At 43.1% G+C, this 212,700-nt stretch carries 212 protein-coding genes, 1 other RNA gene and 1 pseudogene; 186 read left to right on the forward strand and 28 right to left on the reverse strand.

Features of this window, described 5'->3' with window-relative positions; translation table 11 throughout:
* From D6856_RS15560 to D6856_RS12205, 3 genes are all read right to left on the reverse strand, one after another.
* Positions 1–92, reverse strand: a 92-nt coding sequence (locus D6856_RS15560; protein ID WP_158588932.1) for an IS3 family transposase, incomplete at its 3' end; no start/stop codon positions are given.
* Entirely contained in the window at positions 65–445 is a 381-nt protein-coding gene (locus tag D6856_RS12200) for an IS3 family transposase (protein ID WP_158588933.1), read from the reverse strand. The genes D6856_RS15560 and D6856_RS12200, both read right to left, overlap by 28 nt.
* An 83-nt stretch (positions 446–528) precedes the next feature.
* Positions 529–1,104: a helix-turn-helix domain-containing protein gene (locus D6856_RS12205; RefSeq protein WP_120687118.1), complete on the reverse strand. Its 576-nt coding sequence runs from the start codon at positions 1,102–1,104 to the stop codon at positions 529–531.
* A gap of 196 nt (positions 1,105–1,300) precedes the next feature.
* On the opposite strand from D6856_RS12205, the gene D6856_RS12210 reads away from it, so the two are divergent.
* The 10 genes from D6856_RS12210 (at position 1,301) to D6856_RS12260 (ending at position 12,188) form a co-directional block, all read left to right on the forward strand.
* Complete coding sequence (locus D6856_RS12210) at positions 1,301–1,732, forward strand: hypothetical protein (protein ID WP_120687119.1); 432 nt, start codon at positions 1,301–1,303, stop codon at positions 1,730–1,732.
* A gap of 81 nt (positions 1,733–1,813) precedes the next feature.
* On the forward strand, positions 1,814–2,446 hold the full coding sequence (locus tag D6856_RS12215; RefSeq protein ID WP_120687120.1) for a DUF6465 family protein: 633 nt from the start codon (positions 1,814–1,816) through the stop codon (positions 2,444–2,446).
* Positions 2,447–2,451: 5 nt separating this feature from the next.
* Entirely contained in the window at positions 2,452–2,763 is a 312-nt protein-coding gene (locus D6856_RS12220; protein WP_120687121.1) for a hypothetical protein, read from the forward strand.
* A gap of 107 nt (positions 2,764–2,870) precedes the next feature.
* A complete protein-coding gene (locus D6856_RS12225; protein ID WP_120687122.1) occupies positions 2,871–3,878 on the forward strand; it encodes a deoxyguanosinetriphosphate triphosphohydrolase in 1,008 nt (335 codons plus the stop codon).
* Between the two features lie 28 nt (positions 3,879–3,906).
* Entirely contained in the window at positions 3,907–5,685 is a 1,779-nt protein-coding gene (dnaG, locus tag D6856_RS12230; protein ID WP_120687123.1) for a DNA primase, read from the forward strand.
* A gap of 750 nt (positions 5,686–6,435) precedes the next feature.
* Positions 6,436–7,611, forward strand: coding sequence for an RNA polymerase sigma factor RpoD (gene rpoD / locus D6856_RS15515; RefSeq protein ID WP_120687288.1), 1,176 nt, complete (start codon positions 6,436–6,438; stop codon positions 7,609–7,611).
* Positions 7,611–8,507 (forward strand): class I SAM-dependent methyltransferase, encoded by an 897-nt coding sequence (locus D6856_RS12245; RefSeq protein ID WP_120687124.1) that lies wholly within the window; start codon positions 7,611–7,613, stop codon positions 8,505–8,507. The genes rpoD and D6856_RS12245 overlap by 1 nt, the downstream gene beginning before the upstream one ends.
* A gap of 33 nt (positions 8,508–8,540) precedes the next feature.
* A complete protein-coding gene (locus D6856_RS12250) occupies positions 8,541–10,196 on the forward strand; it encodes a nucleoside kinase (protein ID WP_120687125.1) in 1,656 nt (551 codons plus the stop codon).
* Positions 10,197–10,218: 22 nt separating this feature from the next.
* Entirely contained in the window at positions 10,219–11,331 is a 1,113-nt protein-coding gene (locus D6856_RS12255; RefSeq protein ID WP_120687126.1) for an NAD-dependent epimerase/dehydratase family protein, read from the forward strand.
* Between the two features lie 47 nt (positions 11,332–11,378).
* Positions 11,379–12,188, forward strand: coding sequence for a lipase family alpha/beta hydrolase (locus D6856_RS12260; RefSeq protein WP_120687127.1), 810 nt, complete (start codon positions 11,379–11,381; stop codon positions 12,186–12,188).
* A 56-nt stretch (positions 12,189–12,244) separates the two neighbouring features.
* Here D6856_RS12260 and D6856_RS12265 read toward each other — a convergent pair whose 3' ends face one another.
* On the reverse strand, positions 12,245–13,021 hold the full coding sequence (locus tag D6856_RS12265) for a S1 family peptidase (protein WP_120687128.1): 777 nt from the start codon (positions 13,019–13,021) through the stop codon (positions 12,245–12,247).
* A gap of 113 nt (positions 13,022–13,134) precedes the next feature.
* Here D6856_RS12265 and rnpB point away from each other — a divergent pair.
* An RNA gene (gene rnpB, locus D6856_RS12270) (RNase P RNA component class A) lies at positions 13,135–13,483 on the forward strand.
* Between the two features lie 109 nt (positions 13,484–13,592).
* On the opposite strand, the gene D6856_RS12275 is transcribed toward rnpB, so the two are convergent.
* From D6856_RS12275 to D6856_RS12285, 3 genes are read right to left on the reverse strand one after another with little or no spacing between them, the layout of a single operon-like run.
* Positions 13,593–14,351 carry a hypothetical protein gene (locus D6856_RS12275; protein ID WP_147367841.1) on the reverse strand — a complete coding sequence of 253 codons (759 nt, stop codon included), beginning with the start codon at positions 14,349–14,351 and terminating at the stop codon, positions 13,593–13,595.
* Entirely contained in the window at positions 14,344–14,826 is a 483-nt protein-coding gene (locus D6856_RS12280; RefSeq protein ID WP_120687130.1) for an RNA polymerase sigma factor, read from the reverse strand. The genes D6856_RS12275 and D6856_RS12280 overlap by 8 nt, the downstream gene beginning before the upstream one ends.
* A gap of 52 nt (positions 14,827–14,878) precedes the next feature.
* A complete protein-coding gene (locus D6856_RS12285) occupies positions 14,879–16,573 on the reverse strand; it encodes a vWA domain-containing protein (protein WP_120687131.1) in 1,695 nt (564 codons plus the stop codon).
* A gap of 264 nt (positions 16,574–16,837) precedes the next feature.
* On the opposite strand from D6856_RS12285, the gene kduI reads away from it, so the two are divergent.
* The 20 genes from kduI to D6856_RS12385 all read left to right on the forward strand — a co-directional run bounded on the left by kduI (position 16,838) and on the right by D6856_RS12385 (position 40,683).
* A complete protein-coding gene (gene kduI, locus D6856_RS12290) occupies positions 16,838–17,701 on the forward strand; it encodes a 5-dehydro-4-deoxy-D-glucuronate isomerase (RefSeq protein WP_092244683.1) in 864 nt (287 codons plus the stop codon).
* Between the two features lie 52 nt (positions 17,702–17,753).
* On the forward strand, positions 17,754–18,587 hold the full coding sequence (locus D6856_RS12295; protein WP_199704162.1) for a gluconate 5-dehydrogenase: 834 nt from the start codon (positions 17,754–17,756) through the stop codon (positions 18,585–18,587).
* Between the two features lie 29 nt (positions 18,588–18,616).
* Complete coding sequence (locus D6856_RS12300) at positions 18,617–19,579, forward strand: bifunctional 4-hydroxy-2-oxoglutarate aldolase/2-dehydro-3-deoxy-phosphogluconate aldolase (protein ID WP_120687133.1); 963 nt, start codon at positions 18,617–18,619, stop codon at positions 19,577–19,579.
* An 18-nt stretch (positions 19,580–19,597) separates the two neighbouring features.
* Entirely contained in the window at positions 19,598–20,623 is a 1,026-nt protein-coding gene (locus D6856_RS12305; RefSeq protein ID WP_120687134.1) for a sugar kinase, read from the forward strand.
* A gap of 100 nt (positions 20,624–20,723) precedes the next feature.
* Positions 20,724–21,989 carry an HD domain-containing phosphohydrolase gene (locus D6856_RS12310; RefSeq protein WP_120687135.1) on the forward strand — a complete coding sequence of 422 codons (1,266 nt, stop codon included), beginning with the start codon at positions 20,724–20,726 and terminating at the stop codon, positions 21,987–21,989.
* A 38-nt stretch (positions 21,990–22,027) separates the two neighbouring features.
* Positions 22,028–23,080: an acyltransferase gene (locus tag D6856_RS12315; RefSeq protein WP_120687136.1), complete on the forward strand. Its 1,053-nt coding sequence runs from the start codon at positions 22,028–22,030 to the stop codon at positions 23,078–23,080.
* Positions 23,081–23,211: 131 nt separating this feature from the next.
* Entirely contained in the window at positions 23,212–23,547 is a 336-nt protein-coding gene (locus tag D6856_RS12320) for a PadR family transcriptional regulator (protein WP_092244700.1), read from the forward strand.
* Position 23,548: 1 nt separating this feature from the next.
* Positions 23,549–24,526, forward strand: a complete 978-nt coding sequence (locus D6856_RS12325) for a permease prefix domain 1-containing protein (protein ID WP_120687137.1) — start codon at positions 23,549–23,551, stop codon at positions 24,524–24,526.
* A gap of 6 nt (positions 24,527–24,532) precedes the next feature.
* The gene (locus D6856_RS12330) at positions 24,533–25,291 is read left to right on the forward strand and encodes a DUF4097 family beta strand repeat-containing protein (RefSeq protein WP_120687138.1); all 759 of its coding nucleotides are present in this window, start codon (positions 24,533–24,535) and stop codon (positions 25,289–25,291) included.
* Positions 25,292–25,356: 65 nt separating this feature from the next.
* Positions 25,357–26,388 carry a LacI family DNA-binding transcriptional regulator gene (locus D6856_RS12335; RefSeq protein WP_120687139.1) on the forward strand — a complete coding sequence of 344 codons (1,032 nt, stop codon included), beginning with the start codon at positions 25,357–25,359 and terminating at the stop codon, positions 26,386–26,388.
* A 161-nt stretch (positions 26,389–26,549) separates the two neighbouring features.
* On the forward strand, positions 26,550–28,178 hold the full coding sequence (locus D6856_RS12340) for an ABC transporter substrate-binding protein (protein WP_120687140.1): 1,629 nt from the start codon (positions 26,550–26,552) through the stop codon (positions 28,176–28,178).
* 159 nt (positions 28,179–28,337) lie between these two features.
* Positions 28,338–29,399, forward strand: coding sequence for a LacI family DNA-binding transcriptional regulator (locus tag D6856_RS12345; RefSeq protein ID WP_120687289.1), 1,062 nt, complete (start codon positions 28,338–28,340; stop codon positions 29,397–29,399).
* A 247-nt stretch (positions 29,400–29,646) separates the two neighbouring features.
* Positions 29,647–30,603 carry an ABC transporter permease gene (locus tag D6856_RS12350; RefSeq protein WP_120687141.1) on the forward strand — a complete coding sequence of 319 codons (957 nt, stop codon included), beginning with the start codon at positions 29,647–29,649 and terminating at the stop codon, positions 30,601–30,603.
* Between the two features lie 51 nt (positions 30,604–30,654).
* Complete coding sequence (locus D6856_RS12355; protein WP_120687142.1) at positions 30,655–31,581, forward strand: carbohydrate ABC transporter permease; 927 nt, start codon at positions 30,655–30,657, stop codon at positions 31,579–31,581.
* 81 nt (positions 31,582–31,662) lie between these two features.
* Entirely contained in the window at positions 31,663–33,306 is a 1,644-nt protein-coding gene (locus tag D6856_RS12360; RefSeq protein WP_120687143.1) for an ABC transporter substrate-binding protein, read from the forward strand.
* Between the two features lie 98 nt (positions 33,307–33,404).
* Positions 33,405–35,270: a glycoside hydrolase family 35 protein gene (locus D6856_RS12365; protein WP_120687144.1), complete on the forward strand. Its 1,866-nt coding sequence runs from the start codon at positions 33,405–33,407 to the stop codon at positions 35,268–35,270.
* Between the two features lie 9 nt (positions 35,271–35,279).
* The gene (locus D6856_RS12370; protein ID WP_158588937.1) at positions 35,280–37,466 is read left to right on the forward strand and encodes a glycoside hydrolase family 2 TIM barrel-domain containing protein; all 2,187 of its coding nucleotides are present in this window, start codon (positions 35,280–35,282) and stop codon (positions 37,464–37,466) included.
* Between the two features lie 151 nt (positions 37,467–37,617).
* Complete coding sequence (locus D6856_RS12375) at positions 37,618–38,016, forward strand: hypothetical protein (protein ID WP_092244730.1); 399 nt, start codon at positions 37,618–37,620, stop codon at positions 38,014–38,016.
* An 85-nt stretch (positions 38,017–38,101) separates the two neighbouring features.
* The gene (gene rlmD, locus D6856_RS12380) at positions 38,102–39,358 is read left to right on the forward strand and encodes a 23S rRNA (uracil(1939)-C(5))-methyltransferase RlmD (protein WP_120687145.1); all 1,257 of its coding nucleotides are present in this window, start codon (positions 38,102–38,104) and stop codon (positions 39,356–39,358) included.
* Between the two features lie 32 nt (positions 39,359–39,390).
* On the forward strand, positions 39,391–40,683 hold the full coding sequence (locus D6856_RS12385) for a hypothetical protein (RefSeq protein WP_120687146.1): 1,293 nt from the start codon (positions 39,391–39,393) through the stop codon (positions 40,681–40,683).
* Positions 40,684–40,741: 58 nt separating this feature from the next.
* On the opposite strand, the gene D6856_RS12390 is transcribed toward D6856_RS12385, so the two are convergent.
* On the reverse strand, positions 40,742–41,266 hold the full coding sequence (locus tag D6856_RS12390) for a DinB family protein (RefSeq protein ID WP_120687147.1): 525 nt from the start codon (positions 41,264–41,266) through the stop codon (positions 40,742–40,744).
* Between the two features lie 119 nt (positions 41,267–41,385).
* On the opposite strand from D6856_RS12390, the gene D6856_RS12395 reads away from it, so the two are divergent.
* The 8 genes from D6856_RS12395 to D6856_RS12430 all read left to right on the forward strand — a co-directional run bounded on the left by D6856_RS12395 (position 41,386) and on the right by D6856_RS12430 (position 50,951).
* A complete protein-coding gene (locus D6856_RS12395; RefSeq protein ID WP_120687148.1) occupies positions 41,386–42,270 on the forward strand; it encodes a LysR family transcriptional regulator in 885 nt (294 codons plus the stop codon).
* 43 nt (positions 42,271–42,313) lie between these two features.
* Positions 42,314–42,865, forward strand: a complete 552-nt coding sequence (locus tag D6856_RS12400) for a hypothetical protein (RefSeq protein ID WP_120687149.1) — start codon at positions 42,314–42,316, stop codon at positions 42,863–42,865.
* A gap of 280 nt (positions 42,866–43,145) precedes the next feature.
* Positions 43,146–43,934: a CPBP family intramembrane glutamic endopeptidase gene (locus tag D6856_RS12405; protein WP_120687150.1), complete on the forward strand. Its 789-nt coding sequence runs from the start codon at positions 43,146–43,148 to the stop codon at positions 43,932–43,934.
* An 8-nt stretch (positions 43,935–43,942) separates the two neighbouring features.
* Positions 43,943–44,764 (forward strand): CPBP family intramembrane glutamic endopeptidase, encoded by an 822-nt coding sequence (locus D6856_RS12410; RefSeq protein ID WP_120687151.1) that lies wholly within the window; start codon positions 43,943–43,945, stop codon positions 44,762–44,764.
* A gap of 26 nt (positions 44,765–44,790) precedes the next feature.
* Entirely contained in the window at positions 44,791–45,861 is a 1,071-nt protein-coding gene (locus D6856_RS12415; protein WP_120687152.1) for an alpha/beta fold hydrolase, read from the forward strand.
* Between the two features lie 52 nt (positions 45,862–45,913).
* A complete protein-coding gene (locus D6856_RS12420; RefSeq protein ID WP_120687153.1) occupies positions 45,914–48,097 on the forward strand; it encodes a M13 family metallopeptidase in 2,184 nt (727 codons plus the stop codon).
* An 18-nt stretch (positions 48,098–48,115) separates the two neighbouring features.
* The gene (locus tag D6856_RS12425; RefSeq protein WP_120687154.1) at positions 48,116–48,919 is read left to right on the forward strand and encodes a CPBP family intramembrane glutamic endopeptidase; all 804 of its coding nucleotides are present in this window, start codon (positions 48,116–48,118) and stop codon (positions 48,917–48,919) included.
* Positions 48,906–50,951, forward strand: coding sequence for a hypothetical protein (locus tag D6856_RS12430; RefSeq protein ID WP_147367842.1), 2,046 nt, complete (start codon positions 48,906–48,908; stop codon positions 50,949–50,951). Before D6856_RS12425 ends, D6856_RS12430 begins: the two co-directional genes overlap by 14 nt.
* A gap of 46 nt (positions 50,952–50,997) precedes the next feature.
* Here D6856_RS12430 and D6856_RS12435 read toward each other — a convergent pair whose 3' ends face one another.
* Genes D6856_RS12435 through D6856_RS12455 form a run of 5 tightly spaced genes read right to left on the reverse strand, consistent with a single transcriptional unit; the run spans position 50,998 to position 55,986 of the window.
* Positions 50,998–51,603 (reverse strand): ABC transporter ATP-binding protein, encoded by a 606-nt coding sequence (locus tag D6856_RS12435; RefSeq protein WP_120687156.1) that lies wholly within the window; start codon positions 51,601–51,603, stop codon positions 50,998–51,000.
* Positions 51,593–52,513: an ABC transporter ATP-binding protein gene (locus D6856_RS12440; RefSeq protein WP_330544392.1), complete on the reverse strand. Its 921-nt coding sequence runs from the start codon at positions 52,511–52,513 to the stop codon at positions 51,593–51,595. The genes D6856_RS12435 and D6856_RS12440 overlap by 11 nt, the downstream gene beginning before the upstream one ends.
* Positions 52,514–52,522: 9 nt before the next feature.
* Positions 52,523–53,353 (reverse strand): ABC transporter permease, encoded by an 831-nt coding sequence (locus tag D6856_RS12445; RefSeq protein WP_120687157.1) that lies wholly within the window; start codon positions 53,351–53,353, stop codon positions 52,523–52,525.
* A complete protein-coding gene (locus tag D6856_RS12450; RefSeq protein ID WP_120687158.1) occupies positions 53,350–54,330 on the reverse strand; it encodes an ABC transporter permease in 981 nt (326 codons plus the stop codon). The genes D6856_RS12445 and D6856_RS12450 overlap by 4 nt, the downstream gene beginning before the upstream one ends.
* A gap of 12 nt (positions 54,331–54,342) precedes the next feature.
* Entirely contained in the window at positions 54,343–55,986 is a 1,644-nt protein-coding gene (locus D6856_RS12455; protein ID WP_120687159.1) for an ABC transporter substrate-binding protein, read from the reverse strand.
* A 140-nt stretch (positions 55,987–56,126) separates the two neighbouring features.
* Here D6856_RS12455 and D6856_RS12460 point away from each other — a divergent pair, with 140 nt between their 5' ends.
* From D6856_RS12460 to D6856_RS12475, 4 genes are all read left to right on the forward strand, one after another.
* Positions 56,127–56,816, forward strand: a complete 690-nt coding sequence (locus tag D6856_RS12460; protein ID WP_120687160.1) for a response regulator transcription factor — start codon at positions 56,127–56,129, stop codon at positions 56,814–56,816.
* Entirely contained in the window at positions 56,791–57,711 is a 921-nt protein-coding gene (locus tag D6856_RS12465; RefSeq protein WP_243114087.1) for a sensor histidine kinase, read from the forward strand. The genes D6856_RS12460 and D6856_RS12465 overlap by 26 nt, the downstream gene beginning before the upstream one ends.
* Before the next feature lie 128 nt (positions 57,712–57,839).
* Complete coding sequence (locus tag D6856_RS12470) at positions 57,840–58,610, forward strand: ABC transporter ATP-binding protein (protein WP_120687162.1); 771 nt, start codon at positions 57,840–57,842, stop codon at positions 58,608–58,610.
* Entirely contained in the window at positions 58,600–60,633 is a 2,034-nt protein-coding gene (locus tag D6856_RS12475; RefSeq protein ID WP_120687163.1) for an ABC transporter permease, read from the forward strand. The genes D6856_RS12470 and D6856_RS12475 overlap by 11 nt, the downstream gene beginning before the upstream one ends.
* Before the next feature lie 63 nt (positions 60,634–60,696).
* On the opposite strand, the gene D6856_RS12480 is transcribed toward D6856_RS12475, so the two are convergent.
* Complete coding sequence (locus tag D6856_RS12480; RefSeq protein WP_120657128.1) at positions 60,697–61,200, reverse strand: CinA family protein; 504 nt, start codon at positions 61,198–61,200, stop codon at positions 60,697–60,699.
* Positions 61,201–61,464: 264 nt separating this feature from the next.
* On the opposite strand from D6856_RS12480, the gene D6856_RS12485 reads away from it, so the two are divergent.
* The 19 genes from D6856_RS12485 to D6856_RS12575 all read left to right on the forward strand — a co-directional run bounded on the left by D6856_RS12485 (position 61,465) and on the right by D6856_RS12575 (position 83,461).
* Complete coding sequence (locus D6856_RS12485) at positions 61,465–61,869, forward strand: type II secretion system protein (protein ID WP_120687164.1); 405 nt, start codon at positions 61,465–61,467, stop codon at positions 61,867–61,869.
* A 70-nt stretch (positions 61,870–61,939) separates the two neighbouring features.
* Positions 61,940–62,371: a type IV pilin protein gene (locus tag D6856_RS15405; protein ID WP_243114088.1), complete on the forward strand. Its 432-nt coding sequence runs from the start codon at positions 61,940–61,942 to the stop codon at positions 62,369–62,371.
* 31 nt (positions 62,372–62,402) lie between these two features.
* A complete protein-coding gene (locus D6856_RS12495) occupies positions 62,403–62,918 on the forward strand; it encodes a type IV pilin protein (protein ID WP_243114089.1) in 516 nt (171 codons plus the stop codon).
* Between the two features lie 32 nt (positions 62,919–62,950).
* Positions 62,951–63,379, forward strand: coding sequence for a prepilin-type N-terminal cleavage/methylation domain-containing protein (locus tag D6856_RS12500; RefSeq protein ID WP_120657125.1), 429 nt, complete (start codon positions 62,951–62,953; stop codon positions 63,377–63,379).
* A gap of 59 nt (positions 63,380–63,438) precedes the next feature.
* Positions 63,439–63,903: a pilus assembly FimT family protein gene (locus D6856_RS12505; RefSeq protein WP_120687166.1), complete on the forward strand. Its 465-nt coding sequence runs from the start codon at positions 63,439–63,441 to the stop codon at positions 63,901–63,903.
* A 26-nt stretch (positions 63,904–63,929) separates the two neighbouring features.
* Positions 63,930–64,427: a type IV pilin protein gene (locus tag D6856_RS12510; RefSeq protein ID WP_120687167.1), complete on the forward strand. Its 498-nt coding sequence runs from the start codon at positions 63,930–63,932 to the stop codon at positions 64,425–64,427.
* 20 nt (positions 64,428–64,447) lie between these two features.
* Positions 64,448–66,169, forward strand: coding sequence for a GspE/PulE family protein (locus D6856_RS12515; RefSeq protein ID WP_120687168.1), 1,722 nt, complete (start codon positions 64,448–64,450; stop codon positions 66,167–66,169).
* Positions 66,170–66,180: 11 nt separating this feature from the next.
* Complete coding sequence (locus D6856_RS12520; RefSeq protein WP_243114090.1) at positions 66,181–67,233, forward strand: type IV pilus twitching motility protein PilT; 1,053 nt, start codon at positions 66,181–66,183, stop codon at positions 67,231–67,233.
* 30 nt (positions 67,234–67,263) lie between these two features.
* Positions 67,264–68,490 (forward strand): type II secretion system F family protein, encoded by a 1,227-nt coding sequence (locus tag D6856_RS12525; protein WP_120687169.1) that lies wholly within the window; start codon positions 67,264–67,266, stop codon positions 68,488–68,490.
* 21 nt (positions 68,491–68,511) lie between these two features.
* Positions 68,512–69,303, forward strand: coding sequence for a prepilin peptidase (locus D6856_RS12530; RefSeq protein WP_120687170.1), 792 nt, complete (start codon positions 68,512–68,514; stop codon positions 69,301–69,303).
* 11 nt (positions 69,304–69,314) lie between these two features.
* Complete coding sequence (gene pilM / locus D6856_RS12535; RefSeq protein WP_120687171.1) at positions 69,315–70,880, forward strand: pilus assembly protein PilM; 1,566 nt, start codon at positions 69,315–69,317, stop codon at positions 70,878–70,880.
* A gap of 11 nt (positions 70,881–70,891) precedes the next feature.
* On the forward strand, positions 70,892–71,521 hold the full coding sequence (locus D6856_RS12540; RefSeq protein ID WP_158588938.1) for a type II secretion system protein M: 630 nt from the start codon (positions 70,892–70,894) through the stop codon (positions 71,519–71,521).
* A complete protein-coding gene (locus D6856_RS12545; RefSeq protein WP_120687173.1) occupies positions 71,518–72,135 on the forward strand; it encodes a hypothetical protein in 618 nt (205 codons plus the stop codon). The genes D6856_RS12540 and D6856_RS12545 overlap by 4 nt, the downstream gene beginning before the upstream one ends.
* Positions 72,136–72,186: 51 nt before the next feature.
* Positions 72,187–72,555, forward strand: a complete 369-nt coding sequence (locus D6856_RS12550) for a type IV pilus modification PilV family protein (protein WP_120687174.1) — start codon at positions 72,187–72,189, stop codon at positions 72,553–72,555.
* Between the two features lie 5 nt (positions 72,556–72,560).
* Entirely contained in the window at positions 72,561–73,175 is a 615-nt protein-coding gene (locus D6856_RS12555) for a type II secretion system protein (RefSeq protein WP_120687175.1), read from the forward strand.
* A 9-nt stretch (positions 73,176–73,184) separates the two neighbouring features.
* Positions 73,185–75,206: a prepilin-type N-terminal cleavage/methylation domain-containing protein gene (locus D6856_RS12560; RefSeq protein ID WP_120687176.1), complete on the forward strand. Its 2,022-nt coding sequence runs from the start codon at positions 73,185–73,187 to the stop codon at positions 75,204–75,206.
* 76 nt (positions 75,207–75,282) lie between these two features.
* Positions 75,283–79,026 carry an InlB B-repeat-containing protein gene (locus tag D6856_RS12565; RefSeq protein ID WP_120687177.1) on the forward strand — a complete coding sequence of 1,248 codons (3,744 nt, stop codon included), beginning with the start codon at positions 75,283–75,285 and terminating at the stop codon, positions 79,024–79,026.
* Between the two features lie 40 nt (positions 79,027–79,066).
* On the forward strand, positions 79,067–80,950 hold the full coding sequence (locus D6856_RS12570; protein ID WP_120687178.1) for a hypothetical protein: 1,884 nt from the start codon (positions 79,067–79,069) through the stop codon (positions 80,948–80,950).
* Between the two features lie 99 nt (positions 80,951–81,049).
* Complete coding sequence (locus D6856_RS12575) at positions 81,050–83,461, forward strand: glycoside hydrolase family 3 C-terminal domain-containing protein (protein ID WP_120687179.1); 2,412 nt, start codon at positions 81,050–81,052, stop codon at positions 83,459–83,461.
* Here D6856_RS12575 and D6856_RS12580 read toward each other — a convergent pair.
* Complete coding sequence (locus D6856_RS12580) at positions 83,448–84,236, reverse strand: CPBP family intramembrane glutamic endopeptidase (protein WP_120687180.1); 789 nt, start codon at positions 84,234–84,236, stop codon at positions 83,448–83,450. The genes D6856_RS12575 and D6856_RS12580 overlap by 14 nt on opposite strands.
* A gap of 243 nt (positions 84,237–84,479) precedes the next feature.
* On the opposite strand from D6856_RS12580, the gene D6856_RS12585 reads away from it, so the two are divergent.
* The 11 genes from D6856_RS12585 to D6856_RS12635 all read left to right on the forward strand — a co-directional run bounded on the left by D6856_RS12585 (position 84,480) and on the right by D6856_RS12635 (position 91,868).
* Positions 84,480–84,782 (forward strand): hypothetical protein, encoded by a 303-nt coding sequence (locus D6856_RS12585; RefSeq protein ID WP_120687181.1) that lies wholly within the window; start codon positions 84,480–84,482, stop codon positions 84,780–84,782.
* A 12-nt stretch (positions 84,783–84,794) separates the two neighbouring features.
* Positions 84,795–85,184: a DUF5082 family protein gene (locus D6856_RS12590; RefSeq protein ID WP_120687182.1), complete on the forward strand. Its 390-nt coding sequence runs from the start codon at positions 84,795–84,797 to the stop codon at positions 85,182–85,184.
* Between the two features lie 15 nt (positions 85,185–85,199).
* Positions 85,200–87,215, forward strand: a complete 2,016-nt coding sequence (locus tag D6856_RS12595) for a Tox-REase-5 domain-containing protein (RefSeq protein WP_120687183.1) — start codon at positions 85,200–85,202, stop codon at positions 87,213–87,215.
* Between the two features lie 8 nt (positions 87,216–87,223).
* Positions 87,224–87,937 carry an Imm52 family immunity protein gene (locus D6856_RS12600; RefSeq protein WP_120687184.1) on the forward strand — a complete coding sequence of 238 codons (714 nt, stop codon included), beginning with the start codon at positions 87,224–87,226 and terminating at the stop codon, positions 87,935–87,937.
* A 160-nt stretch (positions 87,938–88,097) separates the two neighbouring features.
* Positions 88,098–88,532, forward strand: coding sequence for a DUF4304 domain-containing protein (locus tag D6856_RS12605; RefSeq protein ID WP_158588939.1), 435 nt, complete (start codon positions 88,098–88,100; stop codon positions 88,530–88,532).
* A complete protein-coding gene (locus tag D6856_RS12610; RefSeq protein WP_120687186.1) occupies positions 88,529–88,789 on the forward strand; it encodes a hypothetical protein in 261 nt (86 codons plus the stop codon). Before D6856_RS12605 ends, D6856_RS12610 begins: the two co-directional genes overlap by 4 nt.
* A 37-nt stretch (positions 88,790–88,826) precedes the next feature.
* The gene (locus D6856_RS12615) at positions 88,827–89,240 is read left to right on the forward strand and encodes a hypothetical protein (protein ID WP_120687187.1); all 414 of its coding nucleotides are present in this window, start codon (positions 88,827–88,829) and stop codon (positions 89,238–89,240) included.
* Between the two features lie 121 nt (positions 89,241–89,361).
* Positions 89,362–89,763 carry a DUF4279 domain-containing protein gene (locus D6856_RS12620; RefSeq protein ID WP_120687188.1) on the forward strand — a complete coding sequence of 134 codons (402 nt, stop codon included), beginning with the start codon at positions 89,362–89,364 and terminating at the stop codon, positions 89,761–89,763.
* Positions 89,764–89,916: 153 nt separating this feature from the next.
* Positions 89,917–90,501 (forward strand): suppressor of fused domain protein, encoded by a 585-nt coding sequence (locus D6856_RS12625; RefSeq protein WP_243114091.1) that lies wholly within the window; start codon positions 89,917–89,919, stop codon positions 90,499–90,501.
* 113 nt (positions 90,502–90,614) lie between these two features.
* The gene (locus D6856_RS12630) at positions 90,615–90,980 is read left to right on the forward strand and encodes a DUF7674 family protein (protein WP_120687189.1); all 366 of its coding nucleotides are present in this window, start codon (positions 90,615–90,617) and stop codon (positions 90,978–90,980) included.
* Positions 90,981–91,085: 105 nt separating this feature from the next.
* Positions 91,086–91,868: a ZIP family metal transporter gene (locus D6856_RS12635; RefSeq protein ID WP_120687190.1), complete on the forward strand. Its 783-nt coding sequence runs from the start codon at positions 91,086–91,088 to the stop codon at positions 91,866–91,868.
* A gap of 317 nt (positions 91,869–92,185) precedes the next feature.
* Here the strand turns inward: D6856_RS12635 and D6856_RS12640 are convergent, their stop codons facing one another.
* From D6856_RS12640 to istB, 3 genes are all read right to left on the reverse strand, one after another.
* Positions 92,186–92,665 carry an NUDIX domain-containing protein gene (locus D6856_RS12640; protein ID WP_158588940.1) on the reverse strand — a complete coding sequence of 160 codons (480 nt, stop codon included), beginning with the start codon at positions 92,663–92,665 and terminating at the stop codon, positions 92,186–92,188.
* Positions 92,666–92,728: 63 nt separating this feature from the next.
* Positions 92,729–93,064 (reverse strand): hypothetical protein, encoded by a 336-nt coding sequence (locus tag D6856_RS12645; protein WP_120687192.1) that lies wholly within the window; start codon positions 93,062–93,064, stop codon positions 92,729–92,731.
* Positions 93,054–93,824, reverse strand: a complete 771-nt coding sequence (istB, locus tag D6856_RS12650; protein ID WP_120687193.1) for an IS21-like element helper ATPase IstB — start codon at positions 93,822–93,824, stop codon at positions 93,054–93,056. Before istB ends, D6856_RS12645 begins: the two co-directional genes overlap by 11 nt.
* Positions 93,825–93,906: 82 nt before the next feature.
* On the opposite strand from istB, the gene D6856_RS12655 reads away from it, so the two are divergent.
* On the forward strand, positions 93,907–94,296 hold the full coding sequence (locus D6856_RS12655; protein WP_120687194.1) for a hypothetical protein: 390 nt from the start codon (positions 93,907–93,909) through the stop codon (positions 94,294–94,296).
* A 38-nt stretch (positions 94,297–94,334) separates the two neighbouring features.
* Here D6856_RS12655 and D6856_RS12660 read toward each other — a convergent pair whose 3' ends face one another.
* Positions 94,335–94,658 (reverse strand): hypothetical protein, encoded by a 324-nt coding sequence (locus tag D6856_RS12660; protein ID WP_120687195.1) that lies wholly within the window; start codon positions 94,656–94,658, stop codon positions 94,335–94,337.
* A 170-nt stretch (positions 94,659–94,828) separates the two neighbouring features.
* Complete coding sequence (locus tag D6856_RS12665) at positions 94,829–95,368, reverse strand: QueT transporter family protein (protein WP_120687196.1); 540 nt, start codon at positions 95,366–95,368, stop codon at positions 94,829–94,831.
* Between the two features lie 171 nt (positions 95,369–95,539).
* Here D6856_RS12665 and truA point away from each other — a divergent pair, with 171 nt between their 5' ends.
* From truA to D6856_RS12695, 6 genes are all read left to right on the forward strand, one after another.
* Positions 95,540–96,292 carry a tRNA pseudouridine(38-40) synthase TruA gene (truA, locus tag D6856_RS12670; RefSeq protein ID WP_120687197.1) on the forward strand — a complete coding sequence of 251 codons (753 nt, stop codon included), beginning with the start codon at positions 95,540–95,542 and terminating at the stop codon, positions 96,290–96,292.
* Positions 96,293–96,446: 154 nt separating this feature from the next.
* The gene (locus tag D6856_RS12675; RefSeq protein WP_120687198.1) at positions 96,447–98,057 is read left to right on the forward strand and encodes a DUF5722 domain-containing protein; all 1,611 of its coding nucleotides are present in this window, start codon (positions 96,447–96,449) and stop codon (positions 98,055–98,057) included.
* A 61-nt stretch (positions 98,058–98,118) separates the two neighbouring features.
* A complete protein-coding gene (locus D6856_RS12680; protein ID WP_120687199.1) occupies positions 98,119–99,972 on the forward strand; it encodes an ArnT family glycosyltransferase in 1,854 nt (617 codons plus the stop codon).
* A gap of 32 nt (positions 99,973–100,004) precedes the next feature.
* Positions 100,005–100,562, forward strand: a complete 558-nt coding sequence (locus D6856_RS12685) for a GNAT family N-acetyltransferase (RefSeq protein ID WP_158588941.1) — start codon at positions 100,005–100,007, stop codon at positions 100,560–100,562.
* A gap of 338 nt (positions 100,563–100,900) precedes the next feature.
* Positions 100,901–101,290 (forward strand): hypothetical protein, encoded by a 390-nt coding sequence (locus tag D6856_RS12690; RefSeq protein WP_147367843.1) that lies wholly within the window; start codon positions 100,901–100,903, stop codon positions 101,288–101,290.
* A complete protein-coding gene (locus D6856_RS12695) occupies positions 101,268–101,693 on the forward strand; it encodes a hypothetical protein (protein ID WP_120687202.1) in 426 nt (141 codons plus the stop codon). The genes D6856_RS12690 and D6856_RS12695 overlap by 23 nt, the downstream gene beginning before the upstream one ends.
* 63 nt (positions 101,694–101,756) lie before the next feature.
* On the opposite strand, the gene D6856_RS12700 is transcribed toward D6856_RS12695, so the two are convergent.
* Positions 101,757–102,359 (reverse strand): hypothetical protein, encoded by a 603-nt coding sequence (locus D6856_RS12700; protein ID WP_120687203.1) that lies wholly within the window; start codon positions 102,357–102,359, stop codon positions 101,757–101,759.
* Positions 102,360–102,505: 146 nt separating this feature from the next.
* Complete coding sequence (locus D6856_RS12705) at positions 102,506–104,524, reverse strand: ABC-F family ATP-binding cassette domain-containing protein (RefSeq protein WP_120687204.1); 2,019 nt, start codon at positions 104,522–104,524, stop codon at positions 102,506–102,508.
* A gap of 107 nt (positions 104,525–104,631) precedes the next feature.
* Here D6856_RS12705 and D6856_RS12710 point away from each other — a divergent pair, with 107 nt between their 5' ends.
* From D6856_RS12710 to rho, 9 genes are all read left to right on the forward strand, one after another.
* Positions 104,632–105,486, forward strand: coding sequence for an NUDIX hydrolase (locus D6856_RS12710; RefSeq protein WP_120687205.1), 855 nt, complete (start codon positions 104,632–104,634; stop codon positions 105,484–105,486).
* 186 nt (positions 105,487–105,672) lie between these two features.
* Complete coding sequence (locus D6856_RS12715; protein WP_158588942.1) at positions 105,673–106,860, forward strand: SPFH domain-containing protein; 1,188 nt, start codon at positions 105,673–105,675, stop codon at positions 106,858–106,860.
* 100 nt (positions 106,861–106,960) lie between these two features.
* Positions 106,961–107,890, forward strand: a complete 930-nt coding sequence (locus D6856_RS12720; protein WP_120687207.1) for a sugar kinase — start codon at positions 106,961–106,963, stop codon at positions 107,888–107,890.
* Positions 107,891–107,898: 8 nt separating this feature from the next.
* Positions 107,899–109,893 (forward strand): methyltransferase domain-containing protein, encoded by a 1,995-nt coding sequence (locus tag D6856_RS12725; protein ID WP_120687208.1) that lies wholly within the window; start codon positions 107,899–107,901, stop codon positions 109,891–109,893.
* A gap of 88 nt (positions 109,894–109,981) precedes the next feature.
* A complete protein-coding gene (locus D6856_RS12730) occupies positions 109,982–110,614 on the forward strand; it encodes a CPBP family glutamic-type intramembrane protease (RefSeq protein ID WP_147367844.1) in 633 nt (210 codons plus the stop codon).
* 52 nt (positions 110,615–110,666) lie between these two features.
* A complete protein-coding gene (locus D6856_RS12735) occupies positions 110,667–112,025 on the forward strand; it encodes an NCS2 family permease (protein WP_330392951.1) in 1,359 nt (452 codons plus the stop codon).
* A gap of 84 nt (positions 112,026–112,109) precedes the next feature.
* Positions 112,110–113,027, forward strand: a complete 918-nt coding sequence (gene hflK / locus D6856_RS12740; RefSeq protein ID WP_120687210.1) for an FtsH protease activity modulator HflK — start codon at positions 112,110–112,112, stop codon at positions 113,025–113,027.
* A gap of 10 nt (positions 113,028–113,037) precedes the next feature.
* Positions 113,038–113,922 carry a protease modulator HflC gene (gene hflC / locus D6856_RS12745; protein ID WP_120687211.1) on the forward strand — a complete coding sequence of 295 codons (885 nt, stop codon included), beginning with the start codon at positions 113,038–113,040 and terminating at the stop codon, positions 113,920–113,922.
* A gap of 1,244 nt (positions 113,923–115,166) precedes the next feature.
* On the forward strand, positions 115,167–116,702 hold the full coding sequence (rho, locus tag D6856_RS12750; protein ID WP_120687212.1) for a transcription termination factor Rho: 1,536 nt from the start codon (positions 115,167–115,169) through the stop codon (positions 116,700–116,702).
* Between the two features lie 119 nt (positions 116,703–116,821).
* On the opposite strand, the gene D6856_RS12755 is transcribed toward rho, so the two are convergent.
* Complete coding sequence (locus tag D6856_RS12755; RefSeq protein ID WP_120687213.1) at positions 116,822–117,247, reverse strand: MerR family transcriptional regulator; 426 nt, start codon at positions 117,245–117,247, stop codon at positions 116,822–116,824.
* Positions 117,248–117,405: 158 nt separating this feature from the next.
* Here D6856_RS12755 and D6856_RS12760 point away from each other — a divergent pair, with 158 nt between their 5' ends.
* Positions 117,406–119,361 carry an oxidoreductase gene (locus D6856_RS12760; protein ID WP_120687214.1) on the forward strand — a complete coding sequence of 652 codons (1,956 nt, stop codon included), beginning with the start codon at positions 117,406–117,408 and terminating at the stop codon, positions 119,359–119,361.
* 39 nt (positions 119,362–119,400) lie between these two features.
* Here the strand turns inward: D6856_RS12760 and D6856_RS12765 are convergent, their stop codons facing one another.
* Positions 119,401–120,099, reverse strand: a complete 699-nt coding sequence (locus D6856_RS12765) for a YggS family pyridoxal phosphate-dependent enzyme (RefSeq protein WP_120687215.1) — start codon at positions 120,097–120,099, stop codon at positions 119,401–119,403.
* Positions 120,100–120,206: 107 nt separating this feature from the next.
* Between D6856_RS12765 and D6856_RS12770 the strand changes: the two genes are divergently transcribed.
* The 7 genes from D6856_RS12770 (at position 120,207) to D6856_RS12800 (ending at position 128,794) form a co-directional block, all read left to right on the forward strand.
* A complete protein-coding gene (locus tag D6856_RS12770; RefSeq protein ID WP_120687216.1) occupies positions 120,207–121,022 on the forward strand; it encodes a PilZ domain-containing protein in 816 nt (271 codons plus the stop codon).
* 168 nt (positions 121,023–121,190) lie between these two features.
* Positions 121,191–121,463 carry a hypothetical protein gene (locus D6856_RS12775; RefSeq protein ID WP_092244854.1) on the forward strand — a complete coding sequence of 91 codons (273 nt, stop codon included), beginning with the start codon at positions 121,191–121,193 and terminating at the stop codon, positions 121,461–121,463.
* Between the two features lie 113 nt (positions 121,464–121,576).
* On the forward strand, positions 121,577–122,719 hold the full coding sequence (locus tag D6856_RS12780; RefSeq protein WP_120687217.1) for a GGDEF domain-containing protein: 1,143 nt from the start codon (positions 121,577–121,579) through the stop codon (positions 122,717–122,719).
* Positions 122,720–122,960: 241 nt separating this feature from the next.
* The gene (locus D6856_RS12785; protein ID WP_120687218.1) at positions 122,961–125,573 is read left to right on the forward strand and encodes a right-handed parallel beta-helix repeat-containing protein; all 2,613 of its coding nucleotides are present in this window, start codon (positions 122,961–122,963) and stop codon (positions 125,571–125,573) included.
* Positions 125,574–125,600: 27 nt separating this feature from the next.
* Positions 125,601–126,866 (forward strand): hypothetical protein, encoded by a 1,266-nt coding sequence (locus D6856_RS12790; RefSeq protein WP_120687219.1) that lies wholly within the window; start codon positions 125,601–125,603, stop codon positions 126,864–126,866.
* 33 nt (positions 126,867–126,899) lie between these two features.
* A complete protein-coding gene (locus D6856_RS12795) occupies positions 126,900–127,565 on the forward strand; it encodes a DUF6320 domain-containing protein (RefSeq protein WP_120687220.1) in 666 nt (221 codons plus the stop codon).
* A gap of 41 nt (positions 127,566–127,606) precedes the next feature.
* Positions 127,607–128,794, forward strand: coding sequence for a pectin acetylesterase-family hydrolase (locus D6856_RS12800; protein WP_120687221.1), 1,188 nt, complete (start codon positions 127,607–127,609; stop codon positions 128,792–128,794).
* 24 nt (positions 128,795–128,818) lie between these two features.
* On the opposite strand, the gene D6856_RS15215 is transcribed toward D6856_RS12800, so the two are convergent.
* Entirely contained in the window at positions 128,819–128,989 is a 171-nt protein-coding gene (locus tag D6856_RS15215) for a hypothetical protein (RefSeq protein ID WP_158588943.1), read from the reverse strand.
* Between the two features lie 123 nt (positions 128,990–129,112).
* Between D6856_RS15215 and D6856_RS12805 the strand changes: the two genes are divergently transcribed.
* From D6856_RS12805 to D6856_RS12820, 4 genes are all read left to right on the forward strand, one after another.
* Positions 129,113–130,342 (forward strand): hypothetical protein, encoded by a 1,230-nt coding sequence (locus D6856_RS12805; protein WP_120687222.1) that lies wholly within the window; start codon positions 129,113–129,115, stop codon positions 130,340–130,342.
* Positions 130,343–130,427: 85 nt separating this feature from the next.
* Positions 130,428–130,904, forward strand: coding sequence for a DUF2975 domain-containing protein (locus D6856_RS12810; protein WP_120687223.1), 477 nt, complete (start codon positions 130,428–130,430; stop codon positions 130,902–130,904).
* 15 nt (positions 130,905–130,919) lie between these two features.
* Positions 130,920–131,144 (forward strand): helix-turn-helix domain-containing protein, encoded by a 225-nt coding sequence (locus D6856_RS12815; RefSeq protein ID WP_092244883.1) that lies wholly within the window; start codon positions 130,920–130,922, stop codon positions 131,142–131,144.
* Entirely contained in the window at positions 131,134–132,741 is a 1,608-nt protein-coding gene (locus D6856_RS12820) for a DUF4153 domain-containing protein (RefSeq protein WP_158588944.1), read from the forward strand. The genes D6856_RS12815 and D6856_RS12820 overlap by 11 nt, the downstream gene beginning before the upstream one ends.
* A 109-nt stretch (positions 132,742–132,850) precedes the next feature.
* On the opposite strand, the gene D6856_RS12825 is transcribed toward D6856_RS12820, so the two are convergent.
* Positions 132,851–133,144: a hypothetical protein gene (locus tag D6856_RS12825; RefSeq protein ID WP_092244889.1), complete on the reverse strand. Its 294-nt coding sequence runs from the start codon at positions 133,142–133,144 to the stop codon at positions 132,851–132,853.
* Between the two features lie 138 nt (positions 133,145–133,282).
* Here D6856_RS12825 and D6856_RS12830 point away from each other — a divergent pair, with 138 nt between their 5' ends.
* The 70 genes and pseudogenes from D6856_RS12830 (at position 133,283) to D6856_RS13170 (ending at position 186,707) form a co-directional block, all read left to right on the forward strand.
* The gene (locus D6856_RS12830; RefSeq protein ID WP_120687225.1) at positions 133,283–133,969 is read left to right on the forward strand and encodes an HAD family hydrolase; all 687 of its coding nucleotides are present in this window, start codon (positions 133,283–133,285) and stop codon (positions 133,967–133,969) included.
* Positions 133,966–134,319 carry a hypothetical protein gene (locus D6856_RS12835; protein ID WP_120687226.1) on the forward strand — a complete coding sequence of 118 codons (354 nt, stop codon included), beginning with the start codon at positions 133,966–133,968 and terminating at the stop codon, positions 134,317–134,319. The genes D6856_RS12830 and D6856_RS12835 overlap by 4 nt, the downstream gene beginning before the upstream one ends.
* 28 nt (positions 134,320–134,347) lie before the next feature.
* A complete protein-coding gene (locus tag D6856_RS12840) occupies positions 134,348–135,727 on the forward strand; it encodes an alpha/beta fold hydrolase (protein ID WP_120687227.1) in 1,380 nt (459 codons plus the stop codon).
* Positions 135,705–136,565: a class I SAM-dependent methyltransferase gene (locus tag D6856_RS12845; RefSeq protein ID WP_158588945.1), complete on the forward strand. Its 861-nt coding sequence runs from the start codon at positions 135,705–135,707 to the stop codon at positions 136,563–136,565. Before D6856_RS12840 ends, D6856_RS12845 begins: the two co-directional genes overlap by 23 nt.
* A gap of 4 nt (positions 136,566–136,569) precedes the next feature.
* Complete coding sequence (locus tag D6856_RS12850) at positions 136,570–137,010, forward strand: GNAT family N-acetyltransferase (RefSeq protein ID WP_120687293.1); 441 nt, start codon at positions 136,570–136,572, stop codon at positions 137,008–137,010.
* A 28-nt stretch (positions 137,011–137,038) separates the two neighbouring features.
* Positions 137,039–137,536: a GNAT family N-acetyltransferase gene (locus tag D6856_RS12855; RefSeq protein ID WP_120687229.1), complete on the forward strand. Its 498-nt coding sequence runs from the start codon at positions 137,039–137,041 to the stop codon at positions 137,534–137,536.
* Positions 137,537–137,584: 48 nt separating this feature from the next.
* Positions 137,585–138,253, forward strand: a complete 669-nt coding sequence (locus D6856_RS12860) for a phage head-tail adapter protein (protein WP_120687230.1) — start codon at positions 137,585–137,587, stop codon at positions 138,251–138,253.
* A 207-nt stretch (positions 138,254–138,460) separates the two neighbouring features.
* Positions 138,461–138,919, forward strand: a complete 459-nt coding sequence (locus D6856_RS12865; RefSeq protein WP_243114092.1) for a hypothetical protein — start codon at positions 138,461–138,463, stop codon at positions 138,917–138,919.
* The gene (locus D6856_RS12870; RefSeq protein WP_243114093.1) at positions 138,883–139,137 is read left to right on the forward strand and encodes a hypothetical protein; all 255 of its coding nucleotides are present in this window, start codon (positions 138,883–138,885) and stop codon (positions 139,135–139,137) included. Before D6856_RS12865 ends, D6856_RS12870 begins: the two co-directional genes overlap by 37 nt.
* 323 nt (positions 139,138–139,460) lie before the next feature.
* Positions 139,461–139,772 carry a PadR family transcriptional regulator gene (locus D6856_RS12875; RefSeq protein WP_120687232.1) on the forward strand — a complete coding sequence of 104 codons (312 nt, stop codon included), beginning with the start codon at positions 139,461–139,463 and terminating at the stop codon, positions 139,770–139,772.
* A gap of 14 nt (positions 139,773–139,786) precedes the next feature.
* Complete coding sequence (locus D6856_RS12880; RefSeq protein WP_158588946.1) at positions 139,787–140,428, forward strand: DUF2812 domain-containing protein; 642 nt, start codon at positions 139,787–139,789, stop codon at positions 140,426–140,428.
* Between the two features lie 467 nt (positions 140,429–140,895).
* Positions 140,896–141,321, forward strand: coding sequence for a GNAT family N-acetyltransferase (locus D6856_RS12885; RefSeq protein WP_330542036.1), 426 nt, complete (start codon positions 140,896–140,898; stop codon positions 141,319–141,321).
* 200 nt (positions 141,322–141,521) lie between these two features.
* The gene (locus tag D6856_RS12890) at positions 141,522–141,779 is read left to right on the forward strand and encodes a hypothetical protein (protein ID WP_091871822.1); all 258 of its coding nucleotides are present in this window, start codon (positions 141,522–141,524) and stop codon (positions 141,777–141,779) included.
* 44 nt (positions 141,780–141,823) lie between these two features.
* Positions 141,824–142,252: a GNAT family N-acetyltransferase gene (locus D6856_RS12895; RefSeq protein ID WP_120657053.1), complete on the forward strand. Its 429-nt coding sequence runs from the start codon at positions 141,824–141,826 to the stop codon at positions 142,250–142,252.
* 15 nt (positions 142,253–142,267) lie between these two features.
* On the forward strand, positions 142,268–142,666 hold the full coding sequence (locus D6856_RS12900) for a cytidine deaminase (RefSeq protein WP_120687234.1): 399 nt from the start codon (positions 142,268–142,270) through the stop codon (positions 142,664–142,666).
* A 127-nt stretch (positions 142,667–142,793) separates the two neighbouring features.
* Positions 142,794–143,453, forward strand: coding sequence for a flavin reductase family protein (locus tag D6856_RS12905; protein WP_120687235.1), 660 nt, complete (start codon positions 142,794–142,796; stop codon positions 143,451–143,453).
* A gap of 67 nt (positions 143,454–143,520) precedes the next feature.
* On the forward strand, positions 143,521–143,907 hold the full coding sequence (locus D6856_RS12910) for a DUF3795 domain-containing protein (RefSeq protein WP_120657743.1): 387 nt from the start codon (positions 143,521–143,523) through the stop codon (positions 143,905–143,907).
* The gene (locus D6856_RS12915) at positions 143,897–144,508 is read left to right on the forward strand and encodes a class I SAM-dependent methyltransferase (protein ID WP_120687236.1); all 612 of its coding nucleotides are present in this window, start codon (positions 143,897–143,899) and stop codon (positions 144,506–144,508) included. The genes D6856_RS12910 and D6856_RS12915 overlap by 11 nt, the downstream gene beginning before the upstream one ends.
* A gap of 26 nt (positions 144,509–144,534) precedes the next feature.
* Positions 144,535–144,789 (forward strand): TIGR04076 family protein, encoded by a 255-nt coding sequence (locus tag D6856_RS12920; protein WP_158588947.1) that lies wholly within the window; start codon positions 144,535–144,537, stop codon positions 144,787–144,789.
* Positions 144,790–144,818: 29 nt separating this feature from the next.
* Positions 144,819–145,271 (forward strand): tRNA (N6-threonylcarbamoyladenosine(37)-N6)-methyltransferase TrmO, encoded by a 453-nt coding sequence (tsaA, locus tag D6856_RS12925; protein ID WP_120687238.1) that lies wholly within the window; start codon positions 144,819–144,821, stop codon positions 145,269–145,271.
* A 37-nt stretch (positions 145,272–145,308) separates the two neighbouring features.
* On the forward strand, positions 145,309–145,752 hold the full coding sequence (locus tag D6856_RS12930; RefSeq protein WP_120687239.1) for a GNAT family N-acetyltransferase: 444 nt from the start codon (positions 145,309–145,311) through the stop codon (positions 145,750–145,752).
* A gap of 86 nt (positions 145,753–145,838) precedes the next feature.
* Complete coding sequence (locus D6856_RS12935) at positions 145,839–146,528, forward strand: Type 1 glutamine amidotransferase-like domain-containing protein (protein ID WP_120657734.1); 690 nt, start codon at positions 145,839–145,841, stop codon at positions 146,526–146,528.
* Between the two features lie 57 nt (positions 146,529–146,585).
* Positions 146,586–147,458, forward strand: a complete 873-nt coding sequence (locus D6856_RS12940; RefSeq protein WP_120687240.1) for a GNAT family N-acetyltransferase — start codon at positions 146,586–146,588, stop codon at positions 147,456–147,458.
* 72 nt (positions 147,459–147,530) lie between these two features.
* Positions 147,531–148,208, forward strand: coding sequence for a zinc dependent phospholipase C family protein (locus D6856_RS12945; protein WP_120687241.1), 678 nt, complete (start codon positions 147,531–147,533; stop codon positions 148,206–148,208).
* A 515-nt stretch (positions 148,209–148,723) separates the two neighbouring features.
* Positions 148,724–149,716: a serine hydrolase domain-containing protein gene (locus D6856_RS12950; protein WP_120687242.1), complete on the forward strand. Its 993-nt coding sequence runs from the start codon at positions 148,724–148,726 to the stop codon at positions 149,714–149,716.
* 74 nt (positions 149,717–149,790) lie between these two features.
* Positions 149,791–150,729, forward strand: coding sequence for a hypothetical protein (locus D6856_RS12955; RefSeq protein WP_120687243.1), 939 nt, complete (start codon positions 149,791–149,793; stop codon positions 150,727–150,729).
* Positions 150,730–150,732: 3 nt separating this feature from the next.
* The gene (locus D6856_RS12960) at positions 150,733–151,635 is read left to right on the forward strand and encodes a radical SAM protein (protein WP_120687244.1); all 903 of its coding nucleotides are present in this window, start codon (positions 150,733–150,735) and stop codon (positions 151,633–151,635) included.
* A gap of 9 nt (positions 151,636–151,644) precedes the next feature.
* On the forward strand, positions 151,645–152,898 hold the full coding sequence (locus D6856_RS12965) for a coproporphyrinogen-III oxidase family protein (RefSeq protein WP_120687245.1): 1,254 nt from the start codon (positions 151,645–151,647) through the stop codon (positions 152,896–152,898).
* Positions 152,899–153,045: 147 nt separating this feature from the next.
* Entirely contained in the window at positions 153,046–153,819 is a 774-nt protein-coding gene (locus tag D6856_RS12970) for a hypothetical protein (protein WP_120687246.1), read from the forward strand.
* A gap of 102 nt (positions 153,820–153,921) precedes the next feature.
* Entirely contained in the window at positions 153,922–154,302 is a 381-nt protein-coding gene (locus D6856_RS12975) for a nuclear transport factor 2 family protein (RefSeq protein ID WP_120687247.1), read from the forward strand.
* A gap of 129 nt (positions 154,303–154,431) precedes the next feature.
* On the forward strand, positions 154,432–154,905 hold the full coding sequence (locus D6856_RS12980) for a hypothetical protein (protein WP_120687248.1): 474 nt from the start codon (positions 154,432–154,434) through the stop codon (positions 154,903–154,905).
* A 50-nt stretch (positions 154,906–154,955) separates the two neighbouring features.
* On the forward strand, positions 154,956–155,831 hold the full coding sequence (locus D6856_RS12985) for a metallophosphoesterase family protein (RefSeq protein ID WP_120687249.1): 876 nt from the start codon (positions 154,956–154,958) through the stop codon (positions 155,829–155,831).
* Between the two features lie 16 nt (positions 155,832–155,847).
* Complete coding sequence (locus D6856_RS15430; protein ID WP_256372427.1) at positions 155,848–155,976, forward strand: hypothetical protein; 129 nt, start codon at positions 155,848–155,850, stop codon at positions 155,974–155,976.
* A gap of 9 nt (positions 155,977–155,985) precedes the next feature.
* A complete protein-coding gene (locus D6856_RS12990; protein ID WP_120687250.1) occupies positions 155,986–156,252 on the forward strand; it encodes a hypothetical protein in 267 nt (88 codons plus the stop codon).
* A gap of 22 nt (positions 156,253–156,274) precedes the next feature.
* Positions 156,275–156,639: pseudogene (locus D6856_RS15520) on the forward strand (ACT domain-containing protein).
* Between the two features lie 190 nt (positions 156,640–156,829).
* Positions 156,830–157,189 carry a hypothetical protein gene (locus D6856_RS13000; protein WP_120687251.1) on the forward strand — a complete coding sequence of 120 codons (360 nt, stop codon included), beginning with the start codon at positions 156,830–156,832 and terminating at the stop codon, positions 157,187–157,189.
* A 71-nt stretch (positions 157,190–157,260) separates the two neighbouring features.
* Complete coding sequence (locus D6856_RS13005) at positions 157,261–157,761, forward strand: GNAT family N-acetyltransferase (RefSeq protein WP_120687252.1); 501 nt, start codon at positions 157,261–157,263, stop codon at positions 157,759–157,761.
* A gap of 17 nt (positions 157,762–157,778) precedes the next feature.
* A complete protein-coding gene (locus D6856_RS13010) occupies positions 157,779–158,354 on the forward strand; it encodes a chromate transporter (protein WP_120687253.1) in 576 nt (191 codons plus the stop codon).
* Complete coding sequence (locus tag D6856_RS13015) at positions 158,351–158,911, forward strand: chromate transporter (RefSeq protein WP_120687254.1); 561 nt, start codon at positions 158,351–158,353, stop codon at positions 158,909–158,911. Before D6856_RS13010 ends, D6856_RS13015 begins: the two co-directional genes overlap by 4 nt.
* A 15-nt stretch (positions 158,912–158,926) precedes the next feature.
* On the forward strand, positions 158,927–159,196 hold the full coding sequence (locus D6856_RS13020; RefSeq protein WP_120657030.1) for a helix-turn-helix domain-containing protein: 270 nt from the start codon (positions 158,927–158,929) through the stop codon (positions 159,194–159,196).
* Positions 159,197–159,232: 36 nt separating this feature from the next.
* Positions 159,233–159,454 carry a hypothetical protein gene (locus D6856_RS13025; protein WP_199704164.1) on the forward strand — a complete coding sequence of 74 codons (222 nt, stop codon included), beginning with the start codon at positions 159,233–159,235 and terminating at the stop codon, positions 159,452–159,454.
* A gap of 15 nt (positions 159,455–159,469) precedes the next feature.
* A complete protein-coding gene (locus tag D6856_RS13030) occupies positions 159,470–159,667 on the forward strand; it encodes a hypothetical protein (protein ID WP_120657028.1) in 198 nt (65 codons plus the stop codon).
* Between the two features lie 129 nt (positions 159,668–159,796).
* On the forward strand, positions 159,797–160,315 hold the full coding sequence (locus D6856_RS13035; RefSeq protein WP_158588670.1) for a GNAT family N-acetyltransferase: 519 nt from the start codon (positions 159,797–159,799) through the stop codon (positions 160,313–160,315).
* Positions 160,316–160,351: 36 nt separating this feature from the next.
* The gene (locus D6856_RS13040; protein ID WP_120687255.1) at positions 160,352–161,245 is read left to right on the forward strand and encodes a DUF4261 domain-containing protein; all 894 of its coding nucleotides are present in this window, start codon (positions 160,352–160,354) and stop codon (positions 161,243–161,245) included.
* A gap of 57 nt (positions 161,246–161,302) precedes the next feature.
* A complete protein-coding gene (locus D6856_RS13045) occupies positions 161,303–161,782 on the forward strand; it encodes an HIT family protein (protein WP_120657024.1) in 480 nt (159 codons plus the stop codon).
* Positions 161,783–162,235, forward strand: a complete 453-nt coding sequence (locus tag D6856_RS13050; protein WP_120687256.1) for a GNAT family N-acetyltransferase — start codon at positions 161,783–161,785, stop codon at positions 162,233–162,235.
* 38 nt (positions 162,236–162,273) lie between these two features.
* A complete protein-coding gene (locus D6856_RS13055; protein ID WP_158588949.1) occupies positions 162,274–163,146 on the forward strand; it encodes an SMP-30/gluconolactonase/LRE family protein in 873 nt (290 codons plus the stop codon).
* Positions 163,147–163,318: 172 nt separating this feature from the next.
* Positions 163,319–165,748 (forward strand): hypothetical protein, encoded by a 2,430-nt coding sequence (locus D6856_RS13060; RefSeq protein WP_120687258.1) that lies wholly within the window; start codon positions 163,319–163,321, stop codon positions 165,746–165,748.
* Positions 165,749–165,923: 175 nt separating this feature from the next.
* Positions 165,924–166,307, forward strand: coding sequence for a VOC family protein (locus D6856_RS13065; RefSeq protein WP_092250126.1), 384 nt, complete (start codon positions 165,924–165,926; stop codon positions 166,305–166,307).
* Positions 166,308–166,327: 20 nt separating this feature from the next.
* Entirely contained in the window at positions 166,328–166,831 is a 504-nt protein-coding gene (locus D6856_RS13070; RefSeq protein ID WP_120687294.1) for a GNAT family N-acetyltransferase, read from the forward strand.
* Between the two features lie 10 nt (positions 166,832–166,841).
* Positions 166,842–167,489 (forward strand): HAD family hydrolase, encoded by a 648-nt coding sequence (locus D6856_RS13075; RefSeq protein WP_120687259.1) that lies wholly within the window; start codon positions 166,842–166,844, stop codon positions 167,487–167,489.
* A gap of 62 nt (positions 167,490–167,551) precedes the next feature.
* Positions 167,552–168,250 carry a histidine phosphatase family protein gene (locus D6856_RS13080; RefSeq protein WP_120687260.1) on the forward strand — a complete coding sequence of 233 codons (699 nt, stop codon included), beginning with the start codon at positions 167,552–167,554 and terminating at the stop codon, positions 168,248–168,250.
* Between the two features lie 14 nt (positions 168,251–168,264).
* The gene (locus D6856_RS13085; RefSeq protein ID WP_120657019.1) at positions 168,265–168,567 is read left to right on the forward strand and encodes a Dabb family protein; all 303 of its coding nucleotides are present in this window, start codon (positions 168,265–168,267) and stop codon (positions 168,565–168,567) included.
* A gap of 2 nt (positions 168,568–168,569) precedes the next feature.
* The gene (locus D6856_RS13090) at positions 168,570–169,343 is read left to right on the forward strand and encodes a lysophospholipid acyltransferase family protein (protein ID WP_120687261.1); all 774 of its coding nucleotides are present in this window, start codon (positions 168,570–168,572) and stop codon (positions 169,341–169,343) included.
* Positions 169,344–169,431: 88 nt separating this feature from the next.
* Positions 169,432–170,109, forward strand: coding sequence for a hypothetical protein (locus D6856_RS13095; RefSeq protein WP_120687262.1), 678 nt, complete (start codon positions 169,432–169,434; stop codon positions 170,107–170,109).
* Positions 170,087–170,944, forward strand: coding sequence for a 2-oxo acid dehydrogenase subunit E2 (locus D6856_RS13100; protein WP_158588950.1), 858 nt, complete (start codon positions 170,087–170,089; stop codon positions 170,942–170,944). Before D6856_RS13095 ends, D6856_RS13100 begins: the two co-directional genes overlap by 23 nt.
* Before the next feature lie 159 nt (positions 170,945–171,103).
* Positions 171,104–171,685 (forward strand): glycerol-3-phosphate responsive antiterminator, encoded by a 582-nt coding sequence (locus tag D6856_RS13105; RefSeq protein WP_120687295.1) that lies wholly within the window; start codon positions 171,104–171,106, stop codon positions 171,683–171,685.
* Positions 171,686–171,772: 87 nt separating this feature from the next.
* Positions 171,773–173,275: a glycerol kinase GlpK gene (gene glpK / locus D6856_RS13110; RefSeq protein WP_120687264.1), complete on the forward strand. Its 1,503-nt coding sequence runs from the start codon at positions 171,773–171,775 to the stop codon at positions 173,273–173,275.
* Between the two features lie 2 nt (positions 173,276–173,277).
* Positions 173,278–173,985 carry an MIP/aquaporin family protein gene (locus D6856_RS13115; RefSeq protein ID WP_092250149.1) on the forward strand — a complete coding sequence of 236 codons (708 nt, stop codon included), beginning with the start codon at positions 173,278–173,280 and terminating at the stop codon, positions 173,983–173,985.
* 14 nt (positions 173,986–173,999) lie between these two features.
* A complete protein-coding gene (locus tag D6856_RS13120) occupies positions 174,000–175,490 on the forward strand; it encodes an NAD(P)/FAD-dependent oxidoreductase (protein WP_120687265.1) in 1,491 nt (496 codons plus the stop codon).
* Positions 175,487–176,815: an NAD(P)/FAD-dependent oxidoreductase gene (locus D6856_RS13125; RefSeq protein ID WP_120687266.1), complete on the forward strand. Its 1,329-nt coding sequence runs from the start codon at positions 175,487–175,489 to the stop codon at positions 176,813–176,815. The genes D6856_RS13120 and D6856_RS13125 overlap by 4 nt, the downstream gene beginning before the upstream one ends.
* A gap of 13 nt (positions 176,816–176,828) precedes the next feature.
* A complete protein-coding gene (locus D6856_RS13130) occupies positions 176,829–177,188 on the forward strand; it encodes a DUF1667 domain-containing protein (protein WP_092250158.1) in 360 nt (119 codons plus the stop codon).
* A 63-nt stretch (positions 177,189–177,251) separates the two neighbouring features.
* Positions 177,252–177,794: a cysteine hydrolase family protein gene (locus D6856_RS13135; RefSeq protein ID WP_092250161.1), complete on the forward strand. Its 543-nt coding sequence runs from the start codon at positions 177,252–177,254 to the stop codon at positions 177,792–177,794.
* A gap of 216 nt (positions 177,795–178,010) precedes the next feature.
* Positions 178,011–179,399, forward strand: a complete 1,389-nt coding sequence (gene argH / locus D6856_RS13140) for an argininosuccinate lyase (RefSeq protein WP_120687267.1) — start codon at positions 178,011–178,013, stop codon at positions 179,397–179,399.
* A 65-nt stretch (positions 179,400–179,464) separates the two neighbouring features.
* On the forward strand, positions 179,465–180,550 hold the full coding sequence (gene asd, locus D6856_RS13145) for an aspartate-semialdehyde dehydrogenase (RefSeq protein ID WP_092250167.1): 1,086 nt from the start codon (positions 179,465–179,467) through the stop codon (positions 180,548–180,550).
* 10 nt (positions 180,551–180,560) lie between these two features.
* The gene (locus D6856_RS13150; RefSeq protein WP_120687268.1) at positions 180,561–181,940 is read left to right on the forward strand and encodes an ATP-binding protein; all 1,380 of its coding nucleotides are present in this window, start codon (positions 180,561–180,563) and stop codon (positions 181,938–181,940) included.
* Positions 181,933–184,050 carry a DNA topoisomerase gene (locus D6856_RS13155; RefSeq protein ID WP_120687269.1) on the forward strand — a complete coding sequence of 706 codons (2,118 nt, stop codon included), beginning with the start codon at positions 181,933–181,935 and terminating at the stop codon, positions 184,048–184,050. The genes D6856_RS13150 and D6856_RS13155 overlap by 8 nt, the downstream gene beginning before the upstream one ends.
* A gap of 1 nt (position 184,051) precedes the next feature.
* On the forward strand, positions 184,052–184,726 hold the full coding sequence (locus tag D6856_RS13160; protein WP_120687270.1) for a UDP-N-acetylglucosamine pyrophosphorylase: 675 nt from the start codon (positions 184,052–184,054) through the stop codon (positions 184,724–184,726).
* A 245-nt stretch (positions 184,727–184,971) separates the two neighbouring features.
* Positions 184,972–185,664: an iron-sulfur cluster assembly scaffold protein gene (locus D6856_RS13165; protein WP_092250179.1), complete on the forward strand. Its 693-nt coding sequence runs from the start codon at positions 184,972–184,974 to the stop codon at positions 185,662–185,664.
* A 23-nt stretch (positions 185,665–185,687) separates the two neighbouring features.
* Complete coding sequence (locus D6856_RS13170; RefSeq protein ID WP_120687271.1) at positions 185,688–186,707, forward strand: GGGtGRT protein; 1,020 nt, start codon at positions 185,688–185,690, stop codon at positions 186,705–186,707.
* Positions 186,708–186,909: 202 nt separating this feature from the next.
* Here D6856_RS13170 and D6856_RS13175 read toward each other — a convergent pair whose 3' ends face one another.
* Positions 186,910–188,385, reverse strand: a complete 1,476-nt coding sequence (locus D6856_RS13175) for a sensor domain-containing diguanylate cyclase (RefSeq protein WP_120687272.1) — start codon at positions 188,383–188,385, stop codon at positions 186,910–186,912.
* Positions 188,386–188,402: 17 nt separating this feature from the next.
* A complete protein-coding gene (locus D6856_RS13180) occupies positions 188,403–189,794 on the reverse strand; it encodes a GGDEF domain-containing protein (protein WP_120687273.1) in 1,392 nt (463 codons plus the stop codon).
* 402 nt (positions 189,795–190,196) lie between these two features.
* Between D6856_RS13180 and D6856_RS13185 the strand changes: the two genes are divergently transcribed.
* The 15 genes from D6856_RS13185 to D6856_RS13255 form a co-directional block, all read left to right on the forward strand.
* On the forward strand, positions 190,197–191,903 hold the full coding sequence (locus D6856_RS13185) for an FHA domain-containing protein (protein WP_120687274.1): 1,707 nt from the start codon (positions 190,197–190,199) through the stop codon (positions 191,901–191,903).
* Between the two features lies 1 nt (position 191,904).
* Positions 191,905–196,467, forward strand: a complete 4,563-nt coding sequence (gene essC, locus D6856_RS13190; protein ID WP_207667280.1) for a type VII secretion protein EssC — start codon at positions 191,905–191,907, stop codon at positions 196,465–196,467.
* A gap of 21 nt (positions 196,468–196,488) precedes the next feature.
* Complete coding sequence (locus tag D6856_RS13195; protein WP_120687276.1) at positions 196,489–196,800, forward strand: WXG100 family type VII secretion target; 312 nt, start codon at positions 196,489–196,491, stop codon at positions 196,798–196,800.
* A gap of 15 nt (positions 196,801–196,815) precedes the next feature.
* A complete protein-coding gene (locus tag D6856_RS13200) occupies positions 196,816–197,121 on the forward strand; it encodes a hypothetical protein (RefSeq protein ID WP_120687277.1) in 306 nt (101 codons plus the stop codon).
* Between the two features lie 98 nt (positions 197,122–197,219).
* Positions 197,220–197,486: a hypothetical protein gene (locus D6856_RS13205; RefSeq protein WP_120687278.1), complete on the forward strand. Its 267-nt coding sequence runs from the start codon at positions 197,220–197,222 to the stop codon at positions 197,484–197,486.
* Positions 197,487–197,522: 36 nt separating this feature from the next.
* Entirely contained in the window at positions 197,523–197,771 is a 249-nt protein-coding gene (locus D6856_RS13210; protein WP_120687279.1) for a hypothetical protein, read from the forward strand.
* A gap of 12 nt (positions 197,772–197,783) precedes the next feature.
* Positions 197,784–198,812 (forward strand): hypothetical protein, encoded by a 1,029-nt coding sequence (locus tag D6856_RS13215; RefSeq protein ID WP_120687280.1) that lies wholly within the window; start codon positions 197,784–197,786, stop codon positions 198,810–198,812.
* A 20-nt stretch (positions 198,813–198,832) separates the two neighbouring features.
* Positions 198,833–199,687: an FHA domain-containing protein gene (locus tag D6856_RS13220; protein ID WP_120687281.1), complete on the forward strand. Its 855-nt coding sequence runs from the start codon at positions 198,833–198,835 to the stop codon at positions 199,685–199,687.
* Between the two features lie 16 nt (positions 199,688–199,703).
* Complete coding sequence (locus tag D6856_RS13225; protein ID WP_120687282.1) at positions 199,704–199,967, forward strand: DUF5082 domain-containing protein; 264 nt, start codon at positions 199,704–199,706, stop codon at positions 199,965–199,967.
* Entirely contained in the window at positions 199,964–202,927 is a 2,964-nt protein-coding gene (locus D6856_RS13230; protein ID WP_120687283.1) for a hypothetical protein, read from the forward strand. The genes D6856_RS13225 and D6856_RS13230 overlap by 4 nt, the downstream gene beginning before the upstream one ends.
* Before the next feature lie 103 nt (positions 202,928–203,030).
* The gene (locus D6856_RS13235; protein ID WP_120687284.1) at positions 203,031–205,229 is read left to right on the forward strand and encodes a hypothetical protein; all 2,199 of its coding nucleotides are present in this window, start codon (positions 203,031–203,033) and stop codon (positions 205,227–205,229) included.
* A 79-nt stretch (positions 205,230–205,308) separates the two neighbouring features.
* The gene (locus tag D6856_RS13240) at positions 205,309–207,447 is read left to right on the forward strand and encodes a hypothetical protein (protein ID WP_120687285.1); all 2,139 of its coding nucleotides are present in this window, start codon (positions 205,309–205,311) and stop codon (positions 207,445–207,447) included.
* A 60-nt stretch (positions 207,448–207,507) separates the two neighbouring features.
* Complete coding sequence (locus D6856_RS13245; RefSeq protein ID WP_120687286.1) at positions 207,508–209,073, forward strand: hypothetical protein; 1,566 nt, start codon at positions 207,508–207,510, stop codon at positions 209,071–209,073.
* A 55-nt stretch (positions 209,074–209,128) separates the two neighbouring features.
* Positions 209,129–212,023 (forward strand): hypothetical protein, encoded by a 2,895-nt coding sequence (locus D6856_RS13250; protein ID WP_120687287.1) that lies wholly within the window; start codon positions 209,129–209,131, stop codon positions 212,021–212,023.
* Between the two features lie 57 nt (positions 212,024–212,080).
* Positions 212,081–212,700: hypothetical protein (locus D6856_RS13255; RefSeq protein ID WP_147367845.1), on the forward strand; the 620-nt coding region annotated here is incomplete at its 3' end.

The following is a 212,700-nucleotide window of genomic DNA, read 5'->3' on the forward strand; positions in this document are numbered from 1 at the left end:
CATCCTAGTTTCTCTTTGATTCTTTGTTCGTTATAATACTTTATATATCGTTCTATTTCAGATTTCAATTCTTCGTAACTGTAATAAACCACTCCATATCCATAAATGGATCCAGATAGAGCTTGTGCATGGTCATGTGACCTTTTGTATCTACTTCATAGTACTTTAGCTCTGTTGTATCGGTGGTTATTTTCTGGTGCGGTATATGGGTATTAAACCTTCTCTTAATCCTGTTAGGAGCAACGGTTCCTACTTTCCCTTTGTAGGAACTGTATTTTCTGCTCTTACGAGTAAAGGATGTCACCTGGAGTCCTAGCTTCTGCATAATTCGTTGAACCTTCTTTTTGTTGACCTTGTATCCCTGGTTATTTAATTCGCCTACCACTCTACGATAACCATAGTCCTTGTTACTCGTGCGTATAGCAAGAATCTTTTCTTCTAGCACTTTATCTGGATTCTCCCGGTCAAATCTCTTTTGCCAGTACATAAATGTTGCCTTTGGCATACCTGTATATGAGAGAAGGTCTTTTAATTTGAACTGTCTTCGGAGGCTGTTGATGATTCGCGCCGTTCTCTCATTTTTGCTTCGTCCTCTAAACGCAGCCTCCTCAGTTCTTTTAAAAATGCATTTTCTATTCTTAGCTTCAGCAGCTCATCCTCTAACTCTTTAACATGCTCTGCACTTGTATCAACTGGACTCTCAATGGGCAGAGTAGAAGATTTCTTTTCTGGCTTTTCCAATGTTTTCCTACGACCTTTCTTGTGAGGTCTCAATGCATCAGGACCTGCTACACGAAAGCGTTTTACCCAGTTAACAATCATGCCTGGATTAGTGATTCCTTCTTGTAGAGCTAAATCCTGATATGAGATTTCACTTGATAAATATAACTCTACAACAGAAAGCTTCTTTTCAAAAGAATATGTTTGGTTCTTACGGGAGCGAATTAGTCCCTCATCTCCGAATTTCTGGTAATTATGAACCCATTTTTCAATATCTCTTTGGGCGGGGACCCCATAAGTTTTAGAAAGATATCCATAACCACCTTCACCGTTTAAATAGGCTTTGACAACTTTCTTTTTGAATTCAAAAGAATACTTAGACATAAAAATACCGACCTCCAAATGTTAGATTTCCGGTCTAACTTTTGGGGGTCGGTACAGGCCTGTCGGTTTTTTTATACAAAAACCGCGCCGCCGTGGATGTTTGGTGGTGAGAAAAGTGCGTAACTGTGCTATCATAGTATTGTAGTTTTTTCAGAAAAAAGAGCCCTTGTATGGGCCGGTGAGGGAGGATAATGGCATGGAAGAGAATCAGAATCAAGAGCAGAACGTTACTTCAAACGACGCGATCCTTACGGAAATAAGGGATCTTTCCAAGAAAAGACTTTTTTATCAAAAGATATCAACGTGTTGCATAGCAGGTATGCTGGCAATCCTTCTTATATGCGTGCTGGTGATCGTGCCCAAGGTGAACGCTACTATCGTTAAGGTTAACGGCGTGGCGACCAAGGCGGAGACTACACTTGATGATGTCAGCGGCATGACAGAGAGCATTGTAAAGGCCAGCGAGAACATGAACAAGCTTGTTGATGACAACGGATCTAATCTCGCAGCAGCCGTTAAATCACTTTCAGAGATCGACTTCGAGGGACTTAACAAGGCGATCACCGATCTTCAGGATGCGGTAGGACCGATGGCGTCGCTCATGAAGAAGCTCGGCGGAGGAAGATGATAAGCCAAGGGATGATACGCATTAGCAATATCTTTTGACTTGAATAAAAAGGCGTAACGCTTGAATCAGGAGGAAATTGTTATGGGAAAGAAATCAGCAGAAGAGACTTTTAAAGAGATCGCCAAGGAAGTTACCAAGGCCGCAGAGCCTGTGATCAAGGCCGCTGAGCCCGTGATAAAGGATGTAAAAGAGGCAGCAAAGCCCTATATGGACAAGGCTGAGCCTTATATAAATGACTTCAAAGCAAAGGCAGAGCCGGTTTACAAGGACATCAAGTCCAAAGCAGAGCCCGTCTACAACGACATCAAAGCTAAGGCGGAGCCCATGTACAAGGACATCAAGGCAAAGGCAGAACCCGTCTACAACGACATCAAGACCAAGGCTGAGCCCTATATCAATAAGGCAAAAGAGAAGGCGGCTCCCGCTGCGGATGCTGTTAAAAAAGGTTCTAAGAAGGCCGCTGACGTTGCAAAGAGCGTTGGAAACGACATAAGCAAGACAGCAGCTAAGCGCAAATGCAAGGAAGAGGTTTTTGTTCAGTACAATCACCACGAGGTGAGGGCAACGGACATCGTTGAGAGAGCAAAGGCTGACTACATCGCAAAGGGCCACAAGATGACCGACATCAAGGAGATCCAGGTCTACATCAAGCCTTCAGACAACGCGGCTTACTATGTTGTCAATCACGCAGATACGGGAAAAGTTGAGTTTTAATAGTTATGGCAATTGAGTTAAACAGTTTTTTTAATCTGTCACATTACGAATACGGAGAAGCTTTTTTTGGAAGCTACAAAGGAATGAGATACAGGCTTGCGAGAGAGCCGCTTGAGAACGTCAAATTCGTTCCGGTGGATCAGAGAAGCCCCGCGACGCTCATGGCGACCGTTTGGCCTGAGCCCTATGCATACGCGCACACGGACGACAGCCTCAAGACCAGCGAGAACTTCGAGGTTTCGCAGGAAGGGCTTGAAAAGGCCGTTGAGTGGTTCAATGAGCAGTATCAGAGCCGTATTTCCGAATGGACCAAATAATTTCAAAAAATACGAAAATAAAAAAAGGAATTTGCAAACCCACGTCGAATATTATTGATGTGGGTTTTTTCTTTCCAAAAGTCACCCCACGGAAAAGAGACTTTACTTTGAAAATTCGAAAGCAGCTCGAAGAAAGAGAAAAAAAGTTCTTAAGCAAGCATGCTACTCTTAGCATGAATTCCAAAGGAAGAGAAAAAGAAGAAAAGCCATGCGACATCAGGCCGTGCTTCCAGAGAGATAGGGACAGGATCTTGTATTCCAAGTCCTTTAGACGTCTTAAGGATAAGACGCAGGTTTTTTTGTCTCCGGACGGCGACCATTACAGAACCCGCATGACGCATACATTGGAGGTTTCGCAGAACGCGAGGACGATTGCGAAAGCTCTTTTGCTTAACGAGGACCTGACTGAGGCGATCGCGCTCGGACATGACCTTGGACACACTCCCTTTGGGCATGCAGGAGAGAGAGCGCTGAATGAAGTCAATCCCGGAGGCTTTAGGCACAATGAGCAGAGTCTTAGGATAGTTGAGACCCTGGAGAACTACGGAAAGGGCATGAACCTTACGTGGGAAGTCAGAGACGGCATACTTAATCATGAGCTCAACTTAACGCCTGCGACGCTTGAAGGCAAGGTTGTAAGGCTTTCCGATAAGATCGCATACATGCATCACGACATGGACGATGCTATAAGAGGCGGTATCATGAAGGAGAAAGATATCCCCGAGAGACTCGCCAAGACGATCGGCCATACCAACGGAGAGTGGCTTGATACCTTTATCCACGACATCATCGCGACCAGCATGGACAAGGACGATATAACGATGTCTGCGGAGATCTACGAAGCATTTTTGGAGCTTCGTGAATTTATGTTTGCAAACGTCTACACGAACCCGATAGCCAAGGGGCAGGAGGGCAAGGTAGAGGAGATGATCAAGATCCTTTACAGCTATTATCTTGATCATATAGATAAGCTCCCCGATTACCTCAAAGCAATGATGGATGAGGGCGAGACCAAAGAGAGGATAGTCTGCGACTATGTGAGCTCGATGACGGACAGATACGCCGTTTCCGTCTTTGAAGAGGTTTACATTCCAAAGTCCTGGACAGTTCTTTAAATATAACCAAGTGTAGGAGACCAACTATTTGCGCTACTCAGACGACTTTATAGAAGAGGTGCGCTCCCGCAACGACATTGTGGACATAGTAGGACAGTACGTCCATCTGCAAAAGAAAGGCGCCAATTATTTTGGCCTGTGTCCGTTCCACAATGAGAAATCCGGTTCTTTTTCGGTATCGCAGCAAAAGCAGATGTTCTACTGCTTCGGATGCGGAGCCGGCGGGAATGTCATCACTTTTTTGATGAAATATGACAACTTAACATTTCAGGAAGCGGTAAAAGAGCTGGCGGAGAAAGCCGGCATGAAGCTTCCGGACGAAGACGATTCTCCGGCCGTAAAGGCCATGCGCGATAAAAAACAGATTCTTCTTGATATCAACAAGGAGGCCGCCAAGTATTACTACTATCAGCTTAGGGGTAAGACGGGGCAGAAAGGAATGGAGTACTTCCGGGAAAGAAAGCTCACCGATGAGACGATGCAGCATTTCGGACTTGGATACGCCAACATCTCGAGCCACGACCTTGTTGATCATCTAAAGGGGATGGGATACACCGATGCACAGATAATCGATGCGGGACTTGCTTCGCATGACGAGAAGATGGGAACGCATGACAAGTTCTGGAACAGAGTCATGTTCCCGATACAGGATGCTTCGCAGAAGGTTATCGGTTTCGGCGGACGAGTCATGGGGGACGGAAAGCCCAAGTATCTCAATTCACCGGAAACACTCATTTTTGATAAGAGTAGAAATCTATTCGGACTTAACTATGCCAAGAACGCCAGGGCAGGTTATATGATAATCTGCGAGGGCTACATGGACGTTATAGCCATGCATCAGGCGGGCTTTAACATGGCGGTCGCATCGCTCGGAACGGCGTTTACGACAGGCCAGGCCATGATACTCAAACGGTACACGGACGAAGTCATCCTGTCATACGACAGCGACGAAGCCGGAACCAAAGCGGCTCTTCGAGGGATCAAGATCCTGAAGGAAGCGGGGCTTCGCGGCAAGGTGCTGAACCTGAAGCCGTACAAGGATCCCGACGAGTTCATCAAGAACCTGGGAAAAGAAGCTTTTGAAGAGCGGATAAAGAACGCAGAGAACACATTCTTCTTTGAAGTAAGGATCATGGAAGAGGCGCACGACATGTCGGATCCCGAATCCAAGACGGACTTCTACAAAGAAGTTGCCAAAAAACTCTGTGAGTTCGAGGAAGCTTTAGAGAGAGAAAATTACATAGAGGCGGTCGCAGCAAGATATAACATCGCGATCGACGATCTTAGAAAGCTGGTCACATCGTACGCAGCGCAGGGCGGCATGATAAAGACTTACGATAAGCCAAGATCCGGCATACAGAAAAAGAACACGCCGGAGGACGGAGCCAAGAAAAACCAGCGGCTCCTGCTCACATGGCTTACCGATGAACCCGGGATCTTCCCTAAGGTTTCAAAGTGGATAACGCCCGAGGATTTCTCCGACGACCTTTACAGGAGCGTTGCGAAGGAATTGTTTGAAGGAATGTCGCAGGGAACATTTTCACCTGCTTCGATACTCGATAGATTCACCGATGAGGAAGAACACGGCAAGGTCGCCGAGATGTTCAACACGAACCTGATCGAGATAGAGACCAAGGAGCAGAGGAGGAAGGCATTCCACGACATAATATGCGGTGTTAAGCTTGCAGGATACGAGAGGCAAAAGAGAGAGCTTAAACCCGATGATCCGAACTTTTTACAAAAGACGATCCAGGGAAAGAAAGATCTTGAGAAGCTCACGCACGCAGACATATCGCCCGATGATTGATGGCGGCGATCATAAATAACGCATTATGAACAGACTTTTTTATCAGACATAAGTACTTAAGAGTTAGAAAAAACTATTCGAAAAGGAAAAAATACGATGGCTAAAAAAGTTGTAGAGAAAAAGGAAAAAGAGATCAAGAAGACTGCAGCTAAAAAGACTGCGGCTAAAAAGACTGCAGAGAAGAAGACTGTGGCCAAAAAGGTTGAGCCCAAGAAGGCGGCAGCCAAAAAAGATATTAAAAAAGATACAAAGAAAGAGACGGTTACAAAGAAAGTGGCAGCAAAGAAAGAAGAAGTAAAGAAGACAACAACCAAGAAAGAGACAGCAAAGAAGGAAGACACCAAGAAGACAGCGGCTAAGGCTCCCGCCAAGAAGGAGACGGCGAAAGCAACAGCCAAGAAGGAAGAGACCAAGAAAACAGCAGCTAAGAAGGAGACGGCAAAGGAAGCTCCCGCTAAGAAGGAAACAGCCAAGAAGGCGACAGCAAAGGCTGATACTAAGGAAGCACCTGCTAAGAAGACAGCTGCAAAAGAAGAAACAAAGAAGACAACTAAGAAAGAAGAGGCTAAGGAGGCTGCTCCCAAGAAGGAGAAGGCAGCTAAGGCAGATACTTCCAAGGCTAAGGAAGAAAAGCCCGCAAAGGCAGGAAAGAAAGCTGCTTCCAAGAAAGACGAAAAGGGCAAAGAGCAGGACGTCAAGGGTAATGACGGCGAGCTTGATGAAGCTACAAAGGAGCTTTTTGCACAGAAGATAAAAGAGATCCTTGCACTTGCAAAGAAAAAGAAAAACGTCCTTGAGTATACAGAGATAAGCGATTTCTTCACAGACTTAAATCTCAACGAGGAACAGCTTGATAACGTACTTGAGGTTCTTGAGAACTCCGGAATCGACGTACTTAGAGTATCCGAGGCAGACGAGGATGATATCCCCGATGATGACGATATGATCCTTTCAGATGAGGACGAGGTGGATATGGAGAATATCGATCTCTCCGTTCCCGACGGAATCAGCATCGAGGATCCCGTAAGAATGTACCTCAAGGAGATCGGTAAGGTTCCGCTTCTTACCGCAGATCAGGAGATCGAGCTTGCCAAGTCTATGGAGGCAGGTATCGAGGCATCCAAGGAGATTGCGGAGGACAAGGAAAAAGGTAAGATCACAGCAGCCAAGAAAAAAGAGCTTGATCAGATAATCTACGAGGGAGAGGAAGCCAAGAAGCGCCTTGCTGAGGCAAACCTTCGTCTCGTTGTAAGTATTGCTAAGAGATATGTGGGAAGAGGAATGCTTTTCCTTGATCTTATTCAGGAAGGTAACCTCGGTCTTATAAAAGCCGTTGAGAAGTTCGATTTCCGTAAGGGATTCAAGTTCTCAACATACGCAACATGGTGGATCAGACAGGCTATCACAAGAGCCATTGCCGACCAGGCAAGAACAATCCGTATCCCCGTGCATATGGTTGAGACCATCAACAAGCTCATTCGTGTAAGCCGTCAGCTTCTTCAGGAGCTTGGCCGTGAGCCGCTTCCGGAGGAAGTTGCAAAAGAGATGAACATGCCTGTTGAGCGTGTTCGTGAGATCCTTAAGATATCACAGGAGCCTGTATCTCTTGAGACACCTATCGGTGAAGAGGAAGACAGCCATCTTGGTGATTTCATTCAGGACGATAACGTGCCTGTACCTGCAGACGCAGCTGCATTCACACTTCTTAAAGAGCAGCTTGTTGAGGTTCTCGGAACACTTACAGAGCGTGAGCAGAAGGTTCTTCGCCTCCGTTTCGGTCTTGACGACGGAAGAGCAAGAACGCTTGAAGAGGTTGGTAAGGAGTTTAACGTAACTCGTGAGCGTATTCGTCAGATCGAAGCCAAAGCGCTCAGAAAGCTTCGTCACCCCAGCCGAAGCCGCAAGCTCAAGGATTACCTTGACTAATGCGTGATAAAGATATGAATCTTGTAGAAAATAAAATGTCAAAGCGCCTTGTGACCATCTGTGAGATGCTAAGAGGCGCAGGCGATATAATATGTAACAGTATTGCGGATGTGTCAGACTCCGCTCCTGCAGAAACGAACGTGGGAGGGCTTCGCACGGCTGATGTCGGATGCGACCACGGATACATATCTATCTATCTTGTGCAGAACAATATATCCGAGTCTGCAATAGCGATGGATGTGCGAAAGGGACCTCTTTCCGGAGCCGCCGACAACATAAATGAATACGAACTTTCCGGTCGTATTGAGACCAGACTTTCCGATGGGTTAAAAGAGCTTAAGGAAGGCGAAGTTAATTCGGTTGTCATTGCGGGAATGGGTGGAGACCTTATGAAGCGTTTGTTGGAGGATGCCGATCTTTCCGCACTCGGGATTAAGGCAGGGGTATTGCAGCCGCAGTCCGAGCTTGATCTTTTCAGAGCATACCTTAGAGAAAAAGGGTATTTAATCGCAGATGAAAAGATTGTATTCGAAGACGGCAAGTACTATTTTCCGATGCTTGTGATATTCGATGATAACTTTGGGGTATCGAAATCTTTGGAGACTTCCGAAAACATTCGAGATATGCATGCAGGCAATGTGCTTGAAAACGCAATCGCTACGCTTTGCGATAAGGGCGGCGTTTCCAAAGAGGATGCGCTTAATATTTGTAACGCATACGGAGAACACAATATACTTTCCGCGAATTCTCTTTTGCATGATTACCTTGTATACGGCAGGCAGGTCGATGAATCGATAATTAAGAGCCTTGATAAGGATGCACATGCGGAGAGACTTTCCGAGATAAAAAAAGAGTTATTCTATATTGATTCGATTTTAAAAGCAGCTTTTTTATAAAAAATAATCCGAAATCGCAAGGAGGAAAGAGAAGTGCCTGTAATTAAGATTAACGGAACAGCAAGAGAATACGATAAAGGTACAACCTACGAGGAGATTGCAAAAGAGTATCAGCATGAGTTCAGATACAGGATCGCAGCGGTTATTTTTAACGGCAAGATCTGTGAGCTTATGAAAAAAGTTAAAAGAGATGGCGAGCTGTCTTTTGTAACGTTTGGGGATGATATCGGTCACAAGACCATGAGAAGAACGGCCGTAATGATGCTTATCAAGGCGATAAGAGACGTTGAAGGTAAGAACAGCGCTCCGTCTGCCAAGATTGAGTTTCTTATCGGAAACAGCTATTATTGCACGCTTCGTGACGGTATGGAAGTTACGGACGAATTTGCGCAGAAGGTTGCCGAAAGATTTAAACAGCTTGTCGATATGGCTATCCCTATCGTAAAGAACGTATATCCTATCGATGAAGCCATCGAGCTTTTCAGAGAGCAGGGAATGACCGATAAGGTTGCTCTTTTGAAATACAGAAGAAGTTCTGAGATCAACATCTACAAGCTTCAGGATTTCTATGATTATTTCTACGGCTACATGCTTCCGAATACGTCTTATATCGAGAACTTTATGATAACGAGAAAGGGCGAGGGACTTATGCTTACCCTTCCGCCTAAGTCAGAGCCCGACAAGCTTATTATCCTTGAGGACAGAAACAAGCTCTTCAACACCATGAAGCTTGCAAGTGACTGGGGCGCAATGATGGGAATCGACAATGTCGGTGACCTCAACAACAAAGTCTGCGAAGGCAGGATCAACGAGATGATCCTCGTTCAGGAATCACTTCAGGAAAGAAGGATCGGTGAGATCGCATGCAAGATACACGATCGTCCGGACGTTAAGTTCGTTATGATCGCAGGACCCAGTTCTTCGGGTAAGACGAGCTTTGCCAACAGACTTTCGATACAGCTTCGTACGTACGGACTTATTCCGCACCCGATAAGCCTTGACAATTATTTCGTCAACAGAGAGGATACCCCTCTTAATCCTGACGGAAGCTACAATTTTGAGTGCCTCGGAGCTATGGATATCGAGAAATTCAACGAGGACATGGGTAAGCTCCTTAAGGGCGAGCGTGTCGAGATGCCTGAGTTTAACTTTATTACGGGCAAAAGAGAGATGAACGGCGAGTTCCTTCAGCTCGGAGATAACGACATTCTTGTTATCGAGGGTATTCACGGACTTAATGAACAAATGACTTATGCGCTTCCCGCAGAGTCTAAGTTTAAGATTTATATAAGCGCTCTTACAACGCTAAGTATTGATTCACACAACAGAATTCCTACGACCGACGGACGACTCCTTAGAAGGATCGTACGAGATGCAAGGACCAGAGGTGCTTCTGCCAAAAAGACCATCAGCATGTGGGATTCCGTTCGCGCAGGTGAAGAGGAGAATATCTTCCCATTCCAGGAGGATGCGGATGAGATGTTTAACTCAGCTCAGATCTACGAGCTTGCTGTAATCAAGCCCTACGCAGAGCCGCTTCTTTTCTCGATTGAAAAGGGCGAGCCCGAGTACTACGAGGCAAAGAGACTTCTTAAGTTCCTTGATTATTTTGTTAGCGTAGACAGCTCAATGCTTCCCAGAAACTCTATTTGCAGAGAGTTCGTCGGCGGAAGCTGCTTCAAAGTATAACTAGGCTTTAGAGAGTAAGGACATGAAATATACAAAAGAATATTGGGGAGACGTTGCTTCTTGTATCGGCAACATCCCTGAGATTGAAAAATTATATAACAAGAACCTACTTATAACGGGGGCTACGGGCATGCTCGCATCCCCCGTTGTTGATATTGTTTCTTTCCTTAATAGGGAAAAGAATGCAGGTATCAAGCTTATTATCGCAGGCAGAAACAGGCAGAGAACGCTTGATAGATTTGCAGGTGTATTGAATGAAGAGGACATTAAATTCGTTGAGTTTGACGCCAATTATATGTATAAGCTCAACGTGGAGGCCGATTACATCATTCACGCAGCAAGCAATGCCGATAACGGCATGTTTTTAAAAGAGCCTGCGGAGACTCTTTTTTCAAATGTAGTCGGAGTTAAGAGTATGCTTGATCTTAATGTGAAGAACAAGGGCAGCAGACTCCTCTACGTATCTTCAAGTGAAGTTTACGGAGAACTTCCGGAAAAAAGCGCCGCCTCGGAAAATACAGGCGCTGCGGTGACTTCCGGTGATGCGAAAGCTGCGCAAGCAAGTGATGCTGCGGGCAGCATGATAAAAGAGACCGACTACGGCTATGTCGACGTTCTCAGCACAAGGTCATGCTATCCAAATGGCAAGAGAGCCGCCGAAACATTGTGTTCATGCTATATTACGGAGTACGGCGCCGATGTTGTCATCGCGCGCCCCGGATATATCTACGGACCTACGATCAAGGAATCGGATAAAAGAGCTTCCGCCGCATTTACCTTTGACGCGGCAGCAGGCAGAAATATAGTAATGAAGAGTAAGGGAGAGCAGCTGCGGTCTTATTGCTATATGCTGGACTGTGCGACAGCTCTTTTGACCATATTATTAAAAGGAGAGTGTGGGCAGGCCTACAATATCTCCAATAAGGATGCGATAGTTTCTATAAGAGACGTCGCTGAGGCGCTTGCCAAGGCAGGCGGCGTTTCGGTTGTATTTGAGAATCCGTCAGATGCGGAAAAGAGCAGCTACAACACCATGAAGAATTCAGCGCTTGATGCCTCCAAGCTCGAAGCGCTCGGCTGGAAGGGCATGTACGGCCTTGATGAAGGAATACGAAAGACGCTTTTGTATCTCTGATGCGGCAGTGACCACGGGATTCCGATTCGTTTTTTGAAGGAAAGAAAATGACTATGCTTAAATATCCTATCTTTATGGTCCACGGGATGGGCTTTAGGGATCATAAGATTCTAAATTACTGGGGAAGAATTCCTGCGGTACTTGAAGAAAACGGGTGCCGCATATTTTATGGAAATCAGGACAGTACCGCATCGGCAGAGGATAACGCTGAAATGCTTGCCGGTCGTGTCAATGAGATTCTTAAAGAGACCGGTTCTCCCAAGATAAATGTGATCGCACATTCCAAGGGCGGTCTTGATATCAGATGTGCGATCTCTAAGTACAATCTCGGAGATAAAGTCGCGTCCGTTACAACGATCAGTACGCCGCATCACGGCTCGGTTACAGTCGATAAGCTGCTTAAGCTTCCCGATGTTCTTGTAAGGCTTGTTGCCATATGCACAGATATTGCATTTCGTATCCTCGGAGATAAGAAGCCTGATGCATACAGTGTTTTCAAGCTTTTTACAACTAAGGAAGCTGAGATATTCAATGAGAAATACCCCGATGCAAAGAACGTCTATTATCAGAGCTATGCATTCGTTATGAGCTCTCCGTTTAGCGATATTTTTCTTTGGTTTCCAAGTCTGGTCGTCTGGCTTATAGAAGGAACCAATGACGGGCTTTTAACGCCGAATTCGGTTAAATGGGGTAATTTTAAGGGAATCATCCGCAGTAATTCAAGGCGCGGGATTTCACACTGCGATGAGGTCGATATGCGCAGATGCAGACTCACTCGCAAGAAGGGCAAAAACGTATCCGATATCACCGACTTCTATGCGGGAGTAGTATCAGAGCTTGCGGAAATGGGATACTAGGGGGTGCAATGATACCCGGACAGCCTGAGCCGGCCGGATATTGTTTGATTTGAACTTCAATTTGCACGGAACGATATGTTGTCTGTGCCAAGGCACACGCATCCTTCATCGGAGCCGCCAAGTAGGATCCCTAAGTAGTGACCTTTGTTATCGAATAAGCCGCTTCCCGACATTCCGGGATCGACATCACAAAGACAATAGATCATATTCATATCAAAATCAGGAATAAACTCATCTACCGATTCGATCGTACCGACTGAGGCTGTTCCTGTTTTTGCTTCCATGATAAAAATATCGTCGTGAGAAAGAGGCGCTTCTTTAGATAATCTGACGCTCTCATAATCAAAAGAGTTTTTGCCTTCAAAGCCCTGTTCTTTGGAGGCTTTTTTCATGTCATTTCTTTTTATCCTGATAAGAGCGATGTCTTTTTCCTCGTTATACTTGATGACCCGGCCTTTTGCTACAAGCCCGTCGTGGAAGGTGATGGCGCAAGGGGAGAAGACCTTCTGCTGCGCCTGAGTGCTTCCTGTATCAGCTGCGCTTGACACATCCCGGGAGTCTTCATAATTTACTACATGCCCCGCGGTGATGATGTCCACATATGTGGGACTTATCCTCCATATATTTCCGCTTCCTTGTACGTCATCGCATTTAACGGTTACGACCGTCTTATAAACATAATCGATTGCCGTGCCGATATCTCCTACGGGTGCGGTTATTTCTTTTGTCATGAACTTGTTCTGTGGCCTCAGTGAGTAGATGCGGTAAGCAAACGGCGCAGAGCAGAGTATTATCAAGGCTGTTAGCAGCGCGATGGTTTTCTTTTGTGACATGATTTATCCTTATAACATTAAAATGATATCTATGTGTTGACAAAAACAATTGTTTTGCTTAAATTAGTTAGGTACTTTCATAATAATATAATATATTATTGACCGAGATAATACGAGCAGGATAGATGATCGCTGCCATGCATACGAAAGGGCATGGGAGAGGAAAGTCCGGGCTTCGCAGGGCAGGATGCCAGATAACGTCTGGCGGAGGCAACTCCCGAGATAGTGCAACAGAAATGTACCGCCAAGCTATGCTTGGTAAGGGTGGAAAGGCAGTGTAAGAGACTACCGTGCCGGTGGTAACACCGGTAGCCATGTAAACCTCATCCGAAGCAAGACCGAATAGAAAGCAATGAGTCGGCCCGGCTCGCTTTCAGGTGGGTCGCTTGAGACTGTCGGTGACGGCAGCCCTAGATAGATGATCATCCACGACATAACCCGGCTTACAGTCCTGCTCACAGCCTAAAACATTTATTGGGAACTATTCCCAATACGACAGATTAAAAAAGATTCTGTACCCGAAAAACCGGAAACAGAATCTTTTTTATTATCTTATTTAAGTTCACTTTATTTAGTTCTTGGCAATTACATCCTCGACCGCTTCTGTAAGAACTTCCTTTGAAACGGGCTCGTCGTAATATACCGCGAATGTCTCTGAGCCGTCATACCACATTGCGCTGCTAAACATATCGCCGTTTCCTCTGATAATAACGGTGAAATCGCCTATCTGTGTTTCCTCTACAACAGAATACTCCGCTTCGTCGCCTGTTAATTTAACGTAGTCTGCTTCTTGACCGGTTACCTTGAAAACAGAAGGTTCGTTGCCGGTTTCTTTGTCAGCATCTTTTTTACTGTCTGTAGGTGCGGCGTCTTTTGAACTTTTGATTTCCTGCTTGTGAACAGGGTCTTCAGCAGCCGCCTCCGTTTCATATGTCTCCTCGGCGGGAACTTCATATGCTTCTTCGGCGGCAGCTTCAGCCGCTCCCTCCGGCGCTTCAAATGCTTCCTGAGCAGGAGTCATGTTTCCGACAGCACCTTCACTCATTGCAGCGGAATCATGACGTCTGTAGCCGTCACCGATAACGGTTTTGATCGCGATACCCGATGCCGTGACGATAAGCACCGCTGCGGCTACGCTAAGCCATGTTTTGTACGTCTGAGTGTGGAAGAAACTTATTTTTTCTTTTTTGTCCGTACTTGATACTTTTTCCTTGTCGTTACTTTTTGTATCTGTGTTACCATCAAGTTCATCCTCAATATTTTGAAGGATTCGATTTTTCATGTCTTCAGTAACGACAATATTATTCATTAGATCATTGTATTTACCCAAAGTCATATTCCTCCTTCAAAATTTTTTTGAGTTTTTCTCTGGCTCTTTTCAGATCTGATCTTATGGTGGATTCTTTTCTTTCTAAGATTGCCGCGATGTCGACGGTGGAGTAGCCTTCCTGATAGTATAGGTGTACAACTTCGGCATACTTCTCGGGAAGAGATTTAACTGCTTCCCAGACAAAAGAAAGTTCCTCCTTTTCCTCGGAAACCAGGCCCTCCATCAGTTCGTCGGTTTCTCTTAGTTTGTTGTACTTTATTTTGTTTTTGCTTAAGTTGATGGCAACCCTGAGTAGCCATGCCTTTTCATGCGACTCATCATTATAATCCGAGTCTGATTTCAGATATTGTATAAGCGTATCTTGCAAAATATCTTCCGCATCTTCCATGTTGTGAAGATAGGAATACGCCGTTCTTAGTATGGCATTGCCGTATTTTTCCAAAAGAATTGCCGCTCGATCGCGATTTTTACCCATGTTAATCCCCAACTAATCTGTATTTTAGACTTTAACACGGGTATTATAACATTTATAGGTCTCTTTTTTCCACCATTCTTACAAGCTGAATAAATTCATCCTTATATTCGTCTTTAGATCCAATCTCGGAATATGTGTCTGTAATATGCTTGTAGCTTGCATCTTTCTTGTAATCACTGTCTGAAAGAATGAGAGAAAACTCTGCAACGATCTGAGCAAATTTCATGTTGTCGCTCATTTTTTCTTTTGCATCTTCATCTGTAACGGTGTAGCTTGAAAGCTTGGACTCATCAGCTTCGGGCTCTTTGTATCTGACGTTTACCGTTGCATACTCATTGCCGTATTCTTTTTCTTCATTGTTCTGATACTTAAGGTTTACAGCTTTTTCGCTGTCTGCGGTTGTGATCTCGTAAAGAGCGATAACGCTGTGACCTGCGCCGACTTCTCCGCCGTCCTTTTGATCGTCGTTAAAATCTGCGGCGTCCATCTGTCTGTTTTCATATCCGATGAGTCTGTAGCTGTTAACCTTATTGGGATTAAACTCAACCTGTATCTTGGCATCTTTTGCTACGGTGACCATTGTTGAAGTCATTTCGTCAACGAGAACCTTTTTGGCTTCCATCATAGAATCTATGTATGAGTAGTTGCCGTTTCCGCAGTCTGCGAGCCTCTGCATGCTTGCATCCTTAAAGTTACCGGTACCAAAGCCGAGTACTGATAAGAATACACCGGTATCTTTTTTTGTTTTAATAAAGTTCTCAAGTTCGTCGGGATCCGATATTCCAACGTTTAGGTCTCCGTCTGTAGCCATGATGACTCTGTTTACGCCGCCATCGATATAATTTTCGGCTGCGATCTCATAAGCTTTTTTCATGCCGCTCTCACCGTTTGTAGAGCCGCTTGCTGAAAGAGAATTGATCGCCTTCTTTATCTTTTTCTTTTCCGAAAGGTTCTCGCCTTCAAGCAGAACTTTTTCTTCTCCGGAATAAGTTACAATGGAGATCGTTCCTTCGCCTGTGTAGTTGTCGACAAGCTCATTAAGACTCTTTTTTAAAAGAGGAAGCTTATCATCGGAACTCATTGATCCCGATACATCGATAAGGAAGACAAGATTGCCCTCGGGAAGCTCTTCGCTGTTCATGTCAGATGTCTTAAGTCCGACAAACATGATCTTATGATCCTTATTCCAAGGGCAGTCGGCGAGTTCTGTTGTTATTCCGAACGCTTCGCCTTTATTGGGAGAGTTAAGATCATAGGAAAAATAGTTTATGAATTCCTCCGGTCTTACCGCGCTTGTGGGGATATCTTCCCTTGAATATCCATCCTCGATCATTCTTCTTACATTAGAATATGAAGCTGTGTCGACGTCCATTGCAAAAGTGGAAAGAGGATTGACGCTTACAAGTGTCGCTCCGTTTTCATCGGGTTTTTCATAGGTCTCCGTATTTTCGGGCGGATAGTACATGTATTCTTCGCCCTCCGTTGCCGCCTCTTCGTAGTTTCCGGCTGACATGTCAGACTGAGCATTTTTAGTGGATTTCTGTGCGGATTTTTCACCGCTTGATGCTACCTTCAGTGAAGGATCGCTACTTGGGCTCGGTGCATATTCGGCAGATGGATCCGATGAATATTCCGCTTCTTGAGCTGCGGGGGCAGTGTTTTTTGAGCCGCCGCATCCTGCCAACATAGTTGCTGCCAGCGTCATTGCCAGCGTTACATTAAATCCCTTCTTAATTTTCTTTTTCATAATGTATCCCTCCGTGCAGCATTTTGGTGTGATTATTATGCCGCTATACCTTATAAACAACGGAGGATGACAAAATGTTGCACACTACAACTTTTGCAATACAAAACATTTTTGGCTATGTTATGATATTACCGTATGAAAGGGCTTACACAGGTCAAGATTTGCAAGTTTTTATAATGAAATTGAACTGACACGGAAAAATTTATCTAGTATCATTACATATATCAGATTGTAATTATTGCTATGCAATGGAACGGAGGGTATATGGAACTTAGAACAGCTTGTTCACCTATGGATGAGAAACACTATGATACTCAGAGACTTCGCCGGGAATTTTTGATCGACGACCTTTTTAAGCCGGACGAGATCAAACTCGTATACAGCCATATCGACAGGATCATAACCGGATCGGCGGTTCCTGCAACCAAGGAACTTAAACTTACCGCAGGTGATGAACTCAGAGCGGAGTATTTTTTACAGAGACGCGAGATGGGTGTCATCAATATCGGCGGAGCAGGCGTGATCACGATCGACGGCAAGAAGTACGAGGTTGACTATAAGCAGGGTATGTATATAGGAATGGGGTCAAAAGATATTTCTTTTGCCAGCAAGGATTCTCAGAAACCTGCCAAATTCTATATCAACAGCGCACCCGCTCACAAGACTTATCCTACGGTGCTCATCAAAAGAGAAGGTACTCCTTCGGAAGATGTTGTCATCATTAAGGATGAGAATAAAAAGGAATTGGGAAGCCTTGAAGGTTCCAATCACCGAGTTATCAACAAATACATATTACCCGGACAGGTAGAGACCTGCCAGCTCGAGATGGGAATGACCGAGCTTAAGCCCGGAAGTGTATGGAATACAATGCCTTGTCACACACATGACAGGCGAATGGAGGTTTATCTCTATTTTGATATTCCTGATGATGCGATCGTTATGCACTTCATGGGTGAACCTAATGAGACACGCCACATTGTCATGCGCAATGAGCAGGCTGTTATCAGTCCAAGCTGGTCTATCCACTCAGGATGCGGTTCTCAGGCCTACACTTTTATCTGGGGAATGGTCGGAGAAAATCAGGACTTTGACGACATGGACGATGTAGCCATGAAAGATCTGATGTGATCCGCCGTAACAGTAAGCGCATAGTATTTGATGATATTAGGAGGTTATGGAAATGCAGGACTTTTTAAAGAATTTTTCACTTGAGGGCAAGGTTGCGTGGGTAACAGGTGCTTCATACGGACTTGGACTTGCATATGCGACAGCATTTGCACAGAGCGGAGCCACGATCGTTTTTAACGATATCAGCAAGGAACTTGTGGACAAGGGAATGGCTGAATACCAAAAGCTTGGTATCGAGGCTTTCGGCGAAGTGTGCGATGTCACAGATGAGAAACAGGTCAAGGATTTTGTGGCTAAGGTAGAGCAAAAAGTCGGAACAATTGATATACTTGTAAACAATGCGGGTATCATCAAGAGAATTCCGATGATCGAAATGACTGTGGAACAGTGGAATCAGGTTATAGACGTAGACCTTACGGGACCGTTCATCTGCTCCAAGGCAGTGCTTCCTTCCATGATTAAAAAAGGAAGTGGCAAGATCATCAACGCCTGCTCCATGATGTCGGAGTTTGGACGTGAGACAGTATCCGCTTATGCTGCAGCAAAGGGCGGACTTAAGATGCTTACAAGGAATATCTGCTCCGAGTACGGACAGTACAATATTCAGTGTAACGCCATCGGGCCCGGATATATCGCAACTCCTCAGACGGCTCCTCTTCGTGAGAAACAGCCCGACGGATCGATGCATCCCTTTGACAGATTTATTCGTTCCAAGACACCTGCGCAGAGATGGGGCAAGACGGAGGACCTCATGGGACTTGCCGTATTCCTTGCATCCCCGGCTTCTGATTTTATCAATGGACAGGTAGTCTACATTGACGGAGGTATCACTGCTTACATAGGACAAGATCCAAGCAATCTTGATCCGAGTAAGCTTGAGGATTAAATAAATTAAGTAATAAGAAAGGCATTAAAATGGATAAGATTTGCGAAGAACTTTACAAAATTGGTATCGTACCCGTAATTGCAATTGATGATGCCAAAGACGCGGCACCTCTTGCAGAGGCACTTATTAAGGGCGGTCTTCCCGCAGCTGAGGTTACATTCCGTACCGATGCGGCCGAGGAAGCGATCAAGATCATTTCAAAGGAGTTCCCCGAGATGATCGTTGGTGCAGGAACCGTGCTTAATGCAGAGCAGGCAGACAGAGCCAAGGCAGCCGGAGCTAAGTTTATCGTAAGCCCCGGATTCAACAGATCAAATGTTGAGTATATCAAGAGCATAGGAGTACCGGTCGTTCCCGGAACGGCAACTCCCGGTGAAGTTGAGCAGGCTATCGAGCTTGGACTTGACTGCGTAAAGTTTTTCCCTGCCGAGCAGAATGGCGGAATCGCCAAGATCAAGGCTATGGCAGCACCTTATACTAAGATGCATTTCATGCCTACAGGCGGTATAAATAAGAACAACTTGAATGATTACCTTGGATTCAATAAGGTATTATGCTGCGGTGGTAGCTGGATGGTTAAAAAAGATCTCATCTCTGCAGGAAAGTTTGATGAGATCGAAGCTATGACCAGAGACGCTGTTAATGCAATGCTCGGATTCACAATGAAGCACATCGGAATCAACGAGAGCGATGCGGCAGCGGCAGAAGCTACAGCCGATAAGTTTGATTCTCTCTTTGGATTCACCAAGAAAGTCGGCAATTCTTCAATCTTCGCAGGAAGCGTTGTAGAAGTTATGAAGGCTAAGGGCAGAGGAGCAAACGGACATATTGCTATCGGAACCAATAACGTTGACAGAGCGGTTTATCACCTTGGTAAGCAGGGCGTTAAATTCGATGAGTCATCATTTGCATATGACGCCGACAATCATCTCAAGGTTGCATACCTTGCGGACGAGTTTGGTGGCTTTGCTGTTCATCTTGTAAAAAACTGATAGAGAGGATAAATAATCATGGCAAAAAAAGTTGTTACTTTCGGTGAGATCATGCTGCGTTTGCAGCCCGACAATTATTTAAGATTCGTACAGGTAGATCATCTTGAGGCTACCTTCGGAGGCGGAGAGGCTAACGTATCTGTTTCTCTTGCAAACTACGGACTTGATTCCGTATACGTTACCAAGCTTCCCACACATGAGATTGGACAGGCAGCTGTCAACTCACTTCGCAAATACGGTGTTGATACATCAAAGATCACAAGAGGCGGAGACAGAGTAGGTATCTACTTCAATGAGAAAGGTGCTTCACAGAGAGGTTCCAAGTGCATCTATGACAGAGCACATTCAGCTATCGCTGAGGCAGTTCCCGCCGACTTTAACTGGGATGAGATCTTCGAGGGAGCAGAGTGGTTCCACTTCACAGGTATCACTCCCGCTGTAAGCGATTCTCTTGCAGAGATCACACTTGAGGCTGCCAAGAAGGCTAAAGAGCACGGACTCATGGTTTCTTGCGACCTTAACTACAGAGGAAAGCTCTGGAGCAAGGAGAAGGCCGGAAAGGTTATGGGCGAGATCTGCAAATATGTTGACGTTTGCATTGCCAACGAAGAGGATGCGGATGACGTATTCGGAATCAAGGCTTCTTCAACAGACGTTACAACAGGTAAGCTCAACAGAGAAGGCTATATCGAAGTTGCTCAGAAACTTACCGAGAGATTCGGATTTAAGAAGGTTGCCATCACACTTCGTGAGTCTATCTCAGCCAATGACAATAACTGGAGCGCAATGCTCTATACAGACGGACAGGCTTACTTCTCCAAGAAGTATGCACTTCGAATCGTAGACCGTGTAGGCGGCGGAGATTCATTCGGAGGCGGACTTATCTACAGCTGTGTTAACGGTTTCGATCCTCAGGCTACCATCGAGTTTGCGGTTGCGGCATCAGCGCTTAAGCATACTATCGAAGGTGACTTCAACCTTGTTACCGTTGATGAAGTCAACAAGCTCGCCGGCGGAGACGGATCCGGAAGAATCCAGAGATAAAATAATAAAAATATCTAATATGAACACCGCACATTATTTAAAATGTGCGGTGTTTTATGTATAATTAAAAAAGGATATTTTACAGTATGAGGGTATTGAATTGAATATAAGACTGGATAAAACAGCTAATACTTTTCTTATACTTTTTTCCGTATTGGCAATGCTTTTGACGGGGGTATTGGTCGAAAGAATTGTTATGAGGAACAACTTATCATCGATCTACAGATGTAGGATCGGTCTTAACGGTTCAAGACTTTCCGACGAATTCTATGCTAATGTCAAGAAAGTTTCAAGTGTAAGAACAGCCAATACATATGCAACTCAATATGAATTTGTGATAAATAATCTGGGAACCAATGACCTTGAGAATTGGAATATCTTTTTGGCCATGCCCAGAGGTTCTTCGGTTACGGATGTTTGGAATGTTGAACTTGCACGCGATGACAGAGAAGATCTTGTTATCACGCCCGTCAACTACAACATGACGATCAGCGCCGGAGGAAGTGTAAGCTTTGGTTTTACTATCCATACAAGAAGAGCATATATGCCTTCAGCACTCATGCTCAGAGGCTTCAAGACCGTGCCTCCAGGAGCAACTACCGCGAGCCGCCTTATAATAGTTCTTTTGATAATATGGGGAGCGGTGTTTGTAGGCTTCATGGTAGCAAGACTCAATTCGAGAAGCTACCGTGAGAAGCAAAAGACAGATATCAAGATCATCCTTCAGTCGATGAATACATTCATAAGCTTCATCGATGCCAAGGACCCGTATACAAGGGGCCATTCAAGACGTGTAGCAATGTACGCGGCTGAGATCGCAAAGAGAATGCATCTTCCGGAGAATGAGATACAGAACGTATATTATGCAGGTCTTTTGCATGATGCAGGTAAGATAAGTATCCCCGATGCCGTTCTTAATAAGCCGGGAAAGCTTACGGATGAAGAGATGGCAGCCATTCGTAACCATACGGTTGCGGGCGGCAATATGCTCAAGCAGCTCTCGATTCCGGGAGTTCGCGAAACAGCTCTTTATCATCATGAGCGCTATGACGGACTTGGATATCCCGAGGGACTTAGAGGAAATGAGATTCCTCTTTATGCAAGAATAGTCGGAGTTGCGGATTCTTACGATGCTATGTCCAGTAACCGTGTATACAGAAGACATCTCAACAAGGATGAGATAATCGAGGAGATTCAGAAGGGATCCGGCAATCAGTTTGATCCCACCATAGTTGTGTACATGGTTGATATGATAAATGACGGATACGTCAACGTTGTTAAGATGGAAACTGCCGATTCCGAGGACGGATCGGACAGACTTCACCTGAGGGAAGAGGATATTCCGGGGCTCTACATGGGCTTTTAACAGTATGATTTTTTTTTGCGAAAGGGGATTTACTTAAGGTGCCGTTGGAGAGCGCGAACAAGCAGGACAATAAGCTGATACATCTTGAACTGTTAAGGATTATTGCTTGTTTTTTGGTAATACTGAATCACACGGCAGGATACATTAACTGCTTTGTGTATGACAAAGATTATATAACTTTTGAACTGATCGGGAATCTTTTTATCGGGATGCTGGTCAAGATCAACGTCCCGCTATTCTTTATGATAACCGGAAGTCTGCTTCTTAATAAGGACAGAGATTACAATTATGTCTTTAAAAAAACTGTCAAAACTTTCGGAATTCTCCTGTTATTTAGCATAGTTGCCAACTTCTGCAATCAGGGACACATATATGTTCCCGGATTCATAAGAAGTTTTGCGACGGCCAAGGTAGACGGAGCCGGACCGTACTGGTATCTGTATGCATATATCGGAATACTTCTTATGCTTCCGTTCCTAAGATCCATCGCGGCAAGGCTTTCTATGCGTGATGTGATCTATATCATAATCGCAAGGACATTGATAACGGGGATCATACCCATGATATTCCTGTTCCTTAATGTCATCATGGATTCCAATATCTATATCGCCGAAGATTTTAATCCGGTCATCTTTACCGTTGACTGCGTATTTTACCCTATTGTGGGCTTTGGTCTTGACAGACTTTTGGAAAAAGAGAAAACGGATAAGCTTAAAGCGATCTCTTTTATCCTGTTGTTCATGGGAGCAAACGTGCTTGAGATCTTCCTTACGTGGATCGCGGGACTTGATAATGTATATCGCGGTTTTGATTTCCTGATGGCAATCGGAATCTTTATGTTTATCAAACTCATCATGGGTAAAAGAGCCGGTGAAGAGACGGGTAATATCGGTGGTTTCATTAAACTTGTCGGAGGACTTACTTTCGGAATATATTTGCTTGATCCGATAGTCGGTAATTTGCTTAAGCCTTTGATAATCGGTACCCGGAGAAGCGATAATATGCTTCTTTTAATGTCTTTTGTTTACTGCATCGTATCGATGGTTATATGCGGAGTTATCACCTTTTTATTTAAAAAAATAAGAAAATAAAAAATATTTTTAAAAATAGTATTGACTTACCTCGTTCGTCGTAGTATATTTTACTACGACAGGAATAGTACGATAGACGAGGTGATTTATATATGATAAAAAACAGCTGAGGAGAGGAAGTGATAAATAATATGATAGAAATTAGCAGTGATGTCATTAGGGGGTATAATGACACGATGATCTTATACATACTGATGGAGGAGCCTTCATACGGATATGAGATTGCAAAGAGAATAAGGGCGATGACTTCGGACAAGTATATCATCAAAGAAACTACCCTGTATTCTGCTTTTACCAGAATGGAAAAAAACGGCTATGTTATTTCATATAGCCAGAACGCCGATAACGGAAAGAAGAGAACATATTATAAGATAACAGAGGCTGGGCAGGCATATTACAAGGATAAATGTGCTGAGTGGCAGCTTACCAAAGAAGTGGTAGAACACTTTATCAGAGGAGACGAGTGATATGGAAACGATAAGAAACTATTTGGAGACGATGTTTGCGAATCTTCCAAATACTATGGATGTTCTGAAGGCTAAGAATGAGCTTTATCAGATGATGGAAGATAAATATGAAGAATTGATCGCTGAGGGTAAGCATGAGAATGAGGCTGTAGGTATCATCATCTCAGAGTTCGGTAATCTTGAAGAGCTTGCCGAAACACTCGGAATCAGCGGTGTTGTCAATAATAATGTGGATCTTGATACAAGAGTCGTTACAGATGAAGAGGCAATGGATTATGTGCTTGATGCTTCTCAGCACAAGCTTTTTGTAGGTGTAGCTGTTATGCTTTTCATCATTTCACCTATGTTCCCGATCCTTTTTTCGGGTAGTGAGGGAAATGCATTGGGACTTGTTGGCTTTTTTGTAAGTATAGCTATCGGAGTGGCTCTCATTATTCTTTCATCTGTTCGTATGGGAAAATGGAGCTTTTTGGATAACATCAAATGCATTATTGAATATGCAACAGCCAACGCATTATACACTGAGCTTAGAAACAATATACTCAGTAAAGCAGTTATGAAGACTATCGGTATTATGTGCATTATTTTGTCATTTATTCCTGTTATCATTCTTGATGAGCTCACAGTCAAGTCATTCTTTGGCGCTGATATGGCTCCGGCTGCGTTGTTTATCATGGTTGGCATCGGAGTACTTCTCATCATTGCTTCAACAGCAAAAGAAGGAGCATACAACAAGCTTCTTTCTCTCAATGATGCCAAGAAGGTTGCCGGAAACTATGATTCTGTCAGATCGACACAGCATGACTACGGCAATGAGATCTTCAATAAGATCATGCCTGTTTATTGGAAGACGGTAACATGTGTTTACCTCATATGGAGCTTTTTGACATTCCATTGGTACAAGTCTTGGATAATCTGGCCGATTGCTTGGGTCATCCACAGAGTTATTTCAACATCATATAGTGATAAAAGGAGATAAAATAAATTGAAAAAATATATTACCGTATTAACTATCGTCACGGTAGTTTCCATTATCGTGGGATCTGTTATACATCTTAATTCATGCAGAGATAATATGCATTTTAGCTACAATTTCAGCTCAGACAATGACGGTGACAGTAAGATGGGTGAAGTCTTTGATAAAGATTTCGACAACATTGAGATCGGAATGGCACTTGTAGAGGTTGAGGTCAAGGATGGCGATGTTTTCAAGGTTGATTATAAAGGAAAAGATAAATATAAGCCTGTGATCAAATCAGACGGTGACACACTTGTTGTTAGCAACGGTGACAGAAATTTCCCTGTTAGTTCTATAGGTGCTCATGATGAAAATAAGCTTACAGTCACCATTCCTAACGGAAAGGTATTTGATAACGCTAAAATAGAGTCCGTTATGGCGGATTTCGACATTGACACATTGAATGCCAAAAACCTTGATATTGAGGTCCCTACAGGTGAGATTGAGATCCATAACTCAAAGGGAGACAATCTGAAAGCAGAGGTTGTTAAGGGAGATCTTAGACTTGAGGGTGATTTCACTGATCTTGATATCACAGCAGTTCTCGGTAACGTTGAGATCGATCTTGCGCAGGATGTGAACAAGTACAATGTCGAAGCCAATTCCGAGTTGGGAAGTATAGAGTGCGGAGATGTTAAAGCCCATGGAGCTTCCACTTCAAGCCAGAACGGTGATCTTGGAAACATCAAAGTTGAATGTTCAATGGGTAGCGTAAAGATCAAATAATAAAACGAAATACATATAGGGGTTGCTGATAGTATTTAGTGGGGTCGTGAAAGGAAAAAAGAAAATTGGTAACCATAAAAGAGATCGCAAAAGAGTGCGGTGTATCGACCGCTACGGTCTCAAACATTCTTAACGGGAAAAAGAATGTAGGTGAAGAGACCAGGGCGAGAGTCATGGCGGTGGTTGAGAGAACGGGGTACAAACTCAACTATATCGCGCAGGGACTCAGAAAACAGAAGACACAGACTATCGGTATCATAGCTGAAGATATCGGTCAGTTTACAACACCCGAGATGATCGAGGGTGTTATGGAAGTATGCGAAGAGAACGGATATAGGACCATTGTTCAGAATCTCCGTTTTTATTCAAGATGGAATGATATATGGTTCGACAATGAGACCATGTGTAATTCCGTGATGGAGCCGGCTGTTCGGGAAATGGCTTCAATCCGAGTTGACGGAATAATCTACATAGCGGGACATGCAAGAAATATCAGCAGATTCCCGAGTGAATACAACATTCCTTCTGTGCTTGCTTATGCATATTCTCAGGATAAAAAAGTTCCGTCCGTTGTTATTGATGATGAAGATGCGGCAAGAGTTGTTGTTAAGTATCTTATAGATCACGGACACAGGAAGATAGGAGTTCTTGCGGGTGAGCAGGATAACCTTCATGCGCAGCTTCGTATCTTGGGCTATCAGAAAGCTCTTTACGATGCAGGAATTCTTTACGACCCCGAGCTTGTTATCTATGCGGGCTGGGGCAAGGAGTTTGGATACAGAGAATCAGCTAAGATCCTTGAAAAGGGAGTCACCGCGGTTTTCTGTATGAGTGATCAGATTGCCGGCGGACTGTATCAATATCTTTTTGAACACAATATGCAAGCCGGAAAAGATATTTCCGTAGTAGGCTTTGATAATCAGGTGATATCCGATTACTTCATGCCGGGACTTACGACGACCAAGATCGATCTTATAGGTATCGGAAGGACAGCAATGAACATGCTTCTTGATAAACTCGACGGAAAAGAGACAGAGCAGCTTGTGAGAGTTCCTTGCAAGATGATCAAGAGGCAGTCTGTAATGGTTAAACGATAAAAATTGTGCATTATTTACAAAAACGTCTGTTGTAAAACAGACGTTTTTTATATATACTATACAGTATTATGTAAACTATATTGACTTTTTAGCGCGAATGAAATATATTCAGAATATGTTAGGTTAATCGTTTAATCAACCTAATTATTTTGGAGGTGGAGATGAGAGGTAAGTTTACATCATTACTTCTTACCGGCGCTTTATTAACAACACTTCTTACAGGATGTGGCATGGAGTTTGTCTCCGAAGCTGAAGAATATGAGTCGGACGCAGTTATTCCCAAGTCGGGGGACTTGGTGGCAGACATTGATTTTGAAAAGGCTGCGAAAGCGATCACAGAGCGAAAGGCTATGGCTCGTCAGACCGGCGAATATCAAACGGTGGTAGTGGCATTTTTTGACTGGACAGGAAGACCTGTCGGTACAGATAGGATCAGTGCTGCGATTTCAGCTCACACTGAAGAGACACTTGGACTTGACGTAGAACTTAGGATCTTTGATTCGTCTCAATACGGCGATGATATGAAGGTTCTTTTATCTTCGGAAGGACAGGTTGATCTTTTTACCAGCGCTTTCCTTGGGTACAATGCTTGTTTCAATGACGGATATGCGCTTGATCTTGAGCAGAACGGATTGTTTGATGATTATTGCGCGGGACTTAAGAGCAAAGTCAGAGATGAATATTTGGACGCATGTCGCATTGGAGGCACACTTTACGGAACACCTCCGATCAAAGATTACGCAATAGAGACTTGTGCCGTATGTATCGGTAAAGAATACCTTGACGGCATTGGATATAACGCAGACGGACTCCCTAAGGGTGAGCTCGGCTATCCAAAGGCCACTTGGTCTGAAATTAACGATATTTACGCACAGCTCCATGAAAAATATCCCGATAAATACGTGATAGCAACCCAGGATAATATTTTAACCCAGGGTAGTACGGTTGATAATCTCGGGGGAGATTATTTCGGAACGCTTCTTGATCCTGAGAATTCTCTTGTGGTCAAGGATGTATTTTCATCGGATGTTTTCAAGGAGTGGTGTCTGCGAACTTATGAGTGGAACAATGAGGGGTATATTGCCGAGGATGCACTGACCAACAATCAGGCGGCTTCGGCAAAGGTCAAGTCCGGAGCTTATATGTCCTTAATGGCTGCGTGTAAGCCCGGATATAAGACTCAGATTTCAGGTGAATGTGGGAGAGAGATGGTTGTTTTTGATGTGGGAGAGAGCTTTATGAGTTCTTCGGCCGTATCAAACTTTCCCTGGTGCGTTAACAGGGACTCTCAAGACCCCATCGCCGCAATGCAAGTTCTTGACGCTCTTTATACAGATCCTTATATTGAGAATCTGATATGTTGGGGCGAAGAGGGTGTTGATTATAAGTTAAGTCACAAGGGTACCATAACATTTGCGGACGGTGTCGATGCTAACACTTCCGAGTACTATCCCAATGTGTTGTGGCTTATGCCCAATCCATATATCGCATATGTTTGGAAAGGAGATTCACCTGACCTTGGTCAGGAAATTTCCGATTTTAACGATAACTGTGAATGCAGATCCCTGGCCATTGGTTTTACATGGGATAACACAAATTACGCTGCACAGTGCAGAAACTTGCAGGAAGCCTATGATGAATTCGCACCACAGCTTATACACGGATTTATCGAACCCGAAGAGGGAATAGAAAGGCTTGAGACGGCTTTAAAGGCCGCAGGTCTTGAAGATTATATGGAAGCCAAACAAAGAGCCCTTAATGCATGGGCAAATGAAAACAATATATATTAATATGCGTTTTACCTAATTCCCATTTTGAATCCCCGGAGCACCCCCACTTTCCCCGCTTCGGGGATTCGTTTTGCATTGGAATCTTGACAATACGTTTTTCATTCCGTAATATTAAAATTGAAATCGGTTTCAACAGAGACTGTTTTGATCGGAGTATTTATGGAAAAAGATAAGACGGGAGCCGGAAAGACAATAACCATATATGATATTGCCAAGGAAGCGGGAGTTTCAGCTTCTACGGTTTCGCGCGTCCTTACAGGCAACGCAGCCGTTCGCCAAGATAAAAAGGAACGCATTCAGAGCATAATCCAAAAATACAATTTCAGACCGAACGCCCTTGCAAAGGGGCTTTCCGATACATCAACCAAGACTATCGGTATCATCGCGGCGGACGTAAGAAACCCGTACTATTCGGCGCTCTTTGTAGCATGCGAGGTTGCGGCTGAGAAAGCCGGATACAGTGTCAGCTTAGCTAATTCTCTCGGAGAAAAAGAGAGAGAGCAGGCGCAGCTGGATCTTTTGCTCCAGCAGAGAGTTGACGCGATCATCCAGATGGGCGGAAGAGTCGACGATCTTATCACTGACGATGCGTATGCCGAGAAGGTCAGGAGCGTCTGCAGGACTACACCCGTTGTCGTTACCGGTAAGCTTGATAAAGCGCCCGTTCACAGCGTTGTCATCGACGAAGCGATGGGTATGAATCTTGTAATGGAGCACCTTATTGGCCTAGGGCACAAGAAGATAGCGCTTGTCGGCGGAGAGATGAGAGTTAATTCGACCTATCTCAAATATCAGAAATACCGCGAGATACTTGCCAAGTACGGCATTCAGGAGAACGGTGAGTATGTCGTTAACGGAACCTACGATCCCGAGACGGGATACGAGGCGACCAATAAGATCCTTGAGCTCAAGGACAGACCTACAGCGATCATCGCGATAAACGACTTTGCAGCAAGCGGAGCGCTTCGCAGCATAAGAGAGCACAGGCTTCATGTACCCGAGGATATATCGGTAATAAGCTTTGATAATACTTATATAGCAGACCTTGTAATGCCCAAGCTTACGAGCGTTGACTACAACTACGAGGATTACGGTAAGCTCCTCATAGAGACGGCCACAAGCGCCGCAGAGGGCAAGGATACTGCAAATGTCAGAATGGTTCAGCCGGAGATCGTAGAGAGAGACAGCACGGGACCGGCTCCGAGATCAAGCAGAAAATAAAATAATAATCGTCATATTCCACAAAAAAGAGAGGGTATCGTCCGATACCTTCTCTTTTTGATTGCTTGTATATATGCGCACGAAAACGTGTAAGTTATATATTGCGTATTTGTGGGTTTTTCACAAAACTGCAATCGGTTTCAAAAATAGATTGACGTAGCCTTGTTGAATATGTTTAAATAATTATATGAAATCGGTTGCAAAAAGTAATTAATGCACAAGTTGCAACGCGAACACGGAGGGAATAATGAGTAAAAGCAAGAAAACCTCATCCGAAACGGGTATAAGGAAAAGGGGAATTTTGGAGACTATATGGAGATACAGAGTACTTGAGCTCATGTGTCTGCCCGCTGTTTTATTCTTCTTTATGTTCAGTTATATGCCGATGCCCGGTATCTACGTGGCATTCGTTAAATACAACTACAGAAAGGGCATATTCGGAAGTAAGTTCATAGGACTTGATAATTTCAAGTTCCTCGCTGAATCCGGAAAGCTCTTCGATCTTACCAAGAACACCATTCTTTACAACCTGGCATTTATCTTACTTGGTAACTTCCTTGCGATCCTCGTTGCGATACTACTTAACGAGATGCGCAGCAAGATGTTCAAGAAGGTTTCCCAGACACTTATGTTCCTGCCTTACTTCATATCACAGGTTCTTGTCGGACTCCTTGTTTACAGCTTACTCAATTACGATACGGGATTTGTAAATGAGATCCTCGTAGCACTCGGAAAAGCGAAGTGGCAACCGTACTCGAATCCGTCGGTGTGGCCGGTGCTGATAGTTCTCATTCATCTCTGGCAACAGACAGGATATAACTCAGTCGTATATTTCGCAGCGATCTGCGGAATCGATGCAGAGATAATCGAGGCAGCCAAGGTTGACGGAGCCAATGCTTTCCAGAGGATCAGATACATCATCTTACCTTCGCTCAAGCCTACGATCGTAATCCTTCTTCTGTTTGCACTCGGAGGAATCGTAAGAGGTAACTTCGGACTCTTCTGGAACGTAATAGGATCCAACTCGGTACTGTATCCTACAACGGATATCATCGAGACGTTCGTGTACAGAGCAACAATGTCAGACTTTAATTTCTCCACTGCTTCGGCAGTTGGTTTCTATCAGTCATTGGTAGGATTTGTGATAGTTATGTTGGCCAATCTTGCAGTTAAGAAGATCGACCCCGACTACTCACTGTTCTGATGACAGATCTTTTACCTGATAAGTAATCGCTACGGAAATGGAGAAATAAAGATGGCTAAGAAAAAAGATATAGATTTTGAACCCAGCAATACCAAGATAAAAATAGGAGCTTCGGATTACATAGTAAGAGGCTTTGGATATGTACTCATAACACTTTTCTCTCTTGCATGTGTATTTCCTTTCCTCATAATACTGGGAACATCATTTACAGATGAAACTTATATTAGAACACACGGCGTGCAGCTTATCCCCGTTGAGTTTTCAACAAAGGGATACGACATGGTAATAGGAAGCGGCAATATCTGGAAGTCATACGGACTTACGATCGCGATGACACTCATCGGAACGACGCTCGGACTTCTCATCATAGCGATGACTGGATATGCCCTTCAGAGAAAAGACTTTCCGCTCAGGAACGTGATCTCTTTTTACATCTACTTCACGAGTCTTTTCAGCGCAGGACTTGCACCTTACTACCTGCTCATGGCCAAGACATACAAGCTCCTTGATAATTACCTTGCGGTACTTCTTCCTCTTATGATGTCGCCATGGCTCATCATCCTGATGAAGAACTTTATCAAGCAGATACCTCACGAGATCACTGAATCAGGCAAGATCGACGGAGCGGGAGATATGACGGTTTTCATACATCTTATCCTTCCCATGATCAAGCCCGCACTTGCTACGATAGGTCTTTTCCTTGCACTCGGTTATTGGAATGAGTGGTATCAGTCATCTCTTTTCCTTACGACCAAGGTTGCAGTAAAGCCTCTTCAGTACACATTGTACGAGGTTGTTAATAAGCTCGATGCTCTCAGAAATTCAGTTGCCGGACAGTTCGTAACACTGACGGATATTCCGGAGCAGAGCGTTAAGATGGCCAACGCGGTTTTGGCGACGGGACCCATCGTACTTCTGTATCCTTTCGTACAGAAATACTTCATCGGCGGTATCACAGTAGGAGCCGTTAAAGGTTGAATGATGCTCATGTTACCTCTATAGAGGTAAGAGAAATGAGTTCAGGTTTTTTATTTTTTCATTTAAAGAAGGAGGATTCAAATGAAGAAAAAGTTACTGGCAGCCCTGCTTACAGTAAGCATGGTAATTGGGTTAGCAGCTTGCGGCTCATCGGGATCAAGTGCCGGAACGGGCTCAGCACCTGAATCAAGCGGAAATGATAGCGGCGCATCCGCAAATGAAGCTGCTGCGGAGATCGACACTTCTGAGCACGTTGTTATCAACTACCTTACCACGGGAGATCCCCCGGAGGCAGGAACAGAGAAGGAAGCCAATCTCAACGAGATGCTCGGCGAACTTAATAAGATCCTTACAGAGAAATGTAATGCAGAGATTCAGATCTATTACATTCCTTGGACAGATTATCTTTCAAACTATAACCTTACACTTGCAAGAATGGACGGCAGCGTAGACCTTATCGGAACAGCATCCGACTGGCTCGATGCTTGGCCTAATGCCAAGAACGGTGCTTTCCTCGAGCTTTCAGAGGATATGCTCAAGACATACGCACCCAAGACTTGGGAGAGCGTTCCCGCAGATCACTGGGAGCTTTGCAAATACAACGGCGAGATCTATCTCATGCCTGAGGACAACTTCGCACAGTGGACCAACCACGGCTGGATCTACAGACTTGACTGGGCTAAGGAAGCCGGACTTGAGAACGGTGTTCACAGCTGGGAAGACATGTCTAAGTACGTTCTTTGGGTAAAAGATAACAAGAAAGATCTTAAGTATGTTTGGGATTCTGACGGAACAGAGTACGCTCAGATGTCAAACGGATGGATCGCATCACATACAGATTTTGTAGCTATCGACGGTATCTGCTCAGGCGCTCTTTGGGGCGGCACAAAGTCAGACCTCTACAAGGTTACAACACCTGTTATGACAGAGACAGATTCACTTGTTGAGTACGCTAAGCTCATGAAGGAATGGTCACAGGCAGGTATCTGGCCTACAGACGTTCTTAACAATACATCAGGAAGCAACAGAGACGAGTTCAGAGTTGGACAGGTTGGCGTTGAGCAGCACCACACACAGACATGGACAGACCTTTGCTCAGCAACAGCACAGAACACAATTTATAAGGATGACCCTAAGGCAGAGACAGGCTTCTTCTACTTCGGTGAGGAGACCAAGAACGTAGTAGCACTTTCAATCACACACGGTGCTATGGCAGTATCTGCAGGAAGTGCTAATCCCGAGAGAGCACTTATGGTTTACGACCTTATCAGAAACGACAAGGATTGCTACATGCTCTTCAACTACGGTATCGAAGGAAAGTCATGGGAGCTCGATGAGAACGGACTTAGAAAGACTCCCGACAGCTACAACCCCGATACAGAGAACATCAACGGTATGACTAACTACTGGTGGGGCAGAAACGACGACCTTGAAGTTAAGGATGCTACAAGAAACTGGGATGCGATCGACAAGCTCTATGCAGAGTATGACAAGATCAAGATCGACTATCCTTACGGACAGTTCGTTCCCGAGGTTGACAGCATTCAGGCTAAGATCGACAACTGCAACGAGCAGTACACTAACTACATGAAGCAGATCTCTTACGGTATCTACAACGGAAGCGCTGAAGACATCGTAGCAGAGATGCAGGCAGCTCTTAAGTCTGCAGGTATCGACGATGTTACCGCAGAGCTTCAGAAGCAGTTTGACGAGCTTTATAAGTAATAAGACACAATAATAAAAAGGGAATACTTTTCTTTGGGATTAGTATTCCCTTTTTTAAAAAGACTTTTTTATGAGGGATATTCTAGAAAGACACTATCATGGCAAAATTTGAGATCAAAGATAAATTCTATCTTAACGACGAACCCTTTAAGATCATATCCGGAGTTTTCCACTATTTCAGGACAGTTCCCGAATATTGGAAGGACAGACTCCTTAAATTAAAAGCACTCGGATGCAACACGGTCGAGACATACATACCGTGGAATCTCGTGCAGCCGGGGAGAGACGTCTTCTGCTTTGACGGCTTTTGCGACATCGAGAAATTCATAGAAACTGCGACTGAGATCGGCCTTTACATCATAATAAGACCGTCACCTTATATCTGCGCAGAGTGGGAATTCGGCGGACTTCCGGCGTGGCTCCTCAAGGACAGAGGAATGCGCCTCAGGGTAAGCTACAAGCCCTTTATGGATGCTGTAGAGGATTATTATCAGGTTCTTTTGCCTAAGCTTGCTAAATATCAGATCACAAAAGGCGGAAACATCATCCTGATGCAGGTCGAGAACGAGTACGGATACTACGCGAACGACAAGGAGTACCTCAATGCGATGCGCGACATCATGAGAAAGTACGGCATCGAGGTTCCGCTCATCACTTCGGACGGCCCCTATCACGACAGCTACAGGGGAGGAAGCATTGAAGGCGTGCTGCCTTCCGGTAATTTCGGATCCAAGACCAAAGAGAGATTCGACGTTCTTAAGCACTACACGGGCGATGGCCCATTGATGTGCGCTGAGTTCTGGGTGGGCTGGTTTGACCACTGGGGCAACGGCGGACACATAAAAGGAAATCTCGCTAAAAGCGCAGAGGACCTTAAGACCATGCTTGAGATGGGAAACGTGAACATTTACATGTTTGAGGGAGGAACCAATTTCGGCTTCATGAACGGCTCCAACTACTACGACGAGCTGACTCCCGACGTCACAAGCTACGACTACGACGGCCTGCTTACTGAGGACGGCCGCATTACCGAGAAATACAGAGTTTATAAGGAAATTATCGGCGGATACAACGCCGTTTCGGAAGAGATCCTTCCCAAGATAAAAAGAGCCGGCTACGGAAAAATAAAGTGCAGCGAGAGGGTGAGTCTTTTCTCCGCGCTAGATGACATCAGCACCAAGACGCATCTTCCGTACACGGTGAACATGGAGGAGCTTGATCAGAGCTACGGCTACATCCTTTACAGATCAAGGCTTCACTCCGAGGCAGGAATAGAGAGGATCAGGCTTTGGGAGACGTTCGACAGAGCCAACATCTTTGTGGATGAGAAGCCTCTTTTGACCTTGTATGATCATGAACTGGAAAAAGAGCATGAGATACCGATCGAGAAATACCTGTCGGTAAGCGCTCGCGCAAAAGAGCTGGCGGATGAGCTGATGGAAGAGAATGGCGCTACGCTTTCGGATATCGATGAGACGCTGGGCGATCCCGGCATTTACACGGGAAGCTTTGACGGCTTCAACGAGCGATTTGACGTGCTTGTCGAGAACATGGGACGCGTTAATTTCGGGCCCAGGATGGAGACGCAGCGCAAGGGGATAGGAAGGTGCGTGCAGATAAACGGCCACATCCACAACGACTGGGACATCTATCCGCTTCCGCTTGATAACATCGATAAGCTTGATTTTGAGAAAGACTACATCGAGGGCACACCCTCTTTTTACAAATTTAAATTTGATGTGAGCGAAAAAGGCGACACCTTCCTCGACCTCGCAGGCTGGAGCAAGGGCGTGGCATTTATCAACGGCTTCAATCTCGGACGTTTCTGGGAGATCGGGCCGCAAAAGAGGCTGTACATCCCCGCGCCTCTTTTGAAGGATGGGGAGAATGAGCTTGTCATCTTCGAGACGGAGGGCAAGGTCACAGATTTTATAGAATTGAAGGACGAGCCGGATATCGGCTGAGGTTTTGCTATGGATACTGTTAAAAAGATACTGACAGGCGGCTGGAAATTTCATTACGGAGAGTGCGAAGAAGCATGGTACAAGGGCTTTGACGACAGCTCTTGGGAGGCGGTCACGGTGCCGCACGACTTTGCCGTCACAGCGCCGTTTTCCGAGGAGTACTCAAGCGGAACGGGCTATCTTCGCGGCGGTATCGCGTGGTACAGGCTCTCGGTGAAGATCCCGGAGGAGTATAAGGGAAAGCGCATCAGTCTTGTTTTTGACGGAATCTATAAGAACAGCTACGTGTGGGTCAACAGCTATTTTATGGGCAAAAGACCTTACGGCTATTCGGAAATCAGCTATGATATCTCGGACAGGGCTTCGTTTGGGGATGAACCGACAGTTATTTGCGTGAAGGTCGTTCATACCGATATTTCGGATTCAAGATGGTTTACGGGAAGCGGCATCACGAGAAAGGTTTCTCTTATTGTTTCAGAGAAAGTTGCTCCTGTGCTGCATGGGCTTAGTTTTAACACTGCGATAATCGGAAAGTCGGGCGATAAGCCTGTTGCGGAAGTGAATGTAAGCCAGAAGATATTTACAGGCGTTAGTGATGTGGGCAAGATACGTGTTAAGTGTGTTGTCTATGATAATAAGGGCCTATCTGTTCTTTCGATGGAAAAAGGGCTTGAAAAGAGCGAAGACGGCATCAGCACTGTGAACTTCTGGGGAACGATCGAGTACCCCAAGCTCTGGTCCGTGGATGAGCCGAATCTTTATACGCTCGATACTTTTATAAAGATCGGGATGGAGGAGTACCTCGCCGATTCGCAGAAGGTCGGCATCAGGACAATATCTTTTGACCCCGATAAAGGATTTTCATTAAACGGCATTAACATGAAGCTCAAGGGCGTTTGCGTGCATCACGACGGCGGTTGCCTTGGCGCTGCGATGAAGAAGGAAGTGTGGCGCAGGAGGCTTGAGCTTTTAAAGAAGGCGGGCTGCAATGCGATCAGGTGCAGTCACAATCCGCATATGCCGGAGCTCTACGAGCTTTGCGACGAGCTTGGTTTTCTTGTGATCGACGAGGCTTTTGATGAGTGGGAGAATCCCAAGAACAAGTGGCATCAGGGGCACAACGTCTATCCGCCCAAGCACTGGGGCTACTATGAGGATTTCCCGACGTGGCACGAAGAGGATCTTCGCACGATGATAAGGCGCGACAAGAATCATCCGAGCGTCATTATGTATAGCATCGGAAATGAGATAGATTATCCGAACGATCCGTACTGTCATCCGATATTTACTAAGATGACGGGCAACAACGACAACAATAAGCCCGCCAAAGAGATGGAGTACGATATTAACAAGCCAAATATGGAGCGACTTGTTGTTATAGCAAAAGAGCTTGCGGATATCGTTAGGGATGAGGATCCGACCAAGCCTGTTACGGCTGCTGCGGCGTTCCCTGAGCTTTCATCCAAGCTTGGATTTAATGATGTGATGGACGTTGTCGGCTACAACTACAAGGAGCATCTCTATGCGGAAGACCACATGAGATTTCCGGGTAAGCCCTTTGTGGGTAGCGAGAACAGTCACAGCCTTGAAGCATGGAATGCGGTAAAAGACAATGATTATATCTGCGGGCAGTTCCTCTGGACGGGAATTGATTACCTCGGCGAAGCGCATGGCTGGCCGATCCACGGCTCCGGCGCGGGATTTATCACTACGGCGGGATTCCCCAAGGCAGAGTTCAATGAACGAGCAGGCCTCTGGGGCGGAAGCGGAGTTGGCGCAGGGGCGAAAGCCGGCGAGGTGCCGACTACTGACGAGGCTGCGGCTGCGGTTGGCGGTGCGACTGACGGTGTGGCGATGAACGCGGACGGCGGTGCGCAGTGCGGCGTTAAGTTGTGGCAGCCCGAGATTTCTGTTGACGGCGATACCTTGGAGAACGCAGGCGACATCGGCTATCTCTACCAGCTTCTTATAACGGGCGCGGGCGACGCCGAGTACAGAGTAGAGGTATCGGGCACGGGAGAACTTGCCGGAATTGACAACGGCGACCTCTCGGACAACACCTCTTTTTCATCCGATTCAAGGAAATGTTACGAAGGCAATCTTGCCGTTTATGTGAGACGACTCGGGGCCGGCGAGATCAATGTAAGGGTATATGATGCGGTAACTTCTGAAGAAAAAGCTGATATAAATATTTAAGTAAATAATAAGGTAAATTTGACGAGCGCGGGAGTGAAATGTTAGTATATTTGTGCGGGGTTTTTAACACATACACTCCCCGCGTTTGTTTTTTGTTGAGGATAATTCTTTTTTACGAGATTGAAAATATATTAGTTTTGAGAGGTTAGTTATGGCATCAATTATTCAGAATAGTCAGGTTTTTAATAACGAAGTTTCATTTTGCAGAGTTTACAGTATAGAGAATAAGAAGCTCCTTGAAGAGAGATTTCTTGCACACAGAATTTCTTATTTTATCGAGTGGCAGGATAAGTCTTTTTTCCAGAGGCTCTTTGACAGAAGCGGTAACAAGATAGTTTGCACATTCAGGATCAACAGAAGCGATATCGCCAAGGCAAGAGAGCTTTGCCAGGGAATCGAGGGAATCAAGTTTAAGGACAACGGCGATCTCGACAACGATAACATCATTAAGAGAAGAAGCGAAGCTGTCAAGGTTAAGGAAGACGACGGTTCCGATATGGAAATCCCGAAGATCAAAGTTGAAGAGATCTCAGGAAGCGATTCCGAGTAATTGCAGCCGCCGGATGGCCGCTTTATGAATTATGAGAGTTTTGAAGGTAGGGGATGTTCTTCTACCTTTTTTTAGGGAGTTTTTTATGGCAAAAGAAATCAAGAAGACCGCACAAAGAAAGAATACACCGGGTCGCAAACCTGTAAAGAGCGCCGGTCGCGGCTTTAAGCGTGGTGAAGAAGCGAGCGCGGTTTCAAAGAACAGTCGCTGCCCGTATTCCAAGAAGTGTGGCGCTTGTCAGATGATCGACACGCCTTACAACAAGCAGCTTAACCTCAAGCATGGCAAGGTGGCTAAGCTCCTCGAGCCCTACACCAAGCTTGCTTCTTTTATCGGAATGGAAGAGCCCGAGCACTACAGATGTAAGGTTCATGCGGTATTTACTCATGATAAAAAGGGAAGACCCCTTTCAGGAATATATAAAGAGGGAAGCCATGAAGTCGTTCCCGTTGAGAGCTGCCTGCTTGAAGATAAGAAGGCCGATGCGATCATTGCGACGATCAGAAACCTTCTTCCTTCGTTCAAGATAAAGACTTATGATGAGGACAACGGCTACGGACTTCTTCGCCATGTGCTCATAAGAATAGGTAAATATACAGGCGAGATCATGGTGGTAATCGTCACCGTTTCGCCCATTTTCCCGTCGAAGAACAACTTTGTGAAGGCTCTTTTGAAAGAGCATCCCGAGATAACTACGATCGTGCTCAATGTAAATGACAAGCAGACCAGCATGGTCCTCGGCGATAAGGAAAAGCCCATGTACGGCCCCGGATTTATCTACGACACATGCTGTGGCATGAAGTTTAAGATAAGTCCCAAGTCCTTCTATCAGGTCAATCCCGTGCAGACAGAGCTTCTTTATAAGACTGCGATCGACATGGCAGAGCTTTCCGGAAAAGAAACAGTGCTTGATTGCTACTGCGGCGTCGGAACGATCGGTATCATAATGAGTCCTCACGTAAAAGAGGTTATTTCGGTAGAGCTCAACAAGGATGCGGTAAAAGACGCTATTCTTAATGCCAAGATAAATGAAGTCAAGAACATCACCGTATATCAGAACGACGCGACGAGATTTATGCAGCAGATGGCCGATTCCGGCGACAAGGTAGACATCGTGTTTATGGATCCGCCAAGAGCCGGCTCCACACCTGAGTTCATCTCATCGATGATCAACCTTTCGCCTAAGAAGATCGTCTACATCTCTTGCAGCCCCGATTCTCTCGCAAGAGATTTGGGGCTCATAATCAAAGGCGGCTACAAAGTAAAAAAGGCCGTTCCGGTAGATATGTTCCCGTTTACAAGGGGAGTTGAGACGGTCGTTCTTTTAGCAAGAACGACCTGAAAGGGAGTTGGCTCGGAGTGTGAAGATTAAGTATGGGAGATAATAAAAAGGAAAAGAAGAAAACAAGGAAGATATGTGTGCTTATAGTTTTGGTATTGTTAGCGACAATTTTTACAGCCGGCAATATTTACTGCAAAAGAGAGATAAGCACATGGATGCATGATTTCTATAACAGGAAGAATTTTGCGTTTAATGAGAAGCCGGATAGAAGCGAATTCTGCCCTATACAAGGGATATGGCAGTTATCGGATCTGGAGCAGAACAAAGAAGCAACAGATACAGTTGTTGATCCTTTAGAACATGATAAGTATATAGCTTATTTCAAAAATGCAGATAATACTTTGCGGTGGGATAATATAATCGAATGGTTGACTAATGAAGAAAATGTTCCTTCATATGTTGAATGTGATGCTTTTGCAGAACTAATGCTTGATATGACTGATGACGATCTGGAGAAAGTTATAGAACTGGGGCAGATAAAGGATTCGAGCTTTTCAAAATATAAGATAAGCGATCCTTTGAAAAAAGTAGCATCTTTGTTTGTTATAAAAACAAGTGAGGAAAGAAGAAAAGTATTATATAAAAAAGATTATGATTTAGAAGAGATTATTCGTTTTGATGATGCGGAAACAAGAGCATTGGGCTTTTTGCAAACAGTTATAGAAATTGATCATTTGCAGGGGAAGCAGGTAAGTGTTGAGATATCATCAGAAGAATATAGGTCTCAGCATAATACTGATAAATGCTTTAATTATATGGTTATTCCAAAAAGGATAGATAATTTGGGATTATATTCTCCTATTATCAAGGTGTATCCAAGGCTAGACGGATTGGGGCTTGATGTAACACTTGATGATATTTATATCTATGATTATTATTCTCTGAAAAATATTAAAACATCAACAAAAATACCTAGAGGGCAGCTTAAACAGATAATGACATTGTTGCTTGATATTGGAAATGAAAATCGATGCATGGAGATTTCGGGTCAGATTGTACAGGTGACACGTGAGAGCTGCGCAATCGCTTATATAGCGGATATTGATTTTGATGATGATGAGCTTTTTTATTTGGCGAAGGCTTATAGTGCGCATTTTCAAGAGGAGATAAGACCTGAGGAGCTTAAGGAACATTTTTTTATGTATGATGAAGAGTTTCAAGCGTACTATCGTTGGTGGCTTCGCTATGGTGAGAAAGAGACTATGGAATATAGGCGGCTTATAATGGACGAATTCAGAAAGCAAGGGACATCTTATGATGAAGCAACCCCTGAGCAGCGTGAAGAAGCAGCAAAAGTTGTAGATCAGAAACTAAAGGAAAAGTGAAGCTTTTTAAGATTTGTGAAAAGCCATGTGTTTCCGTAGAAAGAAACACATGGCTTTTTTACGTTGTAATCTGTCCTTTGCGATAGCGCCCGAAGAAGATACCGTCATCGACATATTTATCCGTTTCCGAAACCCACATGGGGAATTTACCGGTTGTTACCGCGGTCTGTCCGTTCAGCATTCCGGTATGGAAGGAGAGATGACGATATTGGCGAAGTACCAGTTCCAGTCGCGTGTAGATACATTTCTCCGGCTTTTCATACAGATCTTCATCAGTAAGTGAATCCAAATAATCCATGGTTTTCTTTTCTATTCGGTCAAGATAAGACAAGAGCTGCTCATCGGAGAGCACAACGCTTGTGGGATTATCCGGATTATCCATTCCTGCCTCATGAAATGAAGGTTCTTCGTAAACGAACGGATTGAAAAACCATTTGTCGGCTGAGTGGAGAGCGTGATACACCCATCTCCAACATGGAGCGCCGCAGCAGATAGCATCTCTGTCATAGGTTTGTATGGAAGTTCGGATATTTAAGAAGTTAGGTTTAACGGTGTCTTTAATGATCTTACATAGTTCGTTCATGTGAAGTCCTCCTTGCGTTTGATTGGATTTGATCGTATAATAACACCAAACATAATATCAGTAAAATTGAAATAAACTATTATTTGATTCAATTTTACTGAATGCAGGAGATTGTTTTTATGACAATTACACAGCTAAACACTTTTTTGAAAATCACTGAACTGGATAGTTTTTCTGCTGCGGCCGATAATCTGGGTTATGCGCAGTCGACTGTTACGACGCAGATCAAGCAGCTGGAGGATGAACTGGGGTGCGTGCTGTTTGAGCGCCTTGGCAAAACTATTTCGGTAACATCACAAGGCGATAGACTTATAGCATATGCTGAGAAGATGCTGCAATTAGAGCGGGATATTCGCCTCGATGTGGCAGATGAAGCAAATTCCTCGGGCGTATTGAAATTGGGCGTATCTGAGTCACTTTGTATTACCGGGTTTCCGCGAATCTTGATGGAGTATAACAAGGATAACCCGAGGACAGAGATCAGAATACAGTTTGTCACGCACGAAAGTATTCCGGATCTTCTGCAAAAGGGGGAGCTTGATATGGTTTATACACTTAATCCGCTCATCGAGGATGAGAGGGTTAAGATCCTGCACAAGAAAAGGGAAAAACTCGGCTTCTACGTATCTCCGGAGCATCCGATTGCAGGAAAGAGCATTAAGGAAAAAGAGCTTGGAGAGTTGCCGCTTCTTTTGACAGGACATAAATGTAATTTCAGGAATATGTTGATTGCTGACCTCGAGAAGCATGGAATCTCACCTAAAATAGTGCTGGAAACAAGCAGTAAAGAAATACTGAAACAGTTTGCCATAAACGGCTTAGGAGTAGCGTTTATCCCGGATATCACGGCAGAAACAGAAGTAAAGGACGGAAAACTTAAGCGTCTTACCTGGAAGGGGGATGATTTCCCCATTTATTCGCAGGTACTGATCCATAAGGATAAGCATCAAAACAAAGCAATCAATGGTTTGGTTGATATCATAAAGCAGAGTAATGAAGATTGATTATTTAGAAAAGATTTAAAGGAGAAATTGTAATAATAGATTTATGGATAAATCAGAAAATAGAAATGTATCAGTTATTAAAGATGTAAACGGAAATAAGATTGTCATTATAAATGACATAATTTTTAAAGGAAAGCGCAAAATAAATTGGTTGGATGTTGAAGAATATCTTAGAAGTTATATTGGTGAGTTTTATTCTATTGCACAATCAAATGACATAGTATATATAGGTTCGGATTTTCCTGATGAATATGCACATTCAGAATATACACTGATATTAAGAGGCGCAAATGAAAAAGCAAAGGCAAATGCTGCCCAGGGATTACCGGAACTGATAAGTACAGCTACAGACAAGGTGTTTACTAAGAATTCAAAACTCAAACATAAAAAGGATGCTATGTATGGTTGGTATAAATACGAAACAAGATTTGCTCTGCCGGTTTTTGATAATGAGGGAGAGGTAGAAAGATTTAATGTGTATCGTGCAGCTATGATAATTAGACATGCTCATGATGGAAAGAAATATCTTTATGATATTATGAACATAAAAAAAGAAACGAGCAACCTTTTCCAGCCAAAAGACTTTACTCAGTAAAAAACCCATTTCTTAATTCATAAGATACTAGTAATTGAATTATAAGTCAAGTGATTTTTATAGAAAACAAAAAGAAACAGGCAAGCTCAGCGGCAAAAATGTCGCCCCGATGATACTCACGGGGCGGCATTTTTTTATTTTTTCCATACCAACAGTGTGTGGATTTGTTTTACAGCATAGCGTACCATGTCAATAGTAGTACGACAGATGTGGTATATAAAAGGCCTTATATACAAAGTAACAAACCACGTTTTTTATTTAATTCAAAAGGAGATTAGAAATGGAAAAAAGGAAAACAGCGGCGGGTTTTTTGGTCGCGATAATTATGTTTGTCCTCTATAACATTGCAAGCACTTTATTTGGCGGAGCCGAGAATTTCGGCTTAGGATTCACGTCAGTTCGTGTAATCATAAGTTTTGGCGGAATCATTGCTGCTGTCAAGCTGTTTGGAATTGACATTAAATTCAGAGGAAAAGATGTGCTTAGAGGGCTTATTTCCGCCGGATCACTGCTCTTTCTGGCTGAATGTGTGCATAACCTATTTGATGCATGGCAAACACCGGAATATGGATTTTTGCAGGCGCTCCCCGCAGTTATCATTATTCTGATATGGGGAATGGGTGTAGGTCTTTTTGAAGAGGCCCTTTGCAGAGCCGTGTTGTTTAATACATTCAGAAATCGTATGGGTGAAAGCCGTAGCAGCATAGTAAAGTCGATAGTTTTTTCTTCGCTCATATTTGGATGCATGCATTTTATCAATCTTATGGATTGTCCCAATCTTGTGGTTACAACATTTAATCAGGTTGCATATGCGACATTGATCGGAATTTCTTTGGCGTGCATTTATTACATTACAGACAATATCTGGGTGGTTTCCATCCTACATGGACTTTTTGACATAGCAGCTACCGTTATGGGATGTTTTGTGACTTCAGGATCACATATTTATGCCAATCAGGATATCACCGTATTGGAAGCAATCAAAACATCAGGTTTATTTGCAATTACTGCAGTAATATTCTTTATTCTGCTGTTTAGAGAATTTAAGAAAAGAGGAATTGAGGAGTAAAAGAGATTATGAATAAAACAAAGTATTGGATAGGAATAATTCTGTTTATTGTGTCATATTTTGCCACCGCTATACTTGTACCAATGATCCCCAGTACCAGTGACGGTGTGGTGGATTACATGATCCATTCCATTATAGAAGTGGCGATATATATAGTTTTCTTACTTGCATTTGGGTTAAAGAAATCACTTCGTTTCAATCTAAAAAGCCTTGGAGAAGGAATTGTTGTAGGCGGAGCTTTCACTGCGTGGACTGTTTTTAATATTGTCTTCTACATGATCAAAGGAATAAGAGAATACGGAACACCGCTTATGGGAACCAAAAATATTATTATCTTTTCTATAGCGATAACTATCGGAGCAGGTATGGGAGAGGAGTTCCTTACGCGAGGAGTCTTTTTTAACTTTATAAGATCTGCAATCGGAAACACCAAGGCAGGTATCATTACTGCCATGACTATTCCGTCCATAGCGTTTGGATTGATACATCTTAATAATCTTGTGGGCGGTGGTGATCCGACACCTATCTATACACAGGTCATTTACGCTATCGGAATAGGCTTCTTTTTCAATGCACTTTATGTGCGCTGCGGTAATATCTGGGTATGCTCTATACTCCATGCAGTTTTTGATCTTTCGCTCATGCTTTATTTCTGCATCTTTAGAAATACCGGACTTAGTGGAATAGGAAGTACAGTTGCGGAGTGGCTTGGATATGATGCACTCATCCTTAAGGGAATAGCTATTACTGTTGTGAGCGTTGCCATAGGCCTTTTTCTTATAAGAGATTCCAAGCTTCAGAAGTGTATAGAAAGATATGAGAATGAATGAAGTATTTTAGGAGGAATAAGTTTTAAATGAAAATTTTTAAAAGAGTTCTATTTGGAATATTAGGCGCTTTAATAATAATAATCGCTACGGCTTCTGCGGTGAGAACAACCGGGAGACTCCTTAATTCAAGAACCCCAAAGGGCGGAATAAACGAGAGTCTATATGTTGACATAAACGGAACCAAGCAGTGGATCAGCATTTATGGAAAAGATAAGAACAATCCCGTTCTTTTATATCTTCACGGTGGCCCCGGTTATTCGACCAGCATGATGGACTATGCCTTTACAAGAAAGTGGGCAGATGTATATACGGTTGTTACCTGGGATCAGAGAGCTGCCGGAAAGAGCTGGTTAAATAACCCAAAAGACACTACGCCAATAAATATTAATACCATGATGGAAGACGGAGTTGAGATGACTGAGTTTTTGAGAAGCCATCTTGGAAAAGACAAGATTTCGATCATCGGACATTCATGGGGCTCTATCTACGGAGCAATGCTTGTACAGGATCATCCCGAGTACTATGACTGCTTTATCGGAACAGGAATGGTTGTTGATCTGACAAAGAACGAGGAAAGGTACTGGGAAGCAGCCAGAGAGTGGGCAAAGGGAAATGAAGAAGATGAGCAGCTCATTGAAAAGTGTGCGTCGGGAGAAATTCCGAAATTGAGTCGTGAATACTATCAAGCGAGGCAGGGAATGATGGAAAAATACGGATATAACATTAGCGCTGAAAAGAGTGATTATAGTATTCCCGCAACTTGTTTCTTTAATCCCTATTATAGTCTTTGGGATTGGTATAGGTTTATGAAAGGCACAGCTGGATCCAATCCTTATCAAGACTGGGATGAATCAGAAGAATTCAATAGCCTTTCCATACTTGATAGAACTGAGTACAAAGTTCCCTATTACAACATAAACGGTGACATGGACTATCAGGCAAACTCCGGACTTGCGCAGGATTATTTTGACAGTGTAAAAGCTCCGAGAAAGAAAATGTATTATATGAAGAATATGGCCCATGGACTCTTAGAGATAAGATCAGGAGAGTTCTCGGATATCGTTCATGAGATTGCTGCGATGGAGCGCGCAGAATGAAAAGATTTTTAAATTTATAAGAAAAAACATAAAGAGAGAGGAAATAAATTAAATGAAAATAAGAGTAGTAGCAATGCTTCTTGCAACAAGCATGATCACAGCATCGCTGGCAGGATGCGGACCAAAGAACGGTTCTGGTGCAGCAAACAGCGGTGCATCTGTGGAGGCGAGTGTGGAGAGCGACTCGGCAAGCGAAGAGACATCGGCAGAAGATGTGACAGCTGTTGAAGGGGCATCTGAAGATACAGCGTCCGCTGAGGAGGGCGGTGAGAAGATCGCATCAACCCTTGGCGGAAAGCCTTGGGTTAACTATATGATCAAGGAGAACCTTACGGAGGGGATGAGCACATCTCCCAAGGATGACTTTTATTTATACAGCAATTACGACAAGCTGAGTAAGCTTGAGATCCCTGAAGGTGAATATGCCGCCGGAACCATATTCGATGTTGTAAAAATAGTTTCAGAGAAGAAGCTGAATGTTATTAAAGACGAGGCGGGAACATCTCACGATCAGAAGCTCGTAAATGGGCTTTATAATCAGATCACGGACTGGGATTCAAGAAATGCCGTAGGTATCGCACCCGCGCAGAAAACGGTTGAAGAAATTGCAAATATCAAAGATATGGATGAGCTTAATGCTTTTATCTCTGATTTTGATAAGAATATCTTTGTTACAAGGATTATTAAGCCCCAAACTGCAAAGGATTTTGATTCCGATAACAACGTGCTTAAGTTTAAACAGCCTGCTTTTATACTTGGAGGTGCAGAGGAATACAGCAATAGATCGGAGTATGGTGATATTGTTTATAACGCATACAAAACCTTGAATGAAAAGGCCCTCGTAAGGATGGGTTATACCAAGGAAGCAGCAGATAAGATGTTTGACGATGCCATTTCTTTTGAAGCAAAGATCGCTGAAAAGAGTTATACATCAGATGATAAGCTTCAGTCAGACTATTATAAAAAGACAAACAATCATTATTCAAAAGAAGAAACGAATGAGCTATTTAAGAATTATCCCATTGAAGATGTTTTAAAGAACAGCGGTTACGATAAGGCGAAAGACGTTATCGTTGAAAATCCCGACTCATTTAAGAGGCTCGATGAGATATATACATCCGATAATATCGAGGAGATCAAAGCTCTTTTGATAGTTAATTATGTAAATAAAGTCAGTCAGTATCTTGATAAAGAATCATATGATGCATCAAACGAAGCAAACAATATGGTTAATGGATCACAAGGATCGCTTCCCGATGATGACATGGCTGTAAAGCTTATTACAGAGGAACTTTCAGAGCCCTTACAGAGAGCGTATCTGCAGAAATATGACGCTACAGAAACAAAAAAGGAGATCAATGCGCTTTGTAAAGATATCATAGCCGGATATGAAGAGATGCTTAAGGGCGAAGATTGGCTCTCCGAGGATACCAGGGGAAAGGCTATCGAGAAGCTTGAGAATATACAGATCAAAGCAGCATATCCCGATAAGTGGTACAGCGATTGCAAAGATCTTGAGCTTTCCGACACATCTCTTTTAGAGTCACTTGAAAATATTGAAAAGTATATGGCTCATATAGATACGGCTGAGGTAGCCTGTAAAGCCGACAGAGAAAAGTGGGATAGGGGATGGGGCTGCCTTATTACAGACATGTACTATAGACCTGATGAGAACTCAGTGACTGTTCCTCTAGGTTTCCTTGACGGTGATATTTATTACGACGGAATGCCAAAAGAAGAACTATACGGAATCCTGGGCTGCGTTATCGGTCACGAGATAAGCCATGCATTCGATCCCAACGGTGCTCAGTACGATAAGAACGGAAATATGAACAATTGGTGGACAGATGCGGACTTTGAAGCTTTTGGACAAAGAGTTAAAAAAGTTGATGACTACTATGATACGATCACGGTATGGGACGGACTTAAGGTGAAAGGCTCCAATATCGACACCGAAGCTATTGCCGATATGGGCGGAATGAAGGTAATGCTCAGTCTTGCCAAGAACGATAAAGACTTTGATTACAAGAAATTTTTTGAATACAGTACAAAATTCTACCTTGCGATAACAGCGCCGGAATATATACAGTCCATGGTTGCGCGTAATGAACATCCGCTTTTCTATCTCAGAACAAATGTAACTGTGCAGCAGTTTGATGAGTTCTATGAGACATACGACGTCAAAGAGGGCGACAATATGTACCTTGCACCTGAAGACAGAATCTTAGTTTGGTAATTTTTTAAGGAGAAAAATATGGAAAAAAGAAGTTCTACACCGGGACTGGTGCTTTTTATCATTTTGCTTTTAGTATCGACAGTAGTGATGTCGCTTTTAGGGAACGGAGCCTTGGGAGTTCCGGGTACGATAATACGATATGTTATAGGCATAATTGGACTTGTTTCTATGATTAAGCTGTATGGAATTGAATTTAAATTCAGAGGCTTTTCCAAAGGACTCTTTAGTGTTGCAGGATTGCTGGGAATAGCTTGTTGCATACGCGGTTTTATAGGTGGCATGTCTCCGACTGATATAGGGTTTATGGAGGGGCTTCCAAGTGCAATCTTTATGCTGATACTTATGTTTGGAGTTGGATTATATGAAGAGACTCTTTTTAGAGGTGTACTTTTCAATACATTAAGAAATAGGTTTGGTGAAAGCAAGAGAGGGATAATCTTGGCAGTAGTTATGTCTGCGATTCCATTTGCTCTTATTCATTTTACAAATCTTATGATGTATCCAAATCTTGTAGTAACTACAACTTTCCAGGTCGTATATGTATTTTTTGCCGGAATTTTTTTGGCTAGTATCTACTATATTACTAACAATTTTTGGGTGGTTGTTTTCATACACGGAATTTATGATTTCGTTGAAAGTGTTTGGGCTTGCTATTCAAGTCAATTGGATGGAATCGGTATGCCTACAACGGATAAAACAATTTTAGAAGGAATCATGTCTGCAATTCCCGACACAATCTTCGGAGTGGTTGCATTTATCTTATTGATAGTAGTTCTCAATAAAAGAAAAAATGTCAGATGTGAACTTCATGAAGAAAAATAAGTTTGTGTTTATAGCTCTCCTTGCTGTTCTATTTATTGAGATTTTTGGATTTAATTATAAGTTCTGGCTCTATGGAAATATGGGGCAGCCGATAACGCCAACTTTTTATTTTGAAGATGGCACTCCTGTTGTGAGTGGCCAAAGTTATACCGTTTCAGAAAATATGGAATTGGAATCGGAGAGCATCGGCGTCGATGTAAAGAATATCCATATAGGTGTTTCGGACTGTAATGATGAAAGATGGAAGAGGAAAGACAGACAATGTGTGCTTCATGTCCTGACTTCTGTTACGGATGAGGGGCATGCTCTTTTCTATAATTTCGTTCAAAATGTTGTAAGTCCGTTGGTCCCGGATTCAATGTATCTGCCGGTGGAAGCGTTTGGCAAGGTAGATAAGATAAAATTGAATATTGTAGATGATATTGATGAAATAGTATTTGATTCTATCGTGGTAAATGACAGAATGCCATTTAGATTCAATATTGTCCGAGCCTTTCTTCTTTTTATACTTCTTGTTGGATTACGCGTAATTCTGCGTGGAAATTACTATGATATGGCCGGTATGGATGAAGGAAGATGCAGAGCGGGGATTGTATGTCTTCTTTTTACAATTGGATTGTCGCTACTTGTTTTGTTAGTCCAGCATCAAACGAGTGACTCGGGGAGTAGTATGGGATATGGAGAACTTGCCAGAGCCATATCTGAAGGAAATGTTTATGTTAGTGACGAGGCTGACGATACTCTTTTATCTATGGAGAATCCATATGACACCGCAAACAGGGCAGCGCTCGGTGCGCATGCGAAATGGGATACGGCCTTTTATCAAGGAAAGTACTATGTATATTTCGGAGTTGTCCCCGCGCTGTTTTTGAATTTGCCGTATTATCTGCTTACAGGCGAGGACATGACATATGTTCAAGAGGCTTGCATTATCGATGTGCTCCTGTTGATAGCATGCTTTGTTTTGATGAATGAGCTACGAAAAAAAATTAATAAAAAGATGCCGTTAATCTTGTTTTTGTTGTTGTCTTTGACATGTACTTTTTCTGCGGGAATGATCTTATTGATCAAGAAAGCATCTATTTATTATGTTGCTATAGGAGCAGGGCTTGTCTTTGTATACTTCGGACTGGCTCTTTGGTTAAGTTCGCTTACGGATGTTGAGGACAGTATCGATCCGGATGGTTCTCATAATATATGTTTGTGGCGTGGTATGCTTGGGTCATTTTGCATGGCATGTGCAGTCGGATGCAGACCACAATTTGCAATAGCAAGTTTTCTTGGAATTATTGTTTTTAGGAATTTATATAAAAAAGACAGTAAGAAAAGATATACCGGAATCCCAAGATTATTGATGTTGCTGCTTCCTTATGTGCCCGTTGCTGCGGGTCTTATGTATTACAATTATATTAGATTTGGGTCGGTATTTGATTTTGGCGCAAATTATAATATGACCGGGTACGACATGGTACATATGGGCATACATGTTGCCAGAATACCGATAGGATTATGGTATTATCTTTTTAATTTGCCAAAGTTCAATTTTGAGTTTCCCTATATGTATCCTACATCGGTTGATAGCGGATATCAGGGCTTCATTGTCAGTGAAGATCAAATTGGCGGAGTGCTTTGGGTGATCCCGCTTGTCTGGATCTGTGCACTGGATTTGAAGAAAAAAATACGAAACAGCCAAATGTTATATATGAGGATCCTATGTTATCTGATCGTGCCTATTGTTGTTGCGGTGGATACCATAATGTGCGGAGTTCTTGTTAGATACCAGGCGGATTTCAGACTGTATCTTGTTATTCCGGCAGCTATGATCGCGATGGAATTGCTTGATAAGAATAGTTGTGATAAGGAAACATATAACAGGAGGGCGAGGAGGATTGCCCTTTTATGCATGGCAACACTTGCAATGTGTCTGCTTACTGTTTTCTGTCAGTATGAGAGTCCGGATTATTTGGATTATGCAAACAATCCTGTATTGTTTTGCAGAATGAAAATGTTCTTTGGATTATTTTCACCATGAAGCTTAAAAGGCAACTGATCGAATCCTATGATCAGCTGCCTTTTATTTACATTTCTTCAACTCTTATGATATTGGTGCAGATGCGCTCTGCGAGGGCGATGTTGTGGGTGATGATGACCATTCCCATGTTGCGCTCTTTGGCGGTGTCCAGAAGGATATTCCAGATCTGAGCCTGAGTTATGACATCAAGCATGGTTGAGATTTCATCGCAGATGAGGAATTTGGTTTCCGGTGACAGAGAGCGGGCGATACAGAAACGTTGCAGTTCGCCGCCTGAAAGCTCCGAAGGCCAGCGTTTAAGCCAGGCTTCTTCAATTCCCATTTTCTCCAAGAGTTCTTTATCCGGTGTCCAGCATTCGTTAAGAGTCTTCGCCATCTTCCATCTTGGATTGACGGATAGCTCCGGATGCTGGTAGATCATCTGGACAGGGCAGTAGCCCTTCATGGGAAGAGGAGCGCCGTCCAATTTAACTTCTCCGGAAGAAGGCTGTTCGTAGCCTGCAAGGATCTTGGCAAGTGTGCTTTTTCCGTAGCCGGAGGGACCTACAATCCCGATTCTTTCACCTTCTGCGACCTTAAACGATACGTTCTCCAGGATCCAGGGTGATTTTTCTGTATATCTGAAACTTATGTTATTGGCTTCAAGAAGCATGTACGCACCTCACCTTTCCCGATCTTATTTCTCTTTCCGACTGATCTGCATCGCAGGCGCTGTCCTTGTAAGGACATCTGTCTGAGAAAAGACATCCCTTAGGCAGATTACCTGCATAGGGCTGAGTTCCCGGAATGGGCTTAAAATCGTTCTGAGGAAGAGCATCGATAAATGCCTTGCTGTAAGGGTGGCGAAGCGCATCCTTACCTGCAAGGAAATCCGCTGTGGGAGCGACTTCGACGATCGTTCCCGCATAGAATACAGCAACTCTGTCCGCAACGTTGAGCGCAAGGTCGATGTCATGTGTGATAAGAAGCACAGCAGCTCCGCTGTCTGCAAAAGACCTAAGGTGGTCCAAAGTTTCCTTGGCCATCTCAAGGTCGAGACCGGGAGTGGGTTCATCCGCAATGATAAGATCGGGATTACCCATAACGGCTCCTGTTATCAGGACACGTCTTGCCATTCCGCCTGAGAGCTGGAAGGGATATTTGCCTGCAGCGCTCTCATCAAGACGGTATTTCTCAAATAATTCTTTTCTTCGCTCATCGGTTCCGAATACGCCTTTTACCTGCTTTCCCACCTTCATAAGGGGATCGAGGTAATCGACAGACTGAGGGATAAAAGCAATCTCTTTTCCGAAAAGATCCTTCTGTCTCTCCTTGGTGATAGGCTCACCCTTATATGTGATAGAACCCTTAGTTGCAGCGTTCTTTGGAAGGAGATTAAGAACCGCGCTTGCCAGGATACTCTTTCCCGATCCGCTGGAACCCACAACCGCAACGATCTCACCTGCATTTACATCAAGTGAAAGAGAGTGTATAACTTCAAGATTTTCTTTTTTAAAGCTGCCGCTCTTGTACATACTGAAAGCGACAACCAGATCTTCGATCTTTAAGATGTTTTCGTTCACGGCGCCTCCTTACTCGTTTCCGCTTCCGGGATTCCAGAGTTTCTTAAGTGTCTCACCTATGATGTCAAACAGGATGACAACGATAAGGAGCATGATTCCGGGGAATACCGCGAGCCACCATTTTCCTGTAGTGATGTAGTTCATTGATTCGGAAAGGATAACTCCGATGGCCGGAACCTCTTTTGACAGACCAAAACCAAGGAAGGTGATGGACGCTTCATGCATGATCGCATGGGGGAAGAGAAGTACCAGTCCGATGAGATACGCCGGTATAACGTGCGGGATCATGTGCGTTACCGCGATCGTAAACGGGCTCTTTCCCATTCTCGCCGAAGCTTTGACGTACTGTGAAGAACGAAGCTGCAGCACCTCCTGTCTTACGATTCTGGTAAGTGAAGGCCAGTGTGTAAGCGCAACCGAGAGAGTAACGCCGAAGGCTCCTTTGCCCACCATGCATGAGATTAGGATCAAAATAACCAGATGAGGAAGTCCCATGCACAGGTCAACCGCAAGCTTTATCACTTTGTCAGTAAAGCCGCCGAGTACAGCTGAGGCGATACCGAAGATGAGGGCCACAACGGAACTGAAGATAGAAGCCGCAAGTCCCACAACGAGACTGTTTGAAAGGCCTTTGATACATCTTTTGAACATATCTCTTCCCATGGCATCCGTTCCAAACAGATGCTCTTTGCAAGGTCCTACAAGCTTGTCGGCATAGTTGACGCCGTACTCTGCAGGATTCATGAAAAGTCCGAGGAAGAAGATAGCTATAAGATAAATAAGAGCAAGGCATATAAATATTGAGATCACAATTTTTCTGTTTAAAGTTTTCTTTATCATTTTGCTTCGCTCTCCCTTATCCTGGGATCGCATACCCCATATAAAATATTTGCTATCAGGTTACCTGAAAATACGAAGATCGCGCTTATAAGTGCGATGCCAAGAAGCAGCGGCGCATCTCCGTTAAGGGCTGCAGCAGTAGTAGCCGTGCCGATTCCGGGGTATGCAAATACGTTTTCCGCAAGAGCCATACCGCCGAACAGTTCACTGAATGATGAGAACTGAAGCGTGATCGCAGGAAGGATTACGTTGCGAAGAACATGCCTTACAATAAGCTGCTTCCTGTTTTCACCGCGGGCCTTTGCATAGAGGATGAAATCACTGTTTATGATTTCCACAACGCGCTGTCTTGTGTAGAGCACGATCTCGCTGATGTTCGCAACCGTCAGTGTTATGACGGGAAGAATCAGGTGATGGAGCCTATCCCGGATAGTAACCTGACTTGCGAGCTTGCCCATGGGAACAGCCATTCCGATGGGGAAAAGCCCCAGCTCAACCGCGAATATAACAAGGAACATAAGTCCCAGCCAGAAGGTCGGAGCGGACTTTACGGTCAGGCAAAAGAGCTTGATGCCGCGGTCAAATATTCCGCCCTGCCTTATTCCGCAGATGATTCCCACGATGAAACCAAGGATTCCTGAAAGAGCCCAGGCAAGCATCATAAGAACTACGGAATAAGCAAATCTTGTTTTTATAACTTCCGCAACGGGCTTTTTGTATGTTATGGAAGTTCCCATATCTCCGTGAATTATATTCTTAAGCCAGGTTGCAAAACGCTCAGGGAGCGGATCGTTAAGTCCCCAGTATTCAACGATCTCTTCTTTGGCTTCGGGAGAGAGCGTTGATTCTGTTCCTATATATGAAACGAGCGGATCGATAGGTGATTTCACTATAAGCACAAATGCAAGGAAACTCACCAGGAAAAGAAGTATGATCATTCGCAGCGTTTCGGATAATACATTCTTTCTTTTAATCATGGCGTCCTTCTTTTAGTTAAGTACCCAATCCTTGAGGTTACAGATGATAGGTGTTCCGTGACCGTGAGGATGAGGAATCTGAGTGTCTTCTTTGATGTCCAGTTTGTCGTTTATAAAGTATGAATGCTCAATGTTTACAAGGTAGAGATAAGGATATTCCGCATCGCAGATAGCCTGTGCTTCCTTCCATGCGCTGTAGGCTTCATCAAGAGAAGAAGCTTTGAAAGCCTTCTCTATTGCAGCGTCGCACTCGGGACTTGTAAAGCCTGAAACATTGGCATACTTTTCTTCAAGGAATTTATTAGATGAAAAGAGTGAATTTAAAACCGTAGGGCTGTACTGACCCCATCCCCATACGATGGGAGTTGTGTTTTCTTCCGCAACAGCAGCATCCCATGAATCGTTTCTTACCTTGATCTCAATTCCGAGATTTTTTGCGTTCTCCGCAAGGGCAGTTGCAAGCTTGTATCTGTCCTCGTCGTTACCGGGAGCTATTATCTCAAATGCGCACTTAAGGCCGTCTTTTTCTCTGATACCGTCGTTATCTGTATCAACCCAGCCGGCGTTCTCAAGAAGCTCTTTGGCTTCGTCTACCCTGTTGTCCTCGTAGTCATCTGTCGAAGCCCAGGGAAGATTGTCTGTAAAGTTTACAGCGGGACGACCCTCGCCGTTAAATGCGTTATCAATGATCTGCTGTCTGTTGATTCCGATGGCAAGTGCGTTTCTTACTGCCTTGTCGCAAGTAACCGCGTTGCCGACCTTATGCTCTTCACCCTTGCTGTCTTTCATAGTGCCGGGCTCAAGAGTGGGAAGGCTGACATTTCTGACGTCCATGGTCTCAAGCTTGTGGACTGACATGCCTTCGATCTTTTCATCTATATAAGTTGAGCTCACCATTACAACATCGAGCTGACCCGAAACAGCGTTGGAATAAGCTGTATCCTGATCCATCTTGATGAAGTTTACCTGCTCGATGTCAGGTCTTTCGCCTCTGTAATTGTCGTTGATAACAAGAATGATCTGCTGGTTGGCATCATACTGTGCAACCTTGTAAGCTCCCGTGCCTATCGGCATTGTGTCAAAAGAGCTGCTGTCGTAAGCATCGCTTGGAACAATCTGGAGCATAGCTGCGATATCAATGAAAGGAGAATAGCATTCGCTTAACTTGAACACTACTTTGTAGTCGCCGTCTGCAGTTACAGACTCTAAGTTTGTAAGATCGACTTTGGAATTGTTGGCCTGATTTTTTTTGACTTCTTCATATGTAAATACAACGTCTTCTGCCGTGAAGTCGCTTCCGTCGCTGAATTTAACATCATCTCTGAGATTAAAGGTGTAAGTAAGAGCATCCTCTGAGATTTCCCAGTCGGTTGTAAGACATGGTACATAATTGGAATTGGTATCAACCTGAATAAGTGGTTCGTTTACGAAAGGATATCCTGCGCTCATGAATCCTTTGACGGGATCCATCGCATTGTCGAAAACAGAAGTTCCGACATAGATGTTTATGCTTTCGTTGTCGTCATCGGCGCTTTTAACTTCGACGCCGGCGTTTGAACCGTCATTACCCGCAGCATTTGTATCTGCTGCCTTTCCGCAGGAGGCGGACATTAACATGATTGTTGTAATAAGTAGTGCTATAGTCTTTTTTTTCATAGTTTCCTCCATGATTTTTCACATACTCCTGCATTATATGTGAGATGGGCTGAGGTTTTAAGCCCCCTAGGGGGTTAATTTTCGCAAATTTATGTTATTATGATACGTGAAGTTTAAACGACGACAGCAAGGGGAGGCATGTGGTGAAAGTATTTATAGTAGAAGATGATGATGTAATAGCAAAAATGATCGAGAAACATCTTAGCTCCTGGCAGATGGAAGCCAAGATTGTTGAAGATTTTCATAATGTAACGGAAGAAGCACTTAATTACGGACCGGATATCATTCTGATGGATCTTAAGCTCCCTGTGTGCAACGGATTCTTTTGGTGCAGTGAGATAAGAAAGACTTCAAACGTGCCGATAGTTTTTCTCTCATCTGCAGATGACAATATGAATATAGTAATGGCGATGAACATGGGCGCAGATGATTTCATATCTAAGCCATTTGATCTGCAGGTCCTTACAGCCAAGATACAGGCGATACTAAGGCGCAGCAGTGCTCATCCGGAGACAGCACATTTTCTTTCATGCGGAGGCGTTAAGCTCAATCTTGACGATACGACAGCAATGGTGGGTGATGAGAAGCTTGAGCTTACCAAGAATGAATTCCTTATTCTTAAGACCCTGATGGAATCTCCCGGCAAGGTCATTTCAAGAGAGACCATAATGGAGAGACTCTGGGGCGACGAGGAGTTTGTTGATGACAACACGCTTACCGTCAACGTCACCAGGATCAGGAAAAAGATAGAAAACGCGGGACTTAATAACTATATTGTTACCAAGAGAGGAATGGGGTACATCGTTGGCGAAGAAGCAATTTCTGAATAATAACAAGAATCTCATTTACGGAGATCTGATAATTACAGTGACACTTCTTATCGTGTCCAATCTGTATGAAATATCCAAAGAGTACCTTATTTATCTGGTTCTTTTTATGATGATAAAGAGTGCTCTGGTACTGTTTGTAAATTACTATCAGCAAGTAGTAAAGGTCAAAGACAATAATGTGGAAAAAGAGTCTGAGAGAAGAGCGGACGTCGATAACTGGGAGGAACTTAGGGAAAAAGAGGACTTCTACGTGCTCTGGGTGCACCAGATAAAAACACCTATTGCCGCGCTCAATCTTCTTTTGCAGGACCCCGATAAGAATGAAGCGCTCTGCAGACAGGAGCTCTTTAAAATAGAAAACTATGTAGAGATGAGCCTTAATTATCTGAGGTTTGAAGCGATGTCCAATGATCTCGGACTTAAGAGCTACAACCTTGAGAACATGGTCAAGCAGGTCGTTAAGAAGTACTCATCTGTATTTATCTATAACCACATCGCAGTCAACATGGAGAACCTTGATTGCAATATCCTAACGGATGAGAAGTGGTTTTGCTTTGTACTTGAGCAGATACTGTCCAACGCTCTTAAATACACCAAGAAAGGTAGCGTTACTTTCTACGCGGAGCAGGACGGCGGAAGCATTATATTAAAAGTAAAAGACACAGGAATCGGAATCAGAAGCGAGGATATACCGAGACTCTTCCAAAAGGGCTTTACCGGTTACAACGGCAGGATCGACAAGAAGGCAAGCGGACTAGGACTCTATCTTTGCAAGAACATCTGCGATAAGCTCGGGCACAAGCTGAGCATTGATTCCAAGGAAGGCGAAGGAACCGAGGTCAGCATCACTGTTTCCAAGGAAAACGTACAAACATCGGACCTTACAAAAATGTAAGAATAACCAAAAGAAATGTAAGCCAATAACAAGGTTTTGCATTTCTTTTTTTGCTACTATAGTTTCATCGAAAAGGAAGCGGAGTAATCCGTCTCATCATAAATAATGTCTATAAAAGGAGAAATATCATGTCATTATTGGAAGTCAGCCATATCAAAAAAATCTACACAACCCGCATGGGAATAGAACAGGTAACTGCACTTAAGGACGTTCACTTCAGCGTTGAAGATGGGGAATTCGTTGCGATCATGGGTGAGTCCGGAAGCGGAAAGACAACTCTTTTGAACATACTTGCAAGTCTTGATGTTCCCACAGCAGGAAAGGCATTTATCGACGGCAAGGACTTTTCCAAGTTAAAAGACAATGAGAGAGCAATCTTCAGAAGACAGAATCTCGGATTCGTTTTCCAGGATTTCAACCTTCTTGATAATTTCACTATAGAAGACAACATCAAGCTTCCGCTTGTACTTGCGGGAGAGAGCCACAAGACAATGGATGCCAAGGTAAAAGAGGTTGCTAAGAGACTTGAGATCGACGCACTCCTCAGTAAATATCCTTACGAGGTATCCGGCGGACAGAAACAGAGAACAGCCGTTGCAAGAGCCCTCATCACAAACCCGAGGATCCTTCTTGCGGATGAACCTACGGGAGCGCTTGATTCCAAGGCAGCAACTAATCTTATGAGACTCTTTAGAGAGATCAACAAGAGCGGCCAGACAATCCTTATGGTTACTCACAGTAACGTTGCCGCAAGCTATGCAAGCAGAGTTATGTTCATAAAGGACGGAGAAGTTTTCCATCAGCTTTATCGCGGAGAAAAGACAAGAAGCGAGATGCTTGATGATATTTGCGATGCAGTTACCGTTCTTATGAGAGGAGGAGACGAAAGTGAATCCTAAGTTCATTTTAAAAATGGCTTTTACGAGCATGAAAAAGAATATCAGGACTTTGGTTCCTTTCATTATTTCAAGTTCCATCATGATCATGCTCTTTTACATTATGGACTCTCTCTCAAGGACAGGTTTTCTTGTTACCGCAAACGGAGAAGTCTTTTACGGAGCAGCAACTATAGCAGCTCTTCTTTCTATCGGAAAAGGAATAGTGATCCTCTTTGCCTTCGGCTTTATTTTATATGCCAACAGATTCGTTATGCGAAGCAGGAAAAGAGAGATGGGACTCTACGGGATACTGGGGCTTAGCAAAAAGCACATAGCCGCGATCCTTTTTGTCGAGAACGTTATTACATCAACATTTGCGATCGGCCTCGGTATCATAGTAGGGACCTTCCTCAATAAGCTCATGCTTCTTGTTCTTTATAAGCTTGTTGGTCAGAAACCTTTGGACGGACTTGTTTTTTCAACGAATGCTCTTTTATTTACGCTGATAGCATTTGAAATCTGGTTTTTTATATGCTTCATATACAACGCGCTTTCGGTCAATTTCGGAAAGCCGATAGCTCTTTTGAAAAGTGAGAATATGGGAGAAAAAGAGCCTAAGACAAGATATATTCTTCTCATTGCCGGAACTATATGCCTTGGCATAGGATATGTTCTTGCCCTTAGGACAAAAAACACTTTTTCCGCATTATCAGTGCTTTTCCAAAGTGTATTTTTTGTAATCCTCGGCACATATTTTCTTTTTGTAGCCGGAAGCATTTTTGTACTTAAGATGCTTAAGAAGAATAAGAAATTCTATTACAATACCAGGAATTTTATAAGTGTATCCAACCTTATGTTCAGAATGAAGCACAACGCGGTCGGACTTGCATCCATATGCGTACTTTCAACTGCGGTAATAATTCTCTTTACATGCTGTGCTTCGATATCTCTTTTAGGAGAGCAGAACATAAATATGATGTTCCCAAAAGATACCGTAATTGTCGCAAATGTTGATGAAAACTTTGACAGAAATACATTCATGAATTCAACGAACGACGCGTGCCAAAAAATCGGAATAGAAGCATGTGACACGGAAACATTGCAGTATACGCAGGGAATGCTTCTTTTAACAGATGACGGATTTGCAGCTTTTAGCAGTCTGAATGCGAATATAACCGATTTTGCGTCCATATTGGATTTTTATATACTTACGCCCGAGGAATATAAATATGTAACAGGGCAAGATATAAGCGTAGGACCGGGAGAAGTATATGTAAAAGAGTGCCCGAAAGAGATCATGAAAACCGGCAGCATTAAAATACTCGGTGATGAATACAAGATCAAGGGTGAGATTGAGAATGAAGATATTGAGAAAATCTATGAGCCCGAGATGTTTCTTTTCGGTAAGCTATTGATCGTTGCCGATGATGAGAACCTGAATCAAAAAATGGGTAAAGAGGTACTTGTATTCGGAGATGAAGAAAAACAGTATTTTGACCATGTTTCATGTATCGAATTTAATCTTGTAGACAAAGACAGATTTGATAAAGTGGATCTTTTAAACGACGAGCTTGTAAACAGAGGCTTTTCAATCGATGATGTAAGAAACAAGCAGACGTACAGAAGCCAGTTCTACAGCATTTACGGCGGCGTCTTGTTTGTCGGAGGATTCCTGTCTGTTGTATTCCTACTTGCAACAGTGATGATCATATACTACAAGCAGATGTCGGAAGGACTTGAAGACAGAAGAAGATTTGACATCCTTAAGAAAGTCGGACTTACGGAAAAAGAGGCTAAGAAGACTATCAGAACGCAGGTAATGACAATGTTCTTTTTACCGGTGTTTGCTTCGATAATACATGCCGCAATTGCGAGCAGTATAGTAAGACTCTTTTTAAACAGCATACTTTACGTTGATATACCTACTTTCTTTATGTGTATAACAATAGCAAGCGTAAGCTTCTTCCTGGTATATATATTTGTTTATCTCATGACGTCCAAGCAGTACTACGAGACGGTCTACGGAAGAAGTGAAGCAGCGTGAGCATACCACCCCTATAAGTGAATTTTCCCCCATGAAAATGCCGCGCTGTTTTACTATATATGCTTATTCGGAGCAACCTCTCAGTATTTCAAGGAGCTTATCGGCAATTATGTCCGCGACGGACAACTTGTACAGGTACCTGCTGTCCCTGGGCGATAAGCTTACATGTTCCGAGGAAAGAGTCTCTTTATCAGCTATGGCGAAATACACCTCACCCGGCACGCTGTCATTATTTGACGGGTCGATATTTCCCATAGTACCGGTGACACCTACGCCAATATCCGCGGCGTAGGTGTTTTTACATGCCTTCGCCATCTCGATCGCCGTCTCTTTGGAGTACACTCCGTACTCATCTATCACCTTAGCAGGTACATTCTGCATGATCTTAGCTTCATTTGAATATGTCACAAAAGCTCCCTTAAGCACCTGCGACGAACCTTCGGTGTCCGTGATAAGGCTACTTATAAGTCCTGCAGTACAGCTCTCCATCGTAGTGATGGTGAGCTTTTTGGCTATAAGGGTCTTGGTTATCTCTTCGTATTTATTTCTGACTTCTTGTTCTGTCATGGTGAGCTCCTTGAATATTGTTCGCTGTATGCTCCTATTATACATCAATACGAAAAAGCGATTAAAAATATGGTATAATTTAGAATATACCGATTATAACAACATATTCAGTACATTTAATAGAATTGTTAGATAATATCGTAAAAACGAATAAGTTTTATTTTTATTTAATAAAAAATCAGAAAATATCTATTTTATGAGGTGCATTTAGTAGGTAAAATTATCATATCAAATACTTCTTATGAGCGGGAAAGGAGCAAAATTATGAACAATTCGAGGAATAAGGGATTTACACTGGCGGAGCTTTTGATCGTTGTAGCGATCATCGCTGTACTTGTTGCAGTAGCAATTCCTGTATTTACAGCGCAGCTCAACAAAGCTAAATATGCTACAGATGAAGCTAATGCTAGATCAATTTATGCTGAGCTTACAGCTGATTATCTGGCAAACGGAGAACAGACATATACAGTTGATCCTTCTTCTATAACAAAAGGAACACCGGGCAATGTTGTTATAGATAAAGGAAGTGATGGTTCATCAACCTATTCATTTAACGGAATGGCTAATATTACGATTACAGTAGGCGATGGAGATGATGCACCTTATGTAACGATCGGTGAATGTGATTACAATAACAATACTGCTGTAGTATTCGGAAAAGAACCTTGATCTTTATACAGAGATAGAAATCCTATCGGTCAACTTATAAAGCAAATTATTCAATAAGGAGGGAAGCCTTATGAATAGGAAAAAATGTAATACAAAGGGATTCACATTAGCTGAACTCCTTATTGTAGTTGCTATCATAGCAGTACTTGTAGCAGTAGCGATCCCTGTTTTTTCTGCGCAATTATTGAAAGCAAAACAGGCAACTACATTGGCAAATTTCAGATCTGCGAAAGCCGAAGCGGCTGCTGCATTCTTACTTGATGATGAAAATGTTATTCATGAATATGGTCTAACGGAGGTTGAGATCCCCGGAGTAAAGTGCCCTTTAAGCTATGATCAGTTAAATGATTATCTTCCGACTATAGTTGATGAATTGGGTATAACAAACGGATATGCATGGAGTACGAGTGATTTCGAAGCAGGATCTGAATTGTATGTTTTCTTTACTATTAATGAAAATGGCGAATGGGATATAGACATTAATAATGAACCGTATAATTGAACGCTACAAACAATAAATGAGGGGTAAGCATATGAGAGGAAATAAAAAAGGATTCACATTGGCAGAGCTGCTAATTGTTGTAGCAATCATTGCTGTATTGGTTGCCGTAGCAATTCCTGTATTTACTGCACAACTTGAAAAATCACGTGAAGCCACAGATATAGCTAATCTTAGAAGTGCTTATGCAACAGCAAGTGCGGCATATCTTTCCGGTGATTATAAAGATGAAACATTATTTATTAAATATGATAATGATGTTGATGTTGCATATTATGCTGAATTTGATGTTTCTTCGGGAACTATTGTTAGGGATGAAACTATCATGGGAGGCGGTAAAGCGTCACAACCCGGATTGAAAGGAACTGTTAATTTACCTGATGGTGTATTTTATGGCGGTTGTCCTAATTACACCGGGGCTGATACTAACTACATAATTATATATGTTTGTGAAAGCGGAAAAGTTGGAGTTGCTTTCCAATCTGAAATTGATGATGATGGTTCAAATGTTAGTTCGGATTTAGAGGACTATCTGGGAATTTGGCCCTAATTAGGTAAGATTCAGTGAAAGGATGGCGTAAGATGAGTGCAAAAAATACATCATATAAAAAATATGTTAAAAAAGGATTCACATTAGCTGAACTCCTTATTGTAGTTGCTATCATCGCTATCTTAGTAGTGATCGCTATTCCTGTGTTTAAAGCGCAGCTTGAGAAAGCAAGATATGCTACTTCACTAGCTAATATAAGGAGTGCCCTTGCTGAGGCAAAAGTGGACATGCTTACAGAAACAATTGATTATGAGGATGCGATCATTATTGAAGATGTAGCGATACCTTGCAGCGCGGAGACTTTACAGGAACATTTCCAAGAAATCTGCGAAAAAGTAGGGCTGGAGGATTTTGCATTAAATGGTCCTTATGATGAAGATGGGGACGGAAAAACTAATCTTGCATTTTGGTTAGATGAGGATGGCATTATGGCTGAATACGGCGATAATGCGGGCCTTTGATTTACATCATTGCCACAATAATTATTAGCACATGTAAGCTGAGCCAGGAGGTGCTTGCAATGAAAAATACTAATAAAACACTATTACAACGTAATAGGAAATCAATGAAAAAAGGTTTTACATTAGCAGAGCTGTTAATCGTTGTAGCAATCATCGCAGTACTTGTTGCAGTAGCAATACCGGTGTTTACCGCGCAGTTGGATAAAGCAAAAGTAGCCACTACTGTAGCTAATATAAGAGCAGGATTCGCTGAGGCACAGTCCAGGGCGATGTTCGGAGATTATGATGAAGAATACAATAATAATGAATTTGCTATATATATTGATGATGTAGCAATTCCTTTAACGGAAGCACAATTATTGAAATATAGAAATGATATTGAGGGACAGCTTGCTGCTGCCGGATTGGATGAAGTAGCTTGGGCGACTTTACCTACCGACACTAATTTAAGGACAATAACGTATTTTGGAGAAAATTCCAAAGTAACATGCTGTGAAATCGATCCTAATAATTATAGGAATTAATAAGCAGTAGCAGGAGGTATAAAACTATGACTACTAAAGCGAATAGAAACAAAGGTTTCACTTTAGCGGAACTCCTAATCGTAGTAGCGATCATAGCAGTGCTTGTAGCTGTAGCAATACCGGTATTTACAGCACAGCTCAAAAAGGCACAATTAGCCACAGATGAAGCAAATGCCAGAGCATTATGTGCTGAGCTTTCTGCAAATTACATGATGAATGGCAAATTGGAATTAGTGGTATTCACATCAAATGATGGTGGAAGCCACTGGGGAGATGGTAACAGCAATGGAAGCTTTTGTATGGAATTAGATGGTAATAATGAGTGGACTGTACAGCTTAGAGAACTTGATGGAACAACTGTAGTCAGTGAGTATAAATTTTCTAAAACTTCCTATGGAATTATAATTGGTGTTTCTTATGACAGTGATAATTTAGCACCTGGTGTAGGTTGGTACAGTGGCGAAGAAAGTGAAGCCGAAGTAATCGTATTTGGCAATCGCAAAGCTATTGAATCTGTACTATAAACCATTATCAAGGGGGTAATATGGCTAGAAAGCGTATCGGTGATCTCTTGATAGAGAGGGGACTCATAACAGAAAAAGAGCTTGAATTCGCCTTGGATACTCAGAAGAAGACCAAGGAAAAGCTTGGTGAGGTTCTGATAAATAATAAGATCGTTACACCCGAGAATATAGCCAAGACATTGGCTGTGCAGCTTGAAGTTGATTATGTGGATCTTACAAAGGTCAACATACCGCTTGAACTGTCTAAACTTGTACCGCCGAATACGGCGAAAAAGAATCACATGGTACCGGTGCAGAAACAGTTCAACACTCTGTATGTTGCCATGGACGATCCTCTGAATTACTATGCGCTTGATGAGGTACGAAAAGTTACCAATCTTAAGATCGTACCTCTTATTTCCACGAGCTCTGCTGTTGAGAGAGCCATAAATACTCTCTACGGCAATGAGGGCGCTTGGAGAGCTATCGAAGATTATAAACGAGATCAGGATACGGATGCATCGGCTCCCGATAAACTCGATTCATCCGTTCAATACTATGTCATTACATCGGGATCTTTTTCCGGTGATTCTGACAATGCTCCCACAATTAGACTTGTTAACTCAATAATAGAAAGAGCAGCGGCGGAACGCGCATCGGATATCCACTTCGAGCCAAGAGAAAACGAAATGGATGTCAGGATGAGAGTTGACGGCGTTATGCGTGATGTCCTGAAGGTTCCAAACGACATCACAATGGCCGTTATCGCACGTATCAAGACCATGTCGGGAATGGACGTTGCGGAGAAGAGGATACCTCAGGACGGTAGATTTACCGTATCCGTAGCCGATAGAAATTTCGACATGCGTGTATCTACACTTCCGATCGCTTGGGGTGAAAAGATAGTATGTCGTCTCCTTGATAAGTCTGCGACCAACATCGACAAAGAGATGCTTGGACTTAGACCTGACGACATGGAAAAATACGAAAAGCTCATCCATTACAAAAACGGCGTAATGCTTCTCGTTGGACCTACCGGAGCAGGTAAGACGACGACCATGTACGCGATGTTAAATGAGCTCAACACAAGGGATGTTAACCTCGTGACCTTGGAAGATCCTATAGAGTACAACCTTGACGGTCTCAATCAGGTACAGATAAATCCCAAGGTAAATATGACCTTTGCAAACGGCCTCAGAGCGATCCTCAGACAGGACCCGGACATCATATCCGTGGGTGAGATAAGAGACGGCGAGACCGCAGATATATGTATGAGAGCGGCACTCACGGGACGTTTCGTTATGAGTACTATCCATACCAACGACGCCGTCGGAGCTATCGACCGTCTTGAAGATATCGGCGTTGAGCCCTATCTTATATCAGCGACTCTGCGAGGCGTAATATCACAGAGACTTGTAAGGCGTATCTGCCCGTACTGCGCCGAGGAATATACACCTACGGCCGACGACGAGGAAAGGCTTGGTATCAAGATACAGCCCGGAACGAAATTTAAAGTCGGAAAAGGCTGCCAGCACTGCTTTAATACAGGATATTCGGGACGAATCGCCGTATTTGAGATCATGCTGGTAACACCCAAGATCAGGGAACTCATTACCAAGAAAGCTGGAAGAGAAGCAATACTCGAAGAACTAAAAAAGCCTGAAAACAAATTTGTTTCACTTAAAGAAGCAGGCATAAAGCTCATATATGATGGCATAACCACAGTATACGAAGTAATGCGTATCACCAACGAAAGTGATTGAGGTAGATGCTTATGATGTCAATAGAACAGCTCGTTATAAAGGCCAAGGAAGACGGAGCCTCCGATATTCACATTATCTGCGGCCTTCCGCCCAAGTACAGAAGTAGCGGCGATCTTGAGAACATGGAAGAGACTCCTGTGACCGCCGAGGACTGCCTTAATATGGCAAAAGAGCTTTCTAAGACGCAGGAAGCTTTTGATGAACTTATGAAAACCGGAGAACTTGACGCTGCAGATACCTTTGCAGGCAACAGATGCCGTATCCATTTGTTCAAGCAGCAGGGAGTTCCGTCACTTGCTCTCAGGATTCTTTCTGAGCACATCCCAGAGCTTTCAACACTCGGACTTCCACCGGCAGTTCTTGATCTTCCCAAGCTCCATAAGGGAATCGTCCTTGTAACCGGTGAGACCGGTTCCGGTAAGTCAACAACACTTGCTGCGATAATGGACAACATCAACCACAATTACAAAAGACATATCGTAACGCTGGAAGATCCTGTCGAGTACATGTACACTCCGGATCTGTGCGCGATAAATCAAAGAGAAGTAGGAAAAGATACACAGAGCTTTGCGATGGGACTTAGAGCATCACTCCGTGAGGACCCCAACGTTATCCTTATCGGTGAGATGCGTGACAGAGACACTATCGAGACAGCTATAACTGCAGCTGAGACAGGACACTTGGTATTCGGAACATTGCATACGGGAAGTGCGGCAGATTCCATAGACCGTATGGTACAGGTCTTTCCCGAGAATGCTCAGCAGCAGATAAGATTGCAGCTATCCATGGTTTTGCAGGCAGTACTTACTCAGCAGCTCATTCAGAAAAAAGGCGGCGGAAGAGCACTTGCAGCAGAGTACATGGTAGTGACCGATGCGATCAGAAACCTTATAAGAACCGGAAACACTCCTCAGATCGCCAATGCAGTTGCAACGAGCTCCGAGATCGGCGGACAGACAATGGATCAGGCAATATGCATGCTGGTGAAAAAGGGAATGATAACAAGAGAAAATGCGCTTCACTACGCGGTAAATAAAGACTTTGTAAACAGAAATATCTTTTGATCATAACGGATTTGGGCAGCGGGGTGTGTGATGAAAAACTATAAGTATGTTGCAGAAGGTAGCGGAGGACTTCAGGTAACGGGGATGGTTGAAGCCACCAATGAACTTGAGGCATCCGCCAAAATACGAAATAACTATAACGTCATAATATCGCTCACCGAGATAAAGGGAGAATCCGATACGCTTATCGGAAAGATCCTATTTGGCGATATCGGTGGCAGTAAGCTTAATTCCAAAGCTTTTACTATGATGTGCAGTCAGTTTGCAACCATACTTTCGGCAGGAATACCGATAGCCAGAGCAGTCAGACTCATCGGAGATAAGACCAAGGATAAGTTTCTTAAAAAAGTCCTTACAGAGGTTGCGGCGGATGTAGAAGCAGGAAGAACCATATCTGCAGCATTTGAAGACCACGGAAACGACAAATTTCCTCCTACATTCTGCGAGACACTTAAGGCAGGTGAGGAAGCAGGAGATGTTGCGGGAAGCTTTGAGTCAATATATAAGCACTATGACAAGCAGACCAAGATGGGAGCAAAGGTAAGAGGAGCAATGATCTATCCCTCGTTTGTACTGGTGATCGCAGTGATCGTAGTTATCGTACTTATGGTCAAGGTCGTACCTACATTTACAGCTATCTTTGATGAAACGGGCGGACAGCTACCTCTTATGACAAGGATGCTCATAGCGATATCCAACTTTGTACGCGACACATTTATCTATTTCATCGTGCTTGTTGCGGCTATCGCGTTCGGCGTGATCCTTTATAAAAAATCTCCAAACGGAGCCAGAAACATAGCAAAATTACAGCTTAAGCTTCCGGTACTCGGAAATATCATGGAGCTTAACTGCGCAAGCTTATTTGCCAACACAATGGCGACCATGGTCCAGTCGGGGATCCCGATGACCAAAGCGGTTGGAGTAACCTCCAAGGTCATGCCAAACAAGATATACGAGGAAAAGACACTTCAGATGGTAACAAGACTTGAAGAAGGTAAGACCATGAGAGCCGGCATGACGGAAGCCGGGTGCTTCCCGGATATCCTTACAGATATGGTCGGAGTCGGAGAAGATACCGGTGAGCTTAAGACCACACTTGATACTGTAGCCAGGTACTATGACAACGAACTTGAACAGGCTGTAGCCAAGGCGATAGCGATGCTTGAGCCTGCTATCCTGGTGTTCCTTGCAGTGATCGCGGGATTTATTGTTATTTCGATATATATGGCAATGTTCAGTATGTATAACACTATGTAAGTATTCAGACGGGAGAAGCTATTGATCATCTACTTTGGAGTCGTGACTTTCATATTCGGCCTCGCCCTTGGTTCTTTTCTTAACTGCATGGCTATGAGGATAGTAAGAAAAGAAGACTGGGTAAAGGGAAAGAGCCACTGCATGCACTGCGGACATGAGCTTGGAGCACTTGATCTTGTTCCGGTATTCAGCTACATCTTTTCCGGCGGGAAATGCAGATACTGCAAGGAGAAAGTGTCGGTAAGATATCCGCTGACAGAGCTATTATTCGGACTTCTCTGTCTCGGACTCTACATAGCATTTTGGGACAATATCATCTTGCTGATAACGTACATAATACTTACAGCCTGCCTATTTGCAGCATCTTTGGTAGATCTTGAGATCATGGAAATACCAAACGGTTGCATCATCGTGGGAGTTATCACATTCATAGTATCGAAGGTTGCTCAATATCTTTTGGAAAAAGATAAGGCGAATATACCCGGGATACTTGAGAATATCCTCTCTTGCGTGGGTATAGTAGTGATCATGGTTGCGATAGCTCTTTTGATGGGAAAGGTGTTAAAAAGAGACGCACTAGGCGGAGGAGATATCAAGCTGTACGGAATGCTTGCTCTTTATCTTGGGGCAGCAGGAAGCTATGAACTGATACTTCTTTCGTGTATCATAGGACTTTTATTTGTGGGAATAAGAAGGAGATTCTTACCGGATAAAACAAGGGAATTTCCTTTTGCACCGGCTATAGCAATGTCGGGATATATACTTTTGATCTTTTCTAAAACGGTAACCGATTGGTATTTTAGTTTATTCTAAGGAGCTTAATAATGTTCGGAAAAGGCAAAGTCATCGGAATATATACAGCACACAGAAGACTTTCTCTTAGTATGTACAAGGGAAAAGAGATAAAGACTACGTGGGTTGATATTCCAAACAACATAATAAATAACGGCCAGATCGTTTCCAAGAATCTCTTTGCGGCCTTTATAAAAGAGACCATGAAAGAGAAAAAATTCAGAGGAAAGAAAGCCTATTTCGTTATAGGAACCGATCGAGTGCTTACAAGAAATATAAAGCTTCCCAAGATGGGTGATGAACAGCTTAGGATAAATCTTCCTTATGAATTCAGAGACAGTATAAGCGGAGAATTAAAGGATTACCTTTATGATTATGAGCTTAGAGAAACTGTCGATACGGATGGTGACGGAGCTCCCGATTCCATGGAACTTTTGGGAGTTGCCATATCCAAAGAGTACTACGAGACTATAGACGAGATACTGCAGATGGCAGGACTCAAGCTATGCAAGATGGTTCCTGAGGTGTGCATACTTGAGAGATATTTAAAAGAGTTCCCGACTGAGGAAGAGAGGAAAAAGGAAAGATGTTTCCTTGATATGGGAATCAGAGCTATCAGATTCCAGATCTTTAAGGATGAAAAATTTAAGCTCGCTCAGGTAATTGATATCGGTGAGAGTCATTTGTTCCAGGCAATTGCTGAAGATCGCAACATTGAGATGGAACTTGCAAGGACCTATGTAAGGACCAATTATGAAGACTGTGCAAATTCCGAAGTAGCCATTAATGCATATAAGGATATCTCGATAGAGGTTATGAAGGGTATAAACTACTACGAGATGTCGGATATGAGTTCAAGGCTCAATGAGGTCCTTATATACGGAACAGGAGCACTTATCCCTCCGTTTATCGAACTTTTAAAAGAACGACTGAATATGAACGTGAACACTTTCGAGGAAGCGTTCCCTCAGTTCACAAACGAGAATTTTAGTATAGTTTCGATTGCAATGGGAATTCTGTTAAAGGATCAAAACCAGGGTTCTCATATTAAGAACTATGTAGACTTTACTGAAATATTTGAGAAGAGGGTCATCAACTGGAAAGGCCTTTTCTGCGGACTTCTGGTGATAGCGATCTTTGCTTCTCTCTTCGGTAAATTTGCGGTATACGATCTTATGCAAAGTGTAAATAAGAAAAAGGCGGAGGTTGCTCAGGTACAAGAAACGCTTGATAAATACAATGCAACGCTTGAAGCCGAGAAAGACCTTCCGGAACTTTATTATCACTACACCTGGCACTACATGACCGATGAAGAAAAAGGCAACGTCAACAGGATCGTTCCGATGGAGATAATAGAGCTTTTCAAGAACAGAGAGTTTGAGCTAAACGGCTACAGCTTAAAGGGCAACGAGCTTACGGTTGCCATTACCACTGATTCGGTAGATAAGCTTGTAGGAATAATAGAAGAGCTTAAAGGAACAGAATTTGTTGATGCGGTCAGCGTAAGCGATGTTCAGAGAAGTAAGACCGAAGATACAGAGAATTCGGATGAGATAGTAGATGTGCAGATGAAGATCACTATGATCAAGATCAAATAAGGAGAAAACCGGTGCTTAAGAAGTTAAACAGAGAACTAACAACAAGAGAAAAATTCCTTCTTTTAATACTGGCATTGATAATGATCGGTGCAGCCTATTATTTCTATGTGTATGAACCTTCGATCAGCCAGATCAAGCGTCTTGAGCAAAAACAGGCAGACCTTGAGCTTGAGATAACAGAGGCTGAAGTAAAAATGGAAGAGATCCAGAAGATGAAAAAAGAGATGGATTCCATAGTTGAAGGCACACCTGAGTACACATACATGCCTAGCTATAACTATGAAAAGCAGGAGATATCTTATTTGCAGGATATTCTTACTGCCAGCACCAAGGAATACCACATAAATTTCTCTAAGATATCAAGAGATAAGGATCAGCTCAGAAGAAAGTTCTCGTTATCATTTACCGTATCGGGATATGAAGATGCCAAAAAGATAATAAAAGAGCTTGAAGGCAGTGATATACGCTGCATCATCGGAGATATGAGCGTTGGCTTTGATAAATCCGGAAAAGGAGATAACGAGGTCGACAAAGATCTCTTCGAAAAAGATATAACCATTGATTGTTCGGCAACTTTCTATGAGACGGTATATGACGCTGTAGAAGACCTTGAACTCCCCGCGGATGGTAAGAGCAAATGATCAGAAAGAAATTTTTGGAAAAAAGAGGGGCAACGATTGTTTTTGCACTTGGAGTGCTGCTTGCATCTACGCTGATCAGCGTGGCGGTTATAAGCATTGCGCTTAACAGCGCAAAGACGGTTGCAAGACAAAGAGATAGTTACCAGTCCGATCTTGCGTTATCATCAGCTGCATCTTACGTAAGAATGCTTTTTAACGGATGCAGCTATTCTTATGATGAAGGAAGCGGCGAATACGTGGTCGGATACGGCCCTGCGGGAGTAAGTGAGAGCGAGCTTGGAAAGCTTTCGGAAAAAGAAAAAGAGAGCTACGGAGACAGCTCTTTTGAAGCCGAATTTAAGGCACTTGTGGCGGGCGCAGGTAATGAAATGACCTGGTATATCTCATCGGGAGCGGATCCCGGAGAGGACCCCTTGAGAGTGAAAATTTCAGCCAAAAATGACGATAATAATAACATAGAGATAATTCTCAGCGACGGAAGAGAAGGCATAGATGAGAGCGAGATAAACAAGAGCACGGTGACATTATTCTTTGCGGTAAGCTCCGAGGAAAATGGAGTCGGCGGCATGGACCATACCTGGTCGGACTGCTCGATAGAGACCAAAGGAAATTGACAGTTGCTCGATTGAGATAAAAGGAAACTGACAGCGATGAGGGGGATGAATATGGGTAAGGTAATTGGATCCGTATTCTCGAAACTTAATGATCGAAGAGGGGAATCCCTTGCGGAAACCTTGATAGCACTGATAATCGCTTCCATGGGTATGATGATACTCGCGGGGGCTATTGTTGCTTCCGGAAGAGTTAATGCGGGCACGAAGAACGATCTTTTTGACAAGGAAGAGGTCAGTGTCAGCGAGGCAGCAGGCGTGACGATATACATTGAAAACAGCGACAAGAGCGTATCGATGGAGCTCGATCATGCGGCGGGCGGGGCGCTCGGCTACGGAGCTACCGATATAAATGTCTACGAGGCAGAAAGAGAGAGCGGGGAGAAGTACTATTACTGGTCAGCAGAATTTGAGGATAACTAAAGCCTATGAGTATAAAGCGCAAAGTCAAAAGAGCATACGGACTTATCAGAAGTCGCAAAGGCTTTTCGCTTGCGGAGCTTTTGGCAGCAACGGTCATCTTACTTCTTGCGACATCTATTTTGACCGCGACCGTTTCACTTGCAGTTAACAGGTATCAAAAGAGCGCGCAGATATCAGCTTCCATGGAGCTTTGCAGTGAACTTTCGGAATATGCTATGAGCGAGCTTTCAAGCTCAAAGGTTGCAGTAGTAGGCGGAGAGATAAAAAAGGGCGACCACGGAGAGATATTATTTAACAGCGATTCCCATAATTTCGGACCGGGAGCGCATTTTACCGTAGTCAATAAAGACGGCGACATCATCGGATACGTAAATGAATCGGATGACGGTCCTTACGGAAGGCTTTGCGAGAGTTCTGTTTTGTACAGCAGCCCTTTGTTTGACATAGCAGGAGAGGGCGCATACAGACTTAAAACGGGCAAATATGAGCTATCCGCAGGGATGAGCATAAAGTATGAGGACGATGCGTTTAAGGTCCATATAAAGGTGGTAGACAAGGAAGGAAACGTACTTTCAGAGAATTATTTTTTGGCGGTGCCTATCATAGTTGATAAAAGGTGAGGCTTTCTTATGAGAGGGGATAAGACAACCGGTAAACTGAATAACAGGGGCTTTACACTTGCAGAGGTACTTATCGTCGTTGCGATACTTGTGGTTTTGTTCGGCCTCGGTTTTGCCTTCGTCAGCTCATACATTGAGAACAACAGGCAGGCAGCAGCCGACAGAACGGCGGAGAGTATCGCCATGGCTTTCCAGAACAGGATGCAGGAGATCTACGCTTTTGACGGAGTGACGCAGGACATGCTAATGGGCGGATCATCGGCGTCCGGTATCCTTGAAGGCAAGACCATCCGCATCAAGAGCGAGGTCAACGACAGCGAATACATAGATATCGATATAGAGTATTTTGTCATCGGTCAGGAAAAAGGCGTAGCGAAGCTTGGAAGCGACGCGGTGCTAAAACTCCTTACCGCGGACGGACAGCTCCTTTCACCGGAGCTTTTCGAAAACGGAATCCTCCTTGAGTTCGATCCCGTGAACTTCCGCGTGTACTCGGTAGTTTACCTGACAGATACGAACAAGTACCACATCGATGAGCTTTACACATCAGCGAACATGGACATCATAAGAGATGATGAGAGAAGAAAGAGCACCTTTAAGGGCCATGTCGGATACTATCAGGTATCTGACGGTGAGGGCTCAGAGGACAAGCTCGCGGAAGCCATCATCGACAATGATGTAAGAAATAAGATAAACGTAAGGGTCGGACATTACGTAGGCGGAGAGAGACGTCTTTTTAACTCGGATAAGCTTCTTAGCAACATCGAGATCGTATTCCCTTCGCAGGGCCCCAATTACAACAACAGGATCAAGAACAAAAAACTCCTTATAAGAGTTGAGATCGAGGGCGAAACAAGTAAGAACAAGATGGTATTTGCTCAGTGGGGCACCTACATCGATACCCTTGAATATACGAAGATACCTCTTTTGCTCGACGCCTTGGGCGTAAATGAACAAAACGGCAAGCTATCCAGCTTCGCGGGTCAGTTCTCCAAGAACGGATCGCTTCCGTCATCCGACGATGTGTTTAAGGACGTATCGTGGATCCCCGTCGGCAGAGTTGCCGCAAGGCTCAATGAGAGCGGCGCGGACGATGCAAACGCATACCTCTACCCCGGCGAGAACGTGACAGTCAAGGTCGACGTTTCGACCTACGCAAATTACGAAGGACACGGCGAAGTCATCATAGACGGCGCGCTCCTTAGGGCGAGCGCGACAGCTTCAGACAACAGCCTTTTTGCCTACGACAACGGCATCAGCACGGAAGAGGGCAAGATCAAGACCGGCGTTAAATCCGGCAAGTATAACGCATTTATCGCCTATGCAAGGCACCTTCAGAACCTTGATGAGAGCAGCGGCATCGTCGATTCCATAGCGACGGGAAGCCTTTACGACAGCTTCGGCGAGAGACCTATAAACGCTGTCCAGACAAAAGATATTGATTTTAACGCGGCAGTCTCCGGCGAGGAGCCCAAGGAAAATGAGCGTTTCCTGTGGTATGACTGCTATACGATGAGCGAAGCATCGGAGAGAAAATCGAGATATTTTACTCCGATATTGAACGAATACATTGATAAGTACGACGCGCTCAACGAGGGCGAGGCGGAGGCACAGCCTCACAAGATCCTCAATCTCAAGATCGATGAATCGGACCTTTCAAAGAGCGCGGTGCTCGTATTTAACGAGGGTAAGACCGCAGTAGTTCCAAGATCGTATCTCCCGACCGGAAGCTACAACGTGACGGTAAACGGAACCACGGTCTACGACAGATACTGCACGGGACTCTTTAGGATATTCTGGGGAAGCGAGATCAACAACCTGACCTTGATAGATCCTCAGATAACCGGCATCCAGAAGGTCGGCGCGGACGGAGATGAGGACAACGTCATCGCATCCTGCGGCGCACTTTCGGGAATAATGATGAACGATGCGACCGTCAAGAACTGCAGAGTTGAGATAACGGGTGAAGAGACGGACGAGGAAGGCGAGGACATTCCGACCGGCTACATCGTGACGGTTCCGGAACCATGAAACTGATTGAACTGATTTAATTTTTATTATGGGCGGATACTGATTGAATTGATTCATACTTTATGAGGGGCGGACTATGAAGAGATTCAGTACGGGAAAAAGAAATAGCATCAAAAAGAAGCTGATGACACTGATCTTGTCAGCTGTTCTTGTGCTGAACTTCGGCCTTTTCGAGGTTATAGCCTACGCCGCCGAAGAGCTTCAGTTCTTTGACGAGCTCACTGACGTCATCGCGGTCGATCTCGACGACGGAAACGGCGGCTACACTAAGGTTTACTTTGACGGCACCAATTTCCTTACAGAGAACCCCAACGCCGCTTCTGGCGTGAACTATCCTTCCGAGCAGTGGACGGTCTCCAAGGACATAGCCGGAACCTGCTACGAAGTTAAGGCAATCATCCCTTCGGGAGCTTTTGACAAAAGAGCCGGCTTCTACGCGAAGAGCGTCTCTGCAGCGTCACTCAGCTCCGGCCAGAAGGCTGCAATAAATAAGAGCGACATTCCAAAGGACAGCCTTGAATACCTCGATATCGGATTTAAGGATGTCAACGGCAACGACGTTGAGCCCATAAAGCCCATCAGCCTTTCCATCACAATGAAAGACAAGGCAAAAGAGGCTAAGGACAACGGCGATAAGCTCCTTGTCGATGTCTATCACATCGATGAGAGTGCAGGCACCAAGCTTGAAAAGGTCGCATCCATAGATGAAAAATCGGAAGTCATAGACGAATCCATTGAAAACGTGGGCGGAATATCTACGAGCGGCGCAGATATTGTGGCTACCTTTGAAGCGGACTCTTTTTCCATATTTGTCATAAACAATTCCACAGCTAAGAGAAAGATCACATTTACAAGGAACGACACAGGCGTTATCAGTGGCAAGGTTTCAGGAACGATGAAATCGATACTCATTGATGTGCCTACGATGCCCGGAGCGCAGGTTGAGCTCACGGACGATAAATTCGCGTGCAAGTACGTTTGTACCGGCTGCGTCTTTGCGGGATGGTACACAAAGCCCGTCGTTGACGGAACAGGCGAGTTCTGGAACATCGGCGATATGAAGACCATAACTCAGGATGTCACTCTCTATGCGCAGTGGGCGGTACACGATCACGGCGCGGGATGGACTCCTATCGATGTAATGCTCGGCCTGTATCTTGAAGACGGCGTATACAAATTCGATCCTACAACACTTCCCGCAGGCGGAAAGTATTATCTCACCGTCGATACGACATTTACTAAGTCGTGGGCAGTTCAGGGAGATACAACGCTCTGTCTTAACGGCTATGTCCTTACGGCAGTCAATGACAGCAGCCAGGTTCCTATCGTAGTGGGCCTCGAAAGCTCTTTTGAACTCGATGACTGTAATGCGAGCACGCACGGAAAAGGTAAGATCACGGGCGGCAAAAAAGGCTGCATAAGCATAACCGGCGGTACCTTCAAGATGTCGGGCGGTGTCATCACGGAAAATGACGGCGACGGAATCAAGATAACAAACGGAACGGCGCAGCTCTACAACGGAGAGATTTCCGACAATACGGGAGCCGGTGTCTATGTTTCCAATACCGCGACCGTTGAGATCTACGGCGGAAGCATCATAAGAAACGAAGATCACGGCGTTTATTATTCGAGCGGAACCGTGAAGATAGAAGGAAAGATCTATATTTCGCAGAACACCGAAAGCGGCACGAGGAGCAATGTCTACCTTAAGAGCGGCAGGAAGCTCACGGTTGTGAATCCTCTTTTGTCAGGTACAAGGGTAGGCATCCGCATGGAGAACCCGGGCTTCTTTACAACGGGCTACGGTTACGTCGACGGCGAAAATAAGGACGTCGATCCCGCCAAGTACTTCATTTCCGACAGCAACGAGTACGACGTTATCCACGACGGAAATGAGGCCAAGCTCGTGGCGCCCGACCACAGGCACGATATTTACGGCGTTCATCACGATGACGACGATGACAATATCGCATTCAGAAGGTGGGTAAACGACGACAGTCTTCCTACTTCGGCAGGAAGCTACTACCTCGAGAATGACGTCAACCTCACAAGCACGTGGGTTGTCGATGAGAATATAACTCTCTGTCTTAACGGTAAAAAGATAAATTGGGAGGGCGGAGATTCCAGAATGATCGCGGTTTCCGACGGGGCGGAGCTCAAGCTTACGGACTGCGGAGACGATGACAGATCGATAACAAGTCCCGTGGACGGTCAGGAAAAGACGGTCAGCGGCGGCGTTATCACAGGTGCTTCTTCGCACGGTGCCGTAAAGGTAGAGAGTGGCTCTTTTAACCTGTACAGAGGAAATATCGCAGGTAACAGAGGCGGCGACGGCGGTGCTGTATATGCGACGGATTCGGGTACATTCAACATGTACGGCGGACATATAACGAACAACAAGGCTGACATCGGCGGCGCGGTAACGGTTGGCCATGTGGCTAATATCAGCGCAGGTACGATCACGAATAACGCGGCTGATTACGGCGGAGGTATCTATATTTCGAGCGGCGGTACCCTCACCGTGACGGGCAGTCCTGAGATCAAATATAACAGCGCGAACACGGCGGGCGGAGGAATCTACTTTAATTCCGGCGCTACGTTCAATCTTCGCGACAACCCGTATATCTACGAGAATTCGGCGGCTTCCGTTGTCAACAACGTCGAGCTTCCGGCAGATGCGGGCGGTGTTAAGCACACTATCACGATCACGGGCGCGATCACGAATTCAAGCGGAACGCCTCGTATCGGTATCACGAAGGCTATGAGCGAGGGATTTGCTAGGACGCGCTTTACAACAGGCTACGGCTACAGTGATTCTTCCGTAAATAACGAGGACGGAACGGCGTCCACTCAGAATAATATTGCTAAGCTTCCGGGAACTGTTTTTGACTCGGATGTGAGCCTGTATGTTGTGGAGCCTTACACGGACAGCTGCGAAGCGATGCTCGCGGGTGACTACGTTGTTGAGTACGATCTTGACGGAGGAACCTGGAAGGATACGGTTTATCCCGATAACTCGAACAGCGTATTCCACAGGGTAACAAGAGATGAAAAGACATATTATGTCGAGAACGTCTCTTCAATAATCCCGACGACAGCGACGAGACCGGTTGATCCTGAAAAGAATACGTTTATCTTCTCGGGATGGATGGTTGTTGAGAACGGCAATCCTACGACCAAAGAATATGTACACGGAAATCTTGTTAGGGACGATATAAGGCTTGTGGCTCTATGGGAGCCCGAGACCAATGAGATAAGCTACAGCGGCGGACTCGTTGGCTGCGGTGGCGGCGATATCTCTTTTGACAACTGCAGCGTAGCGTATACGGAAGACGGCTCTTTGGGCGAAACAAGCATGCTTGTAAGGTCCGAAGGCTTTGACGGATACGTCGGAGGTATGATTGGATTCCTGTTTGGAGATCTCGATGTCAAAGGAACCTCCGCGGCGAACAGCAACCTTAAGGGAACGCACGTCGGCGGTATCTGCGGCGACTGCGAAGGAAAGGTAAAGGCTGAAAACGGCACGGGAGCTACGGGACACATTTTGATGAGCGAGGAAGTAACGGCTAATCCTTCCGATGATCCAAAGCTCGTCATTCCTTACAGGACATTCGCGGGAGAGATAGTAGGAAGAGATAAGAAGAGCGGCGATTCGTTTGGCGGCTCGACAAGCTTTATGTTCTACGATTCGGATAAGCACAGCAGCGTAAGTGCAATACCCGGTATCGACCAGGTCGTAAGACCCGGAAAGCGCTTCTACCAGCCCACAAAGGCTGAGGACATACTCAGTAACATTGGTATCATAAGTTCGAATCAGTAAGATTGGTATCATAAGTGCGAATCAGTTAGAGGTAACGCCTATGAAAAAGAGATTTTTGAGAATAACTTCATTATTGGCCATGGCCGTTTTCTTCATGGCCAGCTACGTTGAAGCGACGGCGCAGAGCGATGTTTCGCTCCCTGTCGATGTCGGCGGGATGGAAAAATACGGCTATGATTTTACGGGCTTTTCCATGGATAAAGAATCTCTTTTGACCATGATGGATGCCTCGATCAAGGGCCTTAACAAGGCTATATCGCAGTGCGACGATGAAAAGAGAAAGAGCGAGCTCCAAGGACGAGTTGACGCCCTTACGCGCGCGTATGACGTTGTCTCAGCGTCCGATAAGGAACGGTATTTCCTGACGGATGAGGAAGGCAATCTCATCACCGGCTCAGGCTCACTTTATAAGATCCTTGGCTACATGCGAGGCGGCGTTGAGAGCCTCGAGATCGACGCGGAATGGGATATGACGCCCAGAGAGATCGTGATAAGCGGAAACGGCAACAGCGCGCTTGTATATTATAAGGACGGAAAATTTTATTCTGATAAAGAGGCTGAGACTGAGATATTCAGCATAGATGATGTCGGCGGAAGGATCATTGTAAGCGATTCGCTGTCGGGACATTATAAGGGAGTTTATTCCGAATCGGGTCTTGAAGTTGTGGGTAATGACGGCCGATTTATCATGGATGATGAGCATGCTTCTGTCTATGAGTCGGATCTTAGATTCTCCGCCGATGCGGATTATTACTGGCATTTACAGGTGATAAGAAGCGACTCTTCCGATGAGGTAAAAGAGGGTCCGATAGATGTTTACTTTGACGACAACGCTTTGTATCACGATTTTGATTTTAGCGACAGGGCTGATAGCATAGACATTCCTTCATCCGATGATTATGACGAATGGAAGCTGATCGATATTATCACGGATGTGTACGGCGAGAGCTATGTTTACTCGCTTGTTGAACTGCGTCCTGTGATCGGTGAGAGAGTGACGGATATTGAGATCATAGAGGATGAGGACGACTCGGACGATGGTAATCCGGATGACGGCTCGGGCGGCAGTGATTCAGGTGATGCCGCTGACGGTTCAGGCGATGGCACAGGCAGTGGCTCTGAAGGCGGCGACGACTCTGACAGCGAGCACGAGTTTTCTGCGGAAGTCATCGTTCATACAGAAAATTATCTTGCGGGTTATGTTGCTGAAAACAGCGACGGCGACGCACTTTTCGTTGTGTCCGCAGACGGAAGTATTGATTATGACAATACCGAGATAGATACGGAAGAAGTTGATGTAGAGCAGGTCAAGGCTGAAGCTCTTGCTAATTGGCTTGAAGAAAAAGAGGCGCAGAGACGAGCCGAAGAAGAGGAAGAGATTGCGGCTGATGCAGCATCAAGCGGATTGTCCATTGAAGATGCGGCGGCTCCGGCATCCTCAGATGAAGCGGGACTTGCATCAAGCATAGATTCCGACGAAGCGGCAGAGGCTGCATCGGAAGGCGCATCCGGTCTTAGCGACGAAGCCGGTGAAGGAATGGCCGGCGACGGCACGGGCGATGCGGCAATAGGTGACAGCACAGGCGAAGGTAACGGAGACGCTGCCGGCGGCGATCAACTCGGCGGCGAAGGCAATGGCGAAGGCGTAAACGGTGGCGATAACGGCGGCAACGAAGATGCCCTTGAAGGCGGAAACTATGGCGGAGACGGCGGCAACGGTGGAAACGAAGAAGCGGTTTCCGGTGACGACGATGGAAACGACGAGGATGCAGGTGGCTCCGGCGATGACGGCGGCGATTCAGGCGATGATAATGATGGAGATGACGGAGACAGTGGATTTTCTGAGGACGCGGCGCCTTCCGAAGAGTATCACGGCGATGTGGAAGCTTCCGATAATTCGGACGGAGACGACGATTCCGAATAACAAAATTTGAAAACATAATTTAAGTAGTCTTTTTTGCCCTTATGTAATAGAATATAGCATTGAATAATTTTATTAGATTTTTACGGAGGATTTTTTACAATGCAGAAATGGGCAAGACTTCTCTATCAGCCTTCACTTCCGCTCTACGGTGACAAGAGAGTGACAGGCAGCAAGGAACACATTGAGATTTCAAAGAAAGCTGCGGATGAGGCGATAGTTCTTTTGAAGAATAACGGGGTTTTACCTCTTTCTAAGGAAAAGCCCCTTGTACTTCTCGGAAAGGCAGCGGTTGACTACGTAAAAGGTGGTGGCGGCTCAGGAGACGTATATTGTGAGTACATTCACTCTTTGTACGATGGTCTCAAGATCCGCGAGGTCAAGGTCTATGAGCCTTTGATGGAGTATTACAAGGAAGGGCTTACAGAGCAGTTCAAGACAGGGCGCGTTCCCGGAATGACTCAGGAGATCCCGATTCCTGCAGATATGCTCGCAGAAGCTAAGTCTTTTTCCGATACGGCAATTGTTGTACTTAATAGATTTTCCGGCGAAGGCTGGGATAGAAGCGATAAGGAAGGCGACTATGAGGACTTCAATCCTTGGCCTGCCGGCGTCAGCATGCCCAAGATCTCGGGCGAGATTTTCCCTGATGGAGACTTTTATCTGACTCCCGAAGAAAAAGAAATGATAAAGACCGCGACAGACAACTTCAAAAACGTTGTCGCTGTTCTTAATGTGGGCGGAGTTATCGATTGCAGATGGATCGAAGAAGATTCCAAGATCGGTGCTGCCGTATACATGGGGCAGGGCGGTATGGAAGGCGGACTTTCCGCAGCGGACGTGCTTCTTGGAAACGTATGCCCTTCGGGAAGACTTGCCGATACTTTCGCAGGTAAGCTCGAGGACTATCCTTCAACCGAGAACTACCACGAGTCTATAGATTACGTTGATTATTCTGAGGATATCTATGTCGGATATCGCTATTTTTCAACTATTCCCGGCGCAGACGCTAAGGTCATTTATCCTTTCGGCTATGGCCTTTCTTACACCGATTTTGAGGTAAAAGAGCTTTCGGCTGCGAAGAAGGACGAAGAGTTCATCTTCACGGTCAAAGTTACAAATACAGGTAAAGTTGCGGGCAAGGAGGTTGTTCAGCTTTATGTATGTGCACCTTCCGGAAAGCTCGGTAAAGCCGCAAGGAGCTTAGTTTCTTTTGACAAGACAAAAGAGCTTGCGCCCGGCGAGTCACAGATCCTTACTCTTGTGACTGATGAGTATGCGGTTTCCTCATTCGACGATCTCGGAAAAGTTGCCGATGCTTCCTATGTTCTTGAGAAGGGTGAGTACAGCTTCTATATTGGAAAGAACGTTAGAGACGCCGTAAAGTCTGAGTTTACATGGAGTCTTGGCGAGGACAAGGTTGTACAGAAGCTTTCGCACAAGGTTGTTCCTTCGGAGTTAAAAAAGCGTATGCTCAGTGACGGCTCTTTTGAAGAGCTTCCTCTCGGAGAGCACAAGGACAAAGACGAATGCATATTTGAGAAGATGCAGCCCGGAACCGAGGAGGCGCTTGCTCCCACGGTAAGAGAAATTCCGAGACACTATTATGTAAAGCCTATGCGCGAGGGAATCAAGAAGTTTTCTGAGGTTGCTGAGGGTAAGATCACTCTCGATGAGTTTATGGAGCAGCTTTCAACGGATGAGCTTATTCATCTTGTAGGCGGACAGCCCAATACAGGTGTTTCCAACGTATTCGGATTCGGTAACTTGTATGAGTACGGTGTGCCCAATGCCGCAACTGCTGATGGCCCCGCAGGTGTTCGTATCATGCCGGAGACCGGAGTCAGAACAACAGCATTCCCTTGCTCAACATCGATCGCTTGCACATGGAATAAAGAGATTGCTGAAGCAGTCGGCTTTACAGGCGGTGAGGAACTTAAAGAGAATAACCTTAGCGTATGGCTCACACCCGCTATCAACATTCACAGAAGCCCTATGTGCGGAAGAAACTTTGAGTATTATTCAGAGGATCCTTACCTCACAGGAAAGATGGCGGCTGCGATGGTTCGCGGTATCCAGAGAAACCACGTCGGTGCCAGTGTTAAGCACTTTGCTTGTAACAACAAGGAGACAAACAGAAAGCACAGCGATTCAAGAGTTTCAGAGAGAGCGCTTCGTGAGATATATTTGAAGGCATTTGAGATGATCGTAAAAGAGGAAGAGCCTTATACCATCATGTCTTCCTACAACGTAGTCAACGGCCTCCGTGCTTCCGAGAACAAAGACCTCATCACAGGAATCCTCCGTGATGAGTGGAACTTTGGCGGAATCGTCACATCAGACTGGTGGACAAGAGGCGAGCACTACAAAGAGATCAACGCAGGTAACGACCTCAAGATGGCGACAGGCTTCCCCGAGAGAGTTAAAAAAGCCATGGAAATGGGCGCTCTCGACACAGACATGCTTAAGCTCTGCGCAAAGAGGATCCTTGCGACACTCCTTAAGTTTGACTGATCCTTTTAGTCTTAAATTCATTGTTCAGCTGAACGACTGCGGAAATAAAGAGCATTAAGCAGAGAGCAACTGAAAGGATAGCAAGTAAAAAAGTAAAATCGGTCTTTGGAGCGGTAGTGAAGCAGTCCCAGAATTTGGCCGTAAAATCCATGATCCCATGGAGTATGATACAAGGCCATAGATTCCTTGATCTATAGTAGATCACGCAGAAAAGGCTGCCCATCAGGATCGCATATAACACCTGTGCCAAGGTTGCAACCAAAAGCTCAGGGTATGATATAAGATTGAGCAAGTGAAAAAGTCCAAACACCGATGATGAGAGGATCATAGAAGCAAAAACGCCCCTCTTGGTATCACCAAGCCTATCTAAAAACGCGTTGAAAAAGAATCCTCTAAAAACAAGCTCCTCAAGTACACCGGTTCCCATTTCGGAAAAGATGATACCGATAACCGATGGAATGCATGATAATATCGGCATTGTCGGAGTTTTATGATCAAATATAAGGTTCGAGATGAACAAGATCCAGAATGTTGCTCCATAGACAAAGAGTCCTTTCTTCAGGTTCTTTGTTGAAGGAGCAACACTTTTTTTATACATCTTTTCAATGATAAAGTAGCCGATGATAAAGATCAGCGTTCTTGCTGCAAATTCCGCCATTCCTCCAAGCGCGGGATTTACGATCAATTGGTTAATAGCATTATCTACGAAGATAATACATCCCAGCTCCAATATAAATCCGATGATTATTCCCAATAATAATTTCAAATTTTTCATATCTTTAGCTTGTGATCCCGTAGCCCACGAGATCTAAACCTCCTTTAAAATCGCATTGTTTATATGTTACGTCAGTAATAGTACGACTGATATACTACATCAGGCATAGTACTACATCTATCGTAGGATGTCAACAGTTTTTTTTCAGGGGGCATTCCAACATTATTGAACCCCTTCTGAGATGTGTGTTATTATGTTAAATAGTTATTCACATGTACGCTTATAAAAAGTAAAGGGGAAAAAATGAAAGAAGAAAAAGTCTACATGGACGCAGGCGTCTTTACGGAGATAGTCGGTTCTATCGGCAACTCCGCAGCAGATTGCGTCCTATCCGATTCCGTACTTGAAAATATCGAAGTCTGGGAAAATACCTCAGTTGGAAAGAAAATGGAAAAGCTTTTAAGGGATGTTCTTAATTCTTCAAAAGTGTACAGAGAAGAGTCATCTGTTGTGCTGCCTACTGCTTATTTAAAGCTAAGGGACAGCATGATAAGAGTTGATGATGTTGCAAGCAAGAGTATAAAAGTAGATTCAGCGAAAGAGTAATGGGGAACGATCATGCGTACTATAGAAGATATACAAGATGAGATCGACCGCCTCTGGGGTAAGATAGAGAGAGCGGAAGAGTTTATAAGACTATTGAAAGAAGCAAGTGGACGTATTTCGGGAAAAAAGGATGCGATAGATACAGATGTCTATCGTCCTTTCCTGGCATACGACATGACAAAGGCCTCCAAATGGAGAGGCGAAAGAGAAAGAGACGCAGCGGAGCTAAAAAAGAAGATAAATGAGCTTACGGAGGATGCACAGAAATCCACTTCCACGCTTCTTTCTGAGATCGATGCTGCAATAGAAAAACTGGAAGAGCTTATAGAAGAATGGAAAGCAAGGATAGATCATCTGGAAGCTGAAAAGGATGAGCTTGAAGGAATGCAGGAAGCGCAATAAAAAGGAGAGACTATAATGGGGAAGAGTCATGATGTCGAGAAGGCACATGCATTTATAGAAAACTTATACTATCTGACTGATAGCTACAGCGATAAAGCAAATGTACTTGAATCAAATTATGAAAAATATGTCCGTAATGATAAGTTTGTGGGAAAAGCGGCGGATGCATCCAAAGCATTTATAAGTGATAAGCAGCTTAAATACCATTATGAACAGAAAAAGATCCAAAGCAAGCTTTGCCGCATGTATAGCGATATAGAGGAAGAGTTTAAAGCAGAAGTCGATGCTTCGCCCAAGGCGCGCATAGATACCGATGTGCTTACAGGCATAAAAAGAGAAGTCGAAGACTTTTTTGACAATCTGAGCTATAACGGAAGAGGTATCGAGAACGATGCGGCATATGTAAATGAGCTGGCAAAAGAGTATAGTGATCTATGCGAATTTTCTTTTACCCAGCCCGATTACGACCCCACGCGCCAAGCGTACGGACAGCTTTGCGGCACCGGAGAATTCATTGATACCTGCATAAAAAAGTTTGAGCGGTTTGATCAAAACTCATGGGATTACGTGAACAGAACGGGGATTGAAGAGTATGTCTACGAGCTTACGACAGACATCAATGCCAAAGCTGACAGGCTTAACGAGATGGAAGTTTACGAGCCTCAGATGGAAAAGACCTTGATCAAGGCGATCTCTCAAGGCGGAATAAAGGCTATCAAAGAAATTGATCCACATGATATATATAAACAGGGTGGCAATAAAGAAAGACTTGAGCAGATGGAGAAGGGAGCCAAGATCCTTTCGGCGATGGGCGATTATCTTGGACCCAAGCTCAAAGAGGCCGGAAAAGCATTGGTAGACCTTCAGCCGGATAACAGATACTATAACAACCTTACTTCAATGGGACTCTTTTCTTTCTTTGAGTTCGCAGGAGGAATACAGAGCCTGATGGAGACCGGAAGCCTTGCAGACACTGAGAAAAATGCCAAGAAGAATTTCAGGGCATTCCAGCGCGGAGGCGTTTCGGTCGCTGTAGAAACCGTAACCGGATTTTTGAAACTTCCTGAGCTTGGATTTAAGGCAGGACACGGAATTAGTGGTATGATTGAAGAAGGTGTTGATTACATCAAAGAAAAAGGCACCGACAATCTCCCGGCAGACCTGATGGCATGGTTTGGTGATAAAAAAGATCAGGGTATGGCGATCGTCAACATCCTTAAAGACGAAGCCATCCAAAAGACAAAAAACATGTCCGTAGAGGAAGGCTACGAAGCAGCAGGCTACATACTTACCACGATAGGAAGTTTCGTCGTCGGAGGAGGAGAAGCCGGCGGAGCTTCAAAAGCCGGCGAAGCCGGAGAGGCCGTAGTCAATTCTCTGGACGATTTTGAAAGAGTGGTCGGTAAGCTTGATGACGCTGAACGAGTCATCGAAACAGCTGCAGGCAAAGGCGATGATCTAGTTAAATTATTGGATAAAGGCGATGACATCGCCAAAGCCACCGGTATGGCCGATGACGCCGCAAAAGCCGGCGATGCTGCAAATTTGATCATAAAAAAGACCGATGACGTTGCAGAAGTTGTTGCTGAAACGTCAGATGATGTGGCGAAAGCAACAAATGCAGCGGACGATGCTGTATTGAAGAGTGGGAAAGAAACGTTAAGCGGAGAATGGAAAAAAGTCAATGAAAATATGAGTGATTTTTCCAGAGCATATCAAACGCAAATAACTGGAGAAGAAGGGGCAGCATGGGTTCAAAATGGCGTGAAATTTGATGGGATGAAAGATGGAATCCTATTGGATGCAAAGGGAAAGTACTCTCAGTTCATCAACGAAAGCACTGGTGAATTTTATGAGTGGTTTTCTGGAAAACAATCGCTCATTAATGAGGCGAAGCGTCAAATTGTCGCTTCGGAAGGTGCAAAGATACAGTGGTATTTTGCTGAAGAAGAAACTTTAAATGTTGTTCAGGATTTGTTTATGGACAATGGGATTACAGGAATAGAGTTAATATTTGAAGCTGCTGATTAGGAGGGAAAATGGTACAGAGGCATTCAATTGTTTTATGGAAGAAAGCAGAGAAAAAAGAAAAAAATTTTGAAGAAATATCAAGAGAAACATATGATGTTTTGAATTTGTTACAGGAGTATCCATATGAACTAAGACCGAATTATTTGACATGTGATTCCCAAAAAGATATTAAGGAATTTCAATGGAATCAGGAAAACTTTAGCAGTGCTTTGAAAAGGGGAATTAATAAGGAAGATGAAAATGTGTTTGAAGATCTTGGATACTCTATTTCATTTTTTTCTTCTTTTGATGAAAAGGAATCAAGTTCAATTCAAATACAAACCGGAAACAAAAATGATAAGTTTTACGATACACTGATCATAAATCTGCCGTTAAAACTAGACCTTTATGAAAAGGATAATGCAGAAATGGTTAGAAAACTGTTTAAGAATCTTGTGTTGGCATATAAGCCATATTGGGGATGTTTGGCTAATAGAGCGATATCCAGAAAATATGGAAGATATTTAGAAGGGAATATGCCCACTACAGTACATTGGATGAATTATTGGTCTGAAGATACAGTTAATACTATCGGGATAGAAAAATTAAAAAAGATCATGTATGAATATAACACAGTTTTATTTCAAGACAACATACTGGTGGTCAAAGAAATAGCGTTTGATGTAGACAAAGACGAAGATATGATTTTCCATGAGAAACTACATAAACAATTGTTTTCTTAAAGCTGGGATGGATTGCATATAGAGATAGTAAACTCGATGCTTGGACGAAACAAAAAACGAATAAAAGTCAGCTATGGAATACATGTTATGTTTGTAATCGTGGTCTTCCCTCATCAGCCAAAGCGGGAAATATAATCGGAGAATGGTCGTAAAGGTACCTATGGATAATACAGAATTCAAGAAAGAACTTCAGAAAATAGTAAATGATTATGGTTTTATATACTGTAAAAAAAAATATTACTATGATCTAGAAAAAATGACTGTACTTATCAATTTACAGAAATCCAACTATGAGAATAGTTATTATGTTAATTATGGATTTTGTATAAAGGATTTACATGATGGTGTGGAATATCCGAAGATTAATGAGTGTGATTTGACGGGAAGGTTTTTTTATGAAGTTAATGGTGAGAAAGATTTTAAATACCCGTTGGATATAATTAGTAATGATGAATTGAAAACAAATTTGGAGTACAACATCAATTCTATTATTATTCCTGTTATTAACGAAGGGGTAAATAAATATTTTGAATTGTTCCCGGAAGCAATCTACGTGGCAACACTTAAGCTAAAAAAATATTTAGGAATGGCATGAACCACACAACAGTTATAACTACCAAAAACATTGTTAATGGAGAAAAAGACATATTATTAGTATCACATGACGAAGATGATGGCATGTGGGAATTTCTAGAGGGTGATGTGGTTAAAGAAGAGGAAGCCATGATCATTTCATTATATGAAATGGTCAATATTGATCCTACTGTTAATCAGATTGCTGATTTACCTTTGGGGTGGATTGCATATAGAGATAGTAAACTCGATGCTTGGACGAAACGAAAAAACGAATAAAACTCAGCTATACTTGAATGTAAGCGGAAGGAAATAAATGAAATACTCGGAAGATCTAAAAAAGGCAATTTTGGATGAGAATTTCACCGAAACTCATGAAATACTTACTAGAATCATAGAAGAAGACGAGCCACTCAATTATTTTAGTGACATTTTTAGTTTGATGGAGAATAATCCAAATTTAGACTATGGAATGCCTGGGCCCGTCGTTCATTTTATGGAAAAGTATTATAAAAAAGGATACGAGAAGGAATTATTACTATCTATAAAAAGAAAGCCTATAATCCATACAATTTGGATGTTAAATAGAATTTTAAATGACAGTAATTTAGAAAACCGAGAAATATATATGCATGAAATGGAAAATGTACTGACAAGGGAGGATGTAGATCCTAAGTTAAGGAAAGAAACAGAAAGATTTATACATTTCCAAAATAATAAGACGAGCTAAGCTATGAAGATAAAAGATCTATATAATTGCGATTATATTACTAGTCAAAACTTTATGTATCAAGAATTGCTTGAGTTGGCTAACGAATATAAAAATATAACAGGATAAATGAGATTTAAAGATGATTAATGGTGAGATCGTTTTTGATGTTGCAGATACCAATCCTTTATACATTGATTTTGGCGATGAATTACAGCCTACTAAGGTTGTAAACAAAGGTGATGTAATAGTATTGGATAAAAAAGCTCCTAAAAATAGATGGATGTATAAGACTCAATATAACGACGAAAAGGAATATTTGGAATGCTTGAACGCACTGACAGATAAGCTATCTAGTAAGGCGGATTATATTAATGAGTTGATTCGAAAATATGAGGAAGTGAGCATTACTGTATATATGCGTTCAGATTACGCAGAAATTGGATACTCTGTTCCGGCTGATATTATTGAAAAACTTTCGAAGCTTAATTGTTCTTTGAATTTCGATATTCTATCGTATGGCATGGCTAGTGATGAGTCATAAAAGAAAAGGAAGCTGAATGTGAAGTACTAGATCCATACTGGAATAAAGATAAAGAGATGAAAGTAGTAACCTTCACCTTAGATAACGACCAACAGTACTTTGCATTAGTTCCGACAACTTGCAATGTGAAAAATATCTACGAGATCCCCGTAAATGATCTTCGATAAAGAAAACTATATAATGATTAGAATGAATAAACTTATACAAAAGGAACTTGAAGTTATAGGTGGAAAGCCACAAGTTTTTCGATACTGGGATGATAATGAAAAAAATTGCATAGATATTTTGTCATGTGTTGATAGGCCATGCCGAGGAGTTATTTCTTATGCGACTATTGGTTTGTCTGACTGCGATATAGGTCTAGTAAGCGATAATTATAAACTAAGAGTAGAACTATTAGGTGCATGTGATGAAAAGGAAGATTGTTTTGCGAATATCCTTGCTTCTACTGCGTTTGAGATAATGAAAAATAACCATTGTGAGTATGGACAGATTATTCAGAACGTAATATCAAACACCAATTCAGAAATGAAACATATTTATTTGGGGAATCCTTTTTTGTGGGAAGGATTTGAATCACTTGTGCAAGGAGATAGAAAAATTGCATGGTTATTATCTGTTCCTATTTCGGATCAAGAGAAGGAGTATGCCATAGCTAATGGTTGGGAGGCTTTAGAGGATAAGTTTGAAGAAGCAGATATTGATATTTTTAATCTAAACAGAAAATCAATAATATAGTATGAAGCTTAAAGATCTATATAATTGCGATTATATTACTAGTGATGAAGAACTATATCCATTAGGAAATTACTAATGCTTTAGCTTTTGCATAGACGAGGCTGAATACCAATATGACATTTGAGAATTTTATTGATAAAATGGCTCAGTTTTTTCCGGCAACAGTCGGTGAGAAAGAAAAACATATAGCTGAATATGAAGAATTATTGTCCACGGTATTTATTGAAGATATTATAATGCCTAACGTTATTGATCTTTTGGAAAAGGATACAGATAAAGAGAAGCTTCAGGAAATCTTTGATTATTTTGAGGATGTCAGTGTTAATGCGGATGACTATCTAAATAATGTATTCTCGATAACAACGTTGGAAATACTGGGAAATGAGAAACATATATTAGAAACCGCGAAGAAATATATGGGGCCTGTTACAACGAAGCTTCAAAGAGAAGCGGATCTTGGAATTGGAAGACGAGTATAGCCTGCCTTAAGTTTGACTGTTCCTTGCATACGTGATAGATTACTGTCTGTATGTTACTGAGAATCATTATCATTAGTATAGACAGTAGGATTGGGAACACTTAAGATGAGAAGCGAAATTATTATCGGAATACTTATTCCCTTCTTGGGAACGGCGCTCGGCGCTGCAATGGTCTTCTTTTTAAAAGATGACATTTCTGAAAGACTTAAAAAGATACTTACGGGCTTTGCCGCAGGAGTCATGGTGGCAGCTTCATTCTGGAGCCTCTTGCAGCCTTCGATAGAAGCAAGCACCGAATACGGCAAGTTTGCATATATGCCCGCAGCTATAGGATTTTTGATAGGAATCGGCTTTGTCCTCTTCCTTGATATCGTTACTCCGCATATGCACATGGATAATGTATCCGAGGGCCCGACAGGCAGTAAGCTCAAGAGAACCACAAAGCTCATACTTGCGGTAACACTTCACAACATCCCTGAGGGAATGGCTGTAGGTGTCATCTACGCCGGATGGCTTTCCGGACACGTGGCTGTCAGCAGAACCGCAGCCCTCGTCCTCGCAATCGGTATCGCGATCCAGAACTTCCCTGAGGGCGCGATCGTATCAATGCCCCTCAAAGCAGAGGGCATGAACAAAGGAAAGACCTTCCTCTACGGAGCCTTCTCCGGAATCGTAGAGCCGATTGCATCTATCATCACGATATTTGCGGCAGCCATCGTAGTTCAGGTCCTTCCCTATATGCTTGCTTTTGCAGCCGGAGCCATGATGTACGTCGTAGTCGAGGAGCTCATCCCCGAAATGTCAGTCGGCAAGCACACCAACACCGGAACCGTCGCCTTCGCCATGGGCTTTGTCCTCATGATGATCTTAGACGTGGCGTTGGGGTGAAAAGAGAATAAAGATATTAGAAAAGCACACACATTTGTTGGAATACAAATGTGTGTGCTTTTTTATGAGTGGATGGTTGTCTACAATGATTTATTATTTACAATAAAAATAGAGCAAAATAGCGGGTAAAACTGCATAAAAAGTAATAAAATATGAGTATGAGAATAAAAATGTAAACGGCAAGTAGAAACCAGCAAATTTTGGCAGTTTATTTCCATCGTTTTTTGGCAGTTAAGAACCAGCAGTTTTTGGCAGTTAAAAACCATCACTTTTTTACATGTAGCTCACGGGTTATCACCCGTGGGCTACATATATTATTACTGTTCTTTAATAAACACTTCTGGAAAGAATTCTTCTAAAATCGGTTTATGAGTCTCTACTATATTTATTGTTTTGAGCTCATCTGGAGTGAAGAATCGCAATTCTTTTGACTCTTCGCTACATTGAAGTGTAGGTTCTTCTTTTAATTCTGTTTGATATACCGCCATCATGCTTCTAATGATATTCCCATCTGGGTATTCTATGATAATTGAAGGATCATCAAATAGCTTTTTGAACACAATAGCATGTTCTTGTAGCTGTAGCCCAGTTTCTTCTTTCGTCTCTCGTATGACGCATTCCATAAGTGTTTCTGTAAGGAATAAACCTCCACCTATGAAAGCCCACCGATCACTATCTGTGCGTGATTCCAGCAAAACCTTTCCTTTGTTAAAAATCAGAATAGTTGCACCTATATGATTGGGTGTGTTTGGTTTAGGAGCATTATTATTCTTATAATAAAATTTTGCTTTTCCCAAGTATCTTTCCTCCATGCAAAAAACTACTCTAAATTTTAACATGGTCTAATACATTAAAGAAGCTCATTTAAGCTGTATATCTAAACTCTCAATAAAGCCTTCTTGAAAGATGAAACCATCATATTCAATAATCTCAGCAGCCTTTTTCTGTTCTTCACTTATACTGTCACTCGATTCCTTCTGAGCATCCCAGAAACGAAGAGTATTGATATAATCTAACGGCCATCCATCATCATCAAAAATACCATCTCCGTTCATGTATGGACTGTGGCCAGAATGTACCCAATCTACAAGAAGATTCCATTCCTCCTTGGTCATATGGCCTATTTCTCTTTTATATCTATGTAACTCAAGCTCGAGTATTTCCTGCATCTCAGCTGAAATGTTTTCACTGAACATTATCTTTGTTATCTCCCTTCAGAAATGATTTACGGTTTTCAAGTCGGTAGCTTTTTCCTGACATCTTAATCCTGTCGCACTGATATGAAAGCCTGTCCAGGATGGCAGTAGCAAGTGCCGGATCGTCAAGGAATTCCGCCCATTCCTCAAACCCTTTGTTTGTAGTTATTATTATTGATGTCTGCTCCTGCAGCTCTGAGATGAGTTGGAAGAACAGGTTGCCCTCAGCCGCCGTTATCGGGAGGTAACCGACTTCATCGATAACAAGAAGATGCGATTTCTTTATTCTGTTTATCTTAACTCTGCTTCGTCTGTCTATTTCCTCCGTTCTCAGGCACTGCATAAGTGACTGCATTGTTGTATAACTGGCTTTATATCCGTGCTCGCACGCATGATAGGCAAGAGCTATTGCAAGATGTGTCTTACCGACTCCGGGCGGTCCTGACAGTATCAGGTTATACACACCCTCTATCCATGTGAGCTCAGAAAGCTGATTAAACTGTTTCTTTGTTATTGATTTACAAAAGCCAAGATCAAAATCCTTAAGATACTTCGGATAAGGGAAGCCTGCTTCTTTAATACGTTTTTCCTGTGCCTTATCCTGACGGTATTTGATCTCAGAACTGAATACATTATCCAGGAATGCAGTATAGCTCTGTTCTTCAGACTCAGCAGTATGAATGAGCTTTTCAAGAGTGTTTCTGGTCTGTATAAGTCCGAGAGTTTTGGCGTTTGTCTTTAATGTCTGTATGTTATCCATTAGCGAGAACCTCCTTATCCATTGCATCTTCATACTCCTGCAGATTTCTTATATAAGGGAGTTTGGCTTTAAGGATAAGAAGATGGAAGGAGTATATCGTTTTAAACTTCCTGATGTAATGATAAAGAATTTAGCAAAAGATTTTTTTGATATTAAAAAGATCAGCGAAAGGAATAAGAATGAGATAATATCATTTGTGCCATCCGACATAGAAGATAAAGAGTTTGAATTACTTAGGGAATTTAGGAATGAACATATAAGTGCACTGAGTAATGTAATAAAAGAAGAAATGTCGGAAGAAGAACTTGAGAATGTGATAGTAAAAGTATCCAATGATATCCGGATAAAGTTTCCGGTTTTTCTTCAATCATACGGTAATAGCAGGAGTAGAGCGATATTATCCGGTAATATAAGAAACATATATAATATGCTTGGAAAAGAGTATCCGATCACGATGAAAATGCGTTATTGAAAAAAACCTCTCTCGTGTGCTGACGAGAGAGGCATTTTTTATTTTCCACGGTAGATTGTAGTGAAATCTAATTCTTCACCATCGATTACTTCTTCAGGTGCACCGACAGCTTCTAATCGTTTCTTTTTTATCTCATTAAACTCATCCATGGATATAAACTTGCATTCAAAACAGTCATCCATAGCTTTTTGGTATTCGCTTTCTATTGCGCTATATTTATCTCCAAATTCATCTGATTCACCCAAATTTTTACCCATAACACTAAAGGCGAAGTTGCTCATTCCGGAATCAGATTCTATTGTAAAAATCGACTTTACCTCGTTATTTTTATCTATATAAAAATACTCGTCATGAGTTTGCATTCTGAATGGCCCCAGAGAATGCCGGGGAATGCCAGAATCAATTCGCGATTTCCATCCATCCCATAAATTGGTCAAGGGTGAAATCCTGATCCGGTAAAAGCTTGATCCATTCGAAACAGATTCGGAGACTTCAGACGATTCTTGAACGGTATTAAGCTACTTTTATTAATTTACTGCCCATAGAATATAGCGTCCTTTCTTTTATTCAGTGCAAACAATAGGATCATGCCGAGTACGAAGCATGATATGATCTCGCCGATTCCGACTGTGAGCATGAAGAAGGGGATTGTTCCTTCAGAGCCGTAAACATACTTGATGACGAAAGGTACGATGATCGTGTTTGCTAATATCGGAGGAACGGGGCTGAGCCAGGTCTTTACTTTGTTTGAAGGATAGAAGCCGGGATCGGTGGGCTTCTTAAGGCCGTGGGCGATATAGTACGTGCCGAGTGCTCCAAGAAGTGTTGCGATAGATCCGAATACTGTGTCGAGGGGCATGCAGCCTGTTGTTATGTTGGCGATTATGCATCCTACGAAAAGTCCGGGGATTGCTGCCGGTGTGAAGTAAGGCAGGATCGTAAGTGCCTCAGAGAAACGCACCTGGATAGCTTGATTTGCCAGTCCCAGTGTGTTTGCGATGTGTGTCAAAACTACGTAGATAGCTGCGATCACAGCAGCCTGAGTGATAAATAGTACGCTTTTGTTATTCATGTTTGTCTCCTTTAGTTTTGTTTAATGTCAGGAAGGTTTCGAACTGACAATTACAAGTTATTATACATCAAGGACGGAAACCATGGTAAACTATTTTTATGTGTGTGGTTCTTACGCGGGAATTCATGTATGTTCACACGAAACGGCGCAACTATAAAGGAAAGACAGAATATGAAAAGAAACTACAAGTTTATCATAAGTTACGACGGAACAAGGTTTTACGGTTGGGAGAGACAGCCAGGAAAAGACATGACGATTCAGGGGAAGTTAGAGTCAGTCCTTAGGAAGATGACGAACATTCCGGACGATGAGACTTTTAACATCATCGGTGCGGGTAGGACTGACGCGGGCGTTCATGCGCGTGCGATGACGGCGAACGCTGCGCTTGATACGGATATGACCGAGGATGAGATTCAGAGCTATATGAATCAGTATCTTCCCGATGATATCAGCGTCAATGAGGTCAGGGTCTGCTCCGACAGATTCCATGCAAGGTACAATGCGCTAGGTAAGACCTACAGATATACATGCTGGTACGGCGCACAAAAGCCTGTTTTTGACAGGAAATATGTGACGATACTTGAGCAAAGGCCCGACGCGGAAAAGATGAGAGAGGCAGCTGAGCATCTTATCGGAACGCATGATTTCAAGAGCTTTTGCGGCAATAACAAGATGAAGAAGTCGACGGTTAGGTGCGTTGACAACATCAAGATAGAGGAAAGCGGCAATTATATCAGGTTCTATTTTCACGGAAACGGCTTTTTGCAGAACATGGTCCGCATTCTTACCGGTACTTTATTGGAAGTCGGTTACGGAAATATAACTGCCGATAGGGTAAAAGAGATCCTGGAAGCGAAGAGCAGACAGGAAGCCGGTCCGACAGCGCCTCCGATGGGACTTTGCCTTATGAAGGTGGATTATTGAAATGTAAACATTATATTAATTCTTGTACATATTTGTTGATTTATTTAGGCTTCAAATTTAAAATGGTGTAGGTGCCAAAACAAAATTTTGACACCTATATATTTTTGCTCATGTCGCGAAATGCGATAAATATAAAATTTTAGAGGGGTCTTTTATGACAAAGAAAATCTTTTCAACACTTTGTGGCATTGCGTTAAGTGCATTGCTTATTGGTGGCTTTTCTCCTTTTGCGATCGATGCAAAGGCGGCAGGCTTAGGACAGGTAAATGTAGGTTCAGCACAGATTGCGGGTGAAAAAGTTATAGTAACCGCATCAGCTCCGGAACTTCCTGACAGTGACGACGGTAAGTTCTATCTTTTTGCTGAGAAAGTTTATCAGCCTGGCCCTGCAGGATCACCCGTGGCATCTGTTCCGATGGGAGCGCAGGTACAGTTCTCTTTTGACCTTGCGAATAAGACTGCTTCATGCCATTTATATGATAAGTTTCAGGTTGCGGTTCTTCAGGGCGGAGCTTTTGTTCCTGTTTCCGGAGTGCGCTACATCTCCAATCCCGAGGTACTGGCGGTAGGATCACCTGCAAGAAAGAATAACGGTAAAAAGGGCCTTATCCTTGACGGTGCCAAGATCGGTAACGGCAATACAGAGGCTTCACAGCTTGGAGTTCAGCAGGCTGCATACAACATCAATCTTGAGGACGTTATCGGTGGAAACGGGGGCGTTGTTTTCGAGTATAACGGAAAGACATACAACTATGATTCCGCATATCTTAGTCAGTACGATCATGCGATAAGAACAAGTACCCAGCAGGGTATGGGTGTTACGATAGTTCTTTTGAACCCGGCAGTGCCCGGCGAGGAATTCATGATCTCACCTTTCTCAAGAGGCGGAAGCGGTAATTACTACATGATGAACACTTCTGAGGATGCGGGGCTTGAGAACCTCGAGGCTGTTGTGACTTATCTTGCTTACAGATATAACGGTCAGAACGGTTTCGGACAGGTCGACAACTGGGTTGTCGGTAACGAGGTCAACGCCAAGAATATCTGGAATCACACCAATGTTTCCGATGAGGCGCAGTACGCGCAGCTTTACGCTGATGCGCTCAGAGTTTGCTATACAGCGATCCGCAGTAAGAACGCCAATGCTTATGTTTGCGCAAGTTTTGACCAGAACTGGACAGCAATCAACAATCCTTCATATTTCTCGGCAAGAAGCATGCTTGAGGTTATGAACGGTATCATTTGCTCTCAGGGTAACTTTGACTGGGCGCTCGCTGAGCATCCTTACAATTATCCTATGAACTGGACAAGCTTCTGGACACCAAAGAGTGAAAAGGCTGCGGCTATGATCCAGCATACGATCGATACTCCTTATCTTTCTATGGAAAACATCGAGCAGCTTACCGACTTCATGTGCCAGCCCGGAATGAGAAACACTAAGGGCGCGGTAAGGCCGATTCTTTTGACAGAGGTTGGATACTCATCAACGCAGGGCGACGAAGCTCAGGCTGCAGCGATTGTTTACGCTTATCAAAGAGCGGCTACCAATCGTTACATAAATATGATAGTCTTTAATAGACAGACGGATTATCCCGTTGAGGTTGCGCAGGGATTGTCGGTTGGACTTACAGGTCAGGACGGCACGAGAAAGCTTGCGTTCGAGTTCTATCAGCAGATGAACGGCGCCAACGCGGGCGCATATGTTCAGCGCTCGGCAGCCATCATGGGAATTCCGGATTGGAATGCGGCAATGAATGCCAGATGATAGCGGAGGCCATCGTTTTATCGGCTTGACCCGGTTTGAATGATGAGCGTTGGGGAAAAATATGAGAATAATTGACATATACAATTGTATAGCTACGGCTGCCTGCGTCCTTATGGGCGCGGCAGCTTTTGTAATTGGGAAAAAGAGGGAGCGAGGCATCTTAGACGGTGGTCGCGGCTTCGACGGCGACGGCGCGGGCGTGGGCTCCGGTGGCTGCGCGGGCGGATTGTCTTCTAAAGCGACGTATATTGCGCTGGCGGTTATCATCGCGGTGGCGGCGTTTCTAAGGCTCTTTTTACTGGGCCGTGTGCCCTTGGGACTTGCGCCGGACGAAGCATCGATCGGCTACGACGCATACGCGATCGCGAAGTTCAGCATTGACCGCAATGGCTACGCATATCCCGTATATCCCATCACTTGGGGCCCCGGCGGCGGAAGCCCGCTTCTTATCTATCTCAACGTGCTTTCGATTAAACTGTTCGGAACAGGCATCGTTAAACTCCGCATGATTCCTGCAATTTGTGGCATCCTCACGATCCCTGTTTTCTTCGGTATTTTAAAAGAGATTTCGGGCAAAAGAGCTTTCTCAAACGAGATCAGTCTTTTCGGTGCGGCTTTTCTCGCGATCTGCCCGTGGCATGTGATTCTTTCCAGATGGACTCTGGACAGCAACATCATGCCGTTTACGCTGGGCCTTGCGGTTTATCTTTTTATGCTTGCGATCAGGAAGAGGAGCACTTTGCTGTATTGCCTGAGCGCGGCGATGTATGCGGTCTGCATGTACAGCTACGGCTCGGCGACGATCGTTGTGCCGCTGCATTTGCTTTTGATCTGCATCATCTGCCTTAGGAAAAAGGTCCTCAGCGTTAAGCAGCTTATAGCTTCGGGCGTCACGTTCATGGTGATCTTTGCGCCGCTCTTTGTGTTCTACGCGGTCAATTACCTTGGGCTTCCCGAGATCATCACGGAGCATTTCTCTGTAAATAAATTCACGGCTTCAAGGACGGGCGAGGTCTTCTTAACTCCGGGGCCCGGCTTCTTTGGTCAGCTCTTCGATAACGCGAAAACTCTCCTTGTTGCCCTCACTATCAGCGACAAGCACGAGATGTTTTGCCATTTCTATCCCGGCTACTGGATGCTCTACGTCTTCACCTTCCCGATCGTGTTTATCGGGATTGCGATTGGAGTGAAGGAGCTGTGCGCGAAGGCGCGCGACGATGCGGCTTCCGGCGGCGATGGCGCTGATGCGGCTGCGGCTTCGGGCGGCGATGCAGGCTACGCTTCTGATGCGGATGCGCTTTATTCTATGAACGCCGTGTGGTCTACACTTCTGATCGCTTGCTTTGTAATGGCGATTGCGATCAAGGCGGACGCGAGCAGGATGGTAATGATGTACCTTCCTTTAATCTTTTACTTCGTAAAGGGTGCGGAGTTTGTACTTGTGAATTCCAAGAAGCTCTTTTACGCGCTTTGCGTGATCGTGCTTCTTGCAGCAATTTCTTTTGCCAAGGATTACTTTACTGACTTTAGCGATAAAGCGGCGGACGTGTTCATGCCGGGCTACGGCGACGCGATGGTGCGCGCCTACGAGATCGCGGGCGACGACAGGACCGTGTACTCAACGTACGACGGGCTTTCATCACCGTTCATGCTGGCGCTCTACTACACGAACTATTCGCCCGTCGACTTCCACAACACTGTTGTCTACAAAGATCCCGACGCGGAATTCAGAGTGGCCGAAAGCTACGGCAACTTTGTCTTTGGCCTGCCGGATGACGCGCTCGCGGGTTCGGTCATTGCGGACAAGTACAGCGACGATGTTTTTGTCCTAAGCAAGGCTGAGTGCTCGGAGCTTAGCGACTTTGGCGGCTACGTCACCGAAGAGATCGGCGGATATATGATCTTGTATAAATGATCTTAAGGCATACAAACAGGGGAGAACAGATCATGAATTTAGAGGCAGAAAAATTTAATTGCAAAAACGGAACAGAATTACAGATATTATCTATCGGACCTGCTTATGCAAAGGAGTATCTTGATTTCATGAAGCAGGTATCGGACGAAACTCACTATATGTCTAGGTACGGCGATGAGATAGGACTGTCGGAAAATGAGATCATGGCGGAGAAGAATCGTCAGAGCGCTCTGGCCAATGATGAAAGGCAGGGAATGATCTCTATTCTCCATAACGATAGGATAATCGGAAATATAGCGATACGCGGTGTCGGAAAAGGCAGAAAAACCGCTCATCGCTGCTATGTGGGATTGGCAGTAAGAAAAGAGTTTCAAGGCTGCGGATTGGGAACAATTCTGATGGAAAAAGCGATTAAGTTTGCTAAAGATGTCGGATATGAATACATGGAGCTTGGTGTATTATCTGATAATACGCCTGCGAGATCATTGTATAAAAAGATGGGCTTTATTGAGAGCGGATGTATTCCCGGAGCCTTCCGGTTGGATGATGGAGAATGTCTGGATGAAATAGCCATGTATAAAATACTATGATAACGCCAATTCCGCGAAAGCCGGACGAGCCCGGCAAGCCGCAAAATAAGCCGCGGCAAATGAGTGCATCATTGATAATGCCGATAAGAAAGCAGTTCCGTTTGATGAACTGGTCGCTTTGAATTTTGAGAACGAGAAAAGATAATTATGATTGATAAAAAAGAATTATTGGAAAAATGTCCGTCAAATATTCATAAAGATTTTTTGGCTTACGCGTATGATTTTTTTACTAGCAATCATTGTAAGGCGATCCTGAAGGGGTCAGTTTATAAAAAGACAGCACACAAAGGCCATTGGGGATAATTATTGTTGTGTATTGCAATGGGTTAAGTTTAGATTTGGATTTTAGAGAAACAGTTTTGCAAGATGAACTCGATAATTCGGATTCTCTTGGAAAACCATTCGAAAAAGAAGATATTTCAACGGAGATTATTCGTTGTAGTAATGTCTTGGAATTAGATGACAAAGGCGATTGGGATAATATGCAAAGATTATTTCATCGTTCAATTATTAAGTGGCTTGGAGGAAATAAGGAACTTGGAAATAGTATTCTTGATGAAATAATAACCTTTTTATCTTCCAAAACAAATATAGAATTAGATACTAATGACGACTTCAAAAAGAAGTATAAAAGAGTCTTAGCTGAATACAATAGACATTTTGAGTTTGATTCGAAATATTATAATGTGATAAAGAGGTTATTAAATGATATTCCCGATGAAATATAGAACCAATATATTTATCGCCACAATTTTATTACTGTCCGTAATTTTATCCGGCTGTACCTTTTCCTCCGCTGGTGGTGCGGACTTTGAGGAAAAGTATGCAGCGGCTAAGGAGAAGTACGATAAGTATTTGCAAGGACCGGTGAGTGGGCAGGAAGTACTTTCTTTGATTGACAGCTGGGATGAGACTGATTTTGAGATGACTGTGGAAGATTTAGAAGGCGGTAGATCCTGTGTTAGTGATATAGATAAAAATAATACCGCGTACAAATATTGGGATGAAGAATCAAAGTACTACATAGATCCAGGAGCTTATTATGAAGCCAGTTTTGTTATATATGAGTCTCCGAGAAAAAAGAATGATAAAGATATTGAAGAATTGTATTTTTCTTTAGTCAAAGAATAAAGTAGGCGCTTGGGATTTCCCAAGCGCCTATAATAATGCCGAATATGTCGGCGGATATACACGCTAATGTCTGTTTCTTTCTATAGCATTAAATAATGCTAAAAAGTCGACATACTGATTATAATACCCCTGCTTGAGGCCTGCTTCCATAAATTCTCGTATAGCACTTATAACATCCACTTTATTGAGGTTAGATTTTGTGCAAGGGGAAGCGTTATCATGCGCGTGGTCGTATGCGGTTAAAATATCATCAAGATTTGCAATCTCACCTTTGTCTTTTAGATATATCCCATAAGCAAAAGTCTCAATCTTATTGGCATGTGTTAAATCCACATCCTTGAGATGAATCTCTTTTACTATAGTCTCCGAACCATCCCATGGATAAAGCCTTGCTATATATACAGGATCTTCTTCATTATAATCAGCCGGCTTATAAAAATTGCAGGGCAAATTATTAGGGTCACCCTCGCTTCCGGAAAGAGCGCAGTTAAGATATGTTTCTCCTACACCACAATCTTCCTTACTGTGGAATACACTTGGTATAGGGTCCTTATAATAACCGGTTGGTGGAAGACTGATAGGAGCTTCCTTTTTGCTTACAGGTTTGTTGGTGGTAGGGCGATACGTAGTTCCATAGCTAATTCCCGGATTAAATGCAACATTCATATGATTGATCCCTTTCAATAAAAATGCGCGCCGTTTCATTGGATTTCATTCCATTGAAAAAGCGCGCAAACCATTGCTATCTATATTATCGGCATTTATCATAAAAATATTAGAGCAGTCATTTATCAATACAGCCTGCTTTTAAATTAAGATTCTGAACTTAGCTCTTCCCACTCGTCATAGAGTGCGGAGAGCTTTTCTTGTATTTCGGTCTGCTCGTCTGTGAGCTTGCGGAGCTTTGCGAGGTCGGTTCCGATTGAAGGATCGGAGAGGGCCTCGGTGATCTCGCTGTCCCTGGCTTCGAGCTTTGCAATCTCGTCCTCGCACTTCATAAGAGCGGCTTCGAGCTTCTTTCTTCTAGCCTTGTCCTCTTTTTGAGCTTTGTAGTCATCGCTTCCTGAGCTTCCGGTATTTCCTGACGAAGCATAAGAAGTGCCGGTAGCAGCTGTCGAAGTTCCGGCTGCACCCGAAGCGCCTGCTGCGCACGGAGCAGAAGGAGATGTGGAACTTCCGATAGCTCCGGAGCCTGTTTCAGTTGTTCCGAACGTGTTCTGCATCTTTTCTTCGACGTGCTCGATGTAGTAGTCGTAGTTTCCGATGTAATTGACCATGCTCTTGCGTGTAAGGTCAAGAATCCTGGTCGCTGTCTTATTTATGAAATATCTGTCGTGGCTTACGTACAGCACGGTTCCCTCGTAACCTGAGATTGCCGACTCAAGGATCTCTTTACTTGTGATATCCAAGTGGTTCGTCGGCTCGTCGAGAATCAGGAAGTTGGCGTCGGAGAGCATGAGCTTTGCAAGGCTGACGCGGCCTTTCTCACCTCCCGAGAGGTCACCGATTCTTTTGAATACGTCATCTCCGGTAAAAAGAAATGCCGCGAGAGTGTTTCGTATCTCTGTGTTATTGAGCGTGGGATATGTATCCTGAAGCTCGTCAAACAAGGTCTTGTTGTCATTAAGAACGTGGTGCTCCTGATCGTAGTAACCGATCTCAACCTTGGTTCCGAGTGTGATCTTGCCGCTGTCGATGCTCTCAAGCCCGTTTATCATCTTAAGGAGAGTGGTCTTACCCGTTCCGTTGTCACCGATTATCGCGACGTGCTCACCTTTTTTTATCTCAAAATTGATTCCGGAAAAGAGCTCCTGACTTCCGAAAGACTTCGAAAGATTCACGGCTTCAAGGACGTCTTTTCCGCTCTCGCAAGAGGGCTTAAGTGTGATCTTCATGGAATCGTCGATCGTCATTGGCTTGTCCAGACGAACCGTCTTTTCAAGCATCTTTTCGCGGCTCTCCGCGCGCTTAATAGACTTCTCGCGGTTGAAAGACTTGAGCTTTGCGATAACTTCTTCCTGGTGCTTGATCTCTTGCTGCTGCTTCATGTATGCGCTCCACTGCGCAAGTCTCTTTTGTTCCTTCTTAACGGAATAGTCGCTGTAGTTGCCGACAAAGCTCGAAACAAGCGTGTTCTCGACTTCAATAACTTTGCCTACGATCTTATCAAGGAAATATCTGTCGTGCGAGACGATAAGCACGGCACCTTTATAGTTCAAAAGATAATTCTCAAGCCATCTGATCGATGTCATATCCAGGTGGTTTGTGGGCTCGTCGAGGATTATGAGATCGGGGCTCTCGAGAAGAAGCTTACCGAGGGCCACTCTTGTCTTTTGACCTCCCGAAAGGGTAGAGATCTTTTTATCAAGCTCGTCCTCCGTGAAGCCAAGGCCCTTCGCAACACCTGTGACTTCGCTCTGCCACGCGTAACCGGACATTCTCTGGAACTGCTCGTTCATGAACGTGTATCTGTCCATGAGGCGTGTGAGATCATCGCCCGTAACGTGCTTCATCTCTTCCTCGGCGGCTCGGATGTTTTCCTCGAGCTCGATGACATGTTTTTTGACCTCAACAAGCTCTTCGAAAATCGTATTCTCGGTCTGGACGTTCTGGTTCTGCGCGAGATACCCCCAGGTCACATCCTTGGAAAACGTCACATCGCCGCTGTCTGCGGAGAGTTCGCCGATGATGATCTTGAGAAGAGTGGTCTTGCCCGCGCCGTTGATGCCGACGATCGCCGCCTTCTCGTTATTTTCTATATGAAAAGATGCATCTTTCAAAATATCTTTTCCGTCAAAAGATTTATTTATGTTGTGTACTGATAAAATCATAATTAATCTCCAAAATTACATTTCGCAACAACACATTTTAGCATAAGATGATACTAAATGATACAATGTATGTATGATTTTCATTTTACACTTTCGGGAGAGTGGGGATGGCACAGAAGAAAGACAGAAACGGATTAACCGAAAAAGAATTCCTTAAAAACTACAAGGTCGGCAACTACGAGAGACCGTCCGTTACGACGGATATTTTGGTGCTCGGAGTAAGCCCCGATCTAAGCACGCTCAGAATACTTTTGGTAAAAAGAGATGAGCACCCGTATATCGATACGTGGGCGCTTCCGGGAGGCTTTGTGCACAAGGATGAGACCGCATATCAGGCGGCGCAGCGTAAGCTTTCGCAGGAGACGGGACTTGAAGGAGTATACCTCGATCAGATCTATACTTTCACCAAACCCGGAAGAGATCCGAGAACCTGGGTAATGACGATCGCATATCTTGCGCTGGTTTCGGACACCGGATATGATGCGCTTCGCGGACTTACATGCGCGGGTATCGGCGACAACTCAGGAGGCGTGCAGGATGCGGCTTGGTTTGATCTTATCATCACACCCGGAGAGATCAAGTTTATCAATGCCGAAAGAGATGTTGAGATAAAATACGAGATTCAAAACAAGCGCTTTAAGAACGGCCGGACCTACTATGAGAACTGGGTTTCAAGCCTTGTTGGAGATGAGGCGCTCGCTTTTGACCATATCGAGATCATCATAGAATCGATATTGAAATTAAAGGCGCAGTTCGAGCATACGGATCTAGCCTTTAACATGATAGGAGAGAAGTTCACGCTTCCGGATCTTCAGGCGCTATATGAGCTTGTGCTCGGAAAGAAGCTGTACAAGACCAATTTCAGAGCGATGGTGGCGCCCAAGATAGAAGCGACAGGGGAAAAGATAAAGTCGATAACCAGCAACAAACTGTCGGCGGAGTATTATTATAAAGGTGAATAAATGTAGATAATAAGCATCCCGGAGAGATCTGTAAAAAGATTTTTCCGGGATTTTATTTTTTACTGTTGACAAAGTAGCAAATTACTACTAATATAAAATCAAGAAAAGAAAAGTAGCAAAATGCTACTAAATGATTTCAGAATCTACATACCGAGTTTTTATCTAATGGAGGAAGGAGGACACAGTATGAAATTCATGAAATTTAAACCCAACGATTATGTGATGGTTATCAAGAACGGAACGGTGGTAAGAGAGGGACTTGGCCTATCTGTTCTGTACAACGACCTTACGACCAACATCATGGTCGCGCCCTCAACCGCTTTTGACGGAGCATTTGCTTTTGACGATGTTGTAACCGGAGATTACCAGGGCGTATGTGTTCAGGGCGTTACAACCTACATGATCACGGATTACGACAAGGCATCAAAGATGTTCGACTTCGCATATCAGGATAAAGTCCCGACGGAGCAGAAGATCGCGGAGCAGATGGCTCTTTTGGAGAAAAGAATCAACAACATCATTAAGGCGATTGTCATTCGTGAGGTCAGCAAGAGAGACGTAAGGACGATCATAAGGCTGGCGGACGAGATGGCGAGGACCATAGAGGAGACGCTTACAAATGATGAATCGATCGCAAAGCTCGGAGTGAGCGTGGTAGCGATAAATATCCTCGGCATCAATCCCAAAACCGAGACAAGGAAAGCTCTTGAAGCGGCAGCCAGAGAGCAGATCCTTAAGGAACAGGACGATGCGATCTACAAGAGGCGCAACGCGGCGATCGAGCAGGAACGCGTGATCAAGGAAAACGAGATCAACACTGAGATCAAGGTCGCCGAGAAGGAAAAGGAGAAGGAAGAAAAAGAGCAGGAGATGAAGCAATACGTTCTGCGCTGCGACCTCGACATGAAGAAAGAGCGCGAGGAAAAAGAGCAAGAGATGCGCATGAAGGCACTTAGAAGCGAACTTGCGATGAACACCGAGAAGCAGGAAAAAGAATTTGCGTTAAAAGAGATGGCTGCAGCGAAGAGACTCCGGATCGAGGCCAAGGAGATGCAAGGTAAGATCGAACTTGAAAACGAAGAGATGCTCGGAAAGATCGAGCTCGAGAAGAAGAACGCCGAGTTCACAGCTCTCGAGGCTGAGAACGAGAGGATCAAGGCAGACCAACAGGCATATGCACTCAGGGCTGTGGTCGAAGCATATAACAACCTCAATGTCGCACTCGTCGAGGCATGCGCGATGGCTCAGACAGATCCCGGAACACTCATGGCGATGGGCTTCATGAATCTTGGAGAGAACGCCGACAAGATCGGAACTTTGAATATCACACCGGATCTTTTGCAGACTATTACAACAGGGCTCGCGCAGAAGTAAACGATCAGAGGCGCTGAGCAGCACAGGCCGCGCAGGCGACTCGGGCGAAGGCTACCACAGGCCGCGCGGCCGGCGCGGGACGAACAAATAGGAGGACACTATGGACAGGGGAATGAACAAGGTTGTTTTGATAAAACGCCGAACAAGATATGAGGAACTTAAGAGAAGATACAACACCGTTGAACAGGCGAGATTCTATATCGAGCACCTCGGGGCGGACTTCTCCGATTATGAAAAAGAAGACAAGGTCTACAACGCGGCCCTTGAGACTATCAGAAACTTTGTCCGCCCCTGTGCCATACTCCAGGAGATAGACAGAGAGTATCTTCCCAATATGATCTTCGGAGCAGACGACATAGTGATAGCCGTGGGACAGGACGGACTTGTAGCCAACACCATGAAGTATCTTAACGGGCAGCCCCTTGTAGGCGTCAATCCCGATCCCGAAAGGTGGGACGGAGTTCTTTTACCTTATGAAACGGGCGATGTCGAAAGAGTACTTCCGCGAGTGATTGATGGTAAATTTAATACCAAAAGTGTTACAATGGGAAAAGTAGAAACTAAGGACGGCCAGGTGCTATACGCGGTAAACGACTTTTTTATAGGAGTAAGCAATCACACCTCGGCCAGATACAACATTAACTATCGTAACCAAATTGAAAATCAGTCATCATCGGGAATCATCGTATCTACCGGATTCGGAATGACAGGCTGGCACAGATCTGTTATGGCGGAATTTAACGGAATGGCCAAGGCGTTCGGACTTAAGAACATTCCGGAGCCCACATACGACTGGGGCGCAAGGCAGTTGACCTTCCAGGTTAGAGAGCCTTTCCCCGGAAGATTTACTCAGGCAGACATTGTCTACGGGCAGATACAGGACCAAGAAAAGCTCATCGTCACATCCAACATGAGTGAGAACGGAGTTGTTTTCTCCGACGGAATCCTGGATGACACGATCGATTTCAACGCGGGGATGGAGATCAAGATTGGGGTTTCGGACCGCATAGGAAGGCTCGTGACCGGCTAGGAGTTTACATGGGGAAGAATTTTGACAGATATTTTGACGGCGAAGGAAATATTAAGGAAGGAGTGCTTGAGGGAAATCGCTGGCTTAAGTTCCTGACGGAGACGGACAATGTTTACGTCAACGCGGAGCGCCTTGAGAGCATGGGAAGCTTATCGGGAAAAGAGACTTTGATGTATGTGATGAAGACTCTTGATATCCTCGATGAGATCGCCGAGCGCGACGGCCTTCCGGCGGAGGAAAAAGAGCTTGTGGCGACGACGCTTAAATGGTCGGAGGTAGCAAAGGGCGGCATTTCCAAGGAGCGAAATGCATGGCGCGAAAAGGGCTACCCGCTTGATATACACAACATAGCATCTGCCTATATCTATAGAGATGAAACGGGTGATGACGGCTTTATCTATACACTGATCAAGACTCACGGAGTTATTGGTCAGTGTATTCGCGGTGAGATCTCGGTTTCGGGGAATAAAGAGCTTTTGGCATATCGTGACGACAAGGAGCATGATCTGCAAAGGCTCTTGTTTGCGCTTAACGAGTGCATCATAAGGGCTGTCTCGGAGAAGATCTGGGAGTCCAACAAAGTGAGCGTACGCTCGCTCATAGCCGATATCGCTTCGGGTCAGTTAAAAGAGTTTTCGCCTCAGTACAGGCTTCAGAGGCTGTGTCCCGGCGAGATGGAGTTCTTTGCAAGCGACGTAGACTTTTTTGACAAGGAAATCTTTCCAAAGTACGAGCTATGGTACTTCGAGGCTGCGCTCTCAAGCTTTGACATGGGCCAGATCAAGACTGTCCTTGTAAATACGTTAAAAGAAATCACGAAGTCCGGGGAAGAAGTAGAGCATCTTAATTTCAAGCCTCTTTCCGACAATCTTTATTACGACTACGAGGGCAAAAAGCACGTCAATGTATACAAAAAGCGCATCATAGAGAAATATCTTTTGGATGCGTCCGTTCAGAACGTGGATATTTCCGTTACGATCGAGAATAAGAGCGCGTTCGTAGACTTTAAGTTTTCGAAGGTCTGCGAGAAGCTCATCGAGTTCTGCGTCGAGGCTGAAAGAAGCGGACTTCTTACCTTTGAAAAGAGCATAATCGTGCTCTATGACATGTTTGGATTCAGAAGAGATGCCTTTGACAGGCTTAATAATGAGGATAAGTACCTTAGCACCATGAACAACGTTGCAAAGAGCACCAAGGACAGCGTTGTTGACTACGTAACGGGAAATAGCGTCGTTGACGTTGGTTCGGGCGGCGGAATCCTTCTGGATAAGCTTGAGAGCAGGTTCCCGGACAAGGAGATCATTGGAACCGACATTTCTACTAATGTCATCGAGGCTCTTAATCAAAAGAAACATCGCGAGGGCCACGGCTGGAACGTTCTGGTCCACAATTTCGTTGACGGTACCATGGGAAGAGAGGTTGGAAGCATTATCTTTTCCTCGATCCTGCATGAGATCTATTCATACACAGAGGGCGAGAACGGAAGGTTTGATATCGCGAGTGTCAAGAAGGCTCTTAGAAACGCCTACGACAGCCTCGGAAATGGCGGAAGGATCATAATCCGCGACGGTATCAAGACTGAAGGAAACGCAGTCAGGAAGATAAGGTTTAAGACTGCGGCGGGGCTTGATTTCTTTAAGAACTATGTCAAGGACTTCAAGGGGCTTAAGGATATCCCCGAGGAGAAGAAAGTTCTTTTTACCGATGATAAGAGTCTTACGGTTTCGGGAGACATCAATTTTATAAGAGAGTTTCTGTACACTTACACATGGGGCAACGAGAGCTATGCGCATGAAGTGCAGGAGCAGTTCGGCTATTTTACGCTGCGAGAGTATCGCGAGTTCTTTGAGGAGATGGGCGCATCGGTTATCGTGGCAAAAGAGTTTTTGGAGCCCGGATATCCCGATAATCTCGGCAAGTATCTGGATCTTTTGGATGAAAAAGATGAGGAAACGGAGTACCCTGCGTCAAACTGTATAATAGTGGTTGAAAAATCGGAATAAATGAATTGACCTCTATAATCATTGAATTTATAATTATTGAGTATGGTTATTTACCAATTCGGAAAAGTTTGAGTTGAAGGAGTTTATTTTGAACCGTTTATATATACCGCTGCTATGGGAATTGGCGTTGGTCATAGCCACTATTGTGGTGCCCAAGCAAGCTTTTAATTTATTCTTTATATTCTATTTGGGACTGCTTATCTACTTTTATTTCATTCACAAGCAGTTCTCTTTTAGGAAGATGCGCAGTCATTTTGGTAAGATAGTAGATTTCTGGCTACCTGTAGCACTTACGTTTTTCGGTCTGTTCGGCGCAGGTAAGCTTAAAGATTTTATCACGATGACGTTTTCCTATGATATCGACGACCATGTGATCAACATTATCGTCGAGAATGATCTTGTGCCTACTTTAGTATACGCTTTCATGATGATTATTATGAAGCCCGTTGCTGAGGAGTTTTTCTACAGAAGGGCCTTAATCTCTTTTGACAATAAGAAAAAGACGGCGATCCTTACGGTTGTCAGTCTGTTGCTCTGTTCAATTGCAAGAGCACACGGCTGGTTGGGGATTGCAGAGTGGATGCTTATGGCTCTGCCCGTTACGATCGCATATCTTTTGACAAGGAACGTCTATGTCACGGTTATGGCACACGTTCTCTTTGAGTTATATGACAACGCTTATGAGGTGGCTTACGTAGTCGGCAGGATCCTGTACAGGTGACGCGGCTTTTGTAAAAGATAATAGTCATATCTAACAAAGGAGAAGAAAAAGTATGTTGGAAAAGTTATTCAAACTCAAAGAACATGACACCACGGTCAAGAGAGAGATTCTTGCCGGTGCCACAACATTCCTTACAATGGCTTACATTCTGGCCGTTAACCCTAATATCCTGGGTACTGTAATGAATGCAAACGGTGTATTTGTCGCTACGGCACTTGCATCAGCCATCGCTACTTTTATCATGGCATTCCTTGCAAACTATCCTATCGGATTGTCAGCAGGACTCGGACTTAACGCTTACTTTGCTTACACCGTATGCTTAGGTGAACTTGCAAATGAGGCAGAGCCCTTTAGGATCGCTCTTACAGCGGTATTTGTGGAAGGTCTTATCTTTATCGTCCTTTCATTCTTCAAATTCCGTGAGCAGATCATCAATAGTATTCCCCAGAATCTTAAATTCGGTATCTCAGCAGGTATCGGACTTTTCATCGCATTCATCGGAATGCAGAATGCACGTATCATCATTGCTAACGACGCTACAGTAGTTGGTCTCGGAAGCTTCTCAGATCTTGATATGGTACTTGCTCTTATCGGTTTGATACTTATCGCAGCACTTGTTCACTACAATGTACGAGGCGGCGTTCTTATCGGAATCATCGTTATCTGGATTGTTGGTATGATCCTTCAGGCTGCAGGCATTTATGTACCTGCTGAAGGAACAAGCCTTTTCCCTGATTTCTCAAGAGGACTTCAGCTCGGAGCAATCTCAGAGACAGCATTCAAGCTTAACTTCGGATGGGCAGCAAGCCATATCATTCAGTTCCTTGCTATCACATTCAGCTTCCTCTATGTAGATCTCTTTGACACAGTAGGAACAGTAGTAGGTGTTGCCGACAAAGCAGGCCTTCTTGATAAGGACGGCAACCTTCCCAGAGTTGGTCAGGTATTCCTTGCTGACGCTGTAGGAACAACATCAGGTGCCCTCCTCGGTACTTCAACGGTAACAAGCTTTGTAGAGTCAAGCGCAGGTGTTGCAGCCGGCGGTAGAACAGGTCTTACAGCTCTTACAACAGGTGTTCTTTTCCTTGTATCACTTGTACTTAGCCCTCTGTTCCTTGCCATTCCTTCATTTGCAACAGCTCCCGCACTTATCTATGTTGGTATGCTCATGCTCATGAGTATCACAAAGGTTAAGTTCGACGGCGACATCGCTGATTCTGTAGGAGCATACCTTGCAGTAGTTATGATGCCTCTTGCATATTCAATCGCTACAGGAATCATGTTTGCGGTTCTTGCATGGGTTATCCTCAAGGTTGTTTCCAAGAAAGCTAAGGAAGTAAGCCCTATCATGTGGGTTGTATTTGTACTCTTTGCACTGAGAGTTATAGCATTGATCACGAACTTCCAGTAATGGATTTATAAAAAGATAAATGATGTCGGCGTGTGTTTCGGCGCACGCCGACGTTTTTTAACCATATAAAAGGGAGGATATTTTATGAGAAAGCAATCGCTTAAGATAAATCCTAAGACGATACTTGCAGGAATAGTTGCATTGTTCATTCTTCTTGTTATCAGTCAGGGATTTTATCAGGTAAAAGAGCAGGAGCAGGCGATCCTGACTATGTTCGGAAAGGTAGTAAGAGTAGATACCGCCGGACTTTATTTCAAGGTTCCTTTCATCCAGAGTGCACATCTTATCGATATGACAACTCACGGAATCGGAATCGGTTACACGATCAAAGACGGTCAGAACATCACGGTTGATGACGAAGGTGTTATGATCACGTCTGATTTTAATTTTGTTGATATCGATTTTTATCTTGAATACAAGGTAAGCGACCCCGTTGCCGCTTATTACAACAGTGAAGAGCCCGAGCTTATCATGAAGAACATGGCTCTTGCATGCATCAGAAATACTGTTGTCAACTATCCTGTTGATGACGTTATCACAACAGCTAAGGGTCAGATTCAGGCTGAGGTAAAAGAGAAGCTTCAGAATGAACTTACCGAAAAGAAGATCGGCCTTATGGTAGTCAATCTCTCTGTTCAGGACGCTGAGCCGCCCACGGAGGAAATTGTTCAGGCATTTAAGTCAGTAGAAACTGCCAAGCAGGGAAAAGAGACTGCTATTAACAATGCCAAGAAGTATCAGAGCGAAGAGCTTCCCAAGGCAGAGGCTACAGCCGATAAGATTATCCAGGACGCCGAGGCTAAGAAGCAGTCAAGAATTGCCGAGGCCGAAGGTCAGGTTGCAAGATTTAACGAGATGTATGAGCAGTACAAGTTACAGCCTTATATCACCAAGAAGAGACTTTTCTACGAAGCAATGGAGGACGTTCTCCCCGAACTTAAGGTTATAATCACGGACGGACAGACTCAGCAGATGCTTCCGCTTGAAAGCTTTAGTGATTGAGGAGGTTAACATGGTAAATAAAAAAGGTGTATTTTCAGGATTAATAGTTTTTATTGTGCTGGCACTGCTTATAGTATTAGGTTCAGCCACATATATAGTTCATCAAAATGAATATGTAACAGTCAGAAGATTCGGTAAGATCATCGCAATTGCAGATGATCCGGGACTTCATTTCAAGACGCCTTTTATTGATGACGCTCAGACGATAAGCGCCAAGGCGGTTCTATATGATATCCCCGCTTCAGACGTTATCACTAAAGATAAAAAGTCTATGATCACAGATACATATGTTATCTGGAGAGTTACGGAGCCGCTTAAATATGTTCAGACTCTTAATGCTCTTACAGCAAGAGCCGAGGAGAGAATCGAGGCATCCGTATACAATGCGACCAAGAATGCGATCTCTTCCATGACTCAGGACGAAGTCATTGAGGCAAGAGGCGAGACGCTCACCAAGCTTATATCCGAAGAAGCCAATGACGATATGGCAGGCTACGGAATCACAATTGTTCAGGCACAGATCAAGGCTCTCGATCTTCCTGATGATAACAAGAATGCTGTATATGAGCGTATGATCTCAGAGCGAAACAACATCGCTGCTTCATACACTGCTCAGGGTGACGCCGAGGCTCAGAAGATCCACAACGAGACCGACAAGGAAGTAGCCATTGTAAAGGCTCAGGCTGAGAAAGACGCAGCCAAGCTCATCGCAGAAGGTGAGTCATCATACATGGAAACACTTTCCAAGGCATATGATACCGAGGAAAAAGCAGAGTTCTACAGTTACATCAGAGGACTTGATGCCATCAAGGCTTCGATGACCGGCGACAAGACAATTGTTCTTGATAAGAACTCTGAGCTTGCAAAGATCCTATATGGCAAGTTTAATGATTAAATAGAAAATGAAGTGGCAGCGGAATGGCCGGGCTTTGCCCGGACCCATCCTCGCCGGAAGCAGGGGTGCAAGCAAATTGCTTGCGCCCCTTTTACGTAGGATAATCTTTGCCGCCGCGCGGTCAAGGGCTTTCGCGGCATAAATCCTCGCGCCGGCAGCGCTCCGGTTTATTCCACGCTCCCTTGACTTCGCGGTTTGCGCTGGGCGGAGGGCGCGGCGGTGCGGAAGCGACTGATGATAGATGGGGGACGCGGCAAATTAAGGCTGTGTACCGCCAGAGAAAGAAGTTCGCGTGTGAGGTGGTGCAAAAGTTGGGCTGTGCACCGCCCGGAAAGAAAAGTTGCGCAGTAGGCGGTGCGAAAGATGGGATGTGCACCGCCTAAGAGAAAAAAGTTGCGCAGTAGGCGGTGCGAAAGTTGTGGTGTGCACCGCCTGAGAGAAAAAAGTTGCGCAGTGGGCGGTGCGAAAGATGTGGTGTGAACCGCCTGAGAGGGAAAAGTGTGCGGTAGGCGGTGCGAAAGTTGTGGTGTGCACCGCCTGAGAGGGAAAAGTGCGCTGTAGGCGGTGCGAAAGATGGGATGTGCACCGCCTGAGAGAAAAAAGTTGCGCAGTAGGCGGTGCGAAAGATGTGGTGTGCACCGCCTAGAAAGAAAAAATGTGCGTGGGGCGGTGCTGGGGCAAGTGTGTTTACGGGGTGAGAGGAGAAAGTGAAGCGCGCCCCGTAAAGAGGAGAGCGCAATTACGGGGTGAGGGAAGAAAGTGAAGCGCAGCCCGTAAAGAGGAGAGCACAATTACGGGTTGAGGGAAGGAAGTGAAGCGCGCCCCGTAAAGAGGAGAGCGCAATTACGGGGTGAGGGAAGGAAGTAAAGCGTAACCCGTAAAGTTGAAGACGAGTTTACGGGGTGAGGAAAGAAAGTGAAGCGCGCCCCGTAAAGCGGAGAGGACGATTACGGGTGATTTGCGGGAAAGCGCTCGGAGAGCGGTAGCGGAATGCAAATTGTGAACAAAAGTCTCTTATATTCAAGATTTAAATTTACAAATCTCAATTTTTTGTAGGAAAATACAGGGAATTTCTGTGATAAAATGTTGATTTTATCGTTAAAATGGTGTATTGTACATTCAGTAAGTAAATTAGGATTTGTTCTTTAAACAAACGCGTATTTCACGCAGTCGTTTGCTGATTCCATTGAAAATAATTTGAAGTTGCTTATATAAATGCGCATGTGGCGCGGAATGGAGAGAACTTGAGAGAAAAATACGAAACACTGAAACTGAATGATTTAAGAGACATTGCAAAGAAAAGAGGAATCAAGGGCGTAGCCGGACTTAAAAAGTCTGAGATCATTGATCTAATGTGCGAACTTGATGAAAAGGAGGCTGCCGAGAAAGCCAAGGAGCAGAGCGAAGCAGCTGAAGAGAAGAAGGCACCTGCTAAGCCTTCCAGAAAGAAGATTGTGGTTACTACCGCAAACAGCGAATCCACTGATGCTTCCGACAAGCAGGACGTAGTTTCATCCAGAGGAGATGCATCAGATAACGCAGGTCGCAGAGCGGATAAGTCCGAAGGTCGCAGAGCCGACAAGGCCGATGCAGCTCATAAAGCAGATAAGCAGGACGGCGCACATTCTCAGGAAGAGCCCGAGGTTGAGATCGAAGAGGGCGACAGCGCTAACGGAATCCTTGAAGTTATGCAGGACGGATACGGATTCATCAGATGCGAGAATTATCTTCCCGGCGAGAACGACGTTTATGTTGCTCCCAGCCTTATCAGAAGATTTAATTTAAAGACCGGTGATATTCTTTCGGGTACATGCAGACCCAAGAAAGAGACAGATAAATTTGCAGCGCTTTCAAGACTTGATACTGTTAACGGTTACAAGCCTGAGGTTGCTATGGGAAGATGGAACTTTGAGAATATGACTCCTGTTTTCCCTAATTCCAAGATCAGACTTGAGACTCCCACTGCATCTGTTGCAATGAGGATCATGGATCTTATCAGCCCCATCGGTAAGGGACAGAGAGGTATGATCGTATCTCCTCCCAAGGCAGGTAAGACAACACTTCTTAAGGAAGTTGCCAAGTCAATCCTTATGAACAGCCCCGAGATTCATCTCATCATCCTTCTTATCGATGAGAGACCTGAGGAAGTTACGGATATCAAGGAATCAATTGAGGGACCTAACGCAGAAGTTATCTACTCAACTTTCGATGAGCTTCCCGAGCATCATAAGAGAGTTGCAGAGATGGTTATGGAAAGAGCAAAGAGACTTGTTGAGCACGGTAAGGATGTAGTTATCCTTCTTGACTCTATCACAAGACTTACAAGAGCTTACAACATCGTTGTTCCTCCTTCAGGAAGAACACTTTCCGGTGGTCTTGATCCCGCAGCTCTTCATATGCCCAAGAGATTCTTCGGTGCAGCGAGAAATATGAGAGAGGGCGGAAGCCTTACAATTCTTGCTACAGCACTTATAGAGACAGGTTCCAAGATGGACGATGTTATTTATGAGGAATTCAAGGGAACAGGTAACATGGAAATGGTTCTCGACAGAAAGCTCCAGGAAAAGAGAATCTTCCCTGCTATCAATATTCCCAAGTCCAGCACAAGAAGAGAAGATCTCCTTCTTACAAACGAAGAGCTTGTTGCGATCAACAGCTTGAGAAAGGGCTTCAACGGAATGAAGGCCGACGATGCGGTTGACCAGTGCATCAACCTCTTCTCAAAGACTAGAAACAACGTCGAATTCGTAAGAATGGTAGAGAAGCAGATCCGCTTCTGATAAGAGGAATGGTAGAGAAGCAGATCCGCTTCTGATAAGAGGAATGGCAGAGAAGCAGATTCGCTTCTGATCGCCGATTCGAATAGAAGTACAATAGAAATAACAAATGGTGCCGAGGATTATATCCTCCGGCACCATTTTTCGTAGTAATCCAGCTTGAACTGCAAGAGTTTGAGCTGTTTCTTTTTCTCTTTTATCTGATCTTTTACAATCTTTTCCTGTTTTTTCAAGATCTCAAAACGTTCGGGAACTGTAGAGTCGCCGATAGTGCAGAGTTTAACGTACTTCTGCATCTCTTTTATCGAAAGGCCTGAATTGCTCAGGCATTCAAGGAGCTTGGCCCACTGAAGGTCTGCTTCCGAGAAAAGACGCTTGCCTGCGGTATTTTTTTGAAGGAAAGGGAAAAGATCCTTGTCATCATAGTATCTAAGCGTATGTTCCGAGATTTCGACCAGTTTGGAGGCCTGAGTTACGGAATATTTGGGCGTTGTATCAAGTGGATGGTCCATAGATAAAGACTTAACGCAATCTTCCATATTTACCATAGCGATCACCTCGAGTTACTTTAACTTTTGCAGATATAAGGATAGCGCAAAACACTGATATTTTCAAGTGATTAAAGTGATTATAATAATTTAATATAAAAAACATTGACTTAGAGCTACTCTAAGATTTATAAGTGGAAGTATAGGAGGTAGGAGATATGTACGAACAGCTTTTTACCGAGCAAAAAATTGGCAAAGTAACATCACCTAACAGACTGGTTTTCGAACCAATGGGCAACTATTACGCAGAGCTTGACGGTAGCGTTTCTGAAAGAGATATCGCTTTTTATACCGAAAGAGCCAAAGGCGGATGCGGAATTGTAATGACAGAGGTTGCTTCTGTCAACAGCAAGACCGGACGCGGAAACATCAGAAATATCTGTACGGATGACGACAAGTTCATTCCCGGATACAAGAAGATGGCGGACAGTATCCATAAATACGGATCACTTTTATTTGTTGAGCTTTATCATCCCGGATGTCAGGGAATTGCGCCTTTGAACGGCGGATCGATGGCATCACCGAGCGGACAGGAGAGCGATCTCATCCATATGCCCACTCATGCAATGACCGTTGAAGAGATTCATGATACGGTAAAAGATTTTGTGGACAGCGCAGTTCGCATGCAGAAAGCAGGAGTAGACGGCGTTGTGCTTCATGCGGCTCACGGATATCTTCTCTGCGAATTCATTTCTTCATACACAAATCACAGAACAGATGAATACGGCGGAAGTATCGAGAACAGAGTAAGAATTATAAAAGAGATCGTTGAAGGCATCAGGGAAAAATGCGGAGATTATCCGATAATCATCAGATATTCCGCTGACGAATATATGCGCGAGATCGGAAAAGAAGGCGGAATGATCCTTGAGGAAGCGGTTGAGATGGCCAAGCTTTTTGAAAGCTACGGCGTTGATGCGCTTGACGTTTCAGCCGGAAACTACGAAACCATGAACTGGGCTTGGGAGCCTACAGGCTTTGATGAAGGCTGGAAGATGGTTAACGGAGCAACTATCGCGAAAGCGGTGAAGATCCCCGTTATCGCATGTTCAGTTATCAGAACTCCCCAGGGCGCAGTTGATTTCCTTAATAAAGGAGTTTCATTCGTTGGTTCTGCCAGACAGTTCTTTGCCGACCCTTACTGGGGCAACAAGGTCAAAGAAGGCAGGGAAAAAGAGCTCAGAAAGTGCATTTCCTGTCTTAACTGTATGGAAAGCCTTATGGCTGCGGACGAAGACAACGGAATTCGCTGCCAGTGTACTGTAAATATCGAGGGAGGCGAGGAGTGCACGTATCTTCCTCTTAAGAACAACGGAGACGGAAAGAAAGTAGTGATCCTTGGCGCAGGTCCTGCGGGACTTGAGGCGGCAAGAGTTGCGGCAGAGCGTGGATTTAAGCCTGTTATTTTTGAGGCGGCAGGAGAGATCGGCGGACAGCTTAATCTTGCAAATAAGCCTCCCAAGAAAGACAAGATCACATGGCTTATTGAGTACTATCAGGCTATGATCGAGAAGTACGGCATCGAAGTTCGACTTAATACCGAGGCAACTGCCGAGCTTATCAAGAAGGAGAATCCTTATAAGGTTATCAATGCTATCGGTTCTTCACCGGTTCTTCCAAGAAGCATACCGGGACTTGACGGTAGCTTTATCATCACTCCGCCTGATGTTTTGGCGGGAAGAGTTAATCTTTCGGGCAAAAAAGTCTGCGTAGTAGGTTCAGGTATGACCGGAATCGAGACTGCGGAATTCCTTCAGGAAAAAGGAAACAGCATTGAGCTTTACGAGATGGCTGACGATATCGGACCCGGACTCTTCTTCCAGAATCTTATTGATGTTATGGGAAGACTTGCTCCCGGCGGATGCAAATTCTTTGCTAAGCATCAGCTTGTAAGCGTAGATGAGCACGAGGCCAAGTTCAATAACCTTGAGACCGGAAAAGAAGTAACGGCGAGCTACGATAATATCGTTATCTCACTCGGAACAAGATCCAATGCGATCGCAGAAGATATCGCAAAAGAGTATCCGGACATGATCACGATCGGAGATGCCGAAAAAGCAGGCAGGATCAGACACGCGATCGAAGGCGGATACAAGGCTGCGCTTTCACTCTGAGACGACAAAAAAGAGCTGTGATTATTCACAGCTCTTTTATCATGCCTTCTTACTGTAGTCGCGCTCTCCGAAGATTCCGGTTCCGACTCTTACGAAGGTTGCGCCTTCTTCGATGGCTACTTCGTAGTCACCTGTCATTCCCATTGAAAGAGTGTCCATCTTAACATTGGGGATGTTAAGTTCATTCACTTTATCTTTTAACTCGCGAAGTCCCTTGAAATATACACGGTTTGATTCAGGGTTTTCCGTATAGGGAGCGATAGTCATAAATCCGCGGATGTTGAGGTGCGGCAGAGTGCTGATCTCTTTTACAAAATCTATTGCCTCATCGGGTGAAAGGCCGAACTTGGTATCCTCGTGAGCCATGTTTACTTCGACGAGAACGTCCATTACAAGGTCGTGCTTGGCTGCCTGTTTCTCAATCTCATCTGCGAGCTTCTTGTTATCGACTGAGTGGATCATGCAGGCAACACCGGGAAGGTATTTAACCTTGTTGGCCTGAAGATGACCTATCATGTGCCATGAAAGAGGCTCTGTGATCTCAGCCGTTTTATCTCTTATTTCCTGAACTTTATTTTCTCCGAATACCGTGATGCCGCATGCCATGGCTTCTCTAAGGTCGCTGACGGGCTTGGTCTTGCTGACTGCTATAAGTGTGACTTCGCTTCTGTCTCTGCCGGCTCTTTTGCAGGCTTCGGCGATTCTATTTTCAACGTATTCAAGGTTTTCTTTTATCATGTCTTGATCCTCCGGACGTACTTCCTTCTTTTTTCTTCAACTTCCTTTTTTTCTTTACATAGTATATCATGATATAGAAAGTATGCTACACATGGGGTTATTTTTTTATGAAAGTAAGTGAGATAGCAAACGGCTCAGAAGTCAAGATACATGCATCTGTTGCGGGACACGGAATAGTTCTTATGACCGAGGCGATTTTCGGATGCTCGGCGGGACTGCTTGTACAGCCGATGGAGTATTTTGGCAAGTATATGAGATTTCTTGAGCCTGCCAATGTTCAGATAAGAAACAAGAGGGATGGGAGAGTCTATAAGTTCGTTTCTACCACGGTTACGCCCGTTAGGACCAGGTACGGCAACTTCCATCTTATAAGATGCCTTTCGGAGCTTGAGCCTGATAATTTAAGGCGTGCCGAGAGGTTCTATATCGATAAGCTCGGAATCATGTCGATCAACGGCAACACCATTGATCTTAAGAACTGCAAGGTTCACGATATTTCGATGCGCGGAATCTCGCTGATTCTCGACAAGGATACGGTGTGCAACGAGGGAGACCACATAGATGTCAGATTCAGATACGGCTCATCGTTCCATAACTATGAGCTCAGCACCGTAGTTGTCAGAAACTTTAATGTTGGTAAAAAGAAAGCGATAGGCTGCAGTATTTCCGATATTAACGTCGATCTTATCGGTTTTCTTGCGGCTATGAAGAACGAGAAGCATCCCAGCCTCGATGATATCCCCGAGACCAATCTCAACCCTGAGATTACTCAGAAACAGCAGATAGAAGAGGTTGAAGAGGATATTGCGAAAGCTCTTTTGCCCGAAAAAACCGAAAAGACTCAGAGACAGAAGAAAAAAGAGATGAGAGAGGCCGATCAGGCGCGTGAAATCGAGAATCTTCTTGATCTTAGGAACATTTGACGGTCAAAAGAATGAACTTGGAATTAGGGAAATATTAAATAAATATAAACGAATTTACACTCAAAAAGCCAGATAGTATAATTATTTTATACTACCTGGTTTATTTTTTTGCGTATGATTTGGCAGAGATTTTCTACTTGTTTTTTCTTAGGAAGAGGGGCATTGAACATGACAAAGACAGTACCTTTATCCAAGACTTTATCAATAGATCAGCTTAATCATCTCATAGATACGGGGCATGTTTATGTCACCCCCTTTGGACTTAACAGAACAGCGTATATCGTTGTTAATCACAAGCCGTTTATGGTTATAACCACCGACATATCGATCAACGGAATTCAGCTCAGCGGAGCATGGTATACATGGGAAGATATCGAGGCCATGGGCGGAGTGTATGAGTCGGAATTTGACGCGCTCAAGGCCATAGCGAACGGGATTTAAAGAAACCGAGATAAGCTATAAATTATTTAGACAGGTAATGAGATTTCGTGATAAAATATTTATTACAATGAGCGGCTGGAAGGCTGCTCATTGAATGTTCGGAGGTCTTTAATTTGGGTTACGTCTTCTACTATGTTGAGGCACAATTGGCCTGCATATTCCTTCTGGGCCTGCTTCTTTTTAAGATAAACAGAGGTATCAACAAACAGCTTTCACAGATCTATTTGGGGAACCTCATAATAACGCTTATTGCTTATTCCGCAGCTGAGATTTTCTGGGCACTTGTGGACGGGGGCTGCCTTGGAAGTTCCATGACGCTTGTGTACCTATCCAATATTTTTACCTATATACTGCTCAGTATTGCGGCATATATCTGGTTTATTCTTTCAGAGATCATGCAAAAAGAAAAATATATAGAGCACGATTCCAACAGGGTACTTTTAAGTATCCCCATTTGGGTTGCGGCTTTTTTGTGCATTACGGCGTACAGAACAGGCCTTGTTTACTATGTTGACGAAAACAACATCCTAAGGGGCGGAAGATTGTACTTTATTCTGGTGCTCGTGCCGTTCGGATACATGATCGCGGCATCGTTTAATGCATTCAGAAGAGCTTTTTGCAGAAACATTTACACTGACAGGTATATATATCTGATGATAGGTATTTTCCCCGCGGCGCCTATTGTACTGGGCGTTTTGCAGGCGATGTACTGGAGAGTTCCGTTCCTTTGCTACGGAGCGCTTGCAGCGGTATTTTACCTTTACAGCACGTACATGGATAATCTTATATCCATTGATCCGCTTACACAGCTTAATAACAAGAATCAGATGTACAAGTATCTTTCGCAGAAGATGCATGTTGAGGAGCCTGAGCTTCCACTTTTCCTTTTGATAGTTGATGTCGACGGTTTCAAGCTTATCAACGACAACTACGGTTACAGCGAAGGGGATAAGATTCTTGTGAGAGTTGCGGGAGCTATAAAAGATGCCTGTCAGGGCCCGAGAAACCGCTTCTTTATCTCAAGATACGGCGGAGACGAATTCATTATCGTAGCCGAAATGGCATACAGAGCAGAGGCAAGCTGGCTTGCCGATCAGATCAAGAGCAATGTCAAAAGACTCGAAGAGAGCATCGGGACTCCCTACGAAGTATCGGTCAGCGTAGGAATCGCCCAGTACGACTTCGAGCAGCCTATATCCGTTCAGTCCTTCATCGCAAGGGCCGATTCGGATCTGTACCAGCACAAAAAAATATGATGCGTCATTTGACGATGATAAAAAAGTGACCTGTGGAAACTCCGCCGGTCACTTTTTATGTCAAAATAGTTTTGTTATGAAGTTGATCAAAAGTCCTGCAAGGATGAAGCCTGCGAGGATTGCTATTGCGTAAAGATATTTCATTCGCGCCATGTATATCACCTCATTATGCGTTTTTTACGTGGTATAATTATAAGGTGAGATGCCCAAAAGGTCAAAAGGGTTTTATTGGGAGGCGAATATGCAGATTTACGTAGCAGACAGCGTGTTAAGAAGCGGAGACGGTTCCACCTATCATCCTTTTAAAACGGTTTCCGAGGCGGCAAGAGTTGCAAAAGAAGGCGACGAGATCATCATTGCGTCCGGAATATACAGAGAATGGGTTAAACCGGCTTGTTCCGGATCAAAAGATAAACCGATCACATATAAGGCTGCATCCAAGGGTGATGTCGTGATCACGGGAGCTGAGGTACTCAGCGACTGGGAAGCTTTTGAAAACGTATGGCGCGTTCGTATTCCGAACAGCTATTTCGGTGACTACAATCCCTATACGGACACTGTTCGTGGCGACTGGTTCTTTGTAAGCAGCGACGAGACTCCGCATACGGGCGAAGTATATCTTAACGGAAAATCCATGACGGAAGTCTTTGACCTTCCATCTTGCATGCACCCCACAGAAGATAAGAGATCATGGGACCCTGCTGCGACAACCCTTGTGTGGTTCACTGCGCAGGAGGATGACAATACCATTATCTATGCCAACTTCGGCGGGCTTGATCCCAACAGAGAAAACGTTGAGTTCTCTGTCAGAAAGGCATGCTTTTTCCCAGCAAAAATAGGTGTCAATTACATAACCGTATCCGGCATTTCATTCAGACAGGCCGCAACTCAGTGGGCACCCCCGACTGCATTCCAGGAAGGTATGGTAGGCCCCAACTGGTCAAAAGGCTGGATCATCGAAGATTGTGAGATCTCAGAGTCCAAGTGCAGCGGAATCAGTCTTGGCAAGTATTTCCAGGCCGGCAACAATAACAAGTGGACGAGCTTTTGGTTAAAAGACGGCACGCAGACCCAGAGGGATGCCGTATGCCGGGCAGTCAACGAAGGCTGGGACAAAAGATATGTCGGCTCGCACATCATCAGACGCTGCGATATCCACGACTGCGGACAGACAGGCATCGTAGGTCACATGGGTGGTGCGTTCTGTACTATTGAAGACAATCACATCCATCATATAAATATAAGACATAATTTAAGAGGAGCCGAGATAGGCGGCATCAAGCTTCATGCGGCTATCGACACGCAGATAAGGCGCAATCATATCGATCACTGCACAAGAGGAATCTGGCTTGATTGGGAAGCCCAGGGAACCAGAGTTAATCTTAATTTCATGCACGACAACGTTCCTCCCAAGGGTACGTTTATTCAGGATGAGCTTTCACTCGGAGAGGACATCTTTATAGAGGTTTCTCACGGTCCGACGCTTATAGATCACAATCTTTTGTTATCCGATATTGCAGCGCGTATGAGTACTCAGGGCATTGCCTTTGTACATAATCTTATAGCAGGCTCTTTTACCTATGTGGGACAGGGCACGGGTAATCACGGAAGAAAATTTGCATCCGACAGATACACGCCTTATCACGTGCCGCATTCTACCAAGATTGCGGGCTTTATGACGATCCTTCACGGCGATGCAAGGTTCTATAACAATATCTTTATCCAGCAGCCGGTAAGAGACGATCTTCTGCAGTACTGCGTATCCAAGAACCACGATACTATGGATCTCAATAACTTTATCTGCGGAACGGTTCCGTATAATAACTATCCGTCGCCGTCAGACTATTTTTCCAAGTTCAAGGGCGATGCGGTCGAACTCTACGGAGACAGAGATATTTACTATGATCATATGCCTGTTTATCTTGGCGGTAATGCGTACTTTAACGGGGCGCGTCCGTGCGATAACGAAGGCTTTTGCCATGTCGATAAGGACCACAAGATCACGCTCAATATAGATGAGACGGATGGCAGATACACGATCCACACCAATCTTTATGAATTTTTGCCAAGGGGCTTTACCGTGCCTGTAAATACAAGCACTTTGGGAACTGCGTTTGAACCCGAGCAGAGATTCGAAAACCCTGACGGAAGCGATATTTCTTTTGACACGGATTATTTCGGACGTAAAAGAGGAAGATTCCCCGTTTCGGGACCTTTCGAAGAGTGCGGAAGCGACAGATTCACGGTGCAGACTCCTTATGATTATTCGAACAGGATAAGCCATAAGGAAAACGGCAGGATAGAAGATAAGATTGCAACGGGGCAGGTGATCTTCGGAGTGGACAACGAAGAAGCGCTTCATGAGATCAACGCCAACATTTTGATCACGGACTGCACGAACGTCGGCATCAGCTTCCCGTTCGAGGGAGGTCTTTTCAAGGTGAGCGACATGTTCGTTAAAGGAAACGAAGTCTGGCTCTATGACAGCGCGGAGGAAAAGCTTGTCGAGCTTGACTGCGAATACGGCATATATCGCAACATCAAAAGGTGGTCTGTAGGCGCTCTTCAGTCGATCGACGCGGGCCTTGATGCCAATGCGGAAGGACTGGTGAGGACAGCAGGCACATTATTGTGTATACTAAGTAAGAGTATGCCACATGATTCTTCGGAAACTTGTGGTACAATACAGGATAGGGTGAACGCAGGTCTGACGCCTAAGGGCATTGAGATGAGGTTTACACCCAAGCATCTAAAATTTATAAAAGGGAAAAAGTTTATTACTTTGGAAGATGTCATTTACAGAGTCGGCCTCGGCGATATGGAGATAGTTACCGAGAGACTTGAGCATTTATAAAGTAAGAGATTAAGGTATAGAAGTTTTATGAGTAGAAGCGCCAATTGGTATAGGCTCGACAACGCGGCCAAGATAGTTCCGTCTACCGCAAGAGGAGCCAATACAAGAGTATTCAGGATCACATGTGAACTTAAGGAGGAGATTGATAAGGCAACGCTGCAGAGCGCGCTGGATGAGACGATTGAAGAGTTTCCGTTTTTTAACTGCGTGCTTCACAGAGGACTTTTTTGGTACTACCTTGAGGACAGCAATTTAAGAGCGGTGGTGGAAAAGGAGAATTCTCCCGCATGCCTTCCGCTTTATATTCCGGGACACAAGAATCTTCTCTACAGAGTCAATTATTTTGAGAAAAGGATCAATCTTGAGATGTTCCACGTTCTGGCTGACGGAACCGGAGCATTCATGTTTTTCAAAAATCTTATCACGAGATACATTCAGCTTAAGCACAATCTTGATGTAGACATCAACCCTTCCGACGATTTCTCTTTGGAGGAAAAAAACGGAGATGCTTTCAAGGATTTCTACAGCAAGCAAAAAGGGCTTAAGCAGCTTCGCGAGATGTCTTCCGTAAGAGCGTATCAGCTGAGCGGAGAGATTGATGACAACCTCCTTCCGCATCTTTTGGAAGGTACGATATCCGCGAGCAAATTCCTGGACGTTGCGCATAAGTACAACACTACGGTTGGAGTTATGTGTGTTGCGGTTTATATCAAGGCAGTGCTGCAGGGAATGAGTCTTTTCCAGCGTAAAAGACATGTCGTTGTAAGCGTTCCCGTTAACCTTCGCCAGTTCTTTAAGAGCGGAACCGCCCGCAATTTCTTCGGAATCATCAACATTGATTTTGCTCCGGGAGAAAACAGCGGTGAACTCGAAGACATAATCGCTTTTGTCGATAAGAGTTTCAAAGAAAAGCTAAGCTCAGAGAACATTGAAAAGACGATGAATTCCTATGCGGCGCTTGAACACAACGTAGGTATCAAGATCATTCCGCTTCCTATCAAGGATATGGGAATCGGCTTTTTTGATAAGAATGCCAAGAAGGGCGTAACGAGTTCGATGTCGAACCTCGGTCAGATCAAGATGCCCGAAGAGGTTGAGGATTACATCGACAGATTCAGCGCATTCATGACAGCCGCATCCCAGCAGATAACGGTCTGCTCATATAAGGATAAGATGGTTTTCGGCGAGGTTTCGCCTTATAAGACACACAAGGTCATGCTCAATTTCTTTAGGTGCCTTACAGGTATGGGACTTGAGGTTGAGCTTGGAAGCAATGATTACGATCAGGAGTGATCTAAAGATTTTAACAGGGAGTAACACAGACAGATGCAGATTTGTCCTAAATGTAAGGTAAATATCAGAGGTAAAAAAGAGTGCTGCCCGCTTTGTCAGGGACAGCTTAAAACGGTTGAAGGAGACAATAATCCGGCGTTTCCGACACTTAAAAGAAAAGTGATGAGCCATATCACTTTCCTTAAAATATGCACATTTCTTTTTGCCACGGTTGAGATTGTGTTCGCTACGATCGACATCATGACCGGAAGACAGTATTCGTTCTTTGGCCCGTTGATGCTCGGTTTCCTTGCGGGATGGGTCACGATACTTACAACCGTGTATCTTAGGAACAACATCCTAAAGATAATAACGTGGGAAGTTATAGTTGCGATCGTCGTTGATATCTATATTGATTTCAAGACGGGGTTCCATGGCTGGAGCGTCGAGTGGATGGTTCCGATGACGCTTATCGGACTTGCCATCGTGACTATTATCACGGCCGTTTCGCTTAAACTAAGGCTTGATGAGTATATTTACTACATCATCTTTGATTTTGCGATGACACTTGGCCAGATCTATTTCATCAAAAAAGGCTACAACAAACTTCCGTGGCCTGTTGGGATCAGCATTATGTGCTATCTGATACTGATAGTGGGTGTTGTGATCTTTAGATTCAGAGATTTGAAGCAGGCTTCGGAGAAGATGTTTAACATGTAATAAGCAGTGTTTTTTTGCTGTGCTATAGGCTTGAGGGGATAATGGACAAAAATAATCGCTTAGTAAGGAAAAATCTTAAACACGGAGTGGCTTTTGCGACAAAGTTTGGGGATTTTATAGAGAGTTCTGTTACCAGGGCTTTGGAAAATCATGATCAGCTTGCAGAAGAACTACCGGGTAATCCGGAAAAAGATGAATGGTACAGAGTCACCTTGGATAAAGGAATGTCAGGAGACGGCTCTGAGTATTATATCTATGTCAAAATAGGTGATTCCGATAAGCTCTGCATTTTCTTTTCGGGCGGCGGAATGGCTTGGAATCAGTATACCGCGGCACATCCCGTTACCGTTGGAAAAGCGGCGGCTTGGGAGCCTAACTTTTATTGGAACAATCTTAGACCTTTCACTCAGATTTTTAATATAAACGTTGGAATAACGGATATAAGCTCTTCAAAGAATCCTTTCAAGGATTGGAGCTTTGTTGTCGTGACTTACGCAACGGGAGACCTTCACGTAGGAAACAGCGAATATACTTATAAGACGGAAGACGGTGGCGAAGACGTGCTTCATTTTCACGGATATATCAATTTCCTTGAGAGTATGAAGGTTTCGAAGCGTCTTTTTCCCAATCCCAAGAAGATACTTATCGCCGGCAATTCCGCCGGGGCTTTTGCCGTTCCTGCGCTTGCGGGCGAGGTCGCAGACGACTGGTATCCGAAGACAAGGAATATAACTCTTTTTTCCGACAGTGGAATGGTCCTTTATAAGAAGTGGAGGAAGACCGCCAAGACTATCTGGCAGACTAAGGAAGATATCTGGAAGCCGATAGAGTCGGACAATATCACGCTTGATTGGTACAGGAATCTGTATGAAAAATACGGGGACAGATTTAGGTATCTGTATTCGAGTTCGGAGAGGGATTATCTTCTCAGCGCCTACTACAATGAAATCGTAAATAAGAAGTACAAGACCGATAAGAAGGTGCAGGATGTGTATAAAAAACAGCTCACACAAATGATTGATGAGCTGAAAAAAATAACGCCATCCTTTGGCGTATACGTCGATGATTTCAAGCTTCCGATCATAACCATGGGGGGAACGGTTCACACGAGCGTAAGAGAATTACACTTCGCTGCGTTCACTATGGATGGAATATCCATGGCCAAGTGGCTCGGCGATGCGGTGGATGGCAAAGTATATGATGTTGGTATGAGATTACTGAAAGATTGATTAGCGGTAATGAAAATCAAATGATCAGTCTACAAAACAATCTTCAATCTGGGACTCGTACTGTGGACGAAGCTCTTCGGGAATGTCGTATTCATCAAGAGCCTCCGATACAGACCAGTGTTCGTTGATCATTGAGCGAAGAATGCTGCGAATAATATGGGAATCAAGAGCTTCCATGGTTGCAACACTGTTCATTTTCATACCTCCGTAAATAACAAAAAATACTTCTCTAACTACAATATATTGTAGCTCAAATTTTTTTAGATACAAGTATTGACATTAAAAAATTTTCGTAAATTTTCGTTCCGGGGGGAATTCATGCTTGTTATAGTAATTACGATTGTTTTATCTATAATAGGTCTTATTTTATCGCTGGCATTTGTTGGGATAATGCCGTCTTTGATCGCACTGATCCTCAGTATTTATTGTTTAATTCAAAAGAGATCCATAACCCGCGCAAGGGCGCTGGCTATGTCAGTTGTGGGCGTCATTCTGCCTGTTATCATGTATCTTAATTCATACGGTTTTTCACTTCCTTATCCAAGGACCGACGGTCTTTCCGTTGTCGGAGGGATTATCTACGACAACTATTCAAACATGGGCTTTGATATGGAGTGGATGAAGAAGAGCGGCAATGCTTCCGGCCTTGAGGTTGTCGGTGAGGAGTTATCAAGCATCGCGGCAACTGAGGATTCGGGCGATGAGATGTACTACGTAAGCGACGGCGTACCGACATCTCAGCTTGGATACAAGGAAAAAGATTCTTCTGAAAAAAGCGCCGGAATGGCGGACGGAGCCGCGGACGATAAAACCGGACAGGGACTTGGACCCGCTCAGGGCAGTTCCGGTGGTGATTCTATCGATAACGCTCAGTACAATACCGATATTTTTGAAAAGCTCGAGGATGCGACGGAAGATTATGAGGAAAAGCCGATAAGTGATAAGATAGGCGCTTCCGACGATGATATGCCCTCCTACGGAGGACTTCCCGTGGGGACTCTTATAATAGCGCAGTATTTCAGAGAAGACGTACATAACTGCAATCCCGTACTCGTTCTTCAGAATAAGACCGGAAAGAAGTGCAGATATGAGGCGCGTTTCATAGCAAGAGACGAGGACGGAGAGCAGCTTGCCGAATCGGACAGATGCGTTGAAGTCGTTGATAATGACGGGAAGTTTGTGCTTGAAGGGCGATTTGACAAGAATGAACTGGGCGACAATATTCCTGCGATGTACGAGTTCTCTGTTACCAAGAGAGAGCCGTATGAGAAGAACATGGCAGACGATGTAGTTGTATATGCCAAGGAAAACGGAAACTCTGTTGTGCTTGCGGCCGAGAATCTAAGTGATAAAAAGGTAAAGGTAGATGCCTTCGTACTCTTTTTTGACAAGGAAGAACTTGTTGACTGCATCTGGCTGATCCCGCACAACGAGGGAGATGTCTGCATCATGCCCGGAAGCGTCGCAAGCATAAGCGGCGATGCTTATTACAGATTTGATAGGATAGAAACATACTACACAGCGTATGAGGCTGTTGGAGAACAATAAATATTTATCGCAAATCAATAAAAATATATTGCAAAACAAAAATGGGTGTGCTATAAAGAAGATATACAAGTACTTGGAGGAAAACATGGATAACAGATTGAATTATTTCGTTAAAGCCATTTTGGATTTTTGCTTTTACGTTGGACTTGTGATCGAGGTCTCAGTTCCGTTCACGCTTAAGTATGCGATCATAAAATCGAGAGAGCTTATGGGCGAGAGCATGGGACAGTACCCGATTAACGAATATTACTGGTACGCCGTTGCTTCGATCATGATGGCAGGAGTCGCAGCACTTCTGATACTCTTTGAGCTTCGTAAGATGATGAAGACGGTAATCGAGGATAACTGCTTCGTTGAAGCCAACGTAAAGAGCCTTTATCGTATGGGAACCTACGCTTTTATAATTACCGGTGTTAAGCTGCTTAGATGCTTTGCTTATTTCACACCGGGAGCGGTGATCATCGCCGGCGTATTCTTTTTTGCCGGACTGTTCAGTAAAGTTCTGGCCAGGGTTTTTGACAGGGCCGTGAGTTACAAGCAGGAAAACGATCTGACCATTTAAGAAGTAGGAGAAGTTATGATAGTTATAAATTTAGATGTAATGATGGCTAAGCGGAAGATGGGACTGACCGAGCTTGCGGGCAAGGTCGGGATAACACTTGCCAATCTGTCTATCCTTAAAAACAACAAAGCCAAAGCCGTAAGGCTCGAGACACTCGATGCGATATGCAAGGCTTTGGACTGTCAACCCGGGGACATCCTCGAATACGTTGACGGTGAGGAGGAAGAAAATGGAAGTTAATAACAATCAGATGCCACAGTACAATAATCAGATGCCGCAGTATAACAACATTCAAGGTAATCCGATGCCACAGGGAGTGCCTGTGATGCAGGGAGTACCGGTTAGACCTGCAGCGACGATAACGACTGTAAGAGTTGGCAATTCTGAGAATTTCAAGAAATACAGTTTGCTTGCGCTCATATTCGGTATAGTTTACTCATTTTGTTTGTATCACAATCATGCGAGTATCACACATCCGATCTTTATGGTTGCGGCGCTTGTCATTCTTAAGCTTATGAGGGCAAAAGAGGGATTGTCACTGATCGCGGATTGCAACGGTAAGAAGGGTCTCGGAATCTTTTACGTGGTTTCGCTGGTACTCCTTTCAATTCACAGATGCCTTACAACGAGCTGGGCGCTTGAGTTTTTGGAGAGGACTGCGATAGTTCTTTTGTTTATGAGCTTTATAGTGTATCTCTATGTGGATACGACGGGCTTTGACATCGGCGCATGGTTTGCGGGAATCTTTGTAACTCTTATCAAACCTCTGGAGCATATTGCAAGACCTGTCAGGGATCACAGAGCATATAAGAAAGCAATCGGGAAAGAAGGCAGTGCCGATAAAAATAAGATGATCGTAGCGATAATCATCGGAATCGGTGTAGCACTGGCTTTACTTGTTGTGATCTTGCCGCTTCTTGCTTCTGCTGACGCCGTATTCGAGAATCTTTTGTCGAATATAAAATTGGATATCGATGACAATGTTGTTTATGCGATCAAGATGGTGCTTACTGCGATCGTCTTTTTCTGGGCCGCATATACGATCATCACTTCGCTTGCCGCAAAAGAGTTGAAGGTGAAAGCGATGGGAGAAGGCACGACAGATCCCGTTATCGCGATTACTTTTACAAGCATCATCGGCGCGGTTTACATTCTTTTCTGTGCGATCCAGTTTATTTACCTTTTCAGCGGAAACGTGGCTCTTCCTAAAAACTATACTTACGCTGAGTACGCGCACGAAGGATTTTACCAGCTTTTGGCGGTATGTATTTTAAATGTCATCATGGTTTCGGTCTGTCAGGCATTTTTTAAAGAGTCCAAGGTTTTGAAAGCTCTTTTGACAGTGATAGCAGTTTGTACGTATATCATGATCGCATCGTCTGCGATGAGAATGATCTTGTATGTCGGTGCTTATCATCTGACATTCCTTAGATTATTTGTGCTTTGGTTCCTTGCGGTGCTGTGCTTCTGGCTGGCATTTTTGATCGCGAGCCTGTACATCAAGAGGTTCCCGGTGTTCAGAGCATGCATGGTTGCGATCACGATCGCATTTATTGCGTTTACTTACAGTAATCCGGATTACAGGATCGCTGAGTACGACCTTGTTGCGGCGGGGGATGACATTGATGAGTATAAGTCGGTAAAGGACTACATAACCAATAATCTTTCATATGATGCGGTTCCTGCGATTGCGGGAAATGAAGAGCTTGTCGATGCTTACGAGAGGGCTCATTCCGATAGGCATTATATGGATGAGGATAAATATACGGGCTTTAGAAAGTTTAATGTATCATATTACATTGCACATCAGACGCTTAAGTTCTATAAAGCGGGATAAAAGAAATTGAGTAATAAAAAACGGCTTTGGGAGCAGGATTATCTGTTCTCAAGGCCGTTTTTGGCTATATATGTCTGAATTGATATAAGCTTAAGTTGGTTCTATGGGATTACTCAGATGTTTTTGCGGGTGTAACCACCATATTGATAGATTCCATCGCAACTTCATAGATTGTTGCTAGCTCTTTGGAACCCTCATCATCTCTTTCCGCAAGCTTCTTGTACTGTGTTGTGAAGTACGCCTTGGCTTGCTCTATGGAAGCACGGGAGATCACATGTCCGTTACAGTACATCGTTCCCGTTTCTGTATTATATGTACCGGAAGAAACTCTGTTCTTCTGGGCATCGCCAACTCCCATTGATTTGGCAAGTGAATATATCAGATCCTCACGTCCGTCTGTCATTGCTTCCTCCTTATTTGCGTTTTTTATATTATATCGCAAGAATTACATCGGATTCAAGCCCGATATTATGGGCTTTTTAGGTGGTTTGCGAGCGGGTATTTTGCTATAATAAATTATTGTTATTTCAGGGAGGAGAAAATGATCAAAGCAGTCATTTTTGATATGTTTGAGACACTTGTCTCGTTGTTTGAAGGAAGTACTTATTTTAGTGAAGATATAGCGGCGGATCTTGGAGTTGAGCATGATCCGTTTAGGAAGGCGTGGCATGAGACGGAAGAGGCCAGGACGCTTGGTAAAGTGACGATAGAAGAAGGTATCGGGGAAGCGCTCAAAGCGATGGGGATATATTCAGAAAAGAATGTTGCGATGGTAGCAGACGGAAGAAAAGCTACGCTTGAAGATACCTTTCGTGTGATCCCGAAAGAGTCTTTGGATTTACTTCATGCTTTGAGAGCGAAGGGAATCCTGACAGGACTTATCAGCAATTGCTATTCCGATGAAGCGAGGATGATCAAGAATTGTTCATTATATCCTTTGTTAGATGCGGCGATGCTTTCATATGAGCAGGGGGTTGCTAAGCCTGAGCCGGAGATTTATCTTAGGGCAGCCGCCGAACTGGGCGTTAAGCCGGAGGAATGCTTATATGTCGGGGACGGCGGCTCACGAGAACTCTTTACCGCCAAAGAGATCGGGATGCATCCCGTGCAGGCGCTTTGGTACAGACACATGATGTTTGAGCCGCATGTTCCAAGCCCTGTATTTGATGAATTCCCGCACGCGGAGAGTAGGAAAGATATTGAGGAAATGTTGGAGGAGACGGTATGAACGGATTACGGAAGGTTTTAAGAGTGGTTGATGTTGTTGTATTTGTCTGCGCTACGCTGGCGATAGCGGGCGTCTTCTGCGAAGGAATGGCAAAAAAGTGGTATGACTTTGTCGGAGTTTTTGTCTTTTGCTCAGACTATTCGTTTCTTCTTGCCACTGTTCTTCATGTCATTGCTGACAGAAAAGAAAAAATTGCATTCGTTCATTATTTTTCACTTACAATTCTGATAGTCGGACTTATCATGAAGGTTGCCGGAATACCATATCACCCGCTGGTGCTTACAATCTGGTTCCAGTACATCTGGTTCTTGTACGGAATCATTCTTGCAAGGAGATACTTAGTTAGGTAAGAAGATATCTATGTAAGGAGAATTAACAGTGAATTCGAATAATTTTTCTTTCAGAAAAGTAAAAAAAGATCCTGCAGATATCAGCGCCGTAGTCGGAATATATAATTCAAACAAGGATTTTTTGATTCATCATTTGGGAAAAGAGAAGGTGACATCAAGCTTTATTTCTTACGAGCTTCAAGAAATGGAAGAGCATGGATTCAGCTCGAATCTGATAATTGAAGCAGGAAGTCCGATCGGCGTGATCGACTATATGCTTCAAGATGACGGATATGTCTATCTTTCCATGTTGATGCTTGCTTCATCGGTTCAGAAAAGCGGAAAAGGAAAGGCAATTTATAAGTGCTTCGAAGAAAAGATGATTGCTTCCGGAGCTAAGACGATCCGGATAGATGTAGTTGATGATCACGAACCAAATGTAATCCCTTTTTGGGAAAAACAGGGATTTTCGTCAAAGCGTAGAGATGTATTGACGTGGGGAGACAAGACTTCAAGCGTTGCTGTGATGGAAAAGAAAATGAGTCACATTTCTGAGGCAAAGATTTCCGATCATGAGAGAGGTGCTACTTTTGAAAATGACGGTTTATTTATAAAAGAGCAATCATTACAGACAGAAAAGGGTAGTGTCATCTACTGGAAATCAGATAATTGGAAAAAAGACGCAGATACAATCTTTTTTCTGCACGGGCTTACAGCCGACCATACCATGTTTGACCGGCAAACGCCTTATTTTGAAAAAGAATACAATGTTATAGTTTGGGATGCTCCGGGGCACGCGCAATCCAGACCGTTTAAGGATTTTGACTACGCGGATGTGGCCGAGTACATTAATTCCATTTTGGATGAATGCGATGTTAAAAGAGTCTTCTTGGCAGGTCAGTCGCTTGGAGGTATGCATGCGCAAGCATTTATAAAAAGATATCCCGATCGTGCAAAGGGGCTTATATCGATTGACAGCACGCCTTACGGATTTGATTATTATTCCAAATTTGATATTTGGATACTTAAACAAGTTGAGTGGATGTTTAACCTTTATCCGCTAAGAGCAATGAAAAAGGCTATGTCAAAGCAGGTGTCGGTTACTCAGGAAGCATATGACAATATGATGGAGTCTCTTTTACCTTATGGAAAAAAAGAGATATGTCATCTTGTAGGGATGTCGTATGCAGGTTTTCTTGAAGATAATTGTAATCTTGAAATCCCATGTCCGGTTTTTTTGATCTTGGGTGAAAAAGATAAAACAGGTAAAGTTATGCAGTACAACAAAGCATGGGCGGAAAAGACCGGATATCCGCTTAAGATTGTCAAGGATGCCGCGCACAATGTGAACGTGGACAGACCTGATGAAGTTAATGCATATATTCGTGAGTTTATGGAGGGAGTTAATGCATCGCAACTTTCTGTTTGACCTTGATCAGACGCTGCTTGATTTTCGTGCTTCTGAATACAAGGCACTTGAGATTCTTAATGGTAATGAGCTTTTGTTTTATAACGAATATGAGAGCTTTTACAAAATGACAGGGAACTCCAAGGCTTTTGAAAACTTTTGCAGGGAAGCTTTCGGACAGGATTTTTCGCAGGACGGATTTAGCGATATAAATCAGATAAATAGGATTCTTAAATACATTCCCAAGGGAGATGATGTCCATATTCTCGACGTCGGATGCGGCAACGGAAAGATGCTTGGGTATTTGCAGGATAAGACCGGGGCGTATATTCATGGATTTGATTATTCCGAAAGTGCGATCGATACCGCGAAGAAACTTTTTCAAACCAAAGCGGATTTCAAACAAGGAAAGATCGGGGAGACAGACTATCCCGCGGAGCAATTCGACTTGGTTGTTTCCATGGATTCGATGTATTTTGCACCTGATATGGAAAAGTTTGTTTTGCAAATAATGAGGTGGCTTAAAAAAGACGGCGTGCTTTTTGTGGGGTATCAGGAGGGCGATGTGATGCCCAAGACGGATAACGAGAAGACCACGGTCTTGGCTAGGGCATTGGATAATTGCGGGATCCAATATGAGGTTGAAGATATAACTTCAGAAACCTATGAACTACTCAAAAAGAAAAGAGGTGCCGCGCTTTTGTATCAAAAGGATTTTGAAAAAGAGGGTAATAAGGACTGGCTCGATCTTCTTTTGCTTCAAACAGATTGCGTCACGGAAGGCTATGATTCTTTTGCGCAGAAGATGGCAAGGTACATATATGTTGTGAGGAAGAATGAACTCGGAAGACGGGGTTAATGGTATGGAATTCAGAAGATTGAACATTTTGGATTTGAAGTCTTTGCTGGAATTATATCGGCAACTTGATAAAGATGATGAACAGGGTTTGTTTGAGCAAAGCGAAAGAGTCTGGCGGGAAATAGAAGATGATCCCAACATTCAATACTTTGGTGCTATTGAAAATGGCAAGGTTGTATCGACTTGTTATGCCGTCTATATACCGAATCTGACTCGTGGCAACAGAGGTATCTGCTTCATCGAGAACGTGGTCACGGATAAGCAGTATCGGAATTGTGGCTTGGCGTCAAAGGTTATAGATATGGCGGTTTCATTTGCTAAAGATCGTCATTGCTATAAAGTAATACTGCAAAGTGGAGCGGCCCGGACTGAAGCACATCGGTTTTATGAGCATGTAGGCTTTGACGGAGAATCGAAAAAAGCGTTTGATATGCGGCTGGAGTGATGGATTCCGGTTTACGAGGAAAAGAAAAATGAAAATAAGAGCATTTAATCTCGACAAAGATTTTGACGTGATCAAGACATGGATCACAGATGAAAGAACACATATGATGTGGTGCGCCAATCTGATCCCGTATCCCATCGAAAAAGAAACACTTAGGAGTATTCTGTCAGAAATAGCAGAAAGATTTGGAGACAGTCCTTTCGCTGCGGTAGATGAAGAAGGGCGTGTTGTTGGATTTTATTGCTACTCACTTAATCACGAGACGCATGAAGGGATGTTTAAGTTTGTTATGGTGGATGCATCTGTTCGTGGTCAAGGAATCGGAAAAGAAATGATCAGGCTAGCCGTTCACAATGCCTTTTCTGATCCGGAGGCTGTGGCTGTACAACTTAATGTCTTTCCGGAGAATGCAAGAGCTAAGAGATGCTATGAGGGTGCCGGCTTTACAGAAAGGCAGATTACTCCTAACGCATTCAAGTATAAAGATGAGTCTTGGGGTAGATGTAATATGATTATAAAACGTTAAATCGGAGTTTGTAGAGCGATTAAATTTCGGTTTTACGGAGTTATCAGTATGAATAAAGAATGGTCTGAACTGAACAAAACAATGCAGCAACAACTCAAAAAGAAGGATTCATATGAAGATGGAATTTCTACTCTTGGTTTGCTACGTGAATATCTTTTTGAGACTATACAGTCATTTAAAGATGAACTGGAAAGAGAAGATTTTGATGCCATGCCGTTTATAAACGCGGATGGTTATCACAGTAAAAATATTGCTTACTCACTCTGGCATGTATTTAGGATAGAGGATATTGTCGCACATTCGGTTATATGCGGCGATGATGAAGTGTTTTTCGCTAAGGGTTATCAGAAGAGAATGAAATCTCCGATAATCACGACCGGTAATGAACTTATCAGGGAACAGATATCAGATTTTACACGCGAATTAGATATTGATGCTTTATATTCATATATTGAAGATGTGAAAAAGAGTACGGAAAAGATTCTTAAAGAATTGCCTTATGACAGCATGAAACTGAAGATATCTGATGAGCGCAGAAAGCATTTGGTATCTCTTAATGTCGTAAGCAGTGCTGAGAGTGCGATATGGCTTATTGATTACTGGTGTGGAAAGGATATCCGCGGATTGATACAAATGCCTTTCTCTAGACACTGGATCATGCATATCGAGGCGTGCCTTCGTATCAGAAAAAAGTTAATTGGCAGATCAGTTAATTAGATTTTTTAGCAATAGCAAGTAATATCGGAAGATAATCGCACAAATTCAGGTTTGTCGAGATGATGATCGTACATTATCTCGCAATATTGCGGGATAAATAACGAATGCAGAGAGGATTTAAGGACTGTGTATTTATATCACTATTATGATAAACGTTCAGGTCCGTTTAGAAGCTTGACAGCACTTCCTAAGGAAGAGGCATGTTCTGTGCTCGAAAGAATAAAAAAGGAACGACCGTATTCTTTTGCTTCGCACAGGGATATGGACTATATAGTTAAGCGTTGCAACTGCGAAGCTATTGTACGGGAAAAGGCAAAAGAAAAGGGTATTATCATGGATATTGCTTCTCCGCATTATATGGTCGTTGAAGCATGTCCATGGCTAAATACATGGTTTGAAGAACCTGGAGAAATAGCTATTTCGATAAAAGATTTCGATACAGCAAAGGTATCATTTACATACGGTGATTCTATGCCGACATTCAGCCCCAGAGTAAATGATGGTAAAGAGTATAGAAAAAAAGTATATACTTACGAAGAAATTTTAGCGGTTGTTGAGAAGTATGGTATACCTCAAGAGTGGAATGCTAATGGAGAAAAAGGGCCTGAGAGATACATAGAAGCGCAGGTATGGACAAACAGTCCGATAGAAAGTTATCTCAGATAACACCTGAAAAGTTCCTCTTTGTTGATTCACTTATGGCGTTTACTGCATTTGATGTTTATGGCGCAAAGAAAGTGTCTTTAGGTGTTTTTGAGAATAATGAATCAGCGTATTACTGCTATAAAGTAGCGGGATTCAAAGATGTCATTCTTGATGAGATAGAGACTTATGAGGTTCTGGGCGAAGAATGGAAATGCACGGAAATGGCCATAGAACGTTAACTCGGAAGATTATTTTTCTCAACGAAATAATTCTTGGTTTAAGTTTTGTATCGAACGTAGTTTCTTGATGTATTTTAAACTTAAGATAGGATTTTTAAGAAAAGAAAGAGTGGTGGAAACCCAGCATTCATGGCGGTTTGCGGTCATAAAAATGATCGTGAACCGCTTTTGTATTGCTGTGGATCAGAAGATGATGTGAGTGATATTTTGATGATAAATATATATAGTTGACATATACAGTCTAACTATATATAATCAAACTATACAGTTGAACTGTATAGTTCAAAAAATGCAATATGCTGACCATAAATGGAGATTTATCAATGAATAGAAGTAAGTTTTTACCGCTTACGGAAACCACATACCTTATATTGATTGCTCTTATAGAGCCGGGTCATGGCTACCATATCATGCAGAAGGTTGAGGAACTGAGCAACGGAAATGTAAGGATTGCAGCAGGTACTATGTATGGTGCTATTGAAAATCTGATGAAACTCAAATGGATCAAGGCAGTCCCAAGCAATGATGCGCGTAGGAAGGTATATCAGATAACGGATGCAGGACTGGATATTTTGAATGAAGAATCCAATCGTCTAAGGAGCATGGTTTCAATTGCTGATGAGTATTTACATTAAACATGGAGGCCCATATGAAGAAGGATATAATAACCAGACACAAATTATTTGTTACTGATATTGAGAAGGAACAGGCATTTATTGATAGCTACAGAGAAAAAGGGTACAAACTGGTAGGATTAAGCCCATTTACATACAAGTACGTTTTCAAAAAGTGTGACGATGCTTTTATTCCTCATGTCAGAATAGATTATAGAATTTTCAATAAAATAGAAGAATATCAGGATTATGTTACTTTCTTTGGAGATGCAGGATGGAAGCATATCAGGGGATCAAAATACAGCGGTGTTCAATATTTTGAGCAGACAAATGCAGATATCACAGAGGAACTGTTTTCGGATAAGCAATCGTATGCCGAGTTATACAGGAGAATATACCGATTTTCAATGTATAATATAGTTGTTTGGGTGTGCTTATTTGTGGCTACTATAAACTCATACGACATCAGACTATTACTTAGACCCAAGGAACTATTTCTAACTCCCGGCTTATGGGATAGTTCCGGCATCAAATTTGTATTCGGATTTTTATTTGAATTGCCATTTGTTATTTTGAGAAATGGAGGTCCGTTTATTGCGCTCATATTCCTGATAGTATTTATCGTTTGTACTATAAAAGCAAAGATAAAAGAAAAAAAATATATGCAGAAGGTTTAAAACAAGGAACACTGATCCCGCTTACAACCAGGAGTGATGCCGGAGAGCTTGGCAAAGCAGTTTCCACGAAAGTATTGTATTTATAATCTTTTGTTCCGCTTACCAAATAATTCTTGGTTTGGGTTTTACTTCGAACAGGTTTTCTTGATGCATTTTTAATCTGAAGATGGGATTTTTAAGAGAAGAAAAAGTGGTGGAAGACCAGTATACATCGCGGTTTGCGGTCATGAAAATGATCGTGAACCGCTTTTGTATTGCTACGGATCGGAAGATGATGTGAGTGTCAGTTTCCATGAAACAAAGATATTATCTAGAAATGGATTTATTGAAGAGAGAACAGCCAGTATTTATAGTGGTTTGCAACCATGAAAGTGATTGTAAGCCGCTTATTTATTGGATATAATCATTAGTAATTATTTTGTAGAAGATAAATCGGAGTTTGTGAGATGGATATGAGTATACGTTTAATGACAATTGATGATTATAAAAAAGTGTATAAGTTGTGGATGTCCTGTGCAGGAATGGGTTTAAATAATCTTGATGATTCAATAGAAGGCATAGAAAAATTCCTCAAAAGGAATCCTGATACTTGTTTTGTTGCAGAAGTAGATAACAATATTGTTGGTGTGATTATTGTTGGAAATGACGGTAGGAGAGGATATATTTATCATACAGCAGTAAATCCACAATATAGAAAGCAAGGCATCGCAAAGAGTCTTGTAGATACGGCTATGGAAGCATTACAGAAACATGGAATCAATAAGGCAGCGTTGGTTGTTTTCGATAGAAACGAAGTTGGAAATGACTTTTGGGAGAAAATGGGCTTTATCGTCCGCGATGATTTAGTATATCGAAACAAAGCTCTTGCTGAAATCATCAGAATAGACACATAAATTCAAGTTTGACTAGGGGGAGTTTTTTGATGTAAGTTGCTATCAGCCGCATACAGTAGTCCTGAGCTTTCTACCGTACACAACAGGTAAACAGCAAAATGATATAGTACATTAAAATGTGGGATACCTGAGAGATACGATCGGAATTTGATAAAACAATTATCTTCCAGTTTAATGCACAGCCGGGGGGACATAAAATAGTGGATGAAGAAAAAAGGTTTAAGCATAAACTAAATATGTTAGAGCCAGGGTCGAGGATGCTTAAATGGATCGGCATCCTAATCGTTATTGGTTTGTTATTATATTTCTTTCGGTTCAGAATGGCAGCTATTTGTGTATGGGCGGTATCGGGAATTGTTTTTGCTGTTCTTCTGGTTTTGCTCGCTATAGAATCCCATCAGGACAAGGTATTGAATGAAATCGCTATAGAAGAAAACAAGAAAAATGGAGAAATATAAATTACAGGATAATCCGCTATACACAGATAGGGAGGTTATTAGGAATGCAATATAGGTTTTATAAAGAAGCCGATATAGAGGAATTGGCAAGAGCAATGTCTGAGGCATATTCAGAAGAACCATGGAATGAAAAGTGGAGCGCAGAGAGGGCTGTTCAAAGAGTACAAGCTATATTAGGTAATTATCAGTCTATCGGTTTGGTTGCGGAAGAGGAAGACGCAATAATAGGAGGGCTTCTTGGGTATGTAGATCCGTATGCGGATGAGGATTTCTTTTACGTATCAGAACTCTTTGTTGTTCCCCAATACAAAAAACATGGTATTGGAAGAGGTTTACTAAAAGAACTCGAAAATGAATTAAAGAAAAAGGGGATTTCTGTAGTGCAGTTAATGTCTATAGAACCAAATGAAGTATTCTATGGGAAATGCGGATTGAGTAAGGATGACGTATCGGTTTTATTCAAACGAGTATAGAAATGGGAGGCCAATATGACTTTCTATGAAATAGACAAAGAAGACGAAGAATTGATAAAGATTGCTTTATCGAAATTGGAAAGCAATTTTGATGATAAAAAGTACAATTATACGGTGGGAACTGCTATCAGGTGTAAAAACGGTAATGTCTATTCGGGTGTGAACTGTGATGGGATACATGGCTCATGTGCGGAATATATCACTATGGGAATAGCTATCTCTGCGGGAGAACGGGAATTTGACACCATTGTTGCGGTTCATAAGGATTTTCCAAATAAAGTCATAGCACCATGCGGAAATTGCAGACAAATGCTGATAGAGTATTGTCCGGATATTAAGGTTATTCTTAATGATTATGAGAATAAGCTGGTAAAGGTGGGAATAAAAGATTTACTTCCATTTGCATGTTTGTAGAGGAATTATATCGTAATATAAATGACAAAGATAAAATTTCAGTTTTATAGACGATGACAAATCGAAGGTTGTCGAGATAATTGAAGTCGATTCTTATGTTGATTTTAGTACGGAGGGATGGAAAAAGATGAAATACCAATACAAAGAAATGCCGGAATCTATGAAGGGGACATACGGAGAATTTGCAAAAAACTTCGGCTTTGATTGGAAAGAGTTTATTATGGGAATCCCGACGCCGATGTTCCTTGTCACAACATATAAATCTAACGGACAGCCCAATGCTACGATGCAGTCATGGGCAGGGTTTACGAGTGCGGATCATGGATGCGGGTATTACGTGATTCTATGCAGCGTGAATAAGTGTGGACATCTTTACCAAAGCCTAAATGAAAAGAAGGCAGCAGTGCTGAATTTCATGTCTTCTGATTTATACAAAGCCTGCATGAAGACGATACAGAATAATCAGCTCGAGGCAGATGAGATAACTTCATCAGGGCTTACTGTGGAGAAAGCTTCATGGATAGAAGCGCCGATGGTCGCTGAATGTTTCATGAACCTTGAGTGCAAGTATTTGTGGGAGAAAGAAATCGTACCGGGTGATGATCATGTTATGATTTGCCTTGAAGTTGTAGGCGGGCATATAGAGAAGGATTATATAGAGGATATGTTCGGAGACAAAGGGATTCTTTACAATGTCCATTATCCTATAAATCCGGAAAATGTGAAAGAAAAAGGCTGCGATTATGTAGCTGCACTTAGGAAAGTAAATCAATCCTACGAATATTGATCATCTACAAGGCAGCGCAATGCTAAAGCAGTGACAAATTCAAATTTGATCATTATTGGAGGTTATTATGAAAAGGGAATTAGGTATAGCACGATGTGGTTTGGCTTGTTGTTTATGTAGTGAAAATGATCATTGTAGTGGATGCGACACCGGCGAGTGTCCGGACAAAGCTTGGTGTGAGAACAGAAAATGTTCTATGGATCTTAATCTGGGACATTGCTATGAATGCGATAAGGATTGTAAAAAAGGTCTTTTGTCTAAAATTAAACCATATGGTTTTTCTTTATTCATCAAGAGGTTCGGAGAAAAAGAGTTACTGGACTGTCTTGAGAGAAATGAGAAAGCAGGAGTGATTTATCATAGGGAAGGAATTAACGGTGACTATGATGATTTTGATGATGTTGAAGAACTAATACAATTTATAAAGACCGGAAGAGGTAGACATGTTAGATAATAAAGGATTTGATCTATGGGCAGATGGATATGATAAATCTGTAGGGATATCAGATGAGGATAATACTTATCCGTTTGCTGGATACAAAAAGATTCTGGGAAGTATATATAAGACAATAATGGAAAAACCGAATGCGGAAGTTCTTGATATAGGCTTTGGAACAGCCACGCTGGCAACAAAATTGTATGAGAATGGATGCGTTATTTATGGCCAGGATTTTTCGGCAAGAATGATCGAGCTGGCTTCTGAGAAGATGCCGGATGCTCATCTTTATCAGGGCGATTTCACACAAGGATTGGTAGAACCGCTTAAACAAAAGTCTTATGATTTCATTGTTGCAACTTATTCTATTCACCACTTAACGGATGAGCAAAAGGTTCTTTTTATAAAAGAACTACTTGATCATCTGAAGGATGGTGGCAAGATCCTAATAGGGGATGTGGCTTTTGAGAGCCGTAGTGAATTGAATGAGTGTAAAGAAAAATGCGGCGATAAATGGGATACTGATGAAATATATTGTGTTGTTGATGAATTAAGATCAGAATTTCCTGGTCTAAGCTTTGAGAAAATGACATATTGCTCCGGGATCCTAAAGGTCTAAAGAGTAATTTGAGGAGGATGCAGGCTATGGATTATACAGATAACAAAGTAAAAGTTACAGTTGTTGAAAGTCATTGCCCTAAATACAAACCCGGCGATATCATTCGATTTATAGGTAGTGAGCTTGATAAGGATAACAGTGATAGGGTTTGCATGGTGGCTATGCAGGCAATATATCCTTTTATCTATGCTTTCAGAAGAGGCGGAAATCTAAAGAGCGGTCCATATCAATGCACGGATTGCGGTGAGACTGTTGTGTTTAATATTGAGATAGAGGAATGATTTATTGATCGACATTGGAGGTAGACGAGATGAAAATTGAAATGAAACCTATTGGCTACGTTAGAAATGAAGTAAAGGACAGAAAAGATGTTTCATGGGGAGAAGATACTTCTTCAATCGTTTTGGAAAAGCAGTATTATTCCGGATTAAAAGGGCTTGAAGATTTTTCGCATGTGATCATACTTTATCATCTTGATAAAGCAAAATTTGAAAAGGATAAGCACCTCCAAAGAAGACCGCAGAACAGAGAAGATATGCCGTTAGTCGGTATTTTTTCTCAGCGCGGAAAAGATAGACCTAACCGTATCGGAATGACTTCCGTCAAAGTGGTATCTGTTTCGGAAGATAAGCTTGTTGTAAAAGGGCTCGACGCCGTAGATGGCACTCCGGTTTTGGATATAAAGCCGTACTATCCTGTATATGATAAGAAAGATGCGTCGGTTCCCGAGTGGGTAGATCGATTGATGGAACACTATTTCTAATGCATGAATTTTTATTTGTAGGGGATTTTGAGAAAATATGGAAATATCGGTTATGACATATGGTCATCCGCTTTGGGAAAATACAATTTCCTTTGCGGAGAATTGCTCATGGAAGGCAGGACCGTATCTTGCCAAAAAGATGCGTAACAAAGAATTCTCGGAAACAGAGCGCGTGTTTGTTGCCAGTGAGGGAGATGAAATCATCGGATATTGTACTTTTGCTAATAAAGACGAATTGCCGGATGATGCCCAATATACACCATTTATCGGATTTGTTTTTGTTGATGAAAAAAGCAGAGGAAAGAGAGTTTCTGAACGAATGATTAATGTCGCCTCAGATTATGCCAGATCCATTGGTTATGAAAAGATTTATATCATGAGCGGAGAACAAGGCTTATACGAGAAATACGGTTTCGTAAAGATAGGTGATTTCAAAACCGTATATGGTACTGAGGATCAGTTGTTTCAAAAAACGTTATGATAGCCTTTTATCTCGTAATATAAATGACAAAGATAAAATTCCAGTTTTATAGACGATGACAAATCGGAGTTTATGGAGATGTATATATGAGCAAAATTCTATTTTTAACAAGCAGCCCTTTCACAGGACGGGGACTTCCTTTTAACACGGAAAACGAATTTGTCAGCCGAATGCAGAAGGCCATTCATAAGTATAATAAGGGGCTTTTTATAACTGCATCACCGGATGATTATGATGAAACAGATGGTTTTTCATTTGGAATAAAATACACGGCAGAGATTTCAGGAATGGAGTTTGAGTCTTATACAGTTTTAGATAGACGAAATCAAAACGATGCTGCGAAGTTGGTAAAGAGTAGCAATTTTATTATCTTGGGAGGAGGCCATGTTCCAACACAAAATCGATTCTTTAGCGAGATAAGGTTAAAGGAACTCCTGGAGGATTTTGATGGCGTGATTTTCGGAATTAGTGCCGGAAGCATGAATAGTGCGGAAGAAGTTTATGCGCAGCCGGAGCTGGATGGTGAATCATTAGATCCTGATTATAAGCGGTTTATTACGGGATTAGGACTTACAAAAACCAAGCTCATTCCGCATTATCAAGATATAAAAGACAGATTCTTAGATGGTAAAAGACTTTTTGAAGATATTACATATCCGGATAGCATGGGTCATACTTTCATTGCAATCCCTGACGGAAGTTATTTATATTCTGAAGATGGTAAGGAAGAATTAATGGGAGAGCATTTTGTCATTAGCGATGGTGGTATTGTATGACATGCGCAAATTCAAGTTTGTAGAGGGATTATATTGCAGTTTATATGAGGATTGAAAATGGAGTACAAGATTAGAAGGGCAGTTCCTGCAGATGAACAGAGAATACGGGAATTGTTTATAGAGATGCTTAATGCAATTTATCATACACAAGATGTTAAAGGATATGAGACAGGGTATCTGGACAAATATTGGACACAAGGAGAGGATACCGTATATGTGGCTGAAGATAATGATGTTGTCGCTTATTTGGCAGTAGAAGTTCATCGGGAGGGTGAAAAGGAATATGTTTACCTTGATGACTTGTCTGTTGCAGAAAAGTATCGTAGCCAAGGTATCGGAAGTGCCTTAATACATGAAGCAGAGACATACGCACAGGAAATTGGTATACAGCACATACTTTTCCATGTTGAAAAATCTAATACTGATGCATTCCGATTATATGAAAGGCTTGGCTATAAAGTTTTTCGTGAAGAGGGCAACAGATATATGATGAAAAAAGATGAGATTCATATTGCAGAGGAGCGCATTACAGCAGAAGAATATGTTGATTTTTTGAAGAGAACAGATCTTGGTTCACAATATCCAAAGGAGCGTTTTGAAGATCGGATTAGGAAGCTGGTTAAGAATGTTTCCATCAGTCTGATAGCACGTAATGATGAAGGCCTGATAGTGGGAGCTTTGTTTGGGCTTACGGATTTCTGCTATTGGCTTTACGTGACAGACCTTGGGGTGGACAGGAATTATGAGAAGCAAGGTATAGCAAGCAGACTTATGAAGACTGCACATGAAATTGCCGGTGGCGAGAAGGATATTGCCGTATATCTGATCGCAAATGAAGATGCGGTAGGTTTTTATGAGAAGATCGGTATGAAAAAGGCTGACGATGTAATGCAATACAACCATATAGAGTGGACGGAATGGACAGTGTGAGTCGTAGGTAGAATTATATTCCAGTTTTATTGACGATGACAAATATAACAATAAGGAAAAGGAAATGACAAGATGGCCGGACAGATGGTGCATATGGAAGTTGCGTATAGACTTGCTGAACGCATGGGGATTGATGAGGGCAAGGCTGAATTTATTCTTGGATCCGTCGCACCGGATTCAGTATATTTTTCAGAATTTTATTTGGAGAAAAAGGTACATTCGCATTTTTTCGAGAATTGCGGCCCGTGGGGAGATACGCAAGATTATGATCAATGGATTGTTAATATAAAATCTTTTTGGAACAAGTACGTGAAAAATGAAATGAATTCCAAGAAAAAGTCGTATTTATTGGGAATGTGCGTGCACAATCTCACAGACTATTGGAACGACCTTATGATCTGGCGAGTACTTCAGAAGAATATGTTGAAATCCATGAGTTATGAAGTTTTCAAGGAGGAGTATTATCCGGAAGCTCAGGCGTTAAACAAATGGATGTTTCAAAACAGCCCAAACACTGCAGAGATTTTTAGATTGCTTGGCGAAGCGGAAACGATAGATTTTGAAGATTATGTAACTGCCGATAATCAGAATACAATGAGAGAACATCTTGTAGGTAACCAGTATAACATTCAGGGAAAGATTGATGTTTCCGGTCACAAGTATTTTCCTTCTGAGATGCTGATGAATTTTATCGATGTAGCTTTAGACAGGATTGTAAGTCAGTTGGAAGAATTTGAATGCTACGCCTAAGTCATGGCTTATTGTAAATTGCAGTTTTATAGACTAATCCTTTGAGTGGATTAGCCCGCTAGAATAGGCAGATATACTGCCATTATATAGGCTTTGCCCAAAGTGGCAGTGCTTTTTTGAGCTAAGATACTGCTACTATTTTAAAATGATGAATAGTGGCAGTTGATTTTTAGCTACGGATTCTGCCTCTATCAAGAAAGTGAAGATAGTAGCAGTATACTTGACTTTAAATAGACTGCTACTATTAGATAAAACAGGATAGTGGCAGAAGAGCAGTCTCCATTTAAACTGCCACTTTCAGGAAATATGCAAAAGTAGCAGAGAAGAACCTCAAAGTTGAACTGCTACTATGGCAAGAATAAGCATAGTGGCAGGACAAAAGCCAACAGCAAGTTAATCAGAAGTTAATCGCATAAAGTTTTATGATGAATTTAAGATTTTTCTTGAAAATAATTTTTAATTACATTAGCCTTTTCTTAGGACGTCCGAATCTTACCTAAGAGGAGGCTATTTTAATGAAAAAGGAACAACTTCACAAGTACATTGAAAACAGTACAGGCAATGAGTCAAACATCTGTCAGATTTATGCGCTTAAGGGTGATAAGCTTGTCTATGACGACTGTTGGCATGGATTTAAGACCGGCGATGCGATGAATGTCAATTCCGTGACCAAAGGTGTTATGGGGCTACTTGCCGGAATTGCTCTGGATAAGGGCTACATCTGGAATCTTGATCAGAAGGTGATGGAGTTTTTTCCTGATTACTCTGTAAAACGTGGTGAGAAGACTATATATGATGTTACTATCAGACATCTCCTTACTATGACAGCTCCATATAAAGGTAGGTCAGAACCATGGAAGAAGGTGTGTACTTCACAGAGTTTTACATATGCGATCCTTGATTATCTTGGAGGACGTAATGGGATCACAGGTGAGTTCAGATATGCAACGCTTGGTATTCAGATTTTAGCAGGAATAATCGAGAAAGCTACCGGTGAGAAATGCATAGATTTTGCCAACAAAAATCTCTTTGCGCCACTGGGACTCCCGGAGCGGATTCCACACGGTGACAGTTCCAAAGAAGATCAGTTTGATTTCTTCATGAATAAGAATCCAAGGAAATACGAGTGGTACACTGATCCTCAGGGCTGTGTTACCGCCGGCTGGGGGCTATGCATGTCGGCAAGAGATATGGCTGTGATTGGAGAGGTGGTGCTGAACGGTGGCTTGTATAATGGGAAAAGAATCATCTCAGAAGAATACTTGAAAGATATGCTGGCACCGCACATTAAGCTTGGTGAGCGGTTTGGTTTCATGAACTATGGCTACTTATGGTACAAGCCATACGACGATAAAGAGGTTTATGCTGCGATTGGTGACAGCGGTAATATCATCTATGTAAATAAAGAGGAAAATGTATCGGTTGGAATGACAGGTACATTTAAGCCGAGAATCTTTGACCGAGTGGAATTCATTGAGCAAAAAGTATTGCTTGCGATGAATGAGTGAATGGCGATTATAAAAGATGATTTGTTGATGGCACATATTTATTCTTAGCCCCGGTTTGTAATGGAGAATACAAAATGATTGAACTTGAAAAAGAGCACTTGGAAAAATTGAATCAGTGGCGTCAAGCTGCTTTAGAAAAGGCATGCGGGGATATTCGTGAGTATCACAGACTTTTAATAAATATTTGGCATGTGGGTTATTATCCGGATAAAGAAGTGTTGTTGGATAAATTGAAAGCTGCGACTAAGGAAAAAGATTATGCGCTGATGCAGCAAATTTTTTTCACATACAATAAAAGGGAGTTATCTTGGCAGCTTTCAAGTGGTTATGATCACTGTTATTTGGTGTACAGGGTAATTCCATATCTATGCTGCGCAGATTATGATGAGATATACAGGGCATTCCCTAAGGACCTTAGATTGTCTGATAATGGGCTTTCTATGTTTGTGAACGCGACAGCTCTTTTGCAATGTATTATGTATAAGGGCAAGTATGACGAACAAAAGGTTATTGCTAAAGCGGAGAAGTATGTGGCATCTAAACAACCAATATGGTATAGAGCCTATGTGGCTTGCTTTTTAGCAATTCTAAAGGAAGATGCCGAAATGCTTTCAGAAAAGCTGCAGGTCTTATGTGATTACCACTCTCGCCAGGATATATTAGGATTTATGAAGCTTCATTGTCAGTATGCCTATGGCATTCTTGTATTTGCAAAGCATAATTTGACAGAGGAGTGTTTTAAAAAGATTAAACTACCTAAGCATAAGACTTTTGATCCCGGATATATGGAGTGGGTATTTGTAGGACAGTTTGTGAGAAAAAGTATCTATGATTACAAAGCTCCGTTTGAGGTATTTAATCTCGTGTATGAGATGCCACTTCCAACGACTGTTTTGTATCAACCGTACTTAAATAACGATCGTGCACAAGTCAGTCCGCAGGCAAAGAAGTCTTATCATATGGATTGGGAAACGATGGATGCACAGGTTTTAGATTATGTTATGGGGAAGTAATTAATGAAGATAACATCTTTTTTACCGTTGTTGTGGTTTGGGGTTAAGACGGTAGTATTTAAGAAAAAAGACCCGATTCTTGGGACGGTCATAATTACCGATAAATGCAATTTGAGCTGCAAGCACTGCTCAGTCAACAATATAACCGGAGTTATGCATCCGTATATTCAGATAAAAGACGAAATGCAGCAGCTATATGACCTTGGCGTTAGGATTCTCTTTTTCTGCGGCGGTGAAACGTTTATATGGAGAGATGGAGATAAGACGATAAAAGATCTGGTGCATGAAGCGAAGAATATGGGATTTCTAATAGTTAATGTCGTTACCAACGGTACTTTCCCGATAGATCTTCCGGAAGCCGATCTCATTCTTTTAAGTCTTGATGGAGACAAAGAGCGCCATAATGCAGTTCGCGGAGATACCTATGATGTGATCATGGAGAATATAAGCAACGCTACATCAGATAATATCTGCTTTTATATGGCGGTTAATCAGATAAACAAGGATGCTATCCGGGATGTTTGCTACGCGGCGAGAGATGCAAGGAACGTTCGAGCAGTTTCTTTTAACTTCCACACGCCGTATCCGGATACGAGAGAGCTTGCCCTGTCAAAAGAAGAAAAGGCTAAATGCTGCGAAGTGATCGGCCAAATGATGGATGAAAAAGTTCCGGTATTTAATCTAAAGAGTGCCTTTCCGTATTTGATAAACAACAGCTTTCCAACACCGTGTCATCAGTGCCTGGTTATTGAAAACGGCAAGATTTCCGTATGCGGGCGATGTATCGATGTACCCGGGCTCTGTGATGAATGTGGTTACTTTTTTGTCGCGGAATATACGCTTTTGTTTAGAGGCAATCTGAGATTGATATTTGAAATGTTTAGAACGTATCTTAAGTACGTATAGGTTTTTGTTATGAGTTTTTTGACTGATCTTACCAGAATGTGGTTTACGAGAAGCTTCAGACCGTTTGTCTTTACAAACAGATATGATAACGAGCTTGATTACGCTGATTGCGATCGGCTCGGGCTATATGTCCATATACCTTTTTGCAGGTCAATCTGTAATTTTTGTCCGTATTGTAAAGAGATTTATGATCCTGACAAGATGGATCGATACATCGATTCGTTGTTAAAAGAGATCCATCAGGTTGGGAGTAATATTAAAGGGAAAAAGACTGTCACAAGTCTTTATTTTGGCGGAGGAACGCCGGCACTTGCGGCTGACAGGATAGGAGAGATAATAGATGCGCTTAGCGAGCACTTTGAGATAACCGACGGGATTGGGCTAGAACTACATCCCGACAATGTTAAACCGGAAATACTTTTAAAGTTAAAAGATGCCGGAGTGACAAGGATAAGCATTGGAGTTCAGTCTTTTCTTGATAAGTACGTGGGTGTGCTGGGGCGCGCAAAAGTAGATGTTGATGCAATGAAAAAAGCGCTTTCCGAAATATCTTTTGACACGGTATCAGTGGATCTTATCTTTGCACTGCCTTATCAGAATATTGAAGATCTTAAAGCCGATATAGAGATGGCGTTTGAGACAGGAGCCAATCATGTAGCGGTCTATCCGTTTATAGATTTTACGTTTACATCAAGTCCAATTAAGGCAATGGCTAAGCGAAAAAAACGACAACTGATGGATCAAATGACTGATTATTTTGAGAAAAAAGGATGCTACAGAAGTTCTGTCTGGACGTTTTCATCTTCGGAAGAAGCCAAGTATTCATCTATGACAAGGGATAATTTTCTTGGTTTTGGTTGCTCGGCTACGACTCTTTTACCGGATCAATTTAAGGTTAATACGTTCTCTGTAGATGAGTATTGCAGACGCGTAAATAGTGATAAATTGCCGACTTCGCTGACCATAGATTTTAAAAAGAGACAGAGAATGGTCTACTATCTTTTCTGGACGGCGTACAGCACAAGGGTGAAAATCAGGGCTTTTGAAGATTTCTTCGGAGTTCCGCTTAAGAAAATGTATGGATTTGAAATCTTTCTGGCAAAGCTTTTCGGATATATCACTGAGACGGACGGAGAGCTGATCCTGACTTCAAAAGGCGCTTTTTATTTTCATTATTATGAGAATTACTATACTCTTTCCTACATCGATAAGATGTGGGGACTTATGAGAAAAGAGGCCTTCCCTGAGAGAATGGTACTATGATGGAACTTGATGACGTGGCGGTTCATTTTCGAAATGCGCTATAAACATTTTAAAGAAAATTGCCGATATAAAAGATAGCAATGGAAATGCGTGTCTTTTCAATGGATTGACCATCCTTGAAAGGGCACTTTTTTTATGGAGGCGAGTATGGGAATAGCAGCGATAGCAAATGATCATTGGGAACAATCTTATAAATCTGCAGTAGGAAAAGAGAGTGTCCCCGGCGTAGACAAGACAGAGAGCTTTGGGCAGACACTGCAGGCTGAAACCGAAAAGAAATGTCCGTATAGCTTTTTGGCGAAGGATGGCGTCATACAGTATAACGGGGTTACTTTTGTCTGCGATTATAATCAGAACGCCATAACTTTGGGGAATATGTATGAAAAGGATAAAGTCCTTAGGATAGCGCTTCCAAGCGGCGGAAGCCTTCATGTCAACATAGACAAGATTGATGATTTGGCAAGAGCGGCGGACATGTTTACACCGGAGGATCTAAATGCCATAATGCGAGCTATCCATGAATATAATCATTGCACGAGGAAACGCCTGGAGATAGAAGAGGAAAAAGTCGAAGAGCCGGCGGAAGCGGCCGCGGAATCGGAAACTCCCGATGTTGAAAAAGATATTGAGGAAGACGAAAACTCGCTTGTTTCACAGATAAACGCATTCAGAACCGAGCTGTACTACAAACTTATCAATAATGAGACTGAGATCAAGATTCGGATAGGCAGCCAAGAAATGAGCCTTAAGGAATGGGATAAGCTCATGGACAGAGTGGACAAAGAGCTTGAAAACATCCACGAAGCTCTTCTTGAAAAAGAGGAAAAGCAGGCGGAAAAAGAAAAGGAAGAAAAGATCAGAAAACTGTTTGAAGAAAGAAATAATGCAGAAGAACGGGTTAATGCTTATTTGGATGCTTAACTTGGAATCTTTTATGCAGATAGCCATTTTCGCAAGGTGAATTGTGCGAAAGTGGCTATCTTTGTTATATAATATAGCCACAGACATAAGAGAGGACCCGGTATGAACATTCTAGATTATTGGCAAGCTATAATTACACAAAATGAGGAAAAACTCAAAACTTTTTTTACCGAGGACGCAGTCATTCGCTGGCTTTGTACGAATGAGCAGTTTACGGCCTCTGAGTACATTACTGCAAATTGTAAATATCCGGGCAACTGGATCGGTGAGATTGAGAGAGTAGAGGAAAACGGCTCAAAAACGGTTATCGCAGGTGCGGTTCAATCAACGGACGGATCTATAAAATGTCATGTTGTGAGCTTTATCAAATTAAAAGATGATAAAGTCTGCGAGATGGATGAATACTGGGCGGACGACGGAAAAGCGCCACAGTGGCGAAAAGAGCTTGGGCTGGGAAGACCGATAAAAGGGGAGAATATATGAAACACATAATGAAGAGAACGTTATAATCGTTTCTCATGGTGATTTTCTTAGCATTTGGAATGACATGTCGTATATGTTGTAAGGAAAGATGAAAGACGTGAATAAATCAAAGTTGTTGGTGAAAGACAGATGATGAATTGTATAGAGATGATGGATGCTTTTAACAGCATTCAAGGCTGGAAAGTAGTAACCGGTTTTTCTGTCGGTGGATTTGAATGGTTAGCTTTTTCGAAAAAGGATTCGTCAAAGATGCTTATCATATCGAGTCAGAAAATAACTGAGATTGATTGTTCGACCGGTATGTTGGAAGAGTGTGACGCCGATTATGATGAGGAAGCGTTGATTGCTTACTCTGATTCATTACCGGATGAGGAATTATCATTGGCCGGTCTGTATGGCGGACAGTTGAGGCAAGAGACAGAATCCGCACGTGTTGAGGTTATAACTTCAGAGAATCATATTACTAAGGCTTTCTTTTATTCAGAAGGTAAGCAGACGTTAATATTTGATAATTATGGCTTTTACACATGCGGTTTTAGTTACGATGGAAATTACTTTGTGTTGGCAGATGATGGTGGCATTTATATTTTGAAACGCGTATAGATGAATAATAGAAGAGTATTTAGAAACGAAGCTTTTTTTGGAGGGAGTTCATGAATATAGCAGTATTATCAGACATCCATGGAAATCATGTTGCTCTTAGAACGTGTTTGGATTATCTAAAAGATAAGGATATAGATTCATATTTTTTTCTTGGAGATTACACTGGCGAATTCCCGGGAATAGAGCAGACTATGAAGATGCTGTATGACCTGAGGGAAAAGAAACAGTGTCTTTTTATAAGAGGTAATAAAGAAAATTATCAGATAGATGAACTGGGTAAAGAATATCCCGAGTGGGATGATTATCCAAGTACGATAGGAACACTGAGATATGCAAATAAGCATCTAAAAAAAGAAGATGTGGAGTTTTTTAATAGTCTTCCGATTACACTGACAGTGCAGACGGAAGGGCTTCCTGATATAGTTATCTGTCATGGTTCGCCTAGAAAAGTGAACGAGAAGTTTGCGATAAATCCGCAAAGTTTGAATGAGGTCGTCTCAGAGACAAAGGCAGATTATATAATATGCGGACATACGCATAAAGAGATGGAAACGATGTGCGGGACAACGCATGTCTGGAATCCCGGATCGGTAGGCGTTTCTATCGATGAACCATATAGTTATAAATTTATGATCCTTCATGGTTGTGACGGTGAGTGGAAACCGGAGTTTATATCATTGGAAGCAGATACAGAGCGCTTGGTATCTGAACTGAAAGAATCCGGGTTATTTGAGATCGCACCTTATTGGACTCGTTTTACCGAACTCATGATTACAGGGAAAAACGGCAAACATACGCATGGTAGTATGCTTAATCGCGCTATGGATATTTGCTTGAGAAAAAACGGGGAATGCAATTGGCCTATGGTACCGGAAGAGTGTTACGCAGAGGCGTTTGCCGAAATTGAGAATTCAGGTTTGTATTGATGTGGAGGTTTTACAGATGACGAATGAAGAATTAAGAAGCAGCATAGTTAAAGTGTTGGAAGAGATGAAGAATAAGGCTCATGACATGGGCATAAAGGGTGTAGCTGTTGCATCTGTGCTTAACAAGGGAGAATCTGTAGATTGAATCGGTGAAATGAAAGTAGTGGATACTCCGTTCAACTTCAATGAGGGTTGGAATCTTGTTGGCATCGCGTGGTCAAAATGTGCGGAAGCAATGGCTACAGAAGCAGACAGCGGTAATCCCGACCATAAAGCGATACTTGGTGAATTCGGTTTCGTAGGCGGGGCTTATGAAGAATACAAAGGTTATAAGATGTCTTTTGCATTCAGCGGAGCTCTTTCCGAGGAGGACCTCGAAGTAGCAAAGTATGGAATTGAAAAGATGAAACAGGAACTGTAAAACACAATTTGAAAGGGTAAAAATGGAACTGAAGAAGATTGAGTATAAGCTGTCCGTTTGTAAAGTGGCAGATATTTCGGATATAGATCTGAATGCGGAATTCTTTTTTTTAGGAAAGACAGATGAAGAGCTTTCACTTGTTTGTAGAACGGAAGACGCACCAATAAAGACGATAGAACGTGATGATGGATGGAGAGGATTTCGTATCCAAGGAATCCTTGATTTTCATTGATCGGAATCTTATCTAAATTGTCCGGTATACTCGCAGAACACAAAATTGGAATCTTCGCTGTTTCAACCTATAACACAGATTATATTCTTGTGAAAGAAGAGAACTATGAACGTGCGCTGGAAGTATTGGCTTCTGAAGGATATAAAGTGATATAAGATCCGGTTACCTTCTGTGCTAGAATCATGTTTGTGCTCGCATCTGAGTAAATAATTCTAAGTTACATCTATTTTTTCACGGCTTTCGCCATCAGATTCCTAAGAAGTAACTAAAAGTAATTATGACAATCCTGAGTTAGATCTTATTGTTAAAGTCATAAATATCAACGAAGGCCATAATAAAGAGCTTATGGAGGATTGTAAAACCCTCAAAGAGTATTCCATTTTTGTATCAAAAGTGCGAAAATGTATAAAAGAAGCTAAAGAACGAAACAAAGAAATGAACGATATTATCGACATGAATGACATTACTCAGAAAGAAGTTGTTAGCTCGGCAATATCAAGAGCAATCGATGAATGTATTTCTGAGGACATTCTTAAAGATTTCTTGCTTGAGAACAAAGAGGAGGTCATTGAGATGGGTGTTTTAGGATATAGTGCTGAGAGACATCTTCAGGTCATACAGGAAGAGAGTTATGAGGATGGCGTTAAGGCCGGCTATGATAAAGGCTATGGTGATGAATATATAGCATCAAAAAACAAAAACTAAAAAAGTAGAAAGAGACTTTTTAAAGTAAATTCTTTGAAAAGCCTCTTTTTCTGTATTTGTATGAGGAAGATATGAACATTGAATACCGACCCGGAACCAAGCAGGATTTAGATGATATTTATATTTTGATACAGCAGGCCATCGCTGAGATGGAGAAACATGGTATTTTCCAGTGGGATAACATCTATCCCGGACGGGAAGATTTTGAAAAAGATATTGATAATCACACGCTTTATTTGGCGTATAAGGAAAACACTTTGGCCGCTATGTATGTCATTAGTGGAGAATGCGATGATCAATACGAAAACGGACAATGGAAATACGATGAAAAAAGCGCATATATACTCCATAGATTTTGCGTTTCTCCGGCGTTTCAGAATCAAGGGATAGGAAAAGCCGTGTTGCAGCATATTGAGGAACAGATTAAAGGAATGGGATATGAATCCGTCAGACTGGATACCTTTACGGAGAATCCCTTTGCCAATAAACTGTACTTACATAATGGCTATGAACCCAGAGGATATGCAAACTGGCGCAAAGGTAAATTTGTTCTGATGGAGAAAAAACTGTAAAACAAGGAGGAATTGTTTTGCCTATATTATTGGATTTATTTTTTACCTTTGCCAAGATAGGAATGTTTACTTTTGGCGGAGGATACGCAATGATTTCTCTTATTGAGAATACATGCGTTGAAAATAAAAAATGGATCACACATGATGAAATGATGACACTGACAGTGATAGCAGAATCTACACCGGGACCTATCGCGATTAATTGCGCAACTTATGTTGGGTACAAGAAAGGGAAAATACCCGGAGCAATAGCGTCAACACTTGGGATGGTGTTACCTTCTTTTATAATTATTTATTTGATATCGAGATTCCTAAATCATTTTCTGGAGATAACATGGGTGGCAAATGCTTTTAAGGGAATCAAGATAGCGGTGGGAATTCTTATTGTTGATGCGGCTGTTAAGATGCTAAAAAAGATGAAGAAAAAGCCGATGCAGATTGCAATGGTATGTCTTTCAGCGGCTTCAATGATGATCATAAGCCTATATAAATTAAATATTTCTTCGATGGTACTGATGCTTGCAGCTGCATTTATCGGAATCATTGTATTTGTAATCAATAATATGATGGAAGGGGAGCGTGCAAAGAAATGATTTATTTGGATCTTTTTATAGGCTTCCTGGAGGTTGGCTTCTTTTCTTTTGGAGGAGCATATGCTGCCATACCTCTTATTAAGGATGTAGTTACGGCTCATAATTGGCTTGATGAAGAAATGCTAACGTATATGATCGCTATAAGTGAAAGTACGCCCGGACCGATCATGGTGAATATGGCCACCTATGTTGGAAGTGAAAAAGGTGGCTTGATAGGAGCGGCAATAGCTACCGCGGCTGTTGTGCTTCCGGCTTTTTTTATTATTTTACTTATCATGGTTGCTATGAATAAGTTCCTTAAGAACCGATATGTCAAAGCTGCCCTAAGTGGATTGAAGCCATGTATCATGGGAATCATTTTAGTGACAGGTGTGCTCATGATCTTAAAGAACTGCGGATTATTGTTTAATGGTAGAGCAGATATTCTTACAATTGTATTGACTTGTTCTATTGCATTTATATATTTTGGATCAAGGCTGGTAATGAAGAAAGGGATGAACCCTATTATGCTGATTTGCTTGTCTGCATTTGTGGGTATTGTGGTGTATGCTTTTTGAATAATAGGTGTTGATATGGAATTGGATGTATTTGCTAAAATGATATCAGAAAAGAGAAATGCCTTGGGATTATCCATGGCGGATGTTTCTGAAAAAACAGGCATTGCTGTTGATCTTTTGGAAAAATATGAAGCCGGGATACAAAAACCTAAAGCCAGAGACCTAAAGAGCCTTGGAAAAGCTCTGGATATTCCGCCCGTGATACTTATGCACGGCCCATGTACAGCGCATTATAGCAACATTGACGAGAATGGCCACAAAATATCGAAATGGAAAAAGTATTAAAGAGATCCGTAGCCTATGGAGGTCGTGCAAATGGAGATGAAGTCTATTCTGATCAAGGATACAACAAAAGAAGAGCGGGAGCAGATAGTAAAGAGCTCGCTTGATTGTGGCGGAGGATGTGAGAATTGCTCATCGTGCTGGCTTGGCGGCGGAAATCCCTGGGATATTTATCAGGATTATATTGACGGCAAGAAAGAGATCCGCGAGATAAATATGGAATACATGGAAAAATACCGTCAGGACAGGCAGATCCATTGAGGAGATTTTGATATTATGGTAAATGCACCCGAGATACAAGATTCTACAACTGAAGAACGCAGAGCTTATATAAAAGAGAAATTCCCCTGTATTGCGGATTGTGATATGTGCGGGCTTTGCAAAGTTTTTCGCGGAAAAGACGCTGAGACGGCCTATGCTGATTATATTAGCGGAAGTAGGTCGTTTATAGATGTGTCGGCTGACTATAGGTGAGATAATGATCATAAAACCTATAGGCTTCGATAGATATGCGTATTCAAATGATGGGCCCAAAGAGCATAATATAAGGATTGAAATGGGAAAGAGAATATAATGGATTCTAGCTTGCGGTGGAGAGACAAGATGATAAAAACTGAGCGACTGTTGATCAGACGAGTTGAAGCAGGGGATTGGCGTGCAATACAAAAGATATGGCTGGATGAAGCAGGTTCACAATATGCGCAATACGATAACATAAAGGAACTTGACGATAGGTCAGTATCTGACAGAATAGCCGTATGGGCGAAGGAAGCTAAGGCAAACGATCATATCTTTTTTGCTATCTTATTAGATAAAGATATTATTGGCTATATTTCATTGAATCGAAGCGAGGATTCTTATGAAATTGGCTATTGTTTTCATTCAAAGTATCATGGAAAAGGTTATGCAAAAGAGAGTATCTCGGCAGTGCTTCCCTTTCTAAAAAGCATCGGCGTATCTAGGGTTACTGCCGGAACGGCAATAAATAATATACCGTCGATAAGATTGCTTAATTCACTTGGCTTTAAACAGATAGGAACGGAAAAAGTTTCTTTTTATAAAGATTCTAATGGAAATGATATATTTTTTGATGGTGGAGTATTTGAATTGAAGTTATTATGAAATAAGCTTATAAAAGGGATAAAGGAGTAAGATTATATGGGATTATTTAGAAAAAACGAAAAAGTTTTGAGGCAGGATCTGAATCAGAAAGGTGATCACCCGGGGATGGTTTTCATGATCCATCTGCTTATGGAAGATAAGTGTGATATTCCGGAAAAAGAGTTTATGACTGGAATCATGCAGAAGCATTTTGGGGAAGTAAATTGCTTTTTACACAGCGATGAAATGGCGGGATTTTTACCCATGAAGTACTCGGTGCATTTTGAAAAAGACAATGCTGATGTTCCGCCTCAATTAATGATCATGAAATGCATAGATATAGAGCAGCCACTGCTGGATGATATAGCTAAAAGTCAGCTGTGGGATTGCCAAGATTCCGAACAGATTTTGAACACATGCAAATATCAAGTCATAGCCACGGATATGCTTGCAGCGGGATTGGATTATAAAGAACGCGCTGAAATGATTGTAGACTATGTAGAAGCATTGGTAGAAATGTTTCCTACATGCAAAGCAGTTCTTTTCGAAAACTCAAAGAAGATGTATACGAGAGAAGCGATTCTGAATTGTTCAATTCCGAAAGAATCAAAATTCATATATTATGCCGTAAATGTGAGATTCTTTAACATTGAAGGCAGTGAGGATATGCTGGTAGACACTTTGGGAATGAGCATACTCTTTTTGCCGGATCTCCAATATCATTTCCACGGGATGGATCCAAACTCAGTCGTGAATCATGCTTACAATATGCTCTCTTATATTTTTGACAATGATAATCCGATAAAATCGGGCGATAACATTGATGGAATCAAGGATGGCAAAATGAGCCAAGAGATTCAATGGAAAGTTCAGTACGAGGATGCATTGATCCAGCCTGTAAGACCGGTTATTGATATAAATATGGGAGAATTTGCTTCAGGGAGTCGATAATGGCCCCCCCCCTAGGTACGGCAGCAGTCCATTTTACCGGGAGGAGATTGAATTATTATGTGTTTTGTTTGCGACAGAATTAAACAGACCAAGGAAGGTAATAACCCATATTTCGTAAAAGAACTTGAGACAGGGTATGTGGTTATTGGGGATTATCAGCATTTTGAGGGATATACGCTCTTCTTATATAAAGATCATGTGGTTGAATTATACGACCTTGATCCGGTGGTCAGAGTCAAACATTTAGAGGAAATGACATTAGTGGCTAAAGCAGTCGCAAATGCATTTAATGCCGAAAAGATGAACTACGAGTGCCTTGGTAATGGGGAAGGCGGCGCACATATTCATTGGCACTTGTTCCCGCGAAGAAGCGGCGATATTGAGTCATATGGTACAGCCGGCAGGGGCCCTGTCTGGATGTATCCAAAAGAAAAAATGTACGCAGAGGAAAACCGCCCAACAAAGGAAGAACTTGAGAAATTGAAAGAAAAGCTCCTTGTTGAGCTTAATAAAGTATTCGGAGGACAAAACAGTTAAATGGTAATAGAAACAGAGCGCCTTAAGATCCGCATCGCATCAGATGACGAGATGAGAGGCATTATTGATAAGCAGACTGATGAGGAGATGATAAAAGCATTTAGTGAGATGCTGCAGGAATGTCTTGATCATCCGGAACAAAGGCAATGGTATGCGACCTGGATGATAGAGCAAAAAGACGGAACGCATATCGGTGATCTTTGCTTTAAAGGACTGAATCCCGATGGCTCGGTTGAAATCGGCTATGGGATTAATGAGGAAAAGCAAGGCCGTGGATACGCTACTGAAGCGACAGCCGCAGCCACAGCATGGGCTTTGAGGCAGCCGGGAGTCTCCCGCGTAGACGCAGAGACAGATCCTGATAACAAAAAGTCTCAAAGAGTTCTTGAAAAATGCGGTTTTGTTCCGTCAGGGATAATGGGCGAAGAAGGACCAAGGTTTTATAAAGAATGAGGATATAGGAGATTATTTGTTTAGAAAAGAGGCATATTTTGAGCGAATTATTTAAAGTAGAAGCAGTCGGAAGTGAAAAATACACACTCGGGGAAGGACCGTACTACGATCCGAGGTATAAGAGGCTGTCTTGGGTGGATATCGTCGGCAGAAAGCTTTTGTTTTTAAAGGATGGTAAAAAAGAGTCTGTAGATCTGCCACAGCAGGTAGGTGCAGCGATACCTCTTGCGGGCTCGGACGGTTTTGCGCTTGCTATGGAAGACGGTATTTACTTATATAAAGACGGAAAAATAGATCTTTTTTTGGACCTAAAGAACGTATTTAAGGATTACTGGCGCTCCAATGATGCCAAGGCAGACGCCAAGGGACGCCTTTGGTTTGGCGCATCGGTTGGCGATGATGACCATGAGGCGGAAGGAAATCTCTACCTATACAATAACGGAAAGCTTGATATCAAGGTTGCAGACACTAAGATTTCCAACGGAATGGCGTGGAGTGCCGATAAAAAGAAGTTTTTCTTTTCCGATTCTCTTAAATATGCTGTTTTTGTCTATGATTACGACGAAGAGAGCGGCAGTATAAGCGGCGGAAAGGTTCTTTTTAATGTTGAAGACGGTATTCCGGACGGTCTTACGATTGATTCCGAGGATAATCTCTGGGTAGCTTTCTGGGGCGGCAGCAGGATAGAAAAAAGAAGCGGTGAGACAGGAGAGCTTCTTAAATCGATCCCGATACCTGCCAAACAGGTTACATCCTGTTGTTTTGGCGACGAAGATATGAAAACTTTGTACATAACAACGGCCGGAATCGGACTTGAAGGTGATCTTGACGGCTTTTTGTTCAAGATGAGGACCGACGTAGAGGGTGTGAAACCGGACTACTCTTGGTTTGAGCTCTTTTGCCTAAAATAAATATAATAACCATCGGACTTTAGAGATTTACATCTCCTGAAACACGCATGTTCAGTGAGGTGTAAATTTTTTTGCGTTTTATGGTTAAGTTATCCAAAAAAGTGCCCGATAAAAAATGTGGAATCGAGAAGAAAATAAAACAAGCCACAGAATGACTTGGAGGGTTAAAAAATTGAGAAAAAACACACTTTTGAAAGTAGTCACAATCGTACTTGCTGCAATGATCGCAGTAATCAGTGTACCTGCAAATGTTTGGGCCATGGATGGCGACGCTTTTGAAAATGTTCAGGAAGATAGAAGCGAGGAAGAGTATCAGGAGGATACAAACGAGGAAACAGCAGAAGAGACAACAGAAGAGACATACAGCGAAGCAGTAGAAGAGGCTGCAGAGGCTGAAGACGCAGCAGAGGAAGCAGTTGATACAGCAGAGGAAGCTTGCGAAGCAGTTGAGTCAATCGTTGACGGAAACGAAGAGGCAGGATTCGAGGCAGCATCTGCTGAGGACGGCGGAGCAGTAGCTCAGGAGAGCGTTGAGACATTTGTTGAAGCAGTTGAGAATAGCAACGTAGCAGAGACTGTAAACGAGGCAGCAGTTGATCTTCAGGCAGCTAAGAGAGAGCTTGTAGTTGCAAGCGAGGCTGACAAGGAAGCAGATGTTAAGGCAGTAGAGACTGTAGCGAACGTAGTAGCTGCTCAGTACATCGCTGACAGCGCAGCAGAGACAGTTGCTGAGGCTAAGGTTGAGGCAGAGGATCTTATAGAGACAATCACAAATGCTGATGCAGACGCAGAGCAGGTAAGCGAGGCATTTGATAAGCTTGATAAGCTTACAGACGATACAAAAGAAGAAGTTGAGATTAAGAGAGTAGCTTTCGAGGCTCTTTGCGACAAGTTCGAGCAGGCAAAAAGAGAGCTCTCAGGCGCTCAGAGAGTATATGATGAGACAGTTAAGGCTCTTAAGAGCGATGACAGCAACGTAAAAAAAGCAGCAGAGAAGCTTGAAGAGGCTAAGAAGAACGTAGAGACTCTTTCAGAGGCTTGCGACAACGCAAAGGAAGCTCTTGAGAAGGAGCAGGCTGCAGTAAAAGATATCAATAAAAAGAAAGAGATTTCTGACGTAAATAAAGACTGGAAGACACAGGATAAGCTCATGGAGAGCATTATCAGCGGATATATCATCCCTAACATGGTAGATAAGGACGCAACAAACTTCACATACACAGATATGCTCAGAGGTTTTGACCGTCAGAACAGCTCATATTGCAGAGTTACATACACAGATAAGGACGGAAACACAGTAGTTCGTTATTTCAACATCGACAGAACAGACAGACAGTTCAAGGCAAACGATCAGTGGTACAAGCTCGGAAGCTCAAGAGAGATCGTAATTTACGAGAAGCCCTTAGAGGATATCACATCTTCTGAGTACCAGAAGCAGCACTTCGGAAACAAGAGCGTAACATCACAGTTCAAGGCAGATGTTAACTCCGGTAAGTATGATGTATATTCATTCGATTATGCAGACGGAACAAACGAGTTCAAGTGCATCGATGAGATCCAGGAAGCAGTTAAGAACAAAGAGATGACAGTAGTTGACGGCGTTTACTACCTTAACGGCGTAGCAGGACGCAAGATCGTACAGACAACAAGCGGAAACGCAAAAGGAATCAGAGTTTCAACAAAGGATGACGAAGGTCTTCAGGAGTTCATCGCAAACGCTTCAAAGCTCGTAGAGAAGTATGAGAAGTATGGCGAGACAATCGCTGATACACAGGATAAGATCGACGAGGCAGCTGATAAGGTTGAGGCTTTAGAGGATGCTATCGAAGCTATCGACGAGAACGAAGACAGAATCGCAAAGGTTGTTACAAAAGACTTTGTTGCAGGTCTTAGAACATATATTGACGAGCAGGATATCGACAGAATCGTTAATGCAGAGTCAATTGAGGAAGCTATCAAGATTCTTGATGAGATCCTTGCAGGAGCTAAAAAAGATTTCGATATCGCTACAGCTAAGCTCGATGAGCTCGTAGAAAAGCGCGATGAGATCGGAAGACAGCTTGAGGAGAAGACAGGAGTTTCTTACGCAGAGGAAGTAACTGAGGAAGTTATCGTTGCAGAGGTTGAGGCTCAGACAGAGACTTTGGCAGCATCTGATGACGCTAAGACAGAGGAAAATGATGCAGCTCAGGCAGTTGCAGTAAATGCAGTGGCAGCAGTATCACCTAATGCAATGATCACAGAAGTTGCAGCAAACAGACAGGTTACAGAAGAAAACGGACAGGTTGTTACAGCACCTCAGGGAGCTGTTCTCGGAGCAAGAGTTAACAAGACTACAGAAGCAGGAGCAAAAGAGATTCAGGCTATCACACCTGCTGAGTATGAAATGATCTTAAGCCAGATCCTCGGAGCAAAGAGAAATGCTATGACTGATCGCACAGAGAAGTTCGAAGCAAACAATGCATCTGTTGTTGACATCGAAGTTGAGGAAGACGCAGAGCCCGTTGCAAAGCTTCCTGTAATCAGCGGAATGGGTGACTGGATGTGGATTATCCTCGCATTCTTCGGAATGTTGGGAAAGATCAGCCCTTTATTCTTCTAATTCATTTAATATAATTATTATAGGCGAGTCCTTCGGGGCTCGTCTTTTTTTGCTATATCCTGAGGCTTTTTTGGATGATTACAAGCGTTATTTAGATAGCAAATAACAGGTGGCGGGTGTATCATTGTTTTATGGCAATTTAGCCGGAATACATGCATTTTAGGAGGACGACATGATGAAGATTGAACACATTGCAATGTATGTTAATGAACTTGAGAAGACACGCGACTTTTTCGTGAAATACCTGGGAGGAAAGTCCAATGACGGTTACCACAATCCTAATACGGACTTTCGCTCCTTCTTTATTTCTTTTGACGACGGAGCAAGGATCGAGCTTATGAATAAGCCCGGGCTCGTAGATGCCGACAAACCGCTTACAAGAACCGGCTATATTCACATCGCTTTTTCAGTAGGGTCAAAAGAAAAGGTGGATGAGCTTACCGAAAGCCTCAAAAACGCAGGCTTCGAAGTTGTAAGCGGCCCCAGAACCACCGGCGACGGCTATTATGAGAGCTGCATTGTAGGGATTGAAGGAAATCAGATAGAGATAACAATCTGATGAGAGAGCGAGATAGATTGATGAGAATTTGTAAGGCTGACAAGGAAGACTTGAATGAGATATTGCAGCTGCAATACCTTGCGTATCAGAGCGAGGCGGCGCTGTTTGGGACAAAAGATATTCCGCCGCTTAAGCAGACACTTGAAGAAGTGGAGGCTGAGTATGACGCCGGAGTGATCCTGAAGATGATCTCGGATGAGGGCGCAAATTGCGATGGCGAAGCGGATGGAGCGTCTGCCTCGACCGAGGGCGCGAGGATTATCGGATCGGTTCGCGGTAGGGAAGAAAGCGGCACGGTCTATATCGGCAAGCTTATGGTTCATCCCGATTTCAGAGGCCGTGGGCTCGGAACAGCTCTTTTGACCGCTATTGAGGAATTGTTCCCCGGAAAAAGGCTTGAGCTCTTCACTTCGACGCGAAGCGTTGACAATATCCGCCTGTACGAGAAGAATGGCTACAAGATATTTGATCGAAAAGATATTGATGATGAGCTGACTTTCGTATATTTGGAGAAAGGGTTATGATATTAGTTATATGAGCAACATAAACACAGTAATTTTCGATATGGACGGCACGGTTCTGAATACGCTGGACGACCTGACGACGTCCGTTAACTACGTAATGGACAAGTTTGGGTTTCCGAATCGCACGGTGGAAGAGTACAGACGTGCATTTGGAAACGGAATCAGGCGTGCGATTGAATTAAATGTTCCGGAGGGCACTTCCAAGGAAACGATTGATGAGATGCTCCCTGTTTTCAAGCAGCACTACGATAAGCACTGTCTCGACAAGACAAGGCCCTACGACGGGATCCTAGAGCTTATGAAAGAGCTGAAAAAGCGCGGCTACAAGATGGCTATCGTTTCCAATAAGATAGATTCCGCGGTAAAAGAGCTTAATAAAAAGTTCTTTTCAGAGGCAATTGACGTGGCAATAGGAGAAAGACCCGGTATAAACAGAAAACCCGCGCCCGACTCGGTTATCGAGGCGCTAAAGGAGCTTGGAAGCACCAAGGAAGAAGCAATTTACATCGGCGATTCCGAAGTCGATTTCCAAACAGCCGTAAACTCGGGACTTCCTTGCATCTCAGTACTTTGGGGCTTTAGAGACAAGGACTACCTTGAAGAGATCGGCGCGGACGTGTTCGCAACAACACCGGCGGACGTACTGGAGCTACTGTAGAAGAGAAACGGACACGGGGAACGGGAAATCAGCTTATTTGATATTAACAACAGGAGAATGGTATGCGACTTATATTTATCAGACACGGGGAGCCGAACTATGAAAAGGATATCCTTACACAGACCGGCAGAGAGCAGGCGCAGAGCACTGCAAAAAGACTTCAAGGAGAGGATATAAAGGCAATATATGCTTCTCCGATGGGCCGAGCCAAAGAGACGGCTTCATACACAGCCAAGGCTCATGGCCTTGATGTTAAGACACTGGATTTCATGCACGAGATCAACTGGGGCGACAAAGACGGAAACAGCGATAAGCTTCCGTACGACGGTCATCCTTGGACGCTCGCTTACAGAGTGCTTACAGACAGCCCGGAATATGTGGGAAAAGACAATTGGACTGAGCACCACTTTTTCAAAGACAATATCTGCATGGAGTACTATGAAAAAGTTTCCGAGGCTTTTGATAAGTTCCTTGAAAGCTACGGCCTTTACAGAAAGAACGGACTCTACGAGTGCCGAGAGCACAACGATGATACGATAGCTCTTTTTGCTCACGGAGGCTCAGGTGCGGTTATGTTCTCGCATGTGCTGAATCTTCCGTTTCCGTTTGTGCTTACTTCGATTCCCTACGGAGTCTGCTCCGTATCGATCATTAACTTTGAAGAGCAGGAAGGCAGGATCGCGATTCCGAGGCTTGAATTGTTCAATGACATGGGACATATCGAGTCATTTAAACAAGAGAAACTTCACTTTAAGAAGTAAAAAGGAGAAAAAACATGGTAAAGCACGTAATTTTATGGTCACTTAAGGATGAATTTTCAGCTGAGGAAAAAGCTAAGATCAAGGCTGAGATCAAGGAAGGACTTGAATCGCTTAAGGGCAAGGTTCCGGGACTTCTTGAGATCAAGGTCAACACCAACGGACTCGCATCTTCAAATGTAGATCTAATGCTTGATTCCACGCTTGAGAGTGAGGAGGCACTTAAAGCCTACGCCGTTCACCCCGAGCATGTAAAGGTTGCCGACGAGAAGGTAAGACCATTTACAAAAGCAAGAAACTGCCTGGACTACGAGATTTGATCATGAAATACTCAGATACAATCATCGATAACCATATAAAAAATACGCACCCGCTGTTTCGCGTGGTGCGTTATCTTGTCTGGCTTTTTACGCCTAAATTCGAGGTGATTGGAAAAGAGAACCTGCCTGAGGGCGCGGCTGTCCTTGTCGGAAATCACTCGCAGATGTTCGGGCCCGTTGCGGCGGAGTTGTACTGTCCCGGCAAGCACTACACCTGGTGCATCTCCGATATGATGGAAAAAGACAAGGTGGCCGAGTACGCTTACAAGGATTTCTGGTCAAAAAAGCCTGCGGCTGTGCGACCTTTTTATAAGCTGTTGGCACATCTTATTCCGGCGCTTTCTCAGCTTATTTTCACAAATGCCGACACCATTCCCGTTTACAGGGATAGGCGTCTTATGAAGACTTTTCAGCTTTCAAGCGAAAAACTCTCCGAGGGAGCCAAGGTTGTGATCTTCCCCGAGGAGTACGAAGAGTACAACAACATTGTTCATCACTTCCAAAGAGGCTTCATACACACGGCCAAGTATTACTACAGACAGAGCGGGGAGGCAATTCCGTTTGTTCCGGTATATATCTGCCCGGAGCTTAAGAAGTTTGTGATCGGTAAAGCAATCTCTTTTGACCCTGATAATAAAACTGACGAAGAGGCAGACAGAATCTGTAATTATCTGCAGGATGCCATCTCTGAGCTTGCATATTCGCTTCCAAGGCACCGTGTCACTCCATATCCCAATGTTTCGAAAAAAGATTATCCATTTAATGAAAAAATGTAGTAGTATATATACGCTTATATTTTGAAAATCAAAAAGAGTATCTCAAAAGAAGAATTCAATATTTAGAAAGAGCCTTTGAATTTTTGTAATGAGAAAACCCGTAGTTGATTACACCAAACTTAGACCAAGCAATATAACAAGCCCGCAGTACAAGCACCTTTTACTGCTTCTTGGATGGGTCTTTTACCTTACGATGTACTTTATCACAGAGAATCTTATCCCTGAAGATAAGTGCCATGTGATCCATAGCATCGTCGACGATATCATCCCTTTTAACGAGTACTTTGCAATATTTTACGTATCATGGTACCTGTTCCTTGCAGGCTCGCTGTTATATTTTCTTTTATATGATATAAAAAGCTTTGTCCACGCGCAGAAGCTGATCGTGGGGATGCAGATTGTTGCGATGGCGACATACGTGTTCTGGCCTTCGGTTCAGTATTTAAGACCGGATCACTTTGAACGCAGCAATGTATTTACCTATATCATGGGGATTATCTATAAGGCCGACACGCCAACGGGAGTGTGTCCGTCGCTCCATGTGGGATATACTCTCGCAGCGCTTTCTGCTTGGATCTGCCGCAAAGAGACAGCTCTTTTGAAAAAAGTTCTCATCGGGGTATGGTCCTTTTTGATCTGTATTTCGGTATGCTTTGTTAAGCAGCATTCGTTCACGGATGTGTGGGCCGCTGTCGTGATGTATATCTTTTTGATGATTATTTTTTATGTGGAGGGAAAAAGACGTGGGAAAAAGAAGATGGGGTGACCGCGTAGACGGCACACTTATCAGGGATATCGACGCGATGCATTATGTAATGCCGCTGATGTATCCAAATAGATGCGACAACGAGGCATTTATGTCGATGACTGTCGATATAGCGGGGACCGAGGAGTATATCCGTAAGTTCAACGCTGAGCATCCCGAAGCAAGGATTTCTATCTTTGATCTTGTGATCGCCGCGATGCTTAAGACGATACGCTTAAGACCTCAGATGAACCGTTTTATCGCCAATAAGAACGTTTATCAGAGAAACAATATAACAGCTGCTTTTACGGTCAAAAAAGAGTTCCGTGACGACGGAGATGAGACTCTCGCAAGAGTTGTTGCGGAAGATGGCGATACACTCGCGGACATCAGTGCCAAGGTAAGATCGCAGATTTCTTTTTGTAAAAAAGAGGATGATGAATCTACAGATGCCATGAATGTGATAAAAAAGATTCCGTTCAAGCACCTTATAGGACTTGTTGCAAGATTTCTTGACAGACACGGATGGATGCCGCAGTCCGTTATCGCGACGGATCCGTACCAGTGCTCGGTTGTACTTTCAAATCTTGGTTCCATCGGTATGAACATCGGTTATCATCATCTGATGAACTGGGGAACAACGTCTATCTTTGTTATCGTAGGTACCAAGAAGTTCAAACCCAGCTATGATGCGCAGGGGAATGTCACGATGAAGAAAGTTATCGATCTTTCTTTTACCATAGACGAGAGAATCTCAGACGGCTTCTACTACGGAAAATCCATGAAGCTTCTTAAAAAGCTTTTGGAAAATCCCGAGCTGATGGAAGGGAAGCTTTCGGAAGAAGTTAGGTTATAAATTTTTAATAATACTATTGCAATATGCATAAGAGAATGGTATTATAAATATAGTCGTTTGGACAAATTGACCAATAATATCCTTGGAGAAAAGAGCAAGGGGACAGATGAGGGAGAACCTCATGTTTCTAATCATGCTCTTTTTTTGTTGGTAAAATACATGAAAAACCGTGAATTTATTAACAAAATTGAACTTAATCCTATAATAGCTGCCGTGAAAAACGACGAAGGTCTTAAAGCGGCGCTTGGCGAAGATGTGGAGATCATATTTGTGCTCTACGGTGATATTTGCAGCATAAGCCGCATCGTAAAAGAGATAAAAGCTGCGGACAAGGTTGCAATGGTGCACGTTGATCTCATTACGGGGCTTAATAATTCAAAGGACGTCTGCCTTGATTTCATCAAGAACAATACCGAAGCGGACGGCATCATAACGACTAAGAGCAATCTTATCTCGCACGCCAAAGAATTGGGACTTAGTACCGTGCTTAGGTACTTTATATTGGACAGCCTTGCACTTCAGAATATAGAGAAGCAGGCAAGAGCACAGGGAGTAAAGCCCGATGTAATAGAGTTTTTACCGGGCATCGTGCTTCAGAAGATGATAAGGAGGATAAACAAGGTCAGCAGAGTTCCCGTGATCGCGGGCGGTCTTATAGCAGACAAGGAAGATGTCATGAATGCCCTTGAAGGTGGGGCAATCGCTATTTCAACAACGAACGAATCTGTATGGGGACTTTAACGTAAGATACTTGACACTCGGAAAATTAAGGCGAGGAGCGCTTTAATGGATACATTTCTTATTTCTTACTTAAAAGGAGGGAAAAGTATGGCGAAATACGTAATGGCGTTGGATGCGGGTACAACCAGTAACAGATGTATCCTGTTTAACGAGAAGGGGGAAATGTGCAGCGTGGCGCAGAAGGAGTTTACGCAGTACTTTCCGCAGCCCGGCTGGGTTGAGCATGATGCCAACGAGATCTGGCAGACACAGCTGTCTGTAGCACGTCAGGCAATGCAGAAGGTGGGAGCAACCTATGAAGACATTGCCGCTATCGGAATCACCAATCAGCGTGAGACCGTTATCGTATGGGACAGAAAGACGGGACAACCCGTGTTCCATGCTATCGTGTGGCAGTGCCGCAGAACCGCGGATTATGCACAGGGAAAGATGAAGGAAGATCCCGGCATAGTTAAGAAGTTCCAGGAAAAGACAGGTCTTAAATTCGATCCTTATTTCTCGGGAACCAAGATCCGCTGGATCCTTGAAAACGTTGACGGTGTAAGAGAACGTGCGGAAAAAGGAGAACTGTGCTTTGGAACCGTTGATTCATGGCTTATCTTCAAGCTCACAAAGGGCAAGGTTCATGTAACGGATTATTCCAATGCATCGAGAACTCTTTTGTTCAACATAAACACACTTGAATGGGATGATGAGCTTTGCAATATCCTCGAAGTTCCGAAGTCTATGCTTCCCGAGGTTAAGCCCTCGAGCTGTGTATACGGTGAGACCGATCCCGAGTTCTTCGGCGGCCCCATCAAGATCGCAGGAGCAGCGGGCGACCAGCAGGCAGCTCTTTTCGGACAGACTTGCTTTACAGAAGGCGAAGCAAAGAATACATACGGAACAGGCTGCTTCATGCTTATGAATACAGGAGAGAAACCCATCTTTTCAAATAACGACCTTCTTACCACTATTGCCTGGGGACTGGACGGTAAGGTCGAGTACGCTCTTGAAGGCTCTGTATTCGTTGCAGGCGCTGCAATTCAGTGGCTTAGAGATGAGCTTAAGATAGTTGATTCATCACCCGATTCCGAGTATTTTGCAACTCAGGTTAGCGATACCAACGGCTGCTACGTAGTTCCGGCATTTACCGGACTTGGCGCTCCGTATTGGGATCCTTACGCAAGAGGAGCAATTACGGGACTTACAAGAGGTGTAAACAAATACCACATCATAAGAGCAACACTTGAGTCGCTCGCATTCCAGACCTATGATGTTCTTCATGCCATGGAGCTTGATACCGGCAAGAAGATTACATCACTTAAGGTTGACGGAGGCGCTTCCAAGAACAACTTCCTTATGCAGTTCCAGTCGGATATCCTTGATACCAAGGTCCTTCGTCCCAGCTGCGTAGAGACAACCGCCATGGGCGCATCCTATCTGGCAGGTCTCGCTGTCGGATACTGGAAGAGCAAAGAGGACGTTATCAGAAACTGGTCGATCGACAAAGAGTTTACCTCACAGATCGATTCGGCTAAGAGGGAAAGTGAACTTAAGGGATGGCATCAGGCAGTTAATTCGACCCTTGGATGGGCAAAGGAGGATTAGGTATGTTAGTTTACATTGCTGAGTTTATCGGAACTATGTTTTTGGTACTGTTGGGTGATGGTGTTTGTGCAACGGTTAGTCTTAATAAATCAGGTTTTAAGGGCGCAGGCTCTACACATATCCTTATGGGATGGGGCACAGCGGTTCTTCTTCCCGCTTATGCATTCGGCGCAACATCGGGAGCACACTTTAATCCCGCCGTTACCATAGGCGCCGCTGTAAGAGGAGCTTTTGACTGGGCACTTGTTCCCGGATATATAATCGCGCAGATGCTTGGGGGCTTCTGCGGAGCGGTTCTTGTTTATATCCTTTATAAAGAACATTTTGACGCTACCGAAGATCTTGCGACCAAGAGAGGAGTTTTCTGTACATCGGCTTCTATCAAGAATCAGGTGCTCAATTTCCTTTCTGAGTTCGTTGCAACCTTCTGCCTGGTATTTTTCCTTGCGGCAATTCCCGGAAACGCAGCAGACAGCGCAGTTTCATGGGGACTTGTATATGCGGTTATCGTAGCTTGCGGTGCTTCCTTCGGAGGACTTACAGGATACGCTATGAACGCAGCAAGAGATACAGCTACACGTATTGCTTACATGGTACTTCCCATTAAGGGAGAAAAAGACGCTGATTGGAGCTATGGATGGATTCCTGCGGTAGCACCCATCTGCGGTGGTATCTGCGCATCCCTTCTTTACATGGCACTATTTGGCTGATAAAGGAGATGCTTATGTACGATGTGATAGTGATAGGCGCCGGAGTTACCGGTTCCGCAGTTGCAAGGGAACTGTCGAGATATGACATAAGTACCTGCGTTTTGGAAAAATGTGAAGATGTATGCGAGGGAACATCCAAAGCCAATTCTGCAATCGTACATGCAGGCTTTGATGCTGCCGAAGGAACACTTATGGCAAAGCTCAACGTCCGCGGAAACGAGATGATGGATGAGCTTTGCCGAGACCTTGATATTCCGTTCAAAAGAAACGGTTCAATGGTCGTATGTATCCACAAAGAGGCGCTGGATGGCCTAAAAGAGCTGTATGACAGAGGAATAAAAAACGGCGTCAAAGGTCTTAAGATCTTAAGCCGAGAGGAAGCATTGGAGATGGAGCCCAATCTTTCCGAAAACGTGCAGGGCGCTCTTTATGCGCCGACCGGCGGAATCATCTGCCCGTTCGAGCTTAATATCGCCATGGCGGAGAACGCCTTTGAAAACAGTGTGGATTTTAAATTCAATACCGAGGTAAAAGATATTAAGAAGGGCGAAGATGATCTTTGGCACCTTCAGACAAACAGCGGCGAGTACACTGCAAGATATGTTGTAAACGCAGCGGGCGTCTACGCAGACGTGATCCACAACATGGTAAGTGCTGATAAGATAAAGATCACGCCCAGAAGAGGTGATTATTGTCTTCTTGATAAGCAGGTCGGAGGGCATGTAAGTCACACTATTTTCCCCCAGCCTACTAATCTCGGAAAAGGAGTACTTGTATCACCTACCGTGCACGGCAATCTGATCGTGGGTCCGACTGCGATCGATATTGATGACAAGGAAGGAACCAACACTACTGCGGAAGGGATAGACGATCTTATTTCCAAGGCGGGAAACCATATTCGTAATCTTCCTATCAGAAATGTCATCACCTCTTTTGCGGGGCTTCGTGCACACGAAGAGCACCACGACTTTATCATCGGTGAAGTATCCGATGCGCCTTGCTTTATAGACTGCGCGGGAATCGAGTCCCCCGGACTTACCGCAAGTCCCGCTATCGGCGAGATGGTCGGAAACTTGTTAAAAGAGAAGATGGCTCTTAAGGAAAAAGAAAATTATAAAGCCACAAGAAAAGGCATTGTCAGGACAGAAGGCCTTTCTGTGGCACAGATGAACGATCTTATCAAAAAGAATCCCGCATACGGCAATATCATATGCAGATGCGAGATGATAACGGAAGGCGAGATACTTGACGCTATCCACAGACCGCTTGGAGCAAAGAGTCTTGACGGCGTGAAGCGAAGAACCAGAGCGGGCATGGGAAGATGTCAGGCAGGCTTCTGTTCACCAAGAACGATGGAGATCATAAACAGAGAACTCGGAATTCCTTATGAAGAGATAACAAAGTGCGGCGGCGAATCCGTGATCGTACCCACCAGGACCAAAGAAGGAAGCGGTAACAGTGCAGCTTCCTTAGAAGGTACAAGAGGGGAGGTGACCGGCGCATGAAAAATTACGACATTGTAATTGTAGGCGGCGGCCCCGCAGGTCTTGCGGCGGCCGTATCAGCCAAGAAAGCGGGATGTGATTCCATCCTTATTCTCGAAAGAGATACCGAGCTTGGAGGAATCCTCAATCAGTGCATACACAACGGTTTCGGACTTCACACCTTCAAGGAGGAGCTCACAGGCCCCGAGTATGCATACAGATTTATCAAGCAGGTTCTTGATCTCGGAATAGAGTATAAGCTCGGAACCATGGTAATGGACATCGCTCCCGATAAGACCGTGACAGCGATGAACAGGGAAGACGGAATGTTCACTATCCCTGCCAAGGCAGTCATTCTTGCGATGGGCTGCAGAGAAAGACCCAGAGGTGCGCTCAATATCCCGGGTTACAGGCCTGCAGGTATATTCTCTGCGGGAACGGCTCAGAGACTTGTTAACATCGAAGGCTACATGCCCGGCAAAGAAGTCGTTATCCTGGGCTCAGGTGATATCGGACTTATCATGGCAAGACGTATGACGTTTGAAGGCGCCAAGGTTAAGGTTGTGGCAGAGCTCATGCCTTATTCCGGCGGACTTAAGCGTAACATCGTTCAGTGTCTTGATGACTATGGAATCCCGCTTAAGCTCTCACACACGGTGGTTGATATCGAGGGAAAAGAGCATGTGACGGCGGTTACCATCGCGGAAGTAGGCCCTGACAGAAAACCGATTCCCGGAACCGAAGAAAGATATACCTGCGATACACTTCTTCTTTCCTGCGGACTTATCCCCGAGAATGAGCTTTCACGCTCGGCAGGCGTGGAGATGAATCCCGTCACAAGCGGTCCCATCGTAAATGAATCGCTCGAGACCAATATTCCCGGAGTGTTTGCCTGCGGAAATGTACTTCACGTTCATGACCTTGTTGACTACGTTTCCGAGGAAGCGGGAAGAGCAGGTGAAAACGCAGCCAAGTATGTGAAAGCTGCCGGTGATAGCAGCGCGCAGGGCCCGGCGGGAACCTCGGCGAATGCAGGCGCGGGCGCAAGCGCAGCCAAGGACGGATCTGCGCACATCATCTCGCTCGTAGCTACAAACGGCGCGCGATATACCGTTCCGAGCACGATAAACGTAGATCGCATGAGCGACCTCCTTACGGTCAGGTTCAGAGTCGGCGACGTATACAAGAACTCTTTTGTAAGTGTCTACTTCGACGATGAGAGAGTGATGCACAATCAAAAGAGGATCATGTCTCCCGGCGAGATGGAGCAGATCATTCTTCGTAAGAGCCAGCTTTCGGAGCGACCGCAGTTAAAGACTATAACCGTCAAGATAGAGAATGAGTAAAGGAGGTAAGCATATGGAAAAGAGAGAACTTACATGCATAGGTTGTCCCATGGGCTGCATGCTTACCGTAATCCTTGAAAACGGCGAAGTCACAGAGGTTACCGGAAACACCTGCCAAAAGGGCGATATCTACGCACGAAAAGAAGTGGTCAATCCGACAAGGATAGTCACAAGCACCGTAAAAGTAACGGGCGGCGAGAAAGAGCGCGTCTCCGTTAAGACCGCATCAGACATACCAAAGGATAAGATCTTCGAAGTCATGAAGGCTATCGACGCCGCAAGCATCAGTGCTCCCGTGAACATCGGCGATACAGTTATCAAAGACGTCGCCGGAACCGGAGTGGATGTCATAGCGACCAAGAATATTTCTTGACATTCTTATAAAGTAGTACAATACTTTGAATAATACTTATGACTACTTTATGAGGAGAGAATGATGAGAAAACTACTGGTTGTCGTTGATATGCAAAAAGACTTTGTTGACGGAGCGCTCGGAACCAAGGAAGCACAGGCTGTTGTTCCCGCCGTTGTTAAGAAGATCGGCGAGTACGCATCCGAAGACATCTTCGTTACAAGAGATACACATCAGTCTGATTATATGACTACTCAGGAGGGCAAGAACCTTCCAGTTGAGCATTGCATCGAGGGAAGCGCGGGCTGGCAGATAGATGCCGAAGTTCAGAAAGCCCTTGATTCCAAGAAGGACGCAGACAAGATAACATATGTAAATAAGCCTACATTCGGCTCCGTTGATCTTGCAGCCAAGATAAAAGAAATCGCGGCAAAAGAGGAGATCTCTGTAGAACTTATCGGTGTTTGCACCGACATCTGCGTTGTTTCGAATGCTCTTTTAATAAAGGCGAATCTCCCTGAGGCAAGAATCTGTGTAGATGCTTCCTGCTGCGCCGGAGTAACTCCCGACAAGCACAAAGCAGCGCTCGAAACCATGAGTTCATGCCAGATTGCGATCATAGAGTGAGAACCAAGCCACAGACTGTGGGTTAAATCGCAAACAATTGTAGCAAAAATTAATGCAAATGTCCGTCATGTGCGGACATTTGTTTTTTTGCCCAAAACTTCTTTTGAAACCAAAAAAGATTTGTGTAATATTTTACATTGTCTTTGGAATTTATATATGTTAAGTTGTGATTATAATTTTTTATTACTTTACTATGAAAAAGCGGAGAATAAGAAAATGGCGCAACTTTGGGGCGGTAGATTTACAGGAAGTATCAACGAACTGGCATGGAATTTCAACGCTTCCATCACGTTCGATAAGAGATTTTTGGAAGTGGATGTACGAGGCAGCAAGGCTCATGCGACAATGCTTGCCAAGCAGGGCATCATCACTGAGGAAGAGAGAGACCTCATATTAAAGGGACTTGATTCGATCCTTGAGGATGTCAAGGCAGGTAAGCTTGAGATCAGCACCAAGTACGAGGATATCCACAGTTTTCTTGAGGCTAACCTCATTGAGAGAGTGGGAGATGCCGGCAAGAAGGTTCACACGGGACGCAGCCGTAACGATCAGGTTGCGCTTGATATGAGACTTTACGCAAGGGGCGAAGTCGAGCATATGGCAGATCTTCTTAAGAATATGCTTGAGACTCTGGACAACATCATGAAGGACGGCATCGATACATATATGCCCGGTTTTACACACCTTCAGAAGGCACAGCCCGTTACACTTGCTCACCACGTGGGCGCATACTTTGAGATGTTCAAAAGAGATCTCTTAAGGATGAAGGACATATATAATAGAATGAACTATTGTCCTTTGGGAGCAGGAGCACTTGCAGGAACAACGTATCCTCTCGACAGAGAGTACACGGCGCAGCTCCTTGATTTCTACGGACCGACGCTCAACAGCATGGATTCCGTATCCGACAGAGATTACCTTATAGAGTTCTTGTCAGCGCTGTCTACTGTCATGATGCATCTTTCAAGATTCAGCGAAGAGATCATCATCTGGAACTGCAATGAGTACAGATTTGTAGACATAGACGATGCGTATTCAACCGGAAGCAGCATTATGCCGCAGAAGAAGAATCCTGACATCGCGGAGCTCGTAAGAGGTAAGACAGGTCGAGTTTATGGCGACTTGATGTCTCTTTTGACAACAATGAAGGGCATACCGCTTGCATACAACAAGGATATGCAGGAGGACAAGGAGGCGGCATTCGATGCGATCGATACAGTTTCTGACTGCCTTACACTATTTGCAGACATGCTAAGAACTATCAAATTCAATAAGGAACCGATGGAAAAGAGCGCGATGATGGGCTTTACCAACGCTACTGATGCGGCAGATTACCTGGTAAATAAGGGAATGCCGTTTAGAGATGCGCATTCTGTTATCGGAAGACTTGTTCTTTATTGTATAGATAAGAAGTGTGCGATCGATGATCTTGAGTTAAAAGAGCTGAAGGAATTCTCCGAGCTTTTTGACGAAGATATCTTTGATGCGATAAGCCTTGAGACATGCGTAAGCAAGCGTCTTACTATCGGAGCTCCCGGAGCGGATGCGATGAAGAAGGTAATAGAGCTCAACGGCAAGTTCCTTAAAGAGTTCGAGATGCACTGATAAACAGGCAAATATATTTTTTCACATAAAGGATCATATTTAATTTTAGGAGGAGTAACAGTATTATGAGTAACAAATTGCAGGTTGCCGTACTTGGCGGTACAGGAATGGTTGGACAGAGATTCATCTCTATCCTCAACAATCACCCTTGGTTTGAGGTTAAGACAATCGCAGCCAGCCCTCGTTCGGCAGGACAGACTTACGAAGAGGCAGTAGGAAACAGATGGAAGATGGATGGTCCTATTCCCGATTCTGTAAAGAACATCGTTATCAAGGACGTTACTGATGTTAAGGGCGTTTCTGAGGACGTTGATTTTGTTCTTTCAGCCGTAAACATGTCTAAGGATGAGATCAAGGCTATCGAGGAAGAGTACGCTAAGACTGAGACACCTGTTGTTTCCAATAACAGTGCACACAGATGGACACCCGATGTTCCCATGATCATCCCTGAGATCAACCCTGAGCATATGGATGTTATCGAGTTCCAGAAAAAGAGACTTGGCACAAACGCAGGTTTCATCGCTGTTAAGCCCAACTGCTCAATCCAGAGCTACACACCCGCTCTTACAGCATGGAAAGAGTTTGAGCCCTACGAGGTAGTAGCTACAACATACCAGGCTATCTCAGGTGCAGGTAAGAACTTCGAAGAGTGGCCCGAGATGGTTGGCAACGTTATTCCTTTCATTTCAGGTGAGGAAGAGAAGTCAGAAAAAGAGCCCCTCAGAATCTGGGGTAAGGTTGAGAACGGCGTGATCGTTCCTGCCGATGACGTTAAGATCACATGTCAGTGCATCAGAATTCCTGTTCTTTACGGACACACAGCTGCTGCATTCGTTAAGTTCAAAAAGAACCCTACAAAGGAGCAGCTCATCGAGAAACTTGAGCAGTTCTCAGGACTTCCTCAGAAACTCGAGCTTCCCAGCGCTCCCAAGCAGTTCATCCAGTACATGCAGGAGGACAACAGACCTCAGATCACACTTGATGTTAACTATGAGAACGGTATGGGCGTAAGCATCGGAAGAATCCGTGAGGACAGCGTTTACGATTGGAAGTTCGTTGGTCTTTCACACAACACACTTCGTGGTGCTGCAGGCGGAGCCGTAGAGTGCGCAGAGCTTCTTAAGGCAAGCGGATACATCAACAAAAAGTGATAAAAGTATAATGATGGAAGCGCAAAGATCTGAAGATTTACGTTTTTTAAACAGATACTATGAGAGCGGATTATCCAATATTCTTGTTGTCTACGGACACAGGAATATTGAGCATTCTGCTCTTTTGTCCAAATTTACGGAAAACAGAAAGAGCTTTTATTATTCTGCTCGCTCCGCATCTGAGAGGGAGCAGCTCTTTTTGTGGACCGGAGAACTTAAAAGTAACAGGATCGCCGTTAAAGACAATCCTACTTATGCTGATATCTTTACTGCTTGCGCGGAATCTGCAGGCAAGGCTCCGTTTATTTTTATTGTCAGGAATTTCGAGAATATCATTAAGACAAGCCCCGGTTTCATGGAGTCGCTTGTAAGCTTTGTAAAAGAGTATGGCAGATACAGGCAGATACTCGTTCTTCTTGTGAGCCACGATATCAACTGGGTCGAAAACAGCATGGTCGGACAGATGGGAAGCTTTGCTGCCGATGTCGTGGGATTTAGGAAGATCAAGCCTCTTCCGTTCTCGTCTATGAGAGCATTCTATCCCAAGATGAGCTACAAAGACGCGGTTCTTTCGTATTCTGTACTTGGCGGTCAGACGGCTTTATGGAGATACTTTGACGACTCTTTATCCTTTAAAGAAAACGTCTGCAAGAATATTCTTGATCCTTCGTCATATCTATACGGAGAGGCGCTTAGGCTCACCTCCAAGGATTTAAGAGAGACGTCCGTTTATCACACGATCCTGTCCGTTATGGCAAGAGGAATCAACAAGCTCAACGATATATATCATGCGACGGGCTTTTCCAGAGCCAAGATATCGGTTTATCTTAAGACCTTGATTCATCATGATTTTGCGAGCAAGGTTTATTCATTCGGAAATGCGGGAAGAGAGAATGTTGTAAAGGGAGCCTATAAGATAGAGGACCCTTTGCTGGATTTCTATTTCAGATTTATCTTCCCTAATGAAAGTAGTCTTACGCAGATGCCTGCGGAGCAATTTTATGATATATTTATATCGGCAGGAATGCAAAGCTACGCATCGGAATATTTCAAGACGGTATGTCGCGAATACCTTTACAGAAGCATGGACAGAGGGATCTTTCCGTTCGATGTATCTGAAGAGGGTGAGTGGATAGGAAAATCCGGCAATCTGGATATCATCGTACAGAGTGATACCGGAGATACCGCCATTGGAATGTGTTTTTGGCAGAAACAGGCGACTCACGCCGACTTAGAAAGCCTTTGGTCCTGCGCAAAAAAAGCAAGACTTGAGGGAGATTATTTCTATCTGTTCTCAACGGTAGGGTTTGACGCTTGGCTGATTGATGCGTCGATGAAGCCCGATTCCAAGCTGAGACTCATAGGTATAGATGAATTAACGAATGGCTAAGAGCGTTTACATTGCTGAAAAACCTAGTGTTGCCCAGGCTTTTGCCTCGGCGATGAAGATAAATTTTTCCAGGAAAGACGGTTACCTGGAGTCTGATGATGCTATTGTAACGTGGTGCGTCGGACACCTGGTAACCATGAGCTATCCTGAAGTCTACGACGATAAGTACAAGAGGTGGTCGCTCGACACACTTCCTTTTATCCCACAGAATTTTAAATACGAAGTTATAGGGAATGTTTCCAAGCAGTTTAGGACCGTGAAAGGCCTTTTGACCAGAGACGACGTCGATACGATATATATATGCACCGACTCGGGACGCGAGGGTGAATACATATACCGTCTTGTTGACATGCAGGCGGGAGTTACGGGTAAGACGAGGAAAAGAGTCTGGATCGACTCGCAGACTGAGGACGAGATCCTGCGCGGAATACGAGAAGCCAAGGATGACTCCGAGTATGATAATCTCGGCGCTTCCGCTTTTCTTAGGGCAAAAGAGGATTACCTCATGGGTATCAATTTCTCCAGAGCTCTGACGCTGAAATATGCGTATTCCATCAAGAATTACCTTAATCTTGATAAATGCGTTATTTCGGTCGGACGAGTAATGACCTGCGTTTTGGGCATTGTAGTCGACAGGGAAAGAGAGATACGAGAGTTTGTAAAGACGCCTTTTTACCGTGTCCTTGCAGGTGTAAATATCGGCGGAAAAGAGTGTGATGCCGAGTGGAGAGTTACGCCCGAATCTTTCTACGACAATTCGCCCAAGCTCTACAGCGAGAAGGGCTTTAAGACCAAAGAGGATGCGCAGGAGCTGATAACGTCTCTCGGTGCTGTTCCTGTGGAAGCCACAGTAGTTAAGTGTGAGAAGAAAAAAGAAGTCAAGAACGCGCCGCTTCTGTATAACCTTGCGGAGCTTCAAAATGACTGCTCGAGATTTTTTAAGATAAATCCCGACGAGACGCTGGCTGTAGCTCAGGAATTATATGAAAAGAAACTGACGACTTATCCAAGAACCGATGCGCGTGTAATGTCTAGTGCCATCGCCAAGGTCATCAGTCAGAATATAAAGGGACTTACTTCGTATGAACCGTGCGCCGTGTTTGCCAAGGCAATCCTGCAGCATGAGTCCTATAAAGGTATTGAGAAGACAAGATATGTCAACGACAAAGCAATTACAGACCACTATGCAATTATTCCGACAGGCCAGGGATTATCGGCACTTGGAAGCTTGTCGCCGACATCGGCCAAGGTCTATGAGATAATAGTAAGGCGTTTTCTTGCCGTCTTTTACCCGTCAGCGACCTACAGTAAAGTGGCGCTTTCGCTTACCATGGACAGCAAGGAACACGAAGGCAAGATCGAGAGCTTTTTTGCCAACTTCAAGATATTGACCGCCAAGGGATATCTGCATGTTATGGACTATTCCTTCTTTAAGGACAAGGCCAAGAATAATGATGACAAGGACGACAATAAGGAGAGCGAAGAGGAGACCGTGACCGATGAGGAACTCTTCGAGCACCTTCAGAAATTAAAGAAGGGCGACAAGCTCTCCGCAGAGTCTTTTAACCTAAAAGAAGGCGAGACTTCGCCGCCCAAGAGATACAACTCCGGAACGATCATCCTTACGATGGAGAATGCCGGACAGTTTATCGAAGATGAGGAGCTACGCGCTCAGATCAAGGGCTCGGGAATCGGAACGAGTGCGACGAGAGCGGGTATACTTACTAAGCTCGTCAACATTAAGTACCTTAATCTTAATAAAAAGACCCAGATAATCACGCCCACACAGATGGGAGAGATGGTCTATGAGACCGTTGCGTGCTCGATGAAGCCCATGCTCAATCCCGCGCTTACGGCAAGCTGGGAGAAGGGACTTACGGGCGTCGCGAACGGAGAGATCTCCGAAAACGAGTATATGACGAAGCTTGACGACTTCGTAAGTAAGAGGACGAACCTTGTTAAGGACAACGATTACAGAGGGCTTTTGCGTTCAAGGTTTGACTACGTTGCATCAAATTATAAGAGCACAGCTAAGAGCGGAGCAAAGAAGGCCGGAACAGCCAAGAAGTCTGCCGGCAAGAAGGCTTCCGATAAAGTAAAGGAGAATTAAAATGGAAGAATTTAAGATTTCAAATATGTATGATCTGAACGAGACTATCGCTGCGGATTTCATGAAGACCAAGGAGTATCCGTGGGAGCTTCTTGCAGGGATCAAGGATTATATCATAGAGCTTGGAAACAAGCTTCCCGCAGACAAGTTCGAAAAGCGCGGTGAGAACGTTTGGGTTGCAAAGAGCGCAAAGGTTTTTGACTCCGCTTATATCGGCGGACCTTGCATCATTGATGAGGACGCGGAAGTAAGACAGTGTGCGTTTATCAGAGGAAGTGCGATCGTTGGAAAGGGCGCGGTTGTAGGAAACTCAACAGAGCTTAAGAACGTAATCCTCTTTAATAAGGTTCAGGTTCCTCATTACAACTATGTCGGAGATTCGATCCTCGGCTTTAAGTCACACATGGGCGCAGGTTCTATCACATCCAATGTTAAGAGCGACAAGAAGCTCGTTGTAGTTAAGAACGGCGAGAACGACAAGGTTGAGACAGGTCTTAAGAAGATGGGAGCTATGCTCGGTGACAACGTTGAGGTTGGATGTAACTCAGTCCTCAATCCCGGAACGGTCATCGGAAGATGGAGTAACGTGTATCCTCTTTCCAGCGTAAGAGGCTGTATTCCTGCGCATCACATCTTCAAAGATAAGGATCACATTGTAGAGAAAACGGAAGACTAAATATGCAAGCATGTAGGCATTTTGACTTATGACGCCTATATCATGTTAAATTTATAACATTACCATTGAAATATGCGCAGTTTTGTGTAAAAATAGGTTTTGGCGAATGTGTTTGGCAACTCTTTTTTGAGAAATATACGTTTGCCATCTATGACCGTGCTTGGCAGGCACATCTATGGTCAGTCTAAACAAATCAGGTAGTAAGTAATGAATAATTACTTTACAATATGAAAGGAGATTTTCACATGATTTACTCAACAGAGGTAAAGAATATGTGTCCCGTAACACAAGGGGTACATCATGGCGCTGCCCCTATTCCCGAAGAGGCTAAGTGGGTTCAGTCCAAAGAGGTTAAGGATATTTCCGGCTATACACATGGTATCGGCTGGTGTGCACCTCAGCAGGGTTGCTGCAAGCTTTCACTTAACGTTAAGGAAGGTATCATTCAGGAGGCACTTGTAGAGACAATCGGTTGCTCAGGAATGACACATTCAGCAGCTATGGCATCTGAGATTCTTCCCGGACTTACAGTTCTCGAGGCTCTCAACACAGACCTTGTTTGTGACGCTATCAACACAGCTATGAGAGAGCTCTTCCTTCAGATCGTATACGGAAGAACACAGTCTGCATTCTCAGAGGGCGGACTTGTTATCGGTGCAGGTCTTGAGGATCTTGGTAAGGGTGCTCGTTCAATGGTTGGTACAACTTACGGAACACTTGACAAGGGACCTCGTTATCTTGAGCTTACAGATGGTTACATCACAGAGGTTGCTCTTGATGAGAACGACGAGATCATCGGATACAAGTATGTTAACTTCGGCAAGATGATGGACTTCATCAAGGCCGGTGATGACGCTAACACAGCTATAGAGAAGGCTAAGGGTCAGTACGGACGTGTAGCTGACGCTGCCAGATTCATTGATCCCAGAAAAGAGTAATTTAAGGTAAGGAGGAATATAAAATGGCTTTATTTGAATCATATGAAAGAAGAGAGCCCCAGATCCTGGCTTGCCTTAAGGAGTATGGGATTTCTTCAGTAGAAGAGTGTAGAGATATTACAATGGCTGCAGGCATCGATGTTTACAAGCTCATCGAGGGCATCCAGCCTATCTGCTTCGAGAACGCTAAGTGGGCTTACACAGTAGGTGCCGCTATCGCTATCAAGAAGGGCTGCCGTAAGGCTTCTGAGGCTGCTGCTGCAATCGGTATCGGTCTTCAGGCTTTCTGCATTCCCGGATCTGTTGCAGACCGTCGTAAGGTTGGTCTTGGACATGGTAACCTTGGTAAGATGCTTCTTGAAGAGGATACAGAGTGCTTCGCATTCCTTGCAGGTCACGAGTCATTCGCTGCTGCTGAGGGTGCTATCGGTATCGCTGAGAAGGCTAACAAGGTTCGTCAGAAACCCCTTAGAGTTATCCTTAACGGTCTTGGAAAAGACGCAGCTCAGATCATTTCTCGTATCAACGGTTTCACATATGTTGAGACACAGTACGATTACTACACAGGCGAGGTAAAGGAAGTATTCAGAAAGTGCTACTCTAAGGACGCTGATTCACCTCGTGCAAAGGTTAACTGCTACGGCGCTAACGACGTACAGGAAGGTGTTGCTATCATGTGGAAGGAGAACGTTGACGTATCTATCACAGGTAACTCAACCAATCCTACAAGATTCCAGCATCCCGTTGCAGGAACATACAAGAAGGAGCGCACAGAGGCAGGCAAGAAGTACTTTTCAGTTGCTTCAGGCGGTGGTACAGGACGTACACTTCATCCCGATAACATGGCTGCAGGCCCCGCTTCTTACGGTATGACAGATACTATGGGTCGTATGCACTCAGATGCTCAGTTCGCAGGATCTTCATCAGTTCCCGCTCACGTTGAGATGATGGGTCTTATCGGCGCTGGTAACAACCCGATGGTTGGTATGACTGTTTCTACAGCCGTTTCAATCGAAGAAGCTGCTAAGGCTGGTAAATTCTGACCTTGATTACTTAACGAGGTCCTTTCGAGTTTAGTAAGCAAGGTCATTCGGGCGAGCGCAACGCGCGAGAGCCGAACTTCCACTGAACTTGGTGAGGTTCTTTCGAACCTAATAAGCAAGGTCGTTCGATCGAGCACGAAGTGCGAGAGTCGAACTTCTACTGATAATAAAATCCCCGGAGGGTTTCCTCCGGGGATTATTTTTATCTCCTCTTTTCGGGATGTGCTTTGTAGAATTCGTTTTTGTCTTTGTACATCCGCTCGTCTGCATATCTCATGGCAAGTCGCAGGTTACCTTCGGTTTCATCGTGATAGTAGCCTATTGCGAAGCACAGCCATTCGGGATCGCTTGCAAGTTCGCGGAGCTTATCAACTTTCTTTTTAAAGTCTTCTTCGCTTCCGTGAGTGGAGATGATCGAGAACTCATCGCCGCCTGCGCGGTAGATTTTGTCGTCGGGGAAGACCTCTTTTAATATGTTCGCAGCTGCTACGATAAGCTTATCGCCAGCGTCATGACCCTGATTATCATTTACCGTCTTAAGACCGTTGAGATCGCAGAATGCAACGGTGAATGGTCTTGGATCAAATTCCATTTTGAGAGCAAGCTCATCGACGTCTACGTTCATACAGTTTCTGTTCTTTACGCCTGTAAGGATATCTACATTGCTGAGATATTCGAGTCTTTCAAGGAATAGGTGATTGGCAACCTCCGCTGATAAGAAGAAGGATACCATCTCAATAGTTTCTTTTACGCGAGTTACGCTTGATACATCAAAGTTTGTGATGTAGAGGAAGCCGATTATCTCGCCTTGATGGATGAAAGGAACAAGACATAAGCTGAATATTTTATAAGGCTTTAATGTAGCTATCCATTCGGGGGCGATGGATTCATAATATGCTACATCATGTTCATCCTTGATGATGATACAATTTGATGTTTTAAATAACCGTTCCCAACTTGCTACAACTGAGAAGGGAACCTGCTTGAATATCTCTTTTAAGCTTACATTCGGATCGTCAGTCACACCGCTTATGACCTCGTATTTTTCAAGGTCGCCCTGATAACTGAGAACACTGGCTGCGTTTGATCCCGTATATTCTCTGATATATTTTGTTACAGTATCCATGCTGGAGTAGAAGTCATTTTCGTTTCTGAGCTCCAGACAAGTTTTTATAACAAAAGAGGCGATGTCGGGAGATACGTTTGAATACTTATTGGTGTCCATCTCTTTGTTGAGAGTGTACATGAACTGGCAATATGCGACGTTGGGCTCTTTTTTATCATCCGCAACTTCGATCGGGATCATGTAATCCTCGGTCCAGAAGCCGTACATCATTGTGGTATCAACATAGGTATGGATAGGCTGTTTTTTCCAAGCGGCTTTATAGCAGAAATCCTCGAATTTCGGCTCTTTCGGAACATTGATGGTATATTCCGCACCTAGCATTTTTTCTTCGATCTCTTTGATCTTTTGGGCAACATCTTTTTGTTCTCCCGGATCTTCTTCCTGGAAGAACATAGCTATGCAGTCCATTATAAAAGACCTATTCATGGCAAAATATCGCATTTCCTTAAAGTTGCCTTGATCATCCACTTCAACCTCAAATATTGCGGCTGAAGAGGATACGGCATTTACTGCGGTATTAAGCCTCTCGTAAAGATCATTACGATTACCCATTTGAACACCGTCCTTTTTTATTTAACCATGTCAGGATAATTATAATAAAACTCTTCGTTAAACTCTCTTTCGTATTTGTTAGCATAGCGCATTGCCGAATGAAGTGCGCCGTCAGTGTTGTCTGTGTAATATCCGACCGTGAAATAGATCCATGCGGGATCTTTGGCTTTTTCTTTAAGTCTCTTTACCTTTTCTTCAAACTCTTTTTCTGTCGAGTTAGTGGAGATAATGGCAAATTCATCACCGGATGACCTGTAAATATAGTCATTTTTAAAGGTGTCCTTCAGAAGCTGAGCTGCTTCCTTAAGGAGCTTATTTCCGGCCTCGTGACCACCGTCTTTGTTGACTGTCTTGAGAGTGTTGAGATAGCAGAATGCGACACTGAAAGGCATGGGCTTGATGCTGAGCTGAGCAGCAAGCTCATCGACCTTGTTGTTCATGGCATTTCTGTTATAAACACCGGTTCTTGCATCGATAAGGCTAAGGCTCCTTAGCCTTTCTATAAAGATGTGGTGAGCGGTCTCCGATGAAAGGAAAACGGAGAGAATCTCAATTGTGTTCTTGATCTTGGTTAAATTTGCTACATCAAAGTTGGTGATATAAAGATATCCGATGATCGTGTTCTGATGTATAAACGGGACAAGACATAGTGCTCTGACATCGTTATCTCTTAAAGTTCTGACCCACTCGGGAGCCTTGGATTCATAATACTGCATATCATCTTCATTTCTTATGATGATACAGTTGGTATCTGCCACCAATTCTTCCCATGATTCAACGATCTCATAAGGAACATCGGAAAAGATATCCCGAAGGCAGACTTCATTGTTAAGTACGTTCTCCGAAACAACATCAAATTTATACAGATCTCTTGATATGGTCATTATGCTGGCAGCATAACTGTCAGTAAATTCTCTTATATCTTTTGTCACCATATCCATCTTGGTGTAAAAATCATCTCCACCTCGTAGTTTAAGACATGTTTCTATGACAAAAGAAGCAATGTCGGGCTGAATGATTGAATATTTGCTTGCATCCATCTCTTTTGTCAGAAAATATGTCAGCTGGCAATATCCGATATCCGAGCCTTTCTCATGGACGATTGGGATAGTAGTGTTCTCAGTCCAGAATCCGTAAAGCTTTCTGGTGTCCAGATATGCGTGATAGGATTCGCCTTCAAACGCAGCCTTATAGCATATGTCTTCAAATTTGGGATCTTTTGGAAAATAGTCCGTGTAGAGTTTTCCTTCAACATCTTCATTGGTCATGCTGAAAGAATCGTTGGCGGCAACAACCTTTATTTCGCCGCATATACCTTCTCCTCTGCGCTGAACCGACAAGATAGCGCACGGGGCATTGCATAGGGAAACATAAGTTTTGAAATTATCGTATGTAATCGGTATCGACAATTTTTTATCCTCCGAAAAACAGACTACGCATAATGCAACACTATATATATATGATAGCTTCAAATTAACTAATAATCAAACATAAAAGTGATAAAAAAACATAAAAAAACATGAAAACATAATAAAGTAGAGAAAATTTCGTATTAGGTAACAAATTAAGGAATTTTGTAAAAATTCAATCCGCGCCAATGTTGCATAAATACTGATGTTGGCAGGTGTAGCTGCACCCATAAAGAGATCAACTTAACCGATTAAGGTTGACAGATTTGTTCATAAATGTTAAAGTAAATTGTCACATTTGTTAAAGCAAATTGTTCTATTGAAAGACAAAGTGATTTATTGAAAAGGAGTTAACTTTTAATACAGATAGTTATTTACAAATAACCTGTAGGAGGCGACGTGATGAAAAGGAAAGAGTGCTATGCAAAGAGAATTCTGATTGGGGCAATGGCATTGTGCATGGCTCTTTCACCCGTAACAACATACGCGGCAGAAGGGGCGAGCAGCGCAGCGACAAGTAGCACAGAAGAAACAACGGGGACAGATTTTACAAACAATAATGAAAAGGAGAACACAGCGCTTGAGGATTCAAGCAGTGAAGCAAGCAGCGAAGAATTTGCGACATCAACTGTTGCGGATGCTGTAGATGCAGGAAACGGAGTGGTTCAGATCAACTGTGTATACACCGACGATGACGGCTCAAGCCACATCATAAAAGGTGCGACCGGTTTTATCGTAGGAGCACAGGGAGACAATTCCAAGCAATACATTATTACAAGTAAGAATGGAATCGTACCTGATAAGACCACCAGAAAGAATGCATTAAAGAGTTTTGGAATAAAAGATATAAGTGACAAGCTCGACGATATCTCTTACGAAGTGGTCGTAACAGTAGATATGACAGTCAGCTGTGAACTGTATCAGCAGAGCGATAAGCTCGACATGGCTGTATTTACTCCAAGCGAAAATCTTGTAAACAGAAAACCGCTTTCAATTTATACATCAGATGACGGATTCACCAATGATCTTCCGTATAATACGACAGATTACGTGCATTCGATCGGTTATCCGGATGAGATAAATTATGACAAGAACCCCCAGAGATATGACAAGAAAGACACTATCATATCATCGGGAAAGATTGTTAATATTCACAGCCTCGATGATGTTTACGTCATCACACATAACGCTGAGGTTGGTCAGAATAACTGCGGTGGACCGCTTGTAAACGAAAACGGAGACGTGATCGGAATGAATGTCCTTAAAAAGGACGGACAGTACTCGGTAGCAATAGATTCCACAGAGATCGTCAATGTTTTGGATTCATTCGGTATCGCTTACAACAAGCTTACTCCGGGCACAGTTAAGCCTGAGATTGAGGAGTCAACGACAGGAGCCTCTGTCATATATATAAACAACCGTACAACCGGAAACGTTGCAACCGATAATTATTCAAATACAATTTTAATAATTCTCATCGCAGTGATCGTATTACTGCTCGCTACGATGATCGCGGTTGTAATGATCCTTCTTGGAAAAAAACCTGCTATCACAGAGGAAGAAAAGAAAAAGCGCACAGAGGAAAAGCAAAGACGTGCTGAAGAAAAGGCCAAGAAGAAGGCTGAGAAGGAAGCAAAGAAAAGAGAAAAGCTTCTTCCGGAAAGACCGTTCCCCAAGCCTGATCTTAGTGATACCAATGAGAATCAGAGCGGCGGAACAGGAATGGAAACAGGATCGCTTTCACATTCAAGCGATGAAGGAACTGCACTTCTTGCAGAAGGCCCCGTTATAACAAAGAGCACAAACGGCTCATTTAACGGCGGAACGCTTATAAGAAAGAAAACGGGAGACAACATTCTCCTTTGCAAAGAAGAAACAACGATAGGAAAAGATTCACTACACGTTGATTACTGCATACGTGATAACAGTGCGATCAGCAGAATACATGCAGCATTCACTGTTAATTCACAGGGTGTATGCGTTGAAGATAAGAATTCTACCAACGGAACATTCGTAAACGGAACCAAGCTTGGAGAGGGAGAGACCAAGCTGCTTAACAAAGGGGATGTGATCAGACTTGCTAATGAGGAATTCGAATATAGAAAATGACATGTTGAGATATAAGCTCATCGTGTATGGAAACAAACTATATAAAGAAACTGTTATTCCCGATGACGTCGAGAACATCCTTATCGGTACGGCTAAGGAAGCTCAGATACGTCTTCCAAAGGGACTTTATTCGGAAGAGTTTCAGATAACGCTTAAAAAGCAGGCAGATACCTACGTCATGATGTGCGGCGAAGGAAACTATATCCTTAACGACTCGGGTGGAAAAGAGTATATGCATGAGCTTGTACCCGGTGACAGAGTTAAGGTCTGCTATGAAGGAACGGATATAACCGCCATTAAGATGGACTTCTCACTGGACTTTGGTAAGGTTCAGGACGATTACGATCTTCACATTGAGATCGGGGATACTTCCGTAATCTCGATAGGCGGAAACAACTGTGATATCAAGCTTAAGGGCTTGGGATCGTCAACACAGAAATGCGTCATTAAAAAAGATAATGACAAATACATAGTTGATGCTTCCGGACTCAGATTCGGAGTTGAGATAAACGGTATCACCTGGAAGGGAAATCGGGTGAAACTCAGAAATAAACAGTTCCTTACCGTTTTCGGAATATCTTTTTACTTAAACGAAGGTGAACTGTACACCGTATCGGACGGAAGGGTTGAGACACAGCTTAGGGCATACGTTGTAAAGGAACAGAACAACAGGTTCAAATATCCTGAGTTCATACAGAACGTAAGACTCCAATACATTCAGCCAAAGGAAAGACTCAACGTCATCCCGCCAAAGTCAGAAGCACAGCAGCAGCCGTGGACAACACTCTTAACCATGCTGCCGATGTTCATCATGATAATGATGATGACAGTCATGAGAACCAGGATGTACGGCGGAAGCGGAAACAACTCGTTCATGATAATGTACGGCCTCATGTACGGCTGCATGTTCGGAATGACAATTGTGCTGTTCTTTGTAAACAGAAGAAAAGTTAAACAGCAGAACAAGCGCAGAGTTGAAGTATATAACGAATATCTTGTCAAAAAAGATGAAGAGATAAAAAAAGAACGCGAAGAAGAGCGTGTTATCTCACAGAAAATGAACATCTTACCTGATGAGATGATAAATCAGATACAGAACTTTGATGCAAGATTATTTGAAAAATGTCCGGAACATGAGGATTATCTCACGGTACCGATCGGACTTGGTAAGATAGAAGCCTTTAACCAGGTTGAGTTTAGGGAACAGGATGAGCTGGATACTTCGGATCCTCTCATGGCATATCCCGAAGAATTACATGACAAGTACGAGACGATTGAACAGATGCCTATAACGCTTCATCTTAAAGACGTCAACGCACTTGGGTTTGTCGGAGAAAGACATAAGCTCCTGAGCATGGTCAGAAACATTATGATCACGCTTTCGGGACAGCATTATTTCAAAGACGTAAAGTTCTATCTGTTGATACATCCGGAAGATGTCCCGGATTTTGAGTGGGCCAGATGGCTTCAGAATCTGTCGGACATGGGAATACGTAACATCATGTATGATCCCGACAGTAAGAAAGTCATTCTGGATAAGATGTATAACGAACTCTCTGCAAGAGAGGGAAAAAAGGAAAGTAGTTATGATGATAAAAAAGGGGATTCTACACACTATGTGGTCTTTGCATATAGGTCAAAAGAGTTAATCGAACATCCAATTACCAATTTCATAAAAAATGCCAAGAATATGGGATTTACTTTCCTTTTCTTCGATGAGTGTAAAGAGCTTTTGCACAAAGCCTGCGACGAAGTTATCTATCTTGAATCCGAAGGAAACAAAGGATTCATTCAGGAAGCAAAAGACGCAGTGAAGATGCAGGGCTTTGAGTATAAAGAACTTACGGAGAGCCAGGCCGGCGAGGCGGCTATAAAGCTCGCTTGCGTTCATGTAAACGAGATAAGCCTTGAGAGCACGCTTACCAAGAACATTACTTTCTATGAGTTGTACAACATACTCACAGCTTACGATCTTAAGATCGGAGAGAGATGGGCAAGCTCAAAGATTTTCGAGAGTATGTCGGCGCCGATCGGTGTTGATGCATCGGGAAGTAAAGTCAGCCTTGATATTCACGAAAAAGGCCACGGCCCTCACGGACTTGTTGCAGGTACAACCGGTGCCGGTAAGTCAGAGCTTTTGCAGACATATGTACTTTCGATGTGTACGCAGTTTCATCCGTATGAAGTCGGATTTATCATTATCGACTTTAAGGGTGGTGGAATGGCTAACCAGTTCAAGAAGCTTCCACACCTTAACGGAGCTATCACCAATATTGACGGTAAGCAGGTCAACCGCTCACTCATGTCAATAAAAGCTGAGCTTATGAAGAGACAGAGACTTTTCGCGGAAGCGGAAGTCAATGCCATTGACAATTACATAGATCTTTATAAAAGAGGCGAAGTGAAGATACCGCTGCCGCATCTCATTCTTATAGTCGATGAGTTTGCCGAGCTGAAAGCGGATCAGCCCGATTTCATGCAGGAGCTTATCAGTGCCGCACGTATCGGACGAAGCCTTGGAGTACATTTGATACTCGCAACACAGAAGCCTTCAGGTGTCGTTAACGATCAGATCTGGAGTAACTCTCGTTTCAAGCTCTGCCTTAAGGTGCAGGATAAGTCGGATTCAAACGAAGTACTTAAATCACCTCTTGCCGCAGAGATCAGAGAGCCCGGTCGATGCTATCTGGAAGTTGGTAACAACGAGATATTCCAGCTACTTCAATCCGCATACAGCGGAGCGCCGGCGGGAGTCGGAGCAGTTGATAAGACGACAAAGTTTGAGATATCCGAAGTTAACTTTATGGGAGCCAAAAGAACTCTCTATAAGCAGGCACCTGAAAAGGAAGAGGCCAATATCACGCAGCTTGATGCGATAGTTGATTACATCGCGGAATACTGCAAGGAAAAAGACATTGAAAAGCTTTCACCTATATGTCTTCCGCCTCTTGAAGAGCTTATTGAGTATAAGAAATACGAAAGAGATTCCAAGAAGGAAACGGATGTCGTTGTTCCGCTTGGTGTCTATGACGATCCCGAGAATCAGTTGCAGGATGTCATTAAGCTCAACCTGACAAAGGAAAATACCTATGTTACAGGATCGGCACTTATGGGAAAGACCAACTTTGTTCAGTGCCTGATAAGAGGACTTGCCGATGGATACGGAGCTGATGAAGTATCAATATACATACTTGATTTTGCTTCAATGATCCTTCGTAATTTCGGATCACTTGCACACGTCGGCGGTGTTGTGACGATCAAGGATGAGACAATGCTCAAGCAGTTCTTTGCTATGATCGTCAATACAATAGATGAAAGACAAAAGATGTTTGCGGAGATGGGACTTAGTTCTTTCTCGGCATACAGAGAAGCGGGATATAAAGAGCTTACCCAGATAGTTGTTTTAGTTGAGAACTTCTCAGCGTTTAAAGCAACCTATGAAGATTACGATGATACTTTTTTAAGTATTTGCCAGGACGGATTATCCGTCGGAGTATCTGTTGTGATCACCAATCCCACAGCTACGGGAATCGGATTTAAGCTACTTACCGCTTTTGGCCGCAAGATAGCATTTTACTGTAATGATTCAACACAGTATACGACTCTCTTTGACAGATGCAAGCTCGAGCCCGATGAGGTTTCGGGCAGAGCGATCACAACTATTGATGGTCAGATAAGAGAGTTTCAGACATATCTGGCATTTGATGCCAAAAAAGAAGTTGAGAGAATTGATAAGATCCGTAAATTTGTTGCTGAGGTCAACGAAAGAAGTGACAGCCGCGCAGCAAGGATTCCTACAATTCCCGAAGCTGTTACGGAAGAATATCTTGATGAGAACTACGGTATCAAGATTGCAAATATTGAAAACTACAGGATACCGGTCGGCATAAGTTATTCTTCGATAGAACCTGTTTATCTGGACTTTGCAAGACAGACACTGTTCTCACTTATGGGAACGGCGGAGTCAGGCAGATTACCGTTTATACGAACGGTTACAGATATGCTTAACAGGTACAGAGAAATTGCTCCTACTAAACTTTATGTTATAGATGATGTCTCAAGAGAACTGTCATTTGTTCAAGATCTTGAGATAACCGTAGGCTATTCGATAACTACAGAAGATGTATGCACTTATATCAATGAAGTTAGTGCGGAGCTGGGACGAAGGTACGATGAAATGGCCAAAGATCCCGATATGATCTCTAAGGAGCCTATGCTGGTGATCATGATAAATACACCGCTGGCTATCGATGACATCATGGGAGATGAGCAAGTATTTTATCTGTACAAAGTCATTACAAGCAAGCTGAGAGGCTACAGAGCTTGTATCATGCACACCAATCTCGACAATGTTGCTATTACATATAAGTCGGGCGAAATTCTTAGACAGCTGTCCGAAGAGGGTACGCACCTATTCTTTGAGGACGCCAATAAGGTTAAAGCCATTGACTTACCGAATGCTTTTGTTAAGCAGAATAGCAGAAAGATTGAGAAAGATGATGCATTTTACATAGATAACGGCGTGATCTGTAAAGTTAAGACGATTACGTCAAAACACCAATAAAAGGAAAAGGAGAAAAAAGAAATGGGAACATCAGAAGTAATTGAGTTTAATTACTCGGAGGTAAGCGCATGTATGTCAGATTACCTCAAGGTAAAAAACAGAGTTGTTGAAAAGGTTGATCAGCTTGCAGATCTTATCACTAAGGATGCAGATGCGTGGACAGGTGCAGACGCTGATTATGCGAGAGCACTTCTTGCGAATGCACGCGATAAGGTTAGGATTATCGATGAAAATATCGGTACTTGCAGCAAACTTCTTGATAATGCAAGTAATAATTTCGCAGCTAATGAAGCAAGAAACGCAAATATGATGAGTCAGGCATACTTTGGATAATAGGAGGAAAGAGAAATGGCAAATCCAGTATTAAAAATGAACGCAAGTGCGGTGCTTAGCAAGGCTTCCACAATTGAGGAGATCTCAGCAGCACTTGAAGCAGATATGAAGGAAGTAGACGCTATCACAGCTAGAATTCAGGCAGCAACTAAGGGTGCATTCAGCCTTGCATATGTAACAACAACCGATGAGGTAAGTGTAGATATGTCAAAGCACTCAAAGAAGGTTGGCGTTATCGGCGAAGCTTCAAGACAGGCCGTTGCAAATACACAGGCAGTCGACGAGCAGAACGCTTCTACAGTCAAGGTTCGTACTGTCTAAATTATTTATTTTTTTTCAATATGTTTCCGGGCAATATATTTGCCCGGACTCATATTATAAAAACGCTTATATCACTGAAGATGATCGGAGGGAAAGAAATGAGTGACAAGATCAGCAGACTCAATGAATATATAAGGATGCTTAATGATGAAAAGCAGAAAGTTGAAGGAAACGTACATGGACCCGTTTCCAATTATAAGCTTGATCATAACGACAAGTGGCGCGGCAATCTGTATGAAAACGCAACACATAAAAAGGGAGCCATATCCGGATCACTTTTATTGTACAACGCCGGAATAGATGAAGTTATTAAAAGAATTGAAGAAGTAAAGCTTTTGGTAGAAGAGGAAGAATCCGAAGGCTGACAGATACGTTCATTTTGAAGAAGGAAGGATTCAAAAATGGATGATAGAGTAATTGTTATTTTTAAAAACGAACAAAACCCGGGCGGGAGAGATATAGAGATACCGCTCAATATTACAGGAAATGAACTTATATATGGATTAAAAGAAAGCTTTAATCTTGAGATTGATATAGACAATCCCGAAGAAAGCTACCTCAGAATGGAAAACCCGATCGGACTTATTCGAGGCGACACCAAGCTTATTGAGTACGGTATTCGAAACGGTTCGGTCATTTTTGCAGAATAAAGGTGATAACTGATGAAAAATCTATTATTGGTCAGTTTAGATAAAGAATACGTAATTAATATATTGGGAACTCTTACGGAGGAAATATCGGAAGATTATCAGATCGAAGTCATAACCGATAGTGTTTACCTTGAGAGTTATGTACAGACTCCGCATAAGGTAGATACCCTCCTTATTGATGAGAGTCTATTGGACGTTTATCCGAACAATCAGTCGATCGGACATAAATACCTTATTACCGAAACGGACAAGATAGGAGCAAACGTCATAAGTAAATACTCCGGAGTACCCGGAATAATGAAGATACTTGGCGCTGATTACATGCGAAGAAGTAAGAGAATAGACGCCGGTAAGACAAGGATCCACGATGTGATAAGTGTTAATGATCCCAAGATCAAGACCATTGCAGCTATTACGATTGCCAAGCACCTTTCGGCCTATGGAAGAAAAGTTTTGTACATATCGGCTGATAACCTTCAGGACTTCAATGTGTATATGAAAGACAAAGAGTCTTTTGCAGGTGAAGAAGAGGCGCTTTCAATAAAAGCTGTCATCAAGGGGATAACGGGAAAACTCGACGGACTTGTCAAAAATGATGACTTTGATTATATACCGCAGTTCGAACATCTTTTGTCTTCATACGGAATGACGTCCGGTGCGATGCTGTGCATAGCGGAAGAGATACAAAAGTTTGATATCTATGATGACATTATCATCGATCATCCTTTTGGTTTTTCCGTAGATACGGTCACAAGACTTGAGAACAGCAAGAGCATCGTGATCATCTCGGATCAAAGTGAAGATGCAATAAGAAAGATCGAAAAGCTTTTGGATAACACCAAAGAAGTAACGGAGAACAGCACGCTTGTATGTTATCCGTATGAAAATGAAAGCAGCAATATCTTTTCATCGGATAAGACATTCTGCGGTTTAAATATATGTGAAACTAGGGAAAAGATAGATATAAAAGACAATTCAAATATTATTGAGGAACTGGTTGAAATGAAAGCCTTCAGAGATACCGCTGAAGCGATTCTCTGATAGAACGAAAGGTAAACGCTATGATAAAGAATCAGTTTAAAAACCAAATAATGTATGAGATAGAAGAAAAAGACATTGTCTCAAAACTCGGAGTCAATTCCGTAATCCGCAGCAACGATTACATGCTTCCGCTTAGGGAGATAAGCTATAACGGAAAGAAAACCATTGTCTGCGGAATTGAGAAATATGTAAAAGAGACGGCTTCCGGAATCGATGAAAACAAAATAATTGTTTTCATAAGATCTTTGGCAGAACTTCTTAAACTGTGCGTCGGAAGCGCGTTCCTTGATCGCTCGTATATAGACATTACAAATGAGACATTTTTCTATGACAGAGATGAAGATACTTTCAGGTTACCTGTTATACCCGTAGATAACGACGACAGCATAGCAGGCAGAGAGAACTGGGATGATGCGATACGCAGCTTCTTGATAGAGATGTTAAGCGGCGCGATCTTCAATGAATCTCTTTTGCATTTCAGATACGGACTTCAGAATACGGACGATGTCATTAAATATATATCCGAGAACGCTCCTTTTTTAATTTGTACAGAAGGAGGAAAAAATATAGCGGAGAGTGAGCTTGAGTTTGAGTATTCAGGTGAATTCGGAACATTCACTTTCTATATTTGTAAAGATGAATTCGTGATCGGAAAGGATAGCGACTGCGACGGAGTGCTCAGCATGAATCCTGCGATATCAAGGAGGCATTGCATGTTAAAGCGAACCCAAGGCGGATGGTTTGTTGAGGACCTTGGAAGCAGTAACGGTACATATGTTGGAAATGTAAGTATCGAACAGGGGAATCCCGTCCGTGTTCGTAACGGAGAAACAGTAAGAATATCAGACATGGAATTTACCGTGCATATATCATAGAGATCGGAGATTAAGTATGGATAAGGCAGCTATAATAAATCAACTTGAGGAATACAAAAAAAGTCTTGGCGGAGAGAAAAATACGACAAATACATTGAAAGAAAATGTATCGGGATATGATCTTACCGCATCAGGACGTTGGATAGGAAATCTGGAAGTCACCGGAGAGGATCATAAAAGCGGAGTGACAAGCGCGATAGGTTCATATGGTGACGGGATAGAGACAGTAATCAAGAAGATAGATGAAGTAATAGAAAAAATCAGTGAGGCAGAAGAATGATATACAGAATAGATGTTAATAAAGGAAAATTTTATGATGCGAAGCTTACCAGAAATTTCTGTGAAAGAATGCTTACTGCAGCGCAAGACTATTGCAGAAAGTCATCAGATACCGATGATGCATACAAGGATTTTGCCGCTAATGAAGGATTCCAGGGCTTGGCAGCCGATAACACCAAAAATTTCGTATTGAACGGAATGGGAACCATGAACCGGGATATTGCCGATGAGCATAGGAAGATGGTTGAGGATCAGGAAAGCTTGATAGAGTGCTTTGAAAAAACTGTGGATTCCGATCCCAATGCAATAATCGATTACGATGCTCTTGATAAGATCAATACTGACCTTACGGGCTATCACAGTTCTTTCGGAAGTATTGCGGGAAGAGTGGAAGCAATAATTAATGCTCTTGATATGCTTGTCGGACCTGATTACGGAACGTTTCCCCGTCCCGACAGGGGAACGGTCGACAATAAATTTACAGCGCTCTGCGGTGGTGATGGTGACGGAGGATATATCAGGGAATGTCAGAATAAGTTAATTAAATTCGATGAAGATATGACCGCATACCTCGGTCAAAATGACACTGAAACTTTCCTTGGAGATGTTACATCCAAAACATCAAGGTCTGCAGGAGTGTTTGCTGAGTATGGTGATGCTCCTATGCCTATACTTAAGACACCTCAGAACTTCAAGGTGGTCAAGGATGTTACAAACAATAACAATGCGCAGGGAGCGGCAGGACTGACGGGATTTAGTTCACCGGCCTTGGAAGCTGCACAAAAACAGGCTATGGATAAGAACAGCCCATTTTATGACATCAAACATTTCGGCGGTAATCATGAGGATAACGGATCCGGATGGAAAGGATTCTGCATTGATGAAAATCCTGCCACGATTTATTTAAGTTTAGCTTTTGAAGGTTACAGGCTGGTGGCAAATGATCAGGACAAGGAACTGTACAAATATCTTAAGCCAAAAAGAAATAATTGGAATGAATATGCTGAGCAAGGCGGATATGAAATTAGGAATTCGTTTTTATATGATGATACCGATCTTGGTATCTACTATTTGTTGAACAGAATAAACACCTCAGATACTGCAGCTTCCAACATTATGTTTGAGCAATTGAAATATTTGGATGACATTTCCTTTGAGAAACAAATGGGCTTCTCCAGAAGAGGTAAAAACGGTGATTTAAATTACAGATTCTTCAATGCAGATTTCCGCAATGAAACAGAGGAAAGTATAGCATTATATGATACCGGTGCACTTGATGCAATGATTCAGAAAAGAGCCCTTGAATATAAAGGAAATGAAAATCTGTTTAAAAAGAATTATGGTGGGGTCAGATTATTGAATTCTGACGGAAGCTACAATCTGTATGCACTTGAGCTGATCAGAAAAGAAGTCATTGAGGAAAAAAGATCAGAAATCTTTTATATGCAGCCTGAATATAATATGGACGGTAAACTTATAAATACTCTTGAGGAGGGTCGAGGAAGCAAGGATGCCAAGGGTACATTGTCGCTAATAAATAAGCTTTCTTTTTATTGTGACAAACATGGATTTGATATGACTGCAAGAAGCCTTAATAAGGGAGTTATCGCTCCCGATAATAACGAGATTAACAATGCTCTGACAAACGGAGAATCTGTAACCTTCTCGGCAAAGAATTTTGAGCTTACGGACGAAACAACCAAAAGGAGTTTTACTGTAGACGGTGAAGAACAGCTCGTTGTAGCGGGGGTAAAGGATGATAAACTTGTAGTTTCATATAAAGGACAAAAATGGCTGTATGATCCTAAATCCGGTGCCAACACTAATGCGGCGAATGATTTTTATGCTGTAAAAGTTTCGCGTAAAGCTGAGGGAAACATAACTCCTAAAGGAGCCAATCCGTTTTATGACAACACTATTTGGGAAGACTATAAGATAGAAAAAAGAAATGTAGATGGAATGGAGTTAAATAAATACCATTTTACTAAAATTGAGAACCTTGCTGCTTTCGCTGCGAATCAAAAACTACCGGGATTTGAAAAGTCTACTGTTGGGGATGAAGAAATTGAAAGAGTGAAGAATGCGATCACTGCCATGGGAAACGCAGGTTCATATGATGTTAACAGGGCAATGATATTGGAAAGAGCATACAAGGATAAGCCCGAAGAATTTAAAAAGAAATACGGATTTGATCTGTATGATGCACAAGGCAATTTGAACGTTGAATATATAATGCTTGACTATTACCAGAAAAGCGGACATAAAATGTTGATCGATTGTAGAACAAAAGAAGGTGAAGAAATTTATGTAAATTGGCTGAAAAACTATTATAAGGATAATTCAAGAGTCTATAAAGATGTTTATGGAAAGAACCTTTGTGATGTGCCGGATGCTGAACTTGATGCTAACTGCAGGAAGAATTATGAGAATGCTAAGGTTGAAAACTTAAAGAAGGGATTGCATGTAATAGAGCTTCCTGAGGCGCAAAGAAGGCATTATACCGAGACGGTTGAAAATGAGAATATCAAGTTTGAGCAGTATTGCAAAGCTCATGGCGATAACTTGAAGATTAAAGATATGAGTGGCCTTTCTACGCAAGATAGATTAAAGAAAGTAAAAAAATCTGATTTCAATGCGCGAAGGGAAGCCATGATGCATGACAATATACCTACTAGTGATGAGATCAAGAAAGCTAAAGATGCCGGATACGATATGTATTTCGAGTGCTCCGATCCATATTATCTTGAAGACGAAAAAGGAAACACCGGAGTTATCGGTCTTGGTGAGCTCCGTTCAAAAGAGATGGAAATATTGGATGTTAAGAACATCAAGGGTACAGATGGAGTGGAGAGAGAAAAATACGTTGTATCCTGCAACGGCAAGCAGTATTATTACGATCCGATCGCACATGGAAAGGACTGTAGTAATTTCTACGCCATGAAGGTTGAGACAAAGAAATAAATATAGTAGGTAAAAGACAAAGAGACGGTACTTTTTATTTAACAAGACCAAAGTAAGATCTTAGGGGATGGTTACAAATAAAAAGGAAAGTTGGAAAGGGTAAATGAAAAACAAGGTTAATCTTAATGCGGGAAAGTGGTTTGATGTAAGGAAAACCGCAGAGCTTTTTGGCAATATGCAGAAAGCAGCAGAGGATTACTGTAATAAATCCGAGGAAACGGGAGTGGCGTATCAATCATTTGTAGCCAGTGAGGCTTTTATGGGTAAGGCCGCTGATGAGACAAAGAATTTTGTCGGTAACGGAATGGGTTCAATGAATATCAAAGTCGCCGATGAGCACAAAAAGTGTATTCAGGATCAGATCGATATCCTGGACGGCTTTAGGACAATGGTGGATTCATCTCCTTATGCTTATATTGATTATGATGTACTTGAAACAATCGATACTGATTTTGTCGGATATCATGGAAAGTTTACTAAAATAGCAAATTCTGTGGATCAGATTATAGGTGAGCTAAATAAGGAGTTTGGCAAAAAATACGGAAAATTTTCGGAGCCTGATAAAGGCGGAGTTAATAATTCTTTTGCCGATTTTTGCAGTATCGATGGAAACGGAGGTTATGTAAAGGAATGCCGGAACAAATTCATAACATTTGACAACGAGCTTACAGATCATATCAGCAAGCACGATACCGAAGCATTTTCTAATGATATAAACAGCAAGATATCCAAGTCGACGGAAGCGCTCAATGAACCTATTGCACCTCAGTTTAATACAAATCCGAATGTAAAAGCACTATGGGGAATAGATATTCCGATAGTTGATGAGTTTATCGATGATTTTAAGGATATGTTTACGGATATATTTACTGACATAGAGGGAACCAATCCATACGATGACGAGGGAAGTTTCGGCGGAAATGCTCAAAAGATCAATAGGCTTACCGGGTATGAGGTTAATACATCAGATGTAGCTTTGGCCAATAATGTTTTTTATCTTGCGAAAGATCTTTCAGATGAGGATTTTGAAAAAGCATTTGATCTGAAAAGACTAGGATATATGGGAGATCTTAACTACGCCGGTTTAGCACAAAAAATACATGATGAAACCGGTAGCTTGGTAGGATACTCTGAGACGGATAAGCTTCTCTACTTCCTTAGGTCACACGGACTTGATGCAGAAATTGAGAGAATTCCTCTTTCAGCGGACTTAGATTCAATTTATAGGTTACAGGATATCTTAAAAGACGGTTATGCCGTAAATTGTTGCGTGGAAGTAGGAACTGTGGAACATTTTCTAAAGAATGAGCATCTTGATAACGTTAATGTATCGGTAACCGGCATGGATGATTCTGGACAGCTTGTGATTTCTTATAACGGAAAAGAAGAAGTGTTAGATTATAAAAATGGTTATAGTGCATTTGATTTCTATAAAACCAAGCTTAAACCGACAAGAAAACAATACTTTGAAGGTATAGAAGGCTTAAGGAAACTATATGAAATGAGTCCTGTTAACGCGTTTGCATCGTCAGGAAAAGAAGCAAGACAGAAAGCGTTTGACGAAAAAATGGATAAGCTTATGGAAACGTATCTCAACCCTTATAGCGGAGTAGGATTGTATGGAGCTGATGGCCGCAGTTTGACTCAAAAATATAATAATGATCCCGAACAGCATAAGTTTATATCAGATACGATCAAGAAGCATAAAGGTTTCGAGTCATGTACGCAGGAAGAGATTGATGAAATCATTTATCGTACTGAGCATTTAGCAATTTATACGGATCCGTATATTAATACAATAATTGATGCTTGTTGGAAGAATCCAAAAGGATTTGAAAAAGAATTCAATGTGCCTTTGACCGGAAGTGACGGAGAGTATAACTATGACATGCTACGTTTGGATTTTTACTTGAATAAATTGCATAACATGCCGTCGCGTGAAATAAATGAAGATTCGGTAGAAAAAAAATTTTTGGAATACAGTAATGATCATAAGCTCCTGGTTCACACAGGAAAGATCCAGACGACAAGTAAAGAAGTTATAAAAAAGACATTACAGGATGGATTTTGGCTGAGTTTTGTTATTGATGATACCGTATTTTTAGAAGATTCAAACGGCATGCCCGCTGTTACAGGCTACAAATTAGATGTATGTGAAAAAGCTACGATAACCGGAATTACTGATGACGGATTATATATAGTATCATTCCACGGAAAAAAATATTACATTGATCCGGACAAAGCAAGTGATTATATCGGTTCATTTAAGCAAATTAAGACTACTTCAAGTATTCCTGCTTAAATTGAATTTTACATAAATGGGGACGAGGATAGGGAGAATAATTAAATGAAAAAAAGTGTTATGGGGAAAGGAAATTAAAATGAGCGAGGAAAAGAAATTAATTTATGATTCTACAGTAAACAACAAAGCATGGAATCCCAATTCGTTGTTTATAGATATCAACGCATTTAACGAAAACAGAAATAACATTGCAAAAGCTGAAGAGCAGCTGGTCTTGGATAAAAACGCGATACAAGCATTGAACGATATTAACGGAACTTCATGTATCAATATGCTTATCCGGAATTGGAATAATGTTGCAGATACAGGAGACCGTTTTAGAAATCTGGGCGTTAACGATCTTGACGCAGCACTTATAGGTCAGCAGAAGTCTTTTGTGGATGTTGATCATGCCAATGCTAAGGCTGTGAGTACATGTAAGGATGTTGATATTTTTAAAATGTGTGCCGAAGAGCTTCGAAAGTCTTTACCGACTGATCCGTTTGATGATATTGGACAATATGGAGCAAATCAGATGAATATGGGGGCAGGTACCAATGTGCTTGGAATCGGCTGGATTGTAGGCGAGGATGATGATACGTATGCTTTTGTCAGAAGCTTTCCGGGATACGAAAAAAAATCAGACAGAGAGATTCATGATCTCCTTGATGATTACACCAAGCATGGATGTAGTTTTGCTGCTTCGGCCAATGTGTTCATGGATCAGTTCAAAGATAGACCGGAAGAGTTTGAAAGAGTTTTCGGTTTTTCTATGTTGAATAAGGATGGAGATTTAAACTACAGAAAACTTATTTTGAGTTTTTATCTTAACAGCATAAATAAGATTTATCTTAATGAGGCGAACGGGGTGGCTACTTTTGAAGAATATTATTATCAGCATGAGGAAGAATTCATGAGGAAATATCCGGGTCATGATCTGGGTGATGTACGAGGTGTGGCTACGGGGTTATTAAACGCAGGAGTAACAGCGGTGACAACCGATGAAGAGTATCATTCAATTGATAATACAGCAGATCGAATTGTGCATTTTGGCACCGAACACAATCTTGATATTGACTTCAATCGTATAGATCCGAAACTTGATGCTTCTTCGGCCGCTACTAAAATACAGAATGCTCTGGATAACGGATATACTGTAACTTTTTGTGCTGCTGGTTTTGATTTGGAGTATGAAAATGGAGATTCATGTTATAAGAATATTGACCACCATGCCATGACAATAACAGGGGTTGAAAGGACCAAAGATAAAAACGGAAAAGAGAAAATAAGATACATAGTATCAACATGGGGAAAGAAGTATTATTTTGATATGGACGATAATAATCATGCTAATAAAATTTCTGAATATCGAATATATAAGATTAAAAAAACACCTTATGAGACCGACCGGATTTTAAGCAATATGGTAAGTGGTCTTGAGATCATCAAGAATAATAAGGTCATGGGTGCATTTGGAAATAAAGCATTTAAAGAGAGCTGCGAAGCATTGCAGGCAAGACTTGCCGGTATGAATAAAAGTGCATTCGATGATATCGGTAAATACGGCGCTGATCATACCGACCCCGTTAAAGAGTTTGGAGAGAATAAATATAGGATTTTGGAATATATCAGAAATTTTCATGATCCGAATTATAGCGAAGATCAGTTTAATAAATTATTGAATAGTATAAGTAAGAACGGCACTGAAGTTTCCTCTGAGGTAAATTCAGTTCTTAAGATGTTTTCCGATAATGAAACGGAGTTTAATAAAAAGATGCCTTTTACAATGAAAGGGATAGACGGTGAGATTAATTCAGATATGCTTCTCATTGATTATTGCCTGGTAACGGGTGCTCATTGCGAAAACGGCGATTCAACTCCCATAGAAAGACTAAAGAGCTATTGCAAGAAACGGGGAATAGATATGAAGGTTAGTTCTACAAAGAAACCTCTTGAGGTTGATAAGGTAAAAAAAGTGACAGAACACGGAGGAGTTGTTATCCGGATTATTGGAAGCAATAACCTTACCGATACTCTGGGAAACCCTGTTGATGACGAAATATTAACGCCACAAGGCTATTACCCCGCAACTATAACAGGAGTGGAGGAATATAAGGATACAGACGGTTCGCTGAAAAATCGTTATGCCGTATCTCTTTTCGGAAAAAAGTATTATGCCGGCCCGGAAGCACTTGCTTCCGATAATATGATTTCTTATATAACGGAACCGAAGAAATGATTCAAAGAACGCCCCGTGGGGACGGGAATAAGCGTTTGTTTTTAAAAGGAAAGAGTAAAAATGAGTGAAGAAAAGAAATACACATATGTACCGGATGCAAAGACTACACCCGGTACTCCGAATACAGTTTTTATTGATATAAATAAATTCTCGGAAAAGCAAAATGACATAACAAATGCAGAAAGCAGGCAAATCCTGGATCAAGAGGCGATGCAGGCATTGGCGGATGTTAACGGAACATCATGCATTCAGACACTGATCAATAATTGGCACAATGTCGCAGACACCGGAGATGTGTTTAGAGATTTTGGTGTTAATGTTGTTGATCAGGCTCTAACCAAAGAGCAGAAGTCTTTTGTGGATATTGATAATGTCAATGCTAAGGCTGTGGAATATACTCAGGTTTCGGACAATAATAAGAACCCCAATAAACCACTTAGTCCGTTTACACCAAGGCTAAATATTGAAGCAACTCTTTTGAAAGCCGGATATACAGAAGAAGAAATAGAGAGCATGGGATTTTTGAAAGCATATTTTATGGCATCGGGAGTTACGATCAACAATCTCATAAAGCCCTCGCCTTTTGATGATTACGGCTTATATGGTCCCAGCCAAAGTTTACCTGTAGATCATGTTTTTAAACTGTCACCCGATTGTCCTATTAATCTTGATACTCTGCAAGGACAGGACATGCTTCAAAAGAATCCGGAGTATTTTGATAAGTATATCAGTATAGTAGGCCAAGAGGATTATGATGCGATCAAAAAACTACCTCAAGCTAAAAATATGACCAAGGCACAGCTCTTTAGAGAATTATATATGATGAAAATACACGGATGCACCTATATGACTCCTGTCAGCATCATATTACAGGCATATAAGGATAAGCCTGTAGAATTTGAAGCTCTTTTTGGCTTTCCTTTAAGGGATGAATACGGAGATTATAATTTTATTCTTCTTCAAACATATTATTATCTTGAAGAAGGCGGAATGGTACATCTGAATATGCCTGAAGGTATAAAGAGTTATTCTGACGCTAAAGCTGACTATTACGTAGACCATCCGGAAGAATTTAAACAAAAATACGGATCGGATTTTTATTATGATAAACAAAATAAAGTAATTGATTCCGTGAGCATAGATAAATTGCAAGCAGAAGCTGAACAATTGCGTAAGCAAGGGCAATATGATTTCAAGTTTTATGATCATGGAGGAAATGACTTCAAAGATAAAAACAGGTTTATACATTTCATAAAAAAACATAATGTACTTGATGTTGAATTTTGGGATCCGGATGTTGATTTATCATTTGAAGGGTTAACGTCACTTTTGGATGATGGGTACTCAGTGTCAATAAGCGTTTCAAATGGTCTGTTTGAAGATGAAAATGGGAATAAGGTCATAGATTATAAAGGCGGACATGAAGTATTCGTAACAGATTATACAGATGACGGAAGACTGATCATTTCATCATGGGGAAGAAAGTTTTATTTAGATCCGAAGAAACACGCAGGTGACGGACGATGTTTTGAAAACGCAATGTTTGTTAAAGCTAAAACCTCTCATATGGTTCATGGAGCTAAGGGCCGCATGAGAACCGATCCGGGAATAGATATAAGTATTTAAACAATGGAAGGACCTGTGGGGACGGGGATAAGTAAAGAACGAAAGGAAAGAGTAAATGGAAAATAAGGTCAACTATAATGCAGGGAAGTGGTTTGATGCAAAGAAAACCGCAGAGCTGTTTTTAAATATGCAGAACGCTGCCGTGGATTATTGTAAGAAATCCGAGGCAACGGGAGTGGCATATCAGTCATTTGTAGCCAGTGAGTCTTTTATGGGTAAGGCCGCCGATGAGACAAAGAATTTCATCGGTAACGGAATGGGGGCAATGAATATCAAAGTTGCCGATGAGCACAAAAAGTGTATTCAGGAACAGATTGATATCCTTGATGGTTTTAGGACGATGGTAGATTCATCTCCTTATGCGTATATTGATTACGATGTGCTTGAAGCGATCGATACTGATTTTGTCGGATACCATGGAAAGTTTAGTAAGATAGCGGGGTCTGTGGATCTGATCATAGGTGAGCTAAATAAGGAGTTTGGTGAAAAATACGGAGAATTTCCGGAGCCCAATAAAGGCGGAGTAAATAATTCATTTGCCGATTTTTGCAGCGTCGGAGGAAACGGAGGCTATGTAAAGGAGTGTCAGAACAAATTCGTAGCTTTTGACAGCGAGCTTACCGATCATGTAAGAGCGCACGATACAGAGGCGTTTAACGGTGAGTTTAACCAAAAGATTGCCAATGCAACAAATTCTTTTAACAACGCGGATGCTATGCCAAAGCCTCTTAAATTCACCAATATGAAATTCATAAAGAATATAGATGCTGATCTTGGCAATGATGTGAATGCAAAATACCAGGTTAATAATGCCCCATCATCTAAGTCTCCATTTGATAGAGTTGGAAGCTATGGAGCCAATCATGAGAGTACGGGAGTCTCTCGTTGGGGATTTTTTGGGATTCATTTAGACGGAAACGGAAGAGTATATGACAGGATAGAAGGTGAGCGCGATTGGGATAGAACTTTCTATGAGCAAAAAGGTAGAAAGAATGGCGATTCGAAGTGGACTGATATAGATCAACCTGATAAAAGAGATTATGCTATTTTTAGAGCGTTAGATTCCATAAAAAGCTCAGACTCTGCCGCAACTAATGTAATATTTCAGCAAACATCGAAGTTCTCGGAAGATTGGTTTCAGGATAGGTTTGATATGCCAAGGATGTATGACGGTGATCTGAATTATCAGGTAATGCAGGGATTATATCGTGAAAAAACTATGGACGTGATAGATCCGTATAAGATTGGAGGCGTTGAGAGTATTGTTCAGGAGAAATGTAATTATTATATAAAGCATCCTGAGGAGTTTCAGAAATTACATCCCAATATAAGACTTATGAACCAAGATGGAAGCATAAATCTTGTTGCCAAAGAGCAGATCAGAAAAGACCTTGTTTCGAACATTAACAAGGGATGGAATATCAATGATCTTTTGGTAGATAACCATATGCGTAAACCGGATACGAATGAGCCATTAAGAATTTTTTCTGACCTTACATCCGAAAAAGATGGAATGGCAGCTAATCTTAATGAGCTTGAATATTTTAGTGACAGAAACAATCTTTCTATGAATGCAACGAAAATAAACAAAGGTTCGCAGTATCCTCCGAAGGAATTGTTATTGAGTGAGCATAAAAGCGGAAAGTCGATTATATCGGAAGTGGAGAATTGTGTATTTTCTCATAGGTATATAGATTCGAAAGGTAATGTGGCGTATGAACCTGTAGGGAAAATAGACGGTAAAGGAACAGTTAATATCACAGGATTTGATGAATATGGATATTATGTTGCATATAAAGGAAAAGAATGGTATATCCTTTCCGCGGGTCAACCTGCAAACATGAAAATGGGTGACTGTTATTCAATATCAATTTGGGAAAAAGAAAATGGAGAAAGAACACTGATTCAGGGAGAAAATCCTTTTTATGGTTTCTGGGAAAGAACATATAAAGATGCCAACGGCAATATTCATTATACACAATGTGAGAAATTGGCGGAAATGTCGGCATTAATACCGGAGTGTAAAGATTGGCCAACTAATGCCGTATTAGCAGGCAGTTCTATTAATAGATATCTGGCTGATGCGGCCGAGGGTATGGCTAGCAGAGGATCAAAGGATAATAATCGTTTGGATATGCTACTTAATAAATATATCGAAAAGCCGGATGAATTTGAGAAAAAGTACAAAATACCTTTACATGATAAAGACGGAAACATCAATAAAGAAGGACTTATGCTTGATTTCTATGTTAAATATGGAAACAGCATGTTCATAGATTATGATAATGCAGATGATATGAAGTGTCTTACCGATTATTACTTTAATTATTATATGGATCATCAGGAAGAATATGTGAAAACATATAACAAAGAAGCAAACAGAACAAATATATACCAGGACAGTGCCGCCTTAGCAGAGATTAAAAAGAAGAATAGCAAAGCAAGGGGAATAAACAAAGAAACTTATAAACTGTACGGTCAGGATAGAAAGTATTATGTAGAAACACCTGAAAGGGAGAATGCGAAATTTGAGCAATATTGCAAAGATCACGGTGAACAGGTGACGATCACAAAACTGAACGGTAAATCTACTGCAGAAAGAATGAAAACGGTTAATCTTTCAGATAATAATGCGAAGAGAGAAGCTATGGCATTTAATGGAATACCGACCAATTCCGAAATCAAGCAGAATTTGAGCGCAGGCTATAAGGTTGTGTTTAAATGTGCCGATCCATGTAATCTGGAAGATGGAGATGGAAATCCTGCATTGATCGGAGTTGGGGAACTTCGTTCAAATGAGATTACTATAACGGATGTTCGGAAAATCAAAGGTTCTGACGGAGTCGAAAGAGAAATGTATACAGTATCCTGCAACGGAAAACCTTATTACTACGATCCGACAAAACATACTGAAGATTGCAGCGATTACTACGCAATCAAAGTAAATTAATAATCTGCGAGAAGACCTTGGGGACGGGAATAAGTAAAAAACGAAAGGAAAGAGTAAATGGAAAATAAGGTCAACTATAATGCAGGGAAGTGGTTTGATGCAAAGAAAACCGCAGAGCTATTTTTAAATATGCAGAACGCTGCCGTGGATTATTGTAAGAAATCCGAGGCAACGGGAGTGGCATATCAGTCATTTGTAGCCAGTGAGTCTTTTATGGGTAAGGCCGCCGATGAGACAAAGAATTTTGTCGGTAACGGAATGGGTTCAATGAATATCAAAGTTGCCGATGAGCACAAAAAGTGTATTCAGGAACAGATTGATATCCTTGACGGTTTTAGGACGATGGTGGATTCATCTCCTTATGCGTATATTGATTACGATGTGCTTGAAGCGATCGATACTGATTTTGTCGGATACCATGGAAAGTTTGGTAAGATAGCGGGTTCTGTGGATCTGATCATAGGTGAGCTAAATAAGGAGTTTGGTGAAAAATACGGAGAATTTCCGGAGCCCAATAAAGGCGGAGTAAATAATTCATTTGCCGATTTTTGCAGCGTCGGAGGAAACGGAGGCTATGTAAAGGAGTGTCAGAACAAATTCGTAGCTTTTGACAGCGAGCTTACCGATCATGTAAGAGCGCACGATACAGAGGCGTTTAACGGTGAGTTTAACCAAAA

The organism is Butyrivibrio sp. XB500-5 (assembly GCF_003625505.1).
GTDB lineage: Bacteria > Bacillota > Clostridia > Lachnospirales > Lachnospiraceae > Butyrivibrio.

What these genes read in the sequence shown, in the direction of transcription:
- D6856_RS12205 (WP_120687118.1), bottom strand. Translation starts at nt 1,104, where the DNA reads ATGTCTAAGTATTCTTTTGAATTCAAAAAGAAAGTTGTCAAAGCCTAT.
- D6856_RS12210 (WP_120687119.1), top strand. Translation starts at nt 1,301, where the DNA reads ATGGAAGAGAATCAGAATCAAGAGCAGAACGTTACTTCAAACGACGCG.
- D6856_RS12215 (WP_120687120.1), top strand. Translation starts at nt 1,814, where the DNA reads ATGGGAAAGAAATCAGCAGAAGAGACTTTTAAAGAGATCGCCAAGGAA.
- D6856_RS12220 (WP_120687121.1), top strand. Translation starts at nt 2,452, where the DNA reads ATGGCAATTGAGTTAAACAGTTTTTTTAATCTGTCACATTACGAATAC.
- D6856_RS12245 (WP_120687124.1), top strand. Translation starts at nt 7,611, where the DNA reads ATGCGTGATAAAGATATGAATCTTGTAGAAAATAAAATGTCAAAGCGC.
- D6856_RS12255 (WP_120687126.1), top strand. Translation starts at nt 10,219, where the DNA reads ATGAAATATACAAAAGAATATTGGGGAGACGTTGCTTCTTGTATCGGC.
- D6856_RS12260 (WP_120687127.1), top strand. Translation starts at nt 11,379, where the DNA reads ATGACTATGCTTAAATATCCTATCTTTATGGTCCACGGGATGGGCTTT.
- D6856_RS12265 (WP_120687128.1), bottom strand. Translation starts at nt 13,021, where the DNA reads ATGTCACAAAAGAAAACCATCGCGCTGCTAACAGCCTTGATAATACTC.
- D6856_RS12280 (WP_120687130.1), bottom strand. Translation starts at nt 14,826, where the DNA reads ATGGGTAAAAATCGCGATCGAGCGGCAATTCTTTTGGAAAAATACGGC.
- D6856_RS12285 (WP_120687131.1), bottom strand. Translation starts at nt 16,573, where the DNA reads ATGAAAAAGAAAATTAAGAAGGGATTTAATGTAACGCTGGCAATGACG.
- kduI (WP_092244683.1), top strand. Translation starts at nt 16,838, where the DNA reads ATGGAACTTAGAACAGCTTGTTCACCTATGGATGAGAAACACTATGAT.
- D6856_RS12295 (WP_199704162.1), top strand. Translation starts at nt 17,754, where the DNA reads ATGCAGGACTTTTTAAAGAATTTTTCACTTGAGGGCAAGGTTGCGTGG.
- D6856_RS12300 (WP_120687133.1), top strand. Translation starts at nt 18,617, where the DNA reads ATGGATAAGATTTGCGAAGAACTTTACAAAATTGGTATCGTACCCGTA.
- D6856_RS12305 (WP_120687134.1), top strand. Translation starts at nt 19,598, where the DNA reads ATGGCAAAAAAAGTTGTTACTTTCGGTGAGATCATGCTGCGTTTGCAG.
- D6856_RS12320 (WP_092244700.1), top strand. Translation starts at nt 23,212, where the DNA reads ATGATAGAAATTAGCAGTGATGTCATTAGGGGGTATAATGACACGATG.
- D6856_RS12325 (WP_120687137.1), top strand. Translation starts at nt 23,549, where the DNA reads ATGGAAACGATAAGAAACTATTTGGAGACGATGTTTGCGAATCTTCCA.
- D6856_RS12340 (WP_120687140.1), top strand. Translation starts at nt 26,550, where the DNA reads ATGAGAGGTAAGTTTACATCATTACTTCTTACCGGCGCTTTATTAACA.
- D6856_RS12345 (WP_120687289.1), top strand. Translation starts at nt 28,338, where the DNA reads ATGGAAAAAGATAAGACGGGAGCCGGAAAGACAATAACCATATATGAT.
- D6856_RS12350 (WP_120687141.1), top strand. Translation starts at nt 29,647, where the DNA reads ATGAGTAAAAGCAAGAAAACCTCATCCGAAACGGGTATAAGGAAAAGG.
- D6856_RS12355 (WP_120687142.1), top strand. Translation starts at nt 30,655, where the DNA reads ATGGCTAAGAAAAAAGATATAGATTTTGAACCCAGCAATACCAAGATA.
- D6856_RS12360 (WP_120687143.1), top strand. Translation starts at nt 31,663, where the DNA reads ATGAAGAAAAAGTTACTGGCAGCCCTGCTTACAGTAAGCATGGTAATT.
- D6856_RS12365 (WP_120687144.1), top strand. Translation starts at nt 33,405, where the DNA reads ATGGCAAAATTTGAGATCAAAGATAAATTCTATCTTAACGACGAACCC.
- D6856_RS12370 (WP_158588937.1), top strand. Translation starts at nt 35,280, where the DNA reads ATGGATACTGTTAAAAAGATACTGACAGGCGGCTGGAAATTTCATTAC.
- D6856_RS12375 (WP_092244730.1), top strand. Translation starts at nt 37,618, where the DNA reads ATGGCATCAATTATTCAGAATAGTCAGGTTTTTAATAACGAAGTTTCA.
- rlmD (WP_120687145.1), top strand. Translation starts at nt 38,102, where the DNA reads ATGGCAAAAGAAATCAAGAAGACCGCACAAAGAAAGAATACACCGGGT.
- D6856_RS12385 (WP_120687146.1), top strand. Translation starts at nt 39,391, where the DNA reads ATGGGAGATAATAAAAAGGAAAAGAAGAAAACAAGGAAGATATGTGTG.
- D6856_RS12390 (WP_120687147.1), bottom strand. Translation starts at nt 41,266, where the DNA reads ATGAACGAACTATGTAAGATCATTAAAGACACCGTTAAACCTAACTTC.
- D6856_RS12395 (WP_120687148.1), top strand. Translation starts at nt 41,386, where the DNA reads ATGACAATTACACAGCTAAACACTTTTTTGAAAATCACTGAACTGGAT.
- D6856_RS12400 (WP_120687149.1), top strand. Translation starts at nt 42,314, where the DNA reads ATGGATAAATCAGAAAATAGAAATGTATCAGTTATTAAAGATGTAAAC.
- D6856_RS12405 (WP_120687150.1), top strand. Translation starts at nt 43,146, where the DNA reads ATGGAAAAAAGGAAAACAGCGGCGGGTTTTTTGGTCGCGATAATTATG.
- D6856_RS12410 (WP_120687151.1), top strand. Translation starts at nt 43,943, where the DNA reads ATGAATAAAACAAAGTATTGGATAGGAATAATTCTGTTTATTGTGTCA.
- D6856_RS12415 (WP_120687152.1), top strand. Translation starts at nt 44,791, where the DNA reads ATGAAAATTTTTAAAAGAGTTCTATTTGGAATATTAGGCGCTTTAATA.
- D6856_RS12420 (WP_120687153.1), top strand. Translation starts at nt 45,914, where the DNA reads ATGAAAATAAGAGTAGTAGCAATGCTTCTTGCAACAAGCATGATCACA.
- D6856_RS12425 (WP_120687154.1), top strand. Translation starts at nt 48,116, where the DNA reads ATGGAAAAAAGAAGTTCTACACCGGGACTGGTGCTTTTTATCATTTTG.
- D6856_RS12430 (WP_147367842.1), top strand. Translation starts at nt 48,906, where the DNA reads ATGAAGAAAAATAAGTTTGTGTTTATAGCTCTCCTTGCTGTTCTATTT.
- D6856_RS12435 (WP_120687156.1), bottom strand. Translation starts at nt 51,603, where the DNA reads ATGCTTCTTGAAGCCAATAACATAAGTTTCAGATATACAGAAAAATCA.
- D6856_RS12445 (WP_120687157.1), bottom strand. Translation starts at nt 53,353, where the DNA reads ATGATAAAGAAAACTTTAAACAGAAAAATTGTGATCTCAATATTTATA.
- D6856_RS12450 (WP_120687158.1), bottom strand. Translation starts at nt 54,330, where the DNA reads ATGATTAAAAGAAAGAATGTATTATCCGAAACGCTGCGAATGATCATA.
- D6856_RS12455 (WP_120687159.1), bottom strand. Translation starts at nt 55,986, where the DNA reads ATGAAAAAAAAGACTATAGCACTACTTATTACAACAATCATGTTAATG.
- D6856_RS12470 (WP_120687162.1), top strand. Translation starts at nt 57,840, where the DNA reads ATGTCATTATTGGAAGTCAGCCATATCAAAAAAATCTACACAACCCGC.
- D6856_RS12480 (WP_120657128.1), bottom strand. Translation starts at nt 61,200, where the DNA reads ATGACAGAACAAGAAGTCAGAAATAAATACGAAGAGATAACCAAGACC.
- D6856_RS12485 (WP_120687164.1), top strand. Translation starts at nt 61,465, where the DNA reads ATGAACAATTCGAGGAATAAGGGATTTACACTGGCGGAGCTTTTGATC.
- D6856_RS15405 (WP_243114088.1), top strand. Translation starts at nt 61,940, where the DNA reads ATGAATAGGAAAAAATGTAATACAAAGGGATTCACATTAGCTGAACTC.
- D6856_RS12495 (WP_243114089.1), top strand. Translation starts at nt 62,403, where the DNA reads ATGAGAGGAAATAAAAAAGGATTCACATTGGCAGAGCTGCTAATTGTT.
- D6856_RS12500 (WP_120657125.1), top strand. Translation starts at nt 62,951, where the DNA reads ATGAGTGCAAAAAATACATCATATAAAAAATATGTTAAAAAAGGATTC.
- D6856_RS12505 (WP_120687166.1), top strand. Translation starts at nt 63,439, where the DNA reads ATGAAAAATACTAATAAAACACTATTACAACGTAATAGGAAATCAATG.
- D6856_RS12510 (WP_120687167.1), top strand. Translation starts at nt 63,930, where the DNA reads ATGACTACTAAAGCGAATAGAAACAAAGGTTTCACTTTAGCGGAACTC.
- D6856_RS12515 (WP_120687168.1), top strand. Translation starts at nt 64,448, where the DNA reads ATGGCTAGAAAGCGTATCGGTGATCTCTTGATAGAGAGGGGACTCATA.
- D6856_RS12520 (WP_243114090.1), top strand. Translation starts at nt 66,181, where the DNA reads ATGATGTCAATAGAACAGCTCGTTATAAAGGCCAAGGAAGACGGAGCC.
- D6856_RS12525 (WP_120687169.1), top strand. Translation starts at nt 67,264, where the DNA reads ATGAAAAACTATAAGTATGTTGCAGAAGGTAGCGGAGGACTTCAGGTA.
- pilM (WP_120687171.1), top strand. Translation starts at nt 69,315, where the DNA reads ATGTTCGGAAAAGGCAAAGTCATCGGAATATATACAGCACACAGAAGA.
- D6856_RS12545 (WP_120687173.1), top strand. Translation starts at nt 71,518, where the DNA reads ATGATCAGAAAGAAATTTTTGGAAAAAAGAGGGGCAACGATTGTTTTT.
- D6856_RS12550 (WP_120687174.1), top strand. Translation starts at nt 72,187, where the DNA reads ATGGGTAAGGTAATTGGATCCGTATTCTCGAAACTTAATGATCGAAGA.
- D6856_RS12555 (WP_120687175.1), top strand. Translation starts at nt 72,561, where the DNA reads ATGAGTATAAAGCGCAAAGTCAAAAGAGCATACGGACTTATCAGAAGT.
- D6856_RS12560 (WP_120687176.1), top strand. Translation starts at nt 73,185, where the DNA reads ATGAGAGGGGATAAGACAACCGGTAAACTGAATAACAGGGGCTTTACA.
- D6856_RS12565 (WP_120687177.1), top strand. Translation starts at nt 75,283, where the DNA reads ATGAAGAGATTCAGTACGGGAAAAAGAAATAGCATCAAAAAGAAGCTG.
- D6856_RS12570 (WP_120687178.1), top strand. Translation starts at nt 79,067, where the DNA reads ATGAAAAAGAGATTTTTGAGAATAACTTCATTATTGGCCATGGCCGTT.
- D6856_RS12575 (WP_120687179.1), top strand. Translation starts at nt 81,050, where the DNA reads ATGCAGAAATGGGCAAGACTTCTCTATCAGCCTTCACTTCCGCTCTAC.
- D6856_RS12580 (WP_120687180.1), bottom strand. Translation starts at nt 84,236, where the DNA reads ATGAAAAATTTGAAATTATTATTGGGAATAATCATCGGATTTATATTG.
- D6856_RS12585 (WP_120687181.1), top strand. Translation starts at nt 84,480, where the DNA reads ATGAAAGAAGAAAAAGTCTACATGGACGCAGGCGTCTTTACGGAGATA.
- D6856_RS12590 (WP_120687182.1), top strand. Translation starts at nt 84,795, where the DNA reads ATGCGTACTATAGAAGATATACAAGATGAGATCGACCGCCTCTGGGGT.
- D6856_RS12595 (WP_120687183.1), top strand. Translation starts at nt 85,200, where the DNA reads ATGGGGAAGAGTCATGATGTCGAGAAGGCACATGCATTTATAGAAAAC.
- D6856_RS12600 (WP_120687184.1), top strand. Translation starts at nt 87,224, where the DNA reads ATGGTACAGAGGCATTCAATTGTTTTATGGAAGAAAGCAGAGAAAAAA.
- D6856_RS12605 (WP_158588939.1), top strand. Translation starts at nt 88,098, where the DNA reads ATGGATAATACAGAATTCAAGAAAGAACTTCAGAAAATAGTAAATGAT.
- D6856_RS12610 (WP_120687186.1), top strand. Translation starts at nt 88,529, where the DNA reads ATGAACCACACAACAGTTATAACTACCAAAAACATTGTTAATGGAGAA.
- D6856_RS12615 (WP_120687187.1), top strand. Translation starts at nt 88,827, where the DNA reads ATGAAATACTCGGAAGATCTAAAAAAGGCAATTTTGGATGAGAATTTC.
- D6856_RS12620 (WP_120687188.1), top strand. Translation starts at nt 89,362, where the DNA reads ATGATTAATGGTGAGATCGTTTTTGATGTTGCAGATACCAATCCTTTA.
- D6856_RS12625 (WP_243114091.1), top strand. Translation starts at nt 89,917, where the DNA reads ATGATCTTCGATAAAGAAAACTATATAATGATTAGAATGAATAAACTT.
- D6856_RS12630 (WP_120687189.1), top strand. Translation starts at nt 90,615, where the DNA reads ATGACATTTGAGAATTTTATTGATAAAATGGCTCAGTTTTTTCCGGCA.
- D6856_RS12635 (WP_120687190.1), top strand. Translation starts at nt 91,086, where the DNA reads ATGAGAAGCGAAATTATTATCGGAATACTTATTCCCTTCTTGGGAACG.
- D6856_RS12645 (WP_120687192.1), bottom strand. Translation starts at nt 93,064, where the DNA reads ATGTTCAGTGAAAACATTTCAGCTGAGATGCAGGAAATACTCGAGCTT.
- istB (WP_120687193.1), bottom strand. Translation starts at nt 93,824, where the DNA reads ATGGATAACATACAGACATTAAAGACAAACGCCAAAACTCTCGGACTT.
- D6856_RS12655 (WP_120687194.1), top strand. Translation starts at nt 93,907, where the DNA reads ATGGAAGGAGTATATCGTTTTAAACTTCCTGATGTAATGATAAAGAAT.
- D6856_RS12660 (WP_120687195.1), bottom strand. Translation starts at nt 94,658, where the DNA reads ATGCAAACTCATGACGAGTATTTTTATATAGATAAAAATAACGAGGTA.
- D6856_RS12665 (WP_120687196.1), bottom strand. Translation starts at nt 95,368, where the DNA reads ATGAATAACAAAAGCGTACTATTTATCACTCAGGCTGCTGTGATCGCA.
- truA (WP_120687197.1), top strand. Translation starts at nt 95,540, where the DNA reads ATGAAAAGAAACTACAAGTTTATCATAAGTTACGACGGAACAAGGTTT.
- D6856_RS12675 (WP_120687198.1), top strand. Translation starts at nt 96,447, where the DNA reads ATGACAAAGAAAATCTTTTCAACACTTTGTGGCATTGCGTTAAGTGCA.
- D6856_RS12680 (WP_120687199.1), top strand. Translation starts at nt 98,119, where the DNA reads ATGAGAATAATTGACATATACAATTGTATAGCTACGGCTGCCTGCGTC.
- D6856_RS12685 (WP_158588941.1), top strand. Translation starts at nt 100,005, where the DNA reads ATGAATTTAGAGGCAGAAAAATTTAATTGCAAAAACGGAACAGAATTA.
- D6856_RS12695 (WP_120687202.1), top strand. Translation starts at nt 101,268, where the DNA reads ATGATATTCCCGATGAAATATAGAACCAATATATTTATCGCCACAATT.
- D6856_RS12700 (WP_120687203.1), bottom strand. Translation starts at nt 102,359, where the DNA reads ATGAATGTTGCATTTAATCCGGGAATTAGCTATGGAACTACGTATCGC.
- D6856_RS12705 (WP_120687204.1), bottom strand. Translation starts at nt 104,524, where the DNA reads ATGATTTTATCAGTACACAACATAAATAAATCTTTTGACGGAAAAGAT.
- D6856_RS12710 (WP_120687205.1), top strand. Translation starts at nt 104,632, where the DNA reads ATGGCACAGAAGAAAGACAGAAACGGATTAACCGAAAAAGAATTCCTT.
- D6856_RS12715 (WP_158588942.1), top strand. Translation starts at nt 105,673, where the DNA reads ATGAAATTCATGAAATTTAAACCCAACGATTATGTGATGGTTATCAAG.
- D6856_RS12720 (WP_120687207.1), top strand. Translation starts at nt 106,961, where the DNA reads ATGGACAGGGGAATGAACAAGGTTGTTTTGATAAAACGCCGAACAAGA.
- D6856_RS12725 (WP_120687208.1), top strand. Translation starts at nt 107,899, where the DNA reads ATGGGGAAGAATTTTGACAGATATTTTGACGGCGAAGGAAATATTAAG.
- D6856_RS12735 (WP_330392951.1), top strand. Translation starts at nt 110,667, where the DNA reads ATGTTGGAAAAGTTATTCAAACTCAAAGAACATGACACCACGGTCAAG.
- hflK (WP_120687210.1), top strand. Translation starts at nt 112,110, where the DNA reads ATGAGAAAGCAATCGCTTAAGATAAATCCTAAGACGATACTTGCAGGA.
- hflC (WP_120687211.1), top strand. Translation starts at nt 113,038, where the DNA reads ATGGTAAATAAAAAAGGTGTATTTTCAGGATTAATAGTTTTTATTGTG.
- D6856_RS12755 (WP_120687213.1), bottom strand. Translation starts at nt 117,247, where the DNA reads ATGGTAAATATGGAAGATTGCGTTAAGTCTTTATCTATGGACCATCCA.
- D6856_RS12760 (WP_120687214.1), top strand. Translation starts at nt 117,406, where the DNA reads ATGTACGAACAGCTTTTTACCGAGCAAAAAATTGGCAAAGTAACATCA.
- D6856_RS12765 (WP_120687215.1), bottom strand. Translation starts at nt 120,099, where the DNA reads ATGATAAAAGAAAACCTTGAATACGTTGAAAATAGAATCGCCGAAGCC.
- D6856_RS12770 (WP_120687216.1), top strand. Translation starts at nt 120,207, where the DNA reads ATGAAAGTAAGTGAGATAGCAAACGGCTCAGAAGTCAAGATACATGCA.
- D6856_RS12775 (WP_092244854.1), top strand. Translation starts at nt 121,191, where the DNA reads ATGACAAAGACAGTACCTTTATCCAAGACTTTATCAATAGATCAGCTT.
- D6856_RS12785 (WP_120687218.1), top strand. Translation starts at nt 122,961, where the DNA reads ATGCAGATTTACGTAGCAGACAGCGTGTTAAGAAGCGGAGACGGTTCC.
- D6856_RS12790 (WP_120687219.1), top strand. Translation starts at nt 125,601, where the DNA reads ATGAGTAGAAGCGCCAATTGGTATAGGCTCGACAACGCGGCCAAGATA.
- D6856_RS12795 (WP_120687220.1), top strand. Translation starts at nt 126,900, where the DNA reads ATGCAGATTTGTCCTAAATGTAAGGTAAATATCAGAGGTAAAAAAGAG.
- D6856_RS12800 (WP_120687221.1), top strand. Translation starts at nt 127,607, where the DNA reads ATGGACAAAAATAATCGCTTAGTAAGGAAAAATCTTAAACACGGAGTG.
- D6856_RS15215 (WP_158588943.1), bottom strand. Translation starts at nt 128,989, where the DNA reads ATGAACAGTGTTGCAACCATGGAAGCTCTTGATTCCCATATTATTCGC.
- D6856_RS12805 (WP_120687222.1), top strand. Translation starts at nt 129,113, where the DNA reads ATGCTTGTTATAGTAATTACGATTGTTTTATCTATAATAGGTCTTATT.
- D6856_RS12810 (WP_120687223.1), top strand. Translation starts at nt 130,428, where the DNA reads ATGGATAACAGATTGAATTATTTCGTTAAAGCCATTTTGGATTTTTGC.
- D6856_RS12815 (WP_092244883.1), top strand. Translation starts at nt 130,920, where the DNA reads ATGATAGTTATAAATTTAGATGTAATGATGGCTAAGCGGAAGATGGGA.
- D6856_RS12820 (WP_158588944.1), top strand. Translation starts at nt 131,134, where the DNA reads ATGGAAGTTAATAACAATCAGATGCCACAGTACAATAATCAGATGCCG.
- D6856_RS12825 (WP_092244889.1), bottom strand. Translation starts at nt 133,144, where the DNA reads ATGACAGACGGACGTGAGGATCTGATATATTCACTTGCCAAATCAATG.
- D6856_RS12830 (WP_120687225.1), top strand. Translation starts at nt 133,283, where the DNA reads ATGATCAAAGCAGTCATTTTTGATATGTTTGAGACACTTGTCTCGTTG.
- D6856_RS12835 (WP_120687226.1), top strand. Translation starts at nt 133,966, where the DNA reads ATGAACGGATTACGGAAGGTTTTAAGAGTGGTTGATGTTGTTGTATTT.
- D6856_RS12845 (WP_158588945.1), top strand. Translation starts at nt 135,705, where the DNA reads ATGCATCGCAACTTTCTGTTTGACCTTGATCAGACGCTGCTTGATTTT.
- D6856_RS12850 (WP_120687293.1), top strand. Translation starts at nt 136,570, where the DNA reads ATGGAATTCAGAAGATTGAACATTTTGGATTTGAAGTCTTTGCTGGAA.
- D6856_RS12855 (WP_120687229.1), top strand. Translation starts at nt 137,039, where the DNA reads ATGAAAATAAGAGCATTTAATCTCGACAAAGATTTTGACGTGATCAAG.
- D6856_RS12860 (WP_120687230.1), top strand. Translation starts at nt 137,585, where the DNA reads ATGAATAAAGAATGGTCTGAACTGAACAAAACAATGCAGCAACAACTC.
- D6856_RS12870 (WP_243114093.1), top strand. Translation starts at nt 138,883, where the DNA reads ATGGACAAACAGTCCGATAGAAAGTTATCTCAGATAACACCTGAAAAG.
- D6856_RS12875 (WP_120687232.1), top strand. Translation starts at nt 139,461, where the DNA reads ATGAATAGAAGTAAGTTTTTACCGCTTACGGAAACCACATACCTTATA.
- D6856_RS12880 (WP_158588946.1), top strand. Translation starts at nt 139,787, where the DNA reads ATGAAGAAGGATATAATAACCAGACACAAATTATTTGTTACTGATATT.
- D6856_RS12885 (WP_330542036.1), top strand. Translation starts at nt 140,896, where the DNA reads ATGACAATTGATGATTATAAAAAAGTGTATAAGTTGTGGATGTCCTGT.
- D6856_RS12895 (WP_120657053.1), top strand. Translation starts at nt 141,824, where the DNA reads ATGCAATATAGGTTTTATAAAGAAGCCGATATAGAGGAATTGGCAAGA.
- D6856_RS12900 (WP_120687234.1), top strand. Translation starts at nt 142,268, where the DNA reads ATGACTTTCTATGAAATAGACAAAGAAGACGAAGAATTGATAAAGATT.
- D6856_RS12905 (WP_120687235.1), top strand. Translation starts at nt 142,794, where the DNA reads ATGAAATACCAATACAAAGAAATGCCGGAATCTATGAAGGGGACATAC.
- D6856_RS12910 (WP_120657743.1), top strand. Translation starts at nt 143,521, where the DNA reads ATGAAAAGGGAATTAGGTATAGCACGATGTGGTTTGGCTTGTTGTTTA.
- D6856_RS12915 (WP_120687236.1), top strand. Translation starts at nt 143,897, where the DNA reads ATGTTAGATAATAAAGGATTTGATCTATGGGCAGATGGATATGATAAA.
- D6856_RS12920 (WP_158588947.1), top strand. Translation starts at nt 144,535, where the DNA reads ATGGATTATACAGATAACAAAGTAAAAGTTACAGTTGTTGAAAGTCAT.
- tsaA (WP_120687238.1), top strand. Translation starts at nt 144,819, where the DNA reads ATGAAAATTGAAATGAAACCTATTGGCTACGTTAGAAATGAAGTAAAG.
- D6856_RS12930 (WP_120687239.1), top strand. Translation starts at nt 145,309, where the DNA reads ATGGAAATATCGGTTATGACATATGGTCATCCGCTTTGGGAAAATACA.
- D6856_RS12935 (WP_120657734.1), top strand. Translation starts at nt 145,839, where the DNA reads ATGAGCAAAATTCTATTTTTAACAAGCAGCCCTTTCACAGGACGGGGA.
- D6856_RS12940 (WP_120687240.1), top strand. Translation starts at nt 146,586, where the DNA reads ATGGAGTACAAGATTAGAAGGGCAGTTCCTGCAGATGAACAGAGAATA.
- D6856_RS12945 (WP_120687241.1), top strand. Translation starts at nt 147,531, where the DNA reads ATGGCCGGACAGATGGTGCATATGGAAGTTGCGTATAGACTTGCTGAA.
- D6856_RS12950 (WP_120687242.1), top strand. Translation starts at nt 148,724, where the DNA reads ATGAAAAAGGAACAACTTCACAAGTACATTGAAAACAGTACAGGCAAT.
- D6856_RS12955 (WP_120687243.1), top strand. Translation starts at nt 149,791, where the DNA reads ATGATTGAACTTGAAAAAGAGCACTTGGAAAAATTGAATCAGTGGCGT.
- D6856_RS12960 (WP_120687244.1), top strand. Translation starts at nt 150,733, where the DNA reads ATGAAGATAACATCTTTTTTACCGTTGTTGTGGTTTGGGGTTAAGACG.
- D6856_RS12965 (WP_120687245.1), top strand. Translation starts at nt 151,645, where the DNA reads ATGAGTTTTTTGACTGATCTTACCAGAATGTGGTTTACGAGAAGCTTC.
- D6856_RS12970 (WP_120687246.1), top strand. Translation starts at nt 153,046, where the DNA reads ATGGGAATAGCAGCGATAGCAAATGATCATTGGGAACAATCTTATAAA.
- D6856_RS12975 (WP_120687247.1), top strand. Translation starts at nt 153,922, where the DNA reads ATGAACATTCTAGATTATTGGCAAGCTATAATTACACAAAATGAGGAA.
- D6856_RS12980 (WP_120687248.1), top strand. Translation starts at nt 154,432, where the DNA reads ATGATGAATTGTATAGAGATGATGGATGCTTTTAACAGCATTCAAGGC.
- D6856_RS12985 (WP_120687249.1), top strand. Translation starts at nt 154,956, where the DNA reads ATGAATATAGCAGTATTATCAGACATCCATGGAAATCATGTTGCTCTT.
- D6856_RS15430 (WP_256372427.1), top strand. Translation starts at nt 155,848, where the DNA reads ATGACGAATGAAGAATTAAGAAGCAGCATAGTTAAAGTGTTGGAAGAG.
- D6856_RS12990 (WP_120687250.1), top strand. Translation starts at nt 155,986, where the DNA reads ATGAAAGTAGTGGATACTCCGTTCAACTTCAATGAGGGTTGGAATCTT.
- D6856_RS13000 (WP_120687251.1), top strand. Translation starts at nt 156,830, where the DNA reads ATGGAGGATTGTAAAACCCTCAAAGAGTATTCCATTTTTGTATCAAAA.
- D6856_RS13005 (WP_120687252.1), top strand. Translation starts at nt 157,261, where the DNA reads ATGAACATTGAATACCGACCCGGAACCAAGCAGGATTTAGATGATATT.
- D6856_RS13015 (WP_120687254.1), top strand. Translation starts at nt 158,351, where the DNA reads ATGATTTATTTGGATCTTTTTATAGGCTTCCTGGAGGTTGGCTTCTTT.
- D6856_RS13020 (WP_120657030.1), top strand. Translation starts at nt 158,927, where the DNA reads ATGGAATTGGATGTATTTGCTAAAATGATATCAGAAAAGAGAAATGCC.
- D6856_RS13025 (WP_199704164.1), top strand. Translation starts at nt 159,233, where the DNA reads ATGAAGTCTATTCTGATCAAGGATACAACAAAAGAAGAGCGGGAGCAG.
- D6856_RS13030 (WP_120657028.1), top strand. Translation starts at nt 159,470, where the DNA reads ATGGTAAATGCACCCGAGATACAAGATTCTACAACTGAAGAACGCAGA.
- D6856_RS13035 (WP_158588670.1), top strand. Translation starts at nt 159,797, where the DNA reads ATGATAAAAACTGAGCGACTGTTGATCAGACGAGTTGAAGCAGGGGAT.
- D6856_RS13040 (WP_120687255.1), top strand. Translation starts at nt 160,352, where the DNA reads ATGGGATTATTTAGAAAAAACGAAAAAGTTTTGAGGCAGGATCTGAAT.
- D6856_RS13045 (WP_120657024.1), top strand. Translation starts at nt 161,303, where the DNA reads ATGTGTTTTGTTTGCGACAGAATTAAACAGACCAAGGAAGGTAATAAC.
- D6856_RS13050 (WP_120687256.1), top strand. Translation starts at nt 161,783, where the DNA reads ATGGTAATAGAAACAGAGCGCCTTAAGATCCGCATCGCATCAGATGAC.
- D6856_RS13065 (WP_092250126.1), top strand. Translation starts at nt 165,924, where the DNA reads ATGAAGATTGAACACATTGCAATGTATGTTAATGAACTTGAGAAGACA.
- D6856_RS13070 (WP_120687294.1), top strand. Translation starts at nt 166,328, where the DNA reads ATGAGAATTTGTAAGGCTGACAAGGAAGACTTGAATGAGATATTGCAG.
- D6856_RS13075 (WP_120687259.1), top strand. Translation starts at nt 166,842, where the DNA reads ATGAGCAACATAAACACAGTAATTTTCGATATGGACGGCACGGTTCTG.
- D6856_RS13080 (WP_120687260.1), top strand. Translation starts at nt 167,552, where the DNA reads ATGCGACTTATATTTATCAGACACGGGGAGCCGAACTATGAAAAGGAT.
- D6856_RS13085 (WP_120657019.1), top strand. Translation starts at nt 168,265, where the DNA reads ATGGTAAAGCACGTAATTTTATGGTCACTTAAGGATGAATTTTCAGCT.
- D6856_RS13090 (WP_120687261.1), top strand. Translation starts at nt 168,570, where the DNA reads ATGAAATACTCAGATACAATCATCGATAACCATATAAAAAATACGCAC.
- D6856_RS13095 (WP_120687262.1), top strand. Translation starts at nt 169,432, where the DNA reads ATGAGAAAACCCGTAGTTGATTACACCAAACTTAGACCAAGCAATATA.
- D6856_RS13105 (WP_120687295.1), top strand. Translation starts at nt 171,104, where the DNA reads ATGAAAAACCGTGAATTTATTAACAAAATTGAACTTAATCCTATAATA.
- glpK (WP_120687264.1), top strand. Translation starts at nt 171,773, where the DNA reads ATGGCGAAATACGTAATGGCGTTGGATGCGGGTACAACCAGTAACAGA.
- D6856_RS13115 (WP_092250149.1), top strand. Translation starts at nt 173,278, where the DNA reads ATGTTAGTTTACATTGCTGAGTTTATCGGAACTATGTTTTTGGTACTG.
- D6856_RS13120 (WP_120687265.1), top strand. Translation starts at nt 174,000, where the DNA reads ATGTACGATGTGATAGTGATAGGCGCCGGAGTTACCGGTTCCGCAGTT.
- D6856_RS13125 (WP_120687266.1), top strand. Translation starts at nt 175,487, where the DNA reads ATGAAAAATTACGACATTGTAATTGTAGGCGGCGGCCCCGCAGGTCTT.
- D6856_RS13130 (WP_092250158.1), top strand. Translation starts at nt 176,829, where the DNA reads ATGGAAAAGAGAGAACTTACATGCATAGGTTGTCCCATGGGCTGCATG.
- D6856_RS13135 (WP_092250161.1), top strand. Translation starts at nt 177,252, where the DNA reads ATGAGAAAACTACTGGTTGTCGTTGATATGCAAAAAGACTTTGTTGAC.
- argH (WP_120687267.1), top strand. Translation starts at nt 178,011, where the DNA reads ATGGCGCAACTTTGGGGCGGTAGATTTACAGGAAGTATCAACGAACTG.
- asd (WP_092250167.1), top strand. Translation starts at nt 179,465, where the DNA reads ATGAGTAACAAATTGCAGGTTGCCGTACTTGGCGGTACAGGAATGGTT.
- D6856_RS13150 (WP_120687268.1), top strand. Translation starts at nt 180,561, where the DNA reads ATGATGGAAGCGCAAAGATCTGAAGATTTACGTTTTTTAAACAGATAC.
- D6856_RS13155 (WP_120687269.1), top strand. Translation starts at nt 181,933, where the DNA reads ATGGCTAAGAGCGTTTACATTGCTGAAAAACCTAGTGTTGCCCAGGCT.
- D6856_RS13160 (WP_120687270.1), top strand. Translation starts at nt 184,052, where the DNA reads ATGGAAGAATTTAAGATTTCAAATATGTATGATCTGAACGAGACTATC.
- D6856_RS13165 (WP_092250179.1), top strand. Translation starts at nt 184,972, where the DNA reads ATGATTTACTCAACAGAGGTAAAGAATATGTGTCCCGTAACACAAGGG.
- D6856_RS13170 (WP_120687271.1), top strand. Translation starts at nt 185,688, where the DNA reads ATGGCTTTATTTGAATCATATGAAAGAAGAGAGCCCCAGATCCTGGCT.
- D6856_RS13175 (WP_120687272.1), bottom strand. Translation starts at nt 188,385, where the DNA reads ATGGGTAATCGTAATGATCTTTACGAGAGGCTTAATACCGCAGTAAAT.
- D6856_RS13185 (WP_120687274.1), top strand. Translation starts at nt 190,197, where the DNA reads ATGAAAAGGAAAGAGTGCTATGCAAAGAGAATTCTGATTGGGGCAATG.
- essC (WP_207667280.1), top strand. Translation starts at nt 191,905, where the DNA reads ATGTTGAGATATAAGCTCATCGTGTATGGAAACAAACTATATAAAGAA.
- D6856_RS13195 (WP_120687276.1), top strand. Translation starts at nt 196,489, where the DNA reads ATGGGAACATCAGAAGTAATTGAGTTTAATTACTCGGAGGTAAGCGCA.
- D6856_RS13200 (WP_120687277.1), top strand. Translation starts at nt 196,816, where the DNA reads ATGGCAAATCCAGTATTAAAAATGAACGCAAGTGCGGTGCTTAGCAAG.
- D6856_RS13205 (WP_120687278.1), top strand. Translation starts at nt 197,220, where the DNA reads ATGAGTGACAAGATCAGCAGACTCAATGAATATATAAGGATGCTTAAT.
- D6856_RS13210 (WP_120687279.1), top strand. Translation starts at nt 197,523, where the DNA reads ATGGATGATAGAGTAATTGTTATTTTTAAAAACGAACAAAACCCGGGC.
- D6856_RS13215 (WP_120687280.1), top strand. Translation starts at nt 197,784, where the DNA reads ATGAAAAATCTATTATTGGTCAGTTTAGATAAAGAATACGTAATTAAT.
- D6856_RS13220 (WP_120687281.1), top strand. Translation starts at nt 198,833, where the DNA reads ATGATAAAGAATCAGTTTAAAAACCAAATAATGTATGAGATAGAAGAA.
- D6856_RS13225 (WP_120687282.1), top strand. Translation starts at nt 199,704, where the DNA reads ATGGATAAGGCAGCTATAATAAATCAACTTGAGGAATACAAAAAAAGT.
- D6856_RS13230 (WP_120687283.1), top strand. Translation starts at nt 199,964, where the DNA reads ATGATATACAGAATAGATGTTAATAAAGGAAAATTTTATGATGCGAAG.
- D6856_RS13235 (WP_120687284.1), top strand. Translation starts at nt 203,031, where the DNA reads ATGAAAAACAAGGTTAATCTTAATGCGGGAAAGTGGTTTGATGTAAGG.
- D6856_RS13240 (WP_120687285.1), top strand. Translation starts at nt 205,309, where the DNA reads ATGAGCGAGGAAAAGAAATTAATTTATGATTCTACAGTAAACAACAAA.
- D6856_RS13245 (WP_120687286.1), top strand. Translation starts at nt 207,508, where the DNA reads ATGAGTGAAGAAAAGAAATACACATATGTACCGGATGCAAAGACTACA.
- D6856_RS13250 (WP_120687287.1), top strand. Translation starts at nt 209,129, where the DNA reads ATGGAAAATAAGGTCAACTATAATGCAGGGAAGTGGTTTGATGCAAAG.